Source organism: Shewanella sp. SM68 (assembly GCF_025653925.1).
In the GTDB taxonomy this organism is placed as follows: domain Bacteria; phylum Pseudomonadota; class Gammaproteobacteria; order Enterobacterales; family Shewanellaceae; genus Shewanella; species Shewanella oncorhynchi.
Window position 1 is genome coordinate 1 of record NZ_JAKKRU010000008.1, and the last position, 230,686, is coordinate 230,686.

General features: G+C 43.2%; 194 protein-coding genes, 14 tRNA genes, 2 pseudogenes and 1 riboswitch (1 of these 211 cut by a window edge). Of the genes and pseudogenes, 67 read left to right on the plus strand and 143 right to left on the minus strand.

Going from position 1 to position 230,686, the window contains the following annotated elements; genetic code table 11:
• Positions 1 to 54: 54 nt before the first annotated feature.
• The 8 genes from L5M40_RS13535 to gltX all read right to left on the minus strand — a co-directional run bounded on the left by L5M40_RS13535 (position 55) and on the right by gltX (position 2,777).
• Positions 55 to 130 (minus strand) — tRNA-Glu (locus L5M40_RS13535).
• Between the two features lie 131 nt (positions 131 to 261).
• Positions 262 to 337, minus strand: a tRNA-Glu gene (locus L5M40_RS13540).
• Between the two features lie 131 nt (positions 338 to 468).
• A tRNA-Glu gene (locus L5M40_RS13545) sits at positions 469 to 544 on the minus strand.
• 118 nt (positions 545 to 662) lie between these two features.
• A tRNA-Glu gene (locus tag L5M40_RS13550) sits at positions 663 to 738 on the minus strand.
• Positions 739 to 867: 129 nt separating this feature from the next.
• Positions 868 to 943, minus strand: a tRNA-Ala gene (locus L5M40_RS13555).
• Positions 944 to 1,047: 104 nt separating this feature from the next.
• A tRNA-Glu gene (locus tag L5M40_RS13560) sits at positions 1,048 to 1,123 on the minus strand.
• A gap of 63 nt (positions 1,124 to 1,186) precedes the next feature.
• Positions 1,187 to 1,262: transfer RNA gene (locus L5M40_RS13565), tRNA-Ala, on the minus strand.
• Positions 1,263 to 1,367: 105 nt separating this feature from the next.
• Positions 1,368 to 2,777, minus strand: coding sequence for a glutamate--tRNA ligase (gltX, locus tag L5M40_RS13570; RefSeq protein ID WP_105252064.1), 1,410 nt, complete (start codon positions 2,775 to 2,777; stop codon positions 1,368 to 1,370).
• A 615-nt stretch (positions 2,778 to 3,392) separates the two neighbouring features.
• Here gltX and L5M40_RS13575 point away from each other — a divergent pair.
• From L5M40_RS13575 to L5M40_RS13630, 12 genes are all read left to right on the plus strand, one after another.
• Positions 3,393 to 3,468 (plus strand) — tRNA-Val (locus tag L5M40_RS13575).
• Positions 3,469 to 3,512: 44 nt separating this feature from the next.
• Positions 3,513 to 3,588: transfer RNA gene (locus L5M40_RS13580), tRNA-Val, on the plus strand.
• A 37-nt stretch (positions 3,589 to 3,625) separates the two neighbouring features.
• Positions 3,626 to 3,701, plus strand: a tRNA-Val gene (locus L5M40_RS13585).
• Positions 3,702 to 3,749: 48 nt separating this feature from the next.
• Positions 3,750 to 3,825: transfer RNA gene (locus tag L5M40_RS13590), tRNA-Val, on the plus strand.
• 28 nt (positions 3,826 to 3,853) lie between these two features.
• A tRNA-Val gene (locus L5M40_RS13595) sits at positions 3,854 to 3,929 on the plus strand.
• Between the two features lie 28 nt (positions 3,930 to 3,957).
• Positions 3,958 to 4,033 (plus strand) — tRNA-Val (locus L5M40_RS13600).
• A 166-nt stretch (positions 4,034 to 4,199) separates the two neighbouring features.
• Positions 4,200 to 4,430, plus strand: a complete 231-nt coding sequence (locus tag L5M40_RS13605) for a hypothetical protein (protein ID WP_105252063.1) — start codon at positions 4,200 to 4,202, stop codon at positions 4,428 to 4,430.
• 467 nt (positions 4,431 to 4,897) lie between these two features.
• The gene (locus L5M40_RS13610; RefSeq protein ID WP_173497703.1) at positions 4,898 to 5,917 is read left to right on the plus strand and encodes a TRAP transporter substrate-binding protein; all 1,020 of its coding nucleotides are present in this window, start codon (positions 4,898 to 4,900) and stop codon (positions 5,915 to 5,917) included.
• Positions 5,918 to 5,976: 59 nt separating this feature from the next.
• Entirely contained in the window at positions 5,977 to 6,633 is a 657-nt protein-coding gene (locus tag L5M40_RS13615) for a TRAP transporter small permease (RefSeq protein WP_173497702.1), read from the plus strand.
• Entirely contained in the window at positions 6,633 to 8,030 is a 1,398-nt protein-coding gene (locus L5M40_RS13620) for a TRAP transporter large permease (protein ID WP_173497701.1), read from the plus strand. Before L5M40_RS13615 ends, L5M40_RS13620 begins: the two co-directional genes overlap by 1 nt.
• Positions 8,031 to 8,159: 129 nt before the next feature.
• Positions 8,160 to 9,956, plus strand: a complete 1,797-nt coding sequence (locus tag L5M40_RS13625; protein ID WP_173497700.1) for an ATP-binding protein — start codon at positions 8,160 to 8,162, stop codon at positions 9,954 to 9,956.
• A gap of 4 nt (positions 9,957 to 9,960) precedes the next feature.
• Entirely contained in the window at positions 9,961 to 11,340 is a 1,380-nt protein-coding gene (locus tag L5M40_RS13630; RefSeq protein ID WP_173497699.1) for a sigma-54-dependent transcriptional regulator, read from the plus strand.
• Between the two features lie 16 nt (positions 11,341 to 11,356).
• On the opposite strand, the gene L5M40_RS13635 is transcribed toward L5M40_RS13630, so the two are convergent.
• Entirely contained in the window at positions 11,357 to 12,604 is a 1,248-nt protein-coding gene (locus tag L5M40_RS13635) for an MFS transporter (protein WP_113941015.1), read from the minus strand.
• Between the two features lie 162 nt (positions 12,605 to 12,766).
• Between L5M40_RS13635 and L5M40_RS13640 the strand changes: the two genes are divergently transcribed.
• Positions 12,767 to 13,648, plus strand: a complete 882-nt coding sequence (locus tag L5M40_RS13640) for a LysR family transcriptional regulator (RefSeq protein ID WP_263176939.1) — start codon at positions 12,767 to 12,769, stop codon at positions 13,646 to 13,648.
• Positions 13,649 to 13,733: 85 nt separating this feature from the next.
• On the opposite strand, the gene L5M40_RS13645 is transcribed toward L5M40_RS13640, so the two are convergent.
• From L5M40_RS13645 to L5M40_RS13660, 4 genes are all read right to left on the minus strand, one after another.
• A complete protein-coding gene (locus L5M40_RS13645; RefSeq protein ID WP_263256767.1) occupies positions 13,734 to 17,630 on the minus strand; it encodes a S8 family serine peptidase in 3,897 nt (1,298 codons plus the stop codon).
• Between the two features lie 740 nt (positions 17,631 to 18,370).
• Positions 18,371 to 18,772: a YbaY family lipoprotein gene (locus L5M40_RS13650; protein ID WP_168824317.1), complete on the minus strand. Its 402-nt coding sequence runs from the start codon at positions 18,770 to 18,772 to the stop codon at positions 18,371 to 18,373.
• Between the two features lies 1 nt (position 18,773).
• Positions 18,774 to 19,640 carry an acyl-CoA thioesterase II gene (tesB, locus tag L5M40_RS13655; protein ID WP_028761097.1) on the minus strand — a complete coding sequence of 289 codons (867 nt, stop codon included), beginning with the start codon at positions 19,638 to 19,640 and terminating at the stop codon, positions 18,774 to 18,776.
• Positions 19,641 to 19,866: 226 nt separating this feature from the next.
• Complete coding sequence (locus tag L5M40_RS13660) at positions 19,867 to 20,805, minus strand: SDR family NAD(P)-dependent oxidoreductase (protein ID WP_028761098.1); 939 nt, start codon at positions 20,803 to 20,805, stop codon at positions 19,867 to 19,869.
• Between the two features lie 342 nt (positions 20,806 to 21,147).
• Here L5M40_RS13660 and L5M40_RS13665 point away from each other — a divergent pair, with 342 nt between their 5' ends.
• Positions 21,148 to 22,023 (plus strand): 1,4-dihydroxy-2-naphthoate polyprenyltransferase, encoded by an 876-nt coding sequence (locus L5M40_RS13665; protein ID WP_028761099.1) that lies wholly within the window; start codon positions 21,148 to 21,150, stop codon positions 22,021 to 22,023.
• A 146-nt stretch (positions 22,024 to 22,169) separates the two neighbouring features.
• Here the strand turns inward: L5M40_RS13665 and L5M40_RS13670 are convergent, their stop codons facing one another.
• A complete protein-coding gene (locus tag L5M40_RS13670; RefSeq protein WP_173497697.1) occupies positions 22,170 to 22,985 on the minus strand; it encodes a DODA-type extradiol aromatic ring-opening family dioxygenase in 816 nt (271 codons plus the stop codon).
• A 97-nt stretch (positions 22,986 to 23,082) separates the two neighbouring features.
• A complete protein-coding gene (locus L5M40_RS13675) occupies positions 23,083 to 23,565 on the minus strand; it encodes a DoxX family protein (protein WP_173497696.1) in 483 nt (160 codons plus the stop codon).
• A gap of 163 nt (positions 23,566 to 23,728) precedes the next feature.
• Between L5M40_RS13675 and L5M40_RS13680 the strand changes: the two genes are divergently transcribed.
• Positions 23,729 to 24,628 (plus strand): LysR family transcriptional regulator, encoded by a 900-nt coding sequence (locus L5M40_RS13680; protein ID WP_173243957.1) that lies wholly within the window; start codon positions 23,729 to 23,731, stop codon positions 24,626 to 24,628.
• A gap of 145 nt (positions 24,629 to 24,773) precedes the next feature.
• Here L5M40_RS13680 and gndA read toward each other — a convergent pair whose 3' ends face one another.
• From gndA to L5M40_RS13695, 3 genes are all read right to left on the minus strand, one after another.
• The gene (gene gndA, locus L5M40_RS13685) at positions 24,774 to 26,300 is read right to left on the minus strand and encodes an NADP-dependent phosphogluconate dehydrogenase (RefSeq protein WP_173243955.1); all 1,527 of its coding nucleotides are present in this window, start codon (positions 26,298 to 26,300) and stop codon (positions 24,774 to 24,776) included.
• Positions 26,301 to 26,726: 426 nt separating this feature from the next.
• A complete protein-coding gene (sugE, locus tag L5M40_RS13690; RefSeq protein ID WP_263176946.1) occupies positions 26,727 to 27,041 on the minus strand; it encodes a quaternary ammonium compound efflux SMR transporter SugE in 315 nt (104 codons plus the stop codon).
• A gap of 284 nt (positions 27,042 to 27,325) precedes the next feature.
• Positions 27,326 to 29,284 (minus strand): propionyl-CoA synthetase, encoded by a 1,959-nt coding sequence (locus tag L5M40_RS13695; protein ID WP_263256768.1) that lies wholly within the window; start codon positions 29,282 to 29,284, stop codon positions 27,326 to 27,328.
• Between the two features lie 291 nt (positions 29,285 to 29,575).
• On the opposite strand from L5M40_RS13695, the gene L5M40_RS13700 reads away from it, so the two are divergent.
• The 13 genes from L5M40_RS13700 to L5M40_RS13760 all read left to right on the plus strand — a co-directional run bounded on the left by L5M40_RS13700 (position 29,576) and on the right by L5M40_RS13760 (position 43,534).
• Positions 29,576 to 29,983, plus strand: a complete 408-nt coding sequence (locus tag L5M40_RS13700; RefSeq protein ID WP_006082318.1) for a MerR family transcriptional regulator — start codon at positions 29,576 to 29,578, stop codon at positions 29,981 to 29,983.
• A 140-nt stretch (positions 29,984 to 30,123) separates the two neighbouring features.
• On the plus strand, positions 30,124 to 31,293 hold the full coding sequence (locus tag L5M40_RS13705; protein WP_113940993.1) for an isovaleryl-CoA dehydrogenase: 1,170 nt from the start codon (positions 30,124 to 30,126) through the stop codon (positions 31,291 to 31,293).
• Positions 31,294 to 31,409: 116 nt separating this feature from the next.
• Positions 31,410 to 33,017 (plus strand): carboxyl transferase domain-containing protein, encoded by a 1,608-nt coding sequence (locus L5M40_RS13710; RefSeq protein ID WP_105252050.1) that lies wholly within the window; start codon positions 31,410 to 31,412, stop codon positions 33,015 to 33,017.
• A 49-nt stretch (positions 33,018 to 33,066) separates the two neighbouring features.
• Complete coding sequence (locus L5M40_RS13715) at positions 33,067 to 33,948, plus strand: enoyl-CoA hydratase-related protein (RefSeq protein WP_263176947.1); 882 nt, start codon at positions 33,067 to 33,069, stop codon at positions 33,946 to 33,948.
• Complete coding sequence (locus tag L5M40_RS13720) at positions 33,948 to 36,011, plus strand: acetyl/propionyl/methylcrotonyl-CoA carboxylase subunit alpha (protein WP_263176948.1); 2,064 nt, start codon at positions 33,948 to 33,950, stop codon at positions 36,009 to 36,011. Before L5M40_RS13715 ends, L5M40_RS13720 begins: the two co-directional genes overlap by 1 nt.
• Before the next feature lies 1 nt (position 36,012).
• Entirely contained in the window at positions 36,013 to 36,936 is a 924-nt protein-coding gene (locus L5M40_RS13725; protein ID WP_263176949.1) for a hydroxymethylglutaryl-CoA lyase, read from the plus strand.
• A gap of 87 nt (positions 36,937 to 37,023) precedes the next feature.
• On the plus strand, positions 37,024 to 37,728 hold the full coding sequence (locus tag L5M40_RS13730) for a CoA transferase subunit A (RefSeq protein WP_105252046.1): 705 nt from the start codon (positions 37,024 to 37,026) through the stop codon (positions 37,726 to 37,728).
• Positions 37,729 to 37,855: 127 nt separating this feature from the next.
• Positions 37,856 to 38,512 (plus strand): 3-oxoacid CoA-transferase subunit B, encoded by a 657-nt coding sequence (locus tag L5M40_RS13735; protein ID WP_006082325.1) that lies wholly within the window; start codon positions 37,856 to 37,858, stop codon positions 38,510 to 38,512.
• 572 nt (positions 38,513 to 39,084) lie between these two features.
• Positions 39,085 to 40,107: a hypothetical protein gene (locus L5M40_RS13740; RefSeq protein WP_263163489.1), complete on the plus strand. Its 1,023-nt coding sequence runs from the start codon at positions 39,085 to 39,087 to the stop codon at positions 40,105 to 40,107.
• Positions 40,108 to 40,243: 136 nt separating this feature from the next.
• Positions 40,244 to 40,846: a DJ-1/PfpI family protein gene (locus L5M40_RS13745; RefSeq protein ID WP_113940987.1), complete on the plus strand. Its 603-nt coding sequence runs from the start codon at positions 40,244 to 40,246 to the stop codon at positions 40,844 to 40,846.
• Positions 40,847 to 40,884: 38 nt separating this feature from the next.
• Positions 40,885 to 41,202, plus strand: a complete 318-nt coding sequence (locus L5M40_RS13750; RefSeq protein ID WP_263176950.1) for a cytoplasmic protein — start codon at positions 40,885 to 40,887, stop codon at positions 41,200 to 41,202.
• A 191-nt stretch (positions 41,203 to 41,393) separates the two neighbouring features.
• On the plus strand, positions 41,394 to 42,152 hold the full coding sequence (locus L5M40_RS13755; protein ID WP_263176951.1) for a sulfite exporter TauE/SafE family protein: 759 nt from the start codon (positions 41,394 to 41,396) through the stop codon (positions 42,150 to 42,152).
• A gap of 170 nt (positions 42,153 to 42,322) precedes the next feature.
• Positions 42,323 to 43,534 carry a PQQ-dependent sugar dehydrogenase gene (locus L5M40_RS13760; protein ID WP_263148766.1) on the plus strand — a complete coding sequence of 404 codons (1,212 nt, stop codon included), beginning with the start codon at positions 42,323 to 42,325 and terminating at the stop codon, positions 43,532 to 43,534.
• A 154-nt stretch (positions 43,535 to 43,688) separates the two neighbouring features.
• Here L5M40_RS13760 and L5M40_RS13765 read toward each other — a convergent pair whose 3' ends face one another.
• Together L5M40_RS13765 and L5M40_RS13770 are read right to left on the minus strand one after the other, a co-directional pair.
• The gene (locus L5M40_RS13765) at positions 43,689 to 46,766 is read right to left on the minus strand and encodes a transglycosylase domain-containing protein (protein WP_263256769.1); all 3,078 of its coding nucleotides are present in this window, start codon (positions 46,764 to 46,766) and stop codon (positions 43,689 to 43,691) included.
• A 369-nt stretch (positions 46,767 to 47,135) separates the two neighbouring features.
• Positions 47,136 to 47,732 carry a thymidine kinase gene (locus tag L5M40_RS13770; RefSeq protein ID WP_263163494.1) on the minus strand — a complete coding sequence of 199 codons (597 nt, stop codon included), beginning with the start codon at positions 47,730 to 47,732 and terminating at the stop codon, positions 47,136 to 47,138.
• Positions 47,733 to 48,273: 541 nt separating this feature from the next.
• Here L5M40_RS13770 and L5M40_RS13775 point away from each other — a divergent pair.
• Positions 48,274 to 50,371: pseudogene (locus L5M40_RS13775) on the plus strand (multiheme c-type cytochrome).
• Between the two features lie 204 nt (positions 50,372 to 50,575).
• Positions 50,576 to 52,726, plus strand: a complete 2,151-nt coding sequence (locus L5M40_RS13780; protein ID WP_263166619.1) for a M3 family metallopeptidase — start codon at positions 50,576 to 50,578, stop codon at positions 52,724 to 52,726.
• 144 nt (positions 52,727 to 52,870) lie between these two features.
• Here the strand turns inward: L5M40_RS13780 and L5M40_RS13785 are convergent, their stop codons facing one another.
• The 3 genes from L5M40_RS13785 to L5M40_RS13795 form a co-directional block, all read right to left on the minus strand.
• Positions 52,871 to 54,439 (minus strand): Na+/H+ antiporter NhaC family protein, encoded by a 1,569-nt coding sequence (locus L5M40_RS13785; RefSeq protein WP_263163498.1) that lies wholly within the window; start codon positions 54,437 to 54,439, stop codon positions 52,871 to 52,873.
• A gap of 79 nt (positions 54,440 to 54,518) precedes the next feature.
• Positions 54,519 to 54,715: riboswitch (Lysine riboswitch) on the minus strand.
• A gap of 95 nt (positions 54,716 to 54,810) precedes the next feature.
• Positions 54,811 to 55,737 (minus strand): electron transfer flavoprotein subunit alpha/FixB family protein, encoded by a 927-nt coding sequence (locus tag L5M40_RS13790; RefSeq protein WP_131523133.1) that lies wholly within the window; start codon positions 55,735 to 55,737, stop codon positions 54,811 to 54,813.
• A complete protein-coding gene (locus tag L5M40_RS13795) occupies positions 55,737 to 56,486 on the minus strand; it encodes an electron transfer flavoprotein subunit beta/FixA family protein (protein WP_263176953.1) in 750 nt (249 codons plus the stop codon). Before L5M40_RS13795 ends, L5M40_RS13790 begins: the two co-directional genes overlap by 1 nt.
• Positions 56,487 to 56,796: 310 nt before the next feature.
• Here L5M40_RS13795 and L5M40_RS13800 point away from each other — a divergent pair, with 310 nt between their 5' ends.
• The 7 genes from L5M40_RS13800 to L5M40_RS13830 all read left to right on the plus strand — a co-directional run bounded on the left by L5M40_RS13800 (position 56,797) and on the right by L5M40_RS13830 (position 65,814).
• Entirely contained in the window at positions 56,797 to 57,189 is a 393-nt protein-coding gene (locus tag L5M40_RS13800; protein WP_028761125.1) for an H-NS family nucleoid-associated regulatory protein, read from the plus strand.
• A gap of 216 nt (positions 57,190 to 57,405) precedes the next feature.
• Entirely contained in the window at positions 57,406 to 60,495 is a 3,090-nt protein-coding gene (locus L5M40_RS13805) for an amidohydrolase family protein (RefSeq protein WP_263176954.1), read from the plus strand.
• Positions 60,495 to 61,841, plus strand: a complete 1,347-nt coding sequence (locus tag L5M40_RS13810) for an amidohydrolase family protein (RefSeq protein WP_263176955.1) — start codon at positions 60,495 to 60,497, stop codon at positions 61,839 to 61,841. Before L5M40_RS13805 ends, L5M40_RS13810 begins: the two co-directional genes overlap by 1 nt.
• A gap of 78 nt (positions 61,842 to 61,919) precedes the next feature.
• Positions 61,920 to 62,300, plus strand: coding sequence for an Rcs stress response system protein RcsF (rcsF, locus tag L5M40_RS13815; protein ID WP_105252035.1), 381 nt, complete (start codon positions 61,920 to 61,922; stop codon positions 62,298 to 62,300).
• A gap of 192 nt (positions 62,301 to 62,492) precedes the next feature.
• The gene (gene tsaA / locus L5M40_RS13820) at positions 62,493 to 63,227 is read left to right on the plus strand and encodes a tRNA (N6-threonylcarbamoyladenosine(37)-N6)-methyltransferase TrmO (protein WP_168824367.1); all 735 of its coding nucleotides are present in this window, start codon (positions 62,493 to 62,495) and stop codon (positions 63,225 to 63,227) included.
• Positions 63,228 to 63,857, plus strand: coding sequence for an acyltransferase (locus tag L5M40_RS13825; RefSeq protein ID WP_263176956.1), 630 nt, complete (start codon positions 63,228 to 63,230; stop codon positions 63,855 to 63,857).
• 241 nt (positions 63,858 to 64,098) lie between these two features.
• Positions 64,099 to 65,814, plus strand: coding sequence for a proline--tRNA ligase (locus tag L5M40_RS13830; RefSeq protein ID WP_263176958.1), 1,716 nt, complete (start codon positions 64,099 to 64,101; stop codon positions 65,812 to 65,814).
• A gap of 72 nt (positions 65,815 to 65,886) precedes the next feature.
• On the opposite strand, the gene L5M40_RS13835 is transcribed toward L5M40_RS13830, so the two are convergent.
• Positions 65,887 to 66,843, minus strand: coding sequence for a helix-turn-helix transcriptional regulator (locus L5M40_RS13835; protein ID WP_317629675.1), 957 nt, complete (start codon positions 66,841 to 66,843; stop codon positions 65,887 to 65,889).
• A 186-nt stretch (positions 66,844 to 67,029) separates the two neighbouring features.
• Between L5M40_RS13835 and panB the strand changes: the two genes are divergently transcribed.
• The 6 genes from panB to L5M40_RS13865 all read left to right on the plus strand — a co-directional run bounded on the left by panB (position 67,030) and on the right by L5M40_RS13865 (position 73,577).
• Positions 67,030 to 67,872, plus strand: a complete 843-nt coding sequence (panB, locus tag L5M40_RS13840) for a 3-methyl-2-oxobutanoate hydroxymethyltransferase (protein WP_263256771.1) — start codon at positions 67,030 to 67,032, stop codon at positions 67,870 to 67,872.
• A 136-nt stretch (positions 67,873 to 68,008) separates the two neighbouring features.
• The gene (locus tag L5M40_RS13845) at positions 68,009 to 69,133 is read left to right on the plus strand and encodes a patatin-like phospholipase family protein (protein ID WP_028761134.1); all 1,125 of its coding nucleotides are present in this window, start codon (positions 68,009 to 68,011) and stop codon (positions 69,131 to 69,133) included.
• A gap of 182 nt (positions 69,134 to 69,315) precedes the next feature.
• Positions 69,316 to 69,564, plus strand: a complete 249-nt coding sequence (locus L5M40_RS13850; RefSeq protein WP_173243905.1) for a hypothetical protein — start codon at positions 69,316 to 69,318, stop codon at positions 69,562 to 69,564.
• A gap of 143 nt (positions 69,565 to 69,707) precedes the next feature.
• Positions 69,708 to 70,415 (plus strand): YjbF family lipoprotein, encoded by a 708-nt coding sequence (locus tag L5M40_RS13855; RefSeq protein ID WP_263148500.1) that lies wholly within the window; start codon positions 69,708 to 69,710, stop codon positions 70,413 to 70,415.
• Positions 70,416 to 70,425: 10 nt separating this feature from the next.
• Entirely contained in the window at positions 70,426 to 71,211 is a 786-nt protein-coding gene (locus L5M40_RS13860; RefSeq protein ID WP_173497675.1) for a capsule biosynthesis GfcC family protein, read from the plus strand.
• Positions 71,211 to 73,577 (plus strand): YjbH domain-containing protein, encoded by a 2,367-nt coding sequence (locus L5M40_RS13865; RefSeq protein WP_028761138.1) that lies wholly within the window; start codon positions 71,211 to 71,213, stop codon positions 73,575 to 73,577. Before L5M40_RS13860 ends, L5M40_RS13865 begins: the two co-directional genes overlap by 1 nt.
• Positions 73,578 to 73,727: 150 nt before the next feature.
• Here the strand turns inward: L5M40_RS13865 and rfbC are convergent, their stop codons facing one another.
• The 4 genes and pseudogenes from rfbC to L5M40_RS13885 all read right to left on the minus strand — a co-directional run bounded on the left by rfbC (position 73,728) and on the right by L5M40_RS13885 (position 77,605).
• The gene (gene rfbC / locus L5M40_RS13870; protein WP_173243893.1) at positions 73,728 to 74,267 is read right to left on the minus strand and encodes a dTDP-4-dehydrorhamnose 3,5-epimerase; all 540 of its coding nucleotides are present in this window, start codon (positions 74,265 to 74,267) and stop codon (positions 73,728 to 73,730) included.
• Positions 74,268 to 74,311: 44 nt separating this feature from the next.
• Positions 74,312 to 74,479 (minus strand): annotated as a pseudogene (locus L5M40_RS13875) (sugar phosphate nucleotidyltransferase); the annotation flags it as partial.
• A 217-nt stretch (positions 74,480 to 74,696) separates the two neighbouring features.
• Entirely contained in the window at positions 74,697 to 76,067 is a 1,371-nt protein-coding gene (locus L5M40_RS13880) for a GAF domain-containing sensor histidine kinase (protein ID WP_263256772.1), read from the minus strand.
• Positions 76,064 to 77,605 carry a DUF3369 domain-containing protein gene (locus tag L5M40_RS13885; protein ID WP_263139279.1) on the minus strand — a complete coding sequence of 514 codons (1,542 nt, stop codon included), beginning with the start codon at positions 77,603 to 77,605 and terminating at the stop codon, positions 76,064 to 76,066. Before L5M40_RS13885 ends, L5M40_RS13880 begins: the two co-directional genes overlap by 4 nt.
• Before the next feature lie 281 nt (positions 77,606 to 77,886).
• On the opposite strand from L5M40_RS13885, the gene L5M40_RS13890 reads away from it, so the two are divergent.
• Entirely contained in the window at positions 77,887 to 78,339 is a 453-nt protein-coding gene (locus L5M40_RS13890; protein ID WP_263222244.1) for a copper resistance protein NlpE, read from the plus strand.
• A gap of 147 nt (positions 78,340 to 78,486) precedes the next feature.
• On the plus strand, positions 78,487 to 79,245 hold the full coding sequence (locus L5M40_RS13895; protein WP_411569086.1) for a HutD family protein: 759 nt from the start codon (positions 78,487 to 78,489) through the stop codon (positions 79,243 to 79,245).
• Positions 79,246 to 79,501: 256 nt separating this feature from the next.
• On the opposite strand, the gene L5M40_RS13900 is transcribed toward L5M40_RS13895, so the two are convergent.
• The 20 genes from L5M40_RS13900 to rfaH form a co-directional block, all read right to left on the minus strand.
• Complete coding sequence (locus tag L5M40_RS13900; RefSeq protein ID WP_263256773.1) at positions 79,502 to 81,442, minus strand: nucleoside-diphosphate sugar epimerase/dehydratase; 1,941 nt, start codon at positions 81,440 to 81,442, stop codon at positions 79,502 to 79,504.
• Between the two features lie 284 nt (positions 81,443 to 81,726).
• Complete coding sequence (locus tag L5M40_RS13905; RefSeq protein WP_263256774.1) at positions 81,727 to 82,281, minus strand: sugar transferase; 555 nt, start codon at positions 82,279 to 82,281, stop codon at positions 81,727 to 81,729.
• A gap of 9 nt (positions 82,282 to 82,290) precedes the next feature.
• On the minus strand, positions 82,291 to 83,238 hold the full coding sequence (locus tag L5M40_RS13910; RefSeq protein WP_263256775.1) for a UDP-glucose 4-epimerase family protein: 948 nt from the start codon (positions 83,236 to 83,238) through the stop codon (positions 82,291 to 82,293).
• Entirely contained in the window at positions 83,235 to 84,059 is an 825-nt protein-coding gene (locus tag L5M40_RS13915; protein ID WP_263256776.1) for a glycosyltransferase, read from the minus strand. The genes L5M40_RS13910 and L5M40_RS13915 overlap by 4 nt, the downstream gene beginning before the upstream one ends.
• Positions 84,060 to 84,071: 12 nt before the next feature.
• Complete coding sequence (locus tag L5M40_RS13920) at positions 84,072 to 85,121, minus strand: EpsG family protein (protein WP_317629676.1); 1,050 nt, start codon at positions 85,119 to 85,121, stop codon at positions 84,072 to 84,074.
• Complete coding sequence (locus tag L5M40_RS13925) at positions 85,109 to 86,164, minus strand: glycosyltransferase family 4 protein (RefSeq protein ID WP_263256779.1); 1,056 nt, start codon at positions 86,162 to 86,164, stop codon at positions 85,109 to 85,111. Before L5M40_RS13925 ends, L5M40_RS13920 begins: the two co-directional genes overlap by 13 nt.
• Before the next feature lie 230 nt (positions 86,165 to 86,394).
• A complete protein-coding gene (locus tag L5M40_RS13930; RefSeq protein ID WP_263256781.1) occupies positions 86,395 to 87,444 on the minus strand; it encodes a hypothetical protein in 1,050 nt (349 codons plus the stop codon).
• A 971-nt stretch (positions 87,445 to 88,415) separates the two neighbouring features.
• Positions 88,416 to 89,666 (minus strand): O-antigen translocase, encoded by a 1,251-nt coding sequence (locus L5M40_RS13940; RefSeq protein WP_263256784.1) that lies wholly within the window; start codon positions 89,664 to 89,666, stop codon positions 88,416 to 88,418.
• Positions 89,663 to 90,769, minus strand: coding sequence for a DegT/DnrJ/EryC1/StrS family aminotransferase (locus L5M40_RS13945; protein WP_263256785.1), 1,107 nt, complete (start codon positions 90,767 to 90,769; stop codon positions 89,663 to 89,665). The genes L5M40_RS13940 and L5M40_RS13945 overlap by 4 nt, the downstream gene beginning before the upstream one ends.
• Position 90,770: 1 nt before the next feature.
• A complete protein-coding gene (locus L5M40_RS13950; RefSeq protein ID WP_263256786.1) occupies positions 90,771 to 91,526 on the minus strand; it encodes an acyltransferase in 756 nt (251 codons plus the stop codon).
• Complete coding sequence (locus L5M40_RS13955; RefSeq protein WP_263256787.1) at positions 91,526 to 92,245, minus strand: SDR family NAD(P)-dependent oxidoreductase; 720 nt, start codon at positions 92,243 to 92,245, stop codon at positions 91,526 to 91,528. Before L5M40_RS13955 ends, L5M40_RS13950 begins: the two co-directional genes overlap by 1 nt.
• Complete coding sequence (locus L5M40_RS13960; RefSeq protein WP_263256788.1) at positions 92,242 to 93,597, minus strand: AMP-binding enzyme; 1,356 nt, start codon at positions 93,595 to 93,597, stop codon at positions 92,242 to 92,244. The genes L5M40_RS13955 and L5M40_RS13960 overlap by 4 nt, the downstream gene beginning before the upstream one ends.
• Positions 93,578 to 93,826 carry an acyl carrier protein gene (locus L5M40_RS13965; protein ID WP_263256790.1) on the minus strand — a complete coding sequence of 83 codons (249 nt, stop codon included), beginning with the start codon at positions 93,824 to 93,826 and terminating at the stop codon, positions 93,578 to 93,580. Before L5M40_RS13965 ends, L5M40_RS13960 begins: the two co-directional genes overlap by 20 nt.
• Entirely contained in the window at positions 93,820 to 94,224 is a 405-nt protein-coding gene (locus L5M40_RS13970) for a sugar 3,4-ketoisomerase (protein ID WP_263256791.1), read from the minus strand. The genes L5M40_RS13965 and L5M40_RS13970 overlap by 7 nt, the downstream gene beginning before the upstream one ends.
• An 11-nt stretch (positions 94,225 to 94,235) precedes the next feature.
• Positions 94,236 to 95,102: a glucose-1-phosphate thymidylyltransferase RfbA gene (gene rfbA, locus L5M40_RS13975; RefSeq protein WP_263256793.1), complete on the minus strand. Its 867-nt coding sequence runs from the start codon at positions 95,100 to 95,102 to the stop codon at positions 94,236 to 94,238.
• Between the two features lie 76 nt (positions 95,103 to 95,178).
• The gene (gene rfbB, locus L5M40_RS13980; RefSeq protein ID WP_263256796.1) at positions 95,179 to 96,267 is read right to left on the minus strand and encodes a dTDP-glucose 4,6-dehydratase; all 1,089 of its coding nucleotides are present in this window, start codon (positions 96,265 to 96,267) and stop codon (positions 95,179 to 95,181) included.
• Between the two features lie 273 nt (positions 96,268 to 96,540).
• Positions 96,541 to 97,515, minus strand: a complete 975-nt coding sequence (locus L5M40_RS13985) for a Wzz/FepE/Etk N-terminal domain-containing protein (protein ID WP_263256798.1) — start codon at positions 97,513 to 97,515, stop codon at positions 96,541 to 96,543.
• Between the two features lie 114 nt (positions 97,516 to 97,629).
• Positions 97,630 to 98,007: a four helix bundle protein gene (locus L5M40_RS13990; protein WP_086904803.1), complete on the minus strand. Its 378-nt coding sequence runs from the start codon at positions 98,005 to 98,007 to the stop codon at positions 97,630 to 97,632.
• Positions 98,008 to 98,114: 107 nt separating this feature from the next.
• The gene (locus L5M40_RS13995; protein WP_263256799.1) at positions 98,115 to 100,853 is read right to left on the minus strand and encodes an SLBB domain-containing protein; all 2,739 of its coding nucleotides are present in this window, start codon (positions 100,851 to 100,853) and stop codon (positions 98,115 to 98,117) included.
• Positions 100,854 to 101,680: 827 nt separating this feature from the next.
• The gene (gene rfaH / locus L5M40_RS14000) at positions 101,681 to 102,187 is read right to left on the minus strand and encodes a transcription/translation regulatory transformer protein RfaH (RefSeq protein WP_219250929.1); all 507 of its coding nucleotides are present in this window, start codon (positions 102,185 to 102,187) and stop codon (positions 101,681 to 101,683) included.
• A 473-nt stretch (positions 102,188 to 102,660) separates the two neighbouring features.
• On the opposite strand from rfaH, the gene L5M40_RS14005 reads away from it, so the two are divergent.
• Positions 102,661 to 104,166: a peptide MFS transporter gene (locus L5M40_RS14005; protein WP_028761163.1), complete on the plus strand. Its 1,506-nt coding sequence runs from the start codon at positions 102,661 to 102,663 to the stop codon at positions 104,164 to 104,166.
• A gap of 117 nt (positions 104,167 to 104,283) precedes the next feature.
• Here the strand turns inward: L5M40_RS14005 and L5M40_RS14010 are convergent, their stop codons facing one another.
• Together L5M40_RS14010 and L5M40_RS14015 are read right to left on the minus strand one after the other, a co-directional pair.
• A complete protein-coding gene (locus L5M40_RS14010; RefSeq protein ID WP_263256801.1) occupies positions 104,284 to 105,387 on the minus strand; it encodes a response regulator in 1,104 nt (367 codons plus the stop codon).
• Between the two features lie 121 nt (positions 105,388 to 105,508).
• Complete coding sequence (locus L5M40_RS14015; RefSeq protein WP_219233968.1) at positions 105,509 to 106,294, minus strand: VacJ family lipoprotein; 786 nt, start codon at positions 106,292 to 106,294, stop codon at positions 105,509 to 105,511.
• A 219-nt stretch (positions 106,295 to 106,513) separates the two neighbouring features.
• On the opposite strand from L5M40_RS14015, the gene L5M40_RS14020 reads away from it, so the two are divergent.
• The gene (locus tag L5M40_RS14020; RefSeq protein WP_263256802.1) at positions 106,514 to 108,421 is read left to right on the plus strand and encodes a hypothetical protein; all 1,908 of its coding nucleotides are present in this window, start codon (positions 106,514 to 106,516) and stop codon (positions 108,419 to 108,421) included.
• A gap of 61 nt (positions 108,422 to 108,482) precedes the next feature.
• Complete coding sequence (locus tag L5M40_RS14025; RefSeq protein WP_028761167.1) at positions 108,483 to 108,791, plus strand: EscU/YscU/HrcU family type III secretion system export apparatus switch protein; 309 nt, start codon at positions 108,483 to 108,485, stop codon at positions 108,789 to 108,791.
• Positions 108,792 to 108,844: 53 nt separating this feature from the next.
• Here L5M40_RS14025 and L5M40_RS14030 read toward each other — a convergent pair whose 3' ends face one another.
• From L5M40_RS14030 to L5M40_RS14275, 50 genes are all read right to left on the minus strand, one after another.
• Entirely contained in the window at positions 108,845 to 109,243 is a 399-nt protein-coding gene (locus L5M40_RS14030; RefSeq protein ID WP_028761168.1) for a DUF2802 domain-containing protein, read from the minus strand.
• Between the two features lie 230 nt (positions 109,244 to 109,473).
• Positions 109,474 to 109,968, minus strand: coding sequence for a chemotaxis protein CheW (locus tag L5M40_RS14035; RefSeq protein WP_006082380.1), 495 nt, complete (start codon positions 109,966 to 109,968; stop codon positions 109,474 to 109,476).
• Between the two features lie 7 nt (positions 109,969 to 109,975).
• Positions 109,976 to 110,971 (minus strand): chemotaxis protein CheW, encoded by a 996-nt coding sequence (locus tag L5M40_RS14040; RefSeq protein ID WP_105251948.1) that lies wholly within the window; start codon positions 110,969 to 110,971, stop codon positions 109,976 to 109,978.
• Positions 110,955 to 111,746 carry a ParA family protein gene (locus L5M40_RS14045; protein WP_263256804.1) on the minus strand — a complete coding sequence of 264 codons (792 nt, stop codon included), beginning with the start codon at positions 111,744 to 111,746 and terminating at the stop codon, positions 110,955 to 110,957. The genes L5M40_RS14040 and L5M40_RS14045 overlap by 17 nt, the downstream gene beginning before the upstream one ends.
• A 71-nt stretch (positions 111,747 to 111,817) precedes the next feature.
• A complete protein-coding gene (locus tag L5M40_RS14050) occupies positions 111,818 to 112,339 on the minus strand; it encodes a membrane anchored protein in chemotaxis locus (RefSeq protein WP_105253086.1) in 522 nt (173 codons plus the stop codon).
• A 13-nt stretch (positions 112,340 to 112,352) separates the two neighbouring features.
• Positions 112,353 to 113,486 carry a chemotaxis response regulator protein-glutamate methylesterase gene (locus L5M40_RS14055; RefSeq protein ID WP_219233967.1) on the minus strand — a complete coding sequence of 378 codons (1,134 nt, stop codon included), beginning with the start codon at positions 113,484 to 113,486 and terminating at the stop codon, positions 112,353 to 112,355.
• 20 nt (positions 113,487 to 113,506) lie between these two features.
• The gene (locus L5M40_RS14060; protein ID WP_263176619.1) at positions 113,507 to 115,750 is read right to left on the minus strand and encodes a chemotaxis protein CheA; all 2,244 of its coding nucleotides are present in this window, start codon (positions 115,748 to 115,750) and stop codon (positions 113,507 to 113,509) included.
• 15 nt (positions 115,751 to 115,765) lie between these two features.
• Complete coding sequence (locus L5M40_RS14065) at positions 115,766 to 116,503, minus strand: protein phosphatase CheZ (RefSeq protein ID WP_028761174.1); 738 nt, start codon at positions 116,501 to 116,503, stop codon at positions 115,766 to 115,768.
• 13 nt (positions 116,504 to 116,516) lie between these two features.
• A complete protein-coding gene (gene cheY, locus L5M40_RS14070) occupies positions 116,517 to 116,900 on the minus strand; it encodes a chemotaxis response regulator CheY (RefSeq protein WP_007649667.1) in 384 nt (127 codons plus the stop codon).
• 47 nt (positions 116,901 to 116,947) lie between these two features.
• Positions 116,948 to 117,661 carry an RNA polymerase sigma factor FliA gene (locus L5M40_RS14075; protein ID WP_028761175.1) on the minus strand — a complete coding sequence of 238 codons (714 nt, stop codon included), beginning with the start codon at positions 117,659 to 117,661 and terminating at the stop codon, positions 116,948 to 116,950.
• The gene (locus L5M40_RS14080; protein ID WP_006082389.1) at positions 117,654 to 118,535 is read right to left on the minus strand and encodes a MinD/ParA family protein; all 882 of its coding nucleotides are present in this window, start codon (positions 118,533 to 118,535) and stop codon (positions 117,654 to 117,656) included. The genes L5M40_RS14075 and L5M40_RS14080 overlap by 8 nt, the downstream gene beginning before the upstream one ends.
• Positions 118,536 to 118,539: 4 nt before the next feature.
• A complete protein-coding gene (flhF, locus tag L5M40_RS14085) occupies positions 118,540 to 119,922 on the minus strand; it encodes a flagellar biosynthesis protein FlhF (RefSeq protein WP_263176618.1) in 1,383 nt (460 codons plus the stop codon).
• A gap of 11 nt (positions 119,923 to 119,933) precedes the next feature.
• Positions 119,934 to 122,033 carry a flagellar biosynthesis protein FlhA gene (gene flhA, locus L5M40_RS14090; protein ID WP_028761177.1) on the minus strand — a complete coding sequence of 700 codons (2,100 nt, stop codon included), beginning with the start codon at positions 122,031 to 122,033 and terminating at the stop codon, positions 119,934 to 119,936.
• Between the two features lie 183 nt (positions 122,034 to 122,216).
• Positions 122,217 to 123,347 (minus strand): flagellar biosynthesis protein FlhB, encoded by a 1,131-nt coding sequence (gene flhB, locus L5M40_RS14095; protein ID WP_028761178.1) that lies wholly within the window; start codon positions 123,345 to 123,347, stop codon positions 122,217 to 122,219.
• Between the two features lie 18 nt (positions 123,348 to 123,365).
• Positions 123,366 to 124,163 (minus strand): flagellar biosynthetic protein FliR, encoded by a 798-nt coding sequence (gene fliR, locus L5M40_RS14100; RefSeq protein ID WP_028761179.1) that lies wholly within the window; start codon positions 124,161 to 124,163, stop codon positions 123,366 to 123,368.
• Positions 124,164 to 124,167: 4 nt separating this feature from the next.
• Positions 124,168 to 124,437, minus strand: coding sequence for a flagellar biosynthesis protein FliQ (fliQ, locus tag L5M40_RS14105; RefSeq protein ID WP_012587225.1), 270 nt, complete (start codon positions 124,435 to 124,437; stop codon positions 124,168 to 124,170).
• 18 nt (positions 124,438 to 124,455) lie between these two features.
• Entirely contained in the window at positions 124,456 to 125,202 is a 747-nt protein-coding gene (gene fliP / locus L5M40_RS14110) for a flagellar type III secretion system pore protein FliP (protein WP_263176617.1), read from the minus strand.
• The gene (gene fliO, locus L5M40_RS14115; RefSeq protein ID WP_263176616.1) at positions 125,199 to 125,624 is read right to left on the minus strand and encodes a flagellar biosynthetic protein FliO; all 426 of its coding nucleotides are present in this window, start codon (positions 125,622 to 125,624) and stop codon (positions 125,199 to 125,201) included. Before fliO ends, fliP begins: the two co-directional genes overlap by 4 nt.
• Before the next feature lie 30 nt (positions 125,625 to 125,654).
• Positions 125,655 to 126,035, minus strand: a complete 381-nt coding sequence (gene fliN / locus L5M40_RS14120; protein WP_028761182.1) for a flagellar motor switch protein FliN — start codon at positions 126,033 to 126,035, stop codon at positions 125,655 to 125,657.
• Between the two features lie 11 nt (positions 126,036 to 126,046).
• Positions 126,047 to 127,075, minus strand: a complete 1,029-nt coding sequence (gene fliM / locus L5M40_RS14125; protein WP_105251943.1) for a flagellar motor switch protein FliM — start codon at positions 127,073 to 127,075, stop codon at positions 126,047 to 126,049.
• A gap of 39 nt (positions 127,076 to 127,114) precedes the next feature.
• Entirely contained in the window at positions 127,115 to 127,642 is a 528-nt protein-coding gene (fliL, locus tag L5M40_RS14130) for a flagellar basal body-associated protein FliL (RefSeq protein ID WP_028761184.1), read from the minus strand.
• A gap of 84 nt (positions 127,643 to 127,726) precedes the next feature.
• The gene (locus L5M40_RS14135) at positions 127,727 to 129,322 is read right to left on the minus strand and encodes a flagellar hook-length control protein FliK (protein ID WP_113939468.1); all 1,596 of its coding nucleotides are present in this window, start codon (positions 129,320 to 129,322) and stop codon (positions 127,727 to 127,729) included.
• A 241-nt stretch (positions 129,323 to 129,563) separates the two neighbouring features.
• On the minus strand, positions 129,564 to 130,010 hold the full coding sequence (fliJ, locus tag L5M40_RS14140; RefSeq protein WP_028761186.1) for a flagellar export protein FliJ: 447 nt from the start codon (positions 130,008 to 130,010) through the stop codon (positions 129,564 to 129,566).
• A gap of 29 nt (positions 130,011 to 130,039) precedes the next feature.
• Positions 130,040 to 131,377 carry a flagellar protein export ATPase FliI gene (gene fliI / locus L5M40_RS14145; RefSeq protein WP_028761187.1) on the minus strand — a complete coding sequence of 446 codons (1,338 nt, stop codon included), beginning with the start codon at positions 131,375 to 131,377 and terminating at the stop codon, positions 130,040 to 130,042.
• Positions 131,346 to 132,341, minus strand: coding sequence for a flagellar assembly protein FliH (gene fliH / locus L5M40_RS14150; protein ID WP_113939467.1), 996 nt, complete (start codon positions 132,339 to 132,341; stop codon positions 131,346 to 131,348). Before fliH ends, fliI begins: the two co-directional genes overlap by 32 nt.
• On the minus strand, positions 132,328 to 133,380 hold the full coding sequence (gene fliG, locus L5M40_RS14155; RefSeq protein ID WP_028761189.1) for a flagellar motor switch protein FliG: 1,053 nt from the start codon (positions 133,378 to 133,380) through the stop codon (positions 132,328 to 132,330). Before fliG ends, fliH begins: the two co-directional genes overlap by 14 nt.
• Positions 133,373 to 135,061, minus strand: coding sequence for a flagellar basal-body MS-ring/collar protein FliF (fliF, locus tag L5M40_RS14160; protein WP_263173685.1), 1,689 nt, complete (start codon positions 135,059 to 135,061; stop codon positions 133,373 to 133,375). Before fliF ends, fliG begins: the two co-directional genes overlap by 8 nt.
• Positions 135,062 to 135,106: 45 nt before the next feature.
• A complete protein-coding gene (gene fliE, locus L5M40_RS14165) occupies positions 135,107 to 135,442 on the minus strand; it encodes a flagellar hook-basal body complex protein FliE (RefSeq protein WP_028761191.1) in 336 nt (111 codons plus the stop codon).
• A 231-nt stretch (positions 135,443 to 135,673) separates the two neighbouring features.
• The gene (locus tag L5M40_RS14170; protein WP_263173570.1) at positions 135,674 to 137,017 is read right to left on the minus strand and encodes a sigma-54-dependent transcriptional regulator; all 1,344 of its coding nucleotides are present in this window, start codon (positions 137,015 to 137,017) and stop codon (positions 135,674 to 135,676) included.
• Complete coding sequence (locus L5M40_RS14175) at positions 137,010 to 138,092, minus strand: sensor histidine kinase (protein WP_105251937.1); 1,083 nt, start codon at positions 138,090 to 138,092, stop codon at positions 137,010 to 137,012. The genes L5M40_RS14170 and L5M40_RS14175 overlap by 8 nt, the downstream gene beginning before the upstream one ends.
• 109 nt (positions 138,093 to 138,201) lie before the next feature.
• Positions 138,202 to 139,635, minus strand: coding sequence for a sigma-54 dependent transcriptional regulator (locus L5M40_RS14180; RefSeq protein WP_105251936.1), 1,434 nt, complete (start codon positions 139,633 to 139,635; stop codon positions 138,202 to 138,204).
• Positions 139,636 to 139,922: 287 nt separating this feature from the next.
• On the minus strand, positions 139,923 to 140,333 hold the full coding sequence (gene fliS / locus L5M40_RS14185; RefSeq protein WP_028761195.1) for a flagellar export chaperone FliS: 411 nt from the start codon (positions 140,331 to 140,333) through the stop codon (positions 139,923 to 139,925).
• A gap of 6 nt (positions 140,334 to 140,339) precedes the next feature.
• Entirely contained in the window at positions 140,340 to 140,660 is a 321-nt protein-coding gene (locus L5M40_RS14190) for a hypothetical protein (protein WP_028761196.1), read from the minus strand.
• Between the two features lie 30 nt (positions 140,661 to 140,690).
• Positions 140,691 to 142,061 (minus strand): flagellar filament capping protein FliD, encoded by a 1,371-nt coding sequence (gene fliD, locus L5M40_RS14195; protein WP_173497645.1) that lies wholly within the window; start codon positions 142,059 to 142,061, stop codon positions 140,691 to 140,693.
• Positions 142,062 to 142,094: 33 nt separating this feature from the next.
• The gene (locus L5M40_RS14200) at positions 142,095 to 142,472 is read right to left on the minus strand and encodes a flagellar protein FlaG (RefSeq protein ID WP_028761197.1); all 378 of its coding nucleotides are present in this window, start codon (positions 142,470 to 142,472) and stop codon (positions 142,095 to 142,097) included.
• Between the two features lie 141 nt (positions 142,473 to 142,613).
• Positions 142,614 to 143,432, minus strand: a complete 819-nt coding sequence (locus tag L5M40_RS14205) for a flagellin (RefSeq protein ID WP_028761198.1) — start codon at positions 143,430 to 143,432, stop codon at positions 142,614 to 142,616.
• A 253-nt stretch (positions 143,433 to 143,685) separates the two neighbouring features.
• Entirely contained in the window at positions 143,686 to 144,507 is an 822-nt protein-coding gene (locus tag L5M40_RS14210) for a flagellin (RefSeq protein ID WP_173497644.1), read from the minus strand.
• A 94-nt stretch (positions 144,508 to 144,601) separates the two neighbouring features.
• Positions 144,602 to 145,813: a flagellar hook-associated protein FlgL gene (gene flgL, locus L5M40_RS14215; RefSeq protein WP_173497643.1), complete on the minus strand. Its 1,212-nt coding sequence runs from the start codon at positions 145,811 to 145,813 to the stop codon at positions 144,602 to 144,604.
• A gap of 11 nt (positions 145,814 to 145,824) precedes the next feature.
• Entirely contained in the window at positions 145,825 to 147,750 is a 1,926-nt protein-coding gene (gene flgK / locus L5M40_RS14220) for a flagellar hook-associated protein FlgK (RefSeq protein WP_263176614.1), read from the minus strand.
• A 40-nt stretch (positions 147,751 to 147,790) separates the two neighbouring features.
• The gene (gene flgJ, locus L5M40_RS14225; protein ID WP_263176613.1) at positions 147,791 to 148,933 is read right to left on the minus strand and encodes a flagellar assembly peptidoglycan hydrolase FlgJ; all 1,143 of its coding nucleotides are present in this window, start codon (positions 148,931 to 148,933) and stop codon (positions 147,791 to 147,793) included.
• A gap of 17 nt (positions 148,934 to 148,950) precedes the next feature.
• Positions 148,951 to 150,042, minus strand: a complete 1,092-nt coding sequence (locus L5M40_RS14230) for a flagellar basal body P-ring protein FlgI (protein ID WP_028761203.1) — start codon at positions 150,040 to 150,042, stop codon at positions 148,951 to 148,953.
• 11 nt (positions 150,043 to 150,053) lie between these two features.
• Entirely contained in the window at positions 150,054 to 150,728 is a 675-nt protein-coding gene (flgH, locus tag L5M40_RS14235; protein ID WP_028761204.1) for a flagellar basal body L-ring protein FlgH, read from the minus strand.
• Positions 150,729 to 150,739: 11 nt separating this feature from the next.
• Positions 150,740 to 151,528 (minus strand): flagellar basal-body rod protein FlgG, encoded by a 789-nt coding sequence (flgG, locus tag L5M40_RS14240; RefSeq protein WP_028761205.1) that lies wholly within the window; start codon positions 151,526 to 151,528, stop codon positions 150,740 to 150,742.
• A 10-nt stretch (positions 151,529 to 151,538) separates the two neighbouring features.
• Positions 151,539 to 152,282, minus strand: a complete 744-nt coding sequence (flgF, locus tag L5M40_RS14245) for a flagellar basal-body rod protein FlgF (protein WP_105251930.1) — start codon at positions 152,280 to 152,282, stop codon at positions 151,539 to 151,541.
• A 172-nt stretch (positions 152,283 to 152,454) separates the two neighbouring features.
• Entirely contained in the window at positions 152,455 to 153,816 is a 1,362-nt protein-coding gene (gene flgE / locus L5M40_RS14250; RefSeq protein ID WP_263176612.1) for a flagellar hook protein FlgE, read from the minus strand.
• 82 nt (positions 153,817 to 153,898) lie between these two features.
• Positions 153,899 to 154,669, minus strand: coding sequence for a flagellar hook assembly protein FlgD (flgD, locus tag L5M40_RS14255; protein ID WP_168824475.1), 771 nt, complete (start codon positions 154,667 to 154,669; stop codon positions 153,899 to 153,901).
• 24 nt (positions 154,670 to 154,693) lie between these two features.
• The gene (gene flgC / locus L5M40_RS14260; protein ID WP_006085646.1) at positions 154,694 to 155,110 is read right to left on the minus strand and encodes a flagellar basal body rod protein FlgC; all 417 of its coding nucleotides are present in this window, start codon (positions 155,108 to 155,110) and stop codon (positions 154,694 to 154,696) included.
• A 2-nt stretch (positions 155,111 to 155,112) separates the two neighbouring features.
• Positions 155,113 to 155,517, minus strand: coding sequence for a flagellar basal body rod protein FlgB (flgB, locus tag L5M40_RS14265; protein WP_113939454.1), 405 nt, complete (start codon positions 155,515 to 155,517; stop codon positions 155,113 to 155,115).
• Positions 155,518 to 155,660: 143 nt separating this feature from the next.
• Entirely contained in the window at positions 155,661 to 156,500 is an 840-nt protein-coding gene (locus L5M40_RS14270; RefSeq protein WP_168824478.1) for a CheR family methyltransferase, read from the minus strand.
• A 100-nt stretch (positions 156,501 to 156,600) separates the two neighbouring features.
• Positions 156,601 to 157,521 (minus strand): chemotaxis protein CheV, encoded by a 921-nt coding sequence (locus L5M40_RS14275; protein ID WP_028761211.1) that lies wholly within the window; start codon positions 157,519 to 157,521, stop codon positions 156,601 to 156,603.
• 205 nt (positions 157,522 to 157,726) lie between these two features.
• On the opposite strand from L5M40_RS14275, the gene flgA reads away from it, so the two are divergent.
• The 3 genes from flgA (at position 157,727) to L5M40_RS14290 (ending at position 159,261) form a co-directional block, all read left to right on the plus strand.
• Positions 157,727 to 158,434: a flagellar basal body P-ring formation chaperone FlgA gene (gene flgA / locus L5M40_RS14280; RefSeq protein ID WP_028761212.1), complete on the plus strand. Its 708-nt coding sequence runs from the start codon at positions 157,727 to 157,729 to the stop codon at positions 158,432 to 158,434.
• Positions 158,435 to 158,509: 75 nt separating this feature from the next.
• Positions 158,510 to 158,833: a flagellar biosynthesis anti-sigma factor FlgM gene (flgM, locus tag L5M40_RS14285; RefSeq protein WP_107948432.1), complete on the plus strand. Its 324-nt coding sequence runs from the start codon at positions 158,510 to 158,512 to the stop codon at positions 158,831 to 158,833.
• 2 nt (positions 158,834 to 158,835) lie between these two features.
• Positions 158,836 to 159,261 carry a flagella synthesis protein FlgN gene (locus L5M40_RS14290; protein WP_131523073.1) on the plus strand — a complete coding sequence of 142 codons (426 nt, stop codon included), beginning with the start codon at positions 158,836 to 158,838 and terminating at the stop codon, positions 159,259 to 159,261.
• Positions 159,262 to 159,388: 127 nt separating this feature from the next.
• Here L5M40_RS14290 and L5M40_RS14295 read toward each other — a convergent pair whose 3' ends face one another.
• Both L5M40_RS14295 and L5M40_RS14300 read right to left on the minus strand, forming a co-directional pair.
• Positions 159,389 to 159,841 (minus strand): LPP20 family lipoprotein, encoded by a 453-nt coding sequence (locus tag L5M40_RS14295; protein WP_198572634.1) that lies wholly within the window; start codon positions 159,839 to 159,841, stop codon positions 159,389 to 159,391.
• Positions 159,838 to 160,470, minus strand: a complete 633-nt coding sequence (locus tag L5M40_RS14300; RefSeq protein ID WP_219250979.1) for a FlgO family outer membrane protein — start codon at positions 160,468 to 160,470, stop codon at positions 159,838 to 159,840. Before L5M40_RS14300 ends, L5M40_RS14295 begins: the two co-directional genes overlap by 4 nt.
• A 280-nt stretch (positions 160,471 to 160,750) precedes the next feature.
• On the opposite strand from L5M40_RS14300, the gene L5M40_RS14305 reads away from it, so the two are divergent.
• The 3 genes from L5M40_RS14305 (at position 160,751) to L5M40_RS22620 (ending at position 162,456) form a co-directional block, all read left to right on the plus strand.
• The gene (locus L5M40_RS14305; protein WP_131523072.1) at positions 160,751 to 161,917 is read left to right on the plus strand and encodes a flagellar assembly protein FlgT; all 1,167 of its coding nucleotides are present in this window, start codon (positions 160,751 to 160,753) and stop codon (positions 161,915 to 161,917) included.
• 55 nt (positions 161,918 to 161,972) lie between these two features.
• Positions 161,973 to 162,048 (plus strand) — tRNA-Arg (locus L5M40_RS14310).
• 231 nt (positions 162,049 to 162,279) lie between these two features.
• Positions 162,280 to 162,456 (plus strand): helix-turn-helix domain-containing protein, encoded by a 177-nt coding sequence (locus tag L5M40_RS22620; protein ID WP_376711952.1) that lies wholly within the window; start codon positions 162,280 to 162,282, stop codon positions 162,454 to 162,456.
• A gap of 124 nt (positions 162,457 to 162,580) precedes the next feature.
• Here L5M40_RS22620 and L5M40_RS14315 read toward each other — a convergent pair whose 3' ends face one another.
• Both L5M40_RS14315 and L5M40_RS14320 read right to left on the minus strand, forming a co-directional pair.
• Positions 162,581 to 163,462: a hypothetical protein gene (locus L5M40_RS14315; protein WP_263256806.1), complete on the minus strand. Its 882-nt coding sequence runs from the start codon at positions 163,460 to 163,462 to the stop codon at positions 162,581 to 162,583.
• A 488-nt stretch (positions 163,463 to 163,950) separates the two neighbouring features.
• Positions 163,951 to 165,213 (minus strand): hypothetical protein, encoded by a 1,263-nt coding sequence (locus L5M40_RS14320; RefSeq protein ID WP_263256808.1) that lies wholly within the window; start codon positions 165,211 to 165,213, stop codon positions 163,951 to 163,953.
• A 214-nt stretch (positions 165,214 to 165,427) separates the two neighbouring features.
• On the opposite strand from L5M40_RS14320, the gene L5M40_RS14325 reads away from it, so the two are divergent.
• Positions 165,428 to 165,610 (plus strand): hypothetical protein, encoded by a 183-nt coding sequence (locus tag L5M40_RS14325; RefSeq protein ID WP_263256809.1) that lies wholly within the window; start codon positions 165,428 to 165,430, stop codon positions 165,608 to 165,610.
• Positions 165,594 to 165,914: a hypothetical protein gene (locus L5M40_RS14330; RefSeq protein WP_263256811.1), complete on the plus strand. Its 321-nt coding sequence runs from the start codon at positions 165,594 to 165,596 to the stop codon at positions 165,912 to 165,914. Before L5M40_RS14325 ends, L5M40_RS14330 begins: the two co-directional genes overlap by 17 nt.
• Positions 165,915 to 165,942: 28 nt before the next feature.
• Here L5M40_RS14330 and L5M40_RS14335 read toward each other — a convergent pair whose 3' ends face one another.
• Positions 165,943 to 167,778, minus strand: coding sequence for a zincin-like metallopeptidase domain-containing protein (locus tag L5M40_RS14335; RefSeq protein WP_263256813.1), 1,836 nt, complete (start codon positions 167,776 to 167,778; stop codon positions 165,943 to 165,945).
• A 331-nt stretch (positions 167,779 to 168,109) separates the two neighbouring features.
• Here L5M40_RS14335 and L5M40_RS14340 point away from each other — a divergent pair, with 331 nt between their 5' ends.
• Entirely contained in the window at positions 168,110 to 168,415 is a 306-nt protein-coding gene (locus L5M40_RS14340) for a hypothetical protein (RefSeq protein WP_263256814.1), read from the plus strand.
• 286 nt (positions 168,416 to 168,701) lie between these two features.
• Here the strand turns inward: L5M40_RS14340 and L5M40_RS14345 are convergent, their stop codons facing one another.
• From L5M40_RS14345 to L5M40_RS14360, 4 genes are all read right to left on the minus strand, one after another.
• On the minus strand, positions 168,702 to 171,884 hold the full coding sequence (locus L5M40_RS14345) for a type I restriction endonuclease subunit R (RefSeq protein WP_263256815.1): 3,183 nt from the start codon (positions 171,882 to 171,884) through the stop codon (positions 168,702 to 168,704).
• Positions 171,885 to 171,887: 3 nt separating this feature from the next.
• Positions 171,888 to 173,150 (minus strand): restriction endonuclease subunit S, encoded by a 1,263-nt coding sequence (locus tag L5M40_RS14350; protein WP_263256816.1) that lies wholly within the window; start codon positions 173,148 to 173,150, stop codon positions 171,888 to 171,890.
• Positions 173,134 to 174,711 carry a type I restriction-modification system subunit M gene (locus L5M40_RS14355; RefSeq protein WP_263256817.1) on the minus strand — a complete coding sequence of 526 codons (1,578 nt, stop codon included), beginning with the start codon at positions 174,709 to 174,711 and terminating at the stop codon, positions 173,134 to 173,136. Before L5M40_RS14355 ends, L5M40_RS14350 begins: the two co-directional genes overlap by 17 nt.
• A gap of 258 nt (positions 174,712 to 174,969) precedes the next feature.
• Positions 174,970 to 176,241: a tyrosine-type recombinase/integrase gene (locus L5M40_RS14360; protein WP_263256819.1), complete on the minus strand. Its 1,272-nt coding sequence runs from the start codon at positions 176,239 to 176,241 to the stop codon at positions 174,970 to 174,972.
• 242 nt (positions 176,242 to 176,483) lie between these two features.
• Here L5M40_RS14360 and L5M40_RS14365 point away from each other — a divergent pair, with 242 nt between their 5' ends.
• Positions 176,484 to 177,773, plus strand: a complete 1,290-nt coding sequence (locus L5M40_RS14365; RefSeq protein WP_220590752.1) for a motility associated factor glycosyltransferase family protein — start codon at positions 176,484 to 176,486, stop codon at positions 177,771 to 177,773.
• Complete coding sequence (locus L5M40_RS14370; RefSeq protein ID WP_220590753.1) at positions 177,770 to 178,045, plus strand: hypothetical protein; 276 nt, start codon at positions 177,770 to 177,772, stop codon at positions 178,043 to 178,045. Before L5M40_RS14365 ends, L5M40_RS14370 begins: the two co-directional genes overlap by 4 nt.
• 66 nt (positions 178,046 to 178,111) lie before the next feature.
• On the opposite strand, the gene L5M40_RS14375 is transcribed toward L5M40_RS14370, so the two are convergent.
• Genes L5M40_RS14375 through pseB form a run of 16 tightly spaced genes read right to left on the minus strand, consistent with a single transcriptional unit; the run spans position 178,112 to position 191,112 of the window.
• Positions 178,112 to 178,423 carry a hypothetical protein gene (locus tag L5M40_RS14375; protein WP_263256820.1) on the minus strand — a complete coding sequence of 104 codons (312 nt, stop codon included), beginning with the start codon at positions 178,421 to 178,423 and terminating at the stop codon, positions 178,112 to 178,114.
• On the minus strand, positions 178,417 to 178,758 hold the full coding sequence (locus tag L5M40_RS14380; RefSeq protein WP_263256821.1) for an NTP transferase domain-containing protein: 342 nt from the start codon (positions 178,756 to 178,758) through the stop codon (positions 178,417 to 178,419). Before L5M40_RS14380 ends, L5M40_RS14375 begins: the two co-directional genes overlap by 7 nt.
• Positions 178,734 to 179,333 (minus strand): HAD-IB family phosphatase, encoded by a 600-nt coding sequence (locus L5M40_RS14385; protein WP_028761221.1) that lies wholly within the window; start codon positions 179,331 to 179,333, stop codon positions 178,734 to 178,736. The genes L5M40_RS14380 and L5M40_RS14385 overlap by 25 nt, the downstream gene beginning before the upstream one ends.
• Before the next feature lie 9 nt (positions 179,334 to 179,342).
• Positions 179,343 to 180,083: a class I SAM-dependent methyltransferase gene (locus tag L5M40_RS14390; protein WP_028761222.1), complete on the minus strand. Its 741-nt coding sequence runs from the start codon at positions 180,081 to 180,083 to the stop codon at positions 179,343 to 179,345.
• A gap of 15 nt (positions 180,084 to 180,098) precedes the next feature.
• The gene (locus L5M40_RS14395; protein WP_263256822.1) at positions 180,099 to 180,944 is read right to left on the minus strand and encodes a LicD family protein; all 846 of its coding nucleotides are present in this window, start codon (positions 180,942 to 180,944) and stop codon (positions 180,099 to 180,101) included.
• On the minus strand, positions 180,937 to 182,127 hold the full coding sequence (locus tag L5M40_RS14400) for an acyl-CoA reductase (RefSeq protein WP_263256824.1): 1,191 nt from the start codon (positions 182,125 to 182,127) through the stop codon (positions 180,937 to 180,939). Before L5M40_RS14400 ends, L5M40_RS14395 begins: the two co-directional genes overlap by 8 nt.
• Positions 182,106 to 183,161 carry an acyl-protein synthetase gene (locus L5M40_RS14405; RefSeq protein WP_220590756.1) on the minus strand — a complete coding sequence of 352 codons (1,056 nt, stop codon included), beginning with the start codon at positions 183,159 to 183,161 and terminating at the stop codon, positions 182,106 to 182,108. Before L5M40_RS14405 ends, L5M40_RS14400 begins: the two co-directional genes overlap by 22 nt.
• The gene (locus L5M40_RS14410) at positions 183,158 to 184,519 is read right to left on the minus strand and encodes an AMP-binding protein (protein WP_263256826.1); all 1,362 of its coding nucleotides are present in this window, start codon (positions 184,517 to 184,519) and stop codon (positions 183,158 to 183,160) included. Before L5M40_RS14410 ends, L5M40_RS14405 begins: the two co-directional genes overlap by 4 nt.
• A gap of 32 nt (positions 184,520 to 184,551) precedes the next feature.
• The gene (locus tag L5M40_RS14415) at positions 184,552 to 185,298 is read right to left on the minus strand and encodes an SDR family NAD(P)-dependent oxidoreductase (RefSeq protein ID WP_028761227.1); all 747 of its coding nucleotides are present in this window, start codon (positions 185,296 to 185,298) and stop codon (positions 184,552 to 184,554) included.
• Positions 185,298 to 185,528: an acyl carrier protein gene (locus tag L5M40_RS14420; RefSeq protein ID WP_011788733.1), complete on the minus strand. Its 231-nt coding sequence runs from the start codon at positions 185,526 to 185,528 to the stop codon at positions 185,298 to 185,300. The genes L5M40_RS14415 and L5M40_RS14420 overlap by 1 nt, the downstream gene beginning before the upstream one ends.
• Positions 185,525 to 186,052, minus strand: a complete 528-nt coding sequence (locus tag L5M40_RS14425; RefSeq protein ID WP_231466254.1) for a GNAT family N-acetyltransferase — start codon at positions 186,050 to 186,052, stop codon at positions 185,525 to 185,527. Before L5M40_RS14425 ends, L5M40_RS14420 begins: the two co-directional genes overlap by 4 nt.
• Before the next feature lie 53 nt (positions 186,053 to 186,105).
• Positions 186,106 to 187,155 carry a pseudaminic acid synthase gene (gene pseI, locus L5M40_RS14430; protein WP_028761229.1) on the minus strand — a complete coding sequence of 350 codons (1,050 nt, stop codon included), beginning with the start codon at positions 187,153 to 187,155 and terminating at the stop codon, positions 186,106 to 186,108.
• Positions 187,156 to 187,158: 3 nt separating this feature from the next.
• On the minus strand, positions 187,159 to 188,274 hold the full coding sequence (pseG, locus tag L5M40_RS14435) for a UDP-2,4-diacetamido-2,4,6-trideoxy-beta-L-altropyranose hydrolase (protein WP_263177081.1): 1,116 nt from the start codon (positions 188,272 to 188,274) through the stop codon (positions 187,159 to 187,161).
• On the minus strand, positions 188,271 to 188,975 hold the full coding sequence (gene pseF / locus L5M40_RS14440; protein ID WP_220590759.1) for a pseudaminic acid cytidylyltransferase: 705 nt from the start codon (positions 188,973 to 188,975) through the stop codon (positions 188,271 to 188,273). The genes pseG and pseF overlap by 4 nt, the downstream gene beginning before the upstream one ends.
• On the minus strand, positions 188,972 to 190,120 hold the full coding sequence (gene pseC / locus L5M40_RS14445) for a UDP-4-amino-4,6-dideoxy-N-acetyl-beta-L-altrosamine transaminase (protein ID WP_220590760.1): 1,149 nt from the start codon (positions 190,118 to 190,120) through the stop codon (positions 188,972 to 188,974). Before pseC ends, pseF begins: the two co-directional genes overlap by 4 nt.
• Positions 190,117 to 191,112, minus strand: coding sequence for a UDP-N-acetylglucosamine 4,6-dehydratase (inverting) (pseB, locus tag L5M40_RS14450; RefSeq protein ID WP_220590761.1), 996 nt, complete (start codon positions 191,110 to 191,112; stop codon positions 190,117 to 190,119). The genes pseC and pseB overlap by 4 nt, the downstream gene beginning before the upstream one ends.
• Before the next feature lie 374 nt (positions 191,113 to 191,486).
• On the opposite strand from pseB, the gene L5M40_RS14455 reads away from it, so the two are divergent.
• The 3 genes from L5M40_RS14455 (at position 191,487) to L5M40_RS14465 (ending at position 195,411) form a co-directional block, all read left to right on the plus strand.
• Positions 191,487 to 193,952: a 6-hydroxymethylpterin diphosphokinase MptE-like protein gene (locus tag L5M40_RS14455; RefSeq protein WP_263177082.1), complete on the plus strand. Its 2,466-nt coding sequence runs from the start codon at positions 191,487 to 191,489 to the stop codon at positions 193,950 to 193,952.
• 118 nt (positions 193,953 to 194,070) lie between these two features.
• Positions 194,071 to 194,550: a DUF2947 domain-containing protein gene (locus tag L5M40_RS14460; protein WP_263177083.1), complete on the plus strand. Its 480-nt coding sequence runs from the start codon at positions 194,071 to 194,073 to the stop codon at positions 194,548 to 194,550.
• 300 nt (positions 194,551 to 194,850) lie between these two features.
• Positions 194,851 to 195,411: a chalcone isomerase family protein gene (locus L5M40_RS14465; RefSeq protein WP_263177084.1), complete on the plus strand. Its 561-nt coding sequence runs from the start codon at positions 194,851 to 194,853 to the stop codon at positions 195,409 to 195,411.
• Positions 195,412 to 195,423: 12 nt separating this feature from the next.
• Here L5M40_RS14465 and L5M40_RS14470 read toward each other — a convergent pair whose 3' ends face one another.
• Both L5M40_RS14470 and L5M40_RS14475 read right to left on the minus strand, forming a co-directional pair.
• Complete coding sequence (locus L5M40_RS14470) at positions 195,424 to 196,368, minus strand: autotransporter outer membrane beta-barrel domain-containing protein (RefSeq protein WP_263177085.1); 945 nt, start codon at positions 196,366 to 196,368, stop codon at positions 195,424 to 195,426.
• Between the two features lie 120 nt (positions 196,369 to 196,488).
• Entirely contained in the window at positions 196,489 to 197,118 is a 630-nt protein-coding gene (locus L5M40_RS14475) for a TetR/AcrR family transcriptional regulator (protein WP_105251906.1), read from the minus strand.
• A 139-nt stretch (positions 197,119 to 197,257) separates the two neighbouring features.
• On the opposite strand from L5M40_RS14475, the gene L5M40_RS14480 reads away from it, so the two are divergent.
• Together L5M40_RS14480 and L5M40_RS14485 are read left to right on the plus strand one after the other, a co-directional pair.
• Positions 197,258 to 198,364 carry an efflux RND transporter periplasmic adaptor subunit gene (locus tag L5M40_RS14480; RefSeq protein WP_263177086.1) on the plus strand — a complete coding sequence of 369 codons (1,107 nt, stop codon included), beginning with the start codon at positions 197,258 to 197,260 and terminating at the stop codon, positions 198,362 to 198,364.
• 2 nt (positions 198,365 to 198,366) lie between these two features.
• The gene (locus L5M40_RS14485; protein WP_263177087.1) at positions 198,367 to 201,447 is read left to right on the plus strand and encodes an efflux RND transporter permease subunit; all 3,081 of its coding nucleotides are present in this window, start codon (positions 198,367 to 198,369) and stop codon (positions 201,445 to 201,447) included.
• Here L5M40_RS14485 and L5M40_RS14490 read toward each other — a convergent pair.
• Positions 201,432 to 201,677 (minus strand): YdcH family protein, encoded by a 246-nt coding sequence (locus L5M40_RS14490; RefSeq protein WP_113939445.1) that lies wholly within the window; start codon positions 201,675 to 201,677, stop codon positions 201,432 to 201,434. The genes L5M40_RS14485 and L5M40_RS14490 overlap by 16 nt on opposite strands.
• 260 nt (positions 201,678 to 201,937) lie before the next feature.
• Between L5M40_RS14490 and L5M40_RS14495 the strand changes: the two genes are divergently transcribed.
• Positions 201,938 to 203,941 (plus strand): methyl-accepting chemotaxis protein, encoded by a 2,004-nt coding sequence (locus L5M40_RS14495; RefSeq protein WP_263177088.1) that lies wholly within the window; start codon positions 201,938 to 201,940, stop codon positions 203,939 to 203,941.
• Positions 203,942 to 204,580: 639 nt separating this feature from the next.
• On the opposite strand, the gene cydX is transcribed toward L5M40_RS14495, so the two are convergent.
• From cydX to purL, 4 genes are all read right to left on the minus strand, one after another.
• Positions 204,581 to 204,697 carry a cytochrome bd-I oxidase subunit CydX gene (cydX, locus tag L5M40_RS14500; RefSeq protein ID WP_011788717.1) on the minus strand — a complete coding sequence of 39 codons (117 nt, stop codon included), beginning with the start codon at positions 204,695 to 204,697 and terminating at the stop codon, positions 204,581 to 204,583.
• Between the two features lie 19 nt (positions 204,698 to 204,716).
• Positions 204,717 to 205,856, minus strand: coding sequence for a cytochrome d ubiquinol oxidase subunit II (cydB, locus tag L5M40_RS14505; protein ID WP_028761243.1), 1,140 nt, complete (start codon positions 205,854 to 205,856; stop codon positions 204,717 to 204,719).
• A 15-nt stretch (positions 205,857 to 205,871) separates the two neighbouring features.
• On the minus strand, positions 205,872 to 207,428 hold the full coding sequence (locus tag L5M40_RS14510; protein WP_028761244.1) for a cytochrome ubiquinol oxidase subunit I: 1,557 nt from the start codon (positions 207,426 to 207,428) through the stop codon (positions 205,872 to 205,874).
• Between the two features lie 1,271 nt (positions 207,429 to 208,699).
• On the minus strand, positions 208,700 to 212,581 hold the full coding sequence (gene purL, locus L5M40_RS14515; RefSeq protein ID WP_263177102.1) for a phosphoribosylformylglycinamidine synthase: 3,882 nt from the start codon (positions 212,579 to 212,581) through the stop codon (positions 208,700 to 208,702).
• A gap of 279 nt (positions 212,582 to 212,860) precedes the next feature.
• On the opposite strand from purL, the gene mltF reads away from it, so the two are divergent.
• Entirely contained in the window at positions 212,861 to 214,291 is a 1,431-nt protein-coding gene (gene mltF, locus L5M40_RS14520; protein WP_028761246.1) for a membrane-bound lytic murein transglycosylase MltF, read from the plus strand.
• Positions 214,292 to 214,760: 469 nt separating this feature from the next.
• Here mltF and tadA read toward each other — a convergent pair whose 3' ends face one another.
• The 5 genes from tadA to guaB form a co-directional block, all read right to left on the minus strand.
• Entirely contained in the window at positions 214,761 to 215,285 is a 525-nt protein-coding gene (gene tadA, locus L5M40_RS14525; protein ID WP_219253484.1) for a tRNA adenosine(34) deaminase TadA, read from the minus strand.
• Positions 215,286 to 215,442: 157 nt separating this feature from the next.
• Positions 215,443 to 218,394 carry a hypothetical protein gene (locus tag L5M40_RS14530; protein ID WP_263177089.1) on the minus strand — a complete coding sequence of 984 codons (2,952 nt, stop codon included), beginning with the start codon at positions 218,392 to 218,394 and terminating at the stop codon, positions 215,443 to 215,445.
• Positions 218,352 to 219,284 (minus strand): hypothetical protein, encoded by a 933-nt coding sequence (locus L5M40_RS14535; RefSeq protein ID WP_263177090.1) that lies wholly within the window; start codon positions 219,282 to 219,284, stop codon positions 218,352 to 218,354. Before L5M40_RS14535 ends, L5M40_RS14530 begins: the two co-directional genes overlap by 43 nt.
• A 373-nt stretch (positions 219,285 to 219,657) precedes the next feature.
• Positions 219,658 to 221,235: a glutamine-hydrolyzing GMP synthase gene (guaA, locus tag L5M40_RS14540; RefSeq protein WP_028761248.1), complete on the minus strand. Its 1,578-nt coding sequence runs from the start codon at positions 221,233 to 221,235 to the stop codon at positions 219,658 to 219,660.
• Positions 221,236 to 221,353: 118 nt separating this feature from the next.
• Positions 221,354 to 222,820, minus strand: coding sequence for an IMP dehydrogenase (guaB, locus tag L5M40_RS14545; protein ID WP_006085677.1), 1,467 nt, complete (start codon positions 222,818 to 222,820; stop codon positions 221,354 to 221,356).
• Between the two features lie 120 nt (positions 222,821 to 222,940).
• Between guaB and xseA the strand changes: the two genes are divergently transcribed.
• Positions 222,941 to 224,287 carry an exodeoxyribonuclease VII large subunit gene (xseA, locus tag L5M40_RS14550; RefSeq protein WP_263177091.1) on the plus strand — a complete coding sequence of 449 codons (1,347 nt, stop codon included), beginning with the start codon at positions 222,941 to 222,943 and terminating at the stop codon, positions 224,285 to 224,287.
• Positions 224,288 to 224,369: 82 nt separating this feature from the next.
• On the opposite strand, the gene der is transcribed toward xseA, so the two are convergent.
• The 6 genes from der to L5M40_RS14580 all read right to left on the minus strand — a co-directional run.
• On the minus strand, positions 224,370 to 225,836 hold the full coding sequence (der, locus tag L5M40_RS14555; protein ID WP_105251897.1) for a ribosome biogenesis GTPase Der: 1,467 nt from the start codon (positions 225,834 to 225,836) through the stop codon (positions 224,370 to 224,372).
• Positions 225,837 to 225,915: 79 nt separating this feature from the next.
• Complete coding sequence (gene bamB / locus L5M40_RS14560; RefSeq protein ID WP_028761250.1) at positions 225,916 to 227,103, minus strand: outer membrane protein assembly factor BamB; 1,188 nt, start codon at positions 227,101 to 227,103, stop codon at positions 225,916 to 225,918.
• A gap of 11 nt (positions 227,104 to 227,114) precedes the next feature.
• On the minus strand, positions 227,115 to 227,735 hold the full coding sequence (locus tag L5M40_RS14565) for a tetratricopeptide repeat protein (RefSeq protein ID WP_113939439.1): 621 nt from the start codon (positions 227,733 to 227,735) through the stop codon (positions 227,115 to 227,117).
• A 13-nt stretch (positions 227,736 to 227,748) separates the two neighbouring features.
• Positions 227,749 to 229,026 (minus strand): histidine--tRNA ligase, encoded by a 1,278-nt coding sequence (gene hisS / locus L5M40_RS14570; protein WP_113939438.1) that lies wholly within the window; start codon positions 229,024 to 229,026, stop codon positions 227,749 to 227,751.
• 144 nt (positions 229,027 to 229,170) lie between these two features.
• Positions 229,171 to 230,286: a flavodoxin-dependent (E)-4-hydroxy-3-methylbut-2-enyl-diphosphate synthase gene (ispG, locus tag L5M40_RS14575; RefSeq protein ID WP_105251894.1), complete on the minus strand. Its 1,116-nt coding sequence runs from the start codon at positions 230,284 to 230,286 to the stop codon at positions 229,171 to 229,173.
• A 48-nt stretch (positions 230,287 to 230,334) separates the two neighbouring features.
• On the minus strand, positions 230,335 to 230,686 hold the final stretch of the coding sequence (locus L5M40_RS14580; protein ID WP_219250960.1) for a RodZ domain-containing protein. 719 nt of this gene lie beyond the right edge of the window; 352 of the gene's 1,071 nt are visible here — the last part of the coding sequence; its start codon lies beyond the right edge, outside the window — the gene reads right to left on this strand; its stop codon occupies positions 230,335 to 230,337.

Here is a 230,686-nt window from a genome sequence, read left to right on the forward strand (position 1 = left end):
AAATGCCTTGTTCTTACCAAACAACACGTTAGTTATTTGCTAGGAACCAAAATGTGGTATCCCCTAGGGGATTCGAACCCCTGTTACCGCCGTGAAAGGGCGGTGTCCTAGGCCTCTAGACGAAGGGGACCCGGACTTATGATTTAACTCGTARCCGAGTTTTATAACACATTCACTTCAGTAGGCTAGGAAGCAAATGCTTTGTTCTTACCAAACAACACGTTAGTTGTTTGCTAGGAACCACTCTCTATAAAATATAGATGGTATCCCCTAGGGGATTCGAACCCCTGTTACCGCCGTGAAAGGGCGGTGTCCTAGGCCTCTAGACGAAGGGGACCCGGACTTATGATTTAACTCGTAACCGAGCTTTGTAACACATTCACTTCAGTAGGCTAGGAAGCAAATGCCTTGTTCTTACCAAACAACTCGTTAGTTATTTGCTAGGAACCACTCTCTATAAAATATAGATGGTATCCCCTAGGGGATTCGAACCCCTGTTACCGCCGTGAAAGGGCGGTGTCCTAGGCCTCTAGACGAAGGGGACCCGGACTTATGWTTTAACTCGTAACCGAGYTTTRTAACACATTCRCTTCAGTAGRCTAGGAAGYAAATGCCTTGTTCTTACCAAACAACACGTTAGTTATTTGCTAGGAACCAAAATGTGGTATCCCCTAGGGGATTCGAACCCCTGTTACCGCCGTGAAAGGGCGGTGTCCTAGGCCTCTAGACGAAGGGGACCCGGACATATTAATTTGAACTTAACATTCCCGTTTAACATCTACGGTCTCATAGGCCTCTTCTAAGTAGCGAAGTATGCCTTGGGTGTATTAATTTAAACTTTCGTTTCTGCTTAATAAGGCAGTAAATTGGTGGAGCTACACGGGATCGAACCGTGGACCTCTTGCATGCCATGCAAGCGCTCTCCCAGCTGAGCTATAGCCCCAAATTTTTGTCAACACAGCTAACTTTAGCAGTATATGTATCAGCAGAAATTTAGATTTTGTTCTTACCAAACAACACGTTAGTTATTTGCTAGGAACCAATATTTGGTATCCCCTAGGGGATTCGAACCCCTGTTACCGCCGTGAAAGGGCGGTGTCCTAGGCCTCTAGACGAAGGGGACCCCGGACATATTAATTTGAACTTTTCACTAGAAAAGGTTCCCGTTTAACATCTACGGTAAGTTTGGTGGAGCTACACGGGATCGAACCGTGGACCTCTTGCATGCCATGCAAGCGCTCTCCCAGCTGAGCTATAACCCCAAACCTATCGAACTACATTTAAGTGCACTGCAAGCATTTGCTCGACTGTGTCTCAACTGCGTGGCGCATTCTATGCAGCGCACCTAAAAGTGTCAACTCGTTTTTTTAGGAATTTATTCTATCTGCTACAAATTCAATCGCTTTGGATATTCTTTGCTCAGAACGGCTTCTTCCAATTAAAAATAGTGTGATATCTAAGCCTGGAGACTGCCCTGCCCCTGTTACTGCAACACGTAAAGGCATACCGACCTTACCCATACCCACATCTAATTCAGTCGCAGTATCTTCAATTGCCTGATGAATAGCTTCAGCTGTCCACTCAGTTAATGCCGATAATTTCTGTTGCACCAGTTGCAATGGCTCTAACGCAACACCGCGTAAATGCTTTTTCGCCTGTGCTTCATCAAACTCAGCAAAGTCTTCATAGAAATAGCGGCTAGATGCAGCTAACTCTTTTAGAGTCTTAGCGCGCTCAGCTAATGCAGTGACCACTTCAGCTAATGCTGGGCCATTTGACAGATCAATTTTTTGATCGTCCATGTGCCATTGTAAGTGTGTTGCCACATATTCTGGATCTAGGCTCTTTATATAGTGTTGGTTCAACCACACCAGTTTATCGGTATTAAAAGCAGAAGCGGCTTTGTTGATGTCACTCAACTTAAAGAATTGCTTCATTTCTTCTAATGAGAAAATCTCTTGGTCGCCATGTGACCAACCTAAACGCACTAAATAGTTCAGCAGTGCTTCTGGTAAATAGCCATCGTCACGGTACTGCATTACGCTAACAGCGCCATGGCGCTTGGACAACTTAGCGCCGTCATCACCTAGAATCATAGATACGTGTGCATATTCTGGGATCGGCGCCCCTAATGCTTTAAGAATGTTGATTTGACGCGGGGTATTGTTGATATGATCTTCACCACGCACCACACAAGTGATCCCCATATCCCAATCGTCAACCACCACACAGAAGTTATAAGTTGGCACGCCGTCGGTACGGGCGATGATCAAGTCATCTAATGCATCGTTAGAAAATTCAATCCGACCACGAACATGGTCATCAAATACCACTGAACCACCGATTGGATTTTTAAAACGCACCACAAATGGTTCATCAGTCTCGCGAGCGGGTAAGTCGCGACAGCAACCATCATACTTTTGTGCTTCACCGTTAGCGGCCTGTGATTCTCTTAAGGCATCGATTCGCTCACGTGAACAGTAACATTTATACGCTGTGCCCTTTTCTAACATTTGAGCAATGATTTCGTTATAACGGTCAAAACGCTTAGTTTGGTAATATGGGCCCTCGTCCCATGTCAAACCTAGCCAGTTCATGCCTTCTAAAATCGCATCGCAAGCGGCTTGAGTCGAACGCTCAATATCAGTGTCTTCAATACGTAATACAAACTCACCGTTATTTGCACGGGCTTGTAACCAAGAATAAAGTGCAGTACGGGCACCACCAACATGCAAGAAACCGGTAGGACTAGGGGCAAAACGCGTCTTAGTTGTCATAATGGGACACTAACCTATATAAAGTCGTCTAGATAAAGACAATCACGATAAAAAAAGTGGGCTTATTCTAACAGTCAAAGCAGGCGCTGCAAATGGGACAAGCTTCACAGTATCACTTATCTGGTTAAATCGTGTCGCGAATCCCTCCCTTTTATAGGGAAGCCAATATAAAGCGATATATAAAGGTGGCACTATTGCTATCGCCACCATTGATGAATGCTAACACTTGAGATGATTTTTCAGGCTTTATATTCCAACCCCTAAATCTCTACACCTATATTCCTTCGACTATAAATATCTGCGCCATCGAACACGCGCATCTATACACTATCAATGCACTCATACTATTAGTGCGTAGTGCGCTAATTTTTATAAATCACTCACTTCCTCAGCACTTTTACCACAAAAAAGTCCGGTGAATGGGATGAGTTCAACTCGTATTTAATCGCGAGCGTCCAAATTACGTACCATTGACTGGCGAATTAAATAACACTTTGATCGGCGGCGTGATTAGCATTAAGCCAATGTGGACAAAAATAGCGCGACCAATGCTTTTTTCACTAAAAAGCGTTGACACTAGATCGAACCTCCCTATAATACGGCTCCACACAGCGAGGTCGATTAGCTCAGCTGGGAGAGCACCTCCCTTACAAGGAGGGGGTCACTGGTTCGAGCCCAGTATCGACCACCATATTTTCTACAAAGAAATTATGGCATACAAAATGTTATATCCCAGGTCGCTTAGCTCAGCTGGGAGAGCACCTCCCTTACAAGGAGGGGGTCACTGGTTCGAGCCCAGTAGCGACCACCATATAACTTAATGTATTAATGTGTAAAAGTCATTCCCAGGTCGCTTAGCTCAGCTGGGAGAGCACCTCCCTTACAAGGAGGGGGTCACTGGTTCGAGCCCAGTAGCGACCACCATTATTTAGTGAAGAATGACTTAAAAAATGTGTAATTTAAGAATGCCCAGGTCGCTTAGCTCAGCTGGGAGAGCACCTCCCTTACAAGGAGGGGGTCACTGGTTCGAGCCCAGTAGCGACCACCATATTCTGAAACACACATGTTATATCCCAGGTCGCTTAGCTCAGCTGGGAGAGCACCTCCCTTACAAGGAGGGGGTCACTGGTTCGAGCCCAGTAGCGACCACCATATTCTGCAACACACACGTTATATCCCAGGTCGCTTAGCTCAGCTGGGAGAGCACCTCCCTTACAAGGAGGGGGTCACTGGTTCGAGCCCAGTAGCGACCACCATAAATCTCCCCCAATAAACTTTACCCACGCGCTTACTCAACTATGCTTGATCTCAATCAGCGAGTGATAAATTATGCTGTTCGGCATTTTATACTTCGTTAAATACTAAGACTATCGACACTCAGCCTGATTTCATTCTGCTTTAGCATTTTTGGAGATCAACATTATGGCCAGCGTCAGTCAATCCGCTTCTCTTGCCAATATTGCCACTTATTTAAAGCATACCCACGCCTGCGATGAGCAAACGGCTCTAAAAGAAGCGCGGGAAGTCATGCATAATCTCGTCAGCATGCGCCAAAAAGGCTTTATTACCGGTTGGTACTTTGATGAACAAGGCCATTTAGCCTTGTTACCTAGCGATGCTATCCTTAAACGTATTCTTTTAGAGGATGACTAACAGCATCAAATGAATTGTGTCTTGATTGACTACGATAGCTATCGACTTAACCTCCATAGACTTCACATCTCACCTACACTTCTTCTCCTAAAGCAACCCACCACAATATTTGTCGTTATATCGCATACTTTTACGGCTTTTTTTGATCTCAAAATAACTAAGTTTGTTTAATTTATCTGCAACGACAAGAGCCGTCAATTTGGGGCCGAACTTCACTATGGGTGGGTTTCCACCCAAACACAAAATCACTGTGAGCGAGATCTCACCCACCAAACTAAAAGTGTGACAAATATCAAATGAACTACACTTTAGTAACCAAACACTTACAGAAGCCAGTGTAAGTTGGCGTGGTATTTGCCTTTAGTAAGACAGACCTCAGGGAAATCAAGGCTGTATTCCTACTCAAACTTGGTAACAAACTAACCAAGACTGAGGACAAATCCTAACAACAGAAAAAGGAACTCAAGATGATATTGAATCAACAAACTGGATTGACCCGTCCACTCAAAACCTTAGTCAAAATGCTCGCTGTTGCCTCCGTATTTGCGACCAGTTTTAACGTATTTGCAGAACCGATTGAAATTAAGTTTTCACACGTAGTGGCAGAAAACACACCTAAAGGCCAAATGGCACTTAAATTTAAAGAACTCGTTGAACAACGTTTACCAGGTGAATACAAAGTCAGTGTATTTCCTAGCTCACAGTTATTTGGGGATAACAACGAACTAGCGGCACTGCTGTTAAACGACGTACAATTTGTAGCGCCTTCACTCTCAAAGTTTGAGCGTTACACTAAACGTCTACAAATATTCGATTTACCTTTCCTATTCAATGATATGGATGCCGTGAACCGTTTCCAACAAGGTGAAGCTGGTCAAACATTACTGAACTCCATGAGCCGTAAAGGGATTGTCGGTCTGGGTTATTTACACAATGGTATGAAACAGTTCTCATCTAACACACCACTTAAAAATCCTGCTGATGCAAAAGGCTTAAAATTCCGCGTTATGGCATCTGATGTTCTAGCAGCCCAGTTTGATGCTGTTGGTGCAATCCCAGTGAAAAAACCTTTCTCTGAAGTATTTACCCTACTTCAAACCCGCGCTATCGATGGTCAAGAAAACACTTGGTCAAATACTTATTCACAAAAGTTCTATGAAGTGCAAAGCCAAATCACTGAAAGTAATCACGGTGTTCTCGACTATATGGTCGTGACCTCTGACACTTTCTGGAAAGGTCTACCTGCTGACAAACGTAAGATCATCAAAGAAGCTTTAGACGAATCTATCGCATTAGGTAACAAGATTGCCGCTGAAAAAGACAATGAAGACAAAAAGTTAATCCTTGATTCTAAACGTTCACAGTTAGTGACTCTGTCTCCTGCTGAACGTCAAAAATGGGTTGAGGTAATGAAACCTGTTTGGGCTAAGTTTGAAGATCAAATCGGTAAAGATGTGATTGATGCTGCTGTAGCTGCAAATAAATAATAATGATGATAGTCGCCTAAGCTCAACCGAGCTTAGGCGACCATTTCAGCGAGGGGATTATGGCTGTGATATCGCGAATATTTGGTTATATTGAAGAAGGTGTGCTCAATTTATTGATCACTCTGATGACGCTGTTAGTGTTTTCAGAAGTCGTCGCTCGCTTCTTCTTCAACACGGGTTTTCTTTGGATCCAAGAACTTACATTAACCTTTTGCGGTTGGTTTGTGTTATTTGGTATGTCCTATGGGGTTAAAGTCGGTGCCCATATTGGTGTCGATGCGTTTGTTAAAAATTTAGCGCCAAAGGCTAAAAAGATAGTATCTCTTATTACCGCCTTTGTTTGTATCGTCTATTGCGGACTCTTTTTAAAAGGCAGTTGGGATTACTTAAGCCAGATGTATCAAATCGGTTTGCCTATGGAAGACATACATTTCCCACAATTTATATTAAAAAGCCTCGATCCAGATTTTGCTTGGAACACTTTAAAAATCGATATTGAAGATGGCGCAATACCGATTTGGTTATCTCAAAGTATTTTAATTATTGGCTTTTTTATGTTGACTTGGCGTTTCGTCGAACTCTTTATCGCCATTCTGCGTGACCAAGTCTCAGGCTTCCAATTTGCCGATGAAGCGAAAGAAAGTATGCATTTAATCGATGAGAGCGCTAAAAACGCTAAAGTAGATCCAGTCTCTGACCAAAAGGAGGCTAAATAATGGCTATTGCAACCCTATTTACCGCCCTATTCGTATGTATGTTTCTCGGTATGCCTATCGCTATCGCATTAGGTTTTTCCAGCATGCTGACGATTTTATTGTTCTCGAATGACTCCTTAGCTTCAGTTGCACTCAAGCTGTATGAGTCTTCATCAGAGCATTACACTTTACTCGCTATCCCCTTCTTTATTCTGTCATCCGCCTTCCTATCAACGGGTGGTGTCGCTAGACGGATTATCGATTTTGCCATGGACAGTATTGGACATGTCCGTGGTGGATTAGCAATGGCATCCGTTATGGCGTGTATGCTGTTTGCTGCGGTTTCTGGTTCATCTCCTGCGACTGTTGCGGCAATTGGTTCTATCGTCATAGTCGGCATGGTAAAAGCAGGTTATCCCGAAAAATTTGCTGCAGGCGTGATCACGACCTCTGGCACTCTCGGGATTTTGATCCCACCTTCAATCGTCATGTTAGTGTATGCCGCAGCAACTGAAGTGTCGGCTGCAAAAATGTTTATGGCAGGCTTAATCCCAGGTTTAATGATGGGATTTATATTGATGATCGTCATTTATATCGTTGCCCGCTTTAAAAACTTGCCCTCACGTCCTTTCCCTGGCGTTAAACAACTGGGGATTTCAAGTGCCAAGGCAATGGGTGGATTAGCACTCATCTTTATCGTATTAGGCTCTATCTATGGTGGCGTTGCTAGCCCAACCGAAGCATCAGCTGTGGCTTGTGTATATGCTTACCTTATTGCGGTATTTGGCTACCGTGATATCGGGCCATTAAAAGACGTGGCATGGCGTAATCAAGATGAAAACTTAGCCAAAGCAACTGCGCGTAACTTAGGCCATATGTTCTTAGGACTGATTAAAACGCCTATCGACAAAGACATACGTCATGTTGTGCGCGATGGTGCCAAGGTCAGTATCATGCTGCTGTTTATCATAGCTAACGCTATGCTATTTGCGCATGTATTAACCACAGAACGTATCCCTCACATTATTGCTGAGTATATTGTTAGCATGGGTTTACCCGCCTGGGGATTCCTGATCATCGTTAACTTACTGTTGCTTGCTGCCGGTAACTTTATGGAGCCATCGGCGATTGTACTCATTATGGCGCCAATTCTGTTCCCTATTGCAACGCAATTAGGTATAGATCCTATCCACTTAGGTATCATAATGGTCGTGAACATGGAGATCGGTATGCTAACGCCGCCGGTGGGACTCAATCTCTTTGTCACCGCTGGGATCACGGGGCGCAGTATTGGTTGGGTGATTCAGTCGGTTCTGCCTTGGTTACTCGTGATGCTAGCCTTCTTAGCCCTGATTACTTACGTACCACAGATTTCACTCTTCTTACCTGAATGGTTGGATTCGATGCGTGGATATTAGTCTGCAATTCAAGGTTGTGAGATTACCCCTTGATTACAGATAGATTTTAAGCGAGCCTAGTCAGGCTCGCTTTGTTTTATTATGCGCAGTATCAGTTATTGATCCCGTTGCTTTATCAGGATAACCACCATGTTGCCCATGACGCCTAAGGCCAAGAAACGCCTCTTTCTGACCGTTGTGTTACTTGCAGGCCTATTTGCAACCCTCAAACTGACATACTGGGTGCATTTGCATCAAGGTAAAATCGAGATCCAAAAGCAATCGGAGAAACAACTAAAGGAATTAGTCAGTTTTCTCGATGGTGCACTATCGCGCTACGAAAGTATTCCCCACGTGCTCTCGACTAACCCAATGCTCGCCAATGTCCTGAACGACCAGCAGAATCCTGACAAAGTCCAAGAGCTTAATTTATATCTCGAAGAAATTCAGCATGTTACCGAAGCATCCGATATCTATCTGATTGATGCCTTAGGTATCGCCATTGCCGCCAGTAACTGGCAACAAAGTTTTTCCTTTATTGGCAAGGACTACTCCTTTAGACCCTATTACACAGATGCTATCTCGGGCAATCTAGGCCGTTATTATGCAGTGGGTACCAGCTCAGATAAGCGCGGATTTTATTTCTCTTACCCTATTTATCAACAAGGTGGTAAAGGCATACTTGGGGCCATCATAGTCAAAGTTAATATTGCCGACATAGAGCAACAAAGTACCAGTATCGCAATTGCGGGTCAGTATCAATTCCTTATCAGTGATCCTGAAGATATCGTCTTTATTTCCAGTATCGATGAATGGCGGTTAAAGTCATTAACCCCGCTTACCCAAGCCAAGCAATATGCCCTTAATGCCTCTAAACGCTATGCAGAACGTCCCATAGGAGAGTTGTTGATGAAGCCGCCCTATGAAAGTGGTAGTCAAGCTATGCTTTACCAACTGCAAACGGGTACAGACCATGAACAATACATGGACATCCACCAATCAATGGCTAAAGCAGGCTGGCGAGTACACATCTTAGCGCCAATCAAACCTTTACTGACCTCTTTGCCCGCGCTGATGTTACTGTCAGCCAGTATTTATCTTTTGCTGGCACTCAGCATCCTATTTAACGCCGAGCGCCGTCGCAATCTACACCGAATGCAACTAGCGCAAAGCCTTTTAGAACAGCGAGTTGAAGAACGTACTCAGGACTTACAGCAGGCCAACAATCAACTCAAAGATACTCAAGACGAGCTGATCCAAGCGGCAAAACTGACAGTAATCGGTAGTTTATCCGCCAGTATTAACCATGAACTCAATCAACCACTCGCGGCACTTCGCAGCTATGCCCAAAATACCCAAACTTTTCTCGCCCGTGATATGCAAGATAAGGCACTGGATAATATCAAGATTATTATTGAACTTACCGACAGATTAGCCGATATTGTTGGGCAATTTAAAAGCTTTACCCGCAAGAGCCAAGGCGCTGATAGCGCAACCGATATTGGCCGCTGTATCAAGCAAGCCCTGACCATAGTTCAACCTGCAATTGATAAACAGGGTGTTGAACTCGATGTGCAATTACCCAACAGCAACTATCAGGTTTGGGGGGATAAGGTTAGATTACAACAAGTGTTTGTCAACATTATGAGCAACGCAATTGTCGCTATGCAACAATCGGTTAAACGCCAATTGGTTATCCGCGTGACCAGTGAAGATAAGTTTTGCATCAGTATCCAAGATTCGGGCCCTGGTGTGCGTGAAAGCCAAATGGAGAAAATCTTCGAACCCTACTTTACCACCAACGAACGGCACGGATTGGGGCTAGGCTTATCGATTTCACAACGTATTATCGAATCCATGCAAGGCCAAATTAACGTTGCCAATGCCGAAGAGGGTGGCGCTATTTTCCAGATTATTTTACCTATTTACTTGCTCGAGGAACGTTAGTTTTATGAGTGTGCCCAATTCAATTCAAGATTATTCTGTTCTCATCATCGACGATGAGCCGCACATAGGCACAGTTCTCGTTCAACTATTTGAACTGGAGGGCATTAAGGCGCTCGCCACCACAGAACCCAAAGGTATCGCTAAGTTGCTGCATAAAGATTGGGCGGGAATGGTGATATCGGATGTCAACATGCCACAATTAGACGGCATCAGCTTAATGCAACAAATCCGTCTGCAAGATCCCGATCTCCCCGTCGTCCTACTCACTGGTTTTGGTGATATTGCCATGGCAGTCAATGCCTTAAAACAAGGCGCCTACGACTTTCTCGAAAAACCCTTTAATAACGAACATATACTCGATGTGGTTAAACGCGCCTTAGAAAAACGCAGTCTGACCTTAGAGAACCGCAAGCTTAAAAAGGATCTCGAAAGCCAAAGCGTACCGGGCCCTCGTATTTTGGGCAACAGTGTCGGCATCAACCGTATGCGCCACATCATAACGCAAGTGATAGATACGCCTGCGGATGTGTTAATTGAAGGCGAAACAGGTACAGGTAAAGAACTTGTTGCCCGCTATTTACACGACCACAGCAGCCGCAGCCAAGCTAACTTTGTCGCCATCAACTGTGGTGCAATCCCCGAAAACCTGATTGAAAGTGAACTCTTTGGCGCCGAAGCGGGGGCCTTTACTGGCGTCGATAAGATGCGCATTGGCAAATTTGAATATGCCAATGGTGGCACGTTATTTTTAGATGAAATTGAAAGTACACCACTGTCGTTGCAAGTAAAACTGCTGCGAGTGCTTGAAGATCGTAAGGTTGAACGTTTAGGGTCAAACAAAAGCATCAGCCTTGATATACGGGTAATCGCCGCCACTAAAGTAGATTTAAAGAGCCTGTGTGACACCGGGGAATTTCGCCAAGACTTGTTGTATCGCTTAAATCTGGTGACTGTACCCATCCCTCCCCTGAGAGATCGCCGTGAAGATATTCCGTTACTCTTTTTACACTTTGCCCGCGTCGCATCGGCACGCTATCACAAAGCGCTTATCGCCTTAAATGCAGAGCAAAACGCGATACTTACTTCCCACGACTGGCCAGGCAATGTGCGTGAGTTACGTAATCTCGCCGAACGCTTTGTGCTGCTGGGCGGAGAAGCCGCCTTTGCTGGCACGTTAGGCAATACTCCAAGCCTGCACTCGAGTATGTCCCTGCTACAAAGGGTAGAGTTTTTTGAACGGGTACTGATTGAAGAAGCACTTAGCCACAACAAGGGCAGCATTAAGCAGACCATGGAGCAGCTAGAACTGCCCCGCAAAACCCTCTACGACAAAATGCGTAAATACGATTTAGACCGCAAACAATACATTAATTCCGATGACTAAAGGACATATTTAAGCTTTAGACTAACGCCCGTTTGACATGAGTTTGATGGTAATGCAAACGGGTGATTGCTAAGGCGATCAAGGCTAATAAGGTTAACGATCCCATCACCACACCGCGCCACTGCGCCTCATGCCAAAACATCATCAAATAAGGGCCGCCAATCGCAGCACCTAAGTAATAACAACATAAATAGAGTGACGTCGCCTTAGCTCGATCACGACTGGCCCGCATTGCAACAAAGGAATTACAACAACTGTGGGTAAGGAAGAACCCACAGGCGGTCATTAAAAAACCTAAGCTAATGGTTAAGGTCGTATCAAACAGGGTCAGTAAACTGCCGAGCAACATCACGCACCAAGACCACTGATACAACTTATGTTGGCCAAATTTGGCGAGCCATTTAGCAGTAAAATATGACGCAACAGTGCCGCTGGAATAACACAGGAAAATCAAGGTAGCTTGGAAACGACTCCATTCATAGGGTGGAGCCATCAAATGCAGTTGAATAAAACTAAATTGATTCACCATCATCATGAAGGTCAAACCACCAATCGCGTAGACTAAACGCATTTGCGCATCGGTGAGATGATGACTAAAGCCATGAAGATCTTGCGCTAAACGGGCGCGTTTTGATAAGGAAGGCTCAGTGTTACTGGGTGACATCGACTGCGCATCGGCAAGTGAAGGCAGCAAATAGTTCACTAAAGCCACCCCCGCTAACGTCACTAGAAACAGCAACCACATAGATTCTTGCCAAGATAAAAACTGCGACATTAAACCACCTAGCAGACGTCCAACAATCCCGCCAATACTGTTCGCCATAATATAAATACCTGCGGCTTTCAGCATAGTGCTCGGTGATAATTGCTCCTTAAAGTATGCCATGGCAATCGCAGGTACGGCAGCGAGTAATGCACCTTGTAGCAATCGCACTAGCACTAACCCATTAAAATCCGGCGCCCAGATTAATAGTAAGTTAGACAATGCCAATAACCACAAGCTGACAATAATTGGAGTGTGTCGACCGATACGATCTGACAGTACCGCATACAAGAGCAATGAAAAGGCTAAGGAAAAACTGGTCACCGACAGGATCAAGGTTGCTTTAGAGCCTGATACCGCAAAATGTTCCGCAATCAGCGGCAACATGCCTTGCATTAAATACAAGTTGATATAGACCACCACTGAAGCGACGCAGAGCGCCCACATCAATCGGGTGTCACGCTGTTTATTGTCAATCATAGTATCTAATACGGCTTGCACGGGAGCCTCAACCAAGTATCACTCATAGGATAGACAAAGATTATCACTGGGCATAACATAACAATAATAGATAATATCTATCGTAATCATTGATTTTTGTTATAGAAATAGCGCACCAAAAGTACACATCTTGCCACTGATAAAATAGTACGAGCCCGATTAATGGATATTCGCCAACTCAAACATTTAGATGCCCTTGCCAATACCGGCAGCTTTACCGCCGCAGCCAAGAAACTGAATATGGCTCAGCCCGCGTTAAGCCAAAGTATCAAGCGCTTAGAGGTCGCACTCGGCGTCACCTTAGTCAATCGTACGAGCAACAAGAATGATAAACTGCTCACACTCACGGCCGAAGGTTTAGTCCTGCATCAACATGCCACTTTGATCCTGAAACAGGTTAAACAGGCCGAAGCGCAAATCCGTGCCATGGCCAATCTCACCTCAGGGGAAGTCCGCATTGCCGTGCCGGGCATGCTGGGTTCTTTCTATCTCCCCTCGCGCTTAATGGCTTTTCGGCATAAGTACCCCGAGTTAAAACTATCACTGTTTGAAGGCGGGACGCGGGATGCACTGCGCATGTTGCAACAGGAAGAAGTGGATATTGCAATCATTACCGCCCAAGACCTACAGCCCGAATTTGATAGTCAGCTGTTGATCCGTGAGCAAATGGTGATCGCCATGGGTGCCGAACACCCTTTAGCGGAACATAGCGCTGTGAGTCTACATGACTTTTTCGACCATGAATTAGTGATGTTCAAGACAGGTTATTTCCACCGTGAGTGGATACTCTCTCAAGCCAAAGAATTAGGCAAAAAGCCCAATATTGCCTTCGAGACCAATTTGATTAATCTGATTAAACAAATTGTTTCCCAAGGATTTGGGATCACCAGTGTACTTGAGATGGCGATAAGCTCAAAAGATGACATTTTAGCCAAACCCTTCGATCCACCGGTATTTTTAAACCTCCATATTGCATGGAAAAAGCAGCGCCCCGTCAGCCAAGCAGACCGCGCATTTGTCGATTTTTTAATGTCAAATCGCTAACCTAAACCAGCAAATACAAAAAGGGCTAATATCAATATCAGCCCTTCTCTCTTACCATTAAACCTTCCTATTTTACTCTGAGGGTTTAGCCTTGTTTACGACGACCAAAAGCAAAAGGTAGCAACAACAAGCTTAACCAACCTAAGGCACCACCATCATCTTTCTTGGCTGGTGTTTCAGTCACAGATACAGACACAACACTTGAATCTTTATTGCCGTGGTTATCAGATACTGTCAGTTGGAATGAAACCGTCTGAGCAGAGCCACTCACGTTTGGTGCGACGAGATTAAGCTTGGCCGCATTAGCGTCAAAGTTAAAGCTGGGGCCCCCTAACTGAGTCCATTTGTAGGTCAAAGGATCATTGTTGGCATCCGACGACTTGCTCGCATCGATGAACAAAGGTTTACCTTCTTGGACAGTGGCAGGAGCTTCAATCACAGCTACTGGCGCCACTTCTGGAACATCAAATTGATACTCCTGCTTCAAGATTTCAGCCGAGTCGTTATTCACTTTGTTGGTCAATGCCACTATGTTGCCTTGACTCGCCTTACGTGGCACTAAGTCAAACGTGACATCTAATGCCGCAGCAGCAGAGGCCATTTCGATAGTCCAAGTGATCTTATTGCCCACTTGTGCGCCTTGATGGCTAATATTAGCCACTTCGTGACCTTCTGGTAATAACGCCTCTAGGGTGTAAACACGGGTTTCTTGCGTTTTGTTCGCTTCAATACGTGTCTTCATCACTTTAGCGGTGCCAGGTGTTAATTCACCAGAAACAGTACTGCCTAGAGGAGGTAATACGTCATCACTAACGCGCTCAAATACGACCGGAATTTTAACAGGTGCGACTTTGTCATCAGTGGTGGTCAGCGTCAGCATAGCTATGCCAGCATCTCCCACTAGCATCGCTTGTTTCCATGCTAAGTTGACATTGAAATCTTTATGATCACCCGTAAGATTTGCAGTTAAGTTATCACCCGCTTCATCGTATAAGGTTACTTGTTTCAAACTAAAGGCATCATCCGCATCGGCTGCAGATGCCTGATAGTTTTGTACAACGACAATATACTCACCCTTCACTGGGTTCTTAATGGATACACTTTCCTTTGAACCGCCAAACGCAGAAGATGCCGCGATAGAAAGCTTGCTACCGTCTTTCTTATCGAGTATCACAAACATGTCTAAGTCAGGAGAGGTTGTATTACCGATTGATGCATTGAAATATAAAGCTTTATCTTCAACATTAAAGCTAAATACTTTTACGCCATCGGCCAAATCATCAAATGCACTATCGGTATTTGAATCCTGTTTCACACTTGATTCATAAGTAGCGCTTAATTTAAGTGCAGTCACTGTCGCCGCAACACCCGGTAGATCAACCGCTTTCAAGTGCGCCAAATTGCGTTCATCGGCATCACGTGAGGCTGAAACATTAACCAAAGCAGGTAAATCGCGTTTAGCTATCTTAGCTACGATCGGCATATTAGCCGTTGGGAAAGTATCGGACGTTAATACTAAGTTACCAAAGCCCCAACTTGCACCGACGTCAGTCACATCCGCAGTCACTGTAATCGTTTGGCTTTCACCTTTTTTGAGATTAAAGCTTTCTGGCGTCACAGTTAACGCGAATTTATCCGTTGCGGAAACGCCTTTTGCAGTCCAGCTACCATCAGCCGTTGCAGTAACAGTACGTGTCCAAGTACAAGTATCGATACAACGTGAATCAGCCATGCTTGGAATGTTTAGCTTACGTGGATCGCCACCTGTCGAAGGATTAGCAATCTCGTAGTTTAAGGCACTTTCATCCATCACTAAGCCCGTTTTTGCCGCTAAATCAACACGAATACGACCGGCTCCTACGTCAAACGGATCAGCAACGGTTTTACCATCGGCTTTTTTCATGGCTTGGGCTGTCGTTGACGTCATCATTAGCGCAGAACGAATGTTGTCTGGCGTCCAATCCTTATGTAGCGATTTAAGTAAAGCACCAGCACCGGCAACGTGAGGACTCGCCATTGAAGTACCTGACATCAAAGTGAAATCAGCAGGATCTGTACCTGTTTCATCATGGCCGAATTGTTGGTCGGAATAAGCTGCGTAGATGTCACTGCCCGGTGCAGCGACATAGGGTACGAGTACATCGTTAGTCAGATTAGGTCCAATCAATGAACTGGCAGATAAAACATCCGCTTCTTTACTGGCAACTTTAGGGGTTGGAGACAGCGTGATTTCAAGAGCAGGATTTGCCGCCATAGCAGCAATCAATTCTAAGCCATCAATATCACCAATAAATACCGCTGGAATATTCAATTTATCCAGCCCCGACATAGTCAGACGCGCATTATTTTCACCATCTCTATTGAAAACAATCACACCCTTAGCGCCAGCGGCCATTGCGGCGGCCACTTTGATATCGAATGAGCAAACACCGCGTCTTAAAACGGCGATCTTGTCTTTAAAGGCATCGGCTGGGAACGGTTTACAGGCTTCAAAATTAGTCGCATCGATTGCGCCAGCATAAAGGGGCACACCTTTGAGCACTTCAGTTTGAACCGGACCAGAACCAGCAGTGTAATGATAGTTTTTACCATTAAATTCCACGGCGCGTACTATGTCACGGTTATGAGTCGAGTTAGCGACCGAAGTATACCAAGGTGCATTTTTAGGCGTAGAGTAAGGTGTTTGATTAATCGCAGGGCTCGTGCTTGTCGCAGCACGTGTGTTACCCGCAGCCACTGCAGCAAAAATCCCCGCATTACGCGCGGCTAAAAAACCTTGTTCCGTCGCACTATTCCACGGGTTTCCACCACCACTGATAGAAAAGTTCAGCACATCGACGCCATCTTTAATCGCATCATCTAAGGCTTTTAAAATCGGTGCGGTCGGGCAGCCAGAATAAGTGTCGCCCGCATTACCCGGATTACAAATTTGATAAGCTATAATGTTTGCATGTGGTGCAACACCTGAGATTTGTTTAAATTCAAGGCCTGTCGCAATGCCATCGCTTTCTAACTTACCTGTTTCACCTTGCACATAAGGCACATTCACTAGGATGTTACCTGCTGCGGTACTCGCAACGTGAGTACCATGCCCACCGTAATCCTCACCATTTTTAGCTGGAGGGGTGTCACCAAACACTTTTGCATCGTCGTAGTTATTTGTTATCTCAGAGTAACTGCGAACTCCAATCAACTTGTCATTACACATGCTCGCGAAATCAGTTTTACAATCACCAATATAGATGCCTTGACCTAATGGGTTTGTGTGGTCATAGCCATCTTGGCCAACATCAGCGAATGAAGCATGATCTGAGTTAATACCTGAGTCGATAATACCGACGATCACGCCTTCCCCCATGGCTTTCGTGCCCGTCGCGCTGCCATCCCATACATTAGGAGAACCGATAAGCGCTTGACTGACATCGGTTTCCATTTGCTCCATACGCTCGCGCTCAACAAACGCAACCTCAGGTAACTCAGCCATTTTCTTCGCTTGAGCTTGAGTCATGCGAACCGCCATACCGTTTAACGCATACTGATATGTCGTTAATGGTTGCAGATTGGTGCCAATAGCCGCACTCGCGTTAGCTAAAAATCGGTTCTGTTTTACTTTCAAATAACTAACATAACTTTTGACTTCAGCTTTAGAAGCATCAAGTTTACCGTTCACAGCAACTTTTGAAGTAACGTTTACCTGCACTCTTTGTGAACTAGTCGCTTTTAATCCTGGAATAGTTCCTTGGTAATTAGCAACCGAACTATCGCGTAAACGAACGATATAAGTATATTCACCCTCACCTAAATCTGCTTCTGGTACAAACTTAACCTCAGCTCCGGCAGCGTTACCGCGTAATGAAGTGACTTGTAATTCACTTGGAATATCTAACTGCAAGGTTTCACCCGTAGGTGATAATACGGTTTGTGCATTTGCCGCCGACGATAACAGTGCCATAGACACTGCTAATGCTATTTTAGTTTTCATTGTGACTTCCCTAATTCTTATAAGTTGTATGATTTATAAAACTCAGGTTTGGATGGCATGAAAACGCTGCGGCAACCAAAAACATCACCCGTAACTGACATTTTTTATGAATAACCATTCAATTTACTGTGATGATGATCACTGAGTTTTATCGCGACAATTTGTAACACGCGATGATACAAATTAAAACAGCAAATTAACAGAACGTAACTCAGTAAATAATGAACGACCTCATACCTTGTTAAAATAAATCCATAGAACCTTTATCAGACTGTTTTATGCCCCAACGATAATTCGTAGTGTAAAAATCGATAAAAACAAATAATACACATTAAATCATAGAGTTAAACTCAACACTTAAGTATCATCTCAAAAATAGCATTAGGTTAAACAGAATAAATCCCCGTAAATAAATACTCTTTTTTATAAATATCATTAGTTACAAAATAAACACAAAAGACCCTAAATAAAACAATAAAGAATCAAAAATTAAACATTAAATTAACAAATTGTATGCATTTTGTATTTGTATAATATTTTACAAAATGATACCCCTTATAAAAATTAACTAACTTATGCATTAATATTCTTAATCCTGTATAGAGCAAATTAATACTTAATCTCACATTTACAGCATAGCAAGCGGATTATTGACCACAAAAAAGCCCTTTCAATATCGAATTGAAAGGGCAAAATCTTCATCAATATAAAAACAATATTATTGCAGTTGTGGCCAGTGGTTAATTCGCCATCACCGCCTTCATTAACACTTCTGTCGTGAACTTATCATTATTGATAACTGGGAACCTGTCATAGGTTTGGAAGATCACTTGGTCTTGAAACTTGATCATCGCCACTACGCCATATTGGATACTTTTATCGATCGATTTAGCGGGCAGTGTAAATTTAAATGGCACAGGTGCTCTGGCGATATTGAAGGTTTTTTGTGCGACGACGACACCTGGAGTATTCAAATCAATAATGGCAATAATGATTTGGCAGCCTTGAGGTAATGGGATCTTCTCTAGATAGCCAGCTGCGCCATTGATGATAATCGGTTGTTCAGGTGTTACAGTCACGCAGCCATTGAGCAAGACAGCCATGAGAGAGAACAATATAAACGATTTTATTTTCAGATACATACTAACGTCCTTTTACCATGCGTATCAGGCCTTCTTGGGTAGAAGAAGCCACTAACTCGCCTTGTTGATTGAAAAACTGCCCTCTGACGTAACCTCTGCCACCGCTAGCATTAGGGCTATCGATACTGTAAAGCAACCACTCTCCCATATTAATCGGGCGGTGGAACCACATCGCATGGTCGATCGTCGCCATTCGTACCCCAGGACTTAAGAAGGATACACCGTGGGGCTGAGCTGCCGTGACTAAAAAGTTAAAGTCTGAGGCATAGGCGAGTAAATATTCATGGATATGGGCATCATTTGGCATAGGACCATTAGCCCTCATCCAAACATAACGGTACGGCTCGGTTTCTTTAGGCGCAAAAGGGTGTAGTGGATTGACCAATCGCATCTCAATTGGCGCATCGGCCATAAACTTTTCAAGTATGCTCGGCGGTACTTTATCCCGCATCGTCAGCGCCAATTCCTGCTGATTCAACAAACCTTCAGGTCCGGGCACTTGCGGCATAGCGGCTTGATGACTAAAGCCTTCCTCAGGTTCTTGGAAGGAGCAGGTCATATGAAAAATAGGGCGACCTTTTTGAATAGCACTAACCCGACGAGCGCTAAAACTACCGCCATCACGCATATTTTCTACTTCGTAAACAATCGGCAACTTCTCGTCACCTGCACGTAAAAAGTAGGAGTGTAATGAATGGATCTTACGCTCAGCAGCTACTGTCTGTTTTGCGGCGCTCAGTGCTTGGCCCATCACTTGACCACCAAACACATGCCCAAAACCCAGATCTTGGCTTTGACCACGAAAGAGGCCAATTTCAATTTGCTCAAGGGAAAGTAATGATAAAAGATCGTCTAATACCTGACTCATGGGATCCTACTGCGTAATTAGCAATTAATCTTAAAGGGTAACTCAGTTAGCCTTAGGCTGACCAGTCTTCTATCGATTATTCACAATCAAATCATCACTCCAACGGTGAGGAATTAAACGAGGCACGCTGGATTATCATGTTGTTTATTGTGGTTAGCATCTACGGCCATTTACTGCATTTAAATCGCTATAGATGCAGGCTTAGTTCAAATACAAGCATGATGAATCAATCGATTTTAATGTGATGTTCTAGCGCACTTAACTTAGACCAAGACAACACTTTATCCTCTCCACAGGAGTGCAAAGTCACGGGGAAGGATTGGTGTAACTGTGGCCACTGCTGCGCGAGGTTATCTGGCGTAAAAAGACCTTCATTAAAATACATAGGCTGAAATTCGACAAACATGCCGTGGCTAACACTGCCCGCTCCGGCGAGTAGATGTTGACCATTTGGCGCCTGTTCACTCACCAAGAAAGCCGTAGTAGCAGTTAATGATTCAAAGGAAAATAGCGGCTGAATCGCACTCGCTAAATGTTTGGCCGTCATCGCAGTTACGGCCTGAGGGCATAAACTATTGACTCGAATATTATGGATTTCACCTTCTAATGATAAGCTATTCACCATGCCGACCAGCGCCATCTTGCTTGCACTAAAACCAACTTGGTGCAAGTCACCGAACAAGGCCGAGGCTCCCGTTGTCATCATTATCCGGCCAAAATGCTGTTGTTGCATATAAGGCCAAACAGCTTGAGTGAGATAAAAGCTGCCATTGAGATCGACATCCAATTGCCGTTGCCACTGCTCAAGTTTAATGTGCTCAAAGGGACAAGCACCATAAACGCCCGCGTTATTAATCAAGATATCAATGCGATGCCAGCGTAGGATCACCTCTTCAATCATGCTATTCACTTCATTTCGCTGACTCACATCAAGCACAAAATAAATGCAATCTCCACCGAGTTTAATAATGCTGCAATAGGTCTGCATTAATTCTAAGTTAGCTTGGCTCGTCTGAGCGCCGTCGGTGGAAATTGACTCATAAGACGATAACGGCTGGTCGACGAGTATCACTTTTGCCCCCCGTTCAGCCAACATGATGGCATACGCTCGACCTAACCCAGCCGCAGCCCCAGTGACTAATGCCACCTGATTGTCAAAACGCATCCAAATATGTCCTTATCGGCATTGTTGTAGCGGCAAAAAATAACGAGCATAGGGTAGCAACCGCCTATGCTATCTACTAAACAGAGTATTTAGCGTTATGCCTATGTCATGGACAGCACAAAGCCTCCATAAACATTAACTATGGAAACACAGACTTTTTTGATTTTCTTTGAACTTAACGACAAATCTCATCCTGCATCAGTGAACATATGTGCGCCAATTCAAACTCTGTTAAATGCGTTTATTAGATAGTGCTCACTTTCGTGTTAAATCTTGTTATGCTATGCGCTAATTGAGCCCTTGCTCGGTACCATTTCCATTTACCAATAACGACTGGACGCCATGAATCCTTGGATTTTAGCAATAAGACCCCGTACGCTACCCGCGGCCATAGGTCCCCTACTGATAGGCAACATTCTCGCCCTGCATCTTGAGAGTTACAGCTGGTTAATCGCTGCCACTTCAATGTTGTGTGCTGTCTTATTACAAATCGCCGTCAACCTCGCTAACGACTATTTTGATTTTAAAAACGGCATAGATACAGACGAGCGCTTAGGGCCCGTTCGCGTGACTCAAAGTGGTTTAATTTCACCAACAAGCGTTCGCAATGCCATGATATTTTGTCTCTTAATGGCGCTTGCCGTGGGATCATATCTGATTTGGCACGGAGGCTGGCCCATCGCCATTCTCGCCGCAGCCGCTATTTTAGGTGCTCTTGGCTACAGTGGTGGCCCCTATCCCCTCGCCTCCCATGGGCTCGGTGAAGTCGCGGCATTTGTCTTTTTTGGCTTAGTTGCAGTGGTGGGCAGTTATTATTTGCAGGCGGGCGATACGACTATTAATGCTTGGTTATTAGGCTGTGCAATTGGCTTATTCAACGCTGCGATTATGTTGGTGAATAACACTCGCGATATCCGTACCGACACCCAAGCGGGCAAGCATACTCTAGCGGTACGTATTGGCGAAGCTCAGGCAAAAGTGCTTTATCAAGCTTTAATCTATTTGCCCTTTGGCTTAGTCATCGCTGGCTTTTTATTCGGTATTTTACCCGGCTTACCAGTACTACTTGCGGGATTATCTCTGCTTATTGCCCGCAAACTCAGTAGCGATTTTTATGCAGTTTCTGGTGAAGCCTTAAATCCGTTACTCGGCCGCACAGCTAAGTTAACCATGATTTTCAGTACCTTGTTTAGCGTAGGTTTAGTGTTTACCGCATAAGAGTAAATCCGCTAAGCTAATGCTACACCACAGCTCAATGCTGAATATAAAAAGGTTCATATCTTCGATAGATACGAACCTTTTTTATTGGCCGCAGCACGACTCCAATTTGGCTTATTATCGACGAGGGAAATCCTACCCTCCATTTATTGCCAGATATAACCAGAGATCAAAGTGTTTAACAAAATACCATTAAAGTTGCGTTCGGCATGGGATGAACCATTATGGCCTGCACCAAAACACACATGTAGCGGTAATAAATGCTCTTCCCGCGGATGACTAAAACGCGCTTCAGGGGCTGATTGCCAATGAGTTAACGCTGTTTTTACCTCGGCAGAACTAACACTTGCCGTTAAAGTTTGCGTCAACCAATAATCAAATTCTGCACTGCGTCTTTGCACTGTGAGATCGCTTGAGAAAAATGCCCGCATATTGTGAAACGACATGCCAGACCCCACGATCAACACCCCTTGGTCCCGCAGCGGCGCTAAAGCCTCCCCAATCGCTATATGGGTTTTAGGATCGAGGCTGTGGACTAACGACATCTGCACCACGGGAATATTCGCCTCAGGATACATCAACTTAAGTGGTACAAAGGTACCGTGATCGAATGCGCGTTCGCTATCTAAGCGGGCGGCGATGCCCTTATCCGCTAGCATATTCGCAATCTGTGCGGCTAATTCTGGCTCACCGGGTGCAGGATATGTCAGCTGATAAGCCTCAGGTGGAAATCCATAGTAATCATACAAAATACTTGGCTTTGGGCTACTCGACAAAGTCACCACAGATTCTTCCCAATGGGCAGTGATCAACACAATCGCCTTCGGAGTTGGCATTGGCGCTGTTACTGAAGTTAAAAATGCACGCAACTCCCTATGATTAACATCATTGAGCAAAGGCATAGGGCCACCACCATGGGGCACAAATAGCACAGGCATACGACTCGCGTTAACTTGCATCATAATCCTCTCGTGTTGATTAACTTATATCTGTACTACTGGCTTTAAACTCAGCATTTCTCACTTAACTCACTGTTCTACACAACACTTCAATGCATGCTTAAAATGCGGAACGACTCTGCACCAACTGCCGCTGAAATCGCACTAAACGCTCAATAATTTCATCCAGTTTAATAATCAGAAAGAGTCCTGCCGATAAGCTCAATGCCGGCAGTGCATTAATCGGCGCTTCATAGTTAAAGTGGAAATAAATCGCCCCCAGCATAATCGCCAGTAAACCGCTCGCCGATAGCACTCGGTAGTCACGTAGACACAATCCAAGGGCGCCAATCACTTCCATCAAACCAATAAAATAACCAAAACCAGTGGGAAGATTCATTAATGTGAACGGAACATGGAACATAGACACGCCAAATAACTTGGCAAATCCCGAGATGAAAAACACTATGCTCATCGCCAATGTGACGGTTGCAGCGGCGCGATTGAGTGTATTGGCACAAAGGAATAACTTCTGTGTATCAACCTCTGCAACTAAGCCATTGATACTTGAACCCTTGGTATTACATAAGTTTGAAAATCGCATCGCACACACCCCATTAAACGTGATATTTGCCGTCAGTCTTGGGTATAAATTCGCAGACGACGAGCGAGAATGGAATCGATTATGAGCCGATAAAAGATAAATAAATATGGAATAAAATCTAATATCTCATAAACTAATAATTTACGACTTGCGAGCAATCCCAGTGACCTTAGACCAACTGCTGATGTTTAAAACCGTGGCTGAGGCGGGCTCACTCAAAGCTGCTAGTGACAAGCTACATAAAACCCAACCCGCCATTAGCCAAAGTATCAAACAGTTAGAATCCCAACTCGATCTTATCCTGTTTAATCGCGAAGGTTATCGACTCGCTATCACTGAGCAAGGTCGAAAACTGCTGCAACATACCCTGCGGGTACTGAATGAAGCGCAAGAAATGAAGCAAGTAGCGAAGCATTTAGCCAAAGGTAACGAAGCAAGCATCACCTTAGCTTTTGAAGCCTCCTTTAATCTCGCTCGAATTTTGCCGATTTTAGAGCTGACTCAAAATGAGTTTCCCTATACCCAAATTATTCTCAAACAAGAGTTTTTAACTGGTGCACTCGAAGCGCTGAATCAAGATAAAGCTGAAATCATCATCTCTGCGGGCGGAATTGAACCCATACGTTCGAGCCATTTAGAATTAGCCTATCTTTTTTCCGGTAGCCTTCTCGATGTTGCCGCGCCGCGCATGCTTGAGCGTCATCCAACACTGACCTACGCACGAGAACTCGTTAATGAATACCAAATAGTGATCCAAGATACGGGCTCAGGCACTGCGAATATTGAGTTTGGGGTACAGGCGGGGCAACGACGTTGGTATGTTAATGATTTTTACACCAAAAAAATGCTTATTCAAAGTGGTATGGGCTGGGGCAAACTGCCGCACTATATGATTGAAGATTCACTCAAACAGGGCGCGTTGATTGCACTGGATCTGCGTGAAAGGCAAAACAACATTCAACTCGATTACTATGTGATGCGAAAACCCCACTCACCTTTAGGCCCCGTCGCCAAAGCACTCTGGCAAAAGCTGATCGCCTTTTCATCTGAGCTGAATGCTTAAGACTTCAAGCTTCAGGTTTGGTTTTAGTGGCTTTAAATAAGGTGAAGTAACTAAGTTATATGCCCTTATAAAGTCATCGGCCATAAACAAAAATGCCCCTCGATAAGGGGCGTCTTTCATTTCAATAACAGGCTAAACCTTAGGCTTAAACCTTAGCCAAGGTGCGCTCTTTGGCACTCCAATCTAAGTGATATTTCTCGCCAGCAGGGGTATCGATACGCTCAAATGTATGGGAACCGAAAAAGTCACGCTGACCTTGGAGCAAGTTTGCTGGTAATGTTTCGCAGCGGTAACTGTCGTAATACGCCAGAGCCGAGCTAATACAAGGTGCTGGAATGCCTTGCATCACCGCAGTCGCGACTGCGGTACGCCATAGGCCTTGCTTTTCAGACAAGGCAGACGCAAAACTGTCCGCCATCAACAGATTGCTAAGATCAGATTTGTCTTCATAGGCTTGAGTGATTGATTGCAAGAAAGTCGCGCGAATAATACAACCCGCACGCCAAATTTTTGCAATTTCAGCAAAGTCTAACTGCCATTTTTGTTCATGAGCCGTCATCGCCATCAACTGGAAGCCTTGGGCGTAACAACACACTTTCGCGCAATATAACGCGCTTTCAAGGGCTTCAATCAACAGTGCTTTTTGTGCGTCATCGATAACAGGTGCATTTGGCCCAGCCAATTTCTGGCTGAGTTGTAGACGTAAGGATTTTTGGGTACTTACGGCGCGCGCATACACAGCTTCAGCAATCGTCGGCGCGGGACAGCCAATTTGTAAACTGCTCACGGCCGTCCACAAACCCGTGCCTTTTTGGCCCGCTTTATCTAAGATCATTTCCACCAGCGGTTTACCCGTTAATGGATCGGCTTGTTTTAAGACTTCGGCACTGATCCCCATCAAATAGCTGTTTAAACTACCTTTGTTCCAGCGTTCAAACACATCGCCCACTTCTGCAGCGCTCATGCCTAAACCGTCATGCAGCATTTGATAGGCTTCGCAAATCAACTGCATGTCAGCGTATTCAATACCGTTATGCACCATCTTCACATAATGGCCAGCACCCGCGGGGCCAATATAAGTCGTGCATGGCTCGCCTTCTGTCACGGGATTACCCGGCTCAAAGCGTTCGATAGGTAGCCCAGTTTTGGCATCAACCTTAGCGGCAATCGCTTTCCAAATAGGTGCCACGTGATGCCATGCATCGATATCGCCGCTAGGCATAAGTGAGGGGCCGAAACGCGCACCGACTTCGCCGCCCGAAACTGCAGAGCTGAAAAATACAAATTGCCCTTTGTATCGCGCTTCACGCTCAACAGTGTCAGTCCATAGGCTGTTACCTGTGTCGATGACAATATCGTCGGACTCAATTCCGGCAGAAATCAAAGCACTACAGACACCATCGACGGGGGCACCAGCAGGAACAGAAAGCACAAGAATACGGGGTTTTGTGAGACTGGCTAACATTTCGGTAAGATTAGCACAGCCAAGAATGCGAGATTCGAGTCCAGCACGTTCCTGTTTTTCTTGCTGTATAACACCATTAACTTTAACAGGATCGAGGTCAAACGCGCTGACGTGATATTGGTTATCTGCGATGTTTAGCGCAAGGTTTTTACCCATAACACCAAGGCCAATTACGCCGATATCATTAAGATTGCTGTGGTTTTGCATTATATTATTCCCACGGGTCACAGAGGTTAGAGCTAACCAATTTTGAGGGGTAATTATACCGATCTTTGTAACTTAATTACCAGAGACATACGATTGGCAATTTCGATTGTGCCGAAAGTACCAATCGTTTAGGTCTCATTTTATCTAGGGCGTGTTGACGTTTCAGGGTTGTTTTTGCAGCGAGTTGGCTGGCTTTTATGCAAGGCAAAGCCCGTGCAGTGTAGTTATTCTACATAAACGGGCGATAACGCAGCAGAAACGCTAGCCAAACGCTGCCCGAAGGGTTCGTCTGGCAAGCTCTTGCTCTTTGTCACTCGTCATTTGAGTAGAATAACTACACGTCACTCCTCGTTTCGTGATCACGAGCTTGCCAGAGCGAACAAAATTTAATCTCGAAACGTCAACACGCCCTAGTAGAACCGTCAATTAATGGGCAAGTTTAAGCCCTAAAACACCCAGTAATATCAATATCAAACTGGCGATTTTAAGTAAGCTAATGCCTTCTCCTAAGAGGATAATTCCCGCAATCGCCGTACCCATAGCACCAATGCCGACCCACACGCCGTAAGCCGTACCAATAGGCAAATGCTTAACCGCGAGTCCTAGTAGCAACACACTCACTGCCATCGACGCTACTGTAAAGATACTTGGCCACAAACGCGTAAAACCGTCGGTATATTTAAGCCCGATAGCCCAACCAATTTCAAATAAACCCGCAAGAACTAATAAGAACCAACTCATAGTGAACTCCCATAAAGGGGTCGTCCCCATGTTAGATTAGGCGTATTTAGGGTCGTCCCTAAGCCATTTGATTACAGTAAAACTGTAGGTGATATAGCTGTACGTGATGAGAATGCAAGACTAGCAAATTTGAGGTGAAAATTTCAATCTTTGATTTTGCCGAAATAAGAAATGCCATGCGCAAAAAGGCGATAGCAAGCTTGGTCAGTTTACTATCGCCTTGATATTTCAACTCTCTATAAGACCTTTACACTCTTTCTATAAAAGCCTTTACGCTCTATTTCTTACACTAAGGCATCGGCATAACCCATGCGAGTGAGCGCGGTACGCACTAACTCTAAGGTCTGTGGATCTTCTATGGTCGCTGGCGCAGTATATTGCTGATTATCGGCAATTTTTCGCATAGTACCGCGTAAAATTTTACCCGAGCGCGTTTTAGGTAATTTTTGAATCGCACTCACTAACCTAAAGGAGGCGACGGGACCAATTTCTTGGCGTACCAGGGTTATTAACTGTTTATGCAGCTCTTCATCACTGATCGTCACGCCTTTCTTGAGTACCACTAATCCGAGGGGAACTTGGCCCTTAAGCGCATCATCTACCCCAATTACCGCGGCTTCGGCCACATCAGGGTGTTGACATAACACTTCTTCGAAGCGTCCCGTCGATAACCTGTGCCCCGCTACATTTATGATGTCATCGATACGACTCATAATGTAGAGATAGCCGTCTTCATCGGTATAACCCGCATCGCCAGTTAAGTAGTAACCCGGATACATAGACAAGTAACTATCTTGATAGCGTTGATCATTTTGCCACAGTGTCGTCAATGTCCCCGGCGGTAGAGGCAATTTAATCACCACATTACCCGAAGTATTGGCCGCAACTTGCTCACCTAATTCGTCCAGCACTTCAACCGCATAACCCGGCACAGGTAAAGCTGGCGAACCTGGTTTAATGGTAACTGGCGCTGTGCCCATCAAATTTGCTGGGACAGGCCAGCCCGTTTCGGTTTGCCACCAGTGATCAATAACAGGTTTAGCGAGCTTAGTGTGTGCCCAAACTAAGGTATCGGGATCGCAACGCTCCCCCGCCAAAAACACATTTTTAAGACAAGCTAAATCAACACCTTGTAGATATTCACCATCAGGATCTTCACGCTTGATTGCGCGAATGGCCGTCGGCGCGGTGAAGAAGCTTTTGACCTTATATTTGGCAATCGTGCGCCAAAATGCGCCGGGATCTGGCGTTCCCACAGGTTTGCCTTCATACATTAAGGTGGTGGCGCCCACCAGCAGTGGCCCATACACAATGTAAGAATGACCCACAACCCAACCCACATCGGACGCCGCCCAAAACACATCACCCGCTTGAATATCGTAAATATGCTGCATCGACCAAGCCAGGGCCACGGCATGGCCACCATTATCGCGTACCACACCTTTAGGCTGACCCGTGGTGCCAGAGGTATAAAGCACATACAAGGGATCGGTAGCCTTGAGGGCGACACAATCGGCCTTAGGTGCAGTTGCTAATGCGGCTTGCCAATCTAAGTCACGACCCTCAAGTAAATCGGCCTGATACTGGCTACGATTCAAAATTAGGCAGTGATTAACCTGATGCACTGACTGAGCTAACGCTTTATCTAACAGAGGCTTGTAAGGGATCACGCCCGAAGGCTCAATGCCGCAAGATGCCGACAAGACCAATTTAGGCTTAGCATCATTGATCCGAGTCGCGAGTTCATTGGCGGCAAAGCCACCAAAAACCACAGAATGAATCGCACCTATGCGGGCACAGGCCAGCATAGCGAAGGCGGTTTCCGGCACCATAGGCATATAAATCACCACACGGTCGCCCTTCTCTATCCCAATAGATTGCATAAAGCCCGCAAGTCGGCTCACTTGAGCCTGTAGCTCCCCGTAGCTAATGCCGTATTCAGTGTCTGTCACTGGGCTCACATATTGGATAGCCACTTGATCACCGCGTCCGGCCAACACATGGCGATCAACGGCGTTATAACAAGTGTTCATCTCACCATCGGCGAACCAATGATAAAACGGTGCCTGCGATTCATCGAGCACCGTTTGCGCCGGCTTAATCCAATCGAGCGTTTTCGCCGCTTCTCCCCAGAATTCGGCTTTATTAAGCAAGGATGCTTGGTGCAACGCTTGATGTTTTTGTTGGTTCTGTTTTTGATTTGTGGCTTGCGCTACAGATGCATTTTGCTGTTCGGTCAACATATGTCCTCCAATCAGGACTGCGACTCACATCGTCAGCCGCAATAACTACCCCTTCCTGCTTCTATTATTAGCAAGGAGGTCTAAAGCCCACTATTAGACGTTAGCCTATAACCAGAAGATATTTGTGGTTTTATGTGAGAACACTAATTTAAAGCACACGTTTTAATCTCGCTGCACAGGCTTATGGCAATTGGGATTGACACTTTTTTGCCAACAGAATAAAAGCCAAAATCTTTACCTTTACGTAAACTTCATATATCTTGCTTAAAACTGATTATTTAGGGTGCATGAATGAGCGCAACGAACACACCACAAACGACTTACTCGATCAGTGATCTCTCAAAAGAGTTTGATATCACTACTCGTAGTATTCGTTTTTACGAAGACCAAGGTTTGCTTAAACCTAAACGCCGCGGCCAAACCCGTATTTATAGCCTCAAAGACAGGGTGCGTCTCAAGCTCATTCTTCGCGGCAAACGCTTGGGCTTTTCTTTGGCAGAAACCCGTCGCTTGTTCGAATTATACGATGCAGACAAGAGCAGCACCTCACAGCTCAATACCATGCTGGCGCTAGTGGAAGAAAAAAAGTCCGCACTACAACAGCAAATGGACGACATCAAAGTCGTATTGATGGAACTCAATTCCGCCGAGCAGCAGTGCCGTTTAGCCTTAGAAGATAACAAAACGGCAAAAGCCTAAATCCCCGTTGACACAAAATCAAATCAATTTGATAGCGATAACGACTACGGATTTAAGTACAAGATTTAAAAGACTCAAGCACCTAAAAATCATAAAAACTATAACAATCTGAAATTAGAACATCTGAAAGGACACAAGCAATGAACTCTCTCTACACAAGTCTGAATTTTGGCCTAGGCGAAGACGTCGATATGCTGCGCGATGCAGTGCAGGATTTTGCCGCGAATGAAATCGCCCCAATTGCCGCGAAAGTGGATCACGACAATGCCTTTCCCAATGAACTTTGGCCTGTGCTTGGAGGAATGGGACTGCTCGGAGTAACGGTACCCGAAGAGTTCGGCGGCGCAAACATGGGCTACCTAGCCCACGTCGTCGCAATGGAAGAAATCTCCCGCGCATCCGCTTCTATCGGCCTAAGTTACGGCGCCCACTCAAACCTGTGTGTCAATCAAATCAACCGTAACGGTAATGCAGCGCAAAAAGCCAAGTACCTGCCAAAACTGGTGAGCGGTGAGCATATTGGCGCGCTGGCCATGAGTGAGCCAAACGCAGGTTCTGACGTGGTTTCGATGAAGCTACATGCCCGTAAAGAAGGCGACCGATTCATCTTAAACGGCAACAAAATGTGGATCACTAACGGTCCAGATGCACACACCTATGTCATTTACGCGAAAACCGACTTAACCAAAGGCGCACACGGTATTACCGCCTTTATCGTTGAACGTGATTCGAAAGGTTTTAGCCAAGCGCAAAAGCTCGACAAACTCGGCATGCGCGGCTCTAACACCTGCGAACTAGTGTTTGAAGATGTAGAAGTACCAGAAGAAAACATTTTAGGCGGCCTCAATAACGGCGTAAAAGTGCTGATGAGCGGCCTCGATTACGAGCGCGTCGTACTGTCTGGCGGTCCGCTGGGGATCATGAATGCCTGTATGGACATCGTTGTGCCTTACATCCACGAGCGTGAGCAATTTGGTAAATCGATTGGTGAATTCCAACTAGTGCAAGGCAAGTTAGCCGACATGTACACAGGCATGAATGCCGCCAAATCCTATGTCTATAACGTGGCAAAATCCTGCGATCGCGGTGAAACCACCCGTAAAGATGCCGCAGGCGCCATTCTTTATAGCGCAGAACTCGCCACCAAAATGGCACTGGATGCAATTCAACTGCTAGGCGGCAATGGCTATGTCAACGAATACGCCACAGGCCGCTTACTGCGTGATGCCAAGCTGTATGAAATCGGCGCCGGCACCTCAGAAATTCGCCGCATGCTGATTGGCCGCGAACTGTTCAATGAGTCGAAATAACGCGAGTTTAAATAATCTCTCACAAGTGAATGGGTAGCACCTCACTGTAACTTACAGTTTGCGCCACCCATTCGAGCAAGGTGATACCGAGTTTCCGCTTTATAAGGACAATCAAAGTGACGCAATTAAGCAGTCGTATCAACGCCCGTAGCGATGAATTTAAAGCAAAATCCGACGATATGGCCGCCCTAGTGGCCGATCTTAAAACTAAACTCAATAAAATCGAACTCGGCGGCGGCCCTGTGGCGCTAGAGCGCCATTTATCCCGCGGTAAATTACTGCCACGTCAGCGGGTTGAAAAGCTGCTTGATGCAGGCTCGCCCTTTTTAGAACTGTCGCAATTTGCGGCGTTTGAAGTTTATGACGAAGAAGTGCCCGCAGCAGGCATTATCGCTGGTATCGGCCGTGTGAGCGGTGTTGAGTGCATGATCATCGCCAACGACGCTACAGTTAAAGGCGGCACTTACTACCCGATTACCGTTAAAAAACATCTACGCGCCCAAGATATTGCCAGCCGTTGTCACTTGCCTTGTATCTATTTAGTCGACTCGGGCGGCGCTAACCTGCCTCGCCAAGATGAAGTCTTCCCCGACCGCGACCATTTCGGCCGCATCTTTTACAATCAAGCGCAAATGTCCGCTAAGGGCATCCCCCAAATTGCAGTAGTGATGGGCCTGTGTACCGCAGGCGGCGCCTATGTGCCAGCCATGGCGGATGAATCGATTATCGTAAAAGATCAAGGCACTATCTTCTTAGCCGGCCCACCATTAGTCAAAGCGGCCACAGGTGAAGAAGTCAGCGCCGAAGAACTGGGCGGCGCCGAAGTGCACACTAAAATTTCCGGCGTAGCGGATCATTTAGCCCAAAACGATGAGCACGCGTTAGAGCTTGCCCGCCGCGCGGTATCACGCCTGAATCATCAAAAAGAAATCAAATCACTCTTAAGTCCTGTCAAACCACCGAAGTTCGACATTAGCGAACTGTACGGCATTGTCGGCACCGACTTGAAAAAGCCCTTTGATGTAAAGGAAGTGATCGCCCGTATCGTCGATGATTCTGATTTTGATGAATTTAAAGCCAACTATGGCGCAACCTTAGTGTGCGGTTTTGCCCGTATTCACGGTTACCCAGTCGGCATTGTCGCCAACAACGGCATTCTGTTCTCGGAGTCGGCGCAAAAAGGCGCGCACTTTATTGAACTGTGCTGCCAGCGCAAAATTCCACTGCTGTTTCTACAAAACATCACCGGCTTTATGGTGGGTAAAAAGTACGAACACGAAGGCATAGCCAAACACGGCGCTAAAATGGTGACCGCGGTTTCTTGCGCCAATGTACCTAAATTTACTGTGATTATCGGCGGCAGCTACGGCGCGGGTAACTACGGCATGTGCGGCCGCGCGTTCGAACCGACCATGATGTGGATGTGGCCTAACGCCCGTATTTCTGTGATGGGCGGAGAGCAAGCCGCAGGCGTTCTCGCCACAGTACGCCGCGACGGTTTAGCCCGTAAAGGTGAAGAATGGTCGCTTGAGGATGAAAAAGCCTTTAAAGCACCGATTGTCGCCCAGTACGATAAAGAAGGTCATCCGTATCATGCCAGTGCCCGTTTATGGGATGACGGCATTATCGACCCAGCGCAAACCCGCGATGTGGTCGGCCTTGCCCTATCGGCAGCATTAAATGCTCCTATCGAAGACACCCGCTTTGGTGTGTTCCGTATGTAAAAGGCACATGTGAAAAACATATGTCACACAAGAAGATAGGAAAAGAATAATGACAGACACATTAAACAGCGCTAGCGGCAAAAAGGATTTAAGCAACTTACAGCACGTGAGCCATGCGCTCAATAACGGCGTTGCCGAGCTTATCCTTGACCGCAGCGATGTGCACAACGCCTTCGATGAAGTGATGATTAGCGAGATGATTAGCGTCCTTAGCTATTTTGCTGAGCACAAACAATGCCAAGTGCTGGTACTCAAAGCGAACGGCAAAAACTTCAGCGCCGGCGCCGATCTCAATTGGATGCGCAAGCAAGCCAAAATGGACTTTGAGCAAAATCTAAATGATGCCAAAGCCTTAGCAAAACTGATGCAGGATTTAGATACCTTTCCTAAGCCCACCATTGCACTAGTGCAAGGTGCAGCCTTTGGCGGCGCACTGGGGCTGATTTGCGCCTGCGATATCGCTATCGCCACGACGCGCGCCAGCTTTTGCTTGAGCGAAGTGAAACTCGGATTAATTCCAGCAGTAATTAGCCCTTATGTTGCCCGCGCTATGGGTAATCGTGCATCTCGCCGCTACATGCTGACCGCCGAGCGTTTTAGTGCAGAAACCGCATTAAAACTTAACGTCATTCATCAGATCAGCGATGACTTAGACGCCGCCGCAAAGCCGATGATTGATGCTCTGCTAGCCAATAGCCCACAAGGCATGGCATGGGTCAAAACACTGCTGTCGCATCTTGAAGACGGCGTGATAGACCAAAAAACCATTGATTACACTAGCGAGCGTATCGCCCGCATTCGGGTATCGACCGAGGGCCAAGAGGGCTTAAATGCCTTTTTTGAGAAACGTCAGCCTAACTGGCAACAAGCGCACTCAATGCCCTCTCCAACGCAAATGCAAAAGCCAAGTGATACCCAAGGAGCCCTTTGATGTTGACCAAGCACATGTTTACCAAACTATTGATTGCTAACCGCGGTGAAATCGCCTGTCGCATCATCAAAACCGCCCATGCCATGGGTGTTCGCACCGTTGCTCTATATTCCGATGCCGATAAAGAAGCGCGCCATGTAGCCATGGCCGACGAATCCTTCTATTTAGGTGGCAGTGCGCCAGCAGACTCCTATTTAAAGGGCGATTTGATTATCGACATCGCCAAAAAAGCGGGCGCCCAAGCCATTCATCCAGGTTATGGTTTCTTATCTGAAAACGCCGACTTTGCCCGTAAATGTGAAGCCGCAGGCATCGCCTTTGTTGGCCCAGGCAGTGATGCTATCGATGCCATGGGCAGCAAAAGCGCCGCCAAATCCATTATGACAGCGGCAAATGTGCCCTTAGTGCCGGGTTATCACGGCGATGACCAAGCCGATGCGACCTTAAAAGCGGAGGCACTGAAAATCGGCTTCCCTATGCTGATTAAAGCGGCTTATGGCGGCGGCGGTAAAGGCATGCGTATCGTCGAGAATGAAGGCGAAATCATGGAAGCCGTTAACTCGGCGCGCCGTGAAGCGGCCTCTTCTTTTGGTAACGATAAGTTATTGATGGAGCGTTATTTACGCCAGCCGCGCCACGTCGAAGTGCAAGTGTTTGCCGACACCTTTGGCAACGCGATTTATTTATCGGATCGCGATTGTTCGATTCAACGTCGCCACCAAAAAGTGGTCGAAGAAGCGCCAGCGCCAGGGTTAAGCGATGCACTGCGCGCCCAAATGGGTGAAGCAGCCGTCGCGGCAGCCAAAGCTATCGATTATGTTGGCGCGGGGACTGTAGAGTTTCTGCTCGACACAGACAATAGCTTCTATTTTATGGAGATGAACACCCGTCTGCAGGTTGAGCATCCAGTGACTGAGATGGTCACAGGCCAAGATTTAGTGAAATGGCAATTGATGGTCGCCAGTGGTCAGCCACTGCCCCTTAAGCAAGATGAAGTACGTATTCACGGCCACTCCTTTGAAGTGCGTATTTATGCCGAAGATCCACAGAATGAGTTTTTACCTGCCAGCGGTAAGCTCAACTTTTTGCGCGAACCCGAGCAAAGCAAATACGTGCGTATCGATTCGGGCATTCGTGAAAACGATGTGATCAGTAACTTCTACGATCCTATGATTGCCAAGCTTATCGTCTGGGATGAATCGCGCCCGCGCGCCCTGCAACGTTTAGTGCATGCCTTAGAGTCGTATCAAATCAGCGGTCTTAAGCACAACATTGAGTTTTTAGCGAACATTGCCGAACACCCAGCGTTTGCCAATGCCGACTTTAGCACTGACTTTATTGGCCGTTATGGCGATACCCTGATTGGCACAGCTTCAAGCGAAGCTGATACAGCGATTGCCTTTGCCGCGCTGTATCAAGTGCTTGCCCGTAAAGAAGCCGCCAAAGCGCAAGCGATCAACAGCGCCGATCCTTACTCTCCTTGGGGTCAAGTGAGCGGCTTTAGACTCAACAGTTGCAGTCAGCACAATATTGCCCTGCTCGATGATGCCCATGAATTGCAGCAGTTAGTGATGCTTGATTTAGACGGCATGTATCAGCTACCGCTGCACGGACAAGATTGGTTGCTAAATGGCGAGCTGAAACAAGATTTACTGCTCGCCGAAATCAACGGCCATAAGAGTAAATTGCCCGTTAGCGCCCAAGGTGATGACTTTACGCTGTTTTTATCCTCTGGCAGTTACCACTTTAAAGCAGTGCAAACACTCGTGGTCGAAGAACAAGCCAGCAATGCTGACAAGTTAAAAGCACCGATGAACGGCACAGTAGTAACCCATTTAGTCGATGTCGGCACACAAGTTAAAGCGGGCCAAGGTTTGCTGGTGATGGAAGCCATGAAGATGGAATACACAATCGAAGCCCCCTTTGATGGCATAGTCACTGAGTTCTACTTTAAGGCGGGCGAGCTAGTGACCGATGGCGCAACCTTGCTTAACGTAGAGCCGTTAAACCTAGCGCCATTAAATGGGATTGAGGCTGAGCCCACTGCGACCAAGGAAGCCTAAGATGTCTTTCGTCAATATGAGCCAAAGTCTAAACGCCAAAGACACGGTCAGCATTTTCGAGATGGGCGCGCGCGACGGCCTGCAAAACGAAGTCGCAGTGCCGACGGCAGCTAAAATCGCCTTGATTGAATCACTGGCTGATGCAGGGCTTAAGCGCATCGAAGCGGGCAGTTTTGTATCACCCAAATGGGTGCCACAAATGGCCGATTCTGCCGATGTGCTCAAACAAATACAGCGTCAAAGCGGCGTGGTGTATAGCGCGCTCACACCCAACGTCAAAGGCTTTGAACTGGCACTGGATGCAAAAGCGAGTGAGGTGGCAATATTTGGCGCCGCCTCACAAAGCTTTAGTCAGCGCAATATCAACTGCTCGATAGAAGAGTCGATTGAACGCTTTATCCCTTTGATGGAATTAGCAAAAAAACACAATATTCCGGTGCGCGGTTATGTGTCTTGCGTGCTCGGCTGCCCCTATGAAGGTGAGATAGCGGTCAGTGAAGTGGCCCGTGTGTCTGAAATCCTTTACAAAATGGGTTGTTACGAAATATCGCTCGGCGACACTATCGGTGTAGGCACGCCGCCAAAAGCCCGTAGAATGCTGCAAACAGTGACTGAGCGCGTCCCAGTCGAAAAACTGGCGCTACACTTTCACGACACCTATGGCCAAGCATTAGCCAACATTTTGGCCTGTTTAGACTTAGGTGTGCGGGTGTTTGACTCCTCGGTTGCGGGTCTTGGTGGTTGCCCCTATGCCAAAGGCGCATCGGGCAATCTTGCCACCGAAGACTTAGTGTATATGCTGCATGGCATGGGATTCGAAACGGGTATCGATTTACAAAAACTCGCGTTAGCAGGGCAAGCGATCAGCACGCAGTTGAATCGTAAAAACGGTTCGAAAGTGGCCACAGCCCTGTTAGCAAAATAAAACAAAAACCATTAACGACACCAACAACCGTTATTAAAAACGCGCGTTATTTCCCGCGCGTTTTCTAAAGCATAAAAGGACATCACAATGGCAGGACTCAATAAAGTCGTCAGCAGCTATGAAGAAGCGTTAGCAGGCTTATCGGACGACATGACCATTATGGTCGGCGGCTTTGGCCTATGCGGCATTCCAGAAGGCTTAATCAATCAAATGGTTAAGATGGGCGTTAACGGCTTAACGGCGATATCAAACAACGCTGGCGTTGACGATTTCGGCCTTGGCTTACTGTTAAAACATCGCCAAATCGCCACTATGATCGCCTCTTACGTCGGTGAAAATGCCACCTTTGAACAGCAAATGCTCTCTGGCGAACTGAACGTGATTTTAACGCCCCAAGGCACGCTGGCGGAAAAAATCCGCGCAGGTGGCGCAGGTATTCCGGCATTTTTCACCGCTACAGGCTACGGCACGCCAGTCGCTGATGGTAAAGAAACCCGCGAAATCAAAGGCCGCCATTACGTGTTAGAAGAGTCGCTGACCGCAGATTTTGCCTTAGTGCGTGCATGGAAAGCCGATACCATGGGTAATTTGGTCTTCCGTAAAACCGCCGCCAACTTTAACCCTATGATGGCGACCGCGGGCAAAATCACTGTGGTTGAAGCCGAGTTTATTGTTGAGCCAGGCGAGCTAGATCCAGATCATATCCACACGCCGGGCATCTATGTTGACCGCGTTATTCAAGGCACGTTCGAGAAACGTATCGAGCAGCGCACGGTAAAAGCCGCGAAATAAAAGGCGCTGGCAAAACCTTGAAACACAGTTAACGCAATTGGCACTTAGCTCCCTAAAGTAAAAACTAAGGGTAAAAACCTAAGAGTAAAGACCAAAGCGTCAAAGCCAAATAGAAAGGATAGATATCATGGCATTATCAAGAGAACAACTGGCTCAGCGCGTCGCCAAAGAATTAAAAGATGGCTACTACGTCAACCTCGGCATCGGCATTCCAACACTGGTCGCTAACTATATTCCAAGCGGTATGGAAGTCATGTTGCAATCGGAAAACGGTCTACTCGGCATGGGCGAATTCCCAACCGAAGACACCATAGATCCTGATTTAATCAACGCGGGCAAACAAACCGTTACCGCCGTGAAAGGCGCGTCGTTTTTCTCTTCAGCCGAAAGCTTTGCCATGATCCGTGGCGGCCATGTGGATTTAACCGTACTCGGCGCCTTTGAAGTCGATGTGAACGGCTCTATTGCCTCATGGATGATCCCCGGCAAACTCATCAAAGGCATGGGCGGCGCGATGGATTTAGTCGCGGGCGCCGAAAACATTATCGTGACTATGATGCACGCCGATAAATACGGCAATTCTAAGCTGCTACCCGTGTGCGAATTGCCACTAACCGGTTACGGCTGCATTAAACGCGTCGTCACAGATTTAGCCTTTATCGAAATCAAAGATGGCGCATTTCATTTGTTAGAGCGCGCGCCAGGCGTCAGCGTCGAAGAAATCGTCAGCAAAACCGCCGGCAAATTAATCGTGCCAGAGCATGTACCAGAAATGGTGTTTTAAGCGTTCTCTAAAATGCGCAAGTAACGTATAGCGGCTAAGGTTGAAACTCAAGTTAGTTTGAAAGCTTTAGCCTAAAGAGTTTTGAGCGTTAACCGACGTTTTACGATACCAACAAGGCCCAGAAAATGATTCTGGGCCTTGTTGCTTTTGTCATCCCCGCGAAAACGGGGAACCATGAGTAAAATTCACCACCAGCTTGTTCACTACAAACCTTGTTTTTTGTGAGCTTTTGCAGTCTAGGTACTTTTTGAGAGCTTATCGCCATAAACAGCACTAATGCTCTGGCGACACGCCGTAAACCCATCCTTGGGGGCTCAACGAAAAAGTCCCTTTTTCCGATGGTCGCCAACGCAAGAGTGCGGTTTACTCCCCATCCCAGCATATTCAATAATGAATAATGTCGCGCATTAAACTGATAACACCATATGTTAGTAAGGTTCTTTGCTGGCGAATGTGTGTTCACCATCGCTACAACGGAGTCGCTTAATGCTTGCTTCAAAAATGCTACAGATAGTCATATTTAGCGCCGTTACGGTAAACTTGACGCCAGCTAAGTAAAAAGGATACACAGAATGTTAGATAAGTTTCTCAATAAACGCAGCCGAAGCCGCAAGCTGATGCGCGATTATCCAAAAAACGTGTTTGAATACAACCAGTATTTGTTGACTGGTTATATTGATACTGGGATAGCGGAAAAATTCGAGAGATTAAAAGCATATATTGATTACCCTGATGATTTTCGCCAGTGGGAGTTATTTGGATCTGAGTTCGCAGTACCTGAATGCCATTGGAATCTTGCGGCACAACTTACGTATATTGAATCAGGCAAGCTCGAGGCGGCACCGCTGCTGCATTCGCTCGCTTACGGCTATTTTGATACCGCCATAGACTATTACAAATACTGCACTGCGGTTGAAAACACCGGTGGTTTTACTAATGCTAGTTGGGATACAACCCATGTATTCAGGCTGGTGCTGATGCTTTTTTCAGGGCTTAAGACTGAGGCCGACGAGCTGTATTATGCCAACGCAATGGCTTGGCGCTCAGGCTGGATAATTCGCTCCCACAGTTTTATAGGCGATTTTTTGGTGCTGCTGTATGGGCGCTATTTGGGCGTTATTGAGCCGCCTTTTGCCACGGAAGTGCAAGTGACACTGCGAAAAACGGCTCCTTTCCCCTATGCGCCATTTTTAGATAACTGGGACACACAGGATATCGAATTCATCAGCACTATGCTGCAAACCCTGTGTGATCATCAGGTAGAACAAGCAGTTATTGGGGATAAAAAGTGCTTTTTTGAGTTCAATGGTGGACCGCACACATATTTACCATTGACAGCGTTAATGCTGCTGAAACTGCGATCCCTTAGGGGTTTGCCTAACCCACAATTCAGTCATCCAGCCTTTGGCGAGATCACAGCTTTGTTTGAACAAGTATCCACATCATTTAGTGATTATGTTGCAACGTTAGGGATACAGCGGATTGAAGATGCTGCTGATGAGGTGTTAACCAACACATTAACCAGAATGCAAAGCCAAGATTTTGATGCCCATGCTATTTTCGCCAAGCGACTGCCATCGTTTAGTGCTGGTTAAGATTTTGATTAACCAAATTTTCATAAAAAATGGATAACCAATAAAATTATGATTCTATTAATATTGAGGACCCAAGGCTTAAGGTTGAGCGTATTCAAGCCTTAAGTCATCCACAATACAAGCCAGAGGAAAGCTTATGTACCAGATTGCGATTGTGATATTTGATGAATTTACCGATATCGATTTCTTCTTAATGCGCGATATTCTCGGCCGTACAAAAACCGATTGGACAGTAAAAGTACTCGGGACCAAACCTAGCCACATATCAAGCTTGGGGATGACGGTTGCAACCGATGGTCATGTGGCCGAAGTCGCTGATGCCGACGTGGTATTATTCAGCAGTGGTTACAAAGGCGTACCTGCGGCACTTGCTGATACTGAGTTTATGTCCGCCCTTAAATTAGATCCCACACGACAATTGCTTGGCAGTATCTGCGCTGGGTCATTCTTCTTTGCCAAATTAGGGCTACTCGACAATCTTTCAGCAACGACTCACCCCGATGCAAAACCTGCCCTAGTTGCCATGGGCGTCGATGTAGAAGACTGCGCCCTCGTGATTAATGGCAATATTGCCACTGCGGGTGGCTGCCTTTCCTCACTCTATTTAACCGGTTGGGTTGCGGAGCGTTTATTCGACAGTGCGAAACGCCGCGAAATTCACAGGCAGCTTATTCCTGCCGGGCAAACAGATATTTTTGAAGCATTAATCCAATCCTCCATCTCCGCGGCCATTCGTTAAAAGTGATGTAGATACTCTCGATGAATGAAAAGGATCCCATGATAAAACTTAAAAATCTTCTCGAGGCTATAAAAGCCGAGCATCAAATAACCACCCCGAATGAGCTTGTGGCTTTGCTATCGCAAAATGAATTACTCATTCAGCAAATCCAAACTGCTGATGCGCAGCATTGGGTGCATTTTGCTAAGAATACCTTCGATGGTTGGTATTGCATTCAAACACCTATGCTCAGTACCTTTCATGTTTACTACCAAGAACGTGGGCAAAACTGCTGGGGAGAAGATGTTTTTACCGAGCAAAGTGCAGCCATAGCAGCGGTTATTTTTATGTCTGGTATTTGGGATCAAGTCCCCTAGCACTAAGCAAGTAAAAGCCTGCTCACTCATCCTATATCTTCACCTTCACGAATGGCGATATGTAACGAATCATTGCGCGACTTTCAATATCGAAATCATCCTGTTAGGGTGAGTGCTTAGATTGACTCATAATAACAGACACATTTTTAGCGCTCTGTTTAACTCTCTTATTGCCCAAAGGAGCGGTATCTATGGACTGGCTTATTATTGCACTCGCTGGCTTTTTAGGCGGCATGCTCAATGCGGTTGCCGGTGGTGGCAGTTTTATTACCCTTTTAGCGCTAGTGTTTGTCGGGGTTCCACCGATTGCGGCGAATGCCACGGGGACAGCCGCGCTGCTGCCTGGTTATATCGCCAGCGCATGGCGTTTTAGAAAGGATATCGAATATCCGGCGAGTCTTAGCCTTAAGAATCTGATCTTAATTGCTTTAATTGGCGGGAGTATTGGCGCGGGTATTTTGCTGACCACCAGCGAGCAAGTCTTCGCAAAGCTGATCCCTTGGCTAATTCTACTGGCCACCGCGGCCTTTATTGTTGGCCCTTGGTTGCTCAAACGAAGAATCGCTGAGCAAGGCGAAAACACCTCTACGCCAATGTTAAGTCCGATGACGGCACTGATAATGCTGTCGGCTGTGTGTATCTATGGCGGTTATTTTAATGGTGGCTTAGGCATCATACTACTCGCAAGTTTTGGCCTGATGGGGCAAACCAATCTACATGGGATGAACGGACTTAAAAATCTGATTTCAGCCCTGCTCACCGCCATTGCCGTTGTGGTTTATGCCGCGGGCAATGTTATCGATGGGCAATATCTGTTGCTGCTTGCCGTTATGGCGATTGTCGGTGGTTATGTGGGGGCGGCGCTGGCCTACCGTATTTCACAGCCCTTGCTACGCGGCTTTATTGTGATCGTCGGTTTAGCGATGGCTTTAGGCTTTTTCATGCGCTAGTTTTTCATGCGTTAGTTTTCATACGTTAGGCTTTTGATTTGTGAAGCTTAAACTCATAAAAGCTGGACAGGCGAGTTTTCGATACAAGGTCTCACCGATAAATTGCCCTTATGTGACTGACTTGTTACTCTGATCCATCCTATAGGAGAACAGTGTGATTAAGGATAGCGATGAAACTGATGACCTTGAAGCTGAGGACCTTAAGACTGAGTAAATTAATGCCAAAGACCTTGAAGCTAAGCACCTTAAATCTTGCCCTGTGTCTTATTGCATGCTCACCGGCTATTTACACCGAAACCGCTAGCGCAGCAACCATTAGCGTCAAAACGGAAACGGGTAATATTCAGGTAAAAACCATAGCCCAAGGGTTAGAGAATGTCTGGGGTATGGCATTCTTACCCGATGGCAGTATGCTCGTGACTGAACGCGCTGGCAGAATGCGCATTGTCAGCACGGCAGGCAAAGTGGGTGAACCCTTAACGGGTTTACCGCCGATGTATGCCAAAGGTCAAGGTGGTTTACTTGATGTCGTGCTTGCGCCAGATTTTGCCAGCAGCAAAAAAATCTATTTCAGTTATTCAGAACCCGCTGAAGGTGATGCAAGCGAGCTCAATAGCACAGCGGTCAGTTTTGCCACGCTCAATGGTAACAAGCTTGAAAATCTCACCCGCGTTTTTAGTCAACAACCCAAAATCAACAGCGGCCACCATTTTGGATCTCGTTTAGTGTGGGCGCCTGATGGCACACTGTTTATCACACTCGGCGATCGCTACAGCGAAAAAGATAGCGCCCAAACATTGGACAATCATTTAGGCAAAGTGGTGCGTATTCATGCCGATGGCTCAGTGCCTAAGGATAACCCCTTCGCCAATACGGCTGGCGCCTTACCCGAGATCTGGTCTATTGGTCATCGCAATATGCAGGGCGCGGCGATTAATCCCATCAGCAAAGTCTTGTGGACTGGCGAGCATGGACCTCAGGGCGGCGATGAACTCAATATTGATGAGGCGGGCAAAAACTATGGCTGGCCTGTGATTACCTATGGTGAGAATTACGGCGGCGGCAAAATTGGCGAAGGCACTCATAAGACAGGAATGGAGCAACCCGTCTACAAATGGGTGCCCTCGATTGCCACGGCGGGCTTTATGTTTTACACAGGTGATAAATTTCCACAGTGGCAAAATAATCTGTTACTCGCCAGCCTAAAGGGAAAAACACTGGTGCGTTTAGTGCTTGATGGCGACAAGATAATTAAAGAAGAGCGGCTACTGAAAACTGAATTAGGGCAAAGATTGCGCTCAGTCGTGCAAGGGCCAGATGGACTGATTTATCTCGTAACCGATGAAGCTAAATCAAAAATTTACCAGTTATCGCCGCAGTAATCTTAATCGCTGCACTTTAAATAGAGCGCTTTAACTAAAGCACCTTAACCACAGCAATAAGCTCAATCGATAGAAAATTTAAGCCTTAAAACGACAAAAAGTGTTCATCAGGAACACTCTTTGTCGTTGGCGTGGCACTTATTAATTCATGCCTTTATTCGTTCACCACACACATGCCCTGCTCGGTTTGTACATAGGGAGCTAAAATAGGCATCATGCCCTTCATCACCTGCAATGGCAGCGCCGAGGTAAAACTAAAATCATCGGATTTACTGCCTGGCACGAAGGCGGTCAAAGTACCGAAGTATTTGTCACCTAGATAAAACACGAAGGTCGCGGTGCGGTTCATCGCCGTAGTCGCCACTTTTTTACCTTGCTGCATCTGAGTCACAATACGGTTATCACCGGTGCCGGTTTTCCCGCCTATGGCTAACATGCCACCTTTTTCATCGGTAAAAATGCCCTTTAAACGACGTGCGGTGCCGTTTTGCACTACGTTCGCCAGCGCCGCTTTTAAGGCTTGTGCTACTTCATGGCGCATTACCCGCTCACCTTGGGTGTTCTGATTCTGTAATCTCACTTCATAGGGCGTATCTGCGGCGAAATGCAGCTGATTGATACGCACTGTGGGCAAACGATAGCCGTCGTTTTGAATAATGCCCATCAGCTCGGCTAAGGCTGCGGGTCGGTCACCCGAGCTACCCAGCGCTGAGCCTAAGGATGGCACCATAGAATCAAAGGGATAACCTAAACGCGCCCAACGTTGATGTATGTCGAGGAAGGCTTCAACTTCAAGCATCACTTGCACTCGAACATCACGAGCGTTTTTATGCCGCGTCCTAAACAACCAACGGTAAACCTCTTGACGTTGTGCTTCACTCGCCTGCTTAACATCGTTCAAGTTGGCATCAGGATTATGATTAAGATAATCCAGCACCCACAATTCCAAAGGATGCACCCGTGCGATATAGCCTTGATCTGGCAAATTATATTTATCCGGACCGTACTTGTTATATAAGCTCTTAATACGACCATCGGTATAGCTTACCTGCGGCAATCTTTGCTTCAAGAAAGCCTTAAATGCCGCCATAGGTTCATCGGGCAGTAAATAGCGATACGCCGCCGTCAACTGCTGCTCCGACTGGGACAAACCGTCAAAAAACATGTCGAAACGCTCATTCGCAGCCACTTTTTTGTACTTGCGATAAAACTTAGTAACGAAGGTATTACCTTCTCTATCAGCAAATACCCGCAGATATTCGTCACGGCGCGGATCTTTATCATTACGCAGCAACTGGGCCATATTGCCCTCGTTTTGCATACTACTGCTGTAATTCACGATATCGCGCATGAGGCGCACAAACGGCAAGTTAACCGAATCCTGCAGGGCTTGGTAAAGTGTTGGCGTTTTTAAATCTTCTGTTTTTTTAAAGTTATTAAACACATGCAACCCACCACCGGTAAAAAACTGTTCACTGGTTGAGGCCGAATATTCTCGCTGTAACGCCGCATCTAACATGCGGTCTAAACGTCTGTCGGGATTCAAAATCAAGTAATCAATCGCCCAACGGGTTAAATGATCCCTAGGTTCGATAATGATGGATTCCAATTCAATCCCATGTTTCTTGAAATACTTGTCGTGGATCTCGGCAATGATTTCTAAGTAGGTCGCCATCACCCGCAATTTAGCGGTTGAGCCCAATTCCAACTTACTGCCTTCGTTAATATCAAAAGGCTGATCGGTACTATCCGTCTGCACTCTAACTCGGTTGGCGGTCTCAGTGCGCTCATAAAGCGTAAAGCTATACAGTACGTTTTGCAGTTGGCTTGGGTCGAGTAACCGTTCGCCAAGCAGACCCACTTTCTCCGCGGTAGGCACTTGCGCCAGACTGCGTAAGTAGTGACTGACTTTCTGCTGTAAGTCACTGTGTAAGCTACTATTGACCGTCAAATCGAGCCTGTCTAAATCGTACAGCCCCACATTTAACATGCCCGCGGTACGAATCCGCACTGTGTTCACGCCCTTATCTGCGCCAGATTGGGTATTACGCTGCGGCTTGGCGACCTTAAACTGCAATTTCTGCGCGAGTGCAGCATCACGTAGGCCACGATCAATCAAATAATACTGGCCGAGTAAACGGATATGGCTATCGACTAAGTTTTCAAGATCTTCATGACCTTGCAATAGATAGTAAGACGGACGACGTTGGGCGATCATCAAGGCAACCACTTGTCGGAATACTTGTCCGCGCTTGGTGGCATTACCTTTGATCTGCGGCGATGCTAACAGCTTGTTTGCAGTATCGAAATCGGTACCAAACCACGCCCACAGTCCATCACCAATACCATGAACTTCACCATGATTTGGCGCCGAAGATAATGGAACGGTATTCAGGTAATCTTGAACGATGCGCTTACGAGCAGGTTCAGTGTTTTCACCTTGTTGGTACACGCGCACACTGGCCGAGCCAATTTGCAGTAACTTATCTTTAATACTCAAGGTTAAACCTTGGGAAGAATGGCGGAATTTCTCAATCTGAGTCGCAAGTGTACTGCCACCCGCGGTAGAGACATTCATACCAACCATTTCAGCAATTTGGCTCATGCCTGCCACCACAAAACGTGGCCAGTCGATCACAGGATTGAGTTTCTCTTCCGTCGTCCATAACTCGCGGTTTTCAATAAACAGTAAAGTATTAACGATTTCATTGGGGATCTTATCGTCGTCCTGATAAACCCGTTTAGGATAGGCAAATTCGTATAAATCAGTATTGCGGCAATCGAGCAGCGTCAACCCAGATTGAGCCTTTTCATGGTAAGGCGGAAAAAATCCAAGTTGAGCGTATTCCTGCAACGCTGGCGAAAACGCCACTTGTTGCGTTACCTGAAAATTCCGTTGCAATAACCTATCAATATACTGAGGTAACTTACTGTAGCCATGGCGCTCATCAAAAGGACCATAACTAGGATAAATAACCGCTTGGCTCGGTGAGCTTTCTAATTCATAGGTGAGCGTCTTAGCATATTGATTGATGAATTTTGCTTGGTAAAACGAAGTTTTAACCTCAAGTCCAATCAGCAATGCAGCGCAGCAAATCAGAATAAAAAATAAGAACCAGACCCTGCCCTTTGATCTGGCTTTACGCGGCGGCTTAACCTTAGCTTTAGGCTCAGGTTGTGGTGGACGAGGACGATAATTTTCGAACTTCATCTCTGATGTGGAATTAGGCAAAACAGCTCCAAAAAAACACTAAAATATTCATCTTTCATGCAACTCAGCAAATCCGTTGCCACTCAGTAAAGCAAGATATCAAACTCATCTAGCCATTATCCGGCTCTATTAATTAGTCTTAGTACCCATTATGTTCCACACTTTATCAAACCTAACTTCACTGTAAAGAAGGGTGCCTGTGACCCACAACCGCCACTAATCAATACTAATGTTAAGCTGATAGTACATTTTGCCAAATATTAATTTGTTGATATCAAGGTATTTTCAGCGATTAAGGCAACAGACAGTATGACTTAAAAACAAAACGAGCTAATTTAAGTCGCATAAAAAGAATGAGTCGCTCAATAATCACACGTGATTAACGAAGCCTCATCCCACATATTCATGCGCATCCCAGATAAATTCACGAAAATGCTTGCGACAGACAGACTCGTAACTTTCATTACCGCCAATCGCCACTTGCTCACCCTCGCGCATCACCTTGCCTTCACCATCAAGACGCACCACCATGTTAGCCTTACGGCCACAATGACAAATAGTCTTCAACTCAACTAATTTATCGGCCCAAGCTAATAAATAATGACTGCCGCTAAAAAGTTCGCCTTGAAAGTCCGTTCTTAGGCCATAACAGAGTACAGGAATATCAATATTATCGACCACATGCGTCAGTTGCTTAACCTGTTCTTTACTCAAAAACTGACACTCATCCACCAGCACACAACTTAATGGCGTAGCTTGATGCACATCGCTAATCATTTGAGTTAAATCATCTTGGCTACTAAATACCTGTGCTTCGGTTTCAATGCCAATACGCGAGGCCACTTTACCTTTGCCATACCTGTCATCTATGGAAGCTGTCATGACCAAAGTATTCATACCGCGTTCACGGTAGTTATAGGATGACTGTAATAGGGAAGTGGATTTACCCGCGTTCATAGACGAATAATAAAAATACAATTGAGCCAAGACTTATACCCTTTAAAAACGTTAGCGCTTACGCGTCTGCTACCAGAGCCAAATTGAGCGCTAGTCTAACATTGCGCTTCACATCAGAACACTAGCAGCCGCTAAGCTTTTATCATGAAATTCTGCAATGACACCAACTTATCAATCATTTTAATCCCCAATCGCCTCCTGAAATATTTCTAGTCCACTTCATTTAATACTCTTCCCTGCAAAAAACATAAAAAACGTCCCGATGCCGTTCAATTGTTAATGAAAGCTTAACTGAAACTTAAATGTTGTTTCATAAGGAAAAATTAGTAAAAGTTAAATTTAAAAAGTGTGATCTACCTCCAAAGTAATAGGTATAAATGGGCTTGCGCTCAAAAAATAAACATAGCGTTAACAGTAATATTTCATTCGAGACAAAACGTGCTCAATTAAAAAAAGAAAAGTATTCGATAGCTTGCAAATTGAGACCAACGGTCAAAGCACTAATCTACCCTGCAAACTTTAGTGCTCCACTCCGTCCTTTATTCGCATATTGGATCAAATGGAGATTATGATGAGAATTTTCACCTCTAGAAAACTGGCATATTTAGTTGCCTTAGCACTAACTGGCGCCCTTGTTGGCTGTGGCGATGATGGTAAAGATGGTGTAGATGGAGCACCAGGAACGCCCGGTATCCCTGGAACACCCGGTGAACCTGGAACACCCGGTGAGCCTGGAACACCGCCCCCTGTCACCAGTTCTACTATGACTAACGTCAAAGTGATCAACTATAGCTTTGGCGAAGGCAGTATCACTTACGAATTTGAAATTACAGATGAAAACAATAACCTAATCAACGGACTGTTAAATGCTCAAGCCAAAGTGGCTGCACTAACAGATAAAGGCTTCATCACTAACCGCACCGAAGCTGATAAAAATGGTGTTGCAGATAACGTCCATATTGGCGGTGAAGCAACTCAAGCAACCGTCGGCGCTGAATTGACCGCTTTAGCTGATGGTCATTACCAATTTAAAGTACCAATGAAAGGGGTTAATCCAAGCACTGAAGGTATTGTTTGGTTACGTGTCGGTGGTAATAATGGTATTGCGACCTCTAAACCTCTGGTCGTTAACAAACCTGAAGGCACCCATTCAACCACAACTGATAGTTGTTACTCTTGCCATATCGACTACTCAACAAGCCCTCGTCGTCATGCAAGCTATGTCGCTACTGGCATGGACAGCGAAGTCACCTTCGTGGAAGGCTGTTTAGTGTGTCACGGTTCAGTTAGCCGTGCAGTTGTCAATGCTGAAGGTTTCTCTACGGGTGGCTATGACAAACACCCTATCTAAAATTGGTCATATCAATCACCAAGATTTTACTAAAGACTTTTCAGTACAAAACTGTACATCTTGTCACGTTGAAGCACCTAAAAACATCAACGTAGCTGGACCAGGTTGTATTGATTGCCATGACAGTGGTGGCGTACCAGGGGCTATTATCCCAAGTAATGGTGCGGATCTGCGCATTATGCACGAAAGCAAAGCGGGTATAACCGAACGCCAAGCGATTCGCGCTAAGTATAAATTAAGTCTATCAACACCTGTTAAAGTAGATGATATTTCTACCAAGACAGACCACTATGCGCCGACAGGTGCTGCGGCAGCAGTAACCGCCCCAGGCTGGTGTACAACACTGACAGTGAAAGACACCGATGGTAACGTCTTTAGCATTAAAGACAACTTTAACTATTCTAGCCCGCTAGTATATGACGCTAAGAAACCCGTAGTTTATGCGGGCGCTTATTTACATTCCTATGAAAATGGCAGCTTAGTGGGTCGCCCAGGTAACCGTACTAACTACTACTATGGTTACAACACTGACGGCACTAAAAATATCTGTCATTTACTGACAGATATCAGCGCAGTGAATGCTAACTATGTTTATTCTGCCCGCGTGACATTCAGTACCGCTGGTTGGATGGAATATGATGGCAAGCAACGCTACCAAAGTAATGGCAGCCTAAGAGCGACAGGTTATGATGGTTCTATGGGCATATCCTTTACGGCTTACTCAGATGTCGTTAACCCTGTCACCACTCAAAAGGTCTCTGGCTTCGAACGTCGTGAGATAGCGAGTACTAACAGCTGTACTACTTGTCACAACGATGCCACTGCGTTCCACAAAAATGGTGCCTTCGATGAAGGTGGTAAAGCTTGTATCGCCTGCCATGACAACGGCATGGAACGTACTTCAGCAGCCTTAGGCGCAGGTTTTGGTCCTATGGTGCACAGCTGGCACTGGGGTAATGGCGCTAAAGTCGGTGAAGTTAAAGCTGATGGAACTCAAGCGCAAACCGCTAACGGTGCAGGCGCGATTGAAGCCTCTACTAGCTGCGTTGCCTGTCATGAAAAAGCGATTGATTTAAGCAAAGTGCCAAATCAATACATCGCTGAGCCAGGTAGCAAAATGACAAGCCCAGTCACCGCTAACTGTTATGCCTGCCACACTAGCGATTCAGCTAAGGCGCATATGGCAAGCAACGGTGGTGAAATCAGCATACCAAAGGTTGCTGACTGGTTTAAACAACCGACCTCTGAATCCTGTGCAGTATGTCATGACACAGGTAGAAGTTCTGGTATTGATAAATACCACAAGTTTACTCGCTAATTAATCATCTCATCATCGCGTGATTAAGAAGTAAGTAAAAAGCGGTACCTATTTTCCCTGCAAGGAAATAGCCAAAGGAGTCTCGCTAATGCGAGGCTCCTTTTTTACTTAGACATTACCCGATAACAAGCCATTTTCAGTCCTATTTAAGTTACTAACGTTACAGTCCTAAAAAAACAACAATTCAAAGGAAGTCACTCAATTATGCGTAAAAGTTTTATTGCCATCGCCATCGGCGCCACTCTCACCGCCGGATTCATGGCAGGTTGCAGCAGCACAGAAACTAAAGCACCTAACGTTATCTCGGTACAAACCCAAAACCCGCTGTTCCAAGCCAGTAACCTGCAGTATCAAGCCCCTGATTTTAGCCTCATCAAGAATGAGCACTTCGCGCCAGCCCTAGAGCAAGGCATGGCAGAGCAGTACCAAGAAATTCTCGCAATAGCCAATAATCCGGCAGCAGCAACCTTCGATAATACGATTGTGGCTATGGAGAAAAGCGGCGCCCTACTCAACCGTGCATCAAGCGTGTTTTATAATTTAGCAGGGTCAAACAGCAATCCAGAACTGCGTAAAATCCAAGGCGAAATGGCGCCAAAAATGGCGGCCCACTCAGATAATATCAACTTAAACCCAGCGCTATTTGCCCGTATCGAAGCCATCTATAACGACCGCACCAACTTAGGGTTAACCCCAGAAGCCGTGCGTTTGGTTGAGGTGTATCACCAACGCTTTATCATGGCTGGCGCTAAACTTACCGATGAACAAAAAGTTAAAATCCGCGCGTTAAATGAAGAACAATCAACACTAACGAATGAGTTCTCTCAGCGTTTATTACGCTTAACCAAAGAAATCGCCGTTGTGGTGGATTCAAAAAGTGAACTTGCTGGATTAACCGACGGTGAAATAGCTTCAGCCGCGAACGATGCCAAAGCGGCAGGTCACGATGGCAAGTATCTGATTAACATCACCAACACCACTCGCCAACCTGTGTTGGCATCACTGGAAAACCGTGAGCTACGCCAGCGTATTTGGGAAGCCTCAGCGAACCGTGGCTTAACTGGTGAAAACGAAACTGCGTCACTCGTATCTCGTTTAGCGAAACTCAGAGCCGAGCGCGCAACACTATTAGGCTATGAAAACTGGGCAAGTTATCGATTAGCACCGCAAATGGCCAAAACACCCGAAGCGGTTTACAGCATGTTTGGTTCAATGGTGCCTGCGGTAGTTGCTAACACAGAGAAAGAAGCGGCCGACATTCAAGCGATGATCACTAAAACCGGTGGGAAATTTGAACTGGCACCGTGGGACTGGGAGTTTTACGCAGAAAAAGTCCGCCAAGAAAAATACGCTCTCGATGCCAATAGCATTCGCCCATACTTCGAATTTAACCGCGTGCTCGAAGACGGCGTATTCTACACACTCAAAGAACTCTATGGCGTCACCTTAAAACCACGCCCAGATTTACCGGTTTACCATCCCGATGTAAAAGCCTACGAAATGTTTGATGCCGATGGCTCAAGCATGGCCATTTTCTACGCCGACTATTTTGCCCGTGAAGGTAAACGTGGTGGCGCTTGGATGAGTTCGTTCGTCGGTCAATCCTTCCTCGAAGGCACTAAACCTGTGGTCGTCAACGTGATGAACATAAAGAAAGCGCCCGAAGGTCAACCCACATTCGTCAGCTATAACGAAGTCACCACTATGTTCCATGAAATGGGTCACGGCACCCACGGCATGTTCTCTAAAGTGACTTATCCAAGTCTGGCGGGTACCTCGGTTTCACGCGACTTTGTCGAATTTCCATCGACGTTTGAAGAAGATTGGGCCGCCCATCCAAAAGTGTTAGCGAACTACGCGAAACACTATGAAACAGGCAAACCCATTCCCGATGAACTGCTGCAAAAACTGCTGAAATCTGGCAGCTTCAACCAAGGCTTTGACACTCTGGAATACATGGCCGCCGCATTAGTAGACATGGAATGGCATTCATTAAGCCCAGAGACGCCGCTGCAAGATGTACCAACCTTTGAAGCCAATGCCCTGAAAAAGCACGGCTTAAACATCAGTGCCGTACCTCCGCGTTATAAGTCGACCTATTTTGCCCACGCCTTCCCCGGCGGTTACTCGGCAAGTTATTACGCTTATATGTGGAGTGAGATTTTAGCGGCGGATGCGTTTGCCTATGTACAAACCCAAGGCGGGCTCAATCGTGAAATCGGCATGAAGTACCGCAAAACGATCCGTGAAGTGGGTAATAGCATAGCGCCAATGGACGCCTACAAAAACTTCCGCGGACAAGAGCCAACCACGGAAGGCTTACTTAAACGCCGCGGTCTAGATCAAGCACGCTAAGCTAAGAGTTGATAGCCTTGATGCTATAGACTAGAGATAAAAACAAACTCAGCCTTAACCAAAAAAATCAGCCAGCATAATGCTGGCTGATTTATTTTGACTTATTTGTCGTGAACGTTTGCAGTGAAAGGTTTCAATTAACGTCTAGCTAATTGTGCCTTTAGATTTGATTTTAAGTACGATAATACTGATCACAAATGCCACACTACAAGCCACTAAACCCGCGACAACAGACTCGGTAAATCCAAGTGCCACATAACCCACTAAGCTAATAAACGCCGCAATAAGTGCATAAGGTAGCTGAGTCACCACATGGTCAATGTGGTGGCAACTGGCGCCCGTAGACGACAAGATAGTCGTGTCGGAAATTGGTGAACAGTGATCGCCAAATACAGCCCCCGCCAGCACAGAGGCAAGCATAGGCAACATCATGCCTGTGTGACTTCCCATAGCCATATCAGCAGCAATCGGCAACATGATCCCGAACGTACCCCAGCTAGTACCGGTTGAGAACGCAGTAATACCTGCTAGCACAAACATTAAGGCGGGTAAAAACGCGAACGGAATATTTCCTGTTGCTAAACTCGCCATAAACTTACCGGTTTCGAGTTGACCAATCACCCCTGCGATTGTCCAAGCAAATAACAGGATGTAAATCGCCGGCAGCATAGAGCGAGCGCCCTGCACTATACCTTTGACTATCATCAATTTCTCAACGCCTTGCACTAAATTCAATATCAGCGAAACCGCTAGACCAATTAATGCACCAAAGAAAAGTGATGAACTGACATCGGTTTTCTCAAAAGCAGAAATAATATTAAATTCAATCCCTTCCGCCGCGAGTACTTGAGCGCCACTGTTAATCATAAAATAGAGGGTTGCAAATACCAACACGGTAATCGGCAGAAATAGACCTAAAATCTTACCGGTTTCGGCTTCAGGTAAATCCGCGTTCGCCCCAGGCGGTAATCCTTTAGACTCATCGTATAAATTACCACGTTGGGCATTGAGCTCATGCTCACGCATTGGCCCAACATCTAATCCCATAAAGACAACAAAAAGTAATAATAACAAGGAGAAGATTGCGTAAAAGTTCATTGGAATCATTTGAATAAAAATACTCAAATGACCCGTATCAGCAAAACCATGGGCAGTTAATATCCCGCCAATGAGTGCGATAATATAAGCACCCCAGCTCGAAACTGGAGAAATAACGCACACAGGCGCCGCAGTAGAATCTAATAAATAAGCTAACTTAGCGCGGGAAACATAATAACGATCAGTAACAGGTCGAGCGACCGAACCAACAACTAAACTATTGAAATAATCATCAATAAAAACTACGCAACCTAAAAACATGGTCAATAGTTTAGCGTCACGTTTATTACGTATATGTAAACGAGCCCAATCGGCAAAAGCCCGCGCGCTGCCACTTACGGTAATTAACGCTGTGATCATTCCCAGTACAATTAAGAAACCGAGAATATATAAGTTCCACGAATTTAGACCTTTATCAGTCCAAAAAAGCCCTTTAACGCCATTAAATACAAACTCACCCGTTGCTAAAGGTGAAAATTGATTGAGCAATAAAGCACCAATTAAAATACCTAACCCCAAAGAAAGCAGTACACGGCGAGTCAAGATCGCCAACACGATAGCCACCGCAGGCGGCAACAAGGAAAGTGCCGAATCGGCATAATTCATAACAGTCATTGATTATTATCTTCGTTAAATACGAATGGAGGGCGACTGAACTGGTGGGAAAAGGCAATAGATACCCAAGGTCACCTGTCCTATCAGTAGCGCTCCATAGTAACTATTCCCAATATCCATATCGGAAAATACTATGGCAGTGCTGCACCTATTAGGTACAACCCCAGCAGTTGATCGTGATAAATCGAACCACTTCGGCACCAAATCCTTTCGCAATCGATCAACGGAATCACCCTACTGATCACTACTAATATTTGGCGCGCCTCTACTTCTAAGAACGCCCTTGCACGGGCGTGAGGCACATAAAAACATAAGCGGCTTAGCAGATGCTACCGCAAAGCCACTTAATGTGACCTAGATCACAGATAAAATCAACTGAGACTTGTAATCAGCTCAGGAACCGCCTCAAACAGATCTGCAACGAGTCCATAATCGGCAACTTGAAAAATCGGCGCTTCAGGATCTTTGTTGATTGCAACGATGACTTTAGCGTCTTTCATGCCGGCTAAATGTTGAATCGCGCCAGAAATACCGACGGCAATATACAAGTTTGGCGCAACGATTTTACCGGTTTGACCCACTTGTAAATCGTTAGGCACAAAACCTGCGTCAACTGCAGCGCGTGATGCGCCAACGGCTGCACCGAGCTTGTCAGCAAGTTGCTCTAACATACCGAAGTTTTCACCACTGCCCATGCCTCGGCCGCCAGATACGATAATGCCAGCATTGCCTAACTCTGGACGGGCAGAAACTGTCAGCGATTGAGAAACAAACTGAGTTCTCGCTTCAAACACTTTATCAAGTGTCGTCACAGCCGCACTGTTACCTTCTGGCGCAGCGTCAAACGCACTGGCGCGCACTGTTATCACTTTAATGGCATCATGGCTTTGCACTGTCGCTAAGGCGTTACCCGCATACACAGGGCGCACAAAGGTATCGGCATTGACGACGGTAATAACTTCTGAGATTTGCGCGACATCTAATAATGCTGCAACGCGCGGAAGCGTATCCTTACCTAAACTTGAAGCCGAGGCCAGAATGTGACCATAGTTTGGCGCTAAGTCCACCAGCAATTTGGCAAAATTTTCCGCTAAATGCGCTTCATACACGCTGGCATCAGCAACGAGTACTTGGCTAACACCTTGTAGTGCCTGCGCCGCTTGGACAACCGCGCCACATTGGTGACCCGCAACTAAGACATGTACTTCATCGCCTATGGCACGGGCGGCGGTAACAATTTTTGCCGTATCGAGTTTCAGTGCAGCATTATCATGTTCAGCTAATACTAAAATGGCCATTAGATCACCTTCGCTTCATTTTTTAACTTTTCAACTAGCTCAGCTACCGACTCTACCATGATGCCCGCTTTACGTTCAGCTGGCGGAGTGACCTTCACAATCGTTTGGTGACTCTTTAACGTCACGCCTAAGTCTGCCACAGTAAATACTTCTAATGGCTTACGCTTGGCTTTCATTATGTTAGGTAGTGAAGCGTAACGGGGTTCGTTCAAACGTAGATCAGCGGTCACGACAGCAGGTAAAGGCAGCTTGAGAGTTTGCATGCCGCCGTCAATTTCACGGGTGACTTGTAATGTATTCGCTTCTAATTTGATTTCTGAAGCAAAGGTCGCCTGTGGCATATCCATTAACGCGGCAAACATTTGGCCAGTTTGGTTATTATCACCATCGATGGATTGCTTACCAAAAATCACCAGCTCTGCTTGTTCTTTGTCTTGTACCGCTTTGAGCAATTTGGCGATAGACACTGGCACGAGCTCTTCTTCAGTATCGATATGAATTGCACGATCTGCGCCTAATGCAAGCGCGGTACGCAGTTGTTCTTGCACGGCTTTATTACCAATACTGACAACAACCACTTCAGTAGCGCTACCCGCTTCTTTTAAACGAACCGCTTCTTCTACTGCGATTTCACAAAAAGGGTTCAACGCCATTTTTAGGTTTGCAGTGTCAACACTTGTATTGTCAGCTTTGACCCTGACCTTCACATTGGCATCAACAACGCGCTTAACGGGCACCAATACTTTCATAGGGTTTCCTTCCTACACTTTCATGTACATGGACAAAACATTGGTTAATACCAATGCAGGATAGAGCAACTTTACGTCCTGTTAACGTTAACGTCAACCAAAGTCAAACGCCTGTTTGTATTTTTTAATCCGCTGCAACGGCCACTTTTTTGGACACTTATTTGAGGGAATAAGAAAAGTTCAAAAAATAAATAATATTTAATTTCCTTAAAACGCATAATTTTATTTGATTCGAGCTATATTAGTTTCTATCATTTAGGTGTTGTTCACCATTATCCTGTATTAAAAATAGAGTGGGACGAAAATAGATATGAGCGAATTTTTAGAGATATTAACTCACGGCCGTCGTTTTAAAGCTGCAGTAAAAGAACTTAGCGTTGAAGAGTTACGTGATTTAGCCGACAAATTAGATAAAATTTTAGTAGAACGCGAGTCTATGGCTGAGGAAGAAGAACAAGCCATGGCAGCTCGTAATGCTAAGATTGAAGAAATCCGTCAACAAATGGAAGCCGTTGGTTTATCAATTGATGACTTAGGTGGCGTAGCTGTTAAAGCTGCTGCAAAGAAACGCGCTCCTCGTCCAGCCAAATACCAAATTGAAGTTGACGGTGAAATGGTTCAATGGACTGGCCAAGGCCGTATGCCTACCGTATTTAAGAACGAGATCAACAAAGGTCGTTCTATGGAAGATTTCTTAATCTAATCCAACCAAGTGTGATGGCGCTAATTTGCCAACACCAGTTTGCATAAAAGCTCGCATTATTTGCGAGCTTTTTTATATCCATCAATCGTTTCAAACTTAAACGACAGCCGTTAATTCCGCACCTCACTCCCGCTCAAATTACGTTACAATTCAGCCTTAGTATTTACATCTGCTTTCAGTTACTCTTTGTTCACCCTCACTCGATTGAATAAAATAATGCAGATAAACAATAAGATAATGATAAGCTGCAGCATAATCGCTAGCTTAGTATCACAAACAACATTTGCCCAACTCAATACTGGAACAACATCCAGTAAACTCACTGCATTTACCCATGCTGAATTAATTATTGCCCCGGGAAAGCGTTTAAGCGATGCCACTTTATTAATTGAAAATAATCGAATTAAAGCCATTATTGAGCACAACGACATTCCCGCTGGCGCATTTAGAATCGATTTGAGTGGTTATACAATTTATCCCGGATTTATCGATCCTTTTACTGATTATGGGATTGAGTTCGAATATCCCAAACTTAAGCTCACTCGCCCCGTCTATGATATAAAGCGTATCGGTGGTAATGCGGAAAATGGTGCAATTCATTCTGAAAAAGAATGGTTTAATTACATTTACCCCAATAAAGAACGCGCAAAAGAGTGGATTAATAATGGTTTCACCAGTGTGCAAAGTAGCAAACTCGACGGTATCTTCCGTGGGACGGGTGTCAGCCTTTCATTAGCAGACAAAACGGCTAATGAAGTGATTTATCGCGCCCGCAGTCAACCTTTTATGGCATTTGATAAAGGTTCGTCTGAACAAGATTATCCCTCATCATTAATGGGCAGCATTGCACTTATTAGGCAAACCTTTGCCGATGCAAATTGGTATAACCAAAATAAAAACAAACCTGCCAATGGCGCAATAAACAATCAAGTCGAATTTAATATTGCCTTTGAGCGTTTAGATAATTTAGCCGATAAGCAAATTATCTTTGAAACCAAAAATCTCAACGACCAATTACGTGCAGCCCATTTACTCAAAGAACATAAACTGCCAGCCAACCTACTTGGTAATGGTCAAGAATACTCACGCATCAATGAGTTAAAGGCGCTGAACTATCCGTTGATCTTACCTTTAAACTATCCGCAGGCGCCCGATGTAGGGACAGATGACGCTGATCGTGAAGTGTCACTGGCGGATTTAAGACAGTGGGAACGTGCACCAACCAACCCTGCGGCGGTAGCTAACGCAGGTATCCCCTTTGCGTTAACGCAGTTTGGGATTAAGACCGATGCCTTCTGGCCGCGCCTACGCCAAGCCATTGCCCAAGGTTTAAGTGAAGAAAACGCTCTCGCGGCACTCACCACCCAAGCCGCAGAGATGACAGGCACCGCCGACTTTACCGGTAAACTCGCGCCCGGTTATATGGCTGACTTTGTTATCACTAAAGGCAATATCTTTAAAGATGGCCAGATCTACAGTGTTTGGTTGCAAGGTCAGGAGCAAAGTCTGCGCTCACTTCCCCAAGCACGATTACTGGGAGATTACCAATTAAGCCTCAATAACCTCACGCTAGATTTATCGCTACATGATGAAAGTAAAAGTGATAAACCCAACATCCAAGGCAATTTAAGCAGTGGCGAACAAAGTATCTCACTCACTCAACTTAAGTTAGATGATAACGGAAGATTGAGCTTTACTGCCGATTTGAGCGCCGCAGGCATTAACGGCCTTAGCCGCTTTACGCTGTGGATGGCCGATGACGGCATTCAAGGTCGTATGGTCGATGCAAAAAGTCGCACTACAAATGTTGCCGGTGTCGCTTTAACTCAAACTGCAAAGCTCAAAAAAGCAGACCAAACAAGCAATAATGCTCCCAAGAATGAAGCCAGCACGAGCCTAGTGAGTCACCTCACCTTCCCTAACGTCGCTTACGGACTGAGCGAAGCACCTAAGGTGGAGAAGCTACATATCAAAAATGCCACCCTGTGGACATCGGATAAACAAGGTATTCTCGAACATGCTGATCTCTTGATGGCCAATGGCCGCATCGAAAAAATTGGCCAACAATTAAGTACACCATCAGGTTATCAAGTCCTCGATGCAACAGGTAAACATCTCACCGCCGGCATAGTCGATGAACACTCGCATATCGCCATTAATGGTGGCACTAACGAAGGCACGGATGCTGTGACTTCTGAGGTACGCATTGGCGATATTATTAATCCCGACGATATTTCAATCTATCGGGCCTTAGCGGGTGGAGTCACCAGCGCGCAATTACTCCACGGTAGCGCCAACCCTATCGGTGGCCAATCACAACTGATCAAAATGAAATGGGGCGAGTCGGCCGAACAACTCAAATTTGTTAACGCGCCCGCCAGTATCAAATTTGCTTTAGGTGAAAACGTCAAACAGAGTAACTGGGGCGAGAAATTTGTTCAGCGCTTCCCCCAGACTCGCATGGGAGTAAAAGCCTTATTTGAAGAAACCTTCGACGCTGCTATCGCCTATGAAAAGGCGTTAAAAACCTATGATAATCTGCGCTCCAGCGATAAAAAGAAAACCATCGCCCCGCGTCCAAGTTATCGTCTGCAGGCGGTCGCCGAAGTATTAAACCAGCAACGCGACGTACATATTCATTCCTATGTACAGTCAGAAATCCTGATGTTTATCCGCTTGGCCGAGGCCTATCACTTTAAAGTACAAACCTTTACCCATGTGCTCGAAGGTTACAAAGTGGCGAGTGAACTGGCTGCCCATGGTGCTGGCGCATCGACCTTTGCCGATTGGTGGGCCTATAAGTTTGAGGTGTATGATGCGATTCCGCAAAACGCTTGTCTGATGCAAAACAAGGGGGTGACCACCAGCATTAACTCAGACGATTATGAAATGCAGCGCAGACTCAACCAAGAAGCGGCTAAGTCTATGATGTATTGCAATATGTCGAAGGAAGATGCTTGGAACATGGTCACTATTAATCCGGCCAAGCAATTAAGAGTCGATGAATTTGTGGGTTCACTTACTCCAGGAAAAATGGCCGATGTCGTGTTGTGGAACGCAGAGCCACTGTCGATTTACGCCAAAGTGACACAGGCATGGGTTGAAGGAAAACGCTATTTTGACCGCCACCAAGACCAAATTGCCCAGCAAGCTGTGGTGAACGAGCGAGCCGCACTTATCCAAAAAATTCTCAGCAGTGATGACCAAACTAAAGCGGGTGAAAAAGTCACGCCACTCAACGAGCCACAGTGGCACTGCGACACCCACTATCAAGCATGGGGCCACGCTCATGAGGGAGCCAAATAATGCAACATTTATCTAAAACCGTTTTGTTTGTGGCGCTACTCGGCGCAATTTGCATCACGCAGGCCCCAGTTATGGCCAATGATATCGTACCTACGCCTAAACAAAGCCGCAGCGTACTGATAAAAAACGCCACAGTGCACACAGTCACTCAAGGCGTGCTCAGCAACACTGACGTCTTGATTGAAAATGGCAAGATCACGGCCGTTGGGCCTCAACTGACCAGCCAAATCAACAATGCAACCGCAGAAACCAGTGACACTCAAATCATCGATGCCAGCGGTAAACACTTGTATCCGGGCTTAATCGCCTTAGACACCAGCTTAGGCTTAGTCGAAATTGAAATGAGCCGCCCAACGGTTGATAACGCCGAGGTAGGCTATATCAATCCGCAGATCAGCACGGCCACAGCTTACAATGCGGATTCGGAGCTCATCCCGACCATACGTTACAACGGCATTACCCACGCACAAATCGTTCCGAGCGGTGATGGGTTAGCAGGACAATCGGTACTGGTGGATCTCGATGCATGGACGATTGAAGATGCGATGACACCAAGTGCTGGACAGTTCCATGTCTATTGGCCGCAAATCAAACGCATGCCAGAAGATGAAAAAGAGAAAGCCAAGGCCATCGAGAAAAATCAGCAGGCGATCGACAAGCTCAATATCGCCTTTGAAGATGGCTATCGCTATTTCTTAAGTGATAAGGCCAACGGCAAAGACAAAAACCAGAATGAAGATCCACAGTCTGCGACCAACAACCTGCGCTGGCAGGCCATGTTGCCGCTATACCAAGGCAAAGCGACACTGTTTGCCCATGCCGACAGTGTTGGCCAAATTGAGCAAGTGATCGCTTTGACGAAAAAATACCAATTCAAATTGGTGATTGTCGGCGGATACGATGCATGGCGTTTGGACTCAAGCCTAAGGGAAGTTAAGGCTGGAGTCATTTACCCTCATACCTTGAGTCTGCCTAAACGTAAAGATGAGCCAGTCGATTTACCCTTTAAGATCCCATCTTTACTCGCCAATGCAGGTATACCCTTCGCCCTTGGGTTCTCATCGGACTGGAATAGCCGTAACCTCCCCTACGCCGCAGGTTACAGCGCCGCTTATGGTTTAACGCCTGAACAAGCACTTAAGTCCATCACCTTAGATGCCGCAAAGTTGCTAGGTGTGGAGGATTTAGGTGCGATAGCGGTGGGATACCAAGGCAGTGTCGTGCTGTCAGAGGGGGACATTCTCGACCCTATGACCAATAAAATTGAGGCAATCTGGATTGAAGGACGGCAGATAGATCTGAATAATCGCCATCAGCAGCTTTATCAAAAGTACCTTAAGCGGTAGAATTTACTCAGATAATAATATCGCATCGGCGCAGCCTACCAAGGCTGCGCAGTTTTCTCCTCAACCTCAGGTCAAACCATGAAAATTATCCTCTCAAGTGCATTAGTGCTCCTGCTCAGTGCCTGTGCAAGCGACTACAGTTTTAACAGTAATTTGGACAGTGAGGCGATTAATGACTATTTCAAGGCATCCGATGTCATCCTTTATGAAGGTGATACCTTGCCGAAAGGTCATTATGAATTAAAAGGATTGGTCGAAGGTGAGTCCTGTCAGGCCGATACCAACGGTGCGCCCGCATCACTTGCCGATGCCAGAACCGAAGCCCGTCGCAATGCCGCAGATAAAGGAGCTAACGGCATTATCATCAAGCAATGTGTCATATTTGAAGAAGCTGCCCAAGGTTGTATCAGCCGTGCATTATGCGTTGGTCAAGCAGTAAAAACGGCTACAACAGAGTAAGCCTCACGCATATGAAGCATACTGCTCGCGGCGTGATCCTATAGTTTTCTAAGATTGCCCCTATCAACCGCTTAATGGCTAACGCTTCATGACCAATGCTGCATTATTAGCACACAAAGATGGGCCTTAATGATTAGCTTAGCATAATGAGCTTAGGCGGTTGTTATACTTACCCTTTAGGTAATTTTTTGCATGACATTTACCAACCAAATTATCGCAGTGGCAACATGCCGCACGCCCTATAAACAAAAATTTGGCATTCCAAGACAACCCGGACTTGTTGAAGCGCGTGGTTATGTCGAACTCGAGCCCCATGTAAATCATATCGATGCGGTGCGTGGCATAGAGCAGTATTCCCATCTCTGGTTGCTATTTTGCTTCCATGAGAATCTTGCCCAAGGTTGGAAAACCACAGTGCGCCCGCCGCGTTTAGGCGGCAATGAAAAACTCGGCGTGTTCGCCACTCGCTCCACTTTTCGCCCCAATGGCATAGGCCAATCTGTAGTGAAATTGCACGGCGTAGTACAGCGCAAGGGCAAAGTGTGCCTCGAAATTTCCGGTATGGATCTGCTCGATGGCACACCGATAATTGATATTAAGCCATACATTCCTTTCTCAGATTCGATTACCGATGCTGTAGGCGGCATTGCCCAAGACGCGCCTAAACTGATTTCAGTGGTGTATTCTGACCATGCCAAGACGCAGATTGAGCGTTACACCCTGCAGGAAACCTACACAGATTTAGCTCTGCTTATCCGCGGTGTGCTGGGGCAAGATCCTCGCCCCGCCTACAAAAAAGCCAAGGACGATCCTAAGTTATATCAAGTCGCCCTCTATGATTTAGATGTGTTCTGGCAAATGGCGGTCGATGACAATGACCAAGAATACATCTTAGTATTGGAACTCAAACCGGGGAAATGTGGCTAAATGTCCGCGCCAACGCCTACATCAAAACCTGATTATCAAAGCCAGCATAAAAAGCGGCTCTCTTGGATGCCGTGGCTGTATTTTTCTTTAAAAGAGAAACATTTAATCTGGGCCAAACCTTGGCAAGACGATATTCAAGCAAAACTTTGTGCCCTCGAAACCATCAACATCGGCGAGCACTGTTTTATCGCCCCCGAAGCTCAGTTATTCGCCGAACCCAATCGTGATATCCGCATGGGTAATCGCTGTATGATCGCCGCCGACTGTTTCTTACATGGGCCTATCACGCTAGGGGACGAAGTGGCGATTAATCATGGCTGTTCCTTCGATGGCGGCAGGGTCGGGATTCAGATAGGCAATCAAACCCGCATCGCCAATAATGTCACCCTTTACGCCTTTAACCATGGCATGGCGCCAGATACCCCCATCTATCAACAAGCTGCCAACTCCAAAGGCATTGTTATTGGCCAAGATGTGTGGATTGGCGCTCAGGCAGGCATAGTCGATGGTGTGAGCATTGGCGATCACGCTGTGGTGGGTATGGGCAGCATAGTGACGAAAGATGTGCCCGACTGGGCGATAGTGGCAGGCAACCCCGCCAAAGTGATTGGTGATAGACGGGATAAGTAAGCAGTAAGGATAATCTTGATACTAGCAGTGACGAAGTCACGCTCTAACAGCACAGCGCTCTTCCTTGTGTTATCCGTTATCCGTTATCCGTTATCCGTTATCCGTTATCCGTTATCCGTTATCCAGCATCAAAAAATGCTATTTATCTCCCAGCTAGTTGAATTTAACCTAAATCCCTAGGTGACATCACCAAAGCAGGTGATAAAATGGCGACCATTCAACTCAAATTTGGACATCGGTAATGCGCGTCAGCAAGTACCTGCTATCAACACAGAAAGAAACTCCTGCCAACGCAGAAGTCATTAGTCATCAATTAATGTTACGTGCGGGCATGATCCGTCGTAATGCGTCTGGCCTTTATAGCTACCTCCCCACGGGCTTACGCGTATTGCGTAAAGTCGAAGCCATTGTTCGTGAAGAAATGAACAAAGCCGGTGCAATTGAAATTCTAATGCCTATGGTGCAACCGGCAGACTTGTGGGTAGAAACGGGTCGTTGGGAAAAGTTTGGTCCCGAGCTGTTGCGCTTTAAAGATCGTCACAATCGCGACTTCGTACTGGGGCCAACCCACGAAGAAGTGATCACCGATCTGATTCGTAAAGAAGTCAGCTCATACAAGCAATTACCGCTGAATCTTTACCAAATTCAAACCAAATTCCGTGACGAAGTTCGTCCACGTTTTGGCATGATGCGCTCACGCGAATTCTTGATGAAAGACGCCTACTCTTTCCACCTTGACGTCGATACCATGAATGAAACCTATGAGGCTATGTACACAGCCTATAGCAACATTCTATCGCGCATGGGCTTAGCTTTCCGCCCAGTTTTAGCTGATACAGGTTCAATCGGTGGCAGCATGTCACACGAGTTCCATGTTCTAGCACAAAGCGGTGAAGATTTAATTGCTTACTCAACGGGCAGCGATTATGCGGCTAACATTGAGAAAGCCGAATCACCTATGCCAACTGAGCCACGCGGCGCAGCCACTGAAGCATTGCGTTTAGTCGATACCCCAAATGCGAAGACCATTGCAGAATTAGTTGAGCAGTTTGGTTTGGATATCACTAAAACGGTCAAAACCTTGATCGTAGTCGGTGCAACCGAAGCCGCTCCGCTAGTGGCGTTAATCGTTCGTGGCGACCATGAACTCAACGAAGTCAAAGCCGACAAGTTAGACTTAGTCGCATCACCATTGGAAATGGCGCCAGAAGCGCTGATCCGTGACGCCATCGGCGCAGGTCCTGGTTCACTTGGCCCTATCGGTCTTAAAATCCCTATCGTTATCGATCACAGCGTTAGCGTCATGAGCGATTTTGCCGCCGGTGCTAACGTTGATGACCAACACTATTTTGGTATCAACTGGGAACGCGATCTGCCGACAGCGCAAGTTGCCGACATCCGTAACGTAGTCGAAGGCGAGCCAACACCTGATGGTTCAGGCACTTATGCTATGGCTCGCGGTATCGAAGTGGGCCATATTTTCCAACTGGGCACTAACTATTCTAAATCGATGAACGCGACTGTACTTGACGAAAATGGCAAGTCACAGGTGCTACTGATGGGTTGTTACGGTGTCGGCGTGAGCCGTATTGTGGCAGCAGCCATCGAACAAAACTTCGATGACCGTGGCATCATTTGGCCAGAAGCGATTGCACCATTTAGCGTGGGCATTCTGCCAATGAACATGCACAAATCGCACCGCGTCACCGATATCGCCGAGCAGTTATACAAAGACTTAAACGAAGCAGGTATCGAAGTGTTATTGGATGATCGTAAAGAGCGTCCAGGCGTGATGTTCGCCGATATGGAACTGATTGGTATCCCACATACAGTGGTGATCGGCGATCGCAATATCGATGCTGGCGTATTTGAATACAAAAACCGCCGCACCGGTGAAAAACAAGATATTCCATTCGATCAACTGCTCGACTTCCTGAAAAACGCAGTTAAAGGCTAATCCTCAACGCGAAATGTAGACAAGCTGAAGATCAAAAACGAAACGCACTTGAGCCCAGCTTAAGTGCGTTTTTTATTGGACTTTTATTGACTGTCGCCGCTCACTCGCGACATGACTTTTTATATGCGGCTGTTTACCGCTGTATTTTGGGCACTGTATTTTTGGCAAGGTATTTTGTGCTAACAGGTACTGACTCGGAGCGACGCCCATCAACTGCCTAAACATATAACCAAAGGCTGAACCCGAGGCATAACCTAAGGATAACGCTGTAGTGAGCACAGATTCACCTCGGCTGAGCATTTGAATCGCCACCTGCAATCTAAGCCTTTGCAACCATTGACTATAACTCAGCCCTGTTTGCTGTTTAAATAATCTCGCTAACGTGCGGGCAGAGGCACCGACCTCCCGCTGCCAATCCACCAAAGTACGTTGCTCACTTGGATCGGCAAGCAAAGCCTCGGTAATGCGCAGTAATTTTTTATCCCTAGGATAAGGTAAATCCAAGGCGACCTTAGGGGCGAGTACCATAAAATCACGGATCACCATCAAGAGCCGCATGACGCGATCCTTAAAATCGGGATCAATTAGCCCAGCCTCACTCTTCACTAAGGCATTAACCTCTTGCAGTAATAACTGCAAAACAGGCTTCACACTCAAACAAGTACAGTCGGGTGGAAACCCGCCTATCCGGGTTTCATCCAAATACAGACTACTCAATTGCACCTGACCTAGCGCGATAACCTCATGATCGACAAAGGGAGGCACCCACACCGCTTGCTCAGGCGGCACAATGTAACGCCCCGCAGGCGTGATCACACTCAACACGCGTTGACTGGCATAAATGACCTGTCCCCAGGAATGACTATGGCGCTGCACATGTTCAAACGGCTTGAGTGTTCGCTTAAGCAACATGATGGAGGCACTTAGCCCTGCGGCGGCTAAACGTGAAGGTGCGACCTGCGTGTACTGAGTAATATGCAGCTGGGATAAATGCGTGTCAGTGACTTGATTCAAGATGTTATCGCCCAAAGTGATTTTTATATCGAAGCTTCTTTTCGTATTATCGAGCCTCTTCCCTATAGAAGCGCCTCTTTGTTTAGAAGCACCTTTTGTAAATAAGTGTCTTTTTATCTAGACATTAAGTCAATCTATCGAGCCTAAGCCAAAGCAGCAAACGCTAACATGTCATATCAGACTGAATAAATTGGAGATGACATGAGTATCCACATGGATAAAAACCGCGTAACGCCCGTTACATTACAAAAAATGAAAGGTAAAACCCCCATAGTTGCTCTCACCGCCTATGAAAAGCCGATGGCAGAACTGATCGATCCCCATGTGGATATGATTATCGTCGGCGACTCCGTCGGCATGGTGGTTTATGGGCAAGACTCTACACTCGGGGTTACCTTAGAAATGATGATTAATCATGGTCTTGCTGTCACTCGCGGCGCAGCACATGCCTGCGTTATTATCGATATGCCCTTTGGGAGTTATCAAGTATCGCCTCAGCGAGCCTTCAGACATGCCAGCCAAGTATTAATACGCACAGGCGCGCAGGCGGTAAAACTCGAGGGTGGCGCAGAGATGCTCGACACCACTCGTTTTTTAACCCAGCGAGGGATCCCTGTGATGCCACACATAGGATTAATGCCGCAACACGTGAATCAATTGGGTGGATTTAAAACCCAAGCAAGGGATGCCGCCGCCATCGAAGCCCTCGTTAGTTTAGCGAAAGACTTTGAGCAAGCAGGCGCTTTTAGCATACTGATTGAAGGCACATCCGAGCTCGCGGCGCGCACAGTTACGGCAGGAGTCTCAATCCCAGTCATAGGCATTGGCGCCTCACCCGCCTGCGATGGTCAAGTGCTCGTGACTGAGGATATCTTAGGCTTATTTTCTGACTACACGCCTAAATTTGCTAAACGCTATATCGACTTAGGATCATTGATCACTAAGGCCTGCGCCCAATATGCCCAAGAAGTGAGGACGGGTGAGTTTCCAGCATCGGAGCATTGCTTTGGCCTCAGCAAAACGACCAAAGTTACAGCGGATTAATTGTCTAAAGCGAAATGTTCCAGCAATCGAATAAACGATAAATCGAAATTTACAACTAATTGAGTCTACCGACTTGCTTTTTATAGGGGGGCGTTGCTTTAATAAAACTATTAAAACAATAAATTGAGTCTGAAGATTGCCTACATCAACTGCATTAGTCTTAGGCGGTGGCGGCGCTAGGGCGGCCTACCAAGTCGGCGTGTTAAAAGCACTGGTCCAGCTTTATCCACGCAATCATGGTATTCCCTTTAAAATTATTTGCGGAACCTCTGCGGGTGCCATCAATGGCACCGCTATCGCTACCCATGCCTCTTGCTTTCACCTTGGTGTCAGAAAACTCGAATGGGTTTGGCGTCACTTTGAAACTCGAAAAGTCTACCGAGCTTCGATCACAGGCGTTCTCAGCCATCTAACGAAAATGGCCCTCAAAGGCATGCAAGATGATAAGGTCAATACCGATGCAGGCAGTCTGCTCGATAATGATCCGCTAAGAGGCTTACTCAATGAGCTTATCGACTTTAAACGTATCGACCGTAATATCCGTAATGGCTCACTGACGGCACTGAGTGTGGATGCCTCTTGTTATAATAACTCTCGCTCAGTGACCTTTTTCCAAGCCGCGAAAGAAATCGAAAACTGGACCCGTGCCCGTCGCAGTGGCGAACGTATCATGCTCAATACCGAGCACCTACTCGCCAGTTCGGCAATCCCTATGGTATTTCCATCCATTAAACTCAACCAAGCCTATTATGGTGATGGTTCAGTCCATCAGCTAGCACCGCTCTCAAGCCCTATTCATTTAGGCGCCGAAAAACTCTTAGTCATTAACTTAGAGAGCCCGCACAAGCACTTTCCTATGGAACTAGAATATCACCCAAAAACAGCGACAATAGCGGGTCATCTGCTCGATACCATCTTTTCAGATACCTTAAATAGCGACCTTGAGAGACTAGAAAGGATCAATAACACTTTAAGCCTGATTCCTGAGTCAAGCCGTAACAAACTCGCCTTGCATCCGATTAAAGCCCTAGTCATCAAACCTAGCGAAGATCTCAGCAAAATTGCTGCCCGCTTCTATGATGACATGCCATGGGCCGTTAAAACCTTACTCGGCTTCATCGGTATAGACAGGCAATCAGACTCAAGTATTGTGTCCTACCTACTCTTCGAAAAAACGTATACCAGCGCTTTAATCGACTTAGGCTATAAAGATGCCATGGAAAAAATCGATGAACTTAAAGATTTCTTTTGCTTAAAATAAGCTAACGACTTAATCAGTTTCTTCACTAAAAATCATGCAAAATGGATAATATTAGTGCCGAAATTCAAACTTTCGCATGAGGAAGAAGATGGATTTAACATTGATAATTTTGTTTGCATCGCTTACTATGCTGTACTAGATTATCAAAAAATCATGCACATTTTTTCAAAAAGGGAATCACGATGAAAAAAACTTCACTAGCACTTATCGTTGCAATCACAGCATTCAGCTCTATGGCTGCAAATGCAGTTGAAGGCGAAGCTGCAGGTACTGGTACTGCTGCAAGCACTAGTACTGGTGTTATCGTTGCTGGTAGCGTAGCTGCTGCTGCTGCAATTGCTGGCGCAGTTGTTATCTCTAACAGTTCTGATGGTAACCCAATTACCAACACAGGTACTGGCACAGGTACAACTACAGGCACTGGTAACTAAGCTATTGTTAGTATGCTTTTAAACAGCCGCCTTATGGGCGGTTGTTTTTTTTGAGTGTTTACAAAGTTAATTTCATAACTTGAAATCTGTCTGATACCTCTTTAAATTCGCTATTTAATCCTAATTGAGAATAAGCAACTCGGATGCGTATATATAAAAAATTACTGTCACTACTGACAATCTCGATTGTGTTAGTAAACACAACCGCTTGTAGCCAAAGAATCAGCGCACTTAACGATACTTTGAAGTTAGCCTTTATCGGTGACAAAGATACTCAATTGTCGGAACAGCAAGTTAATAATATCCCCTATGCCAGTATCTATGCTCGAATCGATGGTATACCTCAAGCGTTCATTGTACTTGCACTTGCAGAGCCTAAGTTCACCTTAACGCTGCCACCGACTCCTGCAATAACAGAGTTAAAATGGCTCTCTGCAGATAAAGCCATGTTAGTAACAATAAATGGACGATTGGTTAGGACGAGCAACCTATTAACAGGTGATTTAATTGCAGTAGAAAGCAATGAGCCAGATCCTATACTCTTAGGCTTACATTTAGATAGCACTCCCAAAACATGGACTCGAACGATTGATTGGCAACCCGGATATCACTTTGGCTACCACGTAAATTCACATTTTAGTTTTATTGCTAAAGAAAACATTCTCATCAACGATACTCCAACCCAAGCGCTACATTACCTTGAATCAGTTTCGGTAGATAATCTCAATATTCAGTATCAAAATGAATTTTGGCTAACACCAGAAACAGGTCATGTGATTAAGAGTCGTCAAAAAATTGCCCCTAATCAGCCTTTTATCGAAATTACATTACTCAAGCCATTTGCGTCTTAGTGGAGTCCCAATGAGATCCTATTTAATGCCCTTAGCGCTACTGCTCAGTTCTGTTTTAGCGACAGTAGCTCAGGCTGAAACTCAATTGTTAGTTACAACGTCGTCAAACCAAGATGCACAAGTTGAATTACTTTATCCAACATCGATTCGTCTTGATAAAGTAGTACTGGACGGCTTACAACAACTTCAAATACATAATAAAAACAATCATAAAGAGATAACCCCTATTTATTGGTTGGGTGCAGCACTACTCGATATCCAAAACACTGCCGCTTTAGAAGCTAAACGCAAAGAAACCCTGTCCCAACTAGCACAAATGGGTCAAGCTGCAGATGACAGTATCTATACAGCAAAGCTTGCAAAACTTGCGCAGTTTTTACGACAAATCAAACTTGGACAGCGCGTAATGCAGCCATTACATCTTGATTTAATCAGGATAAATGACTCATACAACCCTCTAATTGATGGCCGTTTCGAACTTATCTTACCTCAGAGACCTACGACTGTACTTGTCATGGGTGCGGTAGCTAAAGCGGGAAGTTTTGAATGGCAAGTCAATAAAAATAGTAAAGACTATTTAGCGAAAGCAATTCCATTAGAAAACGCTGATAATAGCTTCGTATGGATAGTTCAACCAGATGGTAAAGCACTAAAACAACCAATAGCCTATTGGAATGCTCAAGCGCAAGATATTGCTCCAGGAGCTGTCCTTTATGTTGAATTTTCAGACTTAGTAGAAGACTACAGCACATTGAACGCCAATATTATTGAATTATTAAGGAATCGGGCTCTGTAATGAATAACGCTACCCATTCTAATCTTACGTTAAGTAAACTTTCAGCAATTGCTCTGGCTCTTTTCCCTTTATTCCATATCCAAGCCGATGAATTTAGCTATCCTCCACTCTTAGCCTCACAATCGGACTTTGGTGGTGTAGGATTAATGCAAATGCCTACAGGACGTATGGCTCCTGAGGGTGAGTTTAATTTTGCAACAACTTATAACTCTGAATACCAGCATTTTTCAGCTTCAGTGCAATTATTCCCTTGGTTTGAAACTACGGTTCGTTATACCCAAGTACAAGATCTACTCTACAGTAACGATCCGAGTTTCAGCGGTAACACCAAGTACACTGATAAAGGTATCGATTTTAAAGTCCGTCTAGTGGAAGAAAGTTACTGGTTACCAGAAACTTCTATTGGTATAAGAGATTTTGGCGGTACAGGCTTATTTGATGGCGAGTTTATTGCGGCCACTAAACGTGTTGGTCCAGTCGACTTTACCTTAGGGATAGGCTGGGGCTATATAGGAAATAGCGGTAACCTGACTTCGGATAAAAAAGATCTTAATGATAATTGTGATCGAGACACATCTTTTGGAGGAAAAGGTGGAACTGTCGACTACCAACGTTGGTTTAAAGGCTGTGCGGCATTATATGGCGGTATTGAATATCAAACGCCGTGGGAACCTTTACGAGTAAAAGTAGAATATGATGGAAATGATTATCTAGCAGATTTCCCCGTCACTGGTGGTGGCGTCGATATGTCACAAGACAGTAAATTTAACTATGGCTTACTCTACCGAGCAACAAGCTGGAGTGATTTCCACCTAAGCTATGAGCGTGGTAATACTTGGACGTTAGGTGTTAGCCTGCAAACTAACTTCAATGACTTACGACAAATTAAACGTGATACTCCTGCAGAGAAATATAAACCTATAGCAGCAGTACCTATGTCGGGTAAAAGAGTAACGCATGACGGTACAGAAGAAACAGCACAATCCTCTACCGATACGGCTATTTCAACGGTAACAACTCAGCCATTAGTAACAACTGAGTCATCAAAGTCAGAACCGGTTACAAACACGACTATCCACGCTGAAATGCCCAGCCAAACTGATTGGGACAGAGTAGCGACTGAGCTTAGTACTATCGCTGGTTACGACAATCCAAAAATCTATCTTGATAATCACATCGTGACCGTGGTTGCAGATCAAGTAAAGTATATGGACCGTAAAGAAGCCCACCATAGAGCGGCGACGATACTGGCAAATAACACGAACAAGCAGATAATTACTGAATATCGTCTTATTGAAACCCGTTATAAGCAGCCGATAACAGAGACACATATCGACGCTGATAAATTCGCTCAAGTAGCTACCTATGGTTATATCAATGCAGATATGGCGGATAGCACAGAAATCAGTGTACCAAGGTCGCCTCAAGGAACATTAGTAACCCAATCCCATGAGGATTGGTTGGATAAATTAAGTTTTGATATTGCCCCCACTATGGTGCAATCCTTCGGTGGTTCAGAAGGTTTCTATATGTTCAACATAGGTGTTACTGGCAGTGCAGCGTATCGATTTAATGATCGCTTGGAACTTTCGGGATCACTTTATTTGAATCTCTATGATAACTACGATAAATTTTTGTACGATGTTCCACCTGATGGTACCGACTTAAAACGCGTAAGAACGCTTATTCGTCAATATGTCCATGACTCAACGGTCAGAGCGACTAACTTACAGCTAACTTGGATGGATAATCTGAGCGATAACATCTCCTATCAAGCCTATGGTGGTTATTTAGAGATGATGTATGGCGGAGTAGGTACCGAATTCCTTTATCGACCGCTAAACAGTGAATGGGCATTCGGTTTTGATGTTAACTATGCGAAACAAAGAGATCCTGACAGCATGTTTGGTTTCTTCGAGGATGAAAATCAGTTTGACCCACTGACCAATCGCGCCTATCGAGTGCAGACAGGCGTAGTGACAGGACATGCGACCGCTTATTACCAGCCAAAGTGGTTCCCGAATACCTTGCTAAAAGTCAGTGCAGGCCAATATCTTACCGAGGACAAAGGCATAACTGTCGATTTCTCAAAACAGTTTGATAGTGGCGTTATCGTCGGTGCATTTGCGACTAAGACTAACTTGTCGGCAGAAGAATACGGTGAAGGTAGCTTTACCAAGGGATTCTATATTTCGATCCCATTCGATTTAATGACAATTAGACCGACTCAAAGCCGTGGCTTCCTCTCTTGGATGCCGTTGACCCGTGACGGTGGCCAAATGCTTGGTCGTAAATACAACTTATTTGATATGACTGATGCGCGGTCACCTTGGTATACCAGACCCAGTGTAGACCCCATTAAATAGTTAGTACGCAGCTAAACCTCAAAACGGGCAAGATAATTCTTGCCCGTTTTGTTTTCTGCCATTAGGACTAACTTACAATAGTAAAATCTGCACTGCCAAATTAGCTCACGACTCTATTGGCCATTTATTTAATACAAGTAGTGATTAGCTTTATGAGGGTGTGCTGGCGATGCTATCTCTAGCGGATAAAATCGGTGCGGCGATTAATGGCCAATCAATGGCAAACTCAGCACTGTTCCAAGCTAAAACGCTTTCATCTTCAGGATCATAATATTGAGTACATTGATAAATAACATCAGCATAATCACTAAGAACATAAAAACCGTGCGCAAAGCCCGATGGGATCCACATTTGCAGATGATTCTCTGCCGATAGCACTCGCCCAACCCATTTTCCATAGCTGGCCGAGTCGGCCCGTATATCAACGGCTACATCAAAGATGCTCCCTGCACAGACTCGCACCAATTTACCTTGTGGCTTACGCTGTTGAAAATGCAATCCACGCAGGACATTGTATTGCGAACGACTCTGGTTTTCCTGCACAAATACGGGAGGCTCAAATCCTCTTGCAGTAAAACAAGCATCAAAATAGGATTGCCTGAACGTTTCCTTAAAAAAACCACGCTCATCACCAAATACTTGGGGTTCAAACACCAATACTTCGGCTAATTCTGTTTCGCTATATTTCATCCAATACCTGCTTATAGAGTCATGCACGAAACAGCGAAATAGTAGGGTATAAAAAGGATCAATATATCCCGAATCTCAGCTTGCATCAGAGTGGCCAAAGGGTAATAAATCATTGGTTTATCATAAATGGGCAGTAATTGCTTACAGACAACCTGCGTCATAGGATAAAGACGCGAGCCAGTACCGCCCGCCAGCAAAATGCCTTTTCTCATTGAAATATTTAGGATTGATAAGCCATGTTGAAGTGCCAAGATTGTAGCATACAAAATGTCGCGAGCAGGAAGAACAGATAACAGTGCTGCTGGCTGTTAATGCAGGAAAAACAACGCAACAGAATAGTAAACCGCAAAAGCTAAATACCATTTTGGCTCAGTAAGATTTAAATTCGTCTTTTACTTTATGTAACATATAAGAAGACACTAACCAATCTCAACCCTTACTACTTTCAGGGATCAGCATCTCAATACGTAACCCCTGATTAGGCGCTGAGAAGAGTGACACATTACCATTCAGTTTTTGTGTGATCAGATTATAAATAATCGACATCCCCAAACCTGTTCCACCACTCTGCCTTGCAGTGGTAAAAAAGGGCTCGAATGCTTTGGCTTTCACTTCATCGGACATACCTACGCCATTATCTTCATAAATCATCTTGATCTGCGAAGCCATTTTTTCAACTACTATCACAATTTGCTTATCACCGACAAAATCATCAGGAAAAGCATGGCGAAAACTGTTAGCGACTAAGTTAGTGAAAATTTGTGCGATCGCACCGGGGTAAGAATCAATAAAAATATTATCGTCAAGTTCAACTTTTAAAGTGATATTTTTCTTACGCATCAAGGGTTTTAATGAACTAAATATCTGAAAAATATAATTCTTCAGATTAAAGCGCTCGCGTTCCAGTATCGATTGGTCTGCAGCAGTACGCTTGAAGTTATGCACCAGTTCTGCAGCGCGGGAAAGGTTACGCTCAATTAAGCATAAACCATCCTGCATTGTATTGATAAAGCTGACAAATTTATCCTCATCAAGCTCGTTTTTCTCAAAGAGTCCTTTCAATAGGGATAACTCATCCAAACAATGGGTCACGGATGTGACAGCTATGCCAAGGGGGGTGTTCACTTCATGGGCAACACCAGCAACTAAGCTGCCTAAGGCCGCCATTTTTTCATTTTCAATTAAGTGCTTTTGGGTTGATTTTAAAGTCGATAATGCCGTTTCAAGCTCTGCGGTACGCAGCTCAACTTTATGCTCAAGATCGGTATTAATGAGCTTAAGCTGTTGCTGATATTCAATGATCTCTTTAGCACTCATGGCTCGACCAAAAAGGTCGGCCAGTGCAGATGCAAAGGCCTTCTCATCCCGAGTCCATTCCCTCGCCTCGCCCTGATGTTCAGAACAAATAATCCCCACCATTTTTCCGTGGTGACGAATAGGACTATCCAACAAAGAGCTAATCTGATTCGGTTTCAGATAGGTTTCGACAAATTCTTTAGTGGCGGGATCCGTTTGTGCCTTATTGGCGACAATTGTGCGCTCATTGTCGAGCAGGCTAAAGTAATGGGGAAACTGCGCGCGACTGAGCACTAACGCTTCTTGTGGCTGCTGATTGTCGAGTGAATAATAACAAGTGATGCTCTGATTATCCGGACTCAACAACCAAATGCCCGCCCGAGAGATCAGTAATCCCTTACAAATTGAGCTCACGATAAGTTGTGATGCTTGAATGAGATCACCCTCATCAATAACCTGAGACTTACTGACATCAAATAAAATTCGATCAAGCATTCGGGTCATAGTGGCTCATCCGGAATGTGAATATGTAGGGAGGCAAACACATCTAACAAATCAAGGCTGGCTTCACATAACACAGGATCAAACTGTTTACCCGATTGCGCTAAGATGTACTCGCGCACCGCCTCAACAGACCATGCCTCTTTGTAACTTCGCTTGGAAAGCAAAGCATCAATCACATCAACAATCGCCATCAGGCGACCTTCAATAGGAATGTCTTCCTGCGATAGCCCACGGGGATAACCTTGCCCGTCCCAACGTTCATGGTGAGTATAAGCAATTCTAGCGCCCATTTTGGCAATGATACGATTTGAGCCAACCAACAGGTTATAACCCTTCTCTGCGTGGGTTTGCATAATCGCCCATTCCTCGGCATCGAGTTTACCGGGCTTATGCAAAATACTCTCAGGGATACCGATTTTGCCTACATCATGAAGTGGCGCCGCATAACGAATAGTTTCGATAAAGTCTGCTTTCATACCAATGGCAATCGCGAGCATTTCTGTCATGCGCGCTACGCGGCGCACATGGGCCCCAGTCTCCTTACTGCGCTGCTCAATGGCATCTCCAATGATTAAAATTAGCTCCCTTTGTGTCTGCTGCACATTTTCGCGGCCCGACAAGTTCTCAAAGGTTAAGCTCACATTTGCCGCAAATAGCTCAAGAATGCTGACTTGAAAATCCGTTAACTTAGTGTTGTGTTGTAAATAGAGAATACTGGTAACATGACCACTAAGCTCATAAAATCCAACATAGATATTGTCACGGATCAGCGAAGTTTTTAGCGCTATCGCTTCAATAATATGTTCCCGCACATCCCCTGGCAGAGTCTCAACGCTGCCACCTTCAAAGTAACTGATCATATCTCCTGTGGCGGCTAGCAGATTCATTTGAGTATCGAGGTAAAGATCTTGATGATAACTCGTGAGATAAAGAGCCGAGCTTTCAAGATTGAGCAGCTGCAAGGTCTGTTCGAGCACTGCACTACCAAAGTTATGCAATGTATGGCTCTTAAGTACAGAGGTGGAAGCAGCAATCACTTTTTCCATCCCCTTTTGGCTTTGCTCGATAATTTTTATATCGCGATAGGAGCGTAATGAGGTGTACACACAAGACTTAAGCCGAGCCGCGGTGAGCTCTGTTTTAGCTTTATAATCGTTAATGTCAAAATCCCGAATAACTTGCTCTTCAGGTGCTTGCCCCGGCTGACCTGTACGTAAAATGATGCGGGTACTGTGGTTATTTAATTCAGTGCGAATTTTTTGTACTAGCTCTAAGCCTGCATGATCGGTTTCCATGACGACATCAATAAAGGCCAAGGCAATATCTGATTCAGTTTGAAATAATGTTAAACCTTCAGCAGCGCTGTAACAGGAGTAGAACTGCAAGACTCGATTATCTAAGGTCAGATTTTTTAGCGCAAATCGAGTTACATCATGGATCCCAGGTTCATCATCAATAATGGCCACCTTCCAAATGCCTTGTTTAGGCTTATGGGATGTATCTTCGATAACATCAGCACTTTTCTTAAATAACGCCACAAAACCACCGTTTACGATGAATAGTTACGTTTTAGTATAGATTCAATCTTGAAAGTGACTAGTTTCAAAGGATAAATTATCATCCCATTAATTACCGCTTAGGACTAACAACTAACATAGTGGCCACTTAAAACCCACACAAAAACAACTTAAGCTATTGTTATAAAAATAGAAATAGAAATAGAAATAGCAAAAGTTAGCCTATCCTATCCTATCCTAGCCTTGGCGGGTATGATGAGTGCACTTGATACATAATTCCCAAAATTTCTATTGGAGCTACTATGAAAAAATCACTATGTTACATCGCACTACTGGCTTTATTCACCACGGCTTGCTCAGAAGCACCAAAAGAAGAAACGGCAGTCAATACAGCCCAAGCTCAAACAGAAGCGGCAAAATCCGTCCCAGTAGGTGATACCAGCCAGAACTCGCTCGATTGGGCAGGTAGTTATGAAGGCGTATTGCCTTGCGCCAGTTGTGAAGGAATGCAAACCCTAATCACTTTGCAAGCTGATAATAGCTTTGTTCAAGAAACCGTTTATTTAGGTAAAGATGAAAAGATTTTAAAACTGATGGGTAAAGTGATATGGGACGAACTGGGCCAGAAAATCACCCTAGAAGATGGTACACAATATTTGGTCGGTGAAAATCAGTTGATCATGTTAGACACTGAAGGCAAACGGATCACCGGCGAACTTGCTGCAAATTATGTGTTGAAAAAGAAAGGTCTATAAAAGCAGAGCAGGCAGCTAGCACTAAACTGCAGTACTAGATTATGAATAACGGAGGCTTTGCACTTACCGTAAGAGCAAAGCCTCCGTACCGTTATCCATAAGTCACGCAGAAATGTTCTGCAATCGCAAAGCCATGCTTTAGAAGTTGTGAAGCGAAGAAAAGCGAAACAAACCTTCTTAAACAATAAAGAGGCTATTTTGAATAACAGCATACAACTGATCCGCTATCAAGATTGCCCATCAACGCCATGGAAAAATGGTGGTGGAAGCACAAAACAGCTACTCATTTCCCCCATCAATGCCGAACTTACTGAATTTGATTATCGGATCAGCATTGCAAGTATTAGCAGCAACGGACCTTTTTCATCATTTATCGACATAGACAGGCAACTGCTCATTCTGGAAGGTGATGGTGTTGAACTCAGCATCAATAGTCATGAAGGGACAAAACAGATAAATGGCCTTGGAGCTGGAGAAAAGATATCAGGAAATACAAATACAACTGAATATAAGCGACTCACGCCAGCTGATAGCCCATTCTGCTTTGCTGGTGAAACCTCAATAACAAGTCAATTATTAGGCAGTGATGTTATTGATTTCAATGTCATGACCAAACGCGGCGCATTTAAAGCGCATACGCAAAGGCTTAGCTTTGATGACATATTTATCGAAGAACAGATTGCAGCCTCAAACAACTATCCAAATGAACTGCAAAAAACTGAAGCTTACGTCCCTATCATCCAAATACTTTGCTGCTTAGATACCATGACATGGGAGCATAATGGCAAGCTTATCAAGATCATGCCCTATGATATTCTCGTTTTCCAACAAGGGGATGGTATAAGGTTAAAATCAACAAGACCAAGTAGACTGCTTAAAGTGTCTATTACTGCCTGCAAGCCATAAAACGAGTGAATGATTACGAACTTCCCGAGTAAATCTTTAGTAAATCTCAAGTCCAGTGTACAACCGCGAGATAACAAAGTTCATTAGTGATATCAATATTGCAAGCCTCTCTCAGCCCTAAGTTACGATGCACCACCGTAAGAACTAAATTACTTATTATCTTAAAACCATGCTTATAAACGAAAAAAAGCCAAATCAAATTTGATTTGGCTTTTCAAATACCACAAGAAAACTAAGAAACTAAGAAACTAAGAAACTAAGAAACTAACGGAACAACTTTATTTTGTCCGTTAACAGCGCTTAATTTTTTCTTTTGCTGCCATACTAAATCACATATACCGTCTGTTGGGTTAAAACCTGTTGGTGCTGACAGTAAGATTTCTCGTATAGCTTCATGGTTAAACTCATGACAAGCTTTATCTAAGCGACTAAGAATAACTTCTAGCTCTTTCCAAGTAAGATAGCTTTCATTGGCAGTCATAATACGTTCATGCTCAGTGCCAGTAACATCATCACCAATTAGTAATTCTTCGTATAATTTTTCACCAGGACGTAATCCACTAAACTCAATGGCAATATCACCATCAGGATTGAGTTCATCCTTCACTTCAAAACCGCTGAGACGAATCATTTTTGCCGCTAAATCGACAATTTTGACTGATTTCCCCATGTCCAGCACAAACACATCGCCACCTTTACCCATGGCCCCCGCTTGGATAACTAACTGAGAAGCTTCCGGAATTGTCATAAAGAAACGGGTAATTTCACGATGAGTAACAGTAACAGGCCCGCCGTTGGCAATTTGCTTGCGAAATAACGGTACTACAGACCCAGAAGATCCTAATACATTACCAAAGCGAACCATGCAAAAACGCGTTTGATGTGTTTCTTTGGATAACGCTTGAAGTGCCAACTCGGCCATACGCTTAGTCGTGCCCATAATATTAGTTGGGCGTACAGCTTTATCCGTCGAAATCAATACAAAAGTTTCAACCTTTGCTGCAATCGCTGCACGAGCAGTATATAAAGTACCGAAGATGTTATTACGCACACCTTCAACGACATTGTGCTCCACCAATGGCACATGTTTATAGGCTGCAGCGTGATACACAGTTTGGACTTTAAACGATTGCATTACTGCTTGAACACGATTTTCCCGTTGTACCGAGCCCATGATCGGTAAAATTTTAACATCAAGTCCTAACTCAAAAGCTGTCGCTGAAAGTTCGCGCTCAATCGTATACAAGGCAAACTCAGATAACTCAAATAGCACTAATTTTTTAGGTGACTGTTTTAATATCTGTCGACATAACTCAGAGCCAATCGAGCCGCCAGCTCCCGTGACCATCACTACTTTATTGCGGATATTGGCAACCATTAAGTCGCAACGGGGAGTAACTGCATCACGCCCTAACAAATCATCGATTTCGACTTCTTTAATATCGCTATAAAGCTTATTACCACTAACCAGATCAGCCATTGCAGGTAAGGTTAATACTTGTACAGCCAAAGGTTCAAGCTTGACTAAAATCTCTTGGCGACGAGAGCGAGAGGCACTTGGCATAGCCAGCAACACCTTTGTAGCGGCTTTTTGTGTGATGAGTTTTTTAATAATAGAAGGCGAATGAACATGCACTCCTTGGATGACAGTGCCATGCAAAGTCGCATCGTCATCAACAAATGCAAAGGGATAATACTCATGGCTTTGTACAAGAGAGGTCACCAGTTGGCGACCACTCACACCAGCACCATAAATAATCACAGGTTCACCAACGCGCTTTAGACCAGCCCCCACTAACGAGCGCACCATAGCGCGAGTTCCACCGACAAATACCAAGGCAAAAGCAGCGTAAATAATTGGTACAGTACGGGGTAGGTTCGCCTCGCTGTAATACGCAATTAACACTAACGACACTGTTGAGGCAAGCACACCAACAATAATAGCGGTAAGTGCTTGTAACCCCATGTATCTAAGCACAGCACGATATAAGCCCAGCTTAGCAAACACCATGATACTCACAGGCACAACCAAAACAATGAGCAACCAGTATGTGCTATTAGTTAAGACACTCACGGCATCTAACCGCACCAACAAGGCTGCCCAAAATGCAACTAAGAGAAATACCGAATCAATCGCCACACTCACTAAACGTTTATGTGACCGTTTCAAAGAAAATAAACACTGCAAAAATTCCATTTTCCGCTCCAATTTACTCAAAAACTTCATAAATTCCATAATTAACAGCACCGCCTCCATACGCAAGAGGCTCAAACAACAAAGACCAACAATATCACAGCCCTGTTAAAAAATCTCTAACTAAGGATGTTGTCTAAAATACGAGCGACTGCTTTAACAGTATGCAAAATAATAAGATAGGGATAATCTAGACAAACTAATAGCTTCATGAAACAACATCAATAATATTTATAGCGTAGAAAAACACTACCAATCGAATCACTAAATATAAAACTGATAATCAATTACTTTGGTTTAACCGCATCACCACTACCACTCCCCGTAGCCGTCATAATAATGTATTTAAAGTAATCTTTGATGGTTAATGAATCGATCATCTGCTTATCAGTTTCAGCCAATAGTTTAGGCGTAGACATATCAATATTTTGAACTTGGGCTAATCCTGTTACGCCAGGCAAAACATTATAAACTCCCAAAGCATCGCGTTCTGCAATCAGCTCTTCTTGATTAAATAAGTTTGGTCGAGGACCAACTAAACTCATCTGCCCCATTAATACGTTAATTAATTGGGGTAATTCATCAATTTTTGTCTTACGCAAAAAACTGCCAAACTTAGTGATCGAGGCGTTACTGGCAAGATGACTCGCAACCGATGCAGTATCCTTTCTCATAGTGCGAAACTTAATCAATCTAAACGGTTTTTTGTCTTTTCCTACCCGAGTTTGGATAAAAATCGGTGAGCCTGTATCAAACAAACCAATGATGGTAAAGATTAATAATATTGGCCATAGGAATAACAAACCAAAGAATGCTGCAAGAAAATCAATTAAACGAATCATGTTCTACCATTATTTAGTTTTTGCTTGAAGAAAAGCTTGCGCTGTTTGTTTGAACCCTTCTTGTAGGGTCTGAGGTGGCTTCCAACCTAAGGTTTCTTTCGTATGAGAAATATCGACCTGCAATGAACCGGTTAATCTATCCACTACATCTGACTTATCAAATAGTTTACCCACTAACTTGTAACACCAAATAGGTATAGGGAGTTGCCATGTGGGTTTATCTAGTGCTTTTGCCATTTCACGAACCATTTCGGAGGTCGAAACATCATGGTCATCTGAAACCAAGAATACTTGATTTGCCGCTTTAGGGTGGTCAATACAGGTGATAATTAAATCAACAAGATTAGTAACTGACAACAGACTACGTTTATTATGATTAATGCAACCAAATGGCAGCGGAACTCCTTTAGAAACTAAGTTCATCAATGAGGCAAAATTTGCCTTTACACCTGGCCCATAAACTAAAGTAGGGCGAATAATCACAATCTCCATACCTGTTTTATGGCCTAACTCTAACAATTGCTGCTCCGCTTCAGATTTAGAAATACCATAATTATCCTGAGCGTTATGTATGTCGTCAGCAGTAAAAGGTTTATGGAACGACGTACACTCACCATTTACCTTAATACTACTGATAAAAATAAAACGCTTGACACCAGCATATGCTGCTTGAGATGCTAAATTTAAAGTTCCCAATGTATTTACTTCACGATAGGCATCTAAAGGATTGTTTAATAGTTCATTCATAACATGTGCTCTGGCTGCACAGTGAATTATAGTTTCAACTTTATATAGAACTGATTTATAATCTTCATCTGGAGATATTTTTTTATTAAAATAAACATATCCATTATTAAAACCATCAGTACATCTAGATAAACAAACAACACTTTCAGAAGGTATTTTTTCAAGTACTTGACTGCCAATAAAACCTGTAGACCCAGTTAATAAAATCATCTATTTATATACCTGCGCCCCATTCTATACAATATCCGTCTAATAGGAATAGGCGAAAGCCTAAGGAAAAATTTAATTATAAGATTTTTTAAAAATGAGCGTAAAGGAATGATTCCACATTTAAAACCAAAGTAGCTAACCTTCAACTCCTTGAAAAAATAATCAATACCTCCTCTACGACTCAACATATTATCACCTACCCGAACATCAACTAATACATCAGGTAAATTGTGAAAAACCAAGTCAGTTGCCGCCAATTTAAGCCAAAGATAATAATCTTCTTGGAAATTTTGGCCTCCCTCATATCCTCCAACTTCGATAACTCTATCTTTTTTAAAAGCTACAGTCACATGATTCAATGGTGAGTAATAAGCCATAGTTTTCCTAATGTCAGAGTCAGAACTAGGAACAATACGCTTACCAATAGGAACTCCAAAATCTATGAATTCAGAAATAGCACCACCAACCAAACCAACCTCAGGATTTTTTAAAATAAAGTCTGATTGAATTTCAAATCTATTAAGCCTAGAAATATCATCAGAATCCATTCTAAAAACCCAATCACAGGTACAATATTTCAACCCAATATTCAGTGCATTCCCTAACCCAATATTATTCTCCAACCTAATAAGTGAAATAGGTAGTAATGATATAAACCTAGCAATTACTTCATCAAGGTTCTCGTTGAGCTGCCCATCACAGATTAAGACTACCTGTTTAGCTTTAAATGATTGATCATACAAACTTTTAAGAGATTGTTCTAAAAAGAATGGATCATCCTTATAGTAAACAGCCATTAAAACACTAAAACTAAAACTCATAAACATTACCTTTTAAACAATCAACATATTTTTAAAGTTTAAATTGACGAATAAAATAATTGTATAAATTATGAAAGTACAACAAAATGCAATCAATTTTATTTTCTTATCACAAAATGCCTTTATAACAAAAGAAATTAAAAACATTTCATACACAGTAAAAAAAAATGCTCCTCTACCTGCTAAAGTTCCAAACGAAGAGAAAAGAATGATCCAGAGCGTCCCAAACAAATATAAGTTAAGTAATGGATTATAATATTTACTTTCAATTCTAGTTGAAAATAAAATAAATAAGAATGATAAAAAAACGTACTTCAAAGTTGCAGGATTAAATAACCCAACAGATTTTGCATACCCATCTTCACCCTCAATATACGTTTTGAATATAGCTTCAGAAACTAAATCCTCAGCAACGTATACGATGAAATCTTTCAAAATGAATGAAAATAAAATTGACACAATAAGCAATAAAAAAAACTGATAGAAGCTAATTCTAACTTTAGACTTTACAATAAAGAATCCTGGCATAAAAATTAAAGCAGACTTATGAAAGGATAAAGATATACAATAGATAATTAATGATAAAACTTGTTTCCGTTCGAGCATCATAAAAATAGCAAGAATGACTAGCGAAGAAGCTAAAGCACTTCTAAGTTGTGTTAACTCTTGATACAAGAAGAAATGCGATGTATATATTGCAATAGGCAAAAGTAGATAAGGAGTCGCATTGTAGCTAGATAACATCTTAATTACTAATGAAAAAAACACGACAGACAAAGTCAAAAAACCATAGTCTGAGAAATTTAAAATTTGTAATAAATAGATAAAAAACCGATATCCAATTTCGAACTCACTACCACTATCAAGACCGATAAGATGATTATAATAAGAGGCACTATCACTTGTAGAATTTAATGGCTTAAAAAAAGATAAAATGCAAATACAACAAAATATTAAGTAAGCAAAAACAGTGGAATTCCTTTTTCTTAAAAAAAAGCATTCTATAAAACTTAACAGCCATATAAAAAAATATACAGTAAAGTAAATAATCACAGCATGCACAACCTATAGAGTTCAAGATAGTCATCAGCCATTTTTCTTGAACTAAAATTAGAATCAAATAGTGTCTTACAGATTATTCTTCTTTCATTTACCTGCTCAAGAGTTATACTTTTCATTGCAGAGAAAAACTCATCTACGGTATTACCAACAACAATTCCAGAATCAGGACTTAACCTATTAATCTCTAAATGTGGTAGAATGTCAGAGATAATATAAGTCACGCCTTCAGATAAAGCTTCCAAAAGAGCCATTGGTAGTCCTTCGGCCATTGAGCTAGACAAAAATACATCTGAAGAAGATAATAAATCCCTCACATTCTTACAATTACCTAAAAAAATAATATTTGATTTATTTTGATACTTAGTATTCAAAGAAGATAACAGCGGGCCATCTCCGATAACTATAAATTCATATTTTTCAATATCTAACTTAATGAAAGCATCGAGTAATGTCTGGGTATTTTTTCTCTGATTAAGAACACCAACACTAACAAATCTAAGCTTATTGCTATTACAATTTCCGGACTTGCGAGGTTTTAATTCTGACTCGGAAACACCATTACAAATACTTTTAGTTTCAAGCTGAAAGTGAGATAAGAGATATTCTGCTACCGAATTTGAACAGGAAACACGATATTTTATTTTTTTTAACACTAACAAATGTAATCTATATAATATATTTCCGAGTAATTGACCATACAATAATATATAATCCTTATCCATAGAATTATGAATTGTTGTATAAGTATTATTGCTTGCACTAAAGGCAAAAGCAGAAGCTATATCTGGCAATAAACAATGAGAATGTACTACATCATAAAAATTAAGATCTATATCTGAAGCCAAAAAAAATACTTGTAAAAGCTTACTCCTTGAAGATATGAATATTTTATTTGCAAATTGTTCAAAATCTTTGAATCGCCCTCCTTTACTAAAAGAAAAGACATGAACCTCATTATCTTTTGATAATTTCTTTACCAATTCAAAAACCACATTAATAGGTCCTGCAGACTCCAATGATGGCACTATAAACAATATTTTCATAACTTTCCGGACCTATTACAATAATATATCAATACAATATCAAACCGTTATGACCAAACCAATCGCTCTGAATGATAAAATCGAATACCATAAATTAGTTAACATTTTACATTCCGAGTAAAACTAACAAGTCAATCGCCAAAATTTATATTCAATATTAATAAAAGATAATTCAACATGTTCACAACAACAATAAATATTGAAAATATCATTAATAATCCAACAATATGCTATTTAAGTAAGTATTTAGACATTTTTTCTGCTACAATTTTAGGTGCGTGCATCATTAAAGCATATTCTTGCCCATGTCTTTTAATCTCATCCAATTTCTCCCTATTCTCAATTAACGACTTTAGCTTTACATATATATCATTTTCATCATTAATTATTGGTATAATAGGGCAATTTGAAATACACAAGTCTTTTTTAAAAAAATCATTAGCTGGTGCTAAAACTACATGCCCACTGAGCAATCCATAAATTGCATTCATACCGTAAGAATTACCTTTAGTTTGATCAATTGAAATATCAACTGACTCTAGCAACTTCATATATTCTTCAAAGGGCAGTTTTTCAGGAAGAAAAACTTCGACATCATTAATATATTCGGATTTTATTTTATTTAAAGCTAATATAATTTTCCTAGTACCTTTAAAATCTTCTCTATTTATACCATGCATAATTCTTATTTTTTCGCCAAAAACTTTCGTTTTCAAATTAATTAGCATTCCATCACAGGCTAGTGGTATGGTACTTACAACTTTATTCTTATATTTAGATAAGGACCATGCTTTTTGGTAATCATACATAACTGGTATTACTCGATAAGAAACATTAGCTACTATTTTATGAACAAATAACTCAGTTAAACGAGTATAATACTTAACATCAGGAAATTGCGTATCAATGTAAGGCCAGGATCCTAAATTACCTAATTTACCTTGTTTAATGAACTCTACATCATCCCCACAAGCTAAAAGATTAATTCTTATCCCTTTAATTTTAGCTAACAATATTACTATTGGGCCTAAATATTTAAGTCCAAAAAAAGAAGGGTTTAATACAATAATATTATCAAAAGATAATATCCTGGGAATTAAAGCGATAAATTTAAATAGTTTTATAAATTTATTTTCATCATGAAATGAAATATCACCTTTTATTTTTTTGAACCCATCACCACCAAAACTTAAAACTTCTGCATGATAGCCAAGTTCATTAAACCCCTTAGCTAGTGATTTTCCATAACCACTATATTCACCATAAACTAAAACTTTCATAAAACACCATATAATCTTTGTTTTAAAAAGTGCAAATAAAAGCATTTCAAGTACACTTTAAAATCATATTTTTGTTAAAAAATTACTCAAAGCTATGTCAACATACACTAGCTAACAACTAACGTCCATAATAAATAGTAACTAAAAAATCATCTTCTCTCCAATAAAAAATTTCACCGTTCACAATCTTCCGCTCCAAAAAATCAACTACTTTAGGAGCAAACATAACTTTCTGAGAAAAATAAGATCAGCATTATTATACAACAATATAATTTATTTACTTCGATTTTACGAATTTAAAAGCTAGATTACATTTTTAGAAATTACCTATCCACTTCACTAGACGAAAACTTACACTGTCAAAACAATATTGATTCTGTGCTAACTACTACTAAACAATCTTCACAGCATTACCTTTTCAGTTATTCTCTGAACACATCTATATTTCAAAAACATAAATTTTATTCAGGGATACTGGTTACGACTAAAAAATACCTGTTTACACCAATTGTAATCATAGCGTTACTGTTTTATAAGGTGCTTAACATCTAATCTCAAACTGTAAAATTTCAAACATTACCCTACTTTATAGCGATTATGTCTGAGGGAGATTTTTATCCACTACAGCACCTGTAACACTGTTATCTCCGAGCGCCCCCTGTAAAATAGTGACGTTAGCTCCGATAAAAACATTTCGACCGATACTCACCGATTTACAGTGATGATAACAACATTATTAATATTGAATTGTTGAGCAATATTGATCTCAGCACTAAATGCCTTGCTTCAAGATAAAACTCACCACGATATAGGTTCTACGAAAGGTAGACTCCCAGAACACAACCATTATTCAAAAAACTTTAACGTTTCCTTGCACACTTAAGGCTTGTATGACACAAACCATACCAGTATAAAAATGTTTGGTAGCCAATCGAGCTTATTTAAAAAGATAGTGCGACGTTTAATTGTGATTAACGGGCAAATCTTTTTACATTTAAGATGACAATTAAAAAGTATATCGAATAATTAACAAAGTACGCAACAATTGCACCTTCCAAACCTATATTCATAACAAATAAGTAGGTTAAGGCCACAAATGATAATGAGAAGATAATTTCAGTGCACACAAACCATTTGGTAGCACCACGCGATAGCATAGGATAAGCATACAACCAACTGGCAATTTTTAGCACATCACCCGATAACTGAATAGCAAATAAATCTCGTGCAGATCTAAATTCTTCAGTAAATAATAATGTGATAGCTAAATCACGGAAAATATATATTCCTAACGCCATTACTACCACTATAGGAATAATGACTATTACTGTTTTATTAATTTCAGCAACAATAGCATCAATTCCCACTAACGATGAAAGTTTTGGTAAATAGTAGGTACCTAACGCTATAGTAATCACGCTAAGATACACTTCAGAAATTTTCCAAACAGCCTGCCACTGACCTGCCGCATCCCAGCCCACTTGGTCAATTAATATATTTCGCACAAGGATTAGGGATATAGGTACAGTTAGCGCAGTGGTTATAGCCATCAGCATATAGGCACCAATTACCTCACGTGACTTGCTGTCGGTAGCCCCCCACCAATAGCAAAACTTGAACCAAGGTTGGCGCAAATTAGCTATCAGCATAACAACTCCAATTAAGGCCGATTGTAAAGCCGCCGCTAAGAGTGCACCTTGAATATTGTACAGCACGATCATGGCTAACATCACGCCGCCTGAAACTAACACTGACACCATACCAAGACCGACATAGCGGCGAAATAACTGTTGACCGTTTATCACGGAATTACACAGGGTACCTATTGCGGATAATGGTAACACACACACAGTTGCCATCACGACCCAAGTTAATCCCGTATCTTCAAATAACCAATTAGCGATATGAGGAGCTAACAATAAACCACTCGGAATGATTATTGCTGAAATAACTAGCACCCATTGCAACGAAGCACGCCACCAAGGCGTACAAGCATCATATCCTCGGTCCTTATTTTCGGCTGTAAAACGTATAATTCCACTACCTACTGGCGCATTAATGATCCCATTAAGGCTTCCCACCATGCTCTGTACTTGACCAAGCATGGCTAAACCGGTTGGACCAGTATAAATCGCAACAACCTTGGCAATTACAAATCCTATTACCATTTTGAGTAAAGTTAACAACCCAGTCATTGCAGTGACTTTTAACAGACGCCTCATGCATTAAAACCATTTAACACATTGATCACTTTCTTAATAGTATCATTGCTCATGGTAGGATCTAAAGGAATAGACAAAACCTGTTGGTGAATCTGCTCGGTCAGCGGCAATTGTATTTCGGCATATTGGCGATAAGCCTGCTGCTTATGCGGTGGGATCGGGTAGTGAATTAAGGTTTGAATGCCGTTAGCCGCCAAATGCTGTTGTAAGGCTTCACGATTTTCACAACGCACCACAAACAAATGCCAAACATGGGCAAGCTCTTCAGTCACAACTGGCAATACAATTAATGGGTTACTGATAAGCAAACGATATGTTTGAGCAATCTGCTGACGACGTTTTGTTTCAACCTCTAAATGGCGTAATTTAACGCGTAACATAGCCGCTTGTATTTCATCTAGACGGCTATTGACACCCTGATAAATATTTTCATATTTTTTATGAGAGCCATAATTACGCAATGCTCTTAAAGTTTGTGATAATTCGTCATTATTGGTAGTTATAGCACCGGCATCACCGAGTGCCCCCAAGTTTTTACCTGGGTAAAAACTAAAGCCAGCCGCATGGCCCCAATTACCAGCCCGTTTACCGTTAATCTCAGCGCCGTGTGATTGAGCGCAATCTTCTAAAACTAATAAATTAAATTCATCGGCTAGTGCCATAATCTCCTGCATAGGTGATATTTGGCCATATAAATGTACAGGTAAAATTAATTTCGTTTTAGCGGTAATAGCTTTGCGAACAGTCTCACAATCTAGATTATAGGTTTTAGGATTGGGTTCAACTAATACAGGGATTAAGTCATTTTCAGTAATAGCCAATACTGAGGCAATATAGGTATTAGCTTGAACAATAACCTCATCACCCGCTTTAAGTTTACCTAACACCTTCCAAGCACGAATAGTAAGTATTAAAGCATCTAAACCGTTAGCAACACCGATAGAATGTTTAGTGCCGCAATAGCGAGCAAACTCAGTTTCAAATTGAGACAGCTCATTTCCCATAATATACCAACCAGAGTCAATAACCCTGGCGCAAGCTTCTTTTAGCTCATCTTGATATTGTTGATTAACTTTCTTTAAATCCAAAAAAGGAACTGTCATATTATTTCTCATTAAATTCACTTAACCATGCTGAAATAATCTCTGCCGGATAGCCACGATGAAATCGATTTCGCCATGGATATGCCTTCAATTTAGGATTATTGTACATTCTTAAAATTTTAGCATCGCAGATTATTTTTATTGGATTGCCATTAGCTAATTTACCTTCTGGAACATTTTCCTTAACAACTGAGCCAGCACCTACTACACTATCTTTACCTATAATCACACCAGGTAAAACGAGTACTTTGGCAGCTAAAACCGCAAAATCATTTATAGTTACACCAATTAGGTCTGTACTTGGCGGGGTAGGATCATTTGTTAGTAGCACTTCAGGAAATAGCCAAACGTAATCACCAACTTTTGACATTTTACCAATATGTACATCTGCATGACATTTTGTAAAATTACCGATAGTACAGTCACCTTGAATGTCTGAACGATTACCAAACTGACATCCGTTCCCTACTATCGAGTTTTCTCTAACACTGACATAATGACCCGTATTTAACGAGTCGCCAATTTTTGAACCTGCATAGAAAACATTGTGACTCCTAATATTACAATTATTACCAAATATTAATTCTTTCTTCTTCGCCAATATCGAAGGTATACCTAACTCAGAGTAAGCCCCAACACGACAACCAGAACTTAAATAAACATTATCATGAACTATTGTAAATGGTCCAATTTCAACATTCTCTTCAATTATGGCTAAAGGAGAAATAATTGCTGAAGGATGAATTAATACTGCCATTATGCAGTACTCCCTGCATCAACGGTAAGTGTTGTACCAGTAATGGAACTTGCACCGTCTGAAAGTAAGAAAATAGCTGCTGAAGCAGCATCTTCTACATTGGCTAACCGCCCTAATGGACTTCGTCTTTTAATTGATTGCAATTTTTCGCCTTGCAAACCAGCTGTCATTGCGGTTTCCATATAACCAGGTGCAAGTGTATTAACTGTAATATTGGCTTTACCGACTTCCCTTGCTAGTGATCTTGTAAAACCAGAAAGTGCTGATTTTGATGCACCATAAACACTTAATCCATTAAAACCTGTACTACCTATAATTGAACCAACATTTATGATGCGCCCACATTGATTTAACAACATAGAGCGGCTCACATACTTCGTCAATAAAATGGGAGAGGTAATATTTGTAATAATAAGTTGATTAATATCACTTTCGTGCATTGTTGCTAAAACACCATCATGACCTATAGCCGCATTATTTATTAATCCGTATGGGCGCCCATGATCTTTAACTATTTTTTTAACTAAATCTGAAATACCTTCAGTTTTGGCGAAATCATAACCATAAAAAAAAGCCTGATTAGGATAATCTAGCTTTAATTGACTAAATTCTCCCTCACGACGACTAATACAAACAACGCTATAATTATTCTCAATTAGTTTTTTTGAGATAGCCAATCCCAATCCTTTACTTGCACCTGTGATTATAACTAATTTCATGAAGCCTTACCTCTCATGACTTTTCCGACAGAATTTTTTTCAATTTCACTAACAAATTTGACTAGTGCAGGCACTTTAAATGGTTGAAGTTGAGTATGACAAAATGACTGCAGATCTTTTTTAATATAATTTTTATCAATACTTGGATCTTTAAGAACAACTTCACAAGCAACCAACATCCCCATCATTGAATTTTTTTTGCCAAAAACGTAACATTCAGATATAGCATCATGTTTTAAAATAACACGTTCAATTTCTTCAGGAATAACTTTGTTCCCTCCAACATTAATCGTACCACTTTCGCGGCCCATAAATAAAATCCTATCATCAACGATAGCAACTAAATCACCTGTATTTATGTATCCATCCATATCTAACTCTAATAAACCGCTAATCATAGTATTTGATGTGTTTTTAGATTTAATCCAAAGCGTACCATCTTTAATTTTCAGGCTTGTTCCTAATAAAGCTGTTTCATCTAAAAATGCTAACGGAAAACCCTCTTTAACATCTTTTACACTAAAGCCAACGCCAGCCTCGGTTGAAGCATATATATGAATTATTTTAGCTTGAGGATATATGGTCTTAAGACTGTTTAGAATTGTTTGTTCTGCAATCTCACCACCTAAAGTTATTCGAGTAAAGTTAATTGATGCACTTTTTGGATCCATTAATAACTTACGAAAAAAAGAAGGCGTAGCGGATAAACAGTTTGCATTGCTATTTATCAATAAATTTATGACTTGAGCGATACTACTATCAGACTCTAGAATAGTTAATTTTGAACCAGATAAAATTGTTTGAAAATAAACTTGTAAGCCAGCAAAACGATTGACGTCATAAACTAAAGCCCAATTGTAAGCTAGACCTTTAGCTATGTCAGTTTTAGCCGTTCCAATAAGCTGTTTAAGCTCGTAAGATACCAACTTGGGTGTCCCCGTTGTGCCAGATGTAGCGAGTATCATTTTACGTTTAAGGCCATCAAAAACTGGTTCAGATATTTTAGTTATTTCGACACCAGCTTCATTGAAATTAAAATGGTAATTAGACTGGGTTTTAATAAAAAAATCTTGCTCAATTTCTTCCTGTAAATCATCAGGCAAAATCAATAAATTTTTTGCTAAATAAGATACCGCTGGCAAAAACTTTGTAGCCAATTCACGATTTTTAAACTTAACAGCAATGTTACATCCAAGGTACTGAGAATTTTCATCAATAAATCGATTTGAAATATTAACTATTTCTGCATAAGTAATATTTTTTGATTCAACTGATAAAAAAAACCTATCACCAGGCACTATATTTAGAAGACTTAAAATTGTTTCTTGATTATTATTTTGAATATTTTTCATAAATTGCTACAAAGTCACCAAAAGTTTGAGGATAGACTGCATTTTCCATTAACTGAAATGGATCGTAATCAAGTTCTTCCTCTAACAAGGCTACTAAAATTGCAAAGCCTAATGAATCTAATTCAGTTTCTAGTAAAACTGTATCATCGCTTAATTCAGCATAAGATTTAGTTACACTAGTTTGCGCCAGAGCTTCATTAAATTTTTCTAAAATTATTTTTCTTAGCATATTTTAATTTCCTTTAAAAATTGTTGATAATCACGAATGTAATCATCTTCATCGTATATATCACTAGCTAAAACCATTAAAACGCAACCTTCAGAGAAATCGTACATCTCATGCCATTGCATCGCATCAATTAATAACCCTTTGTCAGGCGTAGTTAATATCACTTCTTGCTTATCTTTGCCATCATCCATCACAAAGCGACAAGAACCTTTAAGACAAATAGCGACTTGCTTAAGTTCTTTATGAGCATGAAAACCACGAGCTACGCCTTCAGCCGTGTTATAAATATAATAAACTCGTTTAATATCAAATGGAATTTGCTTGTTTGCTTCCAATGCCACCAAGGCACCACGCTCATCACCTAGCGTGCGAAAATCAAATAATTTAATCTGACTCATCGATATCTCTATTACTTATTCAGCAAATCAAACAAATATTGACCATACGTGTTCTTGGCCATTTGATTACCCGCAACAGCTAGCTGTTCATCCGTCAACCACTTATTTCGCCAAGCAATCTCTTCTAGGCAGGCTATCTTATAACCCTGTCTTTTTTCGATCGTTTCGACAAATGATGCAGCTTCCAATAGACTTTCATAGGTACCTGTATCTAACCAAGCAAAACCACGACCAAGCAACTCTACATTTAATTCACCCATTTCAAGATACGCTTGATTAATACTAGTAATTTCTAATTCGCCACGCTCTGATGGTTTAACGTTTTTGGCAATATTGACTACGCAATTATCGTAAAAATAAAGGCCTGTCACTGCAAAATTAGATTTAGGTTTTAGGGGTTTTTCTTCAATACTGATGGCCTTTTGATTTTGAGCGAATTCAACTACACCAAAACGCTCAGGATCTTTCACTTGATAGCCAAATACCGTTGCCCCCGTTGTTCTTGCTGCAGCTTGTTTGAGTATTGGTGAAAAACCTTGTCCCCAAAAGATATTATCTCCAAGCGCTAAACACACATTATCATTACCAATAAACTCTTCACCAATAATAAAGGCTTGTGCTAATCCGTCAGGGCTTTGTTGCACGGCATATTGAAGATTTATCCCAAAGTCAGTGCCATCACCAAGTAAACGTTTAAACGAATATTGATCATCAGGTGTAGTGATAATCAAAATATCCCGTATCCCTGCAAGCATGAGCACAGAAATTGGATAATAAATCATAGGTTTATCGTATACAGGTAGTAACTGTTTCGAAACACCTTTAGTAATCGGGTACAAACGAGTACCAGAACCGCCAGCGAGAATAATTCCTTTCATAGTAAAATCAGTTCCTAGATAAAGAGATCCTAGGTTTAAAGAAAAACTAGGACATAAAACAAAATAATAAAAGAGGTTAAATGCCTAAACGCTCTCGCTGATAGCTACCATCTTGGACATGCTGACACCACTCTTGATTCGCTAAATACCATTCAATGGTTTTACAAAGGCCTGTTTCGAAGGTTTCTTCTGGTTGCCAGTTAAGCTCATTACTCATTTTGGTTGCATCAATGGCATAACGGCGATCATGACCTGGTCTATCAGTTACATAGGTAATCTGCTCAGCATAAGGCGTAGCTTTAGGCACTAATGAATCTAAGATGCTACAGATGGTTTGCACCACTTCTAAGTTCTGTTTTTCGTTATGACCACCAATATTGTAGGTTTCACCAATTTTGCCCTCAGTAACCACTTTGTATAGTGCGCGAGCATGGTCTTCGACATATAACCAATCGCGGATCTGGTCGCCTTTACCGTAAATAGGTAATGACTTGCCTTCAAGTGCATTAAGGATCACTAGCGGGATCAGTTTTTCAGGGAAGTGATAAGGACCATAGTTGTTGGAGCAATTAGTCACTATGGTAGGTAAGCCATAGGTACGTAACCATGCACGAACTAAGTGATCACTTGATGCTTTAGAAGCAGAATACGGACTGCTAGGAGCATAAGGTGTTGTTTCAATGAATAATGGTAACTCTTTATTCGCTGAAGGCTCCGTTCCATCTTCTATATCATCAGGATGCGGTAAATCGCCATAAACCTCATCAGTGGAAATATGATGGAAGCGAAAGGCATTTTTTGCTTGGTCAGATAAACTACTCCAATAAGCACGTGTAGCTTCAAGCAGAGTATAAGTACCAACGATGTTGGTTTGAATAAAATCTGATGGACCTGTAATTGAACGGTCGACATGAGACTCTGCAGCTAAATGCATTACCGCATCAGGTTGGTACTTATTAAAAACTCTATCTAGCTCTACTCGATCACAAATATCCACTTGTTCGAATGCGTATCGTTGATTTTTTTCAACACTAAGTAGTGATTCAAGATTGCCAGCATAAGTTAACTTATCAACATTAATCACACTATCTTGAGTATTGTTGATAATATGTCGAACAACTGCAGAGCCGATAAAGCCAGCGCCACCTGTAACCAGAATTTTCACTAAAAAATACCTCGATAAAATATAAAATGTAACGCTTGCGAAAGTTAGAAAGAGGTTGACGGAACGCTTCGCGGCTAGAGCGGGCTACGCCCTGCTAGAAAAAGCAGAGCGTCGCTCGATAACTGCTCCTGCCTTATTCTACCTCTTACATCTGACCACCATGGATGGTGGAAATGTCAGATTTTGTATGGAACAAAATTGACCATGCAGTCGTTCGCTTCTTCTAGAGTCTAGAACAGCACTTTTTACTGCGTCCTAGAACGGAGCGTTAGCCTAAGCATCTTTCCTCATAAAATACCTAACCAACACAAACATCACGCCTAACATACCGCCAAGCAGTGTACCTAATACGCAAATTAGAGCGCGTTTAGGCTTTGCTTTTTCTTCAGGCACTAGAGCAGGGTCAATCGTTTTAAAAACGTATTCATCACGCACTTCAGCAAACATGATGGTTTTAGCTTGTTCTTCTACTAGTTTATACAAAATGGTTCGAATATCTGCCACATTAGTTAAAGCAATTTGTTTATTTAAAAACTCACTGCTACGATTCGCCTCAGCTACATCGCGGTCTTTCATTACTTTATTAATATCTTGGATTAACCAAGCAACCCACTGCTGCGCAACAGCTGGTGATAAATGCTCAACTGAAATAGTGACCATTCCAGTTTCTTTCGCTTTATTAACAGCAATCATTTTGCTAAAGACTTTATAGGCCTCCTGCATTGATGGTTCTGGTTTAAATGGCACTTTAGCTTCACGTACCCAAGTATTGGTTTGCTCATTATAAAGCTTAGGATCATAAATTAATTTATCAGCATCCCTATCCCATTTTTCAGCGGCCATTAAATCAGCGAGGATATTGTGCCTTTGAATAAAATCACTGGTAAATTGGCGAGATTTCAATACTTGAATGGCAAGCTCTGTTTTATCCGTACTACCCTTAGCACTTAAATTTACCCCAGCTAAGCTGGCTAAGCCGCCAAACTGCGATGCTAATGCACTTAAACCACCGCCTTGCTCTTCAGATGCAGGGGCTAATAAAGCTTCGGATTTATAAATATTGGGTTGTTTTATGGCAAAAATAACCGCACCAATCGCGAATACAGCTGTAATAGCAATAATCAACCATTTACCTTGCCAGATGACAGAGAATAATTCACGAAGATCAATTTCGTCATCGCTTGTGGTTTGAGGGAATTGCGCGTCTGTTTTATATGTGTTTGGATTTTGAGTAATTTGTGTATTCATTTTTTTAGGTTATAGGTCCTAGATCCTAGGTGCTAGACCCTAGGAAAGCTTAAAGATATTTAAAGAAGGTCCTAGATTCTAGGGCCTAGAGCGAGCTTGCGAGCGTCCTAGATTCTATGTACTTTTATAATCTGCGGACTCTTCTCGGACACTGCCTTTTCGTATTTTTATCAAAGAAGCAATCATTGCTGAAATTTCTTTAGCCTCTTTGATAAGAGTCATTCCGTTTTGCTTGTCTATCACACCAATTTCTATCGCAATATATATTTGCGTTATCAGTTCGCCTGATGAGCCTTTTGCAAAATAAAGAAACCTTGCAGATTCAGCGGTTGATTCACGTTCTTCCCCCTCTGCAATGTTTGAGGGAATAGAAACTGCCGCTCTGGTCATTTGATCTCTGAGCCCATAATCTCGGCAATTTTTAAGTTCCTTATAAACATCACATGAAAGGCGACAAGCGCGTTTCCAAACATCCAGTTGTTCGAATCGCATGATGTTCCTTAATTAGAGAAGGTCCTAGAGGCCGAAGGCCGTTCTAGATTCTAGGTCCTAGATTCTAGGTCCTAGAGCGAGCTTGCAAGCGTCCTAGCATCTTCGTTTTAAAGCCCTGCGATAACTGATACAGCGACGGCGGTGTTATAGATAATACCCGTGATCTGTGTCCAGAGACTTAGGTTATCTTTATATTCCGTATCTAATGGCACAATAATGGTATCACCCGGTTGTAACTGGTCTTCACTAGTAAACCAACTCGAACGGCCAGGCATGAGTACAGAACCATTTGCTTGGATAACGTAAGTGCGGTCTTCATCAGCACGTTTACGCGCACCACCGGACATAGCTAAATATTGGTCTAAAGTTAAGCCATCTTTAAATCTGTGAGTTGCTGGGTGCTGAACCTCTCCCATCACTGCAATGGTTTGTTTAGTCGATGGAACATAGAGGATATCGGCATCTTCAAGCTGTATATTCGCTTGTTCAATTCCTAATGAAATTGCCGCTAAATCGACAACAAGACGTCCTACGGCTTTTATATTTTCTAAATCGGCCAACATCAATTGCGCATCAGCATAATTGACCATAGTGCCATCCTGCGATACACCTCGTGTGGCTATATCTCGACGCAATTGATCGGCTAACTTTTTAATCTCTATTTGCTCTTGCTTACGAACAGATTCGCGCACAAATACAGCTGATGGCAAATAAGCATATTCAGTAAATCCACCCACACGAGCGATTAAATCGTTTAGTGTTTCACCGCGGCGGATATTGTAGCGTCCAGGGAATTTTACTTCGCCTCGAATTTCAACAACTTTAGATTCTTGCCAATCAGGAGTCGTCATCACTGTTAGCATGTCACGCCCAGTTAAACGGATATTGGCACTTTCGATTCCTTGCAAAGCTTGTGTTAAATCAAGATTATTATGCTTAATTCTCGAGCCATTGATATCGGTTGAGGTAGTGGTTAATTCAGCTCTAGCGGTATAAGCACCTTCTTTTAAACCACCTGCAGCGATCACTAAATCATTCACCCGAGCACCCACAGTCAGTGGATATACTCCTGGTTCTCTTACCTGTCCATCAATAGCAACAATTTGAATACCAGAGCCTGCTCGCCCTTGGCTATTTAATTTAACCATTACTGGGTAGAGTAACTCTTGACGGCCCATCTGATTACTGAGTTTAAGTAGCTCTGTATCGTCAAATAAATTAGCCAACATTTTATTGACTACGCCTTTAACAACCTCAGCCTCTTCAGACTCTTTCTTATCTGTTAGTACTACACCAGCAAGATCGGTACGTTGCGATAACTTAGTTTTATCGAGTTGAACAAAACCGGCTTTAAATAAATCTGAACCTAAAAGATTACTCGTATTTAAAGAAGTGACTTTTTCAACACGCTCTTTTACTAATTTATTTAACTCATAGCGATTCTGTATATCATCTGAAAAATTAAACAGGATGATTTTATCACGCGCATTTAAGCTAAGATCTTGGCCACTTTCTTTAGCACTAATTGCTTTCCCTGGTGAGAATTGATGCACTTCAATATCACCGTATTGATTCACTTCACGGATCACGATTGCGTAATCGAGATCAGCAGAAGCCGCTAAGTCTCCCCACAGAGAAGGTAATACGTCACTCACTTTTTGACCAGCAAACCATTGATATTTACCCGGACGAACAACTGCCCCGGCTATAGTGATGGCACTTTCGTATTGCTCCGACGCACTTTTTACACGAACAATGTCACCTGCTTTGGCCGGTGTGTTTCTACCTTGCTCAGAGGTTAAGTCTACGTTCACTATGGTTTTCAAAGATTTACTATTATAACGCTCTATTGAACTGCTTTTAGGATATGCTCCTGTATTTAACCCAGCGGCCATTGCGATAACGTCAGCCATGCTCTCATTGTGTTTTAGCTCGTAAATGGCTGGGCGTCTTACTTCGCCGGTTACGCTTACAAGGCCGCCGATAGAAGGAATAAACACCACATCACCAGAATGGAGTCTTAAATCCCCCGACGCATCACCTCGCATTAACAGGTCATAAAGATCTAAAGTACCAACTAGTTTGCCATTACGTTTCAGCTGTACATTACGTAATGAACCGATCTCGTTAACACCACCAGCGACAAACAGAGCCTGAGTGATGGTTGATAAACTTGAAACCGTATACGAACCAGGTTTATAGGCATCACCTGCCACAAAAATGCGTATCGAGCGCAACTCACCCATAGTGATGTTGGACTCAATACCTATCATTTGCTCACTAATACGCTGGGATAAAGAGTCTCTGAGCTCAGAGAAACTAAGCCCCATGACTGGTATTGGACCTAGCTCAGGGAACTGGATAACCCCCTCACGGTTAATGACGAGGTCATACTCTTTATTTTCTTTACCATAAAGCTGAACTTTAATGTTATCGCCTGGACCGACGAGATACTCTCCTGGAACAGGGACGTCTGACACAGGTGCAAATGTGCTTGGTTCACCAGCAAACATCTCATAACCGAAACGACGCAATTTTATTTTGCTGGGATCTTCAGAAAAATCTAACTCAGCTTTAGCCGCTTTTTTATCGGCATCAGACACACGAGGATTGGTGTCTCTTTCCCCTACGACTTCAGGATTTGTAACCTGAGTTTGGGCCTGAGAACCTGAAAGCATATTAGGATCAATACCGTATTGCTTAGCAAGCCTTGCCTGTTCAGATTTCGGTAATTGCTTGAACTGCTCAATCATTTGTGGAGATGGCGTAACGGCATGAACCTGAGCGCCCATCAATATTGTGGCGCTAAGGCCTACTATGATGAATTTTTTGATTTGTTGTAACACCAGATATCTCCGATTGGATTTAAAATGATAAAAAGCAAAGCATCGTTGCGCTCCTTCTAGATTCTAGAGCGAGCCTGCGAGCGTTCTAGAGCGAAGCGACCTAGAGCCACGAAGTGGCGTTCTAGCAGACCGAAGGCCGTCCTTTTTTGCTTTCAGACACGCTACCGATCCGCGTGGCGGCCCGAGGCCTTCGGCGTCCGCTTAACGAATGAAACTATTCATTCTTCAACTATATACCTCTATAAATGCCAGTTCGGCATCCATGCCTCTCGTTCGAGAGCTTAACCTGCGGTTTCTCACCTTTCAGACACGCTACCGATCCGCGTGGCAGCCAGAGGCCTTCGGCGTCCGCTTAACGAATGAAACTATTCATTCGATGTCTTTCAGACACGCTACCGCCCATAGATTGCGGCTTCTAAATTGCCCTTCGCGATGCGAAAATTCATATTTTTCATTAACATAAAAAAGTGTTACAAGAAATAGTTAAGCTCTAGACTCATTCAGTTTCGCTAGTAAAATACCTTAACCATAGGATGTAAACACTTAAGATAAGAGCTTATATTCTAACTTTATGATTACAGAATCTTACTTCAAAGATTCACTACCGATAGAACATTTAATGTTCAAACGGCCATTTTTAAGATCACACCTTAACAGGTTGCATTTTAAAAATGTAACTACAAACCCTAAACAAAATCAACAAATTGATTTTTAAGTAAATATTAAACACCTTGTCGCTTTGGTAAATACTTTATCAACTTCAAGGATAGCTAATATCTTACAAAATACTGAGCATTACTCTTACAACAGGTTTTGTACTTATGCACTTAAACACAAATTCGTTCCACACTTTGCTGTGGTACAGTAACCGTCTTTATCTGCCCCATAATGTTAAAAAGAACATGGCAACGTTTATTTGGGCATTTTTCTTGAAAAATGCCTTCGAGATCAACAAAAGGGCCATCAGTAAAACGAATTTTCTCCCCCGTTTTTAGCTCTAATGCTTCGGCCAATACTGTTTGGGAAGGCGTTAGTTCTTTCATGCGAATGGCATGGATAATTCTGTCGTCAATGGGCGTCATTTTCTCTTGACAATTGACGATTCGATTAACGCCACGAGTAGAATGGACCTGCCTGACACTTGTCTGACTTGGGTCAAAATTGATGAATAAATAATTAGGAAAGAGTGGTACACGACAGACTTGTTTGCGCCCGCGCTGAGATTTCTCTTCAGAGACCATAGGCAAATACGTCTCTAAATTTTGAAGTGCTAAGTTCTGTTGTGCTCTCGCTTCACTACGAGGTTTACAATACAAAAGGTACCATGCCTTCATAAGCTAATCTCACTACCCTATAAATAAGTGACGTCCATTCACGGGTCGCAATCATAGCAAAGATGCTCAAGTCGGTGGAAGTAATTTTTCGACTATTCCAGTCTCTCGCTCGGTATGCATACAATGACACTCACATTAACTAATTCATAATTAAAATCACAACACTATACTGCTGATAATGTCACCACTTAGCTTACCAAAATTGACTTTGGTTGCTTTTAAGGGGTATATAAGGTGGGATTTTAGCGAAAATACCCATTTTACTGCTAAACACATTACTTTTATTATAAGAACGTAACAATAACCCATACGTAACTAGCGGTTATTCAACAATTAATGAATGCTATAAGCGCGAATTAATGGTTGATTAAACTTGCAGGCGATATTGGGACGAGCAACAACCATTTTTCTGTGGTGACATCATCCTGTTTCAGGGGCCCACAGGCAATCACGAGCTTAAGGTGGAAGACTTCATGAGCGTAGCAAAACCACAAGGAACGATGCTTGGGCATCCCAAGGGATTGTTCTTGCTGTTTACAACAGAACTTTGGGAACGATTTAGTTATTATGCAATGCGTGCCATTTTGGTACTGTATTTAGTTGATCAGGTGGGTAAACAAGGCGGTGGCGGCTTAGGATTTAGCCAAGCTGACGCTTTATCCTTGTATGGTACTTTTACTGCGTTAGTGTATTTAACGCCGCTGATTGGTGGTTGGTTAGCTGATAATTTTCTGGGTCAGCGCAAAGCCATTTATTTTGGTGGTGCGTTAATGGCGGCAGGCCAATTTATGCTAGCTGCGCCTCATGCTTGGTTTCCAGGTATTGAAACGACCATTTTTTATATCGGTTTAGGTACCCTCATTCTGGGTAATGGTTTATTTAAGCCGAACATTTCCACTATGGTGGGCGATCTCTACGAGGAAGGTGATCACCGTCGCGATGGTGCATTTACTATTTTCTATATGGGAATCAATTTAGGTGCGGCATTATCCGGCTTTATTGTTGCTTGGGCTTATACTAGCTTTGGCCACACTGAAATGGTTAATGGCCAAGAGGTTTTTGTTAATAACTGGCAGGCAGGTTTCTTCTGTGCTGGTATTGGTATGCTGCTGTCGCTGGTGATTCAATTTTTATTTGCTCAAAAACTGTTAGGTAACATTGGTACCGTGCCAGCGGCCAAGCTAGAACGTGAACGCCAGGCTAAGCTAGGCAATACCCGTAAAGAACCACTTACTAAAATTGAGCGTGATCGTCTCAAGGTAATTATGGTGCTGGGTTTGTTCACTATTATTTTCTGGGCGGGCTTTGAACAAGCGGGCGGGTTAATGAACTTATTTACCAATGAGTTTACTGACCGTTACATAGGTACTTGGGAAGTGCCCACGACTTATTTCCAATCGCTAAACGCTATTTTTATTGTGTTATTTGCCCCTGTAATTGCTTCTATCTGGATCCGTTTAGGTAAAAATGAACCTAATTCGCCAGTGAAATTTGCCTTAGGTTTGTTCTTATTGGCGATTGGCTTCTTGTTCATGATTGGCGCTGTGGTTGAGATGGGTAGCGATCCTACAGCTAAATCAAGCATGTGGTGGTTAGTGGGTGCTTATTTCTTCCATACTATGGGTGAATTATGTTTGTCACCTATTGGCTTATCTATGGTGACTAAACTTGCTCCACTGCGTATTGCCTCTTTGATGATGGGCGCTTGGTTCCTGTTTATTGCGATGGCGAACAAGGTTGCTGGGGTCGTAGGCTCTTTGATTGGTCACGGTGGTGGCAAAGAGGAACAACTTGCTAATGCTATGTCAATTTTTGCTGGTATCGCGATTACAGCGGCTCTGTCTGGCGTGATCCTGTATTTTATGGCTGACAAATTAGTCGATTGGATGCATGGCGCAGAAACCAAGCATCACACTGAGGCTGAAGCCTTAGAAAGTGAAATTGCAGTGACGGCTGAACATGAAGCGATAAAACGTTAATTATCCTGTTCGACTGTTTTTGACTGTTAAAACAAAACGCCTTACTCGCAAGAGTAAGGCGTTTTTGTTAAGTCAGCTATTCGGTTACATACTCAATTTCGCCAAAGCGTCAAAAAACTAAAGGCTTAACTGTAGAAAACCACCAGCAGGTAGCGTTGCATCATAGACTAAGCCCTTAAACTTGTTATCAAGTAAAGCTTGTTTATGCTCAGGCTCACTTGTCGCAATACATAACTGTTCTTGCGGTAAAATACTGCGGAACTGAATGCTCGGTTTACCCCAGTCTAACACGCCAAGCTGAAGACTCTCAGACAGTGCTAACGGGCTTAATCCCTCGTCATTACGCAGATAACAACGCAGCCCCTTCCCCGCCTGTGCAATAGCTGCACGGTACTTAGTTAGCTCAATGGCAACATAAATCATATCGGCTTTGATATCGAGACCAGATTTCACTAAACGCTCGTTCAAATAGCTCATCATGTTAAAAGGCTCAATAATGCTTTGACTCTGACCATTTCGAAAATCTTTAAGCTTCTGATTAACAAAACTTCTCAGCAGAACGCAGGCAAACGCAGCTCGATTATCCTCTGGGTACAAATGGGCCATGTACATAATCAGGTAATCACTACCTACCATAGTTGAATCAATGAAATAACTGCTTATATCGCTATTTTTATAAAGGCTATAGTCAACCTTGGCTGCCGGATAACTAATATTTGAAGCGGGAAAGAGTTGTTGCTGAACTTGTTTTGCCGCAGCAACACTTTGCTCAAGCAATGCTAGATTATCACTTAATTCTTGGTGGGATAGCGCGTCAAAATCTGCGGCTTGAGTATCATCAATGTAGGAACTATGAAGGCTTTGTTTAATGGCTTGTTCAATAATAAATAAATCAGATACTGGCTTAACGAGATAATCACTTGCGCCAATGCGTAAAGCTTCTACGACGTCAGCCATGACATTATTACCCGAGATCACGATAGAAGGCACTAAAGGCGCTAACCTTGTCATTTCCTTAAGCATATCGAGCCCTCCGAGCTTAGGCATACTCAAGTCTGCAAGAACAATATCGAAGCGCTGCGATTTAAAAACTGACAATCCTTGTTCACCATCACAGGCTTGTGTAACTTGCGCACCTCTGCTATCGAGAAAGTTTGCAACAATCTGCCTAAACACGGGGTCATCTTCAACTAAAAGAACCGCAACACCATTTAACGCCATAAAGGTTCCCGAATAAAGTTCATCGCATAGCCATTACTCAAGTGAATATGCCAATAACAAAATTTAACAAGGCTAGCATTTGATGACTAAAGACAAATGCTGTCAAGTACGGCCAATAGGGTTACTCAAGCTCCTGCATATACTGATCGAGCAACTCATCATCATCTTGCTTTTGAGGGACATTACCATCATAGACTTTATAGTCCATGTGCTGTAAATATGCATCTTTGACAAAGGCATAGGGATCGAGTGCATTATCAACAAGTCGCTCTTGATCGATTGCTGATGCTCTAGAATGAAGGTTTTTAAGTCCCCATTTAACAATGGATTGCCACATTGTTAACTCAGACAATGGAAAGTATAGACCATCAACCCAATCAGACGCGAGTTCTCGCACAACATAAGGACCCGCAAATGGCGCCATGAAGTAAGGTCCATTAGGCACCCCATAATAACCCAGCACTTCATTAAACTCATCTTGCTTGCGGCTCATACCCATCATGTCAGCGACATCAATGACACCTAATAAGCCGACAGTAGAATTGATTGTAAAGCGTCCACCAGCATTAGCTGCCCAGCCCCACTTACCCTGCAGCACATTGTTTACTAAGCTGCTAGGTTCCTCTAAATTCTGCACAAAGTTATTGATACCTGTTTTAGCAGGCGTAGGAATATAATCGTTATAACCATGGGCTACAGGACGATATAAATATCTATCTAGGTAGAGATAATTGAAGTCCCACATAGCTCGGTTAAAGCCTTCGAACGGATCGCGGGGATCATCATAGGTAATTTGTACCTTAGCAGGTGTTTCCTGCTGAATGGTATCTGGTAGGGATACTTCAGCCGATTGCACTTTAGGCAACAGCATTAACCCCAGAGATAATCCCATCCATTTTAACTTCATATCGCTCTCTTAATATAAATGTACAGTTTAGACATCAAATTTTCGCTAAAGTGACAATACAAAAATGACGATATAAAGATAATTCGTCTTAGTGGCATACTATCCAGTATGACAGTTCCTTTGTCACAAGGCGCATAAGCATACTTGGCAAAAAAAATTGGTCAATTGTTAATTTTACTAAACGAATGTATCGCAGGATAAACTATATAAGGTCATTAAATGGAGTCGATTCCACTTGTCAGCAGTCAAAATTCGCAGTTACACACTGCGATGGCTAACACTGATGCCCTCAATGCTACTCCACGCCCCATTCCGGCTCAGGTGCAAACATCACCTGAGGGAGATAGTATTATTCTAAACGGTACAGAATATAATTTAAAGCTAGTTAATGCTCAACAGCGGCAAATATTGTTGACTGCTAATAGCTTTTTAGTCACGCCCAATGCGCAGAACAGCTCAACTCCAACTACGATAGTGCAAAACTCAACTAGCCAACTGCTTGCATTAGCTACACCTCTCGTACTGAAAATTCCTGAGGCAGTGATCAATCTTGCGCAACAAAATGGCATCTCTCAGACGCAGCTTTCAACGCTCGCGGCTCGCACACAGGGCTATCCATTACCCAACGTCACTATAGTTAACAAGGAGTTTCAATTTGCTAATGGTACCGTTGTAGCACAAGATCCTGGACCCCAGCTGAATCAAGGTGAATTCATCGCGAAAATAGCCTTTCAACAAGGGCGCCCTATTTTATTACTCACCCCAATACAGAGCAAACTCGAAATCATAATTGGGACGCCAGTAAATGAAACTCAGGTTCCCACAAATAAACCATCTTCTGATCTTGTGATCGCGAAAATTGAACCAGCCCAGATCATTGCGTCCTTTCTAAAAAAACTCGAAAATATCAACTTTCTACCTGAGCCCACAAAACAAATTGTCACGGCCAAAGTCGATATAATGCAGCTTCAAAGTAAAGTAGATGTTCCATCAGCGCCTACTGCGACTGGCTCACAGAATATCTCTAACGCGCAAGTCATAACGCCAACAACTAAAGACTTAGGTCAGATCAGCACCCAAAACTCAGCCCTTGAAAATCGGCTTGTGGGTCAATCGCCGGCATCACAAATGGGTGAAAACGTAAATAGCAAAAACGGGTTACCTCAAAGCTCAAAAACGTCACAAGAAATCCTAAGTGTGAGTCCTACAGACATAAACAAACTTAAGAATATTTTAGGATCAAGTAACCAAAAGAGTGAACAACAAGGCAATGATGCTAAGACTGACACTTCGATAAAAGTAGCTGATGTCTTACAAAAAGCGTTCAATAAAGCGGGGGCACTTCCTATTGAGCTATCTCGTTCTAATAGCAACTCGAATTTAGCATCTGAGTTATTGAAACTCCTACCGCATTTAGGGCTACCACCACTGAGCAAATTAAATGATATTGATGAGCTCAAAGCCAACATTCTCGGTCTAGCGAGTCTAAATCTTGCTACGCCTCAATCAAATCAAGCCTCTATGCTCATGAATGGGAGTGCAATTACCTCACTTTTTCAGCTGCTACTTGGCTTTAAAGCCAATAACAATTCGAATTCCGTTAGCAAAAAGCTTGCAGACTACCTTGAGCAGTTACAAGCTAAAGTGGGCTTCTCCACTAAACTACTTGGGCAACTGAGCAAAGCAGGAGGCCTTGATAGCATGGGACTATTAGCCTCTAACCTGCATTTATACCAACAGGCAAGTAATGAGAGCGCAGGTAATTTAGTGTGGTTCTTCGCCCTGCCCTATGGCATTAACCAACGACAGGAGCAACTGGAAGGGAAATTTGAGCAAGAAGCCGATCCTGATGACCCAGATAAAAAAATGGGATGGCGTTTACAACTGAAGTTTAATCTAGCACAAGGACCTCTGCAGATTTCAGCCCAAAACCACAATCAACAATTAGATATCCAGTTTAAAGGCAATAGTCAGATACTACTTAATAAGGTTAGTAACTTTTTAACGCCCTTAAGCCAAAAACTATCACAACTGGGTTTTACGCCTGGTGAACTATCAACTCAAATAGCGCAAGTACCAGCAACCTTATTACCTGGTGATCATTTCCTCGTAAAGACAAAAGCTTAATGAGTGACAATGTTCCAACACTAATATTGAGTTCATTATACAAAACATTGGAAATAACGATATGAGTGAAGAGAGTGAACCTAAACAAGCTGTCGCACTGAGCTACGATGGCCGTAACGCTCCTAAAATAGTCGCGACTGGTGAAGGGCTTATCGCAGAAGAAATTATTGCCTTAGCTAAGGCTAACGGCGTTTATATCCATCAAGATCCCCATCTGAGCCATTTTTTGCAATTGCTAGAGTTAGGAGAGGAAATTCCCAAGGAGCTTTACCTGCTTATCGCCGAACTGATTGCATTTGTGTATATGCTCGACGGTAAATTTCCTGAGCAATGGAATAATATGCATAAAAAAATTGTCGAGAAGGCATAAAATAAAAAAGCTAATTCAGAAAAATTAGCTTTTAGTGTTCAATTGGCTACCGATTACTTACGATGCAGACGGATCAACAGCTCGGCTTCAGCTTTAGGTAATTCGCATTCCTTAATCAATTCGTCGACGCCAGCACCAAGCGCGACCATCTTCATGGCTCGAGTATAAAGTTTTGCCTGTGGATCCTGTTGAGTCGTCTCTTCAATCCGTTCAGACTGTTGCAATATGCGTTTCTCTAATTCAATAACACGACGGCCTACACCGATTGTGCCACTGCGTAATTCTTGCAATTCGCGTTTAAAAGACTCTCGCTGCCGATCGCCCTCTTTAACTAACACAGTCAATGCCTCAACTTTGCTTCTTAATTTACTCAATTGCTTTTGTAAAAAGAGTACTAACCCTAAGCATGCGATGACATAGACTAACGCTGCGATCAAAAATTCATCGCCCATCAAAAATCCTTATACTCACTCAAAGCCATAGATTTGGAGCTGGCTTACAATTGAGTTATCTATTCCAAAGTGCTCACTTAACGTCACCAATATAATTGGCCATTGTTCAAGCTATTATAAAAAGACTTCGTCTACCCATAAATCGTAAATACTCAACATCATCGATTTATTCGCAAATAAACAAAATGGCTGAATGAATTCTAATCATTCAGCCTTATCACACTCATTGATTAGATCTGAGTCAACTCGGCCCATTCTTCGTCGGACAATAATTTGTCGAGATCAACTAAGATAAGTAATTCATTGTCGCGATTGCTCACGCCTTGAATAAACTTAGCACTCTCTTCCGTTCCAACATTAGGCGCATTGTCAATTTCAGAGCGGCGCAAATAAACTACTTCTGCAACACTATCAACTAAAATACCAATGACCTGCTTTTCAGCTTCGATGATAACGATTCGGGTTGAATCATCAACTTCAGCAGACTGTAATCCAAAACGTGAGCGGGTATCAATTACAGTGACAACATTACCACGCAAGTTAATGATGCCTAGAACATAATAGGGGGCACCGGGTACAGGAGCTATTTCAGTATAACGCAGCACTTCCTGCACTTGCATTACGTTGATACCGTAAGTTTCATGGTCCAACTTAAAGGTAACCCATTGTAATACTGCATCATCTTTACTTGCAGCGACTGCTGCTACATTTCTTGTATCTTTCATGTTTACCTCAACCAATTGAGTCCTGACAACCTAAACCCGCATTAAGCATTTCAACTAAGGCTTGTACGTGCAAAATGCCACACATCTGTTCTTTCACTACACCCGCTAACCAAGGGCGTTTACCCGCTTGACTACGCCAGTTGACTTGCGACTTATTAATTTTTACCGCATTGACCAAGGACTCACAAGTCAATCCCCAGTTACTGCCTTCTAATAATACAAGATATTGATAATTTACTGATTGCGCCAGTTTATCTGTGTATTTTTCTGGCATAACCCACGCACAAGTATCAACAATGTTCAATTGCTCCTCCCTATGCGTCTGTACACCAAGAAACCATGCGGGTCGACCAAAGATGTGGTTTATCCGCTCAACTTTTACTATTCCGCCTAAACTCACCAAAGGCACGGCCAATGTCAGCCCTGCTACTTTAAAGAATAGTACCTGAAACTCATCATCGAGCACTTCTTGCAAATCTTTTGTCACACTAGGAGGCGTAATGCCGACTTGTGTTTCTGGCACAACCACTGGCTCAACGATTTCATCAGCAACGGTTTCATTAACAACAGGCTGAGCTTTTGGTACTTCCACCACAACAGGTTGAACATCAATAGGTGGCGCTATCTCTACTGAAGGTGGTATCGGTTCTAACCTTGCAGTCTTTAGTACTGGCGCTAATAATTTCTCTAACGCTTGCTTATTCACTTGAGCTACAACCTGGCTTACCGGAGCAACAAACTCATGTTGTCTTGGCGCCGCTTTTGGTTGCAACTGCGCAATAGGCGTTATGGCCTTCTCTACATTCTGCGGTGCGGCAGTGCGACCATTTTCAGCCAAAATTGCCGCATCGAGCAATGCTGCCTCCGTTTGATTAACGGCAACATTTTGATTTGAGTCTGCTTTTACAATGCTTTGAGGGGAAACAATCTGGTTTGGACTGTCGTCTTCCTGCAGCAATAATGCGAAAAAATCAAAAACAGTTTCATCAACCGATTTTGACATGGCCAAACTCCCCAACTAATAAGAAATCTAATAATCTTTCATAGGCTTTAACGCCGCGGCAACCACTCGCATAATGCGATGCTGGTAAATGTGCCAAACTGGCATCTCTAAACTTAGTGTCTACTGGAATAACGTCTTTCCACAAAGTATCACTGTATTCGGCACCAAGAACTTGCAAAGCCGCAGGTGATGCTTTGGTACGTTTATCGTACATGGTTGGCACAACAGTGTAACTGTAGCGCGTCTTCTTAGATCGCCCCATTAACTCCATTGTTTTAATCATCCGCTCTAGCCCTTTAATGGCAAGAAACTCCGTCTGCACAGGAATAATGATATGCTGACTTGCCGCAAGCGCATTGACCATTAATACCCCCAGTACGGGTGGGCAATCAACGATAGCAACATCATAATCATCAGCAACCAGTGCTAATAAATTACGTAGTACTAATCCCATTCCTTCTTGATGACCTAAGGCTCTGTCCAAGGTAGCCAATGCCATAGTTGCAGGTAATAAATCCAAACCATCGACTAAGGTTGGCACTACATGGGATAAAACGAGTTCCTTAGAAAGGTTTTTATGGGCAAGAAAAACATCAAACAACGAGCCTGGAACCTCTTCAGAATCAATACCTAAGTAATAACCTAACGAAGCATGTGGATCGGTATCTATCATAAGAACACGCTTACCACGCTTAGATAATGTTCCCGCTAAACTCGCTACCGTCGTGGTTTTACCTACGCCACCTTTTTGATTCGCTATGGTCCAGACTTTCAAGAAGTGACCCCTACCTATACTGGTTAATATGCTAATGAACTAGAAAATTGTGAGTTCACAAATTCTAAAAATTACTGCTCTTTTCTGGTCGTGACTCGAATGCCGCCATTGGGCAAACTAATCACTTTGACACCATCGGCATTCTCAGATATCACCACGGGCAGCATCTCTGCATTTTGGGGGGCAATTGTCTGAGAAACAGCTTTAACCTCTTTTTCTGGCGCTTGAAGCTGTTTAGGAATAGAGGATTCCAGATTAGTTTTTTCCTTCGCCGTATCTATTTCAGTATCTGGTTTGCCCAGCAAAGGCGGAATGCTATTTTGTACCGGCTCAGGACCAATCGCTACAGCCTTCTGCTCACCAGGAGCCGCTAATTGCAACATTGCTTTAGTCTGATCGGGATGAGACGCTAACCAAGTTGCAATGGCTTCAGCCTGTTCGTCAGGTACCATTAACAGCACCTGAGTCGATTCCAAACGTTTTACATCCGCCTGCAGCAAACTATTCTTACGCTTGTAATCAAGGCTTAAGGCACCAAGAACCAAAATGGCTATGCCCATCAACAAGATGATGAGCACACTATTTGTGCTCATCGGATATTGATTTTTAGACACGAACAGACTCTTTTAAAATACATTCGGCCATGTTGTCTAAGGCTATCGACTGGGTGGCAATCCCTGCACTCGCAACGGCTTGTGGCATACCATAAACCACACAACTGGCTTCATCTTGCGCCCAAATGGTTGCGCCTACAGCTTTCAACATCCGCGCGCCTTCTCTGCCATCCGCCCCCATGCCAGTTAATACAACAGCAAGCACATCACCACTAAAGGCTTTAGAAGCAGAAGCAAAGGTGATATCCACACAGGGCTTATAATTCATATCAGCACTGCCTGCTATAACTTTTAATCGGCCACTTGCTCCAGTACGTTCAACCATCATTTGCATACCACCCGGCGCTAAATATGCACAACCCGGTTTAAGAAGATCGCCATTAGCGGCCTCTTTTACTTCAATCTTACATAAGCCATTTAAACGACTCGCAAATGCAGGGGTAAAGGCAGCAGGCATATGCTGGATTAATAAAATAGGATGCGGATAGTTTGCCGGAAACTGCGTGAGTATTTTTTGCAGCGCAACCGGACCACCAGTAGATGTACCGATCAGCAATAATTTATACTGTTTACCACTTGCACGAATCGTCGTTGCCGTTGACGTTCTAACAGGAGCTGCGACAGGCGTATGAGTCGGTATACTCGTTGTACCTAAAACGCTACCTGTTGGACTTGGACGCGCGCTAGTTGTTGGCGAGACCACCGGACGTGCAATAGGACGAAACATTCTGCGTCGTCCCAATGCCTTAACTCTTTGTTGCAACAATAAAATGGCATCATCTTTGTTGGTCGCAATATCTTCAAAACGTTTAGGTAGAAAATCTAATGCACCAGCATCTAAAGCGTCTAACGTTGCTTTAGCGCCATCATGGGTTAAAGAAGAAAACATCAAGATCGGAGTCGGACACTTAGCCATGATTTCACGAACAGCAGTAATACCATCCATGACAGGCATCTCAATATCCATTGTGATAACTTGGGGATTAAGCTCAGCAGCCAACTTCACCGCTTCGGCCCCATTTGAGGCCGTCGCGATAACTTCCAGTTCAGGATCTTGATTGACTATTTCACTAACACGTCGTCTGAAAAAACTTGAGTCATCAACGACTAATACTTTAATGGCCATTCCATTCCTTAGCTTGGAAACTAATTCTTACTTTTCGCATAATGCTTTAGCAATCCAGGAACATCTAAGATCAGTGCAATACCACCATCCGATGTAATTGTCGCACCAGCCATCCCAGGTGTGCCATGTAACATAGCGCCAAGAGGTTTAATAACGACCTCTTCTTGTCCTATTAAGGCATCCACTACAAAACCAATTTGCATCATGCCTAATTGCACGATAACCACATGACCATGCTTTTTATCGCCATGTTTAAAGGTCGTTTTGTTTCTATGTAGCCAGTGTTCCAAATAGAACAAAGGTACTGCCTTATTACGCACTATGACAGTCAGTTGCCCATCAACAATATTGGTTTTTGTGAGATCGAGATGGAAAATCTCATTCACGCTAGATAGAGGTAATGCAAACACTTGTTTAGCGACATCGACCATTAAGGTAGGCATAATCGCTAATGTTAACGGTACTTTAATCTCAAGTATCGTTCCCTTACCTTTCATAGAATCAATATGTACAGTGCCATTAAGCTGGGTGATACGAGTTTTTACCACGTCCATCCCAACACCACGGCCTGAAATATCTGAAATCTCAACTTTAGTTGAAAAACCTGGTGCAAAAATCAAATTATAGGCTTCGCTGTCTGTCATCCGCGAAGCAGAATCTTCATCGAGTACACCACGTGTTATCGCGATTTTTTTAAGTTTCTCAGGATCCATTCCTGCGCCATCGTCTTCGATTTTCAGCAGTATATGGTCGCCTTCCTGACTTGCAGATAAGGTAATCGTTCCCGTTCTTGGCTTACCACTGGCTTCACGCTCGTTTGGCATCTCGATACCATGGTCCACAGAGTTACGCACTAAGTGGACGAGTGGATCGGCAAGCGCTTCAACAAGGTTTTTATCTAAGTCAGTTTCTTCACCGACCATGATCAAATCAATTTCTTTGTTTAGTGTACGAGCAAGATCACGTACCACCCGAGGGAAACGACCAAACACTTTCTTGATCGGTTGCATACGGGTTTTCATCACAGCGCCTTGCAAATCGGCAGTAACGAGATCTAAGTTCGCAAGAGCTTTCGACATCTCCTCATCATCACGGCTGATGCCTAAGCTCACCAATCGATTACGCACTAACACTAACTCACCCACCATATTCATGATCTGGTCGAGTCGTGCGGTATCTACACGTACTGTTGTTTCACCCTGAGGCACATTCGCAGAGCTAGCCTTAGCAGGTGCTTTATCGACAACCGCAATTTCCACCTTAGGTTTTGCAGCAACGACTGGAGCTGGTACTGCGGCTTTAACTGGCGCAGGAGCATGTGGTGCAGCAGTAGGTGCTACAGTCGAAACAGGGGGCGTAAGCACTTTAACTTCGGCTTTCGCAGGTGCTCCGCCTTTCCCATGGAGTTCATCGAGTAATCGCTCAAACTCATCATCAGTAATTTCATCAGCATCTACAATCGGTTGAGGCGCAGGTGTTGCCACAACCTTAGGTTTAACAGGCACTTCAGCCTCAGCTTTAAATTTACCTGAGCCATGAAGTTCATCCAGTAACGCCTCGAACTCATCATCAGTGATGTCATCACCTGATGTTGAAGGTGTTTTAATTGGTGAAGCAGGCTTGACAGCAACAGGCTCAGATACAAATGTGGTAGCAGCGACCGCAGGTCCCTTTCCTGAACCATGAAGCGCATCCAATAAAGCTTCAAATTCAGCATCATTGATATCATCGATACTTGAAGACGTATTTTCAATGGAAGATGAGTTATCACTTATGTCAGCAGGGATTTCTTGAAGGGTAGGAGTATCAATAATGACTTCAACAACAGGTTCTGGCTCTACAACCTTGGCAGAAGCGACTTCAGATGGCAAAGGCGCACCTGAACTGAGCATTTTAAGTCTCGCTAACAAACCTGAATCGGCGGGATCTTGTTGCTCGCCCTGCTGGGTTTGCGCAAACATGGTATTAATTGCATCAACAGCCTGCAAAATAATATCCATCAACTCTGCGTTAACGCTACGCTTGCCTGTCCGCAATAAATCGAAGGTATTCTCAGCCTCATGACAAACATCCACCATGGGAGTTAAGCTAAGAAAGCCAGCACCACCTTTAACGGTATGAAAACCTCGGAAAATGGCGTTCAGCAAGTTAGTATCATCAGGATTATTTTCAAGCGCAACGAGTTGCTCTTGCAGAAGCTCTAAAATTTCACCGGCTTCGATTAAAAAGTCCTGGAGTATCTCTTCATCTACATCAAAGGCCATCAAATTGACTCCCAGTTAGAAACCCAGACTCGATAGAAGATCATCCACTTCGTCTTGACCCGTTACCACATCTTGACGAAGCTCGGCATTCATTATCGGGCCTTCTGCTTCAATATTATTTTTCTGAGCAATCTGACTTTCAATCATAGGTTGCTCACCAAATACCGTCAGCATAGAAACCAGATTACTTTCTACTTCCATTACTAGATCAATAACACGACGTATTATTTGTCCTGTTAAGTCTTGAAAATCTTGCGCCATCAAAATTTGATTAAGCAATTCACGTAATCGAGTCGAGTCATTTGCACTACGAGACATAAGGTCTTGTACATCGTGACAAAGGCCCTTAAATTCAGTCAGCGCTATCTCTCGTCGCATTAATCTGTCCCAAGATGGCATGACATTTTGAATATTTACGGTCACGGCATTAGCCAAAGGTAAACATTCTTCAACCGCATCCATGGTTTTATTTGCAGCTTGTTCGGTCATGTCAATAACGTAATTTAAACGTTGCTTGGCATCGGGGATCTCTGTATTGGCTAATTCAGCAAGACGATTATCAACTTGAAAATCCATCAGCGCACTATGAAGTTGCCGAGTTAATTTACCTACTTCTTCGAATAATTCTCGTTGCAGTGGAGCAGCAAGCTCCCGAAATAAATCATCTGCCTGACTTTGCTCACCTGCACTTAATAATTCAACTAAATGCTGAGCTTGCTCGAGCGTGATGAGCCCTGATGTTTGTGACTTCATAGCTCATCCTTGCTCAAGCGAGTCGTTCGAATATTTTATCTAACTTCTCTTTCAGCGTTGCAGCGGTAAAAGGCTTAACCACATAACCATTCACTCCCGCTTGAGCGGCAGCAATAATCTGTTCACGTTTTGCTTCAGCAGTTACCATTAATACGGGTAAATGCTTTAGCGAATCATCAGCGCGAATTGCTTTTAACAGATCGATTCCTTGCATACCAGGCATATTCCAATCTGTAACAACAAAATCAAAATCCCCCTTTTGCAACATCGGCAGGGCTGTTGAGCCATCGTCTGCTTCTTGGGTGTTATTAAACCCCAAGTCTCGCAACAAGTTCTTGATGATACGCCTCATTGTCGAAAAATCGTCAACAATGAGAATCTTCATATTCTTGTCCAAGGTTTCCTCCGGTGAGCTGACATTCTGTGCTCGATTAATAATTATACTTATGTCCAGTGCTTGAGTTTAGCTTTCAATCGCAACATTGCCTGACTTAATATCTGGCTAACCCGCGATTCACTGACTTCAAGAATGGCGCCAATCTCTTTTAAATTCAATGCTTCATCGTAGTACAGGGATAACACTAATGCATCTCTTTCAGGCAATAATTTAATTGCCTCAACCAGAGCAGAATGAAATTGGTTCTCAGCTAATGCTTCAAATGAATCATCATCGGACCGATCACTCACTGTAAGTATATCCTGAGATACGCCTAAATCTTCTATCCCTATGATTTTTCCGACAGAAACATCGTTAAGAATATGATGGTACTCATCGAGCGTCATATCAAGTTTTTCTGCAATTTCTGTGTCGCGTGCATCACGGCCCAGTTCTTGCTCTAACTCATCAATAGCGTGTGCAACCTTACGATTGTTACGATGAACGGAACGAGGGACCCAGTCGCCACGACGAATTTCATCTAACATGGCTCCACGTATGCGTATGCCGGCGAAGGTTTCAAATTTCGCACCCTTGCCACCATCAAACTTGGATGATGCTTCTAGTAACCCCATCATCCCAGCTTGGAGTAAATCATCTAACTGCACAGATGCAGGTAGTCTGGCGAGTAAATGATGCGCAATTCTTTTAACCAACGGAGCATACTGTTCAACGATCGACGATTTATTGTCTAAACAAGTATACGCAGCGGCTTTATTCACTCGTTTTTTCCTCTTGAAAATCTGGTCGTTGTACTAAACGCTCAACGAAAAACTCCAAATGCCCACCAGGTTGCTGCGGCACAGGCCAGCTCAAAATTTTATTTGCCAATCCTTGATAAGCAATTGCCGCTGGTGATTTAGGATAAGCTTCAACCACCAATTTTTGTTTACGAACAGATTTACGTAAGTTTTCGTCAAATGGAATCGTGGCGACTAATTCAAGTGCAACATCTAAAAATCTGTCGGTCACTTTACTGAGTTTAGCAAATAATTCCATACCTTCGCGTAAACTACGCACCATATTGGCAACTATTTTAAAACGGAACACGCCATGCTCACGGCTGAGAATTTTAATCAGGGCGTAGGCATCAGTAATCGAAGTGGGTTCATCACAAACAACGACTAGCACATCCTGCGAAGCACGTGAGAAACTGAGCACCATATCTGAGATCCCAGCCGCAGTATCTACGACTAGAATATCAAACTGAGTCCGCATCTCACTAAATGCACGGATTAATCCAGCATGTTGCGCAGGGCTTAATTCCACCATCCCCTGTGTTCCTGAGGTGGCAGGTACTATGCCTATCCCCTTAGGACCACGCACAATAATATCGTCAAGCTCTGCATCACCAGAGAGAACATGAGAGAGGTTACGCTCGGCACGAATACCCAGCATGACGTCGACGTTTGCTAAGCCAAGGTCAGCGTCAAGTACCAAGACACGCTTGCCTTTTTCGGCTAATGCCACAGCAGTATTAATAGAAACGCTGGTTTTACCCACGCCTCCTTTGCCACCAGTGACCGCGATTACTTTCACTTTTTCGTTATAGGGTTGATTCATCATACGTAAACCACTTGCTTGATCCAGGGTCATAAATCTACTCAAATGCACAGGCCATATTATCTGACCACGCTGTGTCTTGTAATGATTGTTGTTCTGTACTATCTAACGCTGCGAGTGCCTGCTGGGCTAAATCTAGGGTATCCGCAACTTTCATATCTTCAGGAACTCTTTGTCCATCAGTTATATAACTTAATGGTAATCCGTTTTGGATCAACACACTTAATGCCCCTGCTAACGACACAGATTCATCGAGTTTTGTGAGAACGACACCAGATAGGGGAATGCGTTTAAAATGATTGACTGCATCTTGCAGCACACGGCGCTGCCCTGTCGCAGACAGTACCAGATAACTGCGGATAGGTATCCTGCTATTTGCAGTTAAATTATCAAGTTGCTGGTAAAGGCGCATATCTCGCTGTCCCATGCCAGCCGTATCTATCAATACTAGCTTGCGATTCCTAAACTGATAGAGAATTTGCTCTAATTCATTTAGATCATGAGCTTGCTTTACTGGGCAGCCCATTATTTTGCCATAAGTTGCTAATTGCTCATAGGCTCCGATGCGATAATGATCTGTGGTAATTAAAGCAACATGTTCAGCACCATGATGTGCCGCAAAACGGGCAGCAAGTTTAGCTAATGACGTTGTTTTACCAACGCCAGTAGGACCAACTAATGCAACCACCCCGCCCTGCTTAACAATGTCATCGCCCTGATTATCAAGCATATTAGCGAGACTTTGTGGTAATGCTCTGACTAATTCAGCCGGCGTATAATGCTGGCTCAGCGCGGCTAATTTATTCGCAACCGCAGGGGAGAATTCAGCCTCAAGCAATTTGGCTTCGAGCATAGCACCGACGGGATCGATGCGTTTTTTATGTTCCGTCATCAAGGAGGATACTTGATGTGTCAGTAAATTACGCAAAGAGGCTAATTCATCACGCATGGCCTCAATATCGGCAGTTTGCTTCTGAGAGGTTTGCGGTTTCTTGTCAAACGTCGCCGGAGGATCACGACGTTCGGGCTTCGCTGCGGCTGGCGCTTGTAACCCTTTAGCCCATGCAGGTAACTCGGCATCAACTTGCTGATGTGACATTTGTTGATTCAAACGGCTTTGCTGCTTCTCAAGTAAGGCTTGTAATGAGTCTGCAGGTGCGGCTGGCTTAGCGCGAGTTTCTACACGAACTGGCTGCTTAGCACCCAGGGACACGAGATCGTCGCTCACGTCCATAAAGGTCGGTGCAGGCGCAGTGGCTGCAGTTTTCGCTTTAGGTTCGTCATAGTCAACGGCAGCGACAATTTCGATGCCACCGTTCACTTTTTTATTTGACATAATGACGGCATCTGAGCCGAGTGTTTCTTTCACTTGGGCCAGTGCGGCGCGCATGTCTTTGGCAAAAAATCGTTTAATCTTCACTTATGCGTCCTCTACTGGCCGACTGCAGATACGATACGTATTTGCTTCTCATCAGGTATTTCTTGATATGAAATGACTCTGAGATTAGGAATAGTATGTTTAACAAAGCGTGACAGCGTCGCGCGTAACATACCTGACGTCAACAATATGGCGGGTTGTCCGACCATTTCTTGCTTCTGAGCCGCATCGGCAAGGGACTGCTGCATGCGTTCTGCAAGACCGGGTTCAATATTAGGACCATCACCACCGGTTGCTTGCATTGACTGATGCAACATCTGTTCCAACTCTGGCGCCAAAGTAATGACGGGGATTTCGAGCTCTGGGCCTGAGATTTCCTGAACTATCATACGTTTCAAAGCGATACGCACAGCGGCAGTCAAGACTTCAGTGTCATTACTCTTAGTGCCATATTCTAACAAAGTTTGCACTATAGTACGCAAGTCTCTAACTGAAACCCCTTCATTTAATAGGTTCTGCATCACTTTTACGACATGTCCTAGTGGCATGATATCTGGAATAAAGCCATCAACCAGCTTAGGTGAGTGTTTCGCAAGCATATCCATCAGTTGTTGCACTTCTTCGTAGCCTAACAACTTAGCGGCATTATTTGTGAGTAATTGACTAATATGAGTTGCAACAACAGTGGCGGCATCGACGACGGTATAACCTAATGTTTGTGCGTGCTCACGTAACTCAGGAGCGATCCATACCGCTTCTAGGCCAAAAGCGGGATCGCGCGTTTCGATACCATCGAGTTTGCCATAGACTTGACCAGGGTTGATCGCCAATTCGCAATCATGACGAATATCTGCCTCTCCGACGACGACGCCCATTAATGAAATGCGATACGCATTAGGCGATAAATCTAAGTTATCGCGAATATGCACCGCGGGCACTAAGAAGCCTAGTTCCTGAGACAACTTTTTACGCACGCCTTTGATACGGCTTAGTAACTCGCCACCTTGGCCCTTGTCTACCAGAGGGATCAAACGATATCCAACCTCAAGACCAATAGTGTCAACATGATGTACATCGTCCCAACCTAGCTCTTTAGGCTCTTTATCTTGTCTTTCTATTGGACCCGATTTCACTTGTTCTAGCGCTTTAAGACGTTTGTTTTCATTTCGTTTATAAACAAAATAAGCTGCACCAGCCGTCATAAAGGCAAAGCTTAAAAACGCCATGTGCGGCATACCAGGAACAATACCCATGACAAACAGGACTCCGGCGGCGATACCCAATGACTTATGACTGTCAAACATCTGACTCATCATCATTTGGCCCATATCACCTGACTCGTTTTGACGAGTCACCATCAAGGCTGCGGCGATTGACAATAATAGACCAGGGATCTGCGCCACTAAACCATCACCGATAGTCAGTAAGGTATAAATTTCAACCGCTTCAGAGAAACTTAAGCCATGCTGCACAATCCCTATGATGAAACCACCTACGATGTTGATCACTAAGATCATGATACCGGCAATCGCATCCCCTTTAACGAATTTGGACGCACCGTCCATCGCACCATAGAAATCGGCTTCACGGGTCACTTCGGCACGGCGTATTCTCGCTTGATCTTGGTTTAAGGTTCCAGCATTTAAGTCAGCATCGATTGCCATTTGCTTACCAGGCATAGCATCCAAGGTAAAGCGGGCACTGACTTCTGCGATACGACCAGCACCTTTAGTCACCACCGCAAAGTTGATGATAATCAAAATGATAAATACCACTAGACCAACGGCATAGTTACCACCGATCACCACAGAACCGAAGGCTTCAATCACCTTACCCGCGGCATCACCGCCATTATGACCCTCAAGTAAAACCACACGAGTAGAGGCAACGTTGAGCGCAAGGCGTAATAACGTCGCCACCAGTAACACAGTTGGGAAGGCAGCAAAATCTAAGGGTCTATCGGTATAAATAGCCACCAGCAATACGATGAGAGCTAACGCAATGTTGAATGAAAAGAGTATGTCTAATAGAAATGGAGGGATAGGTAAAACAATCATGGCCAATGCAGCAAGCACAACCACCGGCGTGCCAATGCCTTTAAAAGTGCTGAGCCTAATTTGTTTTACTTGACCAAGAGTCGCTTTAACATCCATTCGCTATAACCTAAACTTTGACGTGTAATAGCATGAAGCAAAAAACGCGCCAACAAGATTAAAGCCATTAATGAAGGAAAGATATGTACTGTGACTGATTGATATACATAAAATTAGCCATAAAAAAACAAATGAACTCGACATCATCAGCTTTGCCAATGACTACCATCTGAGACTAGTGGTTCAATATTTCAATTCATCTGGTATAGGTTGATTGAGTGGGACAGGAATAGGTTTACGGCCGCGTCCTTTTTGATATTGGCGCAGCTGGAATACATAAGCCAAAATCTGTGCGACAGCAGTAAACAAACCTTCAGGGATCTGCTGATCTAACTTAGTCGTATGGTAAATAGCCCTTGCAAGTGGTGGGGCCGAGACAATCGCAATATTGTGCGCGCGGGCAATCTCACGTATTTTAAAGGCCACATCATCAACACCTTTCGCTATCACAAAGGGAGCCGCAGAGCGCTGCACATCGTATTTAATCGCAACGGCAAAATGCTCAGGGTTAACGACAATCACATCGGCATTTGGCACTTCAGCCATCATACGCCTTTGTGCTAGTTCACGTTGCATCTGCCGTATATGCCCTTTCACCTCAGGTTTACCCTCAGTGTCTTTATATTCATCTTTTACTTCTTGTTTGGTCATCTTAAGTTGCTTGTTGTGATTCCAAATTTGGAACGGCACATCGATGACGACAATAAATAAAATCGAGGAACATAACAAGATAAACATCCAAACCAACAAATCTAATGCATGGTAAACATTACCTGGAAGATGGTCGCTAGACAGCAACATAATGTCATTGAAATAGAAGCTTAATAAAAAATAAGCAGAAAACGCTACTACCGAAAATTTTGCAATACCTTTGGTGAGTTCAACCAGAGCCTGTACGCCAAACATACGTTTAAAACCAGCAAGGGGACTCATTTTACTGGCTTTTGGCATCATAGCTTGGGTCGAAAAATTGATCCCTCCAAGAGAGACGTTACCGATAAACGCAACAACCACAATCAGTAGCATAATTTTAGCCATGGGCCAGGCTATTTCACTCGCAACAACGCCCCACACTTTGAACATTTCATTCGTATCAAAAATTTGCGCCCTATCCATGGTAAATACAATTTCAAACACCCGAGTTAGGCTAATGGCCAAACTTGGGCCTAGCATATAAAACCCACATGCTGCCGAAATTAATACCGCTGCAGTTCCAAGTTCTTTCGAACGTGCAATCTGTCCTTTTGTTCGCGCCTGTTCTAGACGCCTCCCCGTGGGTTCCTCTGTACGTTCATCACTTGACTCTTCAGCCATGGGCTTCTCCTAATCCCATCATATCAAGCCATCAGCGTTACATTGGAGCGCTAACATATCGCAAAGCAGCACTTGAGCCGTCGACCATACTTCATCGAAGTGTGCCATTACCGGTGTTAGGGTTAACCACAGAATAAACAGTCCACCAATCATAGTGATCGGAAAACCAATAGAGAAAATATTCAATTGTGGCGCGGCGCGGGTCATGACCCCGAAGGACAAGTTGACTAATAACAAGGCGATAATCGCAGATATCGACATAGTGAGTGCCGCACCAAACATATACGACCCCCAATCAGCCAGCGATCGATAACTTGTCAGTGTTAAGCCTTGATTAGAAATCGGCAAAGTTTCAAAGCTTGCCACTAGCATACGGATCATCAAAAGATGGCCGTCCACAGCTAAGAAAATCAATGTCGCCAATAAAAGAAAAAAGTTACCAATAACTGGTGTTTGTTGGCCAGAACCAGGGTCAACCATAGAGGCAAAGCCTAAACTGGTCTGCATACCAATGATCTGTCCAGTGAGCACAAAGACTTGCATCACCATTTGAGTCACAAACCCCATGGCAACACCGATAATAATTTGCTGCGCCGTGATGAATACTGCGCTTAACGAAAATAAATCCACATTTTGAGTTGGAGGAAGAACGGGTGCTATCGCAAAGGTAATTGCCATCGCCAATAATAAGCGAACTCGTGTTGGTGTCGTTGCCGCCCCAAATACTACCATGACCATCAACATGCTCGCGACGCGAAACAATGGCCAAATATAAGCGGCAATGGTTTGCATTAAGGTATCGAGCAGCAGCTCCATCGCGTTAGCCTATCACTTGAGGAATGCGATTCACCATCTCGATGAAAAAGTCCATCAGGGTTTCAACTAACCAATGTCCCATAAACATTAGGCCAAAAAGTGTCACTAACAAACGCGGAAGGAAACTTAAGGTCTGCTCGTTAATAGAAGTCGCCGCTTGAAACACAGCAACGATTAACCCTATCCCCAACCCTGGCAACACAATAGCAGACACCATCATAACGATAACAGCGAGAGCTTCACGAAAAATATCAATTAGCGCCTCAGGACTCATGTGTTTACTCTCCCTTGGCTATCCGAAACTATTCGCTAATGTCCCGAGAACTAAGCTCCAACCATCTACGAGCACAAACAACATGATCTTAAACGGCAGCGACACTATCATGGGAGATAACATCATCATACCCATAGCCATCAAGATACTCGCCACCACTAAATCGAGTACTAAAAAAGGCACAAATAGCATAAAGCCAATCTGAAATGCGGTTTTTAACTCACTGGTAATGAAAGCGGGCACTAACACACTCATAGGTGCTTCTTCGGGAGACTTAATATCCTTATAGCCAGAAATCTCAATAAAGGTCTTTAAATCCGTCGTTCTTACTTGGCCCAACATAAAGCCTCTCAGCGGCTCTTTCCCTTTATCAAACGCTTGCTGCAAGGTTAATTGCTCATCGATATAAGGCTTCACCCCTTCATCATAAATCCGGTCGAATACCGGTGCCATGATAAAAAAAGTCATGAACAAACTCATGCCAATTAAGACTTGATTAGATGGAGTCTGTTGTAATCCAATGGCTTGGCGTAATATCGACAGGACAATGATAATCCGCGTGAAAGAGGTCAACATGATGAGCATCGCAGGTAAAAAACTCAGCGATGTCATCAGCAGTAAAATCTGCATTGTGACCGAATATTCCGTTGAGCCGTCTGGCGCCGTTGTTACTGTTACAGCAGGTAAGACGCCATCTGCGGCCCATGCTGACGGCATCAATAGCAGCATAACTAACCCAATTAACGCGAGAATACGTATTGTCATTGTTTTAATTTCGCCTGACGTAATCGACTCGCAAACGAATCAGCTTCTAGATGGATAGGTTCAGCTAACTTATCAATCAAACTCACCTGCTGCGAGCTAACCCCAAGCAAATATTGCTGTTCGCCCACCTGAACCAAGACTAAACGCTCTTTTTGACCGAGGGAAGTCACAGCAATGGTCTTTAGTACGCTATTGGTCGTGGGGACTAAATTAAACCTTCTCAGTAAATAAGCTAACGCGAAAATTAATAATAAAACCAGAATCAAGCCACCTAACATACTTGCTAAGGTCGCAACTTGAGAAGGTTCAGCCATGTTTGCAGCAGGCGCTATTGAAGCAATATTCGCTGCGCCTTCCCCACCGAGGCTATCGGCGCTCGCTTGAACCGCTACCACTAAACTCTGTATTACCGATGTGCTCATTTAAAGTTCCAACGACTTTTACATCTCGTATTATTTAAGCTTTTTAATTCGCTCAGTTTGACTGATCACATCCGTTAAGCGAATACCGAATTTATCGTTTACCACCACCACTTCACCGTGAGCGATAAGCGTGCCATTGACCATCACATCTAACGGTTCACCTGCAACTCTATCTAACTCAACCACAGAACCTTGGTTAAGTTGTAATAAGTTTCGAATACTAATATAGCTACGGCCCACTTCCATCGAAATGGTGACAGGAATATCTAAAATTGTATCTAACTTAGCCGCTTCAGCCTTAGAAATAGGTCTTGAATCATCAACCAGCTCATCGAGTTCAATTGCGTTGGCTTCTTCTAACGCTTGTTCTGCCATTGCTGCAGCCCAATCATCCGTATCGTCTGTGCTCATCTTACTTCACCTTATAATTCTGATATATCACGAGATTTACCCTTACGCGTCACCAATTGCAGCTCAGATTTAACTGTCTCTGGCCGAGGGATTTTCTCACATATTTTAAGCGCTAGGTTATCTCTAGAACGGCCCATTTTACAACGATATGTCGGTAAATCCTCGATTTTCATCATGATAAACTCGGGTAACTCAATAGGAATAATATCGCCCGCTTTAAAATTCATAACCTCTTTGAGAGTTAATTCATGTTCAACAATATTGGCATCGAACCCGACCTTCACATCCATGATTTCATCGTGCAATGCCTGTGACCAACGCATATCAGTATCTTGCTTGTCACTTTGCACACCCGCATCGAGTAACTCTCGGATAGGTTCAATCATGGAGTAAGGCATAGTGATATGAAAATCACCACCACCTCCATCGACTTCAATATGGAATGAATTAATCACCACAACTTCGGTAGGACTAACAATGTTCGCCATGGCGGGATTGACTTCAGAGTCCAAATAATCAAACTCAACATCCATTACGGGCGCCCAAGCATCTTTATAATCTTCAAATATAATCTTAAGCAGTAACTGTACTATTCGTCTTTCTGTCGGCGTAAATTCTCGCCCTTCAATCTTGGCATGGAAACGCCCATCACCCCCAAAGAAGTTATCTACTAGGATAAACACCAGTCGCGCTTCCATGGTGATCAATGCTGTGCCTTTGAGCGGGCTAAAACGCACCATATTCAAGCTAGTAGGAACAAAAAGCGTATGTACGTACTCACCAAACTTGAGCATCTGTACACCGTTGATCGACACTTCGGCCGCTCGGCGCATCATATTAAACATACTAATGCGCAAATGGCGCGCAAAACGCTCATTCACGATTTCCAGCGTCGGCATACGCCCACGAACTATTCGATCTTGGGAAGAGAAATCGTAGGAACGGGCATCTTCTCCAACAGCGTCAATTTCGTCATCATCGACGTCATCAACCCCGTGCAATAGCGCATCAATTTCGTCTTGGCTTAATAAATCACTCACTATATTGCCTTCGCCTCTTTTGGTGCTGAAGTTAAAGGGTTATTGCATTACAAAACCGGTAAATAGTACTTTCTCGACAACCTTACGCCCAGTTACTGACTGTAGAGTATTTTGCACACTCAAAAGTGCTAACTGCCGTAACTCATCTTTCCCCGCTTGCGTGCTGAGCTTTTGCACATCTGCACCACTAAAGGTCGTTAAAAGCGCATCTTCAATCAGCGGAATATGTTTTTGTGTTAGCACATCATCATCGGTACCACGCACCATCAGCTGCACTTTAATCTCAACTAAACGAGCCCTATCAGGCCCAGGTAAGTTGAATAAGAAAGGACGCGGCATAGGCACGTATGATGCGGTAGCTACTTCTCCTGATGCTGGTACTTCAGCCTGAACAGCACTATCTGCTGCTACGGCGGGAACCTCTTCGGTACTGCTTCCCATAAAGAACCAGACGCCGCCACCGATTAACAGCGCGACTAAAACGCCTACACCAGCAAAAATAAATAGTTTCTTCTTACTCTTAGGCTCTTCAGTACTTTCAAGTTCTAACGATTCTTCCTTAGCCATCACTATTCTCTTTAATTTAGGCGGAAACTCATTACAGTTTTATTTGAAACGTAATTATGTCAGTCATTGCTATAGGTTACCTGCTTAAGCGTAATAATCTATACCTGAAGTTACACTAATCGCTTGATTTAAACCTAAATGTAACTCTTCTGCCGAGATTTCATCCATATCAGCCGCATTTGAACTGCCGCCATCACCGAAACTACCTTCCCGACGCTCACCTTGATCGCCTTGAGAAACATGGCTGTCAGCCAACTGCATCCCTTGCTCTTGCAATAACTCACGTAATCTTGGCATAGCTTGTTCAACCAGATCACGCGTTTGCGGCTGAGTAACATGGAACTGTACTTGGGTTTGGTCGCCATGCACTTGGATCTTTACCAACATATGCCCAAGCTCAGGGGGATCGAGCCGGATTTCCGCATGTTGGATGCCTTGACTCACCATAGTAATCAATTGCTGCTTCATTACAGGTGAAAATCGTTGGATCATCTCCTGCATTTGGTTTTGCTGTTCTACTCCTTGACGCAATGACAGCTGAACTTGCATGGTTTCTTGGCGATTTAATTGTGACATCGAGAGTGTCTGTATGGATGATGTCGACTTAAGTTCTGAGAAAGTATTACTATCATCCATAAAACTTTCGTCTCTGGGAATATCCATCGCAACCGTTAATTTAGCATCTTTCAGTAATAGGTTAGCAGCCAAATCGGAATTGGGACTCCCATCAAGATCACTTTCTGTTACAGATGTTGTATCTAATGGTTCAGATGAAGTTGAAGAGCCTAAGGTATTCAGGTCGAAAGTATTTCCCGAGGTCGCGATATTAGCCGTATTGGGACTATTCACTGTCGAGCTACTAGTCGTTGCTTTTGCCGCAGTGTTGGTTGCCGACTTTATCGTTGCACTGTTCGCTAAGCCCGCTTGATTAATCACAGCATTAAGTGTGACCTCATTCTCAACTAAAGACTCATCTATACTCACCCCGACTTCAGTGGCAGAGACAAGCTCAGTGTCTTCTAAAGGTAATTCTGAAGCGTCATCGGTCAAATTTGGATCAATCACAGCATCACTATCCGCTGACACTTCAAGTATATTTGGGTCTATGGGGAGAATTTGTACGAGTGACTTATCAGTCAAAGAAGATGGTTTCACGTCATCTGCGATTGAAATTGCTGCCATATCTGGGCTAGTAGAAACTAACTTTTGTAATTCAGCAGAAAAACCCGCGTCATCGGCATCTATATCTGATGCCAGTTCAATCTCAGCAGAAACAGTAGATGCCAATGCTGAGCCGATTAATAACGCTGATGAAGTATCAATATTTTCTTCACCAGTTATATCTTCTTCAGCATTTAAAAATGCTAGCGGCAAACTATCTCCATCTGATGCCGTTTTCTTCATATCATTTGCCATGCTAATTTGGGCAAAAATGAGATTTACGTCGGCGTCATCAGTTGATATATCGTCATCTTTTACTTTATCCGCAGAGGTAACCTGCACAGTATCATCAGTGTTAGCAATGGTTTTTTTAGACGCAGAAATAGAAAATGAGCTAGCGGTGACTGACGCAAGTGTAGATGAAAAGTCTTCATTATTAGACTCTTGGGAAGATGTCTTAGCGGAATTGGCCGCAGAGTTGCCTGTTTTACTTAACAGGATATTGGTCATTTGTTGCATAAGTGCTCCCAAACATCACCCAGCAAAAAAAGAAAATGGCTAGGTAGAAACGTCAATTAAACACTGCGGTTGCAGGGTCATGGACTAAATCAAAGCAAATAAGATGCCAAAACATCAGGTTTTACGACAGCATATCGAAAAGAATTAACTCTGGGAGGTGTCAAATTGATGCTTATGCCATCAATACAAAAAACTAAAGAGCCTATCCGGCTCGCGAGCAGTAAAGATGCCTATCATTTCACTAACGTTGATGACGGCGATAAAATTGCTGGGAAGCAAATTCATCGGTCATTTTTTGCTCCCTTTTTTGTTCAACCACTTGACGCTTCTTCTCTTTACTGGCTAAGAGTAATTCTACTGCCTTACGTTTTTTTTGCTTTTCCAACCAATGTTGTTGTCGATATTCTTTTTGCTTTTCACCGTCGGCTACGACGCGATTTTGCTGGATAATAGCGTCATCAATCTGACGAATAAAACGGTGAAACTGGTGATAGTGACTAGCACTAATGGCTTGACCTTGCTGGGATTGCATTTGCTTCATGTATTCTAAGCGATAGTTATTTAGAGCACTGAGTTGATTCAACCGTTTTTGACACTCTAACTGCGCAGATTTTAACAATAAAGCCGCTTGTTCTTCGGCATCATTGGCAAGCTTTAACACTAACAACAAGGGATCGGCGTTAGCCATACTAGACCTCGATTAATTCGATGACGCCATTATTTGCACTGTGCAGCAAGTTGCCCAAGCATGACTTGGCTATCGGCAAAGCTAAATGCATCACGCATGGTTTGTCGCAAAAAAGCATTCATTGCTGGCTGCAGTCGTATCGCATTATCAATGCGAGGATCGCTTCCTTGGGCATAGGCCCCAATAGAAATCAAATCTCGATTTTGCTGATACAAAGAATAGGTTTGTTTCACGCGGCGCATAGCCTCCAAATGTTCATTGGAAATCACCATAGGCGCGACTCGGCTAATAGAAGCTTCAATATCAATTGCAGGATAGTGCCCCGAATCCGCAAGCGAACGTGACAAGACAATGTGACCATCGAGGATCGCCCGCGAAGCATCGGCAATGGGATCCTGTTGATCGTCTCCTTCCGTCAACACAGTATAAAATGCCGTAATTGAACCTTGTCCAGGGCCACCGTTTCCGGCGCGCTCAACTAAACGTGGCAATTTTGCAAACACAGAGGGCGGATAACCTTTAGTCGCAGGCGGTTCACCCACAGCCAAAGCAATTTCCCGCTGCGCTTGGGCGTAGCGCGTTAAACTGTCCATAAGCAATAAAACGTTATAGCCTAAATCGCGGAAATATTCGGCAATACGAGTAGAGGTTTCACAGGCGCGAAGGCGCATCAGAGGCGATGTATCCGCAGGCGCAGCAACAACGACTGAACGCGCTCGACCTTTCTCACCAAGAATTTCCTCAATAAACTCTTTCACTTCCCGGCCACGCTCACCCACTAGCCCAACCACAATAATGTCGGCGGTAGTACCGCGAGTCATCATACCTAAGAGTACACTCTTACCGACACCTGAGCCCGCAAACAAGCCCATACGTTGGCCTTTGCCCACGGTCAGCATAGCGTTGATAGCGCGAACGCCAACGTCCAGCGGTTCAGTAATAGCACGGCGAGATAAAGGATTAATGGCAGCGCTATGTCTTGGCGCTTGTTGGTCCGTTTGCAACGCGCCTAAACCATCTAAAGGCACGCCGTTACCATCGAGTACGCGTCCTAGCAGGGATAAACCAACATTGAGTCCAGTTTGTTCCCCCAAAGGCACAACCCGCGCACCAGGCAATACACCACGCAATTCTTCAATGGGCATTAAATATAATAGTTCGCCATCAAACCCGACCACCTCGGCTATTAACTCGCCCGCCATGGTTTCGATCGAACATAAACTGCCCACAGGCGCACGGCAACCGCTTGCTTCTAAGGTTAAGCCGACAACACGCACCAGTTGACCACTGGCCACAGCGCGAAATGGCGGCACCTTACCCTGATGATGATTAAGCCTATTCAGCAGTTGATGTTGGCGATTTTGCATCTGATTCTGCCTCTAATTGCTCACCTGTGTTTGAGGCAAATTGTATATCCTCAGCATGTTGAGAAACCGTATCGACAACCTGATCATCAAGCTCTGATCCCACAGCCTCAGAAGCAGCAATGTGTTTTGCGGTATCTTCAACCTCTATCGCCTCTTGCAGTTGACGCTGCTTGTCACTTAAGTGAGCATGTTGGTTCCGTAAGGACTCAAATACAGCATCGATACGCGATGCGAGGGTCAAATCCACTAAAGAACGATGACTACTGAGAATACAGTCACCTGGACTTAAGGAAGGGTCAACTTCAAGTTCCCACTTACTGCGGGTCAATTGAGCGCTGGAATAAAGTTGTTCGACTAAAATAACATCGTCAGGATGCAAGCGGATTGTGACCGTTTGTTCTTTTATCGGCAGCGATTCTATACCTAAGCGCAATGCCGAAAGCACTTGTTCTGGATGAGTTTTTAATTCGTGGCCAATGACAGATTTCGCTAATGTCATACTCAGGTTTAGTAGCGAGAGTTCAATATCGCCATCGAGCAATTGCAATGGTTTTTCAAATTGGGCTAATAAGGTTTCAAAACGCGAGAGCAATATTTTTGCTTGGGCTAAACCGGTTTCTAATCCTTGCTCATGCCCTTGGGAGAACCCTTCAGTATGGCCCTGCTCTAACCCTTCTAAACGCCCTTTTTCTAGCCCTTGCTCATACCCTTGCTGCTTACCTTCGCTAAAGCCTTCTTCTTCGGCTTGGGCGCGAATGTCTTCAATCTCAGCAATAGTCGGTGGAGAAACACTTTCCACTGTAGTCGACTTAGCGGCTTGATGATTTGAATGGCCGAACAGATTTGAGATAGAGTCATCATCGGCTTCAGTCACATCTGGCAGCGCCCAGTGACTAAATTCGACATCTCCTTCGCTCAAGACCTTATTCAACAATTTATTGTCGCTCGGATTAGAGGAACTCATCGCCACCACCGCCGCCTAACATGATTTCGCCGCTGTCACTTAAGCGACGAGCAATAGACAGGATTTCTTTTTGGGCGACTTCCACTTCACTGATGCGAATTGGGCCCATGGCTTCAAGATCATCACGCAATAATTCAGCGGCACGTTTTGACATGTTACCCAAGATTTTTTCTTTCAGCTGATCATCTGTACCTTTGAGCGCCTTCATCAGTACATCTTGCTGCACTTCACGCAACAGGGCTTGAATACCGCGGTCATCGACATCGATTAAGTTTTCAAATACAAACATCAAATCTTGGATTTGCTGCGCCATTTCTTCATCAGACTCGCGCATGGTTTCCATCAACTGGCTTTCGATACCCGTGTCTAAGTAGTTCATTATGTTGGCGGCCGCTTTTAAGCCACCCATTTTCGCGGCCTGGGCGCCACCTTGACCGGCAAACTGTTTCTCCATGATGTCATTCAGCTCTTGCAGTGCAGCAGGCTGCACTTCTTCAAGATTTGCAATGCGCATCATCAAGTCTAAGCGGGTATTCTCAGGGAATTGACCAAAAATTTCCGCCGCTTGATCGGGTTCTAGATAAGACAAAACAATGGTTTGGATCTGTGGATGTTCGTTTTGAATAATGGTCGCCACTTGGCGCGCATCCATCCACTTCAACGAGTCCAAACCTTTAGCGCCACTGCCCATGATAATCTGTTCAATCAGATTACCCGCTTTATCTTCACCCAGCGCAGCAGTTAAGGCTTTACGGACGAACTCTTCACTGTTGAAACCAATTGAAGAATACTTTTGAATATCATCAAGAAACAGCTTATGTACCCCGATAACTTTTTCCTGACCAAACTCATCCATTGCCGCCATGGCCATACCCACTTTTTGCACTTGCTTCGGCTCTAAGTGTTTTAAAATGGATGCAGCATCAGCCTCACTCAAACTGAGGAGTAAAATAGCGGTCTTTTCAACGCCACTAATATCTTTGATATTAAAGGCAGGTGCGGCCGCAGGAGCCACTTCTTTCGTTTTATTCTCAGCCATTGTCTTGTAACCAGTTTTTCACGACTTGAGTAGAGAGCTCAGGCTCATTCGCCACGAGCGCACGGATAGCTTTAATCATATCATCATCTTTGTGAAGATTAGGGATATGAATTGAACCATCGTCAGCATAACTGTATTCCGCCTCTTGAGTATTGAGCATCCCTAGCGTATCAGCCGCATATTGGTCCTCAATTTCTGCTAATTCATTACCTAATCTGCCATCCTCAGGCATATTCACACTGTCAGGATAGATTAAGCGTTTCAGCATAGGACGTACCACAGCTAAAATCAGCACCAAAATCACTAGCGCACCAATACCAAGCTTAATCGCACGCCAAAACCAAGGTTGCTCCCAAAGCTCAGGTGCGGGTAAATCTTCAACCAATTGATCCATAAAGGGAACGGTTACCACTTCCAGCACATCACCCCGTTGTGAGCTAAAACCAACCGCGCCTTCAAGCAAACGACGGATATTGGTCAGTTCTTGTTCGGTACGGGCAACACGGGCTACTTGACCATTTTCTCCAGCGGCACCAGGTTTAAAGTCCACCGCGACTGACACACTAATGCGGCGCACTGCACCAACTTGCTGGCGAGTATGGCTAATGGTGGTATCTAATTCAAAGTTACGGGTCGCTTCGCGGTGCGAATTACCTGTTGCAGCCGTTGCTGACTCTGCCGCTTTTGTTGCATCTTCTGGAATATTAGACTCCATTGGCGGTTGATTGGATAACGCGCCAGGGATCCCACCAGAAGAGCCGCCAGTGGTGTTATTTTCAACGGTCATTTCACTGCGCAGTGCCGGTAAATCAGGGTTAAAACGCTTAGATGTTTGCTCAACAGCAGTAAAATCCATACTGACGTCGACTTGAGAGGTAAAATTATCAGGACCTAAAATTGGCACCAGAATCGATTCAATCTTAGTGCGATATTCAGCTTCTTTTTGCTGTACTAATTCAAGTTCACGGCGAGCCGTCGCAGACGCGCCATCTTGACTGCCAGAGTTCAATAAACGGCCGTTAGAGTCAGTTACCGTCACCCTTGATGGTTCTAAACCTTGTACTGCAGAAGCAACAATATCGACGATAGCATCGACTTCACCTTGGCCTAAGCCACCGCGACGGGTATTGATCACCACAGTTGCACTCGGTTTAGAGGCATTGCGGGCGAAGACGTTTTCTTTAGGTAACGCAAGAATGACTTTGGCACGGCTGACACTTTGTAGTTGCTCAATCGCACGGGCGAGGTTTTCTTCTTGGCTATGCTTAAGACGAGCCTGTTCCATGCGTTGGCTGACACCAAAACCACTGTCTCTATTTAAAAAATCTTGGTTGGCTGCAGGACTGTCGATACCTGCACGGCTCAACATCATTTTGACTTCTTGATATTTATCTTCAGGAACTTTAATAACGTCCACGTCGATTTGGTACTTAACTTTATTTTTATCAAGTACATCTAGCACTTGAACCATTTCCTGAGTTTCCATTTTACCCAATGGACGATACTCTGGCTCCTGTGCCCACAGCATGACAAAGACCGCCAAGGCTAAACAAATCGCTAAGGCTAAAATCATAGTCACTTGGCGCATCATATCGACACCGCCAAGATTTCCCATCATTCCTGACTTATGTTCTTGCTGGACACCTTGGTCAGCTAAACCGGAATTGGATCCGACAATCATTTCTGTACTCACGATTCGTACCTGCTAATTGGGTTATTCACTGGCCTAGACAGGCATGCTCATTATTTCTTTGTAGGCTTCGACAAGCTTATTACGCACTTGCACTGTCGCCTCGAAAGCGACACTTGCTTTCTCACGGGCAATCACAGTGTCCGATAAAGAAACGGTAGTATCACCCATCTCTAAACGTGTCGCGAGGTTTGACGATGCAGACTGTAAGCCGCTGACATTGCCGACGGCTTGCGATAGCAACTGACCGAAGTCTGCACCACTGGTGTTATTCACTTGCTGCATGATATTTGGCTGAACGCCAAACGACGGCGTTATTTCGCCTTGGAGTTTCTGCATTTCCTGCAGGAATGAATTTGCGCCTATTTGCATGCTGAGCTCCCAGTCGTCGAATTCTTGACGATCAAAATACCGATAACGGGACAATGCAAAATAACGGCCAAGTTTTCAGATGGTCGTGATTGATAATAAATTGACGGGATAAGAAGATGTCAATATCTAAGGATTTTGGATGAAATGAGCCACTTTTACGGTTGTGTATTTTAATAAATACAGCCTCACACTCAATGTGGAGGCTGCGAGATGATAACTTGAATTTATAGACTAATTTGGCAGTTGGATCCCCATATCACGCATCCTTGCCATCTTGTATCTTAGGGTTCGTGCGCTAATTCCTAGCTTTTCGGCGACTAACTTACGACTTCCTTGGCATTGATTAAGGGTCTCTAAAATAATCACATGTTCTTGAGCTTTGAGCTCTTCACCTAAACCGTCTGGCTCAGAAGAAAATGGGTCTAGATCTTCACCGCTTAAAATCACATCCTGCGCATCGATAATAATGTCATTGGCAGTGATCAATTGACCAGCTCTTAATATCAAAGCACGCTGGATCACATTGTCGAGTTCACGTACGTTCCCAGGCCAGCGATGACTCAATAAACGTCGACGCGCATTCTCATCCAACTCAGGCACATCGGCAACATTCAATGCCTTAGCATGTTTAGCCAGTAAATGACGCGCAAGAGGTAAAATATCTGCAGGACGTTGACTTAACGCAGGCCAAGCTAAAGGAAATACGTTAATTCGATAGTAGAGATCTTCCCTAAATCTGCCAGCTGCGACCACTGCCTTTAAATCACGATTGGATGTGGCAAGCACGCGCACATCCAATTTAATGGTTTTACGGCCACCTAAACGCTCAACTTCACGCTCTTGCAAAACCCGCAACAACTTAGCTTGTAAGCCTAAATCCATCTCAGAGATTTCATCGAGCAGCAAAGTGCCACCTTGAGCCTGCTCAAATTTCCCCGGACACGCTTGATAAGCCCCCGTAAATGCCCCCTTTTCATAACCAAAAAGGGTGGCTTCGAGCATGTTCTCAGGAATAGCGGCACAGTTAATGGCCACAAAGGCTTGATTAGCACGGCTACTGTGTTGATGAATATAACGGGCCAAAACCTCTTTACCCGAACCGCTAGGACCTAAGATCATGACAGAGGCATCGGAGGCGGCAACCCGTTGAGCAAGTGCTAATAAGGCTAAACTTTTTTCATCAGCGACGACGGGCTGATCCACATTTTGTTTTAATGGCAAATAGCGTGAGACTTGATTGAGTAACACTTCTGGTGCAAAAGGTTTAGCTAAATAATCAACAGCGCCTAATTTTATAGCGTTCACCGCGCTACCAATAGTCGCGTAGGCCGTCATCAACAGCACTGGCAACTTAGGATGATGCTGCTGCAGGTAGTTCAATAAACCTAAACCACCAATACCTTGCATCTGCACATCGCTAATAACTAAATCAAACTGATGTTGTTTCAAGGCTAAAATAGCGTCTTCACCGGAGGCAACATCAACACACTCATACTGAGCCAGCATTAAGGTATCCAACAAGGCTTCACGTAATGAAGCATCATCCTCAACGAGCAATAACTTTGCTTCAGACATGGGTAATCTCCAAAGGTAATATCACCGCGGATTTAGCCCGTGGGAATACTAAAGACACAGTACAGCCTTTATTCGGTAAACAACTGAGTTGCAGTTGCCCCCCATGATTGCGCACCACAGATTGCACAACGGCTAACCCAAGCCCAGTTCCCTGCGACTTAGTCGTAAAGAAAGGTTCAAATACCTTCTGCTGCATAGTGGCGTCTAAGCCTTTACCATTATCGATGACGTCCAATAATAACCGTTCGCCCTCTTCCTTCGCTTGGATACGAATTTCAGTTGCTCCGGCTTCTATGCTGTTCATGACTAAATTATTAATCGCCGAGCTTAATGCATTGGAATTAGCTAACATCGAGCTGCTTGACGCATCATCAAATAACAAGTCACAGCCTTGCTTTGCCGCTATTGGCTCACAATTTGCCAAAACATTGTCGATAACCTCAGCCAACGAGATTAGATCTCCAAGTTCATCCTGACGGCCTTTCGCCATCAATAGCATGTCGTTAACCTGCCGCTCGAGTTCATTGAGTCTATCAACAAGTTTTTGTTGGAATTTAGCTTTAGCGGCATCGGATAACTTCGGACTCGCAAGGTTTGAAGCGTATAACAAAGCGGCTGATAAAGGCGTGCGCACCTGATGAGCCAAAGTTGCTACCATCTTGCCCAGTGCAGATAAACGTTGTAAATGGGAGATATTTTTCTGTAATAACCGAGTTTCAGTCAGATCAGTTAGCACAATTAATTGACCAGGCTCTGGCGTCAATGGCGTAATCGCTAATTTAACGCGGCGGCCATTACGCAGTGACACTTCGTGGCCATCATCGTCCTGTGGCGCAAAGGCACTGTGGATCACATCAATCCAGCGAACACCACACAAGGAGCGCTCAAGTAATTCAACTGCTACCGGATTAGCATCCGTGACTATACCGTCGCCATTGATAATCACCACGCCGGATGGCATAGCCTGTAAAATATGCTCCATTCGATTGGACATATTAGCGGCCTCACGCAGTTGGTTCCATTGTTTGCTAGTGTGCTTGAATGACTCAATTTGCGCTAGTGGGTTGGCTGACATAGTCACTCCGTCAAAAAATTGCTTATGACGGGGTGACTGCAGTATCTATGCCAAATTGGAAATTGAACTTTAGAGGTTAAAACAACTTATATAACAATAAAATAGAAAACTAATCTTTTGTCATTCCGTACTTACGCATTTTTTCTACAAGCGTTGTACGGCGTATTCCAAGCATTTCAGCAGCGCGAGCTACGACATTATCTTGTAGCTCTAGCGCCTGACGTATCATGTCTATTTCTAGTTCTGCTAACAAATCCTTAAGGTTCACACCTTCAGGCGGCAGCTCACTAGGGAAACGCGTTTCAGGGATTTCAACCGGCTCTTCATCGCTAAAGATAGAAGCTAAAGCATCACGTTCCTGTTGCTCTTCACTCATCTCTACACAATATTCGGGCACATCGATATGGCGATATTTGACAGGTAAATCGTTAACATCGACCAGTCCACCCGGATATAAAATGGTGAGGCGTTCGACTAAATTAGACAGCTCGCGCACGTTGCCCGACCAAGCATGTTCTTTCAGAGACTCTATCGCACGCTGCGTAAAACGCACCTTACCACGGCCTTCGTTATAGACTCGGCTAACTAACTCTTGTAATAGCAAAGGCACATCGTCCTTGCGATCACACAACGCGGGCATTTCAATCGGGAATACGTTTAGGCGGTAATAAAGATCCTCACGGAACTCATTAACGCTGATCATGGTTTCTAAATCTCTATGTGTCGCAGCAACTACGCGTACATCAGCATTAATTGTCTTAGTACCACCAACGCGCTCAAATACCCGCTCTTGCAGCACACGGAGTAATTTAACTTGCATTTGTAGTGGCATGTCTCCTATTTCATCGAGAAATAGTGTACCACCTTCAGCTAATTCAAAACGGCCTTTACGAGAACAGATTGCCCCAGTAAATGACCCTTTCTCATGACCAAATAGCTCACTCTCTAATAACTCAGGCGGTATCGCACCACAGTTAACAGGGATAAACGGACCATCACGGCGCTCAGACAAATAATGGATATTACGGGCGACCACTTCTTTACCTGTACCTGATTGACCCAGAACAAGCACGGTTGCCTCAGATGTTGCTACTTGATTTATCAAGTGCCTCACATTCGCAATACCATCACTGCGTCCCACTAAGCTTCTGAATAACTTTGTTTGATTCGCACTAGTAGGGACTTGAGGCCGTTTAACTTGACCGAATACTTGGCAAAAGTGTAATAATTCAGTGAGCTGAGGATACGTTAAAGGTTCTTCTATATGTCCAAGAATATTAGACACTTGCAGATCGTCAACATTGCCAAGCAACAGCATAGGTTGCCATGGATGTTGACCTGCGATGTTTTTAAGCCCATCAGCATCCATAACATCAGTTAGGATAACTAAAGCTCGAAAACGGGTATCTTGGAGGCTAGCACTTAATTTTTCGGTGTCAATTTGTACAAATTGCTCACCTAAAAAATCCAAAATGCAACACAGGCGATTTAATCGCTCTGATGGAGGGCCGATAAGTAAAATTCGTTGATCTGTTTGCATCATTCAGTAGGCCGTAAAGCTCTAATATGTATTAATTCGCATTAATTATTTATGATTAGTTGCTGTAAAAGCTTAACAAATTCAATGTAACAATCTGTGCCACCATCACTACTTGTGATGAATATTGTATTATCAGCAGACGAGAAGCAAGCCTCAGATGAGGTTTATGCCAAACTGAATTGATTTTAGTTCATTTACATCATGATTCTAGTCTAAAACGTCAATACTTTGACTTTTAGCCAAAAAAAAGACGCAACCAGTGCGTCTATTTTTAATAACGAAATAAGATATTAACCCGCTTCAGAATGCGCAGAAATATTATGTTTATCTGCAGGAATTGCATCCCAACCTTCTTTGATAGTACGTAAAATATCACATACATCATCAATCGCTTTCACATCATTATTTACGTTAGCTTCAGAAATTCTACGCAACATAAAGTCATATAAATCACTCAAATTTCTAGCTATCTGGCCACCAGCATCCATATCTAGGCTATTGTTTAAACCAGTAATAATCCCAATAGCTTTGCCAATGTACATACCTTTATTAGACAAGTCATTTTGTTCAATCGCAAGACGACTTTGTGCTAAACGTTGCAGTGCCCCCGCAAACATAAGCTGAATAATACGATGTGGTGACGCAACAGTAATTTCACTCTCTAAAGACACCTTACGATACGATTGCAGTGATCCTCTCATAAACACCTACCTGTTTAAATCTATAGTCTCATAAACACTAATCTGGCGCTTATTCTTATTACCTGCATGTAATAATGCTTGTCTATCTGCCATAACAACACTTGCTTTACTTGTGTACTCTTGAGTAAGTTCAAGCTGATGTTGAAGATAATCAACATCTGTCATATTAGCATCAGCCACTAATACATTGAGTAAAATTTGACGCTCTCCAACCAGTACTTGCAAGTTCGACACCAACTCGTCAGATTGAGGCTCTTCAGCAGGAAGCTGAGTCAGTTTATTTAAATTTTCACTCAAAAGGACATTAAGCTCATCGAGTTGTTTCACTTATACTCCCCTTACTCATTTATAATTTCACTATCGTTTTTTAACAGCTCCAGGAAGCGAATTCAAACGATCAACAAGACCACTGCTCTGCTGATTTAGTTTTCCAACGACAAGATCCATCGCATTAAATTGCTTCGTTAAACGGGCTGTTAGTTGATCCATTTTAAGCGTGAAAGCTTCTCTTCTATCAGTAAGCTGGCTTTGTTGATTAGTATATCCGGTTTGACGTGACGCAATTAATCCTCGAGACTTGACATAACTATCAGCAAGATCATTAAAGCGATTAGCAAGCCCTTTATCTGGTGTCGAGAATAATGCCTCAACACTGGCCATATCTTCAGAGATGACTTTATTAAGTTTAGTATCATCAACAGACAACTTACCATATCTATCTGTTTTTATACCAATATCATATAATGCTATCGAACTGCCGCTATCAGTTGGCACTCGTTCACTCGATATACTTCGGAGTTGCGATTCTATAGAACGGATCATAGAGTCGCCCTGTAATGCAGCTGCTGTTTTTTTCTCTTTATCATAGGATGACATTTTATCAACTGCAGTCGCTAAACTATTATAGGCATCGACAAAAGCTTTTACATTTGCCTTTACTGCATCATCATCTTGTTCAATTTTTAACGTAGTCGTCTTAGAAACATCGGCATCAGTTAAGTTTAACGTCACCCCTGCAATAGCATTTTTAACTTCATTAGTTTGTGAGGTAACTTTCTGATTATCGATATAAACAACTGCATTTTTAGCATCTTGAAGCGTGGAGATATTTCCAGCACCGAACATATCATTGAGTCCAGTTCCAGTCGTGTCATTAGCTGTAATACTAATTTGATTGTCTTCACCTGACTTATCTGAACTAAAAACCAATCGACTGCCTGCATCACTGGTAATAACAGTTGCAGTTACGCCCGCATTATCTGGGGATTCATTAACTTTTTTAGCAATGGCAGCAAGTGAATCGGTAGCCGAAACATCAATGGAGAAATTCTTACCATTGATACCAAAATCAAGGCTCCCTTCACCTACAGGTAATCCTGGATCTGCAACGTTTTTTCCAGCAATTTTATGATTTACCGCAAGTTGCTCAACTTTAATACCATAGCTACCCGCTTGTGCGGTTTTGTCTGTTGTTGCTGACAAATAAGTTTGATTACTAACAGAAACCTTACGCAGATTGAGGGCATCGCCAGTTTGAAGTTTTTTTAAGGCATCTTGAAACGTAGACAACGCACTTTTTAAGGTTCCCATAGCTGAAACTTTTGCTTTGATGCTGTCTTCCGTTTTATTAAACATCGCTTCTTTCGGTGTTTTTTCGGCATCAACTAAAACTTGCACAATTTCACTAATTTTAAGGCCAGATCCCATGCCTGTCGCTGTTAATGCCATATAGACCTCTCAATCAAACGTACTTACAAATATTTATGCTTCTGTTTTCATCAAAAGCCCTGTGACTTCTGATAGTTTTTCTGCCAAGGCTAATGCTTCTTCACTCGGCATTTGTCTAATCACATCACCAGTATCTCGGTCAAGTACAGTCACAACAGCTTGTCCAGAGTTCTCATCAACCTTAAATGCTAAACCTTTACGCATCATAGACATCATATCAGACAACTCTGTGGCAACTTGAGCCAGCTTACTTGGATTCTGTTCATTTTTCGTTACATCTTGTTCCACAGCTTGTTCAATAGCCGTATTTCGCTTTAATTCAGCATCTGGAGCAGATGCTTTTAGCGGCGTTTGAGCTAAATCAACCTTACTGTGAAGCATAGAAGGTGAACTTGCTATATTGATATCCATAGCCATACCTCAGCAAATTTAGTAATAACTTTAAATGGTTACATTAAAATTACCCTATAAAACTACATTAACCTTTTAAAGTGGCAAAGGGAGATCCGTTACCGAACCTCCCTTATCACTTTCTCACTATTCTGCTTAAAACTACAGCAGTGACAAGGCCACTTGAGGTAACTGGTTGGCTTGGGCCAACATTGCAGAACCCGTTTGTTGCAACACTTGGTTCTTGGTCATTTGTGATGTTTCTTTCGCGAAATCCACATCCACAATTCGACTCTTCGCATCAGCAACGTTGGCTTGAGTATTAGCACTGTTACTAATGTTGTATGCTAGACGGTTTTGTTTAGCACCTAAGTTAGCACGCTGACTATCAATCGTTTTAATGGCAGCATCAATCGCAGCGAGTGCAGTTGAACGGCCAGCTGAACTTGCAACCGACAAACTATTAACAGATAACGCACCAGCATTCGTTGCTTTTACTGAAATCGTAATGTCTTCGCCTTCTTGGTGTCCGACTTGGAAGGTCTTACCTGCGGAGAAATCACCATTCAGTAATTTTGTGCTACCAAATGCAGTTGTATCACCGATTGCTGTAATTTCTAATGCCAGTTCATCAATTTCGCTTTGCAATGCTGTCAAATCGTCAGTACTGTTAGAACCGTTCTCTGCTTGTACTGTCAAATCACGCATACGTTGAAGCATGTTAGTCTGTTCTTGCATCGCACCTTCAGAAATCTGGGCGATTGAAATGGCATCGTTAGCATTGCGCATACCAACATCAAGGCCACGCACTTGGCTGTTTAGTCGGTTCGATATCGCTAAACCAGCAGCGTCATCTTTGGCACTGTTAATACGCAGACCACTGGATAAACGTTCCATAGATGTGGCCAAACCGCCTGCGGAAGTATTTAAATTCTTTTGAGCTTTTAATGAAGTGACGTTTGTGTTTACTGTAATGGCCATGATCGTTTCCTCTTTATACCTGGCTTGTGAACTTGCCTGTCTACTTAAGCCAGGCGGGTCTTAGTGGTTACAGTATATTTAACGGCAGCATCTTTTTTAACTTTAGAGTTATTTTTTAAAATATCTTGATTTTAAAAAATAACTCTAATTATCATAAACATAAATATCAACTCCTATAAAACTTTGCCTACTTTTCTAGATAATTCTAGAACAAGTAGGCAAAAGTGCTTCATATAACATCACGCAAATAACATTAACCAAGAAGAGATAATGCAACTTGAGGTAACTGGTTAGCCTGTGCAAGCATTGCAGAACCCGTTTGTTGTAACACTTGGTTCTTAGTCATAACTGAAGTTTCCTTCGCAAAATCGACATCCACGATACGACTCTTAGCATCAGCAACGTTGGCTTGAGTATTAGCACTGTTACTAATGTTATAGGCCAAACGGTTTTGCTTCGCACCTAAATTGGCTCGTTGATTGTCAATTGTTTTAATGGCAGCATCAATATTCGCAAGTGCAGTTGAACGACCAGCAGAAGTCGCTACGGATAGCGAATTGACAGATAAACTTGCAGCATTGGTTGTCCCTACCGAAATAATGACATCCTCAGCTTCTTGGTGCCCTACTTGGAAGGTTTTACCCGCAGAAAATCCACCAGTCATTAATTTGGTATTACCAAACGCCGTACTATCACCTATAGCAGTAATTTCTTCTGCTAATTGATCCATCTCTTTTTGCAATGCAGTTAAGTCATCAGTGCTATTCGCACCGTTTTCTGCTTGAACAGTCAAATCACGCATACGCTGCAACATATTGGTTTGCTCTTGCATCGCACCTTCGGCAATTTGAGCAATTGAAATCGCATCATTTGCGTTACGCATACCCACATCTAAACCGCGCACTTGGCTGTTCAAGCGGTTAGAAATGGCTAGACCAGCGGCGTCATCTTTCGCACTGTTAATGCGTAGACCACTGGATAAACGTTCCATTGAGGTCGCTAAACCGCTACTGGAAGTATTTAAATTCTTTTGTGCCTTCATTGAAGTCACGTTGGTATTTACTGTAATAGCCATGTTGAGTTCCTCTTCCTAGTTATACCGCCAAGGCTTGGAGCTTGGCTAAATTTTTAACAATTTATCTTACAGATGGATAGGTACTTGCTTTCTGTTAAATAAAGTCGAACAGGGAAACAGAACCCACCTTACTAAACACGCTAGAGACTGCGTTCAATGCAAGCTGTTGCTTTTCAAATTCCGTAATCGCTGATGCATAATCGAGATCTTCCAAGAGTGATAGCGCTGATGAGTTCACCACTTTCTCCTCGGTATGAGTCTCTTTGTAACTCTCGACAACTTTCAGATTATTCCCCGCCACACTTCTGGCAGAACTAATTTGATTGACGCCACTATCGATGTTATTCAATATCTGTGCCAACTGAGCTCGACCTTGGGGAGTGTTGGCAGAATTAGGGTCTTCAATTAATGCAATCGCATTACTGATCGTATCGAAAATACTGACTTCGGCCTGCGGCTCCATGGTGAAACTATCGCCAGCGCTGGGTTTTCCATCAATTTTAACTTCTATACCATTAAAACTAATGGGATTAGTGGCATCGAAGTTAGCTACGTTTGCGACAGGATTACTTGCAGAATCGAGCACTTGCAAGTTAGTACCGCCAGCACCATTATCAGTGAAGTTAAATGTATATGTATCAGCAACATAAGTTGCAGCATCAGCAATTTTTGCTGTTTTAACGCTAAACTCCCCCTGCTGGCTGGCCAAATAATTGACGCTATAATCACCAAGTCCATTGGGTGCTTTCATAAACGCGCTATCGCCAGGGATGTTTGTCCCCATGGCAACACCCGTTTGTACTAAACTATTTTTGACGCCAGAGTCGCCGCTATACACTATTTTAGGCGGCGTCGAGTTATCAAAAGCAAAAGGTTCTTTATCGGTACTGAAACCAGAGAACATATAATTGCCAGATTCATCCTTACTATTGGCAATAGAGAGCAATTCTTCTAAGCTGCCTTTCATCTCTTCGGCAATCATTTGCCGCTCAGTTCCTGATAGTGTGCCGTTTATCGCTCGCATAACTTGCTCACGCATAGAGCCAGTTAAATCTTCAGCACTACCGAGTTTACTTTCTGCCACAGCAAGACGATTTGTCGCATAGTCAATATTTTTCATAAACTGATCGACTAGCGCATTTTTCTGATTCAGATTATCAATACCCTGTGACGCCACAGGATCATCACCAGCAGTATTGACTTTCTTACCACTGCTCAATTGGTCAAGAATTTTGCTGGTCGCCGTTTGCTTTTGCAGCACACTGGTAATGCTTTGATTAAAAATCTGCGCGGATGATAATCGCATAGTTAAATCTCCTAACGCACTGAGGATAATAAGGTGTCAAAAATCTGCTGTGCAGTCGTCATGATCCGCGCAGAGGCTTGATAGGCTTGCTGAAAACGCATTAAATTTGCCGCTTCTTCATCTAAGTTCACGCCCGACTCACTCTCAACTCGCGCATAAGCTTGTTGATACACGGCCTCTGCCGAACCAACACGCACTTCAGCCGCTTTCGTTTTACTGCCTACCTCGAGCTTAGTGTTCTCGAACACATCAGCTAGGGTCGACTTTCCCCCATTCATCACCTTACTTTCGCTCAACTTAGCCATAGCGACAGCATTAGAGTTATCCCCCTCTGCGAAGGATAAATCGAAGGTAAATCTGTCATTGCCTGCAGCCGCTTTGCTGTCAACTTCAAAGGTAAAACCAAAAGCGCTAATACTCGGAGGCGTATAAGGGGCTGCAGCCCCAAGGGATGTTCCCGCGGCGTCGAATGCTTCATAGGTTGGAGGCACAACTGTGGTATCGAGCTTTATCGTCAACTCACTGCCCGTTACAGGGAAATTTGCGGCATTACGATTGCTAATTTGAGTCAACTTCACTTGGGTATTGCCCGAGTTAGCGGCATCTGCAGTAATCTTTGGTGATGCGGCGGCAATGCCTTTAGGGTCTTTCATGACCACTTCAATGCCATTTGAAGCACCTGCTGTCGGGCGAATGGCAAAACGATCGCCAGACGCCATAGCGCCCGCTTTTATATCAATTGAAAATCCAGATCCACCCGATAAAGTCGAGCCAGTTAACGTCAGTGGCGTAATTGCCCCCGTTTTCGAATCTCTCAGCTCATAAGTTGCAGGCGCGGTAAATGACAGTTCGTAGGCACCACCTGTTAATAAACTGGTGTCATCTATGGTGACGCCTAACGTTGCATTACCTGTATTACCAGAAAAACCTGCTGCACGGCCCAAAGACATCATAGGATCGTTGATATCTTTGAAGATATTGGCACCAACTTGCCCATTGAGGTCAATACCTTGTGCTTGCATTTTATTGAAGTTATCAGCCACGCCCAAGGCTAATTGATCGAGCTCATGACCCGCGGGAATTAACGTTTGATCACGATAATCAAAAATGGCCCCTAACTGACCGCCAAGTTTACTCGGATCAACAGTGACACTTTGCGAACCAATACTTGAAGTCAATTGGAGCTCATTTGGAAATGGATCACCCGCTTGGATTCCCATCGTCATAGCAATTTCACCAGAAACCAACATCACTGAGCCACCAAGCATTACGCTCTTAGCACCATTTTCTAATGGAATAACATTCACTTGAGCGTACTGGCTTAACTCTTGAACAAGTGCATCTTGCTTATCAAGCAACTGCGCATCCTGATTCGGCGACTTCATTAACTCTAGGTTTAAATTTGCCAGTTCTGTACTGATCTCATTGATACGCTTAGTCATACCAGTGATCTGGTCATTGGTCTGATTAAGCTGGCCATTCAAATACGACTGCATCTGATTAAGACTGCTAGCAACTTGCTGTGCGTTTGTTAGGGTCGAACTCCGAATACCCAAATCTGCAGGCAAATCAGCCACACTATTCAGCCCCGAAAACAGGTCATTCAAGCTTTGTGGCACAACTTTACCTACCTGTGAAAACAGCTGATCTAACTCACTCAATTTACCGTAGCTGGCTTCGGCGGCGCTTAACGTTGTTTGGCCAATGCGTAATTCTCTTGCAGCATAGTCATTGTAGATACGCTTAACGTCATTAACGTAAGTTCCTGTGCCATAAAAGCTACTACCAAAACGCTGCGATTCAAGAGTCGACTGGGTTGCCACTTGTCTGTGGTAACCAGCGGTATTGGCGTTAGCTATGTTATTACTGGTAACACCCAGTTGCGACTGGGAGGCAAGCACCCCAGTTCGCGCTATATTCAGTAGATCAACGGCCATTAGTTGACACTCCTATGAACAAACAGGGTTGTAAGATTCATCATTTGTCTTCTCCTGGCAGAATTGATTTCAGTTCTTCACTGATCGACTGCATCACTTTAATCACTTTTTCAGCGTATCGAGGATCAGTGGCATAACCCGCATCCTGCAAAGCTCGGATGAATTGGGTAGGGGAAGCGGCCACTTTTTTCGCATCTTGATAACGTTCACCTTCGGCAATGAAGGACACAAAATCGTTAAAGCTATGCTCGAAATCACTGTAAACTCGGAAGTCAGCTTTTTGCTGAACAGCAACACCGTGCTCAAATTCTAAGGTACTGACGTTAGCCTTATCGCCTAACCAACGACGATCAGCTTTAATGTTGAATAGGTTATGACTCGGCGCACCGTTATTGCCGCGGACGATTTTTTGTCCCCAGCCAGTTTCCAGTGCTGATTGCGCCAATAATACTTCTGGTTGGGTACCTAATGTTTTTGCGGCTTTTTCAGCATGTGGATATAAGGTCGCTAAAAATTCTTCTCGACTACCAAACCTGACAATCTTTTGGGTTTCCCTAAATGCTACCGTCGGCAAAACTTGGCCGCTAATCACAGGTTCTACCACTGAAAGTGATTGTTCACTCCAGCTCGGCTTAGGCGTATCGATAGCCAGTGAACGATTAGGCGCATCAATGTCCATTGATGAATTGGCATCTTCAGCTCTATCCGGTTCAAATACAGGCCGAGCGATAGCAGCCGGCACACCATGATTTACAACTGTGGGTTCAACCACAGGAGCGGCTGAACTCTGCATAGGCACATTAAGCGCTTTATCGTCATGGAGCATTTTCATGCCACCATCGTCACGCAATACCGATGCAGGCGTGAAATGACTTGTTTCGGGAGAGAGTTGCTGCACCATCATATCGGCAAGGCCCAATACACCTTTGTCAGATAAATCGACCGATAACTGCTGATCGCGCATCTGCTCGTAAAACTGAGTGTATTGGCTATTGAGTGGACTATCAGACTGAAAAACCGCATTGGCATCGCGCATACTTTTCATCAGCATTTGCACGAAAATACCTTCAAATTGTTGGGCAACCTTTTTCAAGGCGCCCTTCTCATCTTTCTGAGCCTGGGCGCGGAGTGAATCTAGCCCGCCCAGGTCAAGAAAATGTGATGAACTTGAAAGCTTTTCCATGATTTTCCCGACAGAAATTAGATGATGATAAGTTCACCATGCAAAGCTCCTGCCACTTTTAATGCTTCAAGTATTGCTAACACATCTGAAGGGGCTGCACCGACTAAGTTAACCGCTCTAACCAGCTCATCCAGCGTAGTGCCTGGATTAAACATAAACATACGGCGGTCACTTTCTGTCGCTGTAATCGTACTATTACTCGTGACGGTTGTTTGACCATTTGCCAACGCGTTAGGCTGCGAAACCTGTGTCGCCTCCGCGATAGTTACAGTCATGCCGCCATGGGTAATCGCCGCAGGGAGTAAGCGTACGTTTTGCCCAACCACTATGGTTCCAGTACGTGAATTAACGATCACTTTGGCAGATTCCTCTGCGGGAACAACATCAAGGTTTTCAAGCGTTGCTAAAAAGGAGACCCGTTGTGATACATCACGTGGAGCAGTTACCTGAACAGACGTCGCATCTAAAGGACGCGCCATATCAGGACCTAATAGATCATTGATCGCATCGGCCATTCGCTGCGCAGTAGAGAAATCCGAACGACGTAGGTTAAACGTCAAATAATCGCCAGTTGAAAATGGGGTAGCTACACTACGCTCAACAATTGCGCCATTCGGTATACGACCTACAGTTGGCGTATTTTGAATCACCTTTGAACCATCTAAACCATCGGCACTAAAACCACTCACCACTAAACTACCTTGGGCGATCGCATACACATTACCGTCTACCCCTTTCAAAAAGGTCTGTAATAAGGTGCCACCGCGTAAGCTTTTGGCTTCGCCTAAGCTAGATACCGTCACGTCAAGATCTTGACCAGGTTTGATAAAGGCAGGCATATCCGCGTGTACGGCTACCACTGCAACGTTTTTAATTTTCGGTTTGACGTTGTCAGGAAGATTAATCCCAAAGTTTTTGAGCATAGTCATAAAGGTCTGCTCGGTATAACTGGTTTTTTCCCCCGTTCCCGGTAAACCGACCACTAAGCCATAACCAATCAACTGGTTACTACGCACACCTTGCACATTGGCAATATCTTTAATTCGTTCAGCCTGACTAGGTAGAGAAAACACTAGCATGGCAACGGCTAACACCAGTTTATATTTCATGATACGACTCCTTAGAAGGGCCACCAGTCGCTCATAAAGAACTGGCTTAACCAGCCCACTTTTTGAGCATCTGCGAAAGTGCCTGTGCCACTGTATTGGATACGGGCATTAGCCATTCGCGTTGAATCGACAGTGTTATCGGGTTTAATGTCCTGCGAGCGAACGAGACCAGTGACACGAATAAACTCATCACCATTATTGATTGAAATCCATTTTTCACCACGGATCACTAAGCTGCCGTTGTTTAGCACTTGCATCACGTTTGCCGAGATGCTGCCATCTAGACTATTGCTCTGATCCGCATCCGATTCACGCTTAGTGTTCATGCTATCTTTGTAACGCAAATCAATTGGCACTCCGCCAATGGACACATTACTACCACCTGCAAAGATGGGATCTAAGCTCATGTCTGAACCTTTTTTGATCTGATTGCCTGCACTCTTCTTAGCTTGAGTCGATTCCTTCAATACGATAGTGATAATGTCACCGACTTTGTGGGCGCGTATATCCGAATACAAGCTAGATGCTTGGCTGTCTTGATAAATAGAGCCAGTTGCGGCAATTTTTGTCGGCGGTGCCTCTGGGTATACCGGCGCGTAAAAGGGATCATCCGCAAGGGGTTTCTTTTGCGTCGAGCTACAAGCTGCAAGCAATAACGCGACGGCCAACACAAGATATCTAGCCATGATGTTTGCCTCTATAAATTCTGAGTCACATAAGACAGCATCTGATCTACCGCTGAAATCACTTTTGAGTTCATCTCGTAAATGCGCTGACTTTCGATAAGGTTCACCAGTTCCTCGGTCACGTTCACGTTAGAGGTTTCTAAGGCGCCTTGACGAATAGCACCCATACCATCTAACGAAGCGGTACCTTGAATGGGCGTGCCGCTCGCACCAGTTTCCGTATATAAGTTTTGTCCCATAGGATCTAGACCCGATGGATTAATAAAATCCGTCATAGTCAACTGACCCACGACTTGGTTCTCAGCGGTACCCGGCGTTTTTACTGAAACTTCACCCTCCGCTGAAACGGTAATACTGGTCGCATTATCAGGAATAGTGATCGCGGGTTGTAGCAAATAGCCAGAACCTGGCGTCACAATCTGACCCGTATCGTCTAAGGTAAACTGACCATTTCGAGTATAAGCAGTGGTTCCATCAGGGAGCTGGATTTCAAAAAATCCAGGACCTTCAATCATGAGATCCAGTGAGTTATCCGTCGTCAGCATGTTACCCTGAGTAAACATTTTTTGAGTGGCGACGACTTTCGTACCCGCACCTATGTTTAATCCGTTGGGTAGCTTAGTGTTAGATGCACTAACACCACCCGCTTGGTTAACTGTTTGATAGAGTAAATCTTCAAATACTGCGCGGCTTTTTTTGTAGCCCACAGTGCTAGCGTTTGCTACGTTGTTTGAAATCACTGAAATATCAGTTTGCTGTGCGTCTAAGCCAGTTTTACTAATCCATAACGCCGGATGCATAATCTATCTCCTAACTAATACGCATTAATGAAGATGAAGCGCGATCATTCTCTTCCGCGGTTTTCATCATCTTGACTTGCAATTCAAACTGGCGCTGAAGATCAATCAAAGACACCATTTCATCAACAGGGTTAACGTTACTGCCCTCTACGGCACCACTTTCAACTGCGACGAAAGGGTCAGCTGGTGCTGGTTCGCCTGACATTTGTCGAAATAATCCATCTTCACCACGCATCATCTGCGCATTGCCGGGATTAACTAACTTCAATCTCGCCACTTCTTCTATCACTTCAGCAGTCGCCCCTTGAGGGCGAACAGACACTATGCCATCCTGTGAAATTGACACTTTATCAATAGGTAATGGCAGCACTATCGGGCCAGCATCCCCCATCACGGGATTGCCTCTGTCGTTATATAACATGCCCGTCGCATCGAAACTGAGACTACCGGAACGGGTATAAGCTTCACTGCCATCTTTCGCCTGAACGGCAAACCAGCCATCGCCTTTAATGGCAACATCGAGATCCCGTCCAGTGGTTTTAATCGGACCAGAGCGAAAATTAGCTGACGGAGATTCTGTCATCGCAAACACCCTTGAAGGTAACCCTTCACCGAAGGCTTGCATCGATCTGGCCTGCGCCATATCTGATTTAAAACCATCGGTATTAGCATTGGCTAAGTTGTTCGCACGGAGTGCCAGCTCATTCATATTTTGCTTAGCGCCACTCATGGCGACATAAAGGAATTTGTCCACAGACTGCTCCGTCAAATTTTCTACATGACGATATCAAAGCAAGCATCGTGCCAATAAAAATTAATTTTAATTTACTGATAAATTTGAAGAATAAGGAAATGAAGTGAGTTGACAGCAGGATAAAGGCTAAGTGTTGCCACTGGCGGCAACACTTAGTTAAATAAAGTAATGATTAGCGGATTTGTAATACGGTTTGTTGCAGCGTGTTATTCACTTCAAGGGTACGGGAGTTCGCTTGGAAGTTACGCTGCGCCGAAATTAAATCGACCAGTTCAGTCGTTAAATCGATGTTCGATTGCTCTAACGCAGATGAACTGATGCTACCAAAAGTTCCACTATTTGCCTCACCCGCTAACGCAGGACCTGAAGCTAAACTGGCTTTCCACGACGTATTACCCACTTGCGTTAAACCTTGTTCGTTAGCAAAACGAACTAAAGCAACCCGTGCTAAAGGCACGGTTGAACCATTAGAATAACTCGCGGTCACTAAACCATCTTCGCCTATTTCAACGTTAGTTAAGCGACCTACAGTCGTACCATCTTGCGTCAACTCAGTTGCACCAAAAGGAGCAGCATATTGCGTTGGGGCATTAAACTTCACAGTCAACTCTTGAGTACCATCGGCACCTGGCCCTAAAACACCCGCACCACTGACGCCCAAAGCCTCAGTCTTGACTATAGCAGGATCGCTACCTGTGTAGACACCAACAGAATTGAACTTGAGTACAGAGCCTTTCCAACCACCAGCAGTTTGAGCTGTGCCCGTTGCATCAGGTGTACCATCGCCGGTGATATCTGTTTGATAAGTACCAGCAGGACCGGCTAGATCGACTTGCTTTCCATCAACAGCATAGTAAGCCACCCAATTGTTCTCACCATTGTACGAACCGTCTTTGGGCTTAACAAAATAAGTGGTCATAATATGTGGCTCACCGAGTGAGTCATAAATTGTCATTGAAGTAACGTTATTGTAGGTTTTTGCATCTAGAGGATCGAATGCCGCGGGGTCGAGTGCACTTTCCTTAGCATTTAAGTTCATTTGTAAAGTAACATTCTCAGTCTTTACAGGGCTACCTGCAGTGTCTGGTATTTGTACCGGCTTAGCCGTCGTTAAACTCACTGATGTTGAGTTCCCATCTTTATCCACTGGGAAAGTTTGCAAATAATTACCCGCAGAATCAACCATGTAATTATTTTTATCGACCTTAAATGCTCCAGCACGGGTAAACGAGTGGTCTAATGTACCCAGTTCAGAGGCAGTAACGAAAAAGCCACCACCTTTAATCGCCATATCAAGGGAGTTATTCGTCAACTGTAAGCTACCTTGATGGAATTGCTGTGCCACTTGACTCGTAGCAACACCACCACCGACAGCAGTTTTAGCATTTGAAAAAATAGAATTAGCGTAAACATCCGCAAATTCAGCACGGGACTCTTTAAAGCCAATGGTGTTCGCATTAGCAATGTTATTCGCCGTAGTGTTTAAATCTTTCTGCGCGGCAGAAATGCCACTCAATGCAATGTTAAACGACATAATTCACCTCTACACTTGACTCAATTCATTTATGAGCAACTTACGCCCAATTCGGATACTGCAAAAATTCTTTTATGCAAACTTAGGTTTCAGACACAGCTAACACATCGGTTAACTTGATGCCCATACCGCCTCTCAAGTTAAGAATCGCGCCAGTACTGGCCGTACCGAGAGAAACGCTGGTCACATGAGCATAGGTCGAGACTGGCAATTCTTGGGATTTCCCATCCACTAAACCACTCGCCTTGATCGTATAGTTACCTGCGGTTACAGGGTTTCCATCTTTATCGAGGCCATCCCAGTTAACATCGACATTTCCCCCCTTACTGCCATCAACTTTAAAGGTGGTCACAACTTGGCCTTTCTCATCCTCAACACGTACAGTAACTTCAGGAATTTTAGCTGGCGTGCTAATCACACCTTTTATTGTTGGGCTTTCAGCTGAAATGTTACCTGTATCAGTTGGGATCAATACCTTGCGACCAACAAGTCCTGATGCCTGTAATGCTTGGCTTGATGTCATAACACCGTTTAAATTAACGATTTCCTTATTCAACTTAGTAATACCATCAACCGTCGAGAATGATGCCATCTGCGCAATCATTTGGTCGTTGTCGACGGGCTTAAAGGGATCTTGCATCGATAACTGTTGGCTTAATAACGAGAAAAAGTCATCTTGAGTTAACTGCTGGCTTTTTGCTTCCGGTACTATTGAATCTTTTGGCAAACGTATGCCATCAAGAAACGGATTACCCGTTGAGCTGGTTGATGAATTCGTCGTAACGGCATTTGGCTGACTCTTATTTTGAGCCGTCTGCGCCGACGCTTGGTTAATTTGATTAATGAGGCTCACAGCTTACCTCCTAAGTAACACATGTTATTTACCCATCCCAAGTGTTTGTTGCAGCATAGACTTAGCTGCTTCAGCGACTTGAACATTCATTTGATATGAGCGCGAAGCAGAAATCATATCTGCCATTTCTTCCATGACATTAACATTCGGTTTATAAATAAAGCCGTCCGCATCCGCCATTGGATGATCAGGCGAGTATTCTTTCAGTAGTGGTTTATCACTTTCTACAATGCCTTTTACTGCAACGCCTTGAGAAGCTTGTTGCTGACTTTGGGCTTTAGCCATTTCGGCTTCAAAAATGGGATGACGGGAACGATAGGTCTTATCTACACTACTCGAGACGGAATCCGCGTTGGCTATGTTGCTCGCGGTGGTGTTTAGCCTGACCGATTGAGCAGACATTCCCGAGCCAGCAACATCAAATATGCTAAATAAACTCATGATTAATCCCCTCTCAACGCTTTCTTCATGCCACTAAACTTACTATCTAAAAAACCTAGCGACATTTGATATTCAAGTGCATTTTGCATGAATGCCGATTGTTCCTGTTGGATATCAACAGTATTACCATCACCGGTATCGGGTTGATTCGGCACACGGAACTTAACAAATTGCCCAGTCAACTCCGCAAGCCCAAAATGCTTATCTGGCTCTTGCATTTCAAGACTATTTCGCTGCTGCTGTTGGCCTCGAGCGGCCTGCATTGCCGCAGAAAAATCAACATCGCGGGCTTTGTAATGTGGCGTATCTGCGTTAGCGATATTGCTTGAAATGACTTCAGCCCGCTGCGCTCTAATACCGAGAGTGTATTGATGCACACCCAGTGCATTATCAAAATTGATCGCCATAAAATTGCCTCCTCGTGTTCTCACGAAAATAAAGCAATTCATGTGCCAACATCAGGAAAATTTTGAGAATAACAACAAGGATGAGCAAGTGATGGGTAAAAAATTACCGACAATTGTCGGTAATTTTCTTTAGAGCGGCTGAGTTAAGTCTTTTTCTGGTAATAAATGCCAGGGTTACAACGAACCATATCAAACTCGTCCGTTAAACCAGCGATAGATTCTGATGCACCGAGAAATAAAATCCCTTTGGGATTGAGAGCGGCAGCGAATTGCCGCAAAATTTTTGCCTTTGCCTCTGGTGCAAAATAAATAAGCACATTGCGGCAAAAGATAATGTCGAACTTGCCAAGCAGACTATAACTCTCAAGCAAATTATGCGCTCTAAAGTTCACCAACCGCTTCACATTATCCTTTAACTTCATATTGCCAGAAGGTAATGCATCAAAAAACTGACGCTTACGTTCTTCAGATAAACCACGCGCTAATGCCAAACTATCGTACTCGGCATTTTTACAGCGTTCCAACATGGAAGGAGATAAATCCGTTGCTTGAATCGAAGCACTACCAGCCAAGGCACCAGGCTTCTTCTGTTGATACTCAAGAATAGTCATAGCCAATGAGTATGGCTCTTGGCCTGACGAGCAAGCCGCAGACCAAATTTTAAGCGGACGCCCCAGACGACTGTATTCTGGTAGTAGGACATTATTCAACAACTCAAATGGATAACGATCACGGAACCAAAGGGTTTCATTGGTCGTCATAGCATCGATCACTTCAGCTCTGAGCGCACGCTCAGTAGGCTTCATCGAATGCTTAACCACATCAGATAAGGATGGCAGGTTATATTTGCCCATCAAAGGAGCAAGACGACTGCGCACAAGATATTGCTTATTTTCACCCAGTACGATGCCGCTGTGTTGCTCTAAGAACAACCTAAATTGATTATATTCAGCCTCAGCGAGTGATTTATTTGGCACATTCACATCCTAAATCCTATAGCAAGCACCAAAATCAGTGCGAAACCATCATGTTATAAAGTCGAGATTATAGCGTAAAGCGTATCTAGGTACTAACCTACAGCAATTACAAACTTAAATGCTTATTCACAGCAGCGGCCAGTTCGTCAGGATTAAACTTAGCGATAAAGTCATTAGCCCCCACTTTTTGAACCATTGCCTGATTGAATACACCACTTAACGAAGTATGCAGTACCACTTTAATATGCTTAAGCTTAGGATCATCTCGGATTTCAGCGGTCAGGGTGTAGCCATCCATTTCAGGCATCTCAATATCAGAGATGATGAGGGGGATCTCATCGGCCACATTATCCATCTCTTTGGCGATTTCTTTAAGCTTGTCTAATGCTTCGCGACCATCTTTTGCGGTATCAATTTGTAAATTCAATGACTCAAGTGAACGAATAATTTGCTTACGCGCCACGGCAGAATCATCAATAACCATAATATGGTAATGCTGAGTTCTGTCGAGGGTCAGTTTTTCATTGGCTTCTTCACTGATAGCCGTTTTAACCGGTGAAATCTCATCTAAGATTTTTTCCACATCGAGAATTTCAACTAATTCACCTTCAATTTCAGTCACAGCTGTCAGATAAGAATAACGACCAGCACCTTGCGGCGGAGGCATAATCGCTTCCCAATTCATGTTGATGATCCGCTCAACAGAACTGACCAAGAAGCCTTGAACACTGCGGTTATATTCAGAAATAATGATGAAACAGTTTTCAGTGCTCGCTAAAGGTTTTCCCCCTGTTGCCGCACTCAAATCAATCACTGAAATGGTTGTTCCACGAATATGAGCAACACCCTTCACATAAGGATTAAGTTTAGGCAAAGTGGTCAGTGGTGGACACTGCAGTACTTCTTTCACCTTAAACACGTTAATCCCAAACCGTTGACGACCGTTTAATTTAAAAAGCAGTAATTCTAAACGGTTTTGTCCAACGAGCTGGGTTCGTTTGTTGACTGAATCAAGAATACTCGACATAACTCTGCCTTGTTGTTCTGTTTATGTTCGGCCCTATAACTCAGTTGAGTATAGGCATATTAATTGCTTACGTCTTATCTATCGATAAACATAGTCGAAACTGAGTCAATCTTCTGACAGTGATGCAAATTATTATTACAGTGGTCAGCTTCGAACTTAATAAAAGTATAGGTGCATTCTGGCGTTACAAGCTAGTCTCTTCATTATGAAAGTAAATTTAGTCTGTTTTTTTAGTCTTTTCACCCTCTTCATGCCCGCTTTTGCGAGTGCAGAGCCTATTGTCCCCACCGTATCGGCAATCTCAGAATTAGCTAAAGCGCTTATTTCAGAAAAAATATCCGTTCCAGAAAATGCCAAAGTAAATATTTCGCCACAGATGGTTGACGCAAGAATGCTGCCGTCACAATGTTCGTCTCCAATGAAAGTTGAACTGGCTAGCGATAGGGAAATTAGCCGTAATAACACCTTAAAAGTCAGCTGCGATACACAAGACTTAGCTTACCCTTGGCAAATCTATATCTCGGTTCGGGTGGATATCTTATTCCCCGTTGTTGTCTCAACCGAAATCTTAGCACCAGGCGAACTCATCTCTCCTAGTCAAGTAGAAGTCCGTTACATTGAACAAAATAGCTTGAGAGGTGCCGAATTCGATGACCCGAGTAAATTGGCTGGCGTGCGAGTAAAACGACGAGTAGCAAAAGATAATCCCATATTAAGTAACAACTTATGCTTCGTTTGTAAAAATGATTCGGTATCTATCTACGTTCGTTCTGGCTCATTCGAGCTCAAAACAGTAGGCGAAGCCCTACAAGATGGCAATAAAGGTGATCGGATCAGAGTCAAAAATAGCAGTTCAAACAAAGAACTAGATGCTATAGTCACAGGCATTGGCGAAGTTGAAGTAAGAATGTAAAATAATCTAAAGCTTTTTTGTAAGCTGCCGATACCCCAGTTAAGAAATCCCGTACACACGACGCTGGAGCCTAAAATGGCAATTGATATTAGCAAACTCAACACTGCAACGACTGCGCAAGTTCGTTCAGGTGCAACGAAAACGAGCAGCGATCAATCTGCTCAAGTTGCTACAAAATCGACAACACCACAAAGAAGCGACTCTGTGGTCATTACGGCCCAGGCACAACAACTTCAAGGAGCTCAGACTAAAATGGCTAGCCTTCCTGAAGTTGATCAAAAGAAAGTAGCAGAAATCAAACAAGCTATTGCCGAAGGTCGCTATAAAATTGACCCAGAAAAGTTGGCTGCCAATATTGCAAGTTTTGAAGCCGAACTTAATGACTTAAATAAAGAGTAACTATGACTGAAATAGCTAAACTGGTAGATCTACAACACGCCCATTTGGCTGTTCTTAAGCAAATCATACTCAAGGAAAAAGGCGCTTTGGTTGACCAAAACGCCGATTTACTGCTTTCCCTTGCTAACGAAAAATCGCAATGTCTGAAAGAACTAAAGACTAATGATGATATTCTGGCAAAACACAGTGATAAATCGCTACTCACTCAGCAAGTCGAACTCGTGCATAAAATGGCCGAGATCAAAGACGCATTGACTGAATGCAAAGAATTAAACGAACAAAATGCCAGTTTAATTGAGATGAATTTAGCGAGTTTAAATCGCTTTGCTCAAGCTTTACAAGCCAGTAGAAACGCCTCCAGCCTCACCTATAACGATAAAGGCAAGACCTCGACTATCTCAAGTTTAGGCAATGATTTAAAGGCCTAACAAGCGCATCACTCCCACTTAGCATTCCCTTTTCTAAGCTCTGATTAGATCTTAATGTCTTGTACAAAAAGAAAAGCCGCGTTAATACGCGGCTCAATACATGCTGTTGAACATACATTCAATAACGCTAGAAATACGTCACTTCCTTCACTCGTTGTGGACGGTTCTGTTGTTGATAAAGCGCCCAAACCTGTGAAAAATCAAGTTCTAACTCAGTCACATAATGCTCGCCTGCTGGATAACTCTTAACGACTCGTGCGCCGCGGATCACGCCAGAAACTGACGCTTTGACATTATCGTCCGTCAACATCCAATCACTAACACTGCTGTTTGCCGTTATTTTCTGCCCATAAACTTGTTCCGCTAATTCACGATAAGCCACAATTTTTGATGCCTGCATAGCCATCAACACTCTTTGTGATTGCTCTTTAGCCGGTTGAGTCGCTAAGGGCGCATATCCTATAGCCGTTAACTTAGGAAAACTCGGCGGCGGCACATCTTCCCATTGCACATATCTATCTTTAGCAGCGCAGCCAGTTAGCATTAGCCCCGTGATAAGTAATAAAAGGTAGTGTTTCATTTTCCATCTCCTAAGACACGTACTTCATTCATGCCCGGACTCGCCTGACGATATAAGATGCCATTTTGTGACACAATTTGCTCCGAAGGCTGCATGTAGTTTGCCAACTCTTTTTGAGTCACAAAAGTTTGAGATGCCGATACCACGCGATTGTTACTAATGTTCACAATCCGAGTATTGATCGCCATACCATTGGTTACTACGCTCATAGTCGAAACGACAAGATGCTCAACAGGAAGATCTTTCGACAATTTTTGCCAATCTCGCGTCAAAATAAAATCCCCGTCAGATGTGACTCTCAAGCCATCAGCTAAGTTTAAATCCACCACATTAAACTGAAAGCTATGGAGCGACGTCATTAATCCTTGCTGTAACTGTTGCGCTAACGCATTAGTGCCATTCAAATCGCCCACTAATACTGGTGTTGCAACTACGATAGGTTGATCAGCACGCAAAGCATCATTTTGCTTAACGAGCTCAGTCACTATTCGCTGTGCTAAATGGTTGATCACTGCCGTTGGCGGCAACCCATTGCCATCCACTAAACTCGGTTTGGGCGGCGTAACAGGTTTAGCTACACATCCACCTAACATTATCAATGTTAAGGGAATAATCACACGCTTTAGCATTGGATTTACCTCATCTATGGGTGCATTGGCAGTCAAGTGACTCACTTTCTAAGCTTCAAATTTTTAATGAGTAACAAAAACCAGCAATCTTCGGACCAATATTAACCTCAGTCCGACAATATTCTTCTATTACCCAGTATATCGACTGTAACAATGGAAACTTTATCAAAAGTTCTCATACTCAGGCACGAAATTTGCTTTATTGCCATATTAGGTTAAGAGTCAGAAAACTGGCTCGATTGGTAATATCGCCATTAGCTTAGCGATAAGGATTGAATTGATGCACATACCAGGTTCAGCTTCGCTCATCATTTTGAGCCTTTTACTACTTTCTTTGCCCACCAGAGCCGAATGGATAGAAGCCAGCGGAGAAGCAACTATTATCAATGGTAATACAGCTCAAGCAAGGGAAGAAGCAATTAATCAAGCTGTTAGCTATGCGACATTAAGCACAGGTATTCAAATATCCAGCGAGCAACAAACCTCTAATGGTAACCTCACACAAAATAACTTTGCGATAAATCGCAACGCCCAAGCCATAAACATCCAACTCGTAAGTGAACAAATTCAGGGAAATAAAATATATGTATCCCTACGCCTCGATCTAAATGATGATCCAACACAACAGTGTCCTAATGGCCAATTAAAGGCCGCTATTTTAATACCTCAAACACAAATAAAAGATCGTTCTCAGCTTAGATATGGACAACTTTCAGGCTTTGAAGAGGTCATTTCAGAGGCGTTAGGGAACACTATAGAAGATTACTCTTCAACTGGCTTTAGTCACATCCATGCTAACGAGCGACTCGATATTGAACAAGACCTAGTGGATATTCGCGGTTATCGACTCCCAAGCTGGCTCAGTGAAATTACCGACAGCCAATATATTCTTCAACCGCAGATCATTGATATATCGATAGAGCCTGTACAACCCACCTTCTTAGGATTTTGGGATGAAGCTCCGCTAAGGCAATTTCAATTCAAACTCAGCCTCTATCATGGGATCAGTGGCGAAGAGGTCTGGAGCAAAAGCTACAGCACATCGGCCCCATGGGAATTTGAAGAACAGGCTATCATTGCTCCCAACAGTAATAGATTCTGGCGTTCCTCCTATGGAAAAAGTATTACTCAATTAATATTGCAAGCTACCCGAGATTTAGACAGCACACTTAATTGCAGGCCATTACTTGGCCAAGTCGTTAGCCGACAAGCAGACAGGATTATATTAAATCTAGGCCGTAAACATGGCATTCGTGTCGGTGATAAATTCCAAGTAGTATTACAACAAAACTTACCCGATAGACTCAATGAAATGCGCGCCGTCGCGACCAAAAGTCGTGCAACGGTAAAAATTGAGCAAGTAAGCGAAGAAAGCGCTACCGCAGTACTTGTAGACCAAAATGCCGCCTACAATGTGCAGATAAACGACATAGCGCTTAAGATTTAAGCAACTAAATCATAAGCCTTTTAATCAAAGATAAAACCAGTATAATCACTGTCGTCTCTTCATAGCTCAACAGGATAGAGCAGCCGCCTCCTAAGCGGCCGATCGGGGTTCGAGTCCCTGTGGAGAGACCAACAGCCTATATAAATCAATCAGTTACAAGCAAGTTTTCGTTTTATCCTACTCATATCCTACTTTATATCTTTATATCTTTTTTTTCTTCCTAAATTGAAAATAAATACTTGATTTTGTTAAAGCATTATGTTATTTGACTTTTTTATGGTTTTTTGTTATATTACTTTAAATCAAATGTCAATTTGATTATAAAAAAACAAACAAAAAAATAAGGGGTTATGATGGAAATGATGTTATTAACGAACGAAGAAGCCGCAACTTTTTTAAAAATTTCACCGAGAACGCTTACCAATTGGCGATCAGCCAGAAACGCGAGAATCCCATTTTCGAAAGTTGGTCGAGGTGTAAGATACAATCAGCAAGATCTAGTTGATTTTGTCAATTCGAACACCAAACAAATCTCATAGTCATTCAATAAAAAAGAGTCAAAAATATGAACTTTTACATTGAACAATAAAAAGCCGCTGAATAGCGGCTTTTCAGTCTATATTAAAAATCAGTATCAGTAAAAATTTAAGACTCACTAGACTTCTACATTCGCTCTATAGCATCTGAATTCATTTCATCGACAAGAACAACTGCATCATTGATTTTTTTGTTTTCCGTCTCCTTTTTCTTTTTCTTTTTATTTATAATTTTAACTTTATCAATATCATTGATTTTTTCAAACTCGAAACCACTAATATGATTTAAAGATACAAGCTGCTCAAGAGCAATTTTTAACTTTCTCTTTTTTTCTCTATTTTCCATTTTTGAATGACCCAAACGCTCTAAAAACTTATATAAATCGACATAGAAACAGCTCTGTCTTTTGAATTTTTTAGTCTGAAGATAAAGATATACAGCTTTTGCGTACTGCGTTTTTATTTTGTAATACACAGTCAAATCGATCAATTCTTCAGAAAAATCAGCAGTAGCTATTGCGCCTAATTTCCTGCTCAATTCAATTTTAATCTCTTTAGATTCAGTATCATAAAAAGTGCTTTGAAAAAGTGGAAATGACAATCTAGTTGTATATTTATCCACATCATCACATCCGTCTTTATAAAAGAATAATTCAACATGACAAAATTCTAATCGCTTTATTCTCTTTACTAATACTTTTCTCTTAGCTTCAGTTCTTGAAGCTTTTGATAGTTTCAATGCTTCAAACAATTCTTTATCAGTTAATGAAATACTAAATTTTCTATACTGTTGATATTTGCTAATTATAATAGCAAATAAAGGAAAGTCATCCGATGCATTCAACTCTAAACCGTTATAAACAACTCTTTCATTTTTAGTTCTTGAAATATCATAACTAACTAACCCTCTTGAATTTTCATCAACTTTGTAATTTGATGTCGCGAAAATTGGCGCATGTATAATTGATGATAACTGCATAGATTCTGTGCTTTTTTTTATTTTTTTCATATTAATGTTCCATAGTTATAAGTAATAGATATCACATTTAAATACGTTGTCAACAGTAGCACACAATAAATTTATAATTATTTTAAACTTTTTATTGAGCTAATAAATATAAGTAGTAGCTTGAATTATTATTTTAACAACTAGACAAGTAAAAAAGAAACACACGACAATCATGATTGATTTCATCGTAAAGATAAAGAAGGAGCACACAAATCATAAAAAAGCAGCCACGAATCATAAAAAAGTAGCCACAAAATATTGATGTAGCCCTTGTTGTGCATGGTTTTCAAAGTCTGTAACCGTTTTTAACCTTTCTAAACCTGCTTGTTAACTTATCTTGAGATTACATTATCGTTAACTAACTTTTGTATATTGATCACTATTTAATTCACTTCACTACACAAACAGGGTTTGTTTCGTTTCGTTCACTTTTTATCTGATGAAAAGCTTGATTATATTTAATTGAACTTTAACTATTAAACATCTGATTAAGTTTTTTTAAATTTAGTAGATAATCTTTGTTTTTTATCAATTTCAGCAGAAATTTCAGCATTATTTATTGCGTTAATTTGTTCTTCATTATAAACAATATTTGCATGTATAGACGCTGTTACAACTTCATCAGCAGCTTTTTCAATAATATTTGACAAACCTCCAGAACTAATTTCTTTAAACCATAATTGGAATTTATTATAAACATTTCTAATTGATTCTAGTGTTTTCTCTAAGTTAGTCATTTCTTTTCTCTGTGATTTTATTATACTTCCATTAGATTCAATTTCAATTTTTTGCCTTTCTAAAACTGTATTGATATTTTCTTCAAGTTTTTTCTGCCTAATTTCTCTTTTTATTTTTTCTTCTCGAACATAAACAGATTTATCTTTATGCTCTGCATTCGTAATCTGTTTAGATATTCCGCGCCTAAAACCCAAATGTTTGAAACTTTCTGCAACTCGGTCTTGCATAGCTACAAAATTTTGATTGAGTTTATACTTGGTCAGTTCTTCGTCATTTGAAGCTCTCAAATCATCATCACGCTTCGAATCTGCTAAAGACTGACGTATGTATGGTTGATGTGAAGAAAGTGGCTTTAAAGGCTGTCTCTTGAACTTAAAATCATAATTGAAGAACAAGCAGTGTGCATGAATGTTTCTTTTCCATTTACCACTTGCTTGATCAACGTGTCCTTCGTCCATATGTAAAGCTCCACCCATAAATTTCATGCCATGTACACTTTCTTCACCTTGGCAATGTGTTTTTAATCTTTTCTCAAGACCTTTTGCTAATTTAATTTGTATGTCCGATTGACTTAAATTAGGATATTTTAATTTAAGCTGTTTTTCTAAAAATTCAATTTGTTCTTCAGAAAAAATAACAATCATCTCAAGAGTAGCATTCATATCTTTTCTTGATTTTTTGCCAGTATCAGCTTCAAAATCAAGTTTTACTTTATTATAAACATCAATTAGATCTAAATGTTCAAAACCAGATCCAACAAAATTAATATTTAAATAAGAAAGACCTTTATTTGGATTTAATGATTTAGTATTCCCCAGTCGAAGTATATGATCTAAAAGTTCAATGGTTCCTTTATGCTTTTCAGTTTTTGTTTCAAAAACTTTATAAGATCTACCATCTTTATTCTTTAGTAAAAGTCCCTTTTCGTCTTTAGCCCATATTTTCCTTTTTTTATATAGTTCACATTGTTGATCTTTATAATATGCAGTTCTAACAGATATAAAATCACTCATTAATAACCACCTTTATTATTATATATACTTTAAACATCTCAGAAAAATATATTATTTCAATAGCGATTTAGAATAAAATTTTAACACACTAAAACTTTGTTCCAAAGGTGTGTTCTGCGAAGCTAAAATCTTGTTCTAAAAAACACAATATTGACTTGAAAAATATTTATTTCATGCAACAATTTAATTTATAGCATTTAAAAAAGAGGAAAATATGGATAACAAAAGAAAAAACAGTAATGAAGATATTTCAAGAGTCAATATCACTTATGATCCACAATATGAAAAGAACATTCACGACTGGCTATTAAAACAGCGTTTCTTAAATAAACATAAGGACAATAGTAGTAAGGGGGAAGGGAAATCTAAAGGTACAGGTAATGGATTTAGGAAATAAAATCGACCAAGCAAAAAGTCTTATAGACCATTTTTATTCTATTCATAGTGAGCAACTTAATCATCATGATTCTAATATTAATTTTGATCTAATTTACTTTATACATTTTTATCATATAATTCTGATGAAAAAGATAAAAAATATTTTCAACTTATCAGATGAACAGTTTGAAAAATTACAACTAAATCCAGCATTTCAAAATAACATTATAAAATACATCGATGCTGTAGTTATTAAACTAGCAAATAAAGCATTAGATCAACGTCTATACTACCCTCGCAGAAAAACATCCAGAAAACCTTGAACCATATACATGTATTTCAGCTGTAAAATTATATCCTCATAGATCTACCAATAATTTTATTATTCAACTGATTATAGTTTGAGTCAGTGAGTATTGAATTTTCATTTGGGTCAATCCCTTGCTCTTGTAGCTTATTTATATAATAAGGCACTTTCTCTTGCCCATAACAACGATTAAAGCGGTCAATCACTGTATCTGATGAGAAACACTGATCCACATCGTTATCAAAGATATCCACCAAACCGAACTTATCACACAAAGTACCAGCGTCATATGCAGCTAAAGCAGAGATCCCATAGTGCTGCTGTAAAAAGTGATAAAAATCTTCCTCTAATATAAAACGCTGTTCATCAGATTCATTGACTTCATGTGCAGTCTCTAGCAGTTCAAACAACCCCACTTGACTAAATCGCTTCACCAAATAACTATCTAATGCTTTACTAGCAGTGGTATTCACATACTCAGCAATAAAAAGGGTCTTAACTGACGGCTCAAAGTCATTAGTTTGAATAGAAAGTCTGAAAGCATCTGAATCAAATTGCTCAACCAGTGTAGCTTGATATTCTCGCCCTTTAACGACAATGTAGTCAGCGGCAAGTTTCCCCTTAGTACAAGCAATGCTCAAAAAGTCTTTATTCGAATCTGTCTTCTGACGCTTCAACCAAGCATGAATGTATTTCGCTGACGCTTTATCTAACACGCCAGGCAAGTTAAATCGCTTCATCAACTGCTGGGATGATGATTCTGCGATCACTTCCTCAAAAGCGTATTGAGTTGAGCCAAAGGTGTGGCCGAATTTACGAGCTAAACGACTTTGATGACCAGTTGAGTGACTCATTTCATGCGCCAAAACTCCAGTATAAGCTAACAGACAATGTTCACCTGTAAAGCGAGCCTCATCGACCATAGAAATTTCATCTCTCTCAATATTGTAGTAACAGGATTTCGGATGAGATATAAGCGGCACACCCATCTGGATTAATGCACCTTGTAACAACGCCTTTGCCGCGAGGATTCTCGGTTTAAACAGCTTCTCTCTTTCATCGTCAGTACGGCAGGCTTTCAACTCGGCCAATAACGCTGTTTCTCTGAAGTCCTTAACCCACTTTTTATATAGGTCATTATCATCCAAACCTGCGTCAAATTGAGAAGCATGGTATAGCTCAAATAACCTCAGTACCTTTTGATCTCGGTAATGCTCCTGTTCTGAATCCGCCAGAGTCATATATCGTTTATAGCTGAGCCATTTTTTCGGGTCATCGCTTTGCAAACTGTCATTCACGTAAAGCTCAACCACCTTTTGACCAATGCATAAAGGCGTTTCTGGCTCAACCAAGCCCAGTTCATCTAGATTGTGCTTATTAAGGAAAATCGGTGTTTCTAGCCCCATTTCCTGCTGAAGCATCGACAACAACATAGCATTATTACCTGTATAAAGTTGACCCGTTTTCGCATTTTTAGGGTTCCCGTAAATCACATGTTCACTCCACGGCAGCTTAAACTGATACTCTGTATCAGTGCTTTCAAATGCTTCAATATATTTGCGATACATCGTTTCAACTTGTTCAAGCACCGTTAAGGATTTTGGCGCTATCGATTCGTTAGCTATAGTAGATAGTCGCTGCTGTACTGATTTAAAATCATTTTCACTCAATACTGTTCTATCCAAGCAGGCGTGCATGTAAAGGCTGGTAAAGCCGTTGTCTTTAATAAAACTGTCAAACTTTTTTCTGGTTATTATATCAGCAGGCGTTTTTCCTCGATTAATATAGAAGTCTAACTGCTTAATAGATTTAACCAGCCTGTTTAGTGATACAAACTTTTCCTTAATTTTTTCTACTATTTCAACATTATAATTTTTCATATGACACCTCCAAAATAAAAGTGCCAATCTAAAACTTAAATAAAATTCACTTTAAATAATAAAATATGCACTACACTTACATCGTTACATAAGAAAAATTAATTTCAACCTTTACGACAAATTAAAATAAATTAAAAATAATTATTTTAATTTATCACATACTTAATATTAATTATCACAAAAACGTAAAAAACGGAAGGTTACAAACACTTATTCGCTTGATATGATAATTACAGATAAACAATAACAATAAGGAGAAAGATATACGCGCTACAAATTATGCATTTCAAACCGTAAAAATAAATAATTAAAAACATCAAAGGAGATACACATGTATATAGATCAAAACTTAATCAGAGAAGTACTAATTCAAACTGAATACCTTACAAAAAACAACATGGAACAGTTCATCAAAGATGAGCAGCACTTTATCGATATCGAACATTATCAAAATCCTAAAGGCGATTCGAGATGGAAGTTGACACTCACATCTGGTGATATGTATATTTTTGCCATTGTAAGCGATGATGGAAGCTTTATTATAGAAGGCTGGACTCAGTCAATGAACGAACCCGTCGTTGAAGTGGGAAATAATCAAGAGTTAGGCGACTATTTAGTACAGCTCAGTAAGGAATAGTTCGTGAAAATAATACTTTAGAAAAGTGTATTTCAACCACCTTCTTAAAAAGAGCCGTAACAATACGGCTCTTTATTTTTCTTGTGTATATCATGGTACTTTAAGCTCTATATTCCTCGCATGGCAACCGCATGAGTACTTACTTTTTTAACTCTAAGTTTTACCCGCAAGTAAAAAGAACAAGTAACCATCCTAGCCATGAAGATTTAATGAACTATGGTAGCTCGTTAAACGCTCTAATTCCGTTCAAGAAACGTTCGCGATCTTGCCCTGATATGCCTCTGTATTAAAAAATCACATTACGCTTAAAATTTTCAGCTTGTTCAAAAATCTCTTTATACACCTCATCACGGTCAATTGGTGGGTAGCCCCACTCATCAAGAAGGATGATTAAGTCAAAATGTAATTCAGCCCTAATATCATCTCGCTTATTCCAGTCAGTGTATTTAGCTTTATCATCAATAACTTTTTTTACTTCTTTAGCTAGACCAGTCAATTTTTCTTCGGGATAATTGAAGTCGTATTTATGCGCCAGTGATATTAAAATGTCATAGAATGCTTTTTCTTCAAAATCTATTCCCATTTCGCCAAACGAAGCCATTTCAGCACGTAGTTCATTGTAAAGGTTGATAATTTCATCTGAAAAATCATTGATTACTTCCGAGCGAAGTACATTCTTTTCGTCACGCTCATTGTACTTTTCAACCAACATATTCATTTTCTTGGTGAAATCGACACCTTTCACTTTATTGGTCTTTTTAAACTCACCAATCGCCTTAGCAAGCATTTGCTGAAGCAGTTGAAGTTTCGTATTGGGCTGCTTCACCATCTCCAGCTTGGCAAGATAATCATCATCGAATATATCAATCTCGCCACCGTCTTTCTCACCCAGCTTAAAGATCTCTTCGACTCCATCACTGATCAGAGCATCTTTGACCAAATCCCTTACTCTGCGGTTCATTTGCTCTACATCTGGCGCACCGCCAGTGGTGATTTTAAATACTATGGTTCGAACAGCTAGATAGTAATGAATCTTGTCTTTATGGGCTTGGGTCAGCTCACTGCTTCCCACACAAATGTCATAAGCCGATTTAAGACGCTTAGTCAGATCCATAAACGTCTTTTCAAACTTCTTGGTTCTGAGTGCAAAATCAGCCGAGGCATTCAAGCAATGTAACTGCTCTAGGGGAGTGCCATTGAAGTATGGCTTTGAATCGAACTTATGGAATAACCCACCCAACAGACTTAGGTGATCTTTAACGATAATGACCGACTGTTTAATGTCTTCTAGGTTCTGATCTTGCCCTGCTGTGTATTGGGAAAGAGCAAGGTTCATCTGTTTTTTTATGCCGATGTAATCGACTACCAGACCATTCTCTTTACCTTCAAATTTACGGTTTACTCTCGAAATGGTTTGAATCAGATTATGCTTTTGCAAAGGCTTATCAATGTAGATGGTATCGAGGAACGGCACATCAAAGCCCGTTAACCACATATCGACCACAATTGCGATTTTGAAGTTCGATTTGCCATTTTTAAACTGACGATCCAGCTCTTTACGATACTCTTTACTACCGAGCTTATTCCACAACTCTTTATCATCATCTTTGTCACGAGTCATAATCATCTTGACCCGTTCCATCGGCTTCACTTTCTTCTTATCGCTTTCTGATAGGGTTGCACCGTCCTCACAGACTTTTACTTCATCCCACTTAGGGCGAAGCTCAAGCAGCTCTTTATAGAACTGATAAGCGATTTCACGACTACTACAAACGAACATTGCTTTGCCTTTTTGAGTCGTGCCTTCTTCAACCCGACTTTCATAATGTTCAACAAAATCTTTTGCTATAGCTTTAATACGGTCAGGGTCTCCAAGTATGGTAGACATACTCGCCATTGCAGTTTTGCTTTTATCGATTTGATATTCGTTCGCCCCAGCCTCTTCACAGGCTTTATAGTACTTTTCAACTTCATCAAGTTGACGTCCATCGAGCAAAACCTTTGCCGCTCGACCTTCATATATGATACGAACAGTTATTTCATCATAAACCGATTCAGTCATTGTGTAGCTATCAACTATTGCGCCAAATACATCAAGCGTTGCGTCAATGGGTGTACCTGTAAAGCCAACATAAGTCGCGTTGGGTAAAGAGTCGTGCAAATACTTAGCAAAGCCGTAAGTTTTCTTCACCCCGTCTTCGGTAACGGTAATTTTTTGCTCTAGATTTATCTGGCTACGGTGCGCTTCATCCGAAATACAAATGACATTGGTTCGCTCGGTGAGAATATCTAAATCTTCAGTAAACTTATGAATGGTGGTGAGGAATACACCGCCACTTTTACGCCCTTTCAGGTGTTCACGTAGTTCAGCACGGCTTTCTACACTGATAATATTCTGATCACCCACGTAGCCTTTCGCATTGGTGAATTGGCCTGATAGCTGATCATCAAGATCGGTACGGTCAGTGATGAGAATAATGGTTGGGCTACCTAATTCGACATCTTTCATCAGTAGGCGAGATAAAAACAACATTGTGTAGCTCTTACCACAACCAGTCGCACCGAAATACGTACCACCCTTACCGTCACGAAGAGGGTCACCACTCACCAGCTTACCGTGCTCATCAAAGCACTTCATATGCTGTTTGATATTGGCGAAAAGCTTGGTTGCTGCGTAATACTGAGGGTAACGACAAACAATCTTTTCTTGTTTGCTTGAAGTATCAGGAAAGTAGATAAAGTGACGTATCACATCAGTGAGTCGTTTTTTGTTAAACAAACCGCTGATCATAGTAAACAATGAATCAATACCGTCTTTGTCTAGCTTCTCTTCACCCGTAATTTTACGCCAAGAGTAAAAGAACTCGTATGGGGCAAAGTAAGACCCCATTTTGTTATTCACACCATCACTAATCACGCACAAGGCGTTGTATTTAAATAGCTCAGGAATGTCTCGGTCATAACGAGTGGTAAGCTGCTTATACGCATCATAAATGGTCGCTTCTTCACGAATTGCGCTCTTAAACTCAAACACTACCAATGGCAAACCATTGATGTACAAGATGCCGTCAGGGATACGCTGCTCATAGCCTTGTACCTCCATTTGGTTAACGATTCGGTAGCAGTTGTTATCGAGATCAACATAGTCGATAAGCTGAATGTATAAATCTTTCTGGCTTGCGTCTTCACGCTTGAGCAAAAAACCATCAGAGACAAACTTCATGATGGCTTTGTTGGTATCGTAGAGATCCGAGGCTAGAAGGTACTCAAGCTTATGGATGACTTGTTCTATTTCATAGGTGGTAATAGCTTCCACTTGGTAGCGTTTCACTAGAAATTCACGAAGATCGGACTTAATCAGCACATCTTCAGGTGCTCGCTCAATCGCCTCACCATGAGTGTGTGGATAGCCTTCTTTCCCTAGCAGTTCAATAATGGCTTGTTCTAGCCGTTCTTCTGTGAATTTCATTGATTAAGCCTTTGAGATCTTGGTAAGCAGAGTATTTTCCATTTTCTTCAGCAATTCAGCTTCTTGTCTAAACGTTTGAATATTCTCTTGGATTGTAGAAAAAATTGAAGTATCAACGTAGTTCTTGGTTGTCTCACTGAAATAAGATAATGAGAGTGCTGCTACTATCTTGGTATTCAATACGCTTTGCACAGAGCCTCTAAGTGATCCTCTAACCTGCTCTACAGCCGAATCAGATTTCATAAACACTTGCACTACTTTAGAGGACATTCTGCTAGTCTCTGGTTTCACAATTATCACATTCAAACAGTTTGCCTCCTCATTTCGATCAAAAATAACTGGCATACCATTTGAGCCGTGACGAGCAACAAGTACATCACCATATTTAAGTTGAGACTTTTTATTTTTCTTATGAAAGTCAGGAAGTACAAACTTGTTGTCAAAGTAGCTCATACCTTGATCTGTGAGATCAGTTGTTCTTAATAACCTGACACCTTCACCTTCTCGACAGTAAGAAGAGTGTAAAGTACCGACAAAACCTACACACACTCGATCAACTAACTGCTCTAACCGATAGTGCTCCCAACCTGTTGGGATTTCGGAGTCACCAGACATTACGAGTTCACCACCTGAAGATTTATAAGGCTTCCCTTCTAGTTCAGGCTTACCAATGGATTCTGCATATTCTTTTGAGATCGGGAACTCGAAATCAACAAACCACTGTTTGTAAATTGCTTGAGCGGTATCTTCTAGCTTTTGAGTAAGTTGCTCGTTAAGTGCAATACGGTCATTCACCACATTGTATTCACGCACGATTTCACGCTGCTCTTCGATAGATGGGACTGGCAATTCAACATCACACATCTCTTGCCAATCGAAAATTTCACGAACTGAACCGTGAGACTTAAATCGAGCATAGCGATCAAATTCAGGTCGCCTAAACCACAGCATCAAATATTCTGGGTCTAGCAGATTTGAGTCTATAACCTCAAATACGGTATAAGCTTGGGATACCAACGCCTGATCTAATGACTCAAGCATTGCGATACCGATTTTATCTCCTCTACGAGACGTATCAGGTACGTAAGTGAATTGATGTTTTCTGACGATTTTGTACTTTTTAAAGTCAGTTCCTACAGTGTTAGCAACAGAATCAATAAACACCTTCTGGGTTGATACACCAAGTAGGTTATCCTTACGGTTTTCTTTATTTCTTGAGTCAACAACCCGAATAAACTGACCTAGCTTTTTATAGTTTGATCTCATAGCCCAGCTCTTTAAAAACATTTAGTAAGTCGTTCTTCGATTGTTCTTCTTTTGATAAAAGAGAACTAAAGTCACTTCTTAGACTTTCCATCTTTTCATCAAAGTCAACGTTCTCATCTCGGTTAATGAACTCAATGTACTTACTAGGGACAAGCGAGTAATCCTTGGCTGCAACCTCAGCTTTCTTAGCCGAGTAACAATATTCTGCAATATCCTTGTACTTATCTTCCGCCCCTTCTTGCTGCCAAGTATGAAGCGTATCAGCAAAGTCTCGAATATCTTGCTCAGAGAACTGAACATACTTCTTCTCAAATGGTTCACCACGTTGACGAAGATCCATAAACAAAATTTCTTCTTCACGATCACGATAATTGCGAGTGACATCTTCGTGCGGAACTGTATGCGCTTTTTTGTTTTTGTTAAGTATCCACAAGGTGACACTGATATCGGTGGTGTAGAACATACTGCGAGGCAGAATAATTACCGCTTCAACCAAATTATTTTCAATCAGCTTTTTGCGAATGGCTTTTTCTGTCCCATCGCCTGATAGCGCACCGTTTGACAGAATAAAACCAGCGACCCCATTTTCAGACAGCTTGGAAACCATATGCAAAATCCAAGCATAGTTGGCATTACTGCTTGGTGGTGTTTCGTAGCCGTCCCAACGATGATCATCAACCAGCTCATCGGAAGCTCGCCAATCTTTCTGGTTAAATGGTGGGTTTGCCATAATAAAATCAGCTTTTAGGGTTTCGTGCTGATCATTGGCAAAGGTGTCTTTGGCGGCTGCGCCAAGGTTGGCAGAGATACCACGAATAGCGAGGTTCATTTTCGCTAGTTTATAAGTTGCACCTGTGTATTCTTGACCATACACAGAAACGTCTTTCTTGTTGCCTTTGTGGTTCTCAATGAACTTCATTGACTGAACAAACATACCGCCCGAACCACAACAAGGGTCATAGATTTTACCTTTGTATGGCTCAATCAGTTCTGCAATTAGGTTAACGATGCTCTTTGGCGTATAGAACTCACCTTTACCTTTTCCTTCTGCAATTGCAAAATTTGCAAGGAAATATTCGTAAACTCGGCCAACCACATCTTGGTGCGGATTGGCTAGAGTATCAATGTTGTTAATCACATCTATCAGCGCAGAAAGCTTGCTGACGTCAAGCCCTAGACGTGAAAAATAGTTATCAGGCAGTGCACCTTGTAATGCTTTGTTGGTTTTCTCAATAGTGCTGAGAGCACTATCAATCTTTAGTGCAATATCTTCTTGTTTAGCGCGCTTCTGAATAAAGCTCCAGCGGCTCTCTTCTGGAAGATAAAAGACATTATCCTTGGTATAGGCAGGAACCATATCAATGTGCTTTTCTAGCCCTGCATCTATGAGCTTTTGGCGCTGTTTCTCGAATGTATCACTGATGAATTTGAGGAAAATTAAGCTTAATACAATATGCTTATATTCGGAGGATTCAACACTGCCACGCAGCTTGTTAGCGGCATCCCAGAGTGTTTCCTCAAATGACTTTTCGTTTTTCTTTACTGCTGGTTTCTTCGCCATTGATGTAGTCCAATAATGAAAGCATGTTGCAATGCTTTAGCATCGCAAAAGATGCAATGACGATATCACATTTTGGACAATATTCGCTAAGGTAATGCTGATTTTATGATGTTTTTCAATTTGTTTAGTGTCACTCAAGGAAGTTAAAAAACTCTGCATAGGTATAGTTAGCACATTGCACAGCATCAATAACTCATTTTTGATATGTGCCCAACATTAAAAACCTATTATTGCCACTATATTATTTAATAGCACCTTTTATGTTGTTGTTTTATTTTCTAAATCAGCCCTAACCTTCTCTAAAATATCAGAGTTTTCATCACTAACATCCTGTACAGCTTTCACGATTTTTGAATTATTTAAGTGGGCATAGTGTTTTTTGGTTGTTTGCAAATTTTTATGCCCCAACGCACCTTGGGTCAAACCCAAATCAGATGTATTATTATATATTTCTGTAGCTAATGTTCTTCTAAGGTCATGAATGGTAAGATTTTCTTTTCTATCTTTAGAGTAAACCCCTGCCCTCCTACAAATCCTTCGCCAAAACGCCCCTTCGCTCGTTTTTTCTGAAATATGACCTGTTTTAGATAAATCTGATGGAAAAACAAATTTAGAATTCTTTGTTAAAATCCGTCTTTGCAAAATTTCAGTCGCTCTTTTTGATAACGAAATTTGCTGATTTTCGTCATTTTTTACCTTTAGAGTCCATGTGCTACCAAGAAGATCTATATCAGACCAAACCATCGATAAAACGTTTTGTTTTCTTGCACCAGTTTCGATGATCATCCAAACAATATCTGAATATATAATTTTCTCCTCTTCTTCTATCGCCTTGAAAAGATTATATTTTTCATCTTCTTTCAACACTCGTGTTCTACCGCTGGGAGCCGTTAGTTTTTCTAATGCAAATAATTGATTAAAAGGTATTTTTCTCTTTTTAACAGCGAAATTTAATGCAGCCTTAGAAAAAGTCAAAATTTTGTTGTAAACGGCAACCGTATTATCCTTTTTAAAAGTATCTTCAAAATAAGTTGCATCTATATCTTCAATTTTTTTATCTGCATAAATCGGCAAAACATGGTTTTTGAATGTAGCTTTTGCATCTTTAAGAGATATTGGTTTCTTAAGATCCATCCTAACGCAATTTTCAAAATCAGTTATGTAGTAGTCAACAATTTTACTAAAAGTAAGAACACCATCATCTTCATTTTCATCTTTCTGGATTTCGACTGTTTTGTGAGCATGCTTTTCGATCCGAGGATCGATTCCCATAGCGATTTGCCCGTTTATCGCTCTCGCCTTGTTTCGAATCATTTCGATGGAAACATCATCTGTGATTTTGCAAATATCGACTTCAATTGGTTTACCTTTAAACTTACGGTAAACTGCAAAAACGATCTGGCCTGATGGTGATTTGCGGGCAACTAATCCTTCAACTTTAGGATCGTTGTAGCGAATGCGCTTTGAAACAGCGGGTAAGCTTTTTAGCTTTTCAATGGTAAAATCTTTGTCGCTTTTGAGTTTTGCCATGATACAAATAATCCTACTTTTTTTGAGTTATCCTACTCTATCCTACTTTGCGGAGGGTTTCAAAGTGATTACAAGTGATGTCAAGTTGTATCATTATACAATAAAAGCCCATAAAAACAATGATTTGTCGAGTTTTGATAATTATGTACTTGATAAATATATGTCTGGTTCGAGTCCCTGTGGAGAGACCAGATAGTGACCTTGGTGATATCAAACTCCTAGAAATCCTCCGGAGAAGCGGAATGACCGAGCTATTTGCGTCTAATCTCAATATTATCGTTAAGCGTTGGCCTATCGTAGCTGCTGCGATTAAAAACCAAACCATCAATGAATTAGATGCTCACCTTATCAACGGTCGTAATCAAACTATCAGTGTTAATGGTATTCAGCTCAGTAGTCGTCATGACCGCATCGCCGAAGCACAGCTTTTTATCAAAACATTACCAAGCAAAAGCCATCAGGTGACTGTTTATGGAGTTGGTATGGGTGATGTACCCAGCCTCCTGATTGAAAATCCTCACTATGCTCGTATTGAGGTATGTATTTTAAATTTAGCCGTATTCGCGTTACTGCTTTGCTATACCGATCAGAGAGAATGGCTAAGTCATCCTAATGTGACCTTATACGAACAGGCAGGAAAAACACTGAGTTTTCCATATATTGCAATAACACCTGAACTCAATTTAGTCAGCAATGAAAATGCAATTATCCGCGATTTGATCGTCTTTGAATTAAATCGTCAGTATGCCAATCAAAAACATCTTAATAATGAGAGAGTTGAATCTCGATTTAAGGCCAATATAAAAAATATAGAAAATGATCCAAGCGCAAATTTGTTAATAAAGCGATATAACAAGCCACAGTGTTTTGTCATAGCATCAGGCCCAACCCTTGAAGATCATTACGATTATCTCTTTAAACAGCAACAGTTACCTGACAGTATAAGACCATTAATGATTGCAGCAGACACTGCGTTGAGAGGGTTAGTAAGCCATGGAATCTATCCCGACATAGTGATCAGTATCGATATAAATATTCGCCTAGATCATTTCGCTATAGAAGCTACAGATAACATCTCATTAGTATACTTTCCTAAATTGGCGCCTGAAGTAATAGAACAATGGAAAGGGAAAAAATATTGTGCTTACTCAAAGCATAAACAATACGACGCTTTGGCTAATTATTACCCTAAACTTCGTTTATATACTAATGGTAGTGTTATTCATCCAATTATAGATTTAGCAATTTATTTAGGCGCTTATGAAATATCAATGTTTGGTTGTGACTTTTGCTATGCAAAAAACAAAACTCATACATTTTGGCCTGATGGCTCATTAGGGCCAAAAATAAAGAATGCTAAACATTGGATCCTGAATGGACGAGGGAAAAGAGTACCAACAGACTTGAATTTCAGAGGTTATCTACGTAGTTTAGAAAATTACATTAAGACCAAGCCTAATGTGAGATTTTATCAATCAAGCCTTGAAGGTGCACGAATTCAGGGGACACAGTTTAAGGATTTTAATCGATGAATTATGAACTAAGATTGCAAGAGCTAGTAGATAAATTAATTAACACTGCACATCATTTCAGGCTAGGACAAGAAGCTGATGGTTCAAAAAAACTAAGAGAATGCCTAAATATAATTGAACCTATTATTGAAACATTAGATGCAGATGCTAAAAGTCAAATATTTAAAATAATCCCTCCAATGCTAACTGCCCAAGAAAATCAGGACTGGTTAGCACTAGCGGACTTTCTTGAATACGAAATACCCAGTTTATTACAAAAGAAACCCATTTGAGCTGAGTTTTCAACTTAAAAGTAGATAGAAATAACTATCTACTTTTAATATTACATCTTAAAAAGATCACCAAGAACGACAAAATAGAATAGCTTGTTCTAGATCATCTTTAGTATCAACTTCCCTTAATACGATCTCTTTTGAGGGAAGTGGTAAAGTTAACTCTATTGATTCAAAAACATAACCATCTATTTTTGTCAAGAAGTTACTAGGTGCGACAAAAACGTTTGCCCATTCATACTCTTCACCTTGATAATTTCGATTAAAATAGGTGACAGATTCTCCTTCCAATCCAACATATACAGCTTGCTCACTATTTGCTTTTGCCACCCCTATTAAAACATCAACAGAGCTTGCAGTCTTAAGAAAATCTAGCATACTATTTTTTCAACTAATAGATCACCATCTATATATAATGTTTTCCCTACTAAATTTTTAGCTCCTTGATGATAACTATAAGCTGTATTAGTCGTTGCATAATCAGGATTTCTTGCAATAATAACATTACGGTGATAAACAGAACAATACTCAACAACCATTTCTTCACGATAGCCAACAACTACAACTATATTTTTGCAATATCCATCCAGCAAATTAATTAACCTTGATAATAAGTTTGTCCCTTCAATATCAATCATACATTTCGGAATGCCAAGACCAATCCTTGCTCCCATACCTGCAGCTGCAATCACAACATTTTCAATAAGTTGCATAAAGAATCCCCACTATGAACAATATAATTCGCTAAATTTACGAGTGATTTAGGAGGGTGATGAATAGCCCCAAATGCAATTTTTATATCTGACTCGAGAAACATCGGAACATCATTCATTCCGTCACCAACAGCAATAACCCTGTCAAATCCCATTGATCTGATATTTTTTATCGCTTCCGATTTAACTAAGACTTTATCAAGTTTGATATAACCATCACTATATTGAGCAGATGATGAATAATAATTACACTCAAACTTATCTAGTAAAGGCTTAATCCATAGGTCAATATTGCCGGTTACAATAAAACATTGCTCACGATTTTCTTTTATAAAGTTTAATAATTTCAAGTCTAATGGCACTTCATCTATAATTGAGTTAATTCTCTCAATTGAAACTGTTGATAACAGTAATACTCTCAATTTAAAAGATGAGATAAAATCTATCACACCGTCCATAGTTAGCTTTGTCAATAATGCCATTTCCTCAGAAATATTTAATTCTGAAGCAATACATGGTAAAATCTCTAAAGTAGTTAATGTGCTATCTAAATCAAAACAATATGCTGTCTTCATTTATTAAACCTATCTTTGGTAAATATAGTATTTTTGCTTAGTATCACTTCGGTTAGATAAAGCAGCACTATGCACATCACCACTTTCTTTTAAGCTAAATCCTGAATGATTAAAAACACTATCAATCATTTCTAACAATTCTAATTCAGTTCTATAAATCGCATTATACTCTTGCTCCATATCATCTGAAAAATGTTCGATAATGGATAATCTTTGTGCAACACCAATTGGTTCCCTAAAAGCAATTAAAGCCTTCTCGGACATAAGATGAAGCAAAATATCTAAATAAATTTTTAATTCTTCGTCATTCATGTAGATCATTACACCAAATGATAAAGCATGAGTGCATATTCCTTTAAAACTTTTACTTAATATTTTTCTTTCCCAAAGAGGTGAAACAAAAAAATGCGCATTTTTATAACTTTTAAATTTTTTACTGGCAATCTCAATAAATCCGTTAGAAATATCAGCACCATAGTATTGCCCACAATAGGGAATAATTTCTTGTGCCCAGCGCCCTGTACCACAACCAGCATCAAAAACGATACTGCTTTGATCAATTCCAAGTTTTGGGAGCAACAATTTTTTTTCAATGATATCTCGATTTATTGCTAATTCAGGATTTTTATCCTGATAAATAACAGCACTTAAATCTCCAACCACTGCTGATTTTTTCGCCCTATCCTCAAAGAACTTTACGACATTATCGTAGGATAGTTTTAATTTATCGTCGCCATAAATCCTAGCCATAATTTTCTCCTACATTTATGAATATAAAGTCCACTCTTTGTTGGCAACACACCAACTACCGTAAACTCTTGTCAAATACTGATCATACTTATTGGGTACTGGTAAATAAATTCCTTTTACATTCAAAAAGTCAACTGTAACATAATGTTCAGCATCATAACGCTCAACTCTATCCATGACTTCCAAACACACAAAATCAGAGAAGTTAAATTTGATAAATACATCAATATCGAGAATTACATTATCACGATTACAAGATATAAAAACTCTTGAATGCTCACATTCAACACCTTTTATCAGCTCAATTTTAACATCACATCTAATAGTTGAAGATATATGTTCAGATATAAAAGAAAAACTATTAATAAAATAACTTTTATTATCGTCTAAAATGCAAAAGTCAAGATCGGAATCCCATGGGATTAAATTATTATCTCTTACTACACCAAGTAACGTCCCATAATCCAACCAATATCGAATATTTAAATTACTCATTATTTTTGAAAAGCTAACAATAAAATCCCAAGCTAAAGAGTATAGAACTTGATCAGAAAATCGATTAGACTTTAAGTAATACTGAGGCAATACAATAATACGTTCTTGGCTTATATTATATTGCGCTAATTGCGCTAAGATTGACTTAGAGTATCCACTTGCTATAAGAATTTTGTCAAAAATCAAATCGCAGTTCAATTTTGCGGGAGCATAGATAGGAATTTCATCTAAAAAGGTATTGTGCTTTTTTAGATCATTGTCGACAATGGCGCTAATATTACACCCTTCAAGCTTTAATAATGAAAGCGCATTTTCGCCACCACCGCCAGCACCAAATAAAATACAAACTCCTGAATAATTAGCCATGACTCCCCCAGTTACATTTTTTCCTACTGCAAGAATGTAAAATATCGATCCCATCCCAATACCAATCAAATGCAAGTGCTTGGCCAGGTTTAACAACACGATCAACACGTCCAACAATATAATTTAACTCGTCGCGACATTGTGCAAGTGACTCACCTAAATAGACACAAGTCTGAATATCCCAATAAGTATTTCTAATCGCCTGCCAATTTGGCATAACACTCTCAGTTAATAGACCTGGACCTGTATAATCTAAAATGGTCGGTTTTTGATGAGAAAATACGCTAACACCTTTGTAGCACGTTAACTCTTGAGATTGAACAATTGCAGCATTCATTTGGCTTTGAACTAAACGTTCCATTACCAAACTAGAATTAAGCCCAAAAGTATAAAATGTCTCTTCTAATAGCCTTTGCTTTACTGCAATATCAGGTTGTCCAATCCAAACTAACATAGTGGGCGACGAGCAAGCTTTTTGATCGAATAACGTACAGTCTTGTTTAAATTCACTCACTAAACTTGCCCATGTATCAGTATCCAATGTTGATACCCATTGACTATCGATAATCGCCATCGAACGACGGTCAGGAAATACCAATTCTTGAGCAGTAGCTGATAATCCAAGCTGTCTAATCGCACGGATTGTTTTGTCTCCTCCCCATATCACTCTCAGATGACATTCTTCGCTAAACCATTTGGTTATTTCATCATTATGCTGGTAGCGGATAAAACGGGTTCGCTCTGCTATTGGGCTCCAACGCGACTCTAGTAACATTGCAGAGAGTAGTTCCAACATTATCTCTTGAGTGGGGTGTTTACGTGACGATAATCGGATAATGCTCGAATTTCCCATTAACAAGGCCATTATCCAAGAATAAAATGCTATTGTCGGGACGTTAGATGGTACCAAATGAAAAACCATTCCAAGTGGCGCACGACCTGATAAGCGAAGGACCTGTTGTTCAACTTGCCGTGGACGTAACCAAAAACCAAAAGCCGCTATCTCTGGTACCATCCGATATTGCTGTTGAAGACGTTGTGATAAATCCGCTAAAAACTCTCTAATAACAGGCGCAAAACAGGCTAAAGGGACAGGATTAAATCGAGTCCCGGTTTGTCCTCTAAGTAAATGTTCGACTTCAGGAGCATCTAAAGCTTGGTTTATTGAAATGTATCGCTGCATCCCCTGACCTCTGCGCCTTTTTGACGTCCAATCACTTCAAAATACTGTCCCTTACGACCACAGCAACAATTATCAATCCCAATTATTCGCCCAATATCTTCTGTTAATAGTGAATGTCCTGGGTAACTTTTAGGGATTGCCGAAAGCACTTGTATTAGCCCCTCTTTGCCTATGGGTAAAGGGGCTAAGGTCGTAGGCTCTCTGATTATCACATCTGAATAAAGTGGAGCATGTAAATGGCCCGATTCACACTCAACAAAAATTGAACCTATTTGCTCAGCCATCCCATAAAAATTATGGACTTTAGCAATACCTAACCATTCGCTACATTGCATTTTAAATGTCGCATTATCAACTGCCTTATGTTGCAACTTTTTCCATCCGCCACTGTGAAATAATATTCCTTGTTCAAAAGATAATTTGTGTCCTCTTTTTTTTATTTGTTCTAAAAAGTGTTCCCATACCATAAAGGTAAAACCAAATAAAATGATGGGTTGATTTGAATACCGTTCACAAAAAGCATCTATGGTTTTCCAATCTGGTTGCATATTGCTATCTAGAGCATAGGTATGATCTCGACCGAGAAATGATAGGCCAACAGCGCCAGCTCCTCTGGCCGAAAAATCATTTCTATTTTGTACGAGTGATGTTTTTTCAATCAACAGCATTGGCAGTCGCTGTTTTCCGATAAACTCTTGAAGGATCTTAACCAATACTTTTGTCTGTAACGAAGCAGTTTCTCTATCAAGCACTATTTGAGATGCAGCCCCCGTAGTCCCTGATGAACTGATCATTTTGAATATTTGAGCATCGGGAATACTTTGTAACTTCATCAACTTAAAAAGTCGGCAAGCAAGATAAGGTAGCTGGGCATAATCCTCACTATGTCCCCAGTGAAATGCTCTTAATATATTAGCAAAGCTAGGACAGTTGACCTCGTGATGAGAGGTCAGCTTATTCAATTCAGCTAATAACAGCGCTTCCTTCTCAACCTGTGGCAAAGCGAATATGGAGTGTTCCCAAAGCCAATTCATGATGATGACTCCAATAATTGCGGCAGCGTATTATAGTCAATCTTAAGATTTGAAGTCCGAGGCAAAACAGGAACAAGGATGAACTTAATCACGTTAATAGGAATACGTAACCAGAGTGAAAGTTGTTTTTTCGCAGCATCTATATCTTGATCCGTTGGCTCATATGCGATCAGCAACTCATCATCTTTATTAAGGCAAGCAGTAATAATAGATTTATTTTCGAGAAATGTTTCAATATCTACAAGGTTAGTACGTTTACCGAAAAGTTTGATAAAACGTTTTAAACGCCCACAAAGGTAATAGCGCCCCTCTGTATCACAATAAGCAACATCTCCAGTAGCTAACTCTTTATATTCAGCACCCTTGGCAAGATCGAACTCACTTTCAGCATAACCCATCATCACGTTTGGTCCACGGTAGATAAGCTCACCTTGCCCTTCCGCTAATCCGTCAATTGGTTTTAAATTAAATTCACCGCCAGGAATGGGACGACCGATAGAATTGGGATGCTCAACGATTTCATTTTCAGCTATCCAAGCCATTCTTGGAGCTGCCTCGGTTTGACCGTACATAATAAAAAATCGTTTATGTCGTTTCAAAGCTTCGGCAGCAAAGTGCCGCGCTAATTCGGAATCAAGCCGACCGCCTGCTTGCGTCATAGTGCGAAGATATGGGTAGCTCGACCAGTCAAACTTCAATTTATTTAATGTTTGATAGGTAAAAGGGACCCCCGCAAAACTAGTTACCTCCAAGTTACTAAGCAAGGACCAAAACTGGCGATCCATTGTACTATATTCGCTTTGAACTAAAGCGGCACCAACGGCAAGATGACTATTGAGAACAGAAAGACCATAGGAGTAAAAGAATGGCAAACTTGTAATTGCCCGCTCATCTTGATTTATCTGTAAATACTCAGCAATTGCTAGCGCGTTACTTTGGAGATTTTCTTGAGATAAGCGTACCCATTTAAATGCACCGGTACTTCCGGAGGTTGGCAATAGTAAAGCAAGAGAAGGATGCAACTTAGCGTGAGTTGTTTTACTTTTTGTCAACTCATGCCACATACCGGACTCATCAATCCATGCATCAACACCATAATTATCAATGGTCAATTGCCGCTGCTCGTGACTCATCAATGGGTCAGCAAGCATGAGGGTATGTCCCAGTCTTAAAGCGACAATGTAATGAAGAACGTGTGAAAGACGATTAAAAAAAGGTAAGTAAATTAAACATTTTGAGCTTGGATAAGTCTGCTGAAGCTGAAGCGCTTTCTGATGAATATCGCCATATGTCAGCCAACCGAGCAGAGGTTCCCACCACGCTAAGTTTGGATTATCAGCTTTTATATGTGACAACATTTTAGTGACGCCACACCCTTGAAGGCAGATATTCAAATCAGCATCCCCCCATCAACACCTATCACCTGACCCGTGACATAACTTGCCATATTAGAGGCCAAAAATGCGGCGACATCAGCAACTTCACTAGCTAAACCAGCTCTTCCCATGGCTATACTTTGCAAACGGCTTTCATAGGTATTTTCGTTTAATATCTTAACGAGATCAGTTTCAATAAACCCCGGCGCAATGGCATTAACTCGGATTTGTTTACTCGCTAACTCTTTAGCTAAAGATTGAGTAATACCTATCACCGCAGCTTTGCTTCCTGCATAAACAGATTGTCCCGCATTTCCAACTCTTCCCATGATAGAGGCAATATTGATAACTGATCCTGAACCTGCTCGCTCCATTAATCTGGCAGCATACTGAGTACAATAAATCACACTATAAGTGTTAGTTGAAAAACTTCGTTCAAGCTGCTGATGAGTCACCATACCGAGCAAAGCATCATCCATAATGCCAGCATTATTAACAAGTGCATCTAATGTTTTGGTTTGCTTAAATAAATGCTGAAATCCTGCTTTTACGGCAAGTGGATCCGATACATCAAAGCATAACGCGTGGCAGTCTGTACCATACTTAGAAACAATTTCAGCTCTTACCTGCTCAATTTTGTTTGAATCGAGGCCATTTATCCATAATTCAGCACCTTGCTGAGCAAATTTATGGGCAATAGCTAGGCCGATACCACGATTGGCACCAGTTACTAATGCTTTTTTACCTCGTAATAGTGACATTATGAATTAACGCCATATTTAGCGAGTATCACCCTCGCTTTACCAACACTACTCATATCGATAATGTCATCAGTATCTAAAAGTACGTCATAAGCATCCTCTAGCTGAGCAATTAATCCCATGTGTGCCACGCTATCCCATTCGGGTACAGAGTTGTAGGCTAATTCATCATGGATCTTTTCAATATCGAGCCCTAATGCGTTTGAAAAGAGTACTTCTAATCTGGTCATCTAAAAAATCTCCGCAATTTTTCACGTGCAATAAAATAATCACTTGGAAGTAATTCTAATGCGATAAAATCTTGTTTATTCAACAATACTTGATAGCCTAACTGCTGATTGAGCCTTAAAGCAGAGTGGTTATCGGTTTTCACTAATGTTCTTATCGCCTTGATTTGTAAAGTTTCAAACCCAAAATCTAATTGTGACAATGCAGCTGCTACCGCAAGCATTGGGTGACGTACTGGTGACGGACCTAAATAAATTCCTGCGTCAGCAATATCTTGCCCAAATAATTCACCAGAAATATTCCCCTTTAAATTGACATAGCCTGCTCGTTGTCCTTTACACCATAAAACCCAATGCTGTTGGTCATTCCGATATTGAATACTTTCAAACCAGTTGCGTTGTTGATTCGGCGATATATAGTCCGTTTGCATCATCTGTAAACGAATATCATCTCGATTACGCCAACGTCTAAGTAGCGGTAAATCACACATTTCGACAGCGCGAAGTTCTACACCATAATTATTCAATTTAATTCTCAACTCTATGCTGTATGAGTTTTAGAGCTTGCCACACAATAGTGTTATACAAACTCCCAACACATCGCCGTACCTGCTGCAATATCCTGTTTGACGGCTTTACCGAGTAACTGATGTAAATATTTTGGAGCAATGCCTAAACCAGGGCGAACTGAACGAAGATTATCAACCGTCAAAATATCGCCAGCGCTCATATCCCGACTAACATAAAGAGAGCGCCGATATTTTCTTGATGCAATCTCCTTTGTTGTACATCCATAATGCACTCGTCCTAGGGCTACACGGGCTCTTTCGGTTTCCATAACGAGCGACTTAAACTCTCTCGGCTCAAGGGAAAACTCACTATCAACACCGCCTTCATTTCTATCGATAACGAAATGTTTTTCAATTACGGTACCGCCAAGAATCACAGAAGCAATTGAAACGCCAATCCCTTGCGTGTGGTCAGATAAACCCACTTGACAATCAAATAGTTGTGCTAAATGAGGAATAGTTGATAGATTGGCATCAACAGGCTCAGCAGGATAATGGCTAGTGCACTTTAATAAAATCAAGTCGCGACATCCATGTTGCTTTAATACCGTAACAGCTTCAGCAAGCTCATGAATTTCAGCCATTCCCGTAGACATAATCACAGGTTTACCCGTCTTGGCGACAGCCGCCAGTAAAGCATGATCATTATTTTCAAATGAAGCTATTTTGTAACAAGGTACGTTAAGTTTTTCCAAGTATTCCACTGCCGTTAAATCAAATGGCGTACTAAACGCAACTAAACCTAACGACTTAGCATAATCAAATAATGGCTGATGCCATTCCCAAGGTGTCATAGCCTCACTATAGAGATCGTAAAGGCTTCTCCCTTTCCATAAGTTGTCTTGGTCCTGAATAAAAAATTCACCATGGCTAACATTTAAGGTAATAGTATCAGGAGTATATGTTTGTAGCTTAATAGCGCTCGCCCCAGCTTCAGCGGCGGCCAATATCATCTCTTTGGCCTTTTCAAGCGATTGTCCATGGTTTCCTGATAATTCTGCAATGACAAACACTGGCTGGCCAGGACCGATGTGACAATGGTCAACTTTGATTACCTGCATGATTTAACTTTCTCCCATACCTGTTGTAGCCAAATATATTTTTAAAGCATCTAAAACTCTGGGCAAACCATCATCAAGATTGATGATCTGTCGCGCGTTATCCGATAATTGTTGACGTAATTCTAATGACCCTAACAGCCTGTTAACCGCTAGAGCAATCTCTTCTGAAGTGACATTCTTAACGTCTCCAAGAAATTGACAAGCTCCTAATGAAGCAAGGTATTGGGTTGTTGCAATCTGGTTATCGGCAACCGTGATTACAACTGAAGGTACACCAGTGATACAACGCTCCCAATGGCTACTTCCCCCTGCGCCGAGTGATAAAGTCGCATTTGTCATTAACTTTGCAATATAATCGCATTGCACATGCCAGCTTAGGTACTGACAATCAGCAAATTCCGCAAATAGACTTTCTTTCCAGGGATTCGAGGCCCCCAGAACAACATCAATATTAAAATCTTGAGCTTTGAATGCTGGTTTTAAAACCCGAGTCAGCCCCAACAATGCAGTTCGAGTGACATTTGCGGAGTCACTTCCACCAAAAAAAACCAAAATATTTGGTACTTTTTCGAACAACATAGGATGGTATTCCAAATAAAACTCATCCCTTAATAAGGCATATTTAGGGCCTAGCAATAACAAAGTCTCTTTGTTGACTAAATCCCGATATCGATTACTGAATTCAGGCAATAAATTTTGATCAAGCAGTAAATCACAATCGTGTTTACGATTTGCCAAGTCATCAATCACCATGATTTGCTCGCATTTAAGTCGCATCTTGCAGCAAAAGTGCTCACTTAGCCCATAGTGATCGACAATGAGTAGATGATATTTATTACTTCCAAGTTGTTTAAGACAGATATCAGCCTCATTCTGCTGGCAATTTACCTGCAACTCTTTGCCAGTAAATGCCAAATCAACCTCATTTATATCTAACTCACAAACACGGTATCCTTGCGCACGTATGTGGGCATTCATATTGCCAAGTGCATTTCGACAAAGAAATGTAATATCCAGATTGAGGAAGGTTTTCTTTAACGCGCTCGCGAACGCTAAACAACGGGCAACATGTCCAGTACCGATTCTAATTGAGGCATCAACTCGAATGGCCAATTTCATAGCTTACCTTGCTTTTTCAATACATCATATAACACCTCAGCGCGTTCCCAATCCGCTAAGGTATCAATATCCGCAACCATATAACTGGGCAAGAGTTTCATTCGTGACCGAGCACCAAATACTCGAGTTTCCTCATTCAAAAAAGCACTAGCTCTCCCCCAGTAGAACTGACCAGCATCATGATATGTCTCAACTAAATCTTGCGATCGTTGACCAATACTCTTGTTATCAAAAGGTAATATGCTGCCATCGGCATCTAATATCAAAGCCCGTTGGATGGGGAATGAAAAACGGCAAGCCGAAAATACATAATCAAGATTGGGTGCCGATTCAAGTAACTCACCAGCCTCTCGTAAAAATGAATATTGAAGCAAAGGGGTCGTTGCATATATACAGCAACAAATGTCAACAACGTCGCCTAAAGAAGCTAATTCATTAAGGGCATGACGCACGACTGGAGTGGTACCGACAAAATCATCTGCTAACTCACTCGGGCGCATAAAAGGGGTTTCTGCACCAAAAGATCTAGCAATCGTGGCAATTTCCATAGAATCAGTCGATACAATTATTTTATCAAAGCTCCCACTACGTATAGCGGCAGTAATTGGATACGAAATCATCGGTTTACCATTAAAATGACGAATATTCTTATGCGCAATACGCTTGCTTCCTCCTCGTGCGGGAATAATCGCCACTCTCATATCAACAATTCCCTTAAGTTGTCACAGATATAACCAATCTGCTCAGCAGTAAGATCAGGATATAAAGGCAACGTCAGTATCGACCGATAGAAACGCTCAGCCTCAGGAAATTGTCCTACACTAAACCCGAGTTTCTGATAGTAAGGTTGAAGATGAACAGGAAAATAATGCACATGCACTTGAATGCCTTGAGCCCGCATTGCGTCAAAAATCGCTTTACGTTTATCAGGTTGTAATAACCTAATGATAAACAAATGCCTTGCACTGTAGGATTGTTCTATTGGTTCAACAACGTTGATAGGCAAGTCCGTAAGTTGGCTACGGTATATTGCAGCTAATGTATTACGTTTTTCCACAAACTCGTCTATCCGAGTTAATTGAGACACACCGAGTGCAGCTTGCAGATCCGTCATCCGGTAATTAAAACCTAAATGGTGCTGTTCATAATACCAGTCGCCCTCTTGCGGCCTTTCCATTAAGGCAGGATCTTTAGTGATGCCATGGCTTCGATACATTGCCATTGCGTCAGCAATAGGTTTACTGTTTGTTGTAGCAACTCCACCTTCAGCCGTGGTAATTATTTTTACCGGATGAAAACTAAAAATTGTAATATCGCTATATTGGCAAGCTCCAATTTTTTTTGATTGGTAGGATCCTCCAATGCCATGGGAGGCATCCTCAATCACTTTAATACCATACTGTTTAACCAACTGCGCAATAGCTTGCATATTGCAAGAATGTCCCGCCATATGCACAGCGATGATCACTTTTGGTAGCCGACCATTTGCATTAGCTAAGAGCAACTTGGCAGCTAAGGCCGAAGACGACATATTTCCCGTTGTAGGTTCAACATCGACGAAATCAATCTCTGCACCGCAATAAAGGGCACAGTTTGCCGAGGCAACAAAGGTAATAGGCGTCGTCCATACCAAATCGTTGCTCACAACACCTAAGGCTAAACAAGCGATGTGTAATGCCGAAGTCGCGCTGTTGACTGCAACACTATAATTAGCACCGACAGATTCAGAGATTGCCTGCTCAAATTCAGCAACTTTTGGTCCCTGAGTAAGGTATTCAGACTGCAGCACATTAACAACTGCATCAATATCATTTTGATTTATATCCTGTTTTCCATAAAGGATCATGATATTGCATCCAGCTTTAGTATTTCATCAATACTTAAAAAATGTGGGTTGTTACCCGAGTGGTATTCAAATCCTTGTGACACCGCTTGCCCTTTTTCATCCAATAAATTTTTCGTATAGTCGTTTTCACGGCTAAAAAACTTGATACTAGGAGTTATCACAAAGTGATCAGCAAACTCAATGGTATGGTGTGAGTCATCACCAGGGCACATTACCTCATGCATTTTCTCACCCGGACGAATACCGACAATTTGTTGTTCCAAATGTGGACCATAAGCTTTGGCCAGATCAGTGATTCTAACCGATGGTATTTTCGGAACAAAAATTTCACCGCCTTGCATTCGTGCAAAATTTTTCAAAACAAAATCAACGCCATCTTGTAATGTAATCCAAAAACGCGTCATATCCGGATGAGTAATCGGGAGAGAGGTAGTCCCATTTGTGATAAGCTGCTTAAAAAAAGGAACTACAGAACCTCGTGAACCTACCACATTACCATAACGTACTGCTGAGAAACGGGTTTTACCATCACCGACTACGTTATTAGCGGCCACAAAGAGTTTGTCGGAGGCCAGCTTAGTCGCACCGTATAAATTAATCGGGCTTGCAGCTTTGTCAGTTGAGAGTGCAATGACTTTTTTAACATTATTACTGATAGCGGCACGAATGACATTTTCCGCTCCATAAATATTGGTTTTTATACATTCCATTGGATTATATTCAGCAGCAGGGACCTGTTTTAGGGCTGCTGCGTGGATGACAAAATCCACGTCTTTGAAAGCCTGCATTAATCTCTCACCATCACGGACATCACCAATAAAATATCGCATACAAGAGGCATTAAAAACCTGTTGCATTTCATACTGTTTAAGTTCGTCTCTGGAAAAAATGATCAAACGTTTAGGCTTATATCGTTCAAGAATAGTTTTAGTGTATTTTTGTCCAAATGACCCAGTGCCACCGGTAATCAAAATTGTTTTATTATCAAACATAAAGCTCCCCACTTACTGTTTAAACCTTCGATTAACTGCTTGTGACAACTATGAGTCAACTCTTCAATAGTGCTTCATACATACAAGTTTTGCGCCAAAAGTTGGTATGAGAATTAAACCTGTAAAAATTCCATGTCATAAAGTGATATCATTATAGGCAAGTATAGGTAAAATATAAATTTTTTATAGTAACCTCGTTTTTCGAGTAATAAACAAGCACTTTTGTTTAAAAAAATAAGGCCAAGTCACAGTGTCAAATTTTTGCTGAGTAACAGGCACAAAAATGGAACACTATTTGCTGATAATTAAAACATGGCATCGTGTAAGCGACATATGAATCTGCTCTTAAGTGATTCGACCTAACCGAGGAAAATATGCAATTACAAACTAACATATTGAATAACTTTGCGATAAGTCGCTTCAATGAGTACTACTTACCTAGTATTAACCGCCACATGTTTGAGAGCATTGATTCTAAGAGCATTTACGACAAGAAGTTTAAAGCAACATTTTCAAAACAAGACAAACTCAATATTGTAGTTGGGATGGACTCTGGATTATTAGCAAACTATATTCTAGAAGAAGGTATTCCAGAGGGTAGTAAATTTGTTTTTATCGAGTTGTCTTCAATATGCCCTTTATTAGTGATTGACATTCCTTCTGAGTTGCAAAGTAAACTCGTCATTATTGACGAATTAGGATTAGACGACCTATTTAAACAAGAAGATATTAAGCTTTTCATCGCAAAGGGAGAATATACCCTCACATCATCACTTGCAGTAGTGTCAAGACACATGGAAGACTATAACGCACTATTTAATCTTGTAGAGTCAAGATTGCAGAATGAATATTTTGACAACAGAATCAGTTTCACACAAAAAATATTTGTTAAGACACAACTTGAAAATATTGCAGATAATCACACGCAAGTAAAACTCCTTAGAAATACTTTTAATGGAAAAACTTGTATTGTCATTGCTGGCGGACCGTCATTAGACAGTAACATCCAATGGATAAAAGACAACCAAAAAAATATTTTTATCATTGCGGTATCAAGAATTGCAGGAAAGTTAACAAATTTTGGAGTTTCCGTAGATATTGTTGTGTGTGTTGATCCGCAGGATGCTAGCTTTGATGTTAGCCGTGGCATGTTTGATTTAAATGACAAAACTCTACTTGTTCATTCATATCATGTAAGCCCTAAAATTCTTTCACAGTGGCCAGGGAAATGCATGTATATGGGACAGCGTTTTCCCTGGAAAAATGACGCTGACATCGACAATATCACAACAGTTGGGCCTACAGTAACCAACAGTGCCGTTCGTTTGGCTATAGAGATGGGATTTACCAGAATATTGCTTAGTGGTGTTGATTTCTGTTACTCAAAATCAGGATATAGCCATGCCAGTGGAACAATCGAAGCAAGCTTAGGCCCGAGATTAGGGCATAATACAATCTGGGTCGAGACATATGACGGTCATCAAGCTGAAACATTAATACAACTAAAGTATGCAATGGAGTCCCTTGAGTATGAAGCCAAAACCTATACTAATGTTGAAATGATTAATCTTTGCAGTCATGCCGCAAAAATCAGTGGGATCACTTATTGTGACCCCACAACTATTACATTGGATAGTTTTACGACAAAAAAAATAGCGTTAAGTTTACCATCACTAACAGATTTAAAGCTTGATTTATTGAGCACTAAAAATGAGTGTCTAAAAACAGTTAATGATACATTAGAATTATTAACTCTAATAAAAAAAGCAAAAAAATTATCAATAAACCTAAACACTAACTCAATAAAAAAAACCAATGCATTAGAAAAGATAAACACAATAGAAGATAAAATTAACAAAAAATATAGCCAACTAGCTAAGCTATGTAAGCTTTATGGATATTTTGAATTTTCTCACTTCTTATCAACGAGAGATATAGAGAGCTGGACTCAATCTCATATGAATAAGATGACAAAAAAATACTATGATGCTTTTCTAGAAAGTTGTATCAACATACTAAATTTAATTGAAAACTCTAGTTGTAAGTTACAATTTCGACTTACTGAAATGAGCAACACTCCACTTGCAGAATTAGCAAAAAAATGGAAACAAGATAATCAACCAGGAAGAAGTATTATTTGGAAAAATTGGCATCAGCCATGCATTTTATCTTCAGATGAGCAATTAATCTTGGCAGAGTTAGAGCATCTTTTTAAACAAAATCTGACGCAAGTAAGACAAGCTTTTGTTGAAAAGCTAAGTGCAGGGTCTGCGATGGAGAGGATCTACACTAAGATATTACGACTTAATCAGTCCCAAAATCATTACGGCTTATCTCACATAGTCAGTAACTTACACCAAATGATAGAAAATGATTCTGAGGCTAAGCGACTGTATTATTTAGCATTGTCATTTAAGCTCAGTCTTGAGCAACAACCTCAACAAGCCTTAGATGCACTATTAGTATTACCAGAAGATATCTGCACTGAGATGGAGTTAAAGCATATTATTTTACTGGCGCTCAAACTAAGTAACCTTGAGCTTGCAACAGCAACTCTAGTCAAAATTTTGGCTTATAGTGATGAGTACATGCCTCAGTATGCGCATATTTTAAAACTCCAAGGCAAGATTCAAGACTCAGTTAATGTCTACCTAGATTACTTAGAGAAGTATCCATCGGATACACAAACATGGATAAAACTTGGATTATTCATGTTTGAAATCAATCAAGTAGAAGCTTCGCACACTGCATTTTCTAATGCAATTAATGCCGATCCCGATAATCAAGTGGCACGTGATTACTTATCTGAACTCACAAGACTAATGAACGTCTCACAATAACAGGCTCAAGATCACCGAACTCGCATATTCGTGTTCGGTGATTTCACTATTACCTCGCTAGACCGTATAATTAGCCTCGTTTCAGCATTGCTCATCTGCATATCCTAGGAGATTTTGTTTGGCTCATACCTATATACCTTTAGAAACTTACCGCCGTAAGTGGATTTTCAACCACAAAGACTTGCCTGTCACTGACGAGGACAAGGTGCATATCCTGCCGTTAACAGATAAAAGTGCGATGGAAATCTGGAATCAATGGATCAGCAACAAGAGTAGTCGTGCGGAGCAATTTACTAAGGGAGATTGGGCGGCGAAGGCTGATGCTTGGGTGGAAACAGATCATTGGCAGAGCGCTTGGGATAGTGAAGATAGCAGTTTACCCACCATGTTAGCTGAGTTTATACAATGGCCCGATGAGACGCCGGTGTATTTTTGCTATGAAAAATATCAGATTATTGAAACTCGTTGGGATGTGTTCGTCCGCAATTGGAAGTGTTTTCTTTTCTTTGACGACGGTCCCATTTTGATCTCGCCAAAACAGAAACAAGCGGTGATGTTCGAACAGAGTGGTCAATACAAGCTAGGCACTCGCGGATAATTTATACAGGGCACTTAACGCTGATGATTTCCCATCGATAGCTTTACGCCAACACTTTTACGCCGATAATTTAGCGCGATGAGTCATCTTGTTGGCATGCTCATATTTAATGATGAGTATGCCATATTAGCCATTTTCGAATAATGCGTAAGCACAATTAGCCTATCTCTCTCCTCTTCTTTAGATTAACATCCGTTTTCGGTGTCGAGTATTTGAGAAGTTTGGGTCAACTTTTTGCTGTAAATACTCATAAAAATCTGCTTAAAACCCAATAATTAAAATAGAAAAATGAGGTGTATTATGAAGTTACTCTCCACTCTTACCCTAGCAAGCGCGCTGTTATTACCCCACACATTAATGGCCAAAGAAGTCTCAGGAGTGCAAGTCGCCGAGACAGTGACATTAGATAGCCAAACATTACAGCTCAATGGCGCGGGCGTTCGCAGTAAGTTCTTTATGGATTTATACGTAGGTAGTTTGTATTTGCCAGCAGCATTGAGTAGCACAGCAGCGGTTATTGATGCACCAATTGCGGCAATCCGCCTTAACATTACCTCAGGCATGATCACCTCAGAAAAAATGCGCGATGCGATCACTGAAGGTTTTGAGCAAGCGACGGCAGAAAACACCGCCGATATTCAACCGCAAATAGATACCTTTATGGCGCTGTTTAAGGAAGAAATTAAAGAAGGTGACCAATTTACCTTAGTCGCCAATAAAGCCCGTGGCGTGACAACCTATAAAAATGGTCAGGAACAAGCCACCATCGAAGGTGAAATGTTCCGTCAAGCACTGTTAAAAATTTGGCTAGGTGATAAGCCAGCCCAGAAAAGCCTCAAAGAGGCCATGCTGGGCAAATAACTGACATTAACGTTAGAATTTGAATTCGATATCCAAGGCCGCTGCGCCTTGGTTATCCATTTCAAGCGCGGCTTGATTTGTCACTTCTAACTCACCATCAAAGTAATAACCAGCATAGAGATTTACAGTTAAAGCAGGCGTTGCTCGCCAACCGCCACGCAGATAACTCACCCATTCGTTCGTTTCCACAGCAATATCATCATCCTCAATAAGGAATCGCTCAGTACGACGTGAACTCCCCAAACCAATATTCCAATCAGGATTGAATTGATAACTGAGCTCTAGTCCTGCTGGACCACTAAAACCAGCTTGGAATGGATTAGCCAGTGTCCAATGTTCATCTATCTGCCAACGCATGGCAAGATAAGGCACAGTGCGAACTTCATCGATATCATTAAGATACGCGACGCCAAAGCCAATCATGTTTCCCGAATCAAATGCATACATGGCCGATGCCACAATACCGTAACTCTGAGCTTGGCTAGCCGATGCAGTATCGGCGTAGGCGTATTGGATCTGCGGTGCTAAAAAGAAGGCCCAATGTTTATCCATGCGATAATTTAACGACACTCCGGCACGGTAACGATTAATATGATCCCAATTCTGTCCGTCGGTACCAAACAGCGATGCGACATTGTTTGCGCCAGTAAGTGTGATGTTACGCCAGTCATAATCAAGTCTGTCATAACCCACACGAAAGCCTAGCGACCATTGCTTATCCAGCGACACATTCATCCCAGCATTCAGTAATAAGCTGTCCCTTTGTAGCTCTGTATTGCCATTGGCCACCTCGGCGCTCTGGGTGCTGATCTGCGTGACACTTAATCTAAAAGGTTTGTATTCCTGCGAAGATTTATCCGCTGCAATAGCGGCACAGCTCATTAACGGTAACAATAACAAACTGCCTTTCAGCAACCGCTGTTTTGCGCTTAATGGTGCGAGTTTTCGATTAGCCACGCTAGCTCCTTGCATTTAAAATAATGGATAAATTTTTGTGCATAATACGCGCTATTGAATAAAAAGGTTCACACTTTCAAAATGAAGATACAAACTAATACCTCTAAAACAAACAAGCCTTCACTCTACCCGATGCGCCCTCAAGAACATGTCAGCACAACCCAATATATAATGATTCCTGTCGTCAAAAAGCTCATCGGCCACTAATCCCAATTCTAATTTAAGTTTTAACTCACCAAACAACATTAAACATAAACGCACTGCACTATGGTGAGCATTACCAAATCGATATTGCCCTAACGCCTCTACAGCGACTAAATAATCCGCCAATAAGCCCACTATGTGTTTAGGGCCTGCATCAAAGAACAATCGCGACACTTCAGGATGACTTTCGGATTGCGCCACACAGGCTTTGAATACGGTAATAGCTTCAGGACTGACGATCATCTCCCCAAATTGCAAGGCAAATTGGGTTAATGCCGATTCCGGCTTAGTGGGATCACTTAACAAATCATCGTTAAGATTATGGCCAACACACTTAGATTCAATTGCCGCAACAAATAATTCATCTTTGCTGCCGTAATGGGAATATACGGTTTGTTTCGACACGCCCGCAAGCTTTGCAACCTCATCCATACTGGTATGAGGGAAACCTTGACGACAAAACAAATCAATAGCAGCCACAAGGACTTGCTGACGTTTCTGTTCACTACGGCTCAAAGGTAATTGCGTCTCAGAGGAATGCGTCATATCAACTCTCGAATAGATAGACATAATTAATTGGCATTAGTTAAGCACAAAATAGACTAGACAGTCTAGTTTTGTACAACTAGACTAGCAAGTCTAGTTACATAGCATTAACGTTTAACTTACAGCGGAAGCCTTTAAAATGGATCGAACTGCCCGACTTTCTTGGCGCACTCTTAGCGTCTGCGTGTTTGCTTTAGCCACATTATCCGCCTGTCAAAAGGAAATCACCGAACACGCTACGACAGCCACGCTACCCACAGTCACAAGCCAAGCGTTGATCCAGACCCCTAGTTATGAACACTTTCAGACCTTCACTGGCACCATCCGTGCAGGTAATACCACAGGTGTAGGCTTTGAACTAGCGGGGAAGTTGAACAATTTACAGGTCAATTCTGGGAGTAAAGTTAAGCAAGGACAAATACTTGCAGTTCTCGATACCCGGCTACTCGAAGCCGAGCGTCAAGAGATCCAAGCAAGTCTGGCACAAATCCAAGCCGATGTTGATCTGGCCACCAGCACTCTAAAACGTAATCAAGAATTGAAAAAATCGGGCTATGTCTCTGAGCAGCTATTAGATGAAAACCGCTCACAATTAAATAGCTTAGCCGCAGCGAAAAACCGCCTATTTGCCTCACAGCATGCCAATCAACTTAAGCTCGATAAATCCATCTTAGTGGCGCCCTTTGACGGCACCATAAGCCAAAGGCTACATAATCTTGGCGAAGTGATTGCCGCGGGCAGTCCTATCTTCACCTTAGTGGGTAACATCAATCCTGAAGCTTATATTGGTGTTCCTGTTGCGCTAGCAGAGCAATTTCACACCAAACAGCAAGTGCAAGTTAGTGTACGAGATCAAACCTTTCCTGCTGAAATTGCCGGTATTAGCGCTGAAGTCAATCCCGTCAGTCGTACCCTACAACTTAGGATCAGCCTACCCCAAGATGCCCGTGTGATTAACGGTGAAATTGCGTATCTGCATCAACAACAGCAAATCCCGCAACCGGGCTATTGGGTACCCATTTCCGCACTGACGGATGGTATTCGCGGATTATGGAATCTCTATGTCATCGCAAACTATGAACAGCAATCCATCATAGAGCGCCGCGATGTGGAAATCCTCTACACCACCCAAGACATGGCCTACATTCAAGGCGCGATTCAGCCTAATGAAATCTATGTCAGCCAAGGGCTGCATAAGCTGGTCGTAGGCCAAACTGTATCTCCCATTGCTGCAGCCACGAGGTAATTATGATTAAAGCCTTTGTTGAAAACGGCCGCTTAGTCAGCCTCGTTATTGCGCTATTACTTGTCGCAGGCTTTGGTGCGATATCGAGCCTACCGCGTACTGAAGATCCCCACATAACTAACCGTTTCGCCTCAGTGATCACCCCTTATCCTGGCGCCTCAGCCGAGCGGGTCGAAGCCTTAGTGACTGAAGTCATTGAAAACCAGCTCAGACGTTTGGAAGAAATTAAGTTGATCCAATCAACCTCTCGACCAGGGATTTCAGTTATACAGTTAGAATTGAAAGACACAGTTAAAGAAACGGCTCCCGTATGGTCTCGAGCGCGGGATTTATTGGCCGATGCGAAAATTAATTTACCTGAGGGCATACAATCTCCCACACTCGATGATCAAATTGGTTATGCCTACACCGCCATCTTAAGTTTAGTGTGGAATAGTAATACGCCCGTACAAGTCGACATGCTAAACCGCTACGCAAAAGAATTACAGAGTCGGCTCAGGCTGTTATCGGGCACGGATTTTGTCAAACTTTACGGCGCACCGACCGAAGAAATGCTAGTGCAGCTTGATGGTAACAAGATGAGCCAGTTACAGCTCTCTCCTGCTTCAATCGCCCATATTCTCAGTGGCGCCGATAGTAAAATTGCTGCCGGTGAAATCAACAACCGTGAATTTCGTGCCTTAGTTGAAGTCTCCGGCGAGCTTGATTCTTTAACCCGTATTCGCCAAGTGCCGCTTAAAATTGATAGCCAAGGACAAATTATTCGCCTCGGCGACATAGCCACTGTGACTCGCCAAGCTCAAACCCCAGCGGATAGCATAGCGTTAGTCGATGGTGAACAAGGCGTAATGGTTGCAGTGCGAATGATCGATAATACCCGTGTTGATCTTTGGCAAGCACAAGTCAATAACGTCGTTGACGAACTCAATCGCGAAGTCCCCGCCAATATCCAGATCCAATGGCTATTTGAGCAAAACAGTTACACCAGCGAACGACTTGGCGGGCTAGTGGTTAACCTGCTGCAAGGATTTGTCATCATCTTGCTGGTATTACTCCTCACCCTAGGCTTAAGAAACGCCATCATAGTGGCGATTTCATTGCCGCTCACAGCGCTGTTTACCTTGGCCTGCATGAAATATATCGGCCTGCCGATACATCAAATGTCGGTGACAGGACTCGTCGTCGCCCTTGGGATCATGGTGGACAATGCGATAGTGATTGTCGATGCCATATCGCAAAGGCGTCAGCAAGGAATGAGCCGTTTAGCCGCAGTGAGCGAAACCTTACACCACCTTTGGCTGCCCTTAGCGGGATCGACTATCACCACTATTTTGGCTTTTGCGCCCATAGTACTCATGCCCGGTGCTGCGGGGGAATTTGTCGGTGGTATTGCCATGTCAGTGATGTTTGCGCTGCTGGGCTCTTACGTGATTTCCCATACGCTAATTGCAGGGCTCGCGGGACGTTTTAATCATGAAGGTAAACAGGATGTCTGGTATCAACACGGGATCAACCTCCCGCTAGTGAGCCAATATTTTCAAGCGAGCCTGAGAATTGCCCTTAAACGCCCCATCGTCAGCGCGCTGCTTATCGGCATTACGCCAGTATTAGGTTTTTTAGCCTCGGGTAAGATGACGGAGCAGTTCTTTCCGCCATCGGACAGGGACATGTTCCAAATTGAAATCTATCTTGCGCCCCATGTGAGTTTAGAAAACACCTTGAACCAAGTGCAGTTGATGGATAAAAAACTCCACGCAGTCACAGGGATCACTCAAGTCGATTGGGTGGTGGGCGGTAATACGCCCTCATTTTATTACAACCTGACGCAGCGCCAACAAGGGGCGACTAACTATGCACAGGCCATGGTAAAAGTGACTGACTTTGAGCGTGCCAATGAGTTAATCCCCGAATTACAACAGCAATTTGATAGCGCTTTTCCCGAAGCGCAAGTACTAGTTCGAAAACTCGAGCAAGGCCCGCCCTTTAATGCGCCAGTGGAGTTAATGATCTTCGGCCCGAATCTAGATACTTTGCGATCATTGGGCGACGACGTTCGTAATATTCTCGCGCAAACGCCGGACGTACTTCACACACGTGCAACCTTAAGTGCCAGTGCACCTAAGCTGTGGCTACAGGTAAATGAAGATGCCAGTCTAATGAGTGGGTTAAGCCTGACGGACATTGCCAAACAGATCCAAATGTCAACCACAGGCGTTATCGGTGGTAGCGTGCTTGAGCAAACAGAATCCTTACCCGTACGAGTTCGCCTTGCTGATGACAGTCGCGAGCAGGTGAGCCGCCTTTCTGAAATTCAATTAATGACACCTTCGGGTGAGTCTGTTGCATTATCAGCCCTCGCCCACAACGAAGTGCAAGTGAGCCGCGGCGCCATTCCAAGGCGCAACGGCCAAAGGGTTAATACCATAGAAGCCTACATCGTCAGTGGGGTATTACCTGCTCAAGTGCTTAATGATGTTAAAGATAAAGTGGCTCAATTACCGTTGCCATCGGGTTATCGCATTGAAATCGGTGGGGAAAGCGCTAAGCGTAACGAAGCAGTCGGTAATTTACTGTCCAATATGATGTTGGTCGTCACCTTGTTATTAGCCACTGTGGTGTTATCGTTCAACTCCTTTAGGCTTACGGCGATTATTCTATTGAGCGCGATACAATCAGCAGGACTTGGCCTATTAGCCGTGTTTGTATTTGGTTATCCCTTTGGATTCCCAGTCATCATAGGGCTACTTGGATTAATGGGACTTGCCATTAACGCTGCGATTGTGATCTTGGCCGAACTAGAAGATATGCCGAGCGCTCGGCTCGGCGATATGGAAACCATAGTGTCTACCGTCAGCAGCTGTGGCCGTCATATCAGCTCAACGACTATTACCACCGTGGGCGGTTTTATTCCGCTCATCATTGCTGGCGGCGGGTTTTGGCCTCCCTTTGCCATTGCTATCGCGGGCGGCACCCTGCTGACGACTTTACTTTCTCTGGTATGGGTTCCAACTATGTATTTGCTGCTGATGAAAACCCGTACGGCAAACACCCCATCCGCGATTCAAGCTCAAATCGCATCATGAACTAGATATTGATACAGTTTATCTTTAAGGTTTAATCGCTCTAATTTTAACGCTAAAAAGTGCTCATCGGCGGTGGGCACTTTTGTTAACTCCAGCGCCCTAATTTTATTATCGAGTTCATGGTAACGACTAGCCATGGTCGCGAAGACGGTATTATTCACTTTTAAATGCTTAATTTGATCGACAAAATCAGGAAACTCATAAACCAACGCATGATTCTCACCTAGCATATACACTTCTCCTATAATGTGGTTCTAACACTATGAACTCCATTCACCTTAAGCAGCTTAGTCTATACCTTCAGAATACAGCCAGTACTTGGGCATGTTATCTGCTAACATTTCTGCAAAATAAGCTGATGAGTCCAAGTCTAAAACTGCAAAAATATCAACGAAATGAGTTTAAAATTGCAGAAGTTTTAGACCCACATCAAGACTACAGAGTAAAACTTAGGCTACATTGATGTAACCGTTACCTATAGGATCTTACGATGAATTATAAAAATTGGCCTATTGCAAAACAAATTGGCGCCCTCGCGTTTATTCTCACTCTTCTCATCTTTGGCGTATTGAGTACCGTCTCCTATAAAGCCGCTTCAAATGTATTAGAAGATAAAGGTATCAGTGCCATGAAATCTGAAATGCGTGCAGTTTCAGACATGTTAGAGCTGCAGTACGATAGTCTTCTGCAGCTTGCGAGACGCAACGCCGATGTTTTTAAGGAAATGTATCCTGGACAATTTAGTCTGCAAAATAAAACTGTCAATGTGATGGGAGTAGGCTCTCCAGCCCTAATGCATGAACAAGAACAAGTGAACTCATCAAAAAGTAAAGTCGATCGTTTTGCTAATCTAACTGGCGGTACCGCTACAGTATTTGTGCGTGATGGCGATGACTTTATGCGAGTTTCGACTTCGCTCAAAAAAGCCGATGGCAGCCGTGCACTAGGTACTTCCCTTGGCAAAACACATCCAGGCTATCAAGTGCTGCTCAGCGGTAATGAATATGAAGGTTATGCCAAACTTTTCGGCAAAGACTACATGACAGTCTATCGTCCAGTGAAAGACACACAGGGCAAAGTTATTGGTATCTTATATATTGGCTTCGACATCACCAGTTCCTTAAAACAATTACAAGAAGCAGTTAACAGAATCACCTTAGAAGAAAGTGGCCATTTTCTATTAGTACGCAAAGCAGACAATGTGTTAGTCGCCCATCCTAAGTTCAACGCAGGTGACATCATCACCGAAAGTATGCTTGATGGCTTAAGTGTTGCGTATGCCACCCAAAATGATGCGGAATCCCATTACAGCAATAGTAAAAATGAGCCCATGTTTGCCTATAGCCAAACCGTAACAGGCTGGAATTGGGTGCTAGTGGGTCAAGTCAAAGCAAGTGAGCTTAATGAAGAAAGTATGCAATTGCTCACCATCAACGCCATCGTTGCTATCACAGGGATCGCGCTGATCACAGCGCTATTATCAGTTGTCTTAATTCGCGCACTCAAACCTTTGCATGCCCTCCAAGTGCATATGGAAAATTTAGGCAGTGGCGATTTTAGCCATCACTTAGCGCCATCAGAACCACAGAGTCAAAACGAAGTGGATCGAATTACGACCAGCGTATCAACTATGTCCTCAGAGCTCAGGCAATTGATTATTGCATTGCAGGATTCAGTCATGAGTCTAGAGCAACAGGCCTCCAAGGCACAAAGTATCGCGAAGCAAAATGGTGAAGAAGCTCAAGCTCTAATGCTACAAACGGATCAAATCGCAACTGCCATCGAAGAAATGTCGACCTCGATCCGTGATGTGGCTAATCATGCCCAAGATGGCGCAGTTCAAAGCCAGCAAGTGGATGCCGCATCCAAAGAAGGTCAAAACCAACAGACGAAAGTGGTGCAGGATTTACTCAAACTCAGTCAGCAACTCAGTAACAGTCATCAATCGGTTGAAAAAGTCAGCCATGAAAGTGAAGCGATCAGCAAAGTGACCGAAGTCATTAACAGCATTGCCGAACAAACTAATTTACTCGCATTAAATGCAGCAATTGAAGCGGCGCGCGCAGGCGATCAAGGTCGAGGCTTTGCCGTCGTTGCCGATGAGGTGAGGACTCTCGCCCAGCGGACCCAGTCATCCATTGTAGAAATTGGCCAAACAATTGAAAAGCTGCAAACTCAAGTGAAAAGCACCACAGAACAAATGAGCCAAAGTCATCAATTAGGAATGGAATCTGCAGCACAGGGTGAAGCAACGGGTGAACAACTGAAGGAAATCACCCGTAGGATTGGCGAACTCGCGATTAGCTCACGCAATATTGCCTCGGCTACTGAGCAGCAAAGCAGTGTTGCACAAGAGATAACCCACAATTTGCATCAGATCAGCGAACTCGCTAACGAAGGCGAGCACCGTGCCACTGAAACAGTGCATTCTGCCAATGAACTGTCTTCCTTAGCCGCCGCCTTAAAACGCCAAATAAGCCAGTTTAAGGCATAACTCAAATACGGACTTAGATAACCTGAGCTCGGGATAAGCAGAGCCGCTGAATAGGCATCTTTTCGGGCCTCTCTGCGTTGCTCTGTCTAACCATAGCTCGCTATGGCGTACGACAGAGCGCCTTGATATGCGCAAAAATCTGCGCATTCAGTCAGGAAATAGATTTTTCGTTTTAAACGAATAATTTTATGTAATTGATTTTATTTGTTAAATTTAGATTTTTCGACACTCGTTATCCCGAGTTCAGGTTAGATACAGAGTTAGTGCTTTATCAAACGTTAAATGCCGCCCTAACTGGGCGGCATTTTTTATAACAGCACTACATCAAAACGATAGGAGCAACATTTAAGAAAGGGATTTGGGACTTTGATTTAGGATCCTGACGTAAAGGAGTAATGGAGTAATGGAGTAATGGAGAAAATATCTTAAACCATGCGAGCAAGCATCTGCAGAGAGCACAATCAAAAAGCGATGATATCAGGCCTATTCGCTGCAGTTATACCACCACTCTGCAGCGAAGTTAACTGCTTGGCCTAATACAATAACGCCGCTCTACTTCAAACTAAAATAACCTCAGCCCATCAAAAAATCCCAATAAAAAACCCCGCTAATGCGAGGTTTTTAAATCGAGTTTAGACGTTACTCGGCATCTTCTGCCGATCTGTCCATGTTCTCTGTATTTTCAAGCCACAGGGCATTGATAATCCCGAAAGAACAGGCCAACAAAACCCCTAATATCCACGTAAAATACCACATAGCAGATGCTCCTTAATGCCTAATAGAGTGAGGCTTTGTTATCTTCAATATGCTTACGGCCGATACGACCAAACATCTTGTAGTAAGTCCAGACAGTGTAGCTCAACACTATAGGTACGAAAATCGCTGCAGCAGCAGTCATAACACCTAAGGTCATTTTACTGGCTGTTGCATCCCACATAGTCAAACTGACGTTAGGGTTAAGTGATGATGGCATGACGAATGGGAACATTGCTGCACCGCAAGTCAAAATCACCATAGCCACAGTGAGTGAGCTGAATAGGAACGCAAAACCTGAACGGTTAAAGCGGCTAACCAAAATCACTAGCAGAGGCAATGCCACACCTAAGATGGGGAACAGCATAGTGATGGGGTATTTGTCATAGTTGGCAAGCCAAGCACCCGCTTCAATTGCGACGGTTTTCATGGCTGGGTTAGAAACCGCATTATGGTCCAGTACTGAAGTCACTACATAACCATCAATACCATTGGCTAACCACACACCCGCAGCAGCAAACAACACAGCCACTAACAGTGCGAAGAATTGCGTGGCTTTCGCAGCACGAACACGCAGCTCACTGTCAGTCTTCATTTGTAGCCAAGAAGCGCCTTGCATCATAAACATGCTCACGCTCACAAGACCTGCCAGCAAACCGAAAGGATTCAACAGGCCGAACAGACCACCATGATAAGTCGCACGTAGGAACTCGTCGAATTCAAAAGGCACACCTTGCAACAAGTTACCAAAGGCCACGCCTATGATTAGCGGAGGTACAAAACCACCGGCAAACAAAGCCCAGTCCCACGACTTACGCCATTTTGGATTTTCGATTTTAGAACGATAATCGAATCCGACTGGACGCATGTAGAGGGCAAACAGCACTAACATCATGGCGACATAGAAGCCAGAGAAAGACACTGCATACACCATAGGCCAAGCGGCAAATAACGCACCGCCTGCTGTGATTAACCACACTTGGTTGCCGTCCCAATGGGGAGCAATAGTGTTAACCATGATACGGCGTTCAGTATCGTCTTTGCCTATAATTGGCAGTAACGCACCGACACCCATGTCAAAACCATCAGTAACCGCAAATCCGATGAACAGTACGCCGATCAGAGCCCACCAGATAACTCTTAATATTTCATAATCAAACATAATGAAATCCTCTGCTTAGGCTTCTAGGTTCTCGAAATGATAACGACCAGTTTTCAAACTGCTCGGACCAATGCGGGCAAACTTAAACATCAAGAACATCTCAATCACCAGCAGTACAGTGTAGAACAAGGTGATAGAAAGGATACTGAACCATAAGTCGCCAGTCGTTAAGCTTGACGCAGACATAAAGGTCGGTAGTACCTCAGAAATCGTCCAAGGTTGACGACCATACTCAGCCACAAACCAACCACACTCAATCGCGATCCAAGGCAATGGCAAGCTATAAAGTGCAGCTTTAAGTACCCATTTTTTCTCGGCAATTTGATGACGTGTGCTTTGCCAGAATGCCGCAGCAAATACGAACAACATGATAAAGCCTAGACCTACCATCACACGGAAGCTCCAGAAAATCGGTGCTACGTTCGGGATAGAATCTTTAGCTGCTGCTTTAATTTGCTCTTCAGTCGCATCGACCACTTTGTCTGTGTAGCGTTTTAGTAAGAAACCGTAGCCTAAGTCGACTTTCGCTTCTTCAAAAGCAGCACGTAATTCAGGCGTTTCTTCACCCGCACGCAGTTTCACTAGCATGGCATAGGCTTTCATACCGTTACGGATACGCACTTCATGCTCAGCAATCAAGTCATGAATACCAGTCACTTCTTCATCCAACGAGCGTGTTGCCACTATACCCATCGCATAAGGAATTTTGACTGCAAAATCTGTTTTCATGGTTTCTTGATTCGGAAAACCGACAGCAGTAAAGGCCGCTGGAGCAGGCTCTGTATGCCACTCAGCTTCAATCGCTGCTAACTTAACGCGCTGTGCTTCACCCACTTTATAGCCAGATTCGTCACCTAACACGATAACCGACAGAATCGCCGCCATACCAAAGCTAGCTGCAATCGCGAATGAGCGACGAGCAAAAGGTAAGTCACGTTTCTTGAGGATGTAATAAGCACTGATCGCCAGTACAAACATGGCACCCGCCACATAACCCGAAGCGACGGTGTGAACAAACTTAACCTGCGCGACAGGGTTAAACACAACCTCAGCGAAGCTGGTCATTTCCATACGCATGGTTTCGTAGTTGAACACTGAACCCACAGGGTTTTGCATCCAACCGTTTGCCACTAGGATCCACAATGCCGACATGTTAGAACCAAAGGCCACTAACCAAGTCACGACTAAATGCTGACGCTTAGTGAAACGATCCCAACCGAAGAAGAACATACCCACGAAGGTAGATTCAAGGAAGAAGGCCATTAAACCTTCAATAGCCAGAGGCGCACCAAAGATGTCCCCTACGTAATGCGAATAGTAAGACCAGTTAGTACCAAACTGGAATTCCATTGCCAAACCTGTGGTAACCCCCAAGGCAAAGTTAATACCAAATAACTTACCCCAGAACTTAGTCATATCTTTATAAATTTGTTTATCTGTCATCACATACAGTGATTCCATGATAGCCAGCAAAAATGCCAACCCCAAAGTCAAGGGAACAAATAGGAAGTGATACATGGCTGTCAGCGCAAACTGCAACCGCGATAGCTCAACAACCTCTTCAACAATCATCGGTGACTCCTTACTTGGTGCGTCCAATTGCTATGACAAAACCCGCGTCAATCACAGCAAGTGCCTTTGTAGGATAGTGAGTTTTCATTTTGTGTTTATATCTGCGACAACAGTATAAACCGTTAAATTTAATCTTTTGCATTAGTTCGAAGCAGCAAGGGCTAAAAAGTACCAATATCTGTTGCATATTGAGACGCTAGTCACACTATCGCAAGTAACTGAGACCAACACCCTACCACTCAATCAATCAAATGATTTCATCGATATAAATATCAGATAGTTAAGATATTTATTCATTTTCATTTGTGGCTATTTTATACCACCTCGCTTTGATGCAAATCAATCAAACTCAGGGGTTTAGGTGGGTTTTGCGGTGAGGCACACACTTCCCCACCAGAGAGGATTGACAATCGAGAAAAACAAGAGTAGTGAGCAGCTATTAATTGATATAAAGTCATACTTTTACCAACTAGGCAGTAAAAATCAGTTCTAATCATCAAAAAACCAACAAATAAATAATGTTGCAACAAATTAACTAAAAAATATTGTCACAAATTTAAGTGAGCCATAATTTAAAACCTTTAAAATCAAATATAAATACATATAAATATAAAAAATCACAATCGAACAGGCTAAAATGCATTAGTTTTAATAATGAATATTTGTATTTTTTCTCGTTTGAGAAGCTAACCTAAGTTGTTTAATATATGTCCTGTGTTAAGGAGACAATTTGGTAGAACTGGTGTCGTAGCCCAGCCAAGACCAACTTCGCGCACATAGGTACTAACTTTTGGTGTGGAGATATCGATATGACTAAATTATTTGAACGTCTGGTTAACAGCTACAAGCGTGTTTTTGTTGAACTTTATACAGCTAATGAGCTGAAATAATCCCCAGAATTACTCGTGAAATTAATTGCATTTATGTGAAGTTTTGTTAGCGCAAAACGGGCCCCCATCTCCCTGAGATTGGGGGCTTTTTCTATATTAAGACCCTAGCATCCCCCAACAACTCCAGAACCCCATAAAACACCACGCCCCGTATCAAATGCGCAACATACCTATTAATAGGTATTTACCGATTAAAGTGGCTATTTTGCCACTTTAGTCCATTAGATTATTTGCAATAAGCGTTAATAATTTGAAATACAATCACTTCCATAAAATGCATTTTATATATAAAAAAAGGAGCGAAATTATCGCTCCTTTTTTACGCTTTCATTACCCTGCTTTTGCCCCTCAACAAAGGCAAAAGCCGTTGACTTTAAACGCTTAACCTAAGGTCACTCGCGCATTACGGAACATACGCATCCAAGGGCTATCTTCACCCCAAGCATCTGGATGCCAAGAGTTCGCCACAGTTCTGAACACACGTTCGGGGTGCGGCATCATCAAGGTTACGCGGCCATCTGTGGTACAAATCCCAGTCAAGCCATTTGGCGAGCCGTTCGGGTTTTGTGGATACTGAGTCGCGATATCACCTTTACCATTGACAAAACGCAGCGCAATCGTGCCTGACGCTTCGGCAATCGCCAGCGCTTCAGGGCTAGCAAACTCAGCCAAACCTTCACCGTGAGATACAGCAATTGGCATACGTGAACCTGCCATACCTTGGAAGAATAACGACGGGCTCTGTTGCACTTCAACTAAGCTGAAACGCGCTTCAAAACGCTCTGAGCGGTTACGCACAAAACGTGGCCAATGCTCGCTGCCTGGAATGATTTCTTTCAGGTTTGACAGCATTTGACAGCCATTACACACGCCAAGGGCAAAGCTTGAGTCACGTTCAAAGAAACGAGAAAACTCATCGCGAGCTCGCTCATTAAACAGAATCGACTTAGCCCAACCTTCACCCGCACCTAATACATCACCGTAGGAGAAGCCACCACAGGCCACTAGGCCTTGGAACTCCTCTAGGCTGATACGGCCAGATAAAATGTCCGACATGTGTACGTCGCGGCTTTCAAATCCGGCGCGATCAAAAGCTGCTGCCATTTCCACGTGGGAGTTAACGCCCTGCTCACGCAAAATCGCCATCTTAGGCGCAGCGCCCTTAAGGATATAAGGTGCGGCAACATCAGTGCTTGGATCAAAACTTAAGTTAACGGTTAAGCCTAAATCGGTTTCGTCTTGCTTAAGTTTGAACTCTTCAAGCGCGCAGGCTGGGTTATCACGCAGAGCTTGCATACGATACGTGGTTTCTGACCACACAGTACGCAGCGCTACACGGGTATCACTGAAGATTTCACGCGCGCCATCTTTAATGGTGATGCGTTGATCGTCGGCTAGAGTTCCGATCACATGGCAAGGCACGCCAGCGATAGCGAACTGAGCGGCAATTTTCGCAGCATTGTCACGGCTCACTTGCAGCACAGCGCCGAGCTCCTCATTAAAGAGTCGTTCTAAATCAGTGCCCTGCAAGTCCTCTACATCTATGTCTAAACCTGTATTACCGGCAAAAGCCATTTCCACTAAGGTAGTGAATAAACCACCGTCGCTACGGTCGTGGTAAGCGATAACCGATTTTTTAGCGACTAGATTTTGCATGGTTTCGAAGAAACCGCGCAGCAGTGCAGCATCGTCAAGATCCGGCGCAATATCACCCAGCTCACCAAACACTTGGGCTAAACAAGAACCGCCTAAACGATTTTTGCCCGCACCTAAATCCACTAACAGTAAAGACGTTTCGCCTTTATCTGTGCGTAGCTCTGGCGTCACTGTATTGCGAATATCTTGCACCACACCAAAGGCGGTAATGACCAATGACATAGGTGACGTCACGGTTTTATCCGCGCCATCTTGCTGCCATGCGGTCTTCATCGACATAGAGTCTTTACCGACCGGAATGGTCAAGCTCAGCTCTGGACACAATTCTTCACCTACGGCTTTCACCGCTTCATAAAGACCCGCATCTTCACCTGGGTGACCCGCGGCAGACATCCAGTTGGCAGAAAGCTTAATACGCTTAAATGAACCGATATCGGCACCAGCGATGTTCATAATTGACTCAGCCACAGCCATACGGGCAGAGGCGCCAAAGTCTAGTAGCGCTAGCGGTGTACGTTCACCCAGTGACATAGCCTCACCGGCGTAGGTATCAAAGCTTGCCGCAGTCACAGCGCAATCGGCCACAGGCACTTGCCATGGACCCACCATTTGGTCACGGTTCACTAAACCCGTGACTGTGCGATCGCCAATAGTGATAAGGAAGGTTTTATCCGCAACTGTAGGCAAGCTCAGTACGCGTTTAACCGCTTCTTTAACATCAATCTTGTTTTGTTCGAGCGCTGGCGATACGGCTTTGGCCGATACCACATCGCGGCTCATCTTAGGCGCTTTGCCTAATAAGACTTCGAGCGGTAAATCGATAGGATTATTGTCGAAATGGCTATCGCTAAGCGTCAGGTGTTTCTCCGCTGTCGCTTCACCCACAACCGCAAACGGTGCGCGCTCACGCTCACAGATGGCAGTAAATAGCGCGAGGTTTTCAGGGGCAACTGACATCACATAACGTTCTTGTGATTCGTTACACCAGATTTCCAGCGGGCTCATGCCAGGCTCATCCGAAGGCACATTACGCAGATTAAACAAACCACCGCGCTCGCCGTCATTCACGAGCTCAGGGAAAGCGTTCGACAAACCGCCCGCGCCCACATCGTGGATAAATTGGATAGGGTTTTTATCGCCAAGCTGCCAACAGCGGTCAATCACTTCCTGACAACGACGTTCCATTTCTGGGTTTTCACGTTGCACAGAAGCAAAATCTAAGTCTTCACTCGATTGACCCGATGCCATAGACGAAGCGGCGCCGCCGCCCAAACCAATGTTCATCGCAGGCCCACCGAGCACAATCAGCTTAGCGCCAACGGTGATTTCGCCCTTTTGTACGTGTTCTTCACGAATGTTACCTAAACCACCGGCTAGCATAATTGGCTTGTGGTAACCACGGACTTCAACACCGTTGTGGCTGCTGACTTCCTGCTCATAGGTACGGAAATAACCGACCAATGCCGGACGACCAAACTCGTTGTTAAATGCCGCGCCGCCAAGAGGACCTTCGGTCATGATGTCCAGCGCACTGACGATACGCTCTGGCTTGCCATAGTTACCTTCCCATGGTTGAACAAAACCTGGGATTTTTAAATTGGATACACTAAAGCCTGTTAAACCCGCTTTAGGTTTAGAACCACGACCTGTCGCGCCTTCATCACGGATTTCACCACCCGAACCGGTTGCAGCGCCAGGATATGGGCTGATAGCGGTTGGATGGTTGTGGGTTTCCACTTTCATCAGGATGTGCATTGGTTCAGTGTGGTAGTTGTATACCCCATCAGGATCGGGGAAGAAACGACCCGCAACCGAACCTTCCATCACAGCAGCGTTATCTTTGTAGGCAGATAACACGTGATCAGGCGTGGTTTCAAAGGTGTTCTTGATCATCTTGAACAGTGACTTAGGCTGAACTTCACCGTCAATGGTCCAATCTGCATTAAAAATCTTATGACGACAATGCTCAGAGTTCGCCTGAGCAAACATCATCAATTCGATGTCATGGGGATTACGGCCTAAACGGACGAAGTTCTCGACTAAATAGTCGATTTCATCTTCGGCTAAGGCAAGCCCCAACTCAGTGTTAGCCACTTCAAGTGCGCGGCGACCTTCGGCAAGAATATTGACGCTCTTAAACGGCGCAGGCTCAGTACGTTTGAACAGCACATCGGCTTTGGTAAAATCATCGAGGATAATTTCAACCATACGATCGTGCAGCAACGCATTTAAGGCTTGTTGCTGAGGCGTTGTCAGTGCATCTGACTCGACATAATACGCAACGCCTCGCTCCAAACGCTTCACTTTACCAAGGCCACAATTGTGCGCGATGTCAGTGGCTTTTGAAGACCAAGGAGAAATAGTACCGGGGCGAGGAGTGACAAACAGGAGTGAACCTTGGGGGATATGAGCTTCTATCGCAGGTCCATAGGTGAGAATTTTTTCAAGTTGCTGGCGTTCATTTGTGTCGAGCAACTCGCTCAAATCCGCTAAATGGACATACTCAGCATAGATTTGGCGTACCGGAAGCGCCGCGTTTTCGCAGGCCTCCATCAGCTTTTGCACCCTAAACGTCGAGAGTGCAGGGGCTCCGCGGATGATCTCCATCACGTCTATTCACCTTATTATTTATTATTGCAGGGGTCAGAGGTGGCGCTATTATAAGGAAATGTCTGTCACAAATCACCTGCGACCTTACGCAAAACAGTGTTTCCTGTGATATAAAAAGCCCAGTATTGTGTCGGCTGTACTTTCCCCCAGAATGATTTTTTTTCGAAATCGCAGACAAACGGATATAATCCCACCAATGTCAGCCAGTTCACCACTAATGCCCCACTGTTAACTCGCTATCTATAATATTGATTTTATTTACTATAAGTACATTTAATGACTCGATTTCTGTTCGCTCTTATCTTAGGTTTCCTACTGACTGCCTGTCAGCAGGTGACCGTGGACGAAACAGAATTCGTGCCGAAAAAATTAACTGAGCTAAGAGTCGGTACACTTTACGGCCCACAGATTTATATGACCTCGGGCCAAGGTGATAGCGGTTTCGATTACGATATGGCGGTATTGTTTGCCGAATACTTAAATGTGCCCTTAAAAATGGTGCCCTACACAAACCGTATCGAGTTGTACGAAGCCCTCAAAAAGAATGAAATCGATATTATTGCTGCAGGCATGACAGAAACGCCCACAAGGCGAGAACAGTTCCGCTTAGGTCCACCGCTATACCGGGTGAATCAAGTGTTGGTGTATCGCGAAGGCATGCCAACCCCAAAAGACATCAGTGACTTAAAAGGCAAGATCACCGTTATCGCCGACTCTTCCTTCGTCGAGACCTTGACCCAGTTGCAAAAGCATTATCCAACGCTGGTGTGGGATCAAATTACCGACAAAGACAGTGAAGAGTTGTTGGCCATGATTGCCAACAAAGAAATTGACTACACTATCGCCGACTCCAGCAGCGTACAGATCAACCGTCGCTACCTGCCCGACCTACGCTCAGGCCCTGTGCTAGAAGAAAAACTCGATGTGATCTGGCTGTTACCTCCCACTCACAGTGATGAACTTATGAGTAAATTGCTGGCCTTTTGGCACCAAGAGAAGCTTGCCGGCACGCTGGATCACCTCAACGAGAAATACTTTGGTCATGTAAAACGCTTCGATTATATCGATACTCGCGCATTTATCCGTGCCATTGAGACAGTATTGCCGCGTTATCGACAATTATTTGAAACCCATGCAGGCAATTTAGATTGGCGTAAACTGGCAGCAACCAGCTATCAAGAATCACATTGGAATCCTAATGCCCGCTCGGCCACAGGAGTGCGTGGCATGATGATGTTGACTCAGCCAACCGCCAAAGAGATTGGGATCACCAACCGACTCGATGCCGAAGAAAGTATTCGCGGCGGCGCGGCGTATTTGAACGATATGATCAACCGCCTGCCAGAATCGATCCCCGAGAGTCAACGCATGTGGTTTGCGCTGGCCTCTTACAACATAGGATATGCCCATATTGAAGATGCACGTAAGCTTGCGGAATCGATGGAGTTAAATCCCAATGCTTGGCGAGATTTAAAAAAGGTACTACCGCTACTGCAAAAGCGTAAATATTATCAAAAAACACGTTATGGTTACGCCCGAGGCAGTGAAGCCGTTCATTACGTCGACAGCATCCGTCGCTACTATGACACGTTAGTCTGGGTGGATAATCAGTCGAAACAACCTGACCCCGATGATGACTCGAGCGACCTTACTGTGGAAGAACCCGTGATTCCTGCGGGAACGTTAAGCCCTGATCAACCTAAATAGCTTAACTCGTTAGCGCTCAGATGCATGGGCCAAACGACAATCCAACAACTCACTTCTTATATATCAAGTACAGAGTTTTACGTAACAAGAACATCAATATAAAAACTCAAGATGTACGTAGATGTCTTCAACAAGGTGCGATATCAAACAACAGGAGAACCGAATTAAGGTTTGCCAACCTAACTCAAATTTGCGATGAAAAACATCGCTTAGTTCAGCTTATCTGACCAGTGCTATTGCTGCACTCCTGTGCAACTGCTACTGTCTTGGGTTATGACCTAAGATAAATCTCTGTAGGGCATCGATAATAACAATTAATGGGGTCAATATGAGAAGAAAAACCATCAACAATACCGTTGCGCGTCGTCGTACTTTGCTAAAAATTCGTCATCGCCGTATTTTAAATCGTCAAAAACTCTTCTTTACTTTTATTCAGTCTCAGGATTAATCCTGTCACGTTAATCGGCACTTACCCAATAGCTTGCTGCGCCTTTTGAGCCTGTTTCAGGGCTTTTTTCTCTTCCCTGCGACGTTTAAAAAAACGACTCAATTGCGCGCTACAAGCATCGGCCAGCACCCCAGATGTGACTTCAACTTGGTGATTAAACGCCGGATGTTGCAGCAAATTCAGCACAGTACCCGCTGCACCCGTTTTCTCATCCCGAGCACCAAATACCACACGAGCAATTCTGCTATGCACCATAGCGCCCGCACACATAGCGCAAGGCTCGAGGGTGACATATAAAGTCGCATCTAAAAGACGATAGTTTTCGACCAAACGCCCCGCTTCCCGCAGACATAAAATTTCCGCATGGGCGCTAGGATCGTGTTGGCTAATGGATAAATTGTAACCCGTCGCAATCTGCTGACCGTCTTTGACCAATACCGCACCCACGGGCACTTCGCCCTCGGCCTCGGCTTTTTCTGCCATCAGCATCGCGACTTGCATCCAATGTTCATCTAACTTCATTTGGTCCACTAGGCTGTCACTCATCTGTAAAAATACGGCAATTATACCTATAACCAATAAAAAAGGCGCACTTGGCGCCTTTCACTGAATAAGGATTAAGCCCTCTCGATTGTTGCCTGAGTAGATAATGGGCTTTCATCTCTCTCGGGATTGGACATGCAGAGTTCGGGTAGAGTAGCCCTTATTCAAACCTTTGTTCACGCTCCTCATCCTCCCGCTGTTCACGCAATTTCTCATGCTCGATCAACTCAACCAGTTTTGCTGACACCGATTTAGCAGCCATCGCAATATTCGGGCTCCCATGTTCAAGTAACCCTCTAATAGCATCCGCTCTAGGTTGCATCGCATTTGCTCGGCTACCAGACCAAGATGAAGGAGTAACACGTTCAGCAAATACCTCCAGTATGGCAACCGGATCAGGAGCCGCTTCCAACAGCCTGATGGCTGATTCCGATATTGTTATTGTCCCTTCATCCTTTGACCAAAGGCGGACACCCTTCGCGACAGCAACCCATACTCTGGTCTCGTTTCGACTACGACACCACTCAATCAAATCGTTCACATCAATTTTAGCGAGAGGAGTCCGACGCAAACCACCACAGTTAATAAAAAAAAGTCGCCAACGTTGTTGTTCTTCAGTTCCCTCAAAAATACGATCGAGGAATGCTTCTGACATCAATGCGGCGGTCGTCTCAATAGACTTTTCAAAGTCATGAATGTAGCCATAGTTCTCATCAACAACAGAAAAAATCATATCCAACCACTCTAGCTTTTCGGCTTCGTTACCATCGAAACGCAAAGCTGTACTGACGACCCGAGCCATATGATGATCCATAGACCCACCAGAATCGCGGTCACTGCTTGAAAACCTCTGTATCGCAGCCCTTAGGCCAACTAGTCGAAAGTCTGGACCAAGCGAGTCCACCACTTCCTTTTCGCTATACAGTCTCATGGTTAGAGCTTTTAAAACTACTACATCACCATTTGGCTTACTCAGAAGTCGCTGAGCAAGATCAAGGACACGGGCTCTTGGCAAATCAGCATAGTCGTCCCGCCATAAGATTGGCTCATACATCCAGGAACTTGTGTCAGTATCTTCCAACAACGCTATACAGCGATCTAAATCGATTTCAGTAAACTCCCGCCGGGGATGCAAGCCGACTAACACTCGTCGAAGTTCAGGATGTTGTGCGCACTGATCGAGTAGATCTTGGGCTAGAGCTAAATCGACGGAGTTTACAGCTTCAATGAAGCCGCCGAAGACTGAAAATCCTCTATTAGCTTCGGGTTGTAGTCCCAATTGATCAATGAGTTGCTGCCAGTTGACCCGCAAATCCTGTGCCCCTTTCGCCAAGCCCCTCCCAAATGCGGTGCGATAGGGCATCCAATCGTTGGAGAACAGGTTACACCCCAACTCGCCAAGCTCATGCTCTGATGCGGCGAAGTCCTCACCCAATTGAAGCGCCTTGGCTTCAAGTCGCTTCTCAGCTTCGCTATGCTTGTTGGTGTCTTCATGATCAAAATCAACGTCAAGCGCCCAATAGTAGTGCTCATTACTGAGCACATATGTCATTATTTCCGAAACCAAGTCATGAGGCTCCAACTCCCTCTCCAATGCGGCAAGGTTGTCTGGCAGTGACTCTACATCATCCCCGTCTTTGCGCTTAGTATGGTCGAAATAGATCGTTGTTCGGACGGCTTTCCACCCCTCACCCCAAGGGTAATGCGCATGTAACTTGCGCGCTGCATCAATGAGTTTTTCCCTAATTGCAACTTGTCGCCACATGCCTCTAAATGCTTTCGCCAGCGTCTGTCTTGCGAGATCTTCAAGAGTCGAATCACTAGAGGTTCCCAGTTTGACAGCAACGTCGATAAAGGCGCTACGCCACTGCACAAGCTGATCGTGATTGGGTTTAAATCCATAGTCTCTTGGGCGAGCACCAAACTCATGTCCCCCTGACCCACTCCACCGCGCTTCTAAGGCAGTAGAGAGCATCCTTAAACCCAGCGACCTACGTCCAGTAACACTTGATGAAAGACATTCATTCATGATCGCAACGCGCTGTTCTAAAGTAGCGTGGGTGCCAGAGAGATATGCTTGGAAGAACTTTGTTATCTGGTTTCGCACCGAGGCGTTATTATTACTTTCCTCTTCTAAATCAGCCAGATGAATGAGCAATCTAATGCACCGTTCAAAGGTGCTCGGTTCATACGCCAGCAATAGCAGAAGATTGATAATTGACGTTCGCCGAGATTTATAACCCGGTTTCATGCCTTCAAAATCAGAGGAGATAAGTACCGCTTCAATCCTGTCGAGCAGAACTTCAGGCGCTACTGGTGCGATATAATCCAGCATTCGTGCCGATATATCGTTTAATTCTGTTATCCGCCCCAGCAACCCATCGGGTTGAAGCCAAGTTTCAACGATCTCTTTCGCCACAGGATGATCGTGCAACAACCCTAGCCTATGTGCGAAAGACATGAGTAAGCGTTGACGTTCAGGGGCTTCAAAGGTTTCTCTGAGTTGAGCAACTGGGATATTATTCAGTGCCGACATAGCCAACTTATTGGCAATGGCATGGGGCAAAATAGCTCTCCAATAAGCCCTCTTCTGTACTATATGGCGGTTTGATAACTTGTTGACTGACCGAGACAACTGGCTTGAGGAATACCCAAAGTTCGAACCCAATACCTCAAGTTCGTTTTGGCCTTTCTCAACAGTTGCTACCGAGAATGAATATACCAGAGACAGAATTTCAGCGTGCTCACGCAGGTTATCATCAGGGCCTTTACGCTGCTCAAACAAGCGATCAAACAACTGAGTATCAGAAAGCTGAGCTAAACTCTCACCTTCCTCAACCCTCTCGGCAATAGCCAGAGATACCCTCGAATTACCATCAGCAAACGCGGCAATTCGGCGGGCGTTATTCTGGCCGATTTTAGGGAAACGGCGCAGCAGAAGCTGTTCAGCCACCTCAGGCCCTACTGCTTCTATATGGATGACCTCAGTGGTCTGAGGCTTATCGTCTCTGATGTCATATTCAACCGTGATAAGGCTGACCTTTGTACCTTTGGCAGAGACTTTACTGGCTAGTAAGGTGTGCAATTCTGAAGGGCAATTATCAAGGACCATAATAGCCCGTTCCCCTCTGCAATCAGCCTATCTAGCATTGCTGTAGCAGAAGGCTCCGGACTTTCACCTGTGTCGACATAGACTGCGATAGTCCGGTCAAGCGCATCTGTGCCGACTGTCTCATCGAAAAGTGCCTGTACGATTCTGGTCTTTCCAACGCCAGATAACCCAGTGATGCGAACCGCCTTCCTAGTAGAGCGAATAAGATCTCGCATCGGTGCAATGGCGTCATTAATGCTGAGCTGTTGCCCCCTGCCTGACGGCAGAGTGACGGTCACCCCTGGTGCTGAAATCAAGGTGTCCAGCGCCCCCTCGGGTGGATTACTCCATGCGCCGTATGGCTGCCAACCGGAATATCCCTGACCGAGATTTCTTTTTGTCCAGAGCATGACTGACGGATGTTGCCGCACCCATTGAGCCAGTTTAGAACGGTCGTAGAAGTCCAAGTAAAGATTGTCACTATTAGGATCATCCGCCACGGCATCTCGCATAGCTTTGATGCGGTCCCTCTTCATAAGAGGAGAGCAATCATCACCTAAGCTGACAATGATATAGCTCCCACCTTTTTTAGCATGTTCAGAGATGGTCGAAGACAGTTTCCCTGCGGTGACCATTTCCTTGATAATTGCAGCCCTCGGCATCGAATGCTTTTTTGCCTGAAGAATGGTGTTCGGCCTTTCGAGAAAACCTGCGCTCAGCTGTTCGACAGGGACTTGAACGTGAATATCAATCCCACCATCAGCAGCATTAATTGAACCTGACCAGTTTACATACGCAGGGCTATGCCCCTGCGCCGCTATTTCAGCCTCGGCGAGGCGAGCAATCAACTCTTCGAGCAGAGTATCAGAGAGTCGGAGTAATTCGTCTTTCTCAATATCAAAAATTGCCACGGTAATCCTCAGCTGAACATCTTGTTAACTCTATCTAGAGCAAGATAATTTTATCGGATAATCAAGAATTCGATAATAACAGCTCTTAGCCTAATGATTAAAAAGAAGTTTAAGGAGAAAAACCTTATCAATAGATGTGTTAACTCAAATAGTGGTACACAATCCCGCATTGGAAAGAAAGTGCTGTCTTATATTTTTACTCAGTTAAAGGACTGCAATTTGCGTCCGAAGCAATACTGACCGCTTCAGATTTTTGGATCACCTTGTTTTTTTTTAGAAAAAATATCGTCATCCCAATAAAAATGCCAGTCAATAAAATGACTGGCATTGAGATAAATCATAAATAGTATTTTATTAGCTATTTATATTTGGGCTATTCCCATTCGATGGTTGCAGGTGGCTTACCTGAAATATCGTAAACTACGCGAGAAATGCCATCGACTTCGTTAATGATGCGGTTTGATACGCGACCTAAGAAATCATAGGGCAGATGTGCCCAATGGGCTGTCATAAAATCGATTGTTTCAACTGCGCGCAGTGACACAACCCAGTCATATTTACGGCCATCGCCCATCACGCCAACAGAGCGTACAGGTAAGAACACTGTAAAGGCTTGGCTGACTTTATTGTATAAGTCGGCTTTATGCAGTTCTTCAATGAAGATAGCATCGGCGCGGCGCAGCAAGTCACAGTATTCTTTTTTCACTTCACCTAATACGCGCACACCAAGACCAGGGCCTGGGAACGGGTGACGATAAAGCATGTTGTATGGCAGGCCTAACTCAAGACCAATTTTACGCACTTCGTCTTTGAACAGTTCACGCAGAGGCTCGACTAAACCGAGCGCCATATCGGCTGGCAAACCGCCAACGTTATGGTGAGATTTAATCACATGTGCTTTGCCTGTGGCACTACCAGCAGATTCAATCACGTCTGGATAAATCGTGCCTTGCGCTAACCATTTGGCATTGGCGCATTTTTTCGATTCTTCATCGAAAATTTCCACGAATACGCGGCCGATGATCTTACGCTTAGCCTCTGGATCGGCTTCGCCTTTCATCGCATCGAGGAAACGGTTTTCCGCATCAACGTGGATGATATTCAGGCCGAAATGATCGCCAAACATTTCCATCACTTGCTCGGCTTCGTTCAAACGTAATAAACCGTTATCAACGAATACGCAGGTCAGTTTTTTGCCGATAGCGCGGTGTAGCAGCATAGCCACAACCGAAGAATCAACACCGCCCGATAATCCTAAAATCACTTCATCATCACCGATTTGCTTCTTCAAGCGCTCAATCGCATCTTCGATGATAGAGGAGGGTTTCCAGTTGGCTGCACAGCCACAAATGTCTAAGGCAAAGTGCGATAACATGCGCATGCCTTGGCGAGTGTGGGTCACTTCTGGGTGGAACTGTACGCCGAAGAATTGCTTTTCTTCGTTTGCCATAGCGGCAAATGGGCAAGTGTCCGTTTTAGCTACCGCCACAAACCCTTCAGGAATAGCCGACACTTTATCGCCGTGGCTCATCCATACGTCGAGTAAGGGTTTGCCGTCACTGCTAACCGCATCTTCGATGCCTTTGAATAGCAATGAATCTGTCAGCATTTCAATTTGAGCGTAGCCGAATTCACCTTCGCCCACACCTTGGATCACTTTACCGCCCAGCTGCTCAGACATAGTCTGCATACCGTAACAAATGCCCAGTACCGGCACACCTGCAGTAAAGACGTATTCAGGCGCACGCGGCGAGTTTTCAGCCGTGACACTTTCAGGTCCGCCCGCAAGAATAATGCCGTTCGGGGCAAATTCGCGGATTTGGGCTTCGGTGACATCCCAAGCCCATAATTCACAGTAAACGCCGATTTCACGGATACGACGGGCAATCAGTTGAGTGTACTGGGATCCAAAATCGAGGATCAGTATCTTGTGCTCATGAATATCGCTCATGGGTAACCTTTATCTCATCTATTGTTTTAACATTGCTCAAAGCAGCGATTGCCAGCTTTAAGTATTGGATCATACGTTTTACAAAGAGGCGGCTTACGCCGCCCCTCTTATCAAACGATTAAGAACCTGAACGGTAGTTCGGCGCTTCTTTCGTGATAGTCACATCGTGTACGTGGGACTCGCCCATGCCCGCTGAAGTTACTTTCACAAATTGGGCTTTTTCATTCAGCTCTAGAATGGTGGCGCAGCCAGTCAAGCCCATGCATGAACGTAAACCGCCCATATGTTGATGGATGATTTCCTTCAACTTGCCTTTGTAAGGCACGCGCGCTTCCACACCTTCGGGAACTAACTTGTCTGCAGCATTATCCGATTGGAAATAGCGGTCAGAAGAGCCTTGAGACATAGCGCCTAATGAACCCATACCACGGTAGGATTTATACGCACGACCTTGATATAACTCAGTTTCACCTGGTGCTTCCTCAGTTCCCGCAAACATTGAGCCCGCCATGATGCAAGATGCACCCGCCGCTAATGCTTTGGCTAAATCGCCAGAGAAACGAATGCCGCCGTCGGCAATCACAGGAATACCTAGGCTCTTCATGGCTGCAGCGGCATCGGATACCGCGGTAATTTGTGGTACGCCCACGCCAGTCACGATACGAGTCGTACAGATAGAACCAGGGCCAATACCCACTTTAACTGCGTTAACACCCGCTTCGACTAAGGCTAATGCACCTTCAGCCGTGGCAACGTTACCGCCAATGATTTGCAAATCAGGATGTTTAGCGCGAGTTTCACGAATGCGTTGTAAAACGCCTTCGGAATGGCCATGGGAAGAATCGATAAGTAAAACGTCAACACCGGCTTTAACCAGAGCGTCAACACGCTCTTCATTACCAGCGCCCGCACCTACGGCGGCACCAACACGTAAACGGCCTAACTCATCTTTACAGGCATTCGGTTTACGTTCGGCTTTTTCGAAGTCTTTAACTGTAATGAGGCCTTTCAGCTTATAGTTATCATCAACCACAAGAACTTTTTCGATACGATGTGAGTGCATCAATTTTTGCACTTCATCTAATTTAGTGCCTTCGGCAACAGTGACTAAACGCGCTTTAGGCGTCATCACTTCTTCTACCGTTTTGCTCCAATCTGTCACGAAACGTACGTCACGGCCAGTGATGATACCAACCAGCTCGTTGGCTTCGTTGACCACGGGATAACCCGCAAAACCATTCTTCAGTGTTAACACTTTCAGATCGGCTAAGGTCGTTGATGGCGTCACAGTTACAGGTTGTTGAACCACGCCCGCTTCGTAAATTTTTACTTTACGAACTTCTTCGGCTTGTTTTTCAATGCTCATGTTTTTATGAATAAAGCCTAAGCCGCCTTCCTGCGCCATCGCGATCGCAAGACGAGCTTCGGTAACTGTGTCCATAGCGGCAGACACTAGTGGGATATTCAATTCAATGGTATTGGTCAGGCGAGTTTTTAGAATGGCGGTATTTGGGAGTACAGTCGAATGCGCAGGAACAAGCAACACATCGTCAAAAGTAAGCGCTTCTTTAATTAAACGTAGCATATGCAACATCTCCCCAGTTGAGTAGGATTTAGAGGTGAAATATTGCGGCGGGATTATACCTTGCATATCGCCACTGGTAAATGGAAAATAGTAAATATCCCCATTTTATTGAGTTATTCGATGCAAGGCACCAAAAACAACATTTATACTGTCTCGCGGCTCAATGGTGAAGTCAGGCAAATCCTCGAGGGGCAACTGGGTAAAATCTGGCTCAATGGCGAAATATCCAACTTTTCCTCCCCCAGCTCAGGGCATTGGTATCTCACCTTAAAAGACCACTCTTCGCAGATCCGTTGCGCCATGTTTAAGGGCCGTAACCAAACGGTCAGCTTTAAGCCCATCAATGGTCAGCAAGTGCTGGTCAAAGGCGCGATCAGCGTTTATGAACCCAGAGGCGACTATCAATTATTAATTGAGTCCATGCTGCCCGCTGGGGATGGATTACTCGCCCAGCAGTTCGATGCACTCAAGATGAAGCTCGCAGCCGAAGGCTTATTCGCCGCCGACACCAAAAGATTGCTACCCAAAAATATTCAACGCATTGGCGTTATTACGTCACCTACGGGTGCGGCGATCCGTGATGTTTTACATGTATTGGCAAGGCGCGATCCTTCGATTGAAGTCATTATCTATCCGACCCAAGTTCAGGGCGAAACCGCGGCGCAGAGTATTTGTCAGGCAATCAATATCGCCAACCAACGTTTAGAAGTCGATGTATTACTGCTCACCCGCGGCGGCGGTTCGCTTGAGGATTTGTGGTGTTTTAACAGCGAAGCCCTCGCCCACACGATTTATAACAGCGCCCTGCCCATTGTCAGCGCCGTCGGCCACGAGGTTGATACGACTATCAGTGATTATGTTGCTGATATCCGCGCCCCAACACCCTCTGCGGGCGCGGAGCTATTATCACAAGACAGTGATAATAAGGCGCAAAAACTCGCCACAGCCTTATCGCGCCTGCAACAAAGCGCGAAACATTATCAGCTTAAACAAGAAAGACGACTTAGTTTGCTAGAGTACAGACTGCAACGCCAAGACCCTAAACGGACTTTGCAGCAGTTCGAACAAAGATTCGATGAGATGCAATTACGACTAGAGTCCGCGCTGTCGAATCGCTTGCATCTGCTCAGCCGCCGTCAGCAGTTGCTCGCAAGCCGCCTTGAACAGCAATCTCCCAAGCATAAACTCGCCATTGAGGGTAACCGCTTAAGTTATCTTGCGAGCCGCTTACAGGATGCATTGCAGGACAAACTCAGCCAAAGTGAACAGCGGATAAAATACGCGGCCCATCAACTCGAAACCGTCAGTCCGCTTGCCACTTTAAGCCGTGGTTACAGCATTACCACTGACATCCACAATCAAGTGGTCGACTCTGCTGATAAACTGGCCATAGGTGATAGTTTGCAGACCCGCTTGCGCCATGGACAAGTGATTTCAACCGTCACTCAGATAAAGCCGCTCGAATAAATCTACATGACGCTGAAATAGTCTTAAAACACAAAAGGAACCCTAAGGTTCCTTTTGTTTCAAATGTGTCTGGTAAAAAACACTATTTGGTTTTTCTGTCTTTGATATGGCTTTGTGCGCGTTTGCGACGGCGCTCTTGGCTCATAGTTAACTTCTCAGTCTTGTTTTCAAATGGGTTATCACCCTCTTGGAAACGTAGCTGGATTGGCGTACCCACCACTTTCAACGAACGACGGAAGTAGTTCATCATGTAACGCTTGTACGAGTCAGGCAGTCTACTCACTTGGTTACCGTGAATGACCACGATTGGCGGATTGTAACCACCGGCGTGAGCGTATTTAAGCTTCACACGGCGACCATTCACTAATGGCGGCTGGTGATCGTCCTGCGACATTTGCATAATACGAGTCAACATAGAAGTGCTGACGCGGCGTGTGGCACTGTCGTAAGCTTCTTCAATCGATTCAAATAAATGGCCAACACCAGTACCGTGCAGCGCCGAAATAAAGTGAATACGGGCAAAGTCGATAAAACCAAGACGACGGTCAAGCTCGCTTTTCACACGATCTTTAATCCCTTGGTCGATACCATCCCACTTGTTGACGGCAATAACCAAAGCGCGACCCGCATTGAGTGCGAAACCCAACAGACCTAAATCTTGTTCGGCAATCCCTTCACGGGCATCGATGATAAGCAACACCACGTTAGCATCTTCAACCGCTTTCAAGGTCTTGATCACTGAGAATTTCTCAATGACTTGATGTACTTTACTGCGGCGACGAACACCCGCAGTATCGATAATCACGTACTCGCGACCTTCGCGTTCCATTGGAATGTAAATACTGTCACGGGTCGTACCGGGTTCATCAAATACCACGACACGCTCTTCACCTAGAATACGGTTAGTCAGGGTTGACTTACCGACGTTAGGTTTACCTATGATCGCCAGCTTGATAGGTAAATCTTGCAGACGCTTTTGCTCAGCTTCGGCTTCTTCTTCGGTATATTCACGCTCTTCAGTAACTTCGTCTTCACCTTGACGCACAATGCCCATCGCTTCGGCATAAGGGGTCAGCGCGTATTCGATCATATTAGTCACGCCGCGTCCTTGAGACGCCGCCATTTGGTAAACTTCACCTAGACCTAAAGACCAAAACTCGGCACAAGCTGAATCGGCATCAATACCGTCAACTTTGTTAGCAACCACAAAGGTGGTTTTTTGACGGCTACGTAAGTGCTGTGCAATCGACAGATCCGCAGCGGTTAAACCCGCGCGCGCATCGGTCATAAATAGAACGACATCGGCTTCTTCAATGGCAGCAAGGGATTGCTCAGCCATTTTCGTCTCGATCCCTTCTTCAGTGCCATCGATACCGCCGGTATCGACCACAATGAACTCATAGCCGGATAAGAATGCTCGACCATATTTACGGTCACGTGTTAGGCCAGGAAAGTCAGCAACCAGCGCATCACGCGTGCGCGTAAGACGATTAAATAGGGTGGATTTACCGACGTTCGGCCGACCAACAAGGGCCACTACAGGGATCATGATTTTGCCTCTAAAAAACTTTTCAATAAAAAGCCCCCGGAACACACTTCCAGGGGCTCAGCAAGGATAACACTTTTAACTATGGAAGTGTTACAACAGCCAACTTTCCGCTGCGACCTTGAACATAGATTTTATCATCCACCACTAACGGCTGGCTGTATAATCCTGAGCTGTCCACTTGGACACGACCCACAATCGTCCCTGTACTGCGATCGATGAAGTGTAAATAACCTTCGAAATCACCCACAACTAAATAGTCTTTATACACAGCAGGAGATGTCAGAGTGCGGTTAGCTAACTCAGAATTACTCCACAGTTCCAAACCGTTACGTTTATCAACTGAGTAGATACGGCTGTGATCGTCAACTAAGTACAAGCTTAGGCCCGCTGATGCTAACTCGTTAAAGCTAGAATACTTACGTGTCCACACAACTCGACCCGTGCGCAGTTCCATCGACACTAAGTTACCGTTGTAGCTCACCGCATATAAGTTGTCGCCAAGGATCAAGGGGGTCATATCCACGTCGGCCATACGCGTAAACTCGTTACCGCCCGTTGGATTGTAAATCGCCTGTTCCCACGCAGCTTGACCATTGTTTTTAATCACAACAGCCACTTTGCCATCGGCGGTACCTATGAAGAAACCACCCGCTTCGTAAGCTGCAGAACCTGTACCGCGCAGGGTCAGATTCGGCAATTGCATTTCATACACCCACAGCTTGGCGCCAGTATCGACGTTAAACGCTTCGAGTGAACCAGAGCTGGTACTGACCACCACGACGTCATCGGCCACAGTGGGAGCAGACAGTAATTCACCGCCCGCAACGACATGCCATAACACTTGACCATCTTCAGCGTTCAATGCAGCAAGCAGCCCACTTTCACCACCTAAAAAGACTTTATTACGCGCAGCAGTCACACCAGCAGCAATACGCGCACCTTTATTTTTAGCTAAAGCGTTATCACGAAACTCTTCGCTGAAATCTTTAGTCCAAACGCGCTCGCCAGTGGCCTCATCGAAGGCAACCACTTCACCATAACGGTCGGCGGCAAAAATTTTTCCATAACTAACGGCGGGGGCGAGGCGAGAATAATAATCTCCAACACCATTGCCGACAGAGGTGCTCCAACTCACTTCAGGAAACACTGTCGCCTGAATGGCAGTTAACTCACTTACCGGTTCTTCTTCGACATCGCTCGACGAACAGGCGGATAACATGGCCAGACTTAATCCAGCGGCTAGCAGGTTTTTGCACCAAGACTTCATCAAGGGATCCCTTATGCCTGATTTAGGCTATCAAGTTTGATTTTAAGCGCAGGGCTTGTCACCACACCACCATTGTCCATGGCAGCTTGATAAGCTGTTTTTGCCTTCTCAACTTCACCTTGACGTACTAAGAAATCACCTTTCAACTCATCGCGCTGAGCAAAGAAAGCTTTATCTGTTACTTGATCTAAGGTCGCTAGAGCTGCATCAATTTGACCTTGCTCTGCTTGTACTCGTGCTACACGCAAAGTCGCAATCACATCTAAACCAGCACCAGGTTTAGCCGCAATCACCTTGTTCAAGGCATCAATCGCTTTTGGATAATCCTTCGCTTCTACCGCAGTTTTGGCCACGATCAATTCTAACAAGGCTTGATAGCCCTTTTGATCGTGATTTTTAGAAAACTCGGCGACACCCGCAAGCATAGCGGCTTCATCGGCAGATTTAGTGGTCAAATTTTGGAACGCTTTTGAAGCTTCTTCCGCTTGCGCCACTTTAACGTCAGAATAATAATTCCACGCATATAGGCCGCCTAAACCCACTACGGCACCGATTAAAATTGAATTTCCGTAATCTTTCCAGAACTGCTTGATAGCATCAACTTGTTGTTCTTCTGTGCTATAAATTTCCACGCGCACGTCCCCTTTATTTGATCAGTTCAGCCAAAAATGCGCCTAAGGCACTTCGAGCTACCCGTTGTTGTTCGATGTCATTGCGTAAATGTTTAACCGTAACCATACCTTCGGCAAGTTCATCTTCACCTATCAGTAGTGCCACACTCGCACCGCTTTTGTCGGCACGCTTCATTTGTTTCTTCACGTTACCGCCGCCACAGTGACTCATCACTTTAAGGTTTGGCAGTGCGTTACGTAATTCCTGCGCGACCTTGATGGCTTCAACCAGACAGCTATCACCCATGGCCGTGACATACACATCCACTTCTGGCGGAATATCTTTGGTCAGCTCTAAGGTTTCAAGCAGCAAGACAATGCGCTCTAAGCCCATAGCAAAACCGACCGCTGGAGTATCTTTACCACCTAACTGGGCGACTAAACCATCGTAGCGACCACCCGCAAGTACAGTACCTTGTGAGCCTAAACTAGATGTAACCCATTCAAATACAGTACGATTATAGTAATCTAAACCACGTACTAGACGCGGATTAATGGTGTATTTGATACCCACAGCATCAAGTAGTTCACGCAATTGTGAAAAATGTGTCTTCGATTCTTCACCGAGAAAATCCATTAACTCAGGTGCATCAACCAATATGGCTTGGACATTTTGATCTTTTGAATCCAATACTCGCAGCGGATTGCTGTACATGCGACGCTTACTGTCTTCATCGAGCGCATCTTTATGCTGCTCTAAAAACGCAATCAAGGCATCACGATAAACAGCTCGCTCAGCAGGATCACCTAAGGTATTTAGCTCTAGCGAGACGTGCTCGCTAATACCGAGTTTTTCCCACAGGCGTGCCGATAGCATCAAGACTTCAGCATCAATATCAGCCGAGCCAATGCCATACACTTCAACGCCAAATTGGTTAAACTGACGATAACGGCCTTTTTGTGGACGTTCGTGGCGGAACATAGGACCCATATACCAAAGACGTTGCTCTTGGTTATATAGCAGACCGTTTTCGTTACCTGCACGCACTGTCGACGCGGTACCTTCAGGGCGTAGCGTTAAGCTGTCACCGTTATTATCTGCGAAGGTATACATTTCTTTTTCAACAATATCAGTCACTTCACCGATAGAGCGTTTAAAAAGATCGGTATTTTCCACTATTGGAGTGCGGATTTCGCTGTAACCGTAAGCACTGACGCTCGAACGTAGTACCGCTTCCACTTTTTGCCATAGAGGACTTTGAGTTGGCAGAATGTCATTCATTCCGCGAATCGCTTGGATCTGTTTTGCCACTGTATCGACTCGTCCGATTTCGCTAAATTAATAAAAATGTCACGCATTATAGGCTTTTGAGCGTAAAACGTAAAACGACCCCGTCGGTTTCGGGGCCTAGCTCAACATCATTAGGCGTAATCTATGCCCAAATGCGGGTACATATTACTCAGTTGTGTCTTTGATTTGAATACGGTTCGCCATTTGACTGGCTTTTGCGCGAATTTTCGCTTCAAGGGAATCGACAATGTTGTCGTTGTCAAAACGTTCTTTTTGACGTTCACCCTCATCATAGTAACCGCTCTTATTGTGCCCACCGGTTAAACCGATGTGCGACACTAAGGCTTCACCTGGGCCGTTAACTACGCAGCCGATAATAGACACATCCATGGCGGTAGTCACGTCTTCGAGGCGACGCTCTAACTCATTGACTGTACTGATCACATCGAACTCTTGACGAGAACAAGATGGACAAGCAATGAAGTTAATGCCACGGCTACGAATACGCAGCGACTTTAAAATGTCAAAACCGACTTTGATTTCTTCGACCGGATCAGCGGCCAAGGAAATACGTAGGGTATCACCTATGCCTTCGGCCAATAACATGCCTAAGCCTACGGCCGATTTCACTGAACCCGCGCGCGCGCCACCTGCTTCGGTAATGCCTAAATGCAAGGGTTGACGAATTTGTTTCGCTAATAAACGGTAGGATTCGACCGCTAAAAATACATCGGAGGCTTTAACGCTGACCTTGAACTGATCAAAGTTCAATCTGTCCAGAATATCCACATGGCGCATAGCTGATTCAAGCAAGGCTTCAGGTGTGGGTTCTTTGTACTTGTCCATTAGATCTTTCTCTAATGAACCACCATTCACACCAATACGGATGGGAATATTATGGTCACGGGCACATTCCACCACGCTACGAATACGCTCTTCATTGCCTATATTGCCCGGATTGATTCGAAGGCAATCGACACCGTACTCGGCAACTTTTAGAGCAATGCGATAATCAAAATGAATGTCGGCCACTAAAGGAACATTGACCGCTTGCTTAATGAGCTTAAAGGCTTCAGCCGCATCCATAGTGGGTACAGAGATACGCACTATATCGGCACCGACTTTCTCTAAGGCACGAATTTGAGCAATTGTCGCTTCAACATCTGTGGTCTTAGTATTGGTCATTGACTGAACAGCAATCGGCGCCCCATCACCAATCGGTACATTACCCACATAAATGCGGGTGGAAGGACGTCTTTTTATGGGAGTTTCATTATACATGCTTAATACGCTCTATTTCGGTACGTGCTGCAGATCATTACGCGGTCGTTAGGCTTTAGGCAAGGTTAAACGCGCGACTCGTCCCTTGGGGAAATCCGCTAGGCTAACAATTTGTCCATCTAAGCTTAAAGTCGCTACATGGGGCGCACCTAAAATGACTTTAAACGGCGGTACACCGCTCACTTGCACTGTTGCGCCAGCGCCTTTAACACCATCGACTAACGCTTTACCTTTAGCATCAACAATGTTTATCCAGCAATCACCCGTCAACTGGACATCTATAATCGATTGTCCTGCAACAGCAACTAAAGTACTTGCTGCAGTGGCAGTGGTCGTTGATGTTGTGGTCGGTGAAGGCGTTGCACTAACAGGCTGTTGGACCACAGGAGCTGTCGTTTGC

Coding starts and splice junctions, on each gene's coding strand:
- gltX (WP_105252064.1), bottom strand. CDS start 2,777: ATGACAACTAAGACGCGTTTTGCCCCTAGTCCTACCGGTTTCTTGCAT.
- L5M40_RS13605 (WP_105252063.1), top strand. CDS start 4,200: ATGGCCAGCGTCAGTCAATCCGCTTCTCTTGCCAATATTGCCACTTAT.
- L5M40_RS13610 (WP_173497703.1), top strand. CDS start 4,898: ATGATATTGAATCAACAAACTGGATTGACCCGTCCACTCAAAACCTTA.
- L5M40_RS13615 (WP_173497702.1), top strand. CDS start 5,977: ATGGCTGTGATATCGCGAATATTTGGTTATATTGAAGAAGGTGTGCTC.
- L5M40_RS13620 (WP_173497701.1), top strand. CDS start 6,633: ATGGCTATTGCAACCCTATTTACCGCCCTATTCGTATGTATGTTTCTC.
- L5M40_RS13625 (WP_173497700.1), top strand. CDS start 8,160: ATGTTGCCCATGACGCCTAAGGCCAAGAAACGCCTCTTTCTGACCGTT.
- L5M40_RS13630 (WP_173497699.1), top strand. CDS start 9,961: ATGAGTGTGCCCAATTCAATTCAAGATTATTCTGTTCTCATCATCGAC.
- L5M40_RS13640 (WP_263176939.1), top strand. CDS start 12,767: ATGGATATTCGCCAACTCAAACATTTAGATGCCCTTGCCAATACCGGC.
- L5M40_RS13645 (WP_263256767.1), bottom strand. CDS start 17,630: ATGAAAACTAAAATAGCATTAGCAGTGTCTATGGCACTGTTATCGTCG.
- L5M40_RS13650 (WP_168824317.1), bottom strand. CDS start 18,772: ATGTATCTGAAAATAAAATCGTTTATATTGTTCTCTCTCATGGCTGTC.
- tesB (WP_028761097.1), bottom strand. CDS start 19,640: ATGAGTCAGGTATTAGACGATCTTTTATCATTACTTTCCCTTGAGCAA.
- L5M40_RS13660 (WP_028761098.1), bottom strand. CDS start 20,805: ATGCGTTTTGACAATCAGGTGGCATTAGTCACTGGGGCTGCGGCTGGG.
- L5M40_RS13665 (WP_028761099.1), top strand. CDS start 21,148: ATGAATCCTTGGATTTTAGCAATAAGACCCCGTACGCTACCCGCGGCC.
- L5M40_RS13670 (WP_173497697.1), bottom strand. CDS start 22,985: ATGATGCAAGTTAACGCGAGTCGTATGCCTGTGCTATTTGTGCCCCAT.
- L5M40_RS13675 (WP_173497696.1), bottom strand. CDS start 23,565: ATGCGATTTTCAAACTTATGTAATACCAAGGGTTCAAGTATCAATGGC.
- gndA (WP_173243955.1), bottom strand. CDS start 26,300: ATGCAAAACCACAGCAATCTTAATGATATCGGCGTAATTGGCCTTGGT.
- sugE (WP_263176946.1), bottom strand. CDS start 27,041: ATGAGTTGGTTCTTATTAGTTCTTGCGGGTTTATTTGAAATTGGTTGG.
- L5M40_RS13695 (WP_263256768.1), bottom strand. CDS start 29,284: ATGTTGACCGAACAGCAAAATGCATCTGTAGCGCAAGCCACAAATCAA.
- L5M40_RS13700 (WP_006082318.1), top strand. CDS start 29,576: ATGAGCGCAACGAACACACCACAAACGACTTACTCGATCAGTGATCTC.
- L5M40_RS13705 (WP_113940993.1), top strand. CDS start 30,124: ATGAACTCTCTCTACACAAGTCTGAATTTTGGCCTAGGCGAAGACGTC.
- L5M40_RS13715 (WP_263176947.1), top strand. CDS start 33,067: ATGACAGACACATTAAACAGCGCTAGCGGCAAAAAGGATTTAAGCAAC.
- L5M40_RS13720 (WP_263176948.1), top strand. CDS start 33,948: ATGTTGACCAAGCACATGTTTACCAAACTATTGATTGCTAACCGCGGT.
- L5M40_RS13725 (WP_263176949.1), top strand. CDS start 36,013: ATGTCTTTCGTCAATATGAGCCAAAGTCTAAACGCCAAAGACACGGTC.
- L5M40_RS13730 (WP_105252046.1), top strand. CDS start 37,024: ATGGCAGGACTCAATAAAGTCGTCAGCAGCTATGAAGAAGCGTTAGCA.
- L5M40_RS13735 (WP_006082325.1), top strand. CDS start 37,856: ATGGCATTATCAAGAGAACAACTGGCTCAGCGCGTCGCCAAAGAATTA.
- L5M40_RS13740 (WP_263163489.1), top strand. CDS start 39,085: ATGTTAGATAAGTTTCTCAATAAACGCAGCCGAAGCCGCAAGCTGATG.
- L5M40_RS13745 (WP_113940987.1), top strand. CDS start 40,244: ATGTACCAGATTGCGATTGTGATATTTGATGAATTTACCGATATCGAT.
- L5M40_RS13750 (WP_263176950.1), top strand. CDS start 40,885: ATGATAAAACTTAAAAATCTTCTCGAGGCTATAAAAGCCGAGCATCAA.
- L5M40_RS13755 (WP_263176951.1), top strand. CDS start 41,394: ATGGACTGGCTTATTATTGCACTCGCTGGCTTTTTAGGCGGCATGCTC.
- L5M40_RS13760 (WP_263148766.1), top strand. CDS start 42,323: ATGAAACTGATGACCTTGAAGCTGAGGACCTTAAGACTGAGTAAATTA.
- L5M40_RS13780 (WP_263166619.1), top strand. CDS start 50,576: ATGCGTAAAAGTTTTATTGCCATCGCCATCGGCGCCACTCTCACCGCC.
- L5M40_RS13785 (WP_263163498.1), bottom strand. CDS start 54,439: ATGACTGTTATGAATTATGCCGATTCGGCACTTTCCTTGTTGCCGCCT.
- L5M40_RS13790 (WP_131523133.1), bottom strand. CDS start 55,737: ATGGCCATTTTAGTATTAGCTGAACATGATAATGCTGCACTGAAACTC.
- L5M40_RS13795 (WP_263176953.1), bottom strand. CDS start 56,486: ATGAAAGTATTGGTGCCCGTTAAGCGCGTTGTTGATGCCAATGTGAAG.
- L5M40_RS13800 (WP_028761125.1), top strand. CDS start 56,797: ATGAGCGAATTTTTAGAGATATTAACTCACGGCCGTCGTTTTAAAGCT.
- L5M40_RS13805 (WP_263176954.1), top strand. CDS start 57,406: ATGCAGATAAACAATAAGATAATGATAAGCTGCAGCATAATCGCTAGC.
- L5M40_RS13810 (WP_263176955.1), top strand. CDS start 60,495: ATGCAACATTTATCTAAAACCGTTTTGTTTGTGGCGCTACTCGGCGCA.
- rcsF (WP_105252035.1), top strand. CDS start 61,920: ATGAAAATTATCCTCTCAAGTGCATTAGTGCTCCTGCTCAGTGCCTGT.
- tsaA (WP_168824367.1), top strand. CDS start 62,493: ATGACATTTACCAACCAAATTATCGCAGTGGCAACATGCCGCACGCCC.
- L5M40_RS13825 (WP_263176956.1), top strand. CDS start 63,228: ATGTCCGCGCCAACGCCTACATCAAAACCTGATTATCAAAGCCAGCAT.
- L5M40_RS13830 (WP_263176958.1), top strand. CDS start 64,099: ATGCGCGTCAGCAAGTACCTGCTATCAACACAGAAAGAAACTCCTGCC.
- panB (WP_263256771.1), top strand. CDS start 67,030: ATGAGTATCCACATGGATAAAAACCGCGTAACGCCCGTTACATTACAA.
- L5M40_RS13850 (WP_173243905.1), top strand. CDS start 69,316: ATGAAAAAAACTTCACTAGCACTTATCGTTGCAATCACAGCATTCAGC.
- L5M40_RS13855 (WP_263148500.1), top strand. CDS start 69,708: ATGCGTATATATAAAAAATTACTGTCACTACTGACAATCTCGATTGTG.
- L5M40_RS13860 (WP_173497675.1), top strand. CDS start 70,426: ATGAGATCCTATTTAATGCCCTTAGCGCTACTGCTCAGTTCTGTTTTA.
- L5M40_RS13865 (WP_028761138.1), top strand. CDS start 71,211: ATGAATAACGCTACCCATTCTAATCTTACGTTAAGTAAACTTTCAGCA.
- rfbC (WP_173243893.1), bottom strand. CDS start 74,267: ATGAAATATAGCGAAACAGAATTAGCCGAAGTATTGGTGTTTGAACCC.
- L5M40_RS13880 (WP_263256772.1), bottom strand. CDS start 76,067: ATGACCCGAATGCTTGATCGAATTTTATTTGATGTCAGTAAGTCTCAG.
- L5M40_RS13890 (WP_263222244.1), top strand. CDS start 77,887: ATGAAAAAATCACTATGTTACATCGCACTACTGGCTTTATTCACCACG.
- L5M40_RS13900 (WP_263256773.1), bottom strand. CDS start 81,442: ATGGAATTTTTGCAGTGTTTATTTTCTTTGAAACGGTCACATAAACGT.
- L5M40_RS13905 (WP_263256774.1), bottom strand. CDS start 82,281: ATGATTCGTTTAATTGATTTTCTTGCAGCATTCTTTGGTTTGTTATTC.
- L5M40_RS13910 (WP_263256775.1), bottom strand. CDS start 83,238: ATGATTTTATTAACTGGGTCTACAGGTTTTATTGGCAGTCAAGTACTT.
- L5M40_RS13915 (WP_263256776.1), bottom strand. CDS start 84,059: ATGAGTTTTAGTTTTAGTGTTTTAATGGCTGTTTACTATAAGGATGAT.
- L5M40_RS13925 (WP_263256779.1), bottom strand. CDS start 86,164: ATGAAAATATTGTTTATAGTGCCATCATTGGAGTCTGCAGGACCTATT.
- L5M40_RS13930 (WP_263256781.1), bottom strand. CDS start 87,444: ATGAAAGTTTTAGTTTATGGTGAATATAGTGGTTATGGAAAATCACTA.
- L5M40_RS13940 (WP_263256784.1), bottom strand. CDS start 89,666: ATGAGGCGTCTGTTAAAAGTCACTGCAATGACTGGGTTGTTAACTTTA.
- L5M40_RS13945 (WP_263256785.1), bottom strand. CDS start 90,769: ATGACAGTTCCTTTTTTGGATTTAAAGAAAGTTAATCAACAATATCAA.
- L5M40_RS13950 (WP_263256786.1), bottom strand. CDS start 91,526: ATGGCAGTATTAATTCATCCTTCAGCAATTATTTCTCCTTTAGCCATA.
- L5M40_RS13955 (WP_263256787.1), bottom strand. CDS start 92,245: ATGAAATTAGTTATAATCACAGGTGCAAGTAAAGGATTGGGATTGGCT.
- L5M40_RS13960 (WP_263256788.1), bottom strand. CDS start 93,597: ATGAAAAATATTCAAAATAATAATCAAGAAACAATTTTAAGTCTTCTA.
- L5M40_RS13965 (WP_263256790.1), bottom strand. CDS start 93,826: ATGCTAAGAAAAATAATTTTAGAAAAATTTAATGAAGCTCTGGCGCAA.
- L5M40_RS13970 (WP_263256791.1), bottom strand. CDS start 94,224: ATGAGTCAGATTAAATTATTTGATTTTCGCACGCTAGGTGATGAGCGT.
- rfbA (WP_263256793.1), bottom strand. CDS start 95,102: ATGAAAGGAATTATTCTCGCTGGCGGTTCTGGTACTCGTTTGTACCCG.
- L5M40_RS13985 (WP_263256798.1), bottom strand. CDS start 97,515: ATGAATACACAAATTACTCAAAATCCAAACACATATAAAACAGACGCG.
- L5M40_RS13990 (WP_086904803.1), bottom strand. CDS start 98,007: ATGCGATTCGAACAACTGGATGTTTGGAAACGCGCTTGTCGCCTTTCA.
- rfaH (WP_219250929.1), bottom strand. CDS start 102,187: ATGAAGGCATGGTACCTTTTGTATTGTAAACCTCGTAGTGAAGCGAGA.
- L5M40_RS14005 (WP_028761163.1), top strand. CDS start 102,661: ATGAGCGTAGCAAAACCACAAGGAACGATGCTTGGGCATCCCAAGGGA.
- L5M40_RS14010 (WP_263256801.1), bottom strand. CDS start 105,387: ATGGCGTTAAATGGTGTTGCGGTTCTTTTAGTTGAAGATGACCCCGTG.
- L5M40_RS14015 (WP_219233968.1), bottom strand. CDS start 106,294: ATGAAGTTAAAATGGATGGGATTATCTCTGGGGTTAATGCTGTTGCCT.
- L5M40_RS14020 (WP_263256802.1), top strand. CDS start 106,514: ATGGAGTCGATTCCACTTGTCAGCAGTCAAAATTCGCAGTTACACACT.
- L5M40_RS14025 (WP_028761167.1), top strand. CDS start 108,483: ATGAGTGAAGAGAGTGAACCTAAACAAGCTGTCGCACTGAGCTACGAT.
- L5M40_RS14030 (WP_028761168.1), bottom strand. CDS start 109,243: ATGGGCGATGAATTTTTGATCGCAGCGTTAGTCTATGTCATCGCATGC.
- L5M40_RS14035 (WP_006082380.1), bottom strand. CDS start 109,968: ATGAAAGATACAAGAAATGTAGCAGCAGTCGCTGCAAGTAAAGATGAT.
- L5M40_RS14040 (WP_105251948.1), bottom strand. CDS start 110,971: ATGTCAAAATCGGTTGATGAAACTGTTTTTGATTTTTTCGCATTATTG.
- L5M40_RS14050 (WP_105253086.1), bottom strand. CDS start 112,339: ATGAGCACAAATAGTGTGCTCATCATCTTGTTGATGGGCATAGCCATT.
- L5M40_RS14055 (WP_219233967.1), bottom strand. CDS start 113,486: ATGGCCATTAAAGTATTAGTCGTTGATGACTCAAGTTTTTTCAGACGA.
- L5M40_RS14060 (WP_263176619.1), bottom strand. CDS start 115,750: ATGGCCTTTGATGTAGATGAAGAGATACTCCAGGACTTTTTAATCGAA.
- L5M40_RS14065 (WP_028761174.1), bottom strand. CDS start 116,503: ATGAAGTCACAAACATCAGGGCTCATCACGCTCGAGCAAGCTCAGCAT.
- L5M40_RS14080 (WP_006082389.1), bottom strand. CDS start 118,535: ATGACCCTGGATCAAGCAAGTGGTTTACGTATGATGAATCAACCCTAT.
- flhA (WP_028761177.1), bottom strand. CDS start 122,033: ATGGATGTTAAAGCGACTCTTGGTCAAGTAAAACAAATTAGGCTCAGC.
- flhB (WP_028761178.1), bottom strand. CDS start 123,347: ATGGCTGAAGAGTCAAGTGATGAACGTACAGAGGAACCCACGGGGAGG.
- fliR (WP_028761179.1), bottom strand. CDS start 124,163: ATGGAGCTGCTGCTCGATACCTTAATGCAAACCATTGCCGCTTATATT.
- fliQ (WP_012587225.1), bottom strand. CDS start 124,437: ATGAGTCCTGAGGCGCTAATTGATATTTTTCGTGAAGCTCTCGCTGTT.
- fliP (WP_263176617.1), bottom strand. CDS start 125,202: ATGACAATACGTATTCTCGCGTTAATTGGGTTAGTTATGCTGCTATTG.
- fliO (WP_263176616.1), bottom strand. CDS start 125,624: ATGAGCACATCGGTAATACAGAGTTTAGTGGTAGCGGTTCAAGCGAGC.
- fliN (WP_028761182.1), bottom strand. CDS start 126,035: ATGAGCACAGACGATACGGATGATTGGGCTGCAGCAATGGCAGAACAA.
- fliL (WP_028761184.1), bottom strand. CDS start 127,642: ATGGCTAAGGAAGAATCGTTAGAACTTGAAAGTACTGAAGAGCCTAAG.
- L5M40_RS14135 (WP_113939468.1), bottom strand. CDS start 129,322: ATGCAACAAATGACCAATATCCTGTTAAGTAAAACAGGCAACTCTGCG.
- fliJ (WP_028761186.1), bottom strand. CDS start 130,010: ATGGCTAACGCCGATCCCTTGTTGTTAGTGTTAAAGCTTGCCAATGAT.
- fliI (WP_028761187.1), bottom strand. CDS start 131,377: ATGCAAAATCGCCAACATCAACTGCTGAATAGGCTTAATCATCATCAG.
- fliH (WP_113939467.1), bottom strand. CDS start 132,341: ATGAGTTCCTCTAATCCGAGCGACAATAAATTGTTGAATAAGGTCTTG.
- fliG (WP_028761189.1), bottom strand. CDS start 133,380: ATGGCTGAGAATAAAACGAAAGAAGTGGCTCCTGCGGCCGCACCTGCC.
- fliF (WP_263173685.1), bottom strand. CDS start 135,061: ATGATTGTCGGATCCAATTCCGGTTTAGCTGACCAAGGTGTCCAGCAA.
- fliE (WP_028761191.1), bottom strand. CDS start 135,442: ATGCAAATAGGCGCAAATTCATTCCTGCAGGAAATGCAGAAACTCCAA.
- L5M40_RS14170 (WP_263173570.1), bottom strand. CDS start 137,017: ATGTCTGAAGCAAAGTTATTGCTCGTTGAGGATGATGCTTCATTACGT.
- L5M40_RS14175 (WP_105251937.1), bottom strand. CDS start 138,092: ATGTCAGCCAACCCACTAGCGCAAATTGAGTCATTCAAGCACACTAGC.
- L5M40_RS14180 (WP_105251936.1), bottom strand. CDS start 139,635: ATGATGCAAACAGATCAACGAATTTTACTTATCGGCCCTCCATCAGAG.
- fliS (WP_028761195.1), bottom strand. CDS start 140,333: ATGAGAGGATCACTGCAATCGTATCGTAAGGTGTCTTTAGAGAGTGAA.
- fliD (WP_173497645.1), bottom strand. CDS start 142,061: ATGGCATTAACAGCGACAGGCATGGGATCTGGCCTTAAAATTAGTGAA.
- L5M40_RS14200 (WP_028761197.1), bottom strand. CDS start 142,472: ATGGATATCAATATAGCAAGTTCACCTTCTATGCTTCACAGTAAGGTT.
- L5M40_RS14205 (WP_028761198.1), bottom strand. CDS start 143,432: ATGGCCATTACAGTAAACACAAACGTCACTTCATTAAAAGCTCAAAAG.
- L5M40_RS14210 (WP_173497644.1), bottom strand. CDS start 144,507: ATGGCTATTACAGTAAATACCAACGTGACTTCAATGAAGGCACAAAAG.
- flgL (WP_173497643.1), bottom strand. CDS start 145,813: ATGCGATTATCATCCGCGCAGATTTTTAATCAAAGCATTACCAGTGTG.
- flgK (WP_263176614.1), bottom strand. CDS start 147,750: ATGGCCGTTGATCTACTGAATATAGCGCGAACTGGGGTGCTTGCCTCC.
- flgJ (WP_263176613.1), bottom strand. CDS start 148,933: ATGGAAAAGCTTTCAAGTTCATCACATTTTCTTGACCTGGGCGGGCTA.
- L5M40_RS14230 (WP_028761203.1), bottom strand. CDS start 150,042: ATGAAATATAAACTGGTGTTAGCCGTTGCCATGCTAGTGTTTTCTCTA.
- flgH (WP_028761204.1), bottom strand. CDS start 150,728: ATGGCTAGATATCTTGTGTTGGCCGTCGCGTTATTGCTTGCAGCTTGT.
- flgG (WP_028761205.1), bottom strand. CDS start 151,528: ATGCATCCGGCGTTATGGATTAGTAAAACTGGCTTAGACGCACAGCAA.
- flgE (WP_263176612.1), bottom strand. CDS start 153,816: ATGTCGTTTAACATTGCATTGAGTGGCATTTCTGCCGCGCAGAAAGAT.
- flgC (WP_006085646.1), bottom strand. CDS start 155,110: ATGAGTTTATTTAGCATATTTGATGTTGCTGGCTCGGGAATGTCTGCT.
- flgB (WP_113939454.1), bottom strand. CDS start 155,517: ATGGCGATCAATTTTGATAATGCACTGGGTGTGCATCAATACACTCTC.
- L5M40_RS14275 (WP_028761211.1), bottom strand. CDS start 157,521: ATGTCGAGTATTCTTGATTCAGTCAACAAACGAACCCAGCTCGTTGGA.
- flgA (WP_028761212.1), top strand. CDS start 157,727: ATGAAAGTAAATTTAGTCTGTTTTTTTAGTCTTTTCACCCTCTTCATG.
- flgM (WP_107948432.1), top strand. CDS start 158,510: ATGGCAATTGATATTAGCAAACTCAACACTGCAACGACTGCGCAAGTT.
- L5M40_RS14290 (WP_131523073.1), top strand. CDS start 158,836: ATGACTGAAATAGCTAAACTGGTAGATCTACAACACGCCCATTTGGCT.
- L5M40_RS14295 (WP_198572634.1), bottom strand. CDS start 159,841: ATGAAACACTACCTTTTATTACTTATCACGGGGCTAATGCTAACTGGC.
- L5M40_RS14300 (WP_219250979.1), bottom strand. CDS start 160,470: ATGCTAAAGCGTGTGATTATTCCCTTAACATTGATAATGTTAGGTGGA.
- L5M40_RS14305 (WP_131523072.1), top strand. CDS start 160,751: ATGCACATACCAGGTTCAGCTTCGCTCATCATTTTGAGCCTTTTACTA.
- L5M40_RS22620 (WP_376711952.1), top strand. CDS start 162,280: ATGTTATTAACGAACGAAGAAGCCGCAACTTTTTTAAAAATTTCACCG.
- L5M40_RS14315 (WP_263256806.1), bottom strand. CDS start 163,462: ATGAAAAAAATAAAAAAAAGCACAGAATCTATGCAGTTATCATCAATT.
- L5M40_RS14320 (WP_263256808.1), bottom strand. CDS start 165,213: ATGAGTGATTTTATATCTGTTAGAACTGCATATTATAAAGATCAACAA.
- L5M40_RS14325 (WP_263256809.1), top strand. CDS start 165,428: ATGGATAACAAAAGAAAAAACAGTAATGAAGATATTTCAAGAGTCAAT.
- L5M40_RS14330 (WP_263256811.1), top strand. CDS start 165,594: ATGGATTTAGGAAATAAAATCGACCAAGCAAAAAGTCTTATAGACCAT.
- L5M40_RS14335 (WP_263256813.1), bottom strand. CDS start 167,778: ATGAAAAATTATAATGTTGAAATAGTAGAAAAAATTAAGGAAAAGTTT.
- L5M40_RS14340 (WP_263256814.1), top strand. CDS start 168,110: ATGTATATAGATCAAAACTTAATCAGAGAAGTACTAATTCAAACTGAA.
- L5M40_RS14345 (WP_263256815.1), bottom strand. CDS start 171,884: ATGAAATTCACAGAAGAACGGCTAGAACAAGCCATTATTGAACTGCTA.
- L5M40_RS14350 (WP_263256816.1), bottom strand. CDS start 173,150: ATGAGATCAAACTATAAAAAGCTAGGTCAGTTTATTCGGGTTGTTGAC.
- L5M40_RS14355 (WP_263256817.1), bottom strand. CDS start 174,711: ATGGCGAAGAAACCAGCAGTAAAGAAAAACGAAAAGTCATTTGAGGAA.
- L5M40_RS14360 (WP_263256819.1), bottom strand. CDS start 176,241: ATGGCAAAACTCAAAAGCGACAAAGATTTTACCATTGAAAAGCTAAAA.
- L5M40_RS14365 (WP_220590752.1), top strand. CDS start 176,484: ATGACCGAGCTATTTGCGTCTAATCTCAATATTATCGTTAAGCGTTGG.
- L5M40_RS14370 (WP_220590753.1), top strand. CDS start 177,770: ATGAATTATGAACTAAGATTGCAAGAGCTAGTAGATAAATTAATTAAC.
- L5M40_RS14375 (WP_263256820.1), bottom strand. CDS start 178,423: ATGCTAGATTTTCTTAAGACTGCAAGCTCTGTTGATGTTTTAATAGGG.
- L5M40_RS14380 (WP_263256821.1), bottom strand. CDS start 178,758: ATGCAACTTATTGAAAATGTTGTGATTGCAGCTGCAGGTATGGGAGCA.
- L5M40_RS14385 (WP_028761221.1), bottom strand. CDS start 179,333: ATGAAGACAGCATATTGTTTTGATTTAGATAGCACATTAACTACTTTA.
- L5M40_RS14390 (WP_028761222.1), bottom strand. CDS start 180,083: ATGGCTAGGATTTATGGCGACGATAAATTAAAACTATCCTACGATAAT.
- L5M40_RS14395 (WP_263256822.1), bottom strand. CDS start 180,944: ATGGCTAATTATTCAGGAGTTTGTATTTTATTTGGTGCTGGCGGTGGT.
- L5M40_RS14400 (WP_263256824.1), bottom strand. CDS start 182,127: ATGCAGCGATACATTTCAATAAACCAAGCTTTAGATGCTCCTGAAGTC.
- L5M40_RS14405 (WP_220590756.1), bottom strand. CDS start 183,161: ATGAATTGGCTTTGGGAACACTCCATATTCGCTTTGCCACAGGTTGAG.
- L5M40_RS14410 (WP_263256826.1), bottom strand. CDS start 184,519: ATGTTGTCACATATAAAAGCTGATAATCCAAACTTAGCGTGGTGGGAA.
- L5M40_RS14415 (WP_028761227.1), bottom strand. CDS start 185,298: ATGTCACTATTACGAGGTAAAAAAGCATTAGTAACTGGTGCCAATCGT.
- L5M40_RS14420 (WP_011788733.1), bottom strand. CDS start 185,528: ATGACCAGATTAGAAGTACTCTTTTCAAACGCATTAGGGCTCGATATT.
- pseI (WP_028761229.1), bottom strand. CDS start 187,155: ATGCAGGTAATCAAAGTTGACCATTGTCACATCGGTCCTGGCCAGCCA.
- pseG (WP_263177081.1), bottom strand. CDS start 188,274: ATGAAATTGGCCATTCGAGTTGATGCCTCAATTAGAATCGGTACTGGA.
- pseF (WP_220590759.1), bottom strand. CDS start 188,975: ATGAGAGTGGCGATTATTCCCGCACGAGGAGGAAGCAAGCGTATTGCG.
- pseC (WP_220590760.1), bottom strand. CDS start 190,120: ATGATCCTTTATGGAAAACAGGATATAAATCAAAATGATATTGATGCA.
- pseB (WP_220590761.1), bottom strand. CDS start 191,112: ATGTTTGATAATAAAACAATTTTGATTACCGGTGGCACTGGGTCATTT.
- L5M40_RS14455 (WP_263177082.1), top strand. CDS start 191,487: ATGCAATTACAAACTAACATATTGAATAACTTTGCGATAAGTCGCTTC.
- L5M40_RS14465 (WP_263177084.1), top strand. CDS start 194,851: ATGAAGTTACTCTCCACTCTTACCCTAGCAAGCGCGCTGTTATTACCC.
- L5M40_RS14475 (WP_105251906.1), bottom strand. CDS start 197,118: ATGACGCATTCCTCTGAGACGCAATTACCTTTGAGCCGTAGTGAACAG.
- L5M40_RS14480 (WP_263177086.1), top strand. CDS start 197,258: ATGGATCGAACTGCCCGACTTTCTTGGCGCACTCTTAGCGTCTGCGTG.
- L5M40_RS14485 (WP_263177087.1), top strand. CDS start 198,367: ATGATTAAAGCCTTTGTTGAAAACGGCCGCTTAGTCAGCCTCGTTATT.
- L5M40_RS14490 (WP_113939445.1), bottom strand. CDS start 201,677: ATGCTAGGTGAGAATCATGCGTTGGTTTATGAGTTTCCTGATTTTGTC.
- L5M40_RS14495 (WP_263177088.1), top strand. CDS start 201,938: ATGAATTATAAAAATTGGCCTATTGCAAAACAAATTGGCGCCCTCGCG.
- cydX (WP_011788717.1), bottom strand. CDS start 204,697: ATGTGGTATTTTACGTGGATATTAGGGGTTTTGTTGGCCTGTTCTTTC.
- cydB (WP_028761243.1), bottom strand. CDS start 205,856: ATGTTTGATTATGAAATATTAAGAGTTATCTGGTGGGCTCTGATCGGC.
- L5M40_RS14510 (WP_028761244.1), bottom strand. CDS start 207,428: ATGATTGTTGAAGAGGTTGTTGAGCTATCGCGGTTGCAGTTTGCGCTG.
- purL (WP_263177102.1), bottom strand. CDS start 212,581: ATGGAGATCATCCGCGGAGCCCCTGCACTCTCGACGTTTAGGGTGCAA.
- mltF (WP_028761246.1), top strand. CDS start 212,861: ATGACTCGATTTCTGTTCGCTCTTATCTTAGGTTTCCTACTGACTGCC.
- tadA (WP_219253484.1), bottom strand. CDS start 215,285: ATGAGTGACAGCCTAGTGGACCAAATGAAGTTAGATGAACATTGGATG.
- L5M40_RS14530 (WP_263177089.1), bottom strand. CDS start 218,394: ATGGTCCTTGATAATTGCCCTTCAGAATTGCACACCTTACTAGCCAGT.
- guaA (WP_028761248.1), bottom strand. CDS start 221,235: ATGAGCGATATTCATGAGCACAAGATACTGATCCTCGATTTTGGATCC.
- guaB (WP_006085677.1), bottom strand. CDS start 222,820: ATGCTACGTTTAATTAAAGAAGCGCTTACTTTTGACGATGTGTTGCTT.
- xseA (WP_263177091.1), top strand. CDS start 222,941: ATGCAAGGCACCAAAAACAACATTTATACTGTCTCGCGGCTCAATGGT.
- der (WP_105251897.1), bottom strand. CDS start 225,836: ATGATCCCTGTAGTGGCCCTTGTTGGTCGGCCGAACGTCGGTAAATCC.
- bamB (WP_028761250.1), bottom strand. CDS start 227,103: ATGAAGTCTTGGTGCAAAAACCTGCTAGCCGCTGGATTAAGTCTGGCC.
- ispG (WP_105251894.1), bottom strand. CDS start 230,286: ATGTATAATGAAACTCCCATAAAAAGACGTCCTTCCACCCGCATTTAT.